The 166010-nt window shown below is 57.0% G+C and carries 141 protein-coding genes, 1 tRNA gene, 3 pseudogenes and 1 riboswitch; of the genes and pseudogenes, 74 read left to right on the forward strand and 71 right to left on the reverse strand.

Annotated elements, in window-relative coordinates:
* The coding region (locus GRH90_RS20235; RefSeq protein ID WP_162367777.1) for a transposase at positions 1-140 on the reverse strand (140 nt) is incomplete at its 3' end.
* Positions 141-877: 737 nt separating this feature from the next.
* Here GRH90_RS20235 and GRH90_RS20240 point away from each other — a divergent pair.
* Positions 878-1624 (forward strand): class I SAM-dependent methyltransferase, encoded by a 747-nt coding sequence (locus tag GRH90_RS20240; protein WP_162367778.1) that lies wholly within the window; start codon positions 878-880, stop codon positions 1622-1624.
* A 266-nt stretch (positions 1625-1890) separates the two neighbouring features.
* Here GRH90_RS20240 and GRH90_RS25980 read toward each other — a convergent pair whose 3' ends face one another.
* Complete coding sequence (locus GRH90_RS25980; RefSeq protein WP_178113282.1) at positions 1891-2064, reverse strand: hypothetical protein; 174 nt, start codon at positions 2062-2064, stop codon at positions 1891-1893.
* Between the two features lie 93 nt (positions 2065-2157).
* Positions 2158-2727, reverse strand: coding sequence for a hypothetical protein (locus tag GRH90_RS20245; RefSeq protein WP_162367779.1), 570 nt, complete (start codon positions 2725-2727; stop codon positions 2158-2160).
* 457 nt (positions 2728-3184) lie between these two features.
* Here GRH90_RS20245 and hsdR point away from each other — a divergent pair, with 457 nt between their 5' ends.
* The 3 genes from hsdR to GRH90_RS20260 all read left to right on the forward strand — a co-directional run bounded on the left by hsdR (position 3185) and on the right by GRH90_RS20260 (position 9705).
* Entirely contained in the window at positions 3185-6694 is a 3510-nt protein-coding gene (gene hsdR, locus GRH90_RS20250; RefSeq protein WP_162367780.1) for a type I restriction-modification system endonuclease, read from the forward strand.
* Between the two features lie 75 nt (positions 6695-6769).
* Positions 6770-8359: an N-6 DNA methylase gene (locus GRH90_RS20255; RefSeq protein WP_162367781.1), complete on the forward strand. Its 1590-nt coding sequence runs from the start codon at positions 6770-6772 to the stop codon at positions 8357-8359.
* Positions 8356-9705 (forward strand): restriction endonuclease subunit S, encoded by a 1350-nt coding sequence (locus tag GRH90_RS20260; RefSeq protein ID WP_162367782.1) that lies wholly within the window; start codon positions 8356-8358, stop codon positions 9703-9705. Before GRH90_RS20255 ends, GRH90_RS20260 begins: the two co-directional genes overlap by 4 nt.
* A gap of 406 nt (positions 9706-10111) precedes the next feature.
* Here GRH90_RS20260 and GRH90_RS20265 read toward each other — a convergent pair whose 3' ends face one another.
* The 8 genes and pseudogenes from GRH90_RS20265 to nei form a co-directional block, all read right to left on the reverse strand.
* Positions 10112-10975, reverse strand: a complete 864-nt coding sequence (locus GRH90_RS20265) for a phage integrase N-terminal domain-containing protein (RefSeq protein ID WP_162367783.1) — start codon at positions 10973-10975, stop codon at positions 10112-10114.
* A gap of 2451 nt (positions 10976-13426) precedes the next feature.
* Complete coding sequence (locus tag GRH90_RS20270; RefSeq protein WP_162367784.1) at positions 13427-14200, reverse strand: DUF3800 domain-containing protein; 774 nt, start codon at positions 14198-14200, stop codon at positions 13427-13429.
* A gap of 36 nt (positions 14201-14236) precedes the next feature.
* Entirely contained in the window at positions 14237-15196 is a 960-nt protein-coding gene (locus GRH90_RS20275; RefSeq protein WP_162367785.1) for a retron St85 family RNA-directed DNA polymerase, read from the reverse strand.
* Positions 15193-16155 (reverse strand): retron St85 family effector protein, encoded by a 963-nt coding sequence (locus GRH90_RS20280; protein ID WP_162367786.1) that lies wholly within the window; start codon positions 16153-16155, stop codon positions 15193-15195. The genes GRH90_RS20275 and GRH90_RS20280 overlap by 4 nt, the downstream gene beginning before the upstream one ends.
* 1298 nt (positions 16156-17453) lie before the next feature.
* A pseudogene (locus tag GRH90_RS26840) lies at positions 17454-18122 on the reverse strand (RipA family octameric membrane protein).
* A 40-nt stretch (positions 18123-18162) separates the two neighbouring features.
* On the reverse strand, positions 18163-19410 hold the full coding sequence (locus tag GRH90_RS20290) for a tyrosine-type recombinase/integrase (protein WP_162367787.1): 1248 nt from the start codon (positions 19408-19410) through the stop codon (positions 18163-18165).
* Positions 19411-19628: 218 nt separating this feature from the next.
* Positions 19629-19713: transfer RNA gene (locus GRH90_RS20295), tRNA-Leu, on the reverse strand.
* 129 nt (positions 19714-19842) lie between these two features.
* On the reverse strand, positions 19843-20634 hold the full coding sequence (nei, locus tag GRH90_RS20300) for an endonuclease VIII (RefSeq protein ID WP_162367788.1): 792 nt from the start codon (positions 20632-20634) through the stop codon (positions 19843-19845).
* Between the two features lie 321 nt (positions 20635-20955).
* Between nei and GRH90_RS20305 the strand changes: the two genes are divergently transcribed.
* A complete protein-coding gene (locus GRH90_RS20305; RefSeq protein ID WP_162367789.1) occupies positions 20956-21489 on the forward strand; it encodes a YjjA family protein in 534 nt (177 codons plus the stop codon).
* Positions 21490-22117: 628 nt separating this feature from the next.
* Positions 22118-23017, forward strand: coding sequence for a LysR family transcriptional regulator (locus GRH90_RS20310; RefSeq protein WP_162367790.1), 900 nt, complete (start codon positions 22118-22120; stop codon positions 23015-23017).
* Between the two features lie 115 nt (positions 23018-23132).
* On the opposite strand, the gene lptG is transcribed toward GRH90_RS20310, so the two are convergent.
* Both lptG and lptF read right to left on the reverse strand, forming a co-directional pair.
* Positions 23133-24203, reverse strand: a complete 1071-nt coding sequence (gene lptG / locus GRH90_RS20315; RefSeq protein ID WP_162367791.1) for an LPS export ABC transporter permease LptG — start codon at positions 24201-24203, stop codon at positions 23133-23135.
* Positions 24203-25303, reverse strand: coding sequence for an LPS export ABC transporter permease LptF (lptF, locus tag GRH90_RS20320; RefSeq protein ID WP_162367792.1), 1101 nt, complete (start codon positions 25301-25303; stop codon positions 24203-24205). The genes lptG and lptF overlap by 1 nt, the downstream gene beginning before the upstream one ends.
* A 283-nt stretch (positions 25304-25586) precedes the next feature.
* Between lptF and pepA the strand changes: the two genes are divergently transcribed.
* The 4 genes from pepA (at position 25587) to GRH90_RS20340 (ending at position 31183) form a co-directional block, all read left to right on the forward strand.
* The gene (gene pepA / locus GRH90_RS20325; protein WP_162367793.1) at positions 25587-27098 is read left to right on the forward strand and encodes a leucyl aminopeptidase; all 1512 of its coding nucleotides are present in this window, start codon (positions 25587-25589) and stop codon (positions 27096-27098) included.
* A gap of 85 nt (positions 27099-27183) precedes the next feature.
* On the forward strand, positions 27184-27633 hold the full coding sequence (locus tag GRH90_RS20330; RefSeq protein ID WP_162367794.1) for a DNA polymerase III subunit chi: 450 nt from the start codon (positions 27184-27186) through the stop codon (positions 27631-27633).
* Between the two features lie 13 nt (positions 27634-27646).
* Positions 27647-30502, forward strand: coding sequence for a valine--tRNA ligase (locus GRH90_RS20335; protein WP_162367795.1), 2856 nt, complete (start codon positions 27647-27649; stop codon positions 30500-30502).
* A gap of 174 nt (positions 30503-30676) precedes the next feature.
* Positions 30677-31183 (forward strand): GNAT family N-acetyltransferase, encoded by a 507-nt coding sequence (locus GRH90_RS20340; RefSeq protein ID WP_162367796.1) that lies wholly within the window; start codon positions 30677-30679, stop codon positions 31181-31183.
* 128 nt (positions 31184-31311) lie between these two features.
* Here the strand turns inward: GRH90_RS20340 and rraB are convergent, their stop codons facing one another.
* Positions 31312-31776, reverse strand: a complete 465-nt coding sequence (gene rraB / locus GRH90_RS20345; RefSeq protein ID WP_162367797.1) for a ribonuclease E inhibitor RraB — start codon at positions 31774-31776, stop codon at positions 31312-31314.
* 176 nt (positions 31777-31952) lie between these two features.
* On the opposite strand from rraB, the gene argF reads away from it, so the two are divergent.
* Positions 31953-32960: an ornithine carbamoyltransferase gene (gene argF / locus GRH90_RS20350; RefSeq protein WP_162367798.1), complete on the forward strand. Its 1008-nt coding sequence runs from the start codon at positions 31953-31955 to the stop codon at positions 32958-32960.
* Between the two features lie 95 nt (positions 32961-33055).
* Here the strand turns inward: argF and GRH90_RS20355 are convergent, their stop codons facing one another.
* Positions 33056-33523 (reverse strand): NanQ anomerase/TabA/YiaL family protein, encoded by a 468-nt coding sequence (locus GRH90_RS20355; protein ID WP_162367799.1) that lies wholly within the window; start codon positions 33521-33523, stop codon positions 33056-33058.
* A gap of 183 nt (positions 33524-33706) precedes the next feature.
* On the opposite strand from GRH90_RS20355, the gene GRH90_RS20360 reads away from it, so the two are divergent.
* The 4 genes from GRH90_RS20360 (at position 33707) to ridA (ending at position 35792) form a co-directional block, all read left to right on the forward strand.
* A complete protein-coding gene (locus GRH90_RS20360) occupies positions 33707-33925 on the forward strand; it encodes a hypothetical protein (RefSeq protein ID WP_162367800.1) in 219 nt (72 codons plus the stop codon).
* Positions 33918-34853: an aspartate carbamoyltransferase gene (pyrB, locus tag GRH90_RS20365; protein ID WP_162367801.1), complete on the forward strand. Its 936-nt coding sequence runs from the start codon at positions 33918-33920 to the stop codon at positions 34851-34853. Before GRH90_RS20360 ends, pyrB begins: the two co-directional genes overlap by 8 nt.
* Before the next feature lie 10 nt (positions 34854-34863).
* A complete protein-coding gene (gene pyrI, locus GRH90_RS20370; RefSeq protein WP_162367802.1) occupies positions 34864-35328 on the forward strand; it encodes an aspartate carbamoyltransferase regulatory subunit in 465 nt (154 codons plus the stop codon).
* A gap of 77 nt (positions 35329-35405) precedes the next feature.
* Positions 35406-35792: a 2-iminobutanoate/2-iminopropanoate deaminase gene (ridA, locus tag GRH90_RS20375; RefSeq protein ID WP_162367803.1), complete on the forward strand. Its 387-nt coding sequence runs from the start codon at positions 35406-35408 to the stop codon at positions 35790-35792.
* A gap of 42 nt (positions 35793-35834) precedes the next feature.
* On the opposite strand, the gene vapC is transcribed toward ridA, so the two are convergent.
* Together vapC and vapB are read right to left on the reverse strand one after the other, a co-directional pair.
* Positions 35835-36236, reverse strand: coding sequence for a type II toxin-antitoxin system tRNA(fMet)-specific endonuclease VapC (gene vapC / locus GRH90_RS20380; RefSeq protein ID WP_162367804.1), 402 nt, complete (start codon positions 36234-36236; stop codon positions 35835-35837).
* A complete protein-coding gene (gene vapB / locus GRH90_RS20385; protein ID WP_162367805.1) occupies positions 36236-36469 on the reverse strand; it encodes a type II toxin-antitoxin system VapB family antitoxin in 234 nt (77 codons plus the stop codon). The genes vapC and vapB overlap by 1 nt, the downstream gene beginning before the upstream one ends.
* 256 nt (positions 36470-36725) lie before the next feature.
* Between vapB and GRH90_RS20390 the strand changes: the two genes are divergently transcribed.
* From GRH90_RS20390 to GRH90_RS20405, 4 genes are read left to right on the forward strand one after another with little or no spacing between them, the layout of a single operon-like run.
* Positions 36726-38162 carry a circularly permuted type 2 ATP-grasp protein gene (locus GRH90_RS20390; protein ID WP_162367806.1) on the forward strand — a complete coding sequence of 479 codons (1437 nt, stop codon included), beginning with the start codon at positions 36726-36728 and terminating at the stop codon, positions 38160-38162.
* Positions 38156-39085: an alpha-E domain-containing protein gene (locus GRH90_RS20395; RefSeq protein ID WP_162367807.1), complete on the forward strand. Its 930-nt coding sequence runs from the start codon at positions 38156-38158 to the stop codon at positions 39083-39085. Before GRH90_RS20390 ends, GRH90_RS20395 begins: the two co-directional genes overlap by 7 nt.
* Positions 39082-39900, forward strand: a complete 819-nt coding sequence (locus GRH90_RS20400; RefSeq protein WP_162367808.1) for a transglutaminase family protein — start codon at positions 39082-39084, stop codon at positions 39898-39900. The genes GRH90_RS20395 and GRH90_RS20400 overlap by 4 nt, the downstream gene beginning before the upstream one ends.
* Before the next feature lie 24 nt (positions 39901-39924).
* Positions 39925-40662 (forward strand): proteasome-type protease, encoded by a 738-nt coding sequence (locus tag GRH90_RS20405; protein ID WP_162367809.1) that lies wholly within the window; start codon positions 39925-39927, stop codon positions 40660-40662.
* A gap of 488 nt (positions 40663-41150) precedes the next feature.
* Here GRH90_RS20405 and mgtA read toward each other — a convergent pair whose 3' ends face one another.
* Positions 41151-43862, reverse strand: coding sequence for a magnesium-translocating P-type ATPase (mgtA, locus tag GRH90_RS20410; RefSeq protein WP_376766095.1), 2712 nt, complete (start codon positions 43860-43862; stop codon positions 41151-41153).
* A gap of 543 nt (positions 43863-44405) precedes the next feature.
* Between mgtA and GRH90_RS20415 the strand changes: the two genes are divergently transcribed.
* The 10 genes from GRH90_RS20415 (at position 44406) to GRH90_RS20460 (ending at position 57250) form a co-directional block, all read left to right on the forward strand.
* The gene (locus GRH90_RS20415) at positions 44406-46058 is read left to right on the forward strand and encodes an alpha,alpha-phosphotrehalase (protein ID WP_162367811.1); all 1653 of its coding nucleotides are present in this window, start codon (positions 44406-44408) and stop codon (positions 46056-46058) included.
* Positions 46059-46563: 505 nt separating this feature from the next.
* A complete protein-coding gene (gene nrdD, locus GRH90_RS20420; RefSeq protein ID WP_162367812.1) occupies positions 46564-48702 on the forward strand; it encodes an anaerobic ribonucleoside-triphosphate reductase in 2139 nt (712 codons plus the stop codon).
* 6 nt (positions 48703-48708) lie between these two features.
* Positions 48709-49173 carry an anaerobic ribonucleoside-triphosphate reductase-activating protein gene (gene nrdG / locus GRH90_RS20425; RefSeq protein ID WP_162367813.1) on the forward strand — a complete coding sequence of 155 codons (465 nt, stop codon included), beginning with the start codon at positions 48709-48711 and terminating at the stop codon, positions 49171-49173.
* A 305-nt stretch (positions 49174-49478) separates the two neighbouring features.
* Positions 49479-49643, forward strand: a complete 165-nt coding sequence (locus GRH90_RS26340; protein WP_246236180.1) for a type II toxin-antitoxin system RelE/ParE family toxin — start codon at positions 49479-49481, stop codon at positions 49641-49643.
* 75 nt (positions 49644-49718) lie between these two features.
* Positions 49719-50048, forward strand: coding sequence for a helix-turn-helix domain-containing protein (locus tag GRH90_RS20435; protein ID WP_162367814.1), 330 nt, complete (start codon positions 49719-49721; stop codon positions 50046-50048).
* 246 nt (positions 50049-50294) lie between these two features.
* Entirely contained in the window at positions 50295-50717 is a 423-nt protein-coding gene (locus tag GRH90_RS20440; protein WP_162367815.1) for a hypothetical protein, read from the forward strand.
* A 76-nt stretch (positions 50718-50793) separates the two neighbouring features.
* Complete coding sequence (locus GRH90_RS20445) at positions 50794-51165, forward strand: copper-binding protein (protein WP_162367816.1); 372 nt, start codon at positions 50794-50796, stop codon at positions 51163-51165.
* Positions 51166-51216: 51 nt separating this feature from the next.
* Positions 51217-52428: a TolC family protein gene (locus tag GRH90_RS20450; protein WP_246236181.1), complete on the forward strand. Its 1212-nt coding sequence runs from the start codon at positions 51217-51219 to the stop codon at positions 52426-52428.
* Positions 52425-54134, forward strand: coding sequence for an efflux RND transporter periplasmic adaptor subunit (locus GRH90_RS20455; RefSeq protein WP_162367818.1), 1710 nt, complete (start codon positions 52425-52427; stop codon positions 54132-54134). The genes GRH90_RS20450 and GRH90_RS20455 overlap by 4 nt, the downstream gene beginning before the upstream one ends.
* Positions 54131-57250, forward strand: a complete 3120-nt coding sequence (locus GRH90_RS20460) for an efflux RND transporter permease subunit (protein ID WP_162367819.1) — start codon at positions 54131-54133, stop codon at positions 57248-57250. The genes GRH90_RS20455 and GRH90_RS20460 overlap by 4 nt, the downstream gene beginning before the upstream one ends.
* Before the next feature lie 72 nt (positions 57251-57322).
* Here the strand turns inward: GRH90_RS20460 and gltP are convergent, their stop codons facing one another.
* A complete protein-coding gene (gene gltP, locus GRH90_RS20465; protein ID WP_162367820.1) occupies positions 57323-58639 on the reverse strand; it encodes a glutamate/aspartate:proton symporter GltP in 1317 nt (438 codons plus the stop codon).
* A 548-nt stretch (positions 58640-59187) separates the two neighbouring features.
* Between gltP and acs the strand changes: the two genes are divergently transcribed.
* The 3 genes from acs (at position 59188) to GRH90_RS20480 (ending at position 63201) form a co-directional block, all read left to right on the forward strand.
* Positions 59188-61146 carry an acetate--CoA ligase gene (gene acs, locus GRH90_RS20470; protein ID WP_162367821.1) on the forward strand — a complete coding sequence of 653 codons (1959 nt, stop codon included), beginning with the start codon at positions 59188-59190 and terminating at the stop codon, positions 61144-61146.
* Between the two features lie 65 nt (positions 61147-61211).
* Positions 61212-61529, forward strand: a complete 318-nt coding sequence (locus tag GRH90_RS20475; protein WP_162367822.1) for a DUF485 domain-containing protein — start codon at positions 61212-61214, stop codon at positions 61527-61529.
* On the forward strand, positions 61522-63201 hold the full coding sequence (locus GRH90_RS20480) for a cation acetate symporter (protein WP_162367823.1): 1680 nt from the start codon (positions 61522-61524) through the stop codon (positions 63199-63201). The genes GRH90_RS20475 and GRH90_RS20480 overlap by 8 nt, the downstream gene beginning before the upstream one ends.
* Positions 63202-63244: 43 nt before the next feature.
* Here the strand turns inward: GRH90_RS20480 and GRH90_RS20485 are convergent, their stop codons facing one another.
* Together GRH90_RS20485 and GRH90_RS20490 are read right to left on the reverse strand one after the other, a co-directional pair.
* On the reverse strand, positions 63245-63934 hold the full coding sequence (locus GRH90_RS20485) for an LrgB family protein (RefSeq protein ID WP_162367824.1): 690 nt from the start codon (positions 63932-63934) through the stop codon (positions 63245-63247).
* Positions 63927-64349, reverse strand: coding sequence for a CidA/LrgA family protein (locus GRH90_RS20490; protein WP_162367825.1), 423 nt, complete (start codon positions 64347-64349; stop codon positions 63927-63929). Before GRH90_RS20490 ends, GRH90_RS20485 begins: the two co-directional genes overlap by 8 nt.
* Before the next feature lie 102 nt (positions 64350-64451).
* Between GRH90_RS20490 and GRH90_RS20495 the strand changes: the two genes are divergently transcribed.
* Entirely contained in the window at positions 64452-65354 is a 903-nt protein-coding gene (locus GRH90_RS20495; protein WP_162367826.1) for a LysR family transcriptional regulator, read from the forward strand.
* Between the two features lie 130 nt (positions 65355-65484).
* On the opposite strand, the gene GRH90_RS20500 is transcribed toward GRH90_RS20495, so the two are convergent.
* The 6 genes from GRH90_RS20500 to fhuD all read right to left on the reverse strand — a co-directional run bounded on the left by GRH90_RS20500 (position 65485) and on the right by fhuD (position 75274).
* Positions 65485-67131: a Na+/H+ antiporter gene (locus GRH90_RS20500; RefSeq protein ID WP_162367827.1), complete on the reverse strand. Its 1647-nt coding sequence runs from the start codon at positions 67129-67131 to the stop codon at positions 65485-65487.
* A 320-nt stretch (positions 67132-67451) separates the two neighbouring features.
* Complete coding sequence (locus GRH90_RS20505; protein WP_162367828.1) at positions 67452-68819, reverse strand: NCS2 family permease; 1368 nt, start codon at positions 68817-68819, stop codon at positions 67452-67454.
* 133 nt (positions 68820-68952) lie between these two features.
* Positions 68953-69642: a glutathione S-transferase gene (locus GRH90_RS20510; protein WP_162367829.1), complete on the reverse strand. Its 690-nt coding sequence runs from the start codon at positions 69640-69642 to the stop codon at positions 68953-68955.
* A gap of 212 nt (positions 69643-69854) precedes the next feature.
* Positions 69855-72128: a TonB-dependent receptor gene (locus GRH90_RS20515; protein WP_162367830.1), complete on the reverse strand. Its 2274-nt coding sequence runs from the start codon at positions 72126-72128 to the stop codon at positions 69855-69857.
* A 279-nt stretch (positions 72129-72407) separates the two neighbouring features.
* A complete protein-coding gene (gene fhuB, locus GRH90_RS20520) occupies positions 72408-74381 on the reverse strand; it encodes a Fe(3+)-hydroxamate ABC transporter permease FhuB (protein ID WP_162367831.1) in 1974 nt (657 codons plus the stop codon).
* Positions 74378-75274, reverse strand: coding sequence for a Fe(3+)-hydroxamate ABC transporter substrate-binding protein FhuD (gene fhuD / locus GRH90_RS20525; protein ID WP_162367832.1), 897 nt, complete (start codon positions 75272-75274; stop codon positions 74378-74380). The genes fhuB and fhuD overlap by 4 nt, the downstream gene beginning before the upstream one ends.
* Before the next feature lie 137 nt (positions 75275-75411).
* On the opposite strand from fhuD, the gene fhuF reads away from it, so the two are divergent.
* Positions 75412-76155, forward strand: a complete 744-nt coding sequence (fhuF, locus tag GRH90_RS20530) for a siderophore-iron reductase FhuF (protein WP_162367833.1) — start codon at positions 75412-75414, stop codon at positions 76153-76155.
* An 86-nt stretch (positions 76156-76241) separates the two neighbouring features.
* Here the strand turns inward: fhuF and GRH90_RS20535 are convergent, their stop codons facing one another.
* The gene (locus tag GRH90_RS20535; protein WP_246236183.1) at positions 76242-76616 is read right to left on the reverse strand and encodes a hypothetical protein; all 375 of its coding nucleotides are present in this window, start codon (positions 76614-76616) and stop codon (positions 76242-76244) included.
* Positions 76617-76720: 104 nt separating this feature from the next.
* Positions 76721-78067, reverse strand: coding sequence for an omega-aminotransferase AptA (gene aptA, locus GRH90_RS20540; RefSeq protein WP_162367834.1), 1347 nt, complete (start codon positions 78065-78067; stop codon positions 76721-76723).
* A gap of 101 nt (positions 78068-78168) precedes the next feature.
* On the opposite strand from aptA, the gene GRH90_RS20545 reads away from it, so the two are divergent.
* The 5 genes from GRH90_RS20545 to GRH90_RS20565 all read left to right on the forward strand — a co-directional run bounded on the left by GRH90_RS20545 (position 78169) and on the right by GRH90_RS20565 (position 82982).
* The gene (locus GRH90_RS20545) at positions 78169-79092 is read left to right on the forward strand and encodes a LysR family transcriptional regulator (RefSeq protein ID WP_162367835.1); all 924 of its coding nucleotides are present in this window, start codon (positions 78169-78171) and stop codon (positions 79090-79092) included.
* A gap of 300 nt (positions 79093-79392) precedes the next feature.
* Positions 79393-79608 (forward strand): hypothetical protein, encoded by a 216-nt coding sequence (locus tag GRH90_RS26730; RefSeq protein ID WP_512698840.1) that lies wholly within the window; start codon positions 79393-79395, stop codon positions 79606-79608.
* 319 nt (positions 79609-79927) lie between these two features.
* Positions 79928-81214, forward strand: coding sequence for a D-threonate kinase (gene dtnK, locus GRH90_RS20555; RefSeq protein ID WP_162367837.1), 1287 nt, complete (start codon positions 79928-79930; stop codon positions 81212-81214).
* Positions 81207-82187 (forward strand): D-threonate 4-phosphate dehydrogenase, encoded by a 981-nt coding sequence (locus tag GRH90_RS20560; protein ID WP_162367838.1) that lies wholly within the window; start codon positions 81207-81209, stop codon positions 82185-82187. Before dtnK ends, GRH90_RS20560 begins: the two co-directional genes overlap by 8 nt.
* A 12-nt stretch (positions 82188-82199) precedes the next feature.
* Complete coding sequence (locus GRH90_RS20565; RefSeq protein WP_162367839.1) at positions 82200-82982, forward strand: DeoR/GlpR family DNA-binding transcription regulator; 783 nt, start codon at positions 82200-82202, stop codon at positions 82980-82982.
* Here the strand turns inward: GRH90_RS20565 and GRH90_RS20570 are convergent.
* On the reverse strand, positions 82975-83736 hold the full coding sequence (locus GRH90_RS20570; protein WP_162367840.1) for an SDR family NAD(P)-dependent oxidoreductase: 762 nt from the start codon (positions 83734-83736) through the stop codon (positions 82975-82977). The genes GRH90_RS20565 and GRH90_RS20570 overlap by 8 nt on opposite strands.
* A gap of 130 nt (positions 83737-83866) precedes the next feature.
* Between GRH90_RS20570 and GRH90_RS20575 the strand changes: the two genes are divergently transcribed.
* The 3 genes from GRH90_RS20575 to GRH90_RS20585 all read left to right on the forward strand — a co-directional run bounded on the left by GRH90_RS20575 (position 83867) and on the right by GRH90_RS20585 (position 85833).
* Complete coding sequence (locus GRH90_RS20575) at positions 83867-84778, forward strand: LysR family transcriptional regulator (RefSeq protein WP_162367908.1); 912 nt, start codon at positions 83867-83869, stop codon at positions 84776-84778.
* Positions 84779-85032: 254 nt separating this feature from the next.
* Positions 85033-85245, forward strand: a complete 213-nt coding sequence (locus GRH90_RS20580; protein WP_162367841.1) for a hypothetical protein — start codon at positions 85033-85035, stop codon at positions 85243-85245.
* A 54-nt stretch (positions 85246-85299) separates the two neighbouring features.
* Positions 85300-85833, forward strand: a complete 534-nt coding sequence (locus GRH90_RS20585) for a helix-turn-helix transcriptional regulator (RefSeq protein ID WP_162367842.1) — start codon at positions 85300-85302, stop codon at positions 85831-85833.
* Between the two features lie 135 nt (positions 85834-85968).
* On the opposite strand, the gene GRH90_RS20590 is transcribed toward GRH90_RS20585, so the two are convergent.
* The 4 genes from GRH90_RS20590 to GRH90_RS20605 form a co-directional block, all read right to left on the reverse strand.
* The gene (locus GRH90_RS20590) at positions 85969-86793 is read right to left on the reverse strand and encodes an alpha/beta fold hydrolase (RefSeq protein ID WP_162367843.1); all 825 of its coding nucleotides are present in this window, start codon (positions 86791-86793) and stop codon (positions 85969-85971) included.
* 95 nt (positions 86794-86888) lie between these two features.
* Positions 86889-88514, reverse strand: coding sequence for an MFS transporter (locus GRH90_RS20595; RefSeq protein ID WP_162367844.1), 1626 nt, complete (start codon positions 88512-88514; stop codon positions 86889-86891).
* Complete coding sequence (locus GRH90_RS20600) at positions 88511-88927, reverse strand: DoxX family protein (RefSeq protein ID WP_162367845.1); 417 nt, start codon at positions 88925-88927, stop codon at positions 88511-88513. Before GRH90_RS20600 ends, GRH90_RS20595 begins: the two co-directional genes overlap by 4 nt.
* Before the next feature lie 2 nt (positions 88928-88929).
* Positions 88930-90801, reverse strand: coding sequence for an amidohydrolase (locus GRH90_RS20605; RefSeq protein ID WP_162367846.1), 1872 nt, complete (start codon positions 90799-90801; stop codon positions 88930-88932).
* A 286-nt stretch (positions 90802-91087) separates the two neighbouring features.
* Here GRH90_RS20605 and GRH90_RS20610 point away from each other — a divergent pair, with 286 nt between their 5' ends.
* The 7 genes and pseudogenes from GRH90_RS20610 to GRH90_RS20635 all read left to right on the forward strand — a co-directional run bounded on the left by GRH90_RS20610 (position 91088) and on the right by GRH90_RS20635 (position 97277).
* The gene (locus tag GRH90_RS20610; protein WP_162367847.1) at positions 91088-91774 is read left to right on the forward strand and encodes a hydrolase; all 687 of its coding nucleotides are present in this window, start codon (positions 91088-91090) and stop codon (positions 91772-91774) included.
* Between the two features lie 69 nt (positions 91775-91843).
* Positions 91844-92143, forward strand: coding sequence for a DUF1427 family protein (locus tag GRH90_RS20615; RefSeq protein WP_162367848.1), 300 nt, complete (start codon positions 91844-91846; stop codon positions 92141-92143).
* Positions 92140-92397, forward strand: coding sequence for a DUF1427 family protein (locus GRH90_RS20620; RefSeq protein ID WP_162367849.1), 258 nt, complete (start codon positions 92140-92142; stop codon positions 92395-92397). The genes GRH90_RS20615 and GRH90_RS20620 overlap by 4 nt, the downstream gene beginning before the upstream one ends.
* Positions 92398-92410: 13 nt before the next feature.
* Positions 92411-92794: a response regulator transcription factor gene (locus GRH90_RS20625; protein ID WP_162367850.1), complete on the forward strand. Its 384-nt coding sequence runs from the start codon at positions 92411-92413 to the stop codon at positions 92792-92794.
* An 8-nt stretch (positions 92795-92802) separates the two neighbouring features.
* Positions 92803-94029 (forward strand): annotated as a pseudogene (locus GRH90_RS26735) (serine/threonine protein kinase); the annotation flags it as partial.
* 396 nt (positions 94030-94425) lie between these two features.
* A pseudogene (locus GRH90_RS26740) lies at positions 94426-96129 on the forward strand (ATP-binding protein); the annotation flags it as partial.
* Between the two features lie 80 nt (positions 96130-96209).
* Positions 96210-97277 (forward strand): helix-turn-helix domain-containing protein, encoded by a 1068-nt coding sequence (locus GRH90_RS20635; protein WP_162367852.1) that lies wholly within the window; start codon positions 96210-96212, stop codon positions 97275-97277.
* Between the two features lie 10 nt (positions 97278-97287).
* Here GRH90_RS20635 and GRH90_RS20640 read toward each other — a convergent pair whose 3' ends face one another.
* Together GRH90_RS20640 and GRH90_RS20645 are read right to left on the reverse strand one after the other, a co-directional pair.
* Positions 97288-97719, reverse strand: coding sequence for a hypothetical protein (locus tag GRH90_RS20640; protein ID WP_162367853.1), 432 nt, complete (start codon positions 97717-97719; stop codon positions 97288-97290).
* A 28-nt stretch (positions 97720-97747) separates the two neighbouring features.
* On the reverse strand, positions 97748-98368 hold the full coding sequence (locus tag GRH90_RS20645) for a response regulator transcription factor (RefSeq protein WP_162367854.1): 621 nt from the start codon (positions 98366-98368) through the stop codon (positions 97748-97750).
* Between the two features lie 410 nt (positions 98369-98778).
* Here GRH90_RS20645 and GRH90_RS20650 point away from each other — a divergent pair, with 410 nt between their 5' ends.
* The 7 genes from GRH90_RS20650 (at position 98779) to GRH90_RS20680 (ending at position 106058) form a co-directional block, all read left to right on the forward strand.
* A complete protein-coding gene (locus tag GRH90_RS20650; protein ID WP_218586271.1) occupies positions 98779-99510 on the forward strand; it encodes a GntR family transcriptional regulator in 732 nt (243 codons plus the stop codon).
* Between the two features lie 320 nt (positions 99511-99830).
* Complete coding sequence (locus GRH90_RS20655; RefSeq protein ID WP_162367855.1) at positions 99831-100712, forward strand: ABC transporter substrate-binding protein; 882 nt, start codon at positions 99831-99833, stop codon at positions 100710-100712.
* Positions 100713-100839: 127 nt separating this feature from the next.
* Positions 100840-101889, forward strand: a complete 1050-nt coding sequence (locus tag GRH90_RS20660; protein ID WP_162367856.1) for an ABC transporter substrate-binding protein — start codon at positions 100840-100842, stop codon at positions 101887-101889.
* Entirely contained in the window at positions 101886-102806 is a 921-nt protein-coding gene (locus GRH90_RS20665; RefSeq protein ID WP_162367857.1) for an ABC transporter permease, read from the forward strand. Before GRH90_RS20660 ends, GRH90_RS20665 begins: the two co-directional genes overlap by 4 nt.
* A complete protein-coding gene (locus GRH90_RS20670) occupies positions 102803-103609 on the forward strand; it encodes an ABC transporter ATP-binding protein (RefSeq protein WP_162367858.1) in 807 nt (268 codons plus the stop codon). Before GRH90_RS20665 ends, GRH90_RS20670 begins: the two co-directional genes overlap by 4 nt.
* The gene (locus tag GRH90_RS20675; protein WP_162367859.1) at positions 103609-104490 is read left to right on the forward strand and encodes a carbon-nitrogen hydrolase family protein; all 882 of its coding nucleotides are present in this window, start codon (positions 103609-103611) and stop codon (positions 104488-104490) included. Before GRH90_RS20670 ends, GRH90_RS20675 begins: the two co-directional genes overlap by 1 nt.
* Positions 104491-104513: 23 nt before the next feature.
* Positions 104514-106058 (forward strand): amidohydrolase family protein, encoded by a 1545-nt coding sequence (locus GRH90_RS20680; protein WP_162367860.1) that lies wholly within the window; start codon positions 104514-104516, stop codon positions 106056-106058.
* A 129-nt stretch (positions 106059-106187) separates the two neighbouring features.
* On the opposite strand, the gene GRH90_RS20685 is transcribed toward GRH90_RS20680, so the two are convergent.
* The gene (locus GRH90_RS20685) at positions 106188-106757 is read right to left on the reverse strand and encodes a single-stranded DNA-binding protein (protein WP_162367861.1); all 570 of its coding nucleotides are present in this window, start codon (positions 106755-106757) and stop codon (positions 106188-106190) included.
* Positions 106758-107017: 260 nt separating this feature from the next.
* Between GRH90_RS20685 and uvrA the strand changes: the two genes are divergently transcribed.
* Positions 107018-109873: an excinuclease ABC subunit UvrA gene (gene uvrA / locus GRH90_RS20690; RefSeq protein WP_162367862.1), complete on the forward strand. Its 2856-nt coding sequence runs from the start codon at positions 107018-107020 to the stop codon at positions 109871-109873.
* A 96-nt stretch (positions 109874-109969) separates the two neighbouring features.
* On the opposite strand, the gene GRH90_RS20695 is transcribed toward uvrA, so the two are convergent.
* Positions 109970-110614, reverse strand: a complete 645-nt coding sequence (locus tag GRH90_RS20695) for a TenA family protein (RefSeq protein WP_162367863.1) — start codon at positions 110612-110614, stop codon at positions 109970-109972.
* 2 nt (positions 110615-110616) lie between these two features.
* Positions 110617-111459, reverse strand: coding sequence for a BtpA/SgcQ family protein (locus GRH90_RS20700; protein ID WP_162367864.1), 843 nt, complete (start codon positions 111457-111459; stop codon positions 110617-110619).
* 27 nt (positions 111460-111486) lie between these two features.
* Here GRH90_RS20700 and GRH90_RS20705 point away from each other — a divergent pair, with 27 nt between their 5' ends.
* Positions 111487-112383 (forward strand): PfkB family carbohydrate kinase, encoded by an 897-nt coding sequence (locus GRH90_RS20705; protein ID WP_162367865.1) that lies wholly within the window; start codon positions 111487-111489, stop codon positions 112381-112383.
* A gap of 103 nt (positions 112384-112486) precedes the next feature.
* Here the strand turns inward: GRH90_RS20705 and GRH90_RS20710 are convergent, their stop codons facing one another.
* Positions 112487-113458, reverse strand: coding sequence for an ABC transporter substrate-binding protein (locus GRH90_RS20710; RefSeq protein WP_178113286.1), 972 nt, complete (start codon positions 113456-113458; stop codon positions 112487-112489).
* Between the two features lie 417 nt (positions 113459-113875).
* Here GRH90_RS20710 and GRH90_RS20715 point away from each other — a divergent pair, with 417 nt between their 5' ends.
* The 5 genes from GRH90_RS20715 (at position 113876) to GRH90_RS20735 (ending at position 119377) form a co-directional block, all read left to right on the forward strand.
* Positions 113876-114895: a LacI family DNA-binding transcriptional regulator gene (locus GRH90_RS20715; RefSeq protein WP_162367866.1), complete on the forward strand. Its 1020-nt coding sequence runs from the start codon at positions 113876-113878 to the stop codon at positions 114893-114895.
* Between the two features lie 438 nt (positions 114896-115333).
* On the forward strand, positions 115334-116080 hold the full coding sequence (locus GRH90_RS20720) for an ATP-binding cassette domain-containing protein (protein WP_162367911.1): 747 nt from the start codon (positions 115334-115336) through the stop codon (positions 116078-116080).
* A gap of 21 nt (positions 116081-116101) precedes the next feature.
* Entirely contained in the window at positions 116102-117100 is a 999-nt protein-coding gene (locus GRH90_RS20725; RefSeq protein WP_162367912.1) for an ABC transporter permease, read from the forward strand.
* 5 nt (positions 117101-117105) lie between these two features.
* On the forward strand, positions 117106-118185 hold the full coding sequence (locus tag GRH90_RS20730; RefSeq protein ID WP_162367867.1) for a phosphotriesterase family protein: 1080 nt from the start codon (positions 117106-117108) through the stop codon (positions 118183-118185).
* Between the two features lie 49 nt (positions 118186-118234).
* A complete protein-coding gene (locus tag GRH90_RS20735) occupies positions 118235-119377 on the forward strand; it encodes a M20 family metallopeptidase (protein WP_162367868.1) in 1143 nt (380 codons plus the stop codon).
* Positions 119378-119419: 42 nt separating this feature from the next.
* On the opposite strand, the gene GRH90_RS20740 is transcribed toward GRH90_RS20735, so the two are convergent.
* The 5 genes from GRH90_RS20740 to dnaB all read right to left on the reverse strand — a co-directional run bounded on the left by GRH90_RS20740 (position 119420) and on the right by dnaB (position 124195).
* A complete protein-coding gene (locus tag GRH90_RS20740) occupies positions 119420-119773 on the reverse strand; it encodes an MmcQ/YjbR family DNA-binding protein (RefSeq protein WP_162367869.1) in 354 nt (117 codons plus the stop codon).
* A 2-nt stretch (positions 119774-119775) separates the two neighbouring features.
* Entirely contained in the window at positions 119776-120192 is a 417-nt protein-coding gene (locus GRH90_RS20745) for a secondary thiamine-phosphate synthase enzyme YjbQ (protein WP_162367870.1), read from the reverse strand.
* Positions 120193-120371: 179 nt separating this feature from the next.
* On the reverse strand, positions 120372-121562 hold the full coding sequence (locus tag GRH90_RS20750) for an amino acid aminotransferase (RefSeq protein ID WP_162367871.1): 1191 nt from the start codon (positions 121560-121562) through the stop codon (positions 120372-120374).
* Between the two features lie 87 nt (positions 121563-121649).
* A complete protein-coding gene (gene alr / locus GRH90_RS20755; protein WP_162367872.1) occupies positions 121650-122771 on the reverse strand; it encodes an alanine racemase in 1122 nt (373 codons plus the stop codon).
* Between the two features lie 17 nt (positions 122772-122788).
* Positions 122789-124195 carry a replicative DNA helicase gene (gene dnaB / locus GRH90_RS20760; protein WP_162367873.1) on the reverse strand — a complete coding sequence of 469 codons (1407 nt, stop codon included), beginning with the start codon at positions 124193-124195 and terminating at the stop codon, positions 122789-122791.
* 150 nt (positions 124196-124345) lie between these two features.
* Here dnaB and GRH90_RS20765 point away from each other — a divergent pair, with 150 nt between their 5' ends.
* On the forward strand, positions 124346-125329 hold the full coding sequence (locus tag GRH90_RS20765; RefSeq protein WP_162367874.1) for a quinone oxidoreductase: 984 nt from the start codon (positions 124346-124348) through the stop codon (positions 125327-125329).
* Between the two features lie 376 nt (positions 125330-125705).
* Here GRH90_RS20765 and pspG read toward each other — a convergent pair whose 3' ends face one another.
* Together pspG and dusA are read right to left on the reverse strand one after the other, a co-directional pair.
* Entirely contained in the window at positions 125706-125924 is a 219-nt protein-coding gene (gene pspG / locus GRH90_RS20770) for an envelope stress response protein PspG (protein WP_162367875.1), read from the reverse strand.
* 241 nt (positions 125925-126165) lie between these two features.
* Positions 126166-127206 carry a tRNA dihydrouridine(20/20a) synthase DusA gene (gene dusA / locus GRH90_RS20775; protein WP_162367876.1) on the reverse strand — a complete coding sequence of 347 codons (1041 nt, stop codon included), beginning with the start codon at positions 127204-127206 and terminating at the stop codon, positions 126166-126168.
* Between the two features lie 400 nt (positions 127207-127606).
* On the opposite strand from dusA, the gene rcsA reads away from it, so the two are divergent.
* On the forward strand, positions 127607-128266 hold the full coding sequence (gene rcsA, locus GRH90_RS20780) for a transcriptional regulator RcsA (protein ID WP_162367877.1): 660 nt from the start codon (positions 127607-127609) through the stop codon (positions 128264-128266).
* A 146-nt stretch (positions 128267-128412) separates the two neighbouring features.
* A complete protein-coding gene (gene zur / locus GRH90_RS20785) occupies positions 128413-128922 on the forward strand; it encodes a zinc uptake transcriptional repressor Zur (RefSeq protein WP_162367878.1) in 510 nt (169 codons plus the stop codon).
* A gap of 119 nt (positions 128923-129041) precedes the next feature.
* Here the strand turns inward: zur and GRH90_RS20790 are convergent, their stop codons facing one another.
* The 3 genes from GRH90_RS20790 to GRH90_RS20800 form a co-directional block, all read right to left on the reverse strand.
* Positions 129042-129251: a CsbD family protein gene (locus tag GRH90_RS20790; protein WP_162367879.1), complete on the reverse strand. Its 210-nt coding sequence runs from the start codon at positions 129249-129251 to the stop codon at positions 129042-129044.
* Positions 129252-129651: 400 nt separating this feature from the next.
* Positions 129652-130260: a transcriptional repressor LexA gene (gene lexA / locus GRH90_RS20795; RefSeq protein WP_162367880.1), complete on the reverse strand. Its 609-nt coding sequence runs from the start codon at positions 130258-130260 to the stop codon at positions 129652-129654.
* 120 nt (positions 130261-130380) lie between these two features.
* Complete coding sequence (locus GRH90_RS20800; protein ID WP_162367881.1) at positions 130381-130749, reverse strand: diacylglycerol kinase; 369 nt, start codon at positions 130747-130749, stop codon at positions 130381-130383.
* 125 nt (positions 130750-130874) lie between these two features.
* Between GRH90_RS20800 and plsB the strand changes: the two genes are divergently transcribed.
* Complete coding sequence (plsB, locus tag GRH90_RS20805; RefSeq protein ID WP_162367882.1) at positions 130875-133334, forward strand: glycerol-3-phosphate 1-O-acyltransferase PlsB; 2460 nt, start codon at positions 130875-130877, stop codon at positions 133332-133334.
* A gap of 49 nt (positions 133335-133383) precedes the next feature.
* Here the strand turns inward: plsB and ubiA are convergent, their stop codons facing one another.
* The 7 genes from ubiA to pgi form a co-directional block, all read right to left on the reverse strand.
* Positions 133384-134247: a 4-hydroxybenzoate octaprenyltransferase gene (gene ubiA, locus GRH90_RS20810; protein WP_218586272.1), complete on the reverse strand. Its 864-nt coding sequence runs from the start codon at positions 134245-134247 to the stop codon at positions 133384-133386.
* A gap of 55 nt (positions 134248-134302) precedes the next feature.
* Positions 134303-134812, reverse strand: coding sequence for a chorismate lyase (gene ubiC / locus GRH90_RS20815; RefSeq protein ID WP_162367884.1), 510 nt, complete (start codon positions 134810-134812; stop codon positions 134303-134305).
* 187 nt (positions 134813-134999) lie between these two features.
* Positions 135000-137087: a YjbH domain-containing protein gene (locus GRH90_RS20820; RefSeq protein WP_162367885.1), complete on the reverse strand. Its 2088-nt coding sequence runs from the start codon at positions 137085-137087 to the stop codon at positions 135000-135002.
* Complete coding sequence (locus GRH90_RS20825) at positions 137087-137842, reverse strand: capsule biosynthesis GfcC family protein (protein WP_162367886.1); 756 nt, start codon at positions 137840-137842, stop codon at positions 137087-137089. The genes GRH90_RS20820 and GRH90_RS20825 overlap by 1 nt, the downstream gene beginning before the upstream one ends.
* Complete coding sequence (locus GRH90_RS20830) at positions 137839-138486, reverse strand: YjbF family lipoprotein (protein ID WP_162367887.1); 648 nt, start codon at positions 138484-138486, stop codon at positions 137839-137841. The genes GRH90_RS20825 and GRH90_RS20830 overlap by 4 nt, the downstream gene beginning before the upstream one ends.
* Positions 138487-138555: 69 nt before the next feature.
* Entirely contained in the window at positions 138556-138930 is a 375-nt protein-coding gene (gene yjbE / locus GRH90_RS26345; RefSeq protein ID WP_246236184.1) for an exopolysaccharide production protein YjbE, read from the reverse strand.
* 479 nt (positions 138931-139409) lie between these two features.
* Positions 139410-141059 carry a glucose-6-phosphate isomerase gene (gene pgi / locus GRH90_RS20840; protein ID WP_162367888.1) on the reverse strand — a complete coding sequence of 550 codons (1650 nt, stop codon included), beginning with the start codon at positions 141057-141059 and terminating at the stop codon, positions 139410-139412.
* Between the two features lie 185 nt (positions 141060-141244).
* A riboswitch (Lysine riboswitch) is annotated at positions 141245-141438 on the forward strand.
* A gap of 112 nt (positions 141439-141550) precedes the next feature.
* Here pgi and lysC point away from each other — a divergent pair.
* A complete protein-coding gene (gene lysC / locus GRH90_RS20845; RefSeq protein ID WP_162367889.1) occupies positions 141551-142912 on the forward strand; it encodes a lysine-sensitive aspartokinase 3 in 1362 nt (453 codons plus the stop codon).
* 52 nt (positions 142913-142964) lie between these two features.
* On the opposite strand, the gene GRH90_RS20850 is transcribed toward lysC, so the two are convergent.
* Genes GRH90_RS20850 through GRH90_RS20880 form a run of 7 tightly spaced genes read right to left on the reverse strand, consistent with a single transcriptional unit; the run spans position 142965 to position 149822 of the window.
* Positions 142965-144626 (reverse strand): Na/Pi cotransporter family protein, encoded by a 1662-nt coding sequence (locus tag GRH90_RS20850; RefSeq protein WP_162367890.1) that lies wholly within the window; start codon positions 144624-144626, stop codon positions 142965-142967.
* Positions 144627-144656: 30 nt separating this feature from the next.
* The gene (locus GRH90_RS20855; protein ID WP_162367891.1) at positions 144657-145307 is read right to left on the reverse strand and encodes an HAD family hydrolase; all 651 of its coding nucleotides are present in this window, start codon (positions 145305-145307) and stop codon (positions 144657-144659) included.
* Positions 145304-146296, reverse strand: a complete 993-nt coding sequence (locus GRH90_RS20860) for an ABC transporter ATP-binding protein (RefSeq protein ID WP_162367892.1) — start codon at positions 146294-146296, stop codon at positions 145304-145306. Before GRH90_RS20860 ends, GRH90_RS20855 begins: the two co-directional genes overlap by 4 nt.
* A gap of 2 nt (positions 146297-146298) precedes the next feature.
* A complete protein-coding gene (locus GRH90_RS20865; RefSeq protein ID WP_162367893.1) occupies positions 146299-147084 on the reverse strand; it encodes an ABC transporter permease in 786 nt (261 codons plus the stop codon).
* Positions 147085-147116: 32 nt separating this feature from the next.
* Positions 147117-147956 carry an ABC transporter permease gene (locus tag GRH90_RS20870; protein ID WP_162367894.1) on the reverse strand — a complete coding sequence of 280 codons (840 nt, stop codon included), beginning with the start codon at positions 147954-147956 and terminating at the stop codon, positions 147117-147119.
* The gene (locus GRH90_RS20875; protein ID WP_162367895.1) at positions 147953-148750 is read right to left on the reverse strand and encodes an alkaline phosphatase family protein; all 798 of its coding nucleotides are present in this window, start codon (positions 148748-148750) and stop codon (positions 147953-147955) included. Before GRH90_RS20875 ends, GRH90_RS20870 begins: the two co-directional genes overlap by 4 nt.
* Positions 148751-148760: 10 nt before the next feature.
* Positions 148761-149822: an ABC transporter substrate-binding protein gene (locus tag GRH90_RS20880; RefSeq protein WP_162367896.1), complete on the reverse strand. Its 1062-nt coding sequence runs from the start codon at positions 149820-149822 to the stop codon at positions 148761-148763.
* Between the two features lie 195 nt (positions 149823-150017).
* Here GRH90_RS20880 and GRH90_RS20885 point away from each other — a divergent pair, with 195 nt between their 5' ends.
* Entirely contained in the window at positions 150018-150758 is a 741-nt protein-coding gene (locus tag GRH90_RS20885; protein ID WP_162367897.1) for a UTRA domain-containing protein, read from the forward strand.
* On the opposite strand, the gene GRH90_RS20890 is transcribed toward GRH90_RS20885, so the two are convergent.
* The 5 genes from GRH90_RS20890 to metH form a co-directional block, all read right to left on the reverse strand.
* A complete protein-coding gene (locus tag GRH90_RS20890; RefSeq protein ID WP_162367898.1) occupies positions 150739-151080 on the reverse strand; it encodes a Dabb family protein in 342 nt (113 codons plus the stop codon). The two genes, GRH90_RS20885 and GRH90_RS20890, sit on opposite strands and share 20 nt — an antisense overlap.
* Positions 151077-151199: a hypothetical protein gene (locus GRH90_RS26545; protein WP_281352786.1), complete on the reverse strand. Its 123-nt coding sequence runs from the start codon at positions 151197-151199 to the stop codon at positions 151077-151079. Before GRH90_RS26545 ends, GRH90_RS20890 begins: the two co-directional genes overlap by 4 nt.
* Positions 151196-152227, reverse strand: a complete 1032-nt coding sequence (locus GRH90_RS20895; protein ID WP_162367899.1) for a zinc-binding dehydrogenase — start codon at positions 152225-152227, stop codon at positions 151196-151198. The genes GRH90_RS26545 and GRH90_RS20895 overlap by 4 nt, the downstream gene beginning before the upstream one ends.
* 2 nt (positions 152228-152229) lie before the next feature.
* The gene (locus tag GRH90_RS20900) at positions 152230-152949 is read right to left on the reverse strand and encodes an aminotransferase class III-fold pyridoxal phosphate-dependent enzyme (protein WP_162367900.1); all 720 of its coding nucleotides are present in this window, start codon (positions 152947-152949) and stop codon (positions 152230-152232) included.
* Positions 152950-153399: 450 nt separating this feature from the next.
* Complete coding sequence (metH, locus tag GRH90_RS20905; RefSeq protein WP_162367901.1) at positions 153400-157086, reverse strand: methionine synthase; 3687 nt, start codon at positions 157084-157086, stop codon at positions 153400-153402.
* A 296-nt stretch (positions 157087-157382) separates the two neighbouring features.
* Between metH and gntK the strand changes: the two genes are divergently transcribed.
* Positions 157383-157919 carry a gluconokinase gene (gene gntK, locus GRH90_RS20910; RefSeq protein WP_162367902.1) on the forward strand — a complete coding sequence of 179 codons (537 nt, stop codon included), beginning with the start codon at positions 157383-157385 and terminating at the stop codon, positions 157917-157919.
* A 333-nt stretch (positions 157920-158252) separates the two neighbouring features.
* On the forward strand, positions 158253-160064 hold the full coding sequence (gene edd, locus GRH90_RS20915; protein WP_162367903.1) for a phosphogluconate dehydratase: 1812 nt from the start codon (positions 158253-158255) through the stop codon (positions 160062-160064).
* On the opposite strand, the gene metA is transcribed toward edd, so the two are convergent.
* Together metA and GRH90_RS20925 are read right to left on the reverse strand one after the other, a co-directional pair.
* Entirely contained in the window at positions 160061-160990 is a 930-nt protein-coding gene (metA, locus tag GRH90_RS20920) for a homoserine O-acetyltransferase MetA (protein WP_162367904.1), read from the reverse strand. The two genes, edd and metA, sit on opposite strands and share 4 nt — an antisense overlap.
* A gap of 143 nt (positions 160991-161133) precedes the next feature.
* The gene (locus GRH90_RS20925; RefSeq protein WP_162367905.1) at positions 161134-162009 is read right to left on the reverse strand and encodes a LysR family transcriptional regulator; all 876 of its coding nucleotides are present in this window, start codon (positions 162007-162009) and stop codon (positions 161134-161136) included.
* 161 nt (positions 162010-162170) lie between these two features.
* Here GRH90_RS20925 and GRH90_RS20930 point away from each other — a divergent pair, with 161 nt between their 5' ends.
* The 3 genes from GRH90_RS20930 to GRH90_RS20940 are packed head-to-tail and all read left to right on the forward strand — an operon-like array spanning position 162171 to position 165878.
* Positions 162171-163376: a M20 family metallopeptidase gene (locus tag GRH90_RS20930; protein ID WP_162367906.1), complete on the forward strand. Its 1206-nt coding sequence runs from the start codon at positions 162171-162173 to the stop codon at positions 163374-163376.
* 2 nt (positions 163377-163378) lie between these two features.
* Complete coding sequence (locus GRH90_RS20935; RefSeq protein WP_178113287.1) at positions 163379-164182, forward strand: transporter substrate-binding domain-containing protein; 804 nt, start codon at positions 163379-163381, stop codon at positions 164180-164182.
* Positions 164169-165878, forward strand: a complete 1710-nt coding sequence (locus tag GRH90_RS20940; RefSeq protein ID WP_162367907.1) for a M28 family peptidase — start codon at positions 164169-164171, stop codon at positions 165876-165878. The genes GRH90_RS20935 and GRH90_RS20940 overlap by 14 nt, the downstream gene beginning before the upstream one ends.
* Positions 165879-166010 lie beyond the last annotated feature (132 nt).

A 166010-nucleotide genomic window follows, 5' to 3' on the forward strand; every position in this document is an offset into this window, starting at 1 on the left:
AGATTGTCATTGATACCGTTATCCCGTGCCAGCTTCGCAATGGATACGCCGGGCTGGAGCGCTTGCTCAACCAGGCAGATTTTGAAGTCCAGCGGGAAATTGGGACGACGTCTTGAGGGTTTTACGGGGGTTTGTTTCATGAGTAGCGTCCATTAAAAAAAATGATGGACATCATCTTCGACAACTTGACGGGTAATTAACAGACGGCTCTGGGCGTACGCTTACACTGAAAAAGCGCGGGAAGCCTTGCGGGGACTGGATTTTAGGCATAAAAAAAGCCACCCTTGGGTGACCTGATTGTGTACTAATGGTGCGAAGGCCGGACTCGAACAGCCAAATAATTATTTAATTTTAATAAGTTAGTTAGAATGACTTTCAATTGAGGCCCCCCAAAAGGCCCCCAATTTGTTAAGTAGGGCGGAGCCGACATGTTTCAACGCTGAATTTAGCACTGGTCAAACCAGATTGCGAGGCATTTTTCAACGCCATTTTAAAACTGGTAGCGATGTCGAACGAAGCCCATCAAACACTTATTCCCAGTCATGATTGCGGACCTGACTTTCATAGAGAATTCCGTCAGTGTTGCTATTAGCCCATAGGCCAAACGCATTATCATTATTACCGGCACGATTATCTGCTAGATAGCTGGACAAAGCTTGCCTGATTTACCCCTGCACGGGAGAGATGGCGTATAGCGGCCAGATTATCCCATTGCCGGAGATCTTCTTCAGGTAAATCGATCGCGATGCGTGTCATCAACGCCCTCTCCCGGATAAATATTGATAGGTATATCATCGATCAAAATAGTGCTTCCCTCCACTGATTTCATTAGCATCAGAGCAAGCTGACGTAACCGACCACAAAGGAGACTTGTATCATGACTGCGTCGCACAACGATTTATCCCAACAAAATGTGTACGATGATCCCGACTTTTTCGAAGGGTATAAGACATTACGCCAGAAGGACTCCGGCCTGAACGGCACGTTGGAGCTACCTGCGATCCGCGCGTTATTGCCGGAACTGAGCCATTTGAACGTGCTCGATCTTGGTAGCGGTTTTGGCGATTTTGCACGTTACGCCCGGGCCAAGGGCGCCGCCCATGTCACGGGGATTGAACTCTCAACGCGTATGCTGGCTGAGGCGCAACGGCTGACATATGATCCGGGCATTAACTTTCAGCATACTTCGATGGAGGATTTTGCTACTGATGACAATATTTATGATCTGGTGGTGTCGTCATTAGCCTTGCATTACGTCGAGGATTATTCGGGGATATGCCGCAAGGTTTATAAAATGCTAAAGCCCAGTGGAAATTTTATTTTCAGCGTTGAACATCCTGTTTGTACCGCCTGGCCGGTGGGATGGATCACCACTGAAGCCGGTGAGCATTGGCCGCTGGATAATTATCACGATCAGTCGATACGCCATACCCAGTGGTTTATAAATGACGTCGTTAAATACCATCGCACGACAGAAAACTATGTGAATACCCTGCTGGGTTGTGGTTTTACCCTGCGCGCATTGTCTGAGCCGCAGCCGACAGATGAAGCCCTGGCGAAACGGCCCAAATTAGTTAAACACTGCCGCCGGCCACCTTTTCTGATACTTAAAGCGCAAAAGTAGCTGTCAGCACCGTAAGCGGTCGGGCATCTTGGTCGAGGCTGAAAATGCTCAAATTTTTGGGTAGTCTACTTCGCAGGCTGCTTTCGGCACGTTACCGAGCTCTTCGGCGAGATTCAGTAAACCCACTTTGTGTTTAATGGCAGGATTCTTAGAGAGAAGCATGAGAGTCACCTCGTGTTATGTAAAAGGATTCGACACTCTTACCAAAACCGGTAACTCTCAATCTTTCAAGCTGTTGTGTCAGATGTACTCATGACGAACACATATTATGCGTATTTGGCCGACTTTACTTTCTTTCTCGGTCCCACAATATCCATTTCTTTCTCTTTCTGACCCACTTTGGCGAGTTTATTGCCGTCAATAGTTGCCCAGAAATCTAAGGAGCATTTCGCAGCAGCCATCGCTCTGTCAGAATCGATTCTTTTAGTTTGCTTGATCATTACGCCTCCTTTTTTCTTACTATCATTGCATACAATTCTACATCAACTTTGTTCATTTAACAAACAGCCCCTGTTAGCCATAGAGGTAACTTCTTACTCATCAAGATCAACGCCATTCACCTTGATACGGATCATTTCCAGAATGTCCCGCACTTCAGCCGACATTTTATCGTGATCATTCCACACTTGAGCAAAGCCATACGACCTGTAACGCGGTTTGGCATCAGGAGTTGGATCTTGAATAAAAATCTCTTCAAATTCAATAATATTGCAGAATGTTGTTGAGTATATTAAGGCAATAATCAGCACATTACCTGTCAGAGCTGTCTCTTCATCAGAGATAAAATTCTCCAACATGCAGATAGAGAACTGTTCACGCCGCTCATCATACTTGCAAATAATGACCGCATGTAACGAGCCCGGGTCATCATGATCAATAACCTTGAGGGAGATGTCTAGGATGCCATCGTCGGCGTTGCCTCTGTAACGATTCATCGCCCACGGCCAGTTGAGGATGCTGTGGTCGATGCCCTCTTCCAGCCGTTCTTTATCTGCTTCGCTTAGCACGCCAACCGAGATGTTATCCCACCCAAAACCTTCAATGGCTTGTTGCGTGGTGCCTAGACACCGGTCATGGATTTGCTGAATTGTTAAATCATCCACTTCGATCAGCCTTTCTAAGCTATGTCATCCTGCTTGGAATCATATAGCAGAAACGCTGATATGTTAATCAGTACCTTATTCAGGTTGAGGGAATGTTTGTCCTTCCCGGTTGCATCAATTGATATCGATGTTGAACGAAGCCCATTGATCAGAAGTGAGTCATCAAAACTCTCTCCCTGATGAATTTTAACAGACATCAATACGGGGTATTATGCTGAAATAAACGATTTTTTGCACATCATTTAGCATTAAATCGCCTGTTCTAGCTATTATACGGCAAGTCACTCCTGCGAATTTAAGATTGCAAGGCACAATGCCTTAAGAAATATTCAGTTAGGTGTGTTTTCGTCAATTGATCGCATACCCACCGGGGGCGTAATATAAAATATTCTCACTTTGTAACATATTACCCTAATACTTCAGCATCGCCTGAGACTGTCTGGGTCGTGGAATGCGCATGAATAAATCCAACTTCGATTTTTTGAAAGGCGTTAACGATTTTATTTACGCCATTGCTTGTGCCGCAGAGAATAACTACCCGGACGACCCCAATACCACGCTGGTCAAGATGCGGATGTTCGGTGAAGCCACGGCGAAACACCTCGGCGTATTATTAAATATCCCGCCCTGCGAGAACCAAAACGACCTGTTGCGCGAACTGGGTAAAATTTCCTTCGTCGATGGCAGTATTCTTTCCGTATTCCATAAACTGCGTCGTACCGGCAACCTAGCGGTGCATGAGTATCATAACGACCTGGATGACGCCCAGATGTGTCTGCGGCTCGGCTTTCGACTGAGCATCTGGTACTACCGTCTGGTCACGAAAAATTATGACTTCCCAGTCCCAGCTTTTGTCCTGCCGGTACGTGGTGAAAACCCCTATCACCAGGAACTGCTTACGCTCAAACAGCAAATTGAGCAAAATGCACGGGAGAAAGCGCAAAGCCAAGCGGAACTGCAATCCCAACAGCAAAAGTTAGTGGCACTGAACGGTTATATCGCCATTCTGGAAGGTAAGCAGCAGGAAACCGAAGCCCAGACCAAAGCCCGAGTCGCTGCGCTGGAAGCCCAACTTGCCGAGAAAAATGCCGAGCTATCCAGACAGACTGAACAGGAACGTAAGGCATATCACAGGCAGATCATCGACCAGGCCATTAAACGCACGCTGGATTTGACCGAAGAAGAGAGCCGCTTTTTGATCGATTCCCGGTTACGCAAAGCGGGCTGGGAAGCCGACAGCAAGCAACTTCGCTACTCCAAAGGCGCCCGCCCGCAGCCAGGTGTCAATATGGCAATTGCCGAGTGGCCTACTGGCGTGGATGAAACAGGCAATCAGGGTTATGCCGATTACGTTCTGTTTGTCGGTCTCAAACCTATGGCAGTGATTGAAGCCAAGCGCAAAAACATTGATGTCCCCGCAAAGCTCAACGAGTCTTATCGCTACAGTAAATTCTTTGATAACAGATTCTTACGCGAAACGCTGCTGGAACATAACCATCCAGATAAGGTGCGCGAAGCCGTACCCGAATACGAAGTAAGCTGGCGGGACACCAGCGGCAGTCAAACCTTTAAAATTCCGTTCTGCTATTCCACCAATGGGCGCGAATACCGCGCAGCGATGAAAACCAAAAGCGGTATCTGGTATCGCGATATCCGCCATATCAGCAATATGCCCAAAGCATTACCGGAATGGCATCGTCCGGAAGAGTTGTCCGCCATGCTGGGCAGCGATCCGCAAAAACAGAATCAGTGGTTCGCAGATAATCCCGGCATGAGCGAGCTGGGGCTGCGTTATTACCAGAAAGATGCCGTAAGCGCGGTAGAAAAGGCGATTGTCTCAGGACAGCAGGAGATCCTACTGGCAATGGCCACCGGCACTGGCAAAACCCGCACCGCCATTGCCATCATGTTTCGCCTGATTCAGTCGCAACGTTTTAAGCGTGTGTTGTTCCTGGTCGACCGTCGTATGCTGGGAGAACAGGCGCTGGGGGCGTTTGACGATACCCGCATTAACGGCAATACCTTTAACAGCATTTTCGGCATCAAAGGGCTGACGGACAAATTCCCGGAAGACAGCACAAAAATTCATGTAGCGACCGTACAGTCGCTGGTGAAGCGCACCTTGCAGTCCGATGAAACGATGCCGGTGGGCCGTTATGACTGTATTGTGGTGGATGAAGCCCATCGCGGATATATTCTTGATAAAGAGCAGACCGAAGGCGAACTGGAATTTCGCAACCAGCTTGATTATGTTTCCGCCTACCGACGCATTCTCGATCACTTCGATGCGGTCAAAATTGCCCTTACTGCCACCCCAGCCCTGCATACGTTGCAAATTTTTGGTGAGCCCGTTTATCGCTACACCTACCGTACGGCGGTAATTGATGGTTACCTTATCGACCAGGATCCGCCTGTTCGCATTATCACTCAACGTGCGCAGGATGGCATTTACCTTGCACAAGGTGAGCAGGTGGAACGCCTGAGTAACCAGGGCGAGTTGATTAACGATACGCTGGAAGACGAGCAGCAGTATGATGTAACAGACTTTAACCGCGACATTATTGTTACCGGTTTTAACCGTGCCGTTTGTCAGGAACTGACTAACCATCTCGATCCTACCGGGCTACAAAAAACCCTGGTTTTCTGTGTCACCAATAGCCATGCCGATACCGTTGTAGAAGAATTGCGTAGTGCTTTTAAAAAGATATATCCCGGTCTTGAGCACGACGCCATTATTAAAATCACCGGCGATGCCGATAAAGATGCGCGTAAAGTCCAGACCATGATTACCCGCTTCAAAAAAGAGCGTCTGCCGAATATCGTGGTAACGGTTGATCTACTGACCACCGGCGTCGACATTCCTTCCATCTGCAATGTTGTATTCCTGCGCCGGGTAAAAAGCCGCATCCTTTATGAGCAAATGAAAGGCCGCGCCACTCGCTTGTGCCCGGAAGTGGGTAAAACCGCCTTTCGTATTTTCGACGCCGTCGACATCTACAGCACGCTGGAAGATGTCGATACCATGCGGCCGGTGGTGGTGCGCCCGCAGGTAGAACTGCAGACACTGGTCAATGAAATCACCGATTCGGAAACCTACAAAATTAAAGAGGCCGATGGCCGCAGTTTTGCCGAGCACAGCCATGAACAACTCGTCGCTAAATTACAACGAATAGTTAGCCAGGCGCAGTTTAACCGCGACCGTAGTGCAAATATCGACCACCAGTTCCGTCGTCTTGATGAACTCTGTCAAAATGCAGCCGGCACCGGTTTCAGCAATTTGCCACGTGTGCTGCGGGAAAAAGGGCCACACTGGAGCGCAGAAATATTCAACAAATTACCCACCATTGTCAGCCGCCTGGAAAAACTCAAACTCGATATCAACGCCCTGCGCGATTCGCCCATCTTTATGGATATCGATGACACGGTGATTGACGTCACGCGTCTGTATGGCGACTACGACACTGCGCAAGATTTTCTTGAAGCCTTTGACAAATTAGTAAAAAATTCGCCCAATGCCCAACCAGCCTTGCAGGCTGTAATCAATCGCCCGCGCGATCTTACTCGTAAAGGCCTTGTGGAACTACAGGAGTGGTTTGACCGCCAGCATTTTGAAGAATCCTCCCTGCGTAGCGCGTGGAAGGAAACGCGTAACGAAGATATCGCCGCGCGCCTGATTGGCCACATCCGCCGTGCCGCAGTAGGCGATGCACTGAAACCGTTTGAAGAACGCGTCGACCATGCGCTTACCCGGATCAAAAGTGAAAACGACTGGAACAGCGAACAGCTAACCTGGCTCGATCGCCTGGCCGCCGCGCTGAAAGAAAAAGTCGTGCTGGACGATGACGTTTTCAAAACCGGCAACTTCCAGCGCCGTGGCGGTAAACCTAAACTGCAACTGGCCTTCGACGACGATCTGGACGGCGTGCTGGGTAAATTCGGCGATTACATCTGGGACGAACTAGCCTGACGCGCTATTATTCCCGATAATTTCATCCTTTGATGCGGCCCGTTTTGGGCCGCTGCTTATTTCACGGAACCACGAATGAACAACAACGATCTGGTCGCTAAACTTTGGAAACTATGCGACACCCTGCGTGACGGTGGCGTCTCTTATCAGGATTATGTCAACGAACTGGCTTCCCTGCTGTTTCTGAAAATGTGTAAAGAAACAGGACAGGAAAATGATTTTTTACCGCAAGGCTACCGCTGGGACGATCTGAAAAACCGCATCGGCCAGGAACAATTCCAGTTTTACCGTAATCTCTTAGTACATTTAGGTGCCGACGAGAATGCGCTGGTGCATGCCATTTTCCAGAACGTGAATACCACCATTAACGCGCCAAAACAGCTAACCGAATTGGTGAGCAATATGGATTCATTGGACTGGTATACCGGTACTAAAGGTAAGTCCCGCGACGATTTCGGTGATATGTATGAAGGACTGCTCCAGAAAAACGCCAACGAAACCAAATCCGGCGCCGGGCAGTACTTCACCCCGCGCCCGCTGATCAAAACCATTGTCCACTGTGTAAAACCGCAGCCACGCGAAGTGGTTCAGGATCCGGCGGCAGGTACGGCAGGCTTTTTGATCGAGGCTGACCGTTATGTCAAAGCACAGACCCGTGATCTGGACGATCTGAGTACCGACGATGCGGATTTTCAGATCCACCGCGCTTTTATTGGTCTTGAGCTGGTGCCCGGCACTCGGCGTCTGGCGCTGATGAACTGCTTGCTGCATGATATTCAGGGTAATCTCGACCACGGCGGCGCAATCCGTCTTGGCAATACGTTGGGCAGCGATGGAGAAAACCTGCCAAAAGCAGATATTGTGATGACCAACCCACCGTTTGGCAGTGCGGCCGGTACTAATATTACCCGAACCTTTGTGCATCCTACCAGCAACAAGCAGTTGTGCTTTATGCAACATATTGTTGAGACGCTGGTTCCCGGCGGTCGTGCGGCAGTGGTGGTGCCAGATAACGTGCTGTTTGAAGGCGGCAAAGGCACCGACATTCGCCGCGACCTGATGGACAAGTGTAATCTGCACACCATTCTGCGTCTGCCGACCGGCATCTTTTACGCTCAGGGCGTAAAAACTAACGTGCTGTTCTTTACCAAAGGCAGCCCAACCAATAAACGCCAGGATAAGAACTGTACCGAAACCGTCTGGGTCTACGATCTGCGCACAAATATGCCCAGTTTCGGCAAGCGTACGCCGTTTACCGAACAACATTTAGCGCCGTTTGAGAAGGTGTACGGTGACGATCCGCATGGCCTCAGCCCACGTACCGAAGGGGAATGGAGCTTTAATGCTGAAGAAGCGGAAATTGCCGACGCCGAAGAGAATAAAAACACCGATCGGCATCAGGCTACCAGTCGCTGGCGCAAGTTTAGCCGCGAGTGGATTCGCACTGCTAAATCCGATTCGCTGGATATCTCCTGGCTAAAAGATAAGGACAGTATTGACGCCGACAACCTGCCGGAGCCGGACGTACTGGCCGCCGAAGCGATGACCGAACTGGTGCAGGCGCTGGGCGATCTGGATGCCCTGATGCGGGAATTGGGTGCAGGTGATGAAGCCGATGCCCAGCGCACTCTTCTGAATGAAGCATTTGGTGAGGTAAAGGCATGAGCGAGAGGAAGTTGCCAAAGGGGTGGGTAGATACTCAATTGGGCAAAATTGTCAATTATGGTAAGGCTAACAAACAAATCTTGTCTGATGTTCATCCGGATACCTGGGTATTAGAACTTGAAGATATTGAAAAAAATTCATCAAAGCTCCTTAATCAAGTTAGGGTGACGGATAGGCCTTTTAAAAGTACAAAAAATAGCTTCAAGAATGGTGACGTTCTATATGGAAAACTACGCCCTTACTTAAATAAAGTTATCGTTGCCAAAGAAGATGGTGTATGTACGACCGAAATCATTCCTATCAATGCAGAACCCTTTTGCTTCAATAAATATATTTTTTATTGGTTAAAAAATTCTATTTTCTTAAGTTATGTCGATGAGGTCAGCTATGGCGTTAATATGCCACGTCTTGGGACAACAGATGGTTTAAACGCCCCATTTCGCCTAGCGCCACTTGCAGAACAAAAAATCATCGCCGAAAAACTCGATACCCTACTGGCGCAGGTAGACAGCGCCAGAGCTCGTCTTGAAAAAATCCCGCAAATCCTGAAGCGTTTTCGTCAGGCGGTGCTTGCTGCATCAGTGAGTGGGAAGTTGACGGAAGATTGGCGGGGTCAGGTAAAACTCATCAATTGGAAAAATGGTATACTAAAAGAATTTATAAAAAAACCAACTTATGGCACATCTGCAAAGTCGCAGAAAGAGGGTTTAATCCCAGTTTTAAGAATGGGTAATTTACAGGGCGGCTCCCTCGACTGGACAGATCTTGCCTATACATCGGATCCTGTTGAGATAAAAAAATACAAACTCGAACCTAAGGACATTCTTTTTAATCGTACCAATAGCCCCGAACTAGTTGGGAAAACGTCTATATATAATAGTGAAAATCCTGCCATATATGCGGGCTATTTAATACGAATTCAATGCTTACCAGAACTGAATCCAGAATTCTTAAATTATCATCTGAATAGCCACTTAGCTAAACAGTATTGTTATTCCGTAAAAACTGATGGAGTGAGTCAGTCTAACATTAACGCTCAAAAGCTCGCTGCTTATCCTTTAAATGTTCCTCCCCTAATCGAACAACTCGAAATTGTCCGTCGCGTCGAACAACTCTTCGCTTACGCCAACGCTATTGAAAAACAGGTTAACAATGCCCTCTCACGCGTCAACAACCTGACTCTGTCTATTCTGGCGAAAGCGTTTCGCGGTGAGCTAACGGTACAGTGGAGGGAAGAAAACCCGGAGCTAATTAGCGGAGAAAATAGCGCAGCAGTGTTATTGGAAAACATCAAAGCTGAACGTGCCGCCAGCGGCAGAAAAAGAGTATTGCGTAAGAAGACCTAAGTTTTTAGTTTTCGCGTAATAAATGTGTTTTTTTTGCTACCGGGGCATATTGCGGCAATATAAACTGTTATTCTGTTAGAAACATTCGCGCTCCCGACCAACGGCGGGAGCATGCACTACTTATGACTTCAAAAGCTCGTCCAGTACGTCAGTTTTAAGTTTACTTCGTGACCACAAAATTTCAATACGGATCGTAGCCCATAATACGCAACGCTCTGAATAGGATGTTATCCTACACATTGGCTGAGCCGCAGCCGACAGAAAAGCCTTGCCACAACGGCAAAAATTATCGAAAAATTGCCGCCGACTGCCATGTCTAATGCTTAATTCAAGTAGCTATTAATGCCAAAACTCAATAAGTGTTGACCGCAATTTTCCGCTTCAGAGGTGAATCCTCACACCATCCCTACCATCCCAAATAAACAGTAGTGATCTGGATACGCTCGTGTCCCAGCTCTCGGCTTATGGTCTGGCGGGCGATCACGTCCTGGGCTCGCTCTGTAGGTGTTAGCATGCGGCTGGACTTACCACCTGCCGCCGGAGCTGCCCATCCCGTCAATGCCTGATATCTGACCTGGGCATAATGATGCCGCAGCCCATGCATATTACTCAGCCCTGCCGCTTTGCATTGTCCGTCATAAACATGGCGCTGCTGTATATAGGTTTTATATGCTGGTATCAGCGAACCCGCGCCAGCCAATCTATGCGACCGATCGAGCACGTCTCGTTGCTCAGCAGTGATTATAGGTATCGTTCGTTCACGCCCGCCCTTGGTCCATGTTCTCTTGAGAACGAGACAATCCCCACGGTCAGCATAGCCGGGTCGGAACTTGATGGACTCCTCGCGGCGCAGACCAAAGGCCTTTTGCAAAAGCAGGCTCATGCGTACATAGGGATCATTCACTTTATCCAAACTATCACCTAAGTCACACGCCTTGTTCTCGCTGGCGACAAATCGCCGCTCAGGGATACCCAGTTGCGTATTATCTGCTGGGATAACACCGGCCTTGCCGACCTTCTCGGCCCACCATCGCAAATGCGCCAGGCGATTCTTGAGCGTGCCTGCCGACAAACCCTCACCCTGCCAACGCTCCAGTAATACCGCGACATGCTTGCCCTTAAGCGACGTTGCTCGCATTTGCCGAAATCCCGCGTCGCGTAGCTGGCGGCTGACTAAAGTCAGTGACCGCACCCGGTCAGCCTGCGTGGCATGGCTGCCATCGCGATTTCGCTGGCAAAGCTGGCGTAGCGTATAGGTGAGATCATCCATCGATATCTCCTGTTTAACCGAGTATTTTTTGTCCTGAGCTAAAATAGGTGAGTGTTATTGCCAACTCGCTAAAGCGAGATCCCCGAAGGGCATGGGCCAGGTGCTCAGATCACCTGTTGCCTCGAATGAGGCCACCGTCCCGCTTCCTGTGGGAAGATCGGACGGTATTTGCCGCAAGGAATAGCAATGCAAACAATTTGGATAATGACCTCCTATGAAGTGATGGGAATGGGAAGGACAGCTACGCCAGACAGGCGTTTATAACGCCGAACTGAAACGACAAAATAAGCGCCGAAAGGCATGATGTGATGATGGATGGATGCATAAAGCCAGGGATAAGTCAGGCTCACCCATGGGTAAGGGCGGCGCGCGAAGTTGAGCCGAAACACGCCAGATATGGGCACCGGATGGGTACGGCATCGGTGAAATGGCAACTTCGACCGATGTGGCGCTTATACCCTGCGCCAAGTATCCCGGCATTTAAACCTGCCGGTAGGTCATTACCCTACCAATGTGCCAGGGCATCATCATGTGCGCAGCATGAAATAGGATACAGCGCCAACCCGCATTGTTGCTGCAATTATCAGGGCCGTCACTGCGGGGTGCAGTGACGGCCCATTAGTTGGCTTGAGCCGTTGCAGTAACCTATAAAGCGTTATCTACCCGAGCGCGCAAGATCCATCTGGCGCAACCTCTAAAAAGCTGGCTGACGCGGCCGTGCGGCCTTGTCGGCTCCCCGGCTACATGATGCTATTGGCCCCATATAGCCGGGGGGCTTCCTTGTAAAACGCAATCGCACACAATGTCCTCATACAACCCTGAAAATGCTTTGAGCCATCATACTAGCCGCTGATTCCCTGCCGAAACTGGCTTGCCAAGCATTTTGCGCATTTTGGCGATATGTGCCATGGCAACGTCTCTAGAGGCGGAAATACGCTGAGACGAAGTAACCGGCATGTTATGCGACCAATGCACGGACGACGCTAGGTGGGATGTAGGCGATGCCGCGGGGTGTATGGTCCCGTGCAGCCCAAAGACGAAATTCACCAGCCTGCACTTTTTTGATTAATCCGAACAAGTAGGCAACGGTATTGCGGACTCCGCCCACCCTGCACCGCTTGGTCCATTCATCCAGCATGCCTTGGCGCTGCCCGATTGGCAGCCGTTCTAATCGGGACATTACATCCGGCCGCTGATCGGGAGCCAAGTGTTTCAGGCGCAAAGGTAAGCGTAAACCGGGTGCACTAAGTTCGCTTTCGTTCATCCGATTACGGTATGTACTTTTTATATTATTTAAATAAATATTAGTACGTACTGTACGGCCTGAGTTTGGATTCGGATGGATGGCAGTGTGAGGTGTTTACAAGGCATAGATTCACCCCCGCGCTCAAATTCGTTGGTAGTGCCTGAGTCGTCATTGTTGCCCGAGTCTGGTTTGGGGACCCCACCCGATGACACAATGCGAACCATCAGATTCGGAGGTAAACAGACCCGTTGTTTCGGATCGGTGTCAATCTCCTCTAGCACATCCCGGGTAACTTGGCGGACAACAAGGCTGGCATACGAAAAAATTTTATCGAGCAAATCAAGATAACCACTGGCAATATGGCATACTTCAAGAAACGGTAACGGAATATCCTGGACGGCATAAATATCATTGGGCTGTCGGCCAACCAGATGGATCCATCATGTTAGACGGAGTACCGTGAGGGTGCGAACCACAGACTCCCGCGACGTTTTGTTGCCATGCGGTATGCAGGATGAGGTAGGAACGCAAGCGCCCGTAGCGAAGCAGCATTACCAGACCCTTTTTATCTGCTTCGCAGGAGAGCGCTAGCCAGCAATTGAGTTCTAGGGGAGTAAGCCGCTTATCGGTTAACAGATAATTGAGCACCCGCGAAGTATTTTTTTGATAAAATCAGTGAAGTTTGCACACGGGGCGCCTAAAAGTGTTCGTGATGGTTCATGTTCGGATTCTTTGAGGAGATAGCTTGCTGGCTAGACGACGCCTATGTCATCCGAACATTATTCAGTTGTCTGCAAACAATCAGACTGGGAGGATACTTATATTCATTTTCAATCTAAATACGCCATTATCATCTGATCAGCAGCATATTTATATTGTTAAAATATAGTTAGATAATATCTTATTTCACTTAATTTAAAATGAAAAAATCATTTACTAAAATATAATCTTGAAAATAACAACCACTAATGACACAAGCCAATAGGTGCATTAAATTATTCTTGAATCTCAATTGATCATTAAATATTGAAAAAAAGATATTTTATTAAATATATTTACAAAAAACCTTATACATTTAAGAAATAATTATAATCTTTAAATGAAGATATAGCTTATAATATATCTACTTACTATAATGGGTGCTATCCGAAAAATTTATAGCAAAAAGCTCGGATTTATTCCTTGAAATAGAAATCTCAATAGCATCATAGTGAAAAGTCAGTTTTTAATGCGAGATCGATGTTAAAATTCGGTTTAATCTGTTTAGTGGCTGGCCTTGCTCGATTATCCATTGGGAAATGCCAAATATTAAAATGCTTATTAGGATAGGTATCATAATGTAATTTATCCCATCCTAACACTGCAGACATTTTAACAAATGCAAGTTCTTTAGATTTTGATAATTCCAAATCTTTATTTAGAAATTTCATATATCCAGAATTAACTGAACCAGTGAGTATATCGATAACTTGCAAGCCAAAATGTTCCTTTGAATCTTGCATTTCTACTGCCCTTACATTACTAGCCACTCCAATTTTTGTTAACATATTATTAGCAATAATACCTACAACTTCACCTTGACGGCTATATTTATCGGTTTTTTGATCAATATATACATTGAGCCCGTGGCTAAATTGCTTGGCCATATTTTTCAAAAGATAAGTATAAGTTTGATAGAAAGCTTTTTCCCTATCAATATACCAGTTTTTATAAATGGATTTTTCAACCACAATTGAATGAAAACAGCACGAGGTTTTTAACACCATACAAAGTATGTCGACACAAATATTAGTTTGGCCTGCGCTATTTTTTATTTTTGACCACTTTAATTCTCCTACAATACCCCTATTTTTCTTTAACTTTTGAACATATGCATTGAAACTCACTAATTTATCTGCTGGAACGCCAAGTAGTCCGATGGAGTAGCAAGGATCGCTGCCAGTTGTTCCACTCTCATCACCATAAAAAATATACTCCACTGTGCCACCTCATATATCGATAAAGTGTTTTCATTTTTATATATAACTACTCTTGTCTCCACTAGCTATTTGCAAGGAATTCAATTTCTTAATGTTCACCAATCCATATTTTTTACACATGCTAAGATAAAACTTTGGCTCAACAAATCTTGCAAAAGATAACATACCCTGTAATTTCAAAACGTCGTCAACATCAAGGCGACCGGTCACAAAATAATGAATCATCACAGAAATCAAGCGTTTTTTCTCTCTTCCCACTGATAGATTACTCTCATTCGTCAATGTAATACCAGTCACATGACGATTGTGGCCTTTTGACGAAAAAATTGTTTTTCTATTATTAATTTTAATTGAATCAAAGGAATGTTTTGATAAAATATCTGAAACGATAATAGGCATATCAAATAACAAATCTTTATTATTTGTCGAAAATGTTAAATCGTCTGCATATCGACTGTAGTTTATTCCATGAGCATCACATAAAGATTGGACTTCAATGTCAAAAAAGTACATAACAAAGTTAGATATAAAAGGAGAACTCGGAGCCCCGATGCTCAGTCTTAATGTACTATTTCTTTTTGGCTTAAAAAATAATAATTTTTCAAGAAGAATTAAATCATTATCTTCGAATTGTATTTTCGTCAATTTCAAGATTTCGAAAAAGAGATGAGGTGATATACTTGGAAAGAAATCTTCAAAATCCATTTTCAGAAGATATTTTGTGTTTAAATGTACCAAAGCATTGTGTTTAATACTTAAATTTTTTCTATAGGCATAACAGCTTGCATGAATAGGCAACACATCTTTTAATAGAGAAATAATAATTCTCTGTATGAATTTAAGTTCCTTGGACGGTTGAGCAATAGTCCTTTTTTTCGGAGAATTTCGTTTGGGGATCTCATAAACCTTATAACGATACGGCGCAGTTATCGAAAACTTAAAAATTTCATCCTCGTCCATTACTAATTTTTCACAAAGATGCTTCGATATGTTCATCTTTCGTCCCCTTTTGCGAGAACATCTTTTATAAGCTTCAATACTGTTTTACGTCTCCTTGAGAGAGGATCATTTGAGTCAATGAATGACTGTCTAACACTCATAAAAATTTTCATATTATCTATGATTTCATTTTTTAAGGTCTTACCAAATCGAATCCTTTTATTTTCTTTTTTTGCAGGATAAAAGTATTTATTCGTACTATATGCTATTTGTTTAACAAGTCCCATTTTTTGTAATAAATATATGTAGCGTGAGATCATCTTGGAGCTTGAATTAATATTTATACTATTCAGTGCTTGTTCTATCTCACTTAGTTGAATAGGAAAGCAAAGGGTGATAATTTCACAAACTAGCAAAGCTATATGACCAGAGATATTTTTATCAAATTTTTCAGACTTCGGAATCAATGCCAATTTGGATTTAATTTGCTCACAAAGATCATATAAATGATCTTCTTCATAATCTGCAACCCGTTCATCAGGCCAAGGGAATATCGCTACCGATGTTGAGTCCTTTCTTTTGATATACTCTATCGGACCCAGATATATAAAGGAATCTTCTTTTTCGGTCTCATGTTGAGGCGCTATGATTAAAAGCTTTTTATAAAAATTTGGCTTATTACAAAATATACCAAGTTCAACCAAAGAACCAGGACTTTCTAAAAAAATAAGAATAAGTGTAGAGATACTAGCGATGTCATCTTCGAAAACCAATAAATCAGGGTAAGTATTTTCTTTAAAATAATCTTTGAAATTTTCCGCAAGCACAAAATAATCATGTAATTGTGGTTCTTTCGTAGCGGTATAACCTAGGATCCTATCTCTGAAGCTAGCAGGAATCATAGAACGGACGTTTATTATACCGCCACATAAAAACAAAAATCGCTGGGACAGGTCAACATTGAAGTTATCGATATCAAGCTGGCTGAACACCTTAGTTATCGTTTCTTCAAACATTGATAGCCATGTCCTATCATTCTCAGATAAACAAAGACGAGCCTAAGCCCGTCTTTACACTCTTTACTAAAGGAGGCGCTAGATACGAATCTACCGATCCTTGATGCGCAGCAATCTAGGATCGGTAGATTCGTATCTAGCGCAACCCTAAATGTGCTCAATAAGTTAGTGTCTGGCGAATCGCCCGACAAGGCTAAAAAAGGCCCGTAACGCTAAAGAGTATTAGTACATTAGCAATCATTGCATGCATTGACAAGTGTATATTTTTATTTGTATGACAGTGGCAAAAATTTTTTATTATAATAAAGATAATAAAAAACATAATTCATATATCAATATTTCATAAGAGTTACAGAAAAAATGATTAAATTTAACAAATGTCATACTTTTACTTAATGATTTGTGTTATTTTTTCTGCCATTACAGACTCAAAACTTTAAAGTGTATTTTTAATACAAAATACCATGGTTTGATAGAAATTGTCAATTTTTTAGGCACTGATCAAACCCTGAATTGATGATTTAAAGTTATAAATAAGAGGTTGACTAACTCATACAACTCCCCCAGCACGCGGCGAGAACGGAGCTCCAAGAGGCAGCACCCCTTAATCAAAGGCCACTGTCAGCGAAGGCAAACATTGTATCATACAGGGCGAATGTGCCTTCCCTTACCGGCATCTCCTAAGTGGCAAGGTCTCCAACATTCACCGGCATGTGCAGCATCTTGCGAAGAATGGTGATATGCGCGAAAGCGGTTTCGCATGTTGGGGGATGGATGCTAGCGAGTCCTCGCCCGTTGCGTTGGCGCTATTGTAATAGGGGCGGCTTATTGCGCATGGCTGATCGGTTGTGTGGTCTTCCGCCCTGCCAACAAGCAAAACTCTCCGGAAACCACCCGCGTGCCCGGCCCCTAGAATAGGCGACGACATTGCGCACGGAGCCGCTCTGGCTGCGTGCTTGCAATTCGTCCAGCACGTACTGGCGATACTGGGGCGGCAGCCCGATGCAAGGCCGCCCGCATGTCGTTTTGTTGCTCAGCCTTTGCACTGCCCAGGCAAGGCAACAAGTATCCTGACACAGGGCACCTCGATTTAACCGAACAGTACGTTATGATTGGTTAAATCATTGTGTATAAGTTATATTGATAAGGTACATAAATTGCTTCTTGATCAGTGTGGATTCTTAACCATGAACGCTCAAGCACGGGTTGGGTGGTAAAATATCGATGCAAAAACTTGCATCGAGGGCATCAATTCTGAGTGTGAACCCCGTTGATCCGAAGAATTAATAAATAACAACTCATTCACCTTCATTATTAATACTTGATGTCCGGATGGTTCCTCTGTGCCAATATCCGCCACCATATGTCTTAGCAATAGTAAGAAAGCTGATGCAACATAATACTGTCAAAGATATCAATATAACATAATACCAATTTATATTTCCAAAGTATTTAAAAGGTGGCAAGGAATAGAATAAAAGACCGCACCAAACTAGAGTAATAAATAAACTAATAAGTTGATTTATTTTAGATACAGAAATTGGAGAAGGCCCTGTAAGCACATTATGTAAAATCTCTTTATATCCTTTGGGATTAGCACGCGATAAGATAACCTTATAAAGAGGACCATTTACAGCATCTTCAAGCATATCAACATGATTCTCCCAGTTTTCCTGTCAATATTTACTTCCACGATTAACACAAAGCCACCCAAAAGAGAATACAATACCTAGACTACATAAAAGGATAGATAAATCTGTTTTATTCGTTGATGAAGACGACTGTATAGCCATAAAGCCAGCTAACGTGGCAGCAATAAATGTCCAGAAGTACGTAGCTCTCTTCCAATAAAGTTCGATTTCGAACTTACGTATATCTAACGCATGATCCAGAGATCTTATATTTAATTCTTCACCTTTTAAAAACCTATCTCTATATTCCGCATTTGAAAATTCTCTTGTTGGCATAGAACACCTCTATATAAAAAAATAGTATACGAATTTAATGTCATTTTTTGAATTCATACGGCACCACATACCCCTCCCGATTCGCATCCAGGAAATCCGCCCACCACTGCACCATCAGCTTACGTTCCTCAATATGCTCAGCCCGATGGATATACGCCGCCCTTACTCCACTCCGCTCCTGGTGGCTCATCTGCCGCTCCACCGCATCCCGTGACCAAAGTCCCGACTCCACCAATGCACTACAAGCCATGGTCCTGAAACCATGCCCACATACTTCGGTTTTCGTATCGTATCCCATGGTCCGCAGCGCCTTATTAACGGTGTTTTCACTCATAGGCTTTTTAGGATCATGATCGCCCGGGAATACCAACGTCTGGTTATCGCCGCATAGCGCCCTAATCCGCTTAAGCAATACCACCGCCTGCCGTGACAATGGCACCAGATGCGGCGTATGCATCTTGGAACCGCGCTGAGAGAACTTCACGCCCTCAATAGGCTCACGTTCTGCCGGCAGGGTCCACATCGCGCGTTTCAGGTCAATTTCCTGCCAGCGGGCGAAACGTAATTCGCTGGAACGGATAAAGATCACCAGCGCCAGTTGTACCGCCAGACGCGTTAATTTCCTGCCGCCGTAATCATCCAGGCGTTCTAAGAAATCCGGCAACTGTTCCAACGGTAACGCGGGATGATGATTTGCCTTGCGGGTGGCAATCGCGCCGACCAAATCCTGGGCGGGGTTATAGTCAATCAAGCCGTTTTGCATGGCGTAGCGCATCACGCCGGTGACCCGCTGTTGCAACCGGGAGGCCACATCCAGTTTCCCGGTCGCCTCCACCGCTTTTAACGGCTCCAGCAAATCGCGTATTTTCAGCTCGGTGATATCGCGATCGCCCAAGGCCGGGAAGAGGTAGACCTCTAGGTAATGCATCACCCTGGCGGCATGGTCCGCCGACCAGCGCTGGTTGCTGGCATGCCAGTCGCGGGCCACCGAGGCAAAGGTATGCGCCGGCGCATTGGCCAGCTTTTCTTCTTTGCGCCTTTCGGCGGGATCAAGGCCGTCAGCCAGTAAAACGCGAGCTTTTTCACGCAGTTCACGGGCCTTGGCTAAACCAATAAGCGGATAAGCGCCGAAGGAGAGTTTTTTTTCTTTACCCTGGTAGCGATATTTAAGCTGCCATAATTTCGAGCCAGCCGGTTTTACCAGCAGATATAGGCCGTGGGCATCGCTGAGCTTGTAGGGTTTTTCGAGCGGTTTTGCGTTGTGGGCAGCGCGATCTGATAAAGGCATTTTGGGGGCCTCGTGTAAATCGAACCGAAAGAGCCCCCATTAAAGCCCCCAAATGGACCGGATGTCAATGGATGGAAAACGACCAGTATGGAAGAGGAAGAAATCGACGGGTCAGAAAGTGGTGAAATATTTTCTTTATTTAACAGACGACTATGGAACTCAGTGGAAAAATATGGACACAAAAAAAGCCACCCTTGGGTGACCTGATTGTGTACTAATGGTGCCGAAGGCCGGAATCGAACCGGCATGCCCGAAGGCGGTTGATTTTGAATCAACTGCGTCTACCGATTTCGCCACTTCGGCACTGAAGTTAGTATACGGAAAACGAGGTGCATTATACCGTTAACGCATCCCGGCGCAATACTAATCGGCTGATGTCGTTGCCGATTGCTGAAAAAAACGCCCTTTCCTCTTTTTACATGCTACATGCGCTCACCGCTGGCATCCCGGGCACCAGTAAAACGGCCGGGACGCCACCGTGGTCTTTTCGATCGGCCGGCCGCAGCGTTCGCAGGGCCTGCCGGCCCGGTGAAACACCCGGAAGCGGAATACCGCGCCGTGATGTTTATCGCTTTCTCCTTGTCCGCGGGTGGTATAGGACAAGCGAGGGATCTCAAGTATCGCCTCGCACAGGCAACGCAGCTGCCGCGCGGTTAAATCCCGCGCCTTATGCCGCGCGGTCAGCCCCGCCTGCCAGAGGATCTCCACCCGCAGGTAGTTGCCCAGGCCGGCGATAAACGACTGGTCCAGCAGCAGGCTGCCGAGCTGGCGTCCGCTGAAGCGCGGCGAGGAGAGACGCTCAATCACCTCGTCCACCGTCAGGGTCATATCCAGGGCGTCGGGACCGATGCGCAGCAAAAACGGATGCGCGGCCAGCTCGTCGGCGTTCAGGATTTTAATCTCCGACGCGCTGTAGAGCAGGATAGCGTGCTCGGCATTCTCCAGGCGCACCCGCAGGTCGCGTTTGGTGACCGGCGTTTCCCCTGACTTGACCACCCGCCAGACGCCATAGAGCTGGTTATGGCTGTAGAGCACCAGGCCGTTGGAAAACCAGGTTAGCAAGGCTTTGCCGCGGGTATCGATTTTTTCGATGCGCTGGCCGACCAAATCGGTCTCATAGGGCTTAAGATGGGGAAAAGCGAACCAGGCCAGGGTAATGGGCTTGTCCGCCACCGCCGCCAGCAGGCTATCGGCCGCCCGACGAATTTCCGGTCCTTCCGGCATCAACGATCTCCATGGTGTTTGGTTATGGGATCAGGATAGCACCGGCCGCCGGCGCCAGGCCGCAACATTATGCGCTTTTAATCCCAGCGCCGGCGATTTTGGCTAATGATCCCCTGCTTTTTAAGCTGCAAAATGCGCCTGGCCATTAACAAACGAGTGAGCCTGGTGCCGAGAATAGTCTCAATTTGCCGCCCGGCATGGGCTTTTCATCTGCGTTTGCTGGCGGTACGGCGCCGGTGTGGGTTAGGTTAACCGCAGATATGACAACCGGCGCGCTCGGTAGAGGCGCGCAGTGCAAACTATTTCAGGAGTGTATTGATTATGATCACCACCCGTCGTGTTTTTATGGCGCTGGCCGTTAGCGCCGGTCTATCCATAGGATTGGCCTCAGGCGCGGCCCAGGCGGCCGGCAACTGGATGGATTCGGTTAACAGCGCGGTCAGTGAGATGAATAAGTCCTCCACCGGCAACGGTTCCAGCACCGCCGGCGCCGCCACCGGCAATAACGCCAGTTCGCTGGCCGCGCTGTCGGGCCTGCTGAACGGCGGCGACAAGTCGTTAAGCTCCAGCAGCATGACCAATGCCGCCGGCGTGTTGCAGTACTGCGTCAAGAACAACCTGCTCTCCGCCAATGGCACCTCGACGATAAAAGATCGGTTGCTCGGCAAACTGGGCATCAGCAGTACGCCCAACGCCAACAGCCAGGATTATCAGGAAGGATTGGGCGGCCTGCTGACCACCGGTAAAAACGGCCAGTTGAATCTCAACGATCTGAGCAACTCGCAGCTGGGTCAAAAGGTCAAGACCAAAGCCTGCGATGTCGTGCTGAAGCAAAGCAAGAATTTTATCTCCTGATGGCGCGATAGGCGCGGTGCGGGAATAATAGTGGTTTCACGACGTCTGGCGCGGCGTGGAACCTTGATGTTCCCGTTCGGTGCCAAAGCCGTGGGATAGATTGGAACCCTGTCTTTCGGTGGCGATAGGGCTGTGGCCGTTAGGTTCCTTAGGCAGCCTTCCCGCCGGCAAACCCCATACCTAAGGTTAGTGCACGACCCAGGGCCAAGTTCAACATAAGGCATATCCACAGCGGGTTCGCGAGTATTCTTTTACCTCTACCGCTGATATTCGGTTATTATAAATCCGCCCTTCACATGGTAAACATAATATTAATACCATGCTATTTACATTCAATTAACTATATTATAAAGCGAAACAATAAGGGCAAACCATGCCAGAGCCAGCGCCCTTCCACGGTCATTTTATGGTCTTCCACGGCGTTCCTCCGTCTCGTTGGAGATATTTTCGCCTTGTCATCGTTAAAAAATAAAAGATAAAATCATTAGTCACTGGAAGCAGTACATTAATAATTCTCATGCTATCGATATATAGGAGCAGTAGAAGCCAGGTAATAATTTATCATGCATTTATATCCATTTAGCTATCGGATATCCCTCAAACCAGCGTTCTAGATCATGACTATTATATGAATAATTTTGATTTCAATTTATTGGTAGTACTAAATGCGCTGCTGGAAGACTGTAGCGTAAACCTGGCGGCCAGGAAGCTGAACGTCACCGCGCCAGCCATCAGTAAATCGCTGAATAAGATTAGGGGGTTGTTCAACGATCCCATCCTGGTCCGCAGCGGCACCAAACTGATACCCACGCCTAAGGCTGTCGCACTTAAGGAGGATGTGCGCCAGCTGGTCAACCGTATTGAATCGATGCTGAATACCAATATGGCCTTTGAACCCCATACCACCACGGTGTCCTTCACCATTGCGGCGAACGCCACCATCGTGTTTACCCTTAACGCCTCGTTGTTCAGCGAATTACAGCGCAGCGCGCCCAATGTATTTATTAATATGGTGCATGATTCGGAATTTGACGATGATTTCCTGCGTTCCAATGATATTGATCTCTACATCGGCGAAATGCGCGATCTGAATCCTGAAATTACCATTCGCACTATTCACTCGGCCAAATGTTTTTTTATGTGCCGCTGTGGCCACCCTATTATTTGTGGGGATAAAAACATGGATAATTTATTGAAGTATCATTTTGTCCAAACCAAGGAGAAATATCCGGCCGGCTCGGACGAAGCGATGAAATATTTCTGGTCCACCCGCCATGTGATGGGCACTACGCCCGGTTATATGGCTACCATGAATGCCATTACCCACTCCGACGCCCTGGCCATCGTGCCGGATTTTGTGGTGAACAACCTGCGTAAGCTCAATATCGCGGTGGAGTTTTTCAGCGCCGATTTCGATTTGGGCAAGCGGAGCATTATCCAGGCGTGGCACTCCAAGCATAACCATTCGCCGTGCCATAAATGGCTGCGCGACCTGACCAAGGTGATGTTTGTCGAGAGTATTAAATGAGTTTCCCGCAGCCGGGATGAAAGAACCAAACCTGAAGGTCGATGCAATGGGGCCTGCGCCAATACACACCAGCGCTAACAGGTCAACGCCTGTTAGCGCCACGTCCGGGATATCATTAACGTCTCTTGAGCAGTAGCGCCACGCTTATCACCAGGAAGGCCATGCTGGGAAGCAGCGCGCCGAACAGCGGCGGCATATTGTAGACCAGGCTGAGCGGCCCGAAGATCTGATCCAATACGTAGAACAGGAAGCCGAAGCTGATACCGGTGATCATCCTCACGCCCATCGCCACGCTGCGTAACGGGCCGAAGATAAACGACAGCGCCATCAGCATCATCACCGCCACCGAGAAAGGCGAGAAGATCTTGCTCCACATATTCAGTTGGTAACGACTGGCCTCCTGCCCGCTCTGCTTGAGGTATTTGACATAATCACGCAGGCCGGAAATCGACAGCGATTCCGGATCGAGCGCCACCACGCCTAATTTATCCGGGGTCAGGTTGGTTTTCCATTCGCCGTTAAGCGTCTGCCTGCCGGCGATCTGCTGGTCGTTGGTCAGATCCGACTCGTCCACCTGCGACAGATGCCAGGTGCCGTCGGCAAAGGTGGCGCTGGCGGCGTAACGCAGCGTTTGCAGCCGGTTTTCGTGGTTGAAATGATAGATATTTACCCCGGATAGCTGGTTGTCGCTGACCACCCGTTCGATAAAGATAAAATCACTGCCGTCCTTGGCCCACAGGCCGTTTTGCACCGACAGCATGGAGCCGCCGTAAAGCGACTGGGAGCGAAAATTACGCGCCATCTGCTCGCCCTGGGGGGCAACCCATTCGCCGATGGCCATGGTCAGCAATACCAGCGGGATGGCGGTTTTCATCACCGCAGCGGCGATTTGCATGCGGGTGAACCCGGAGGCCTGCATTACCACCAGTTCGCTGCGGCTGGCCAGGGTGCCCAGGCCCATCAGCGCGCCGAGCAGCGCCGCCATCGGGAAGAAGATTTCGATATCCTTCGGCACGCTTAACAAGGTATATAGCCCGGCGCCCGCCGCGGAATAATCGCCCTGGCCGACCTTGCGCAGCTGATCGACAAATTTGATAATGCCCGATAACGATACCAGCATGAACAGGGTCATCATGATGGTATTGAAGATGGTTTTACCGATATAGCGGTCCAGTACGCCAAACATCAGGCCGCTCCTCTGATATGTAAACGTTCGCGCGCCCGTCTGAAGGGTACGCTGTCCCAAAGATTGAGCAACAGCGCCACGGCCAGATAGGCCAGGTTGACCAGCCACATCCATATCACCGGATCAAGCTTGCCCTTGGCGCCGTTGGAGCGCAGCGAGCTTTGCAGCAGGAAAAAAATCAGATAGAGCAGCATTGCGGGCAGCATACTTAACACCCTTCCCTGGCGTGGGTTAACCGCGCTGAGCGGCACCACCATGATAGCCATGATAAATACCGATACGATGAGGGTCAGGCGCCACTGCAGCTCCGCGAGGGCTTCCGGCTGGTCGGACTGCCAGAGCGCCCGGATGGACATCTGTTCGGCGTCTTTATTGTCCACCGACACCGCCTGGTGGCCGATCACCGCCTGGTATTGGTTAAAATCCGTCACGCGGAAATCACGCAGCAGCGCGGTGCCCTCATAGCGGGTGCCCTTATTGAGATTGACCACCTGCGAGCCGTCGGGACGTTGGGTCATATGACCCTGGTCGGCCACCACCACCGACGGACGGGAGTTTCCTCTGGGGCGCAATTGCGCCAGGAATACGTTTTGGAACTCCTGCCCTTTGACATTGCCGACAAACAGCACCGAATTGCCGTTTTGCGCCGCCTGGAACTGCCCTTCCACCATGGCCGCCATGCTGGGATTGGCCTTGGCCTCCGCCAACACTTCGTCCTGGTGCAGGGACGACCAGGGGGATAGCCAGATCACGTTGATGGCGGCAAGTATGGCCGTCAGCACGCTTAACAGCAGCGCCGCCTTGATCAGCACGCTCTTCCCCAACCCGCAGGCATGCATGACGGTTATTTCGCTTTCAGCGTATAACCGGCTCAGGGTCATCAGTAACCCGAGGAACAGGCTGAGGGGAAGGATTAACTGCGCCATTTCCGGCACCCCCAGCCCGAGCAGGGATAACACCAGGTTTGTCGGGATATCGCCGTCTACCGCCGCGCCCAGCACCCGCACCAGCTTTTGACAGAAAAAAATCAGCAGCAGGATGAACAGGATGGCCAACTGGCTTTTAAAGGTTTCCCGAACCAGATATCTAATGATGATCACGCTTATTTCGCCTGTGAAAACTTGTCTTTTTGCAGGAAAATCGATAATTTCTTCGCTAATGCACTATTAATGCGTATCAATTAGTCACCTTTATCGCCAGATAGAGTATAACAACATTAAGCGTTCGGCTGTGCTATGAGAACGCACTGATTATTGCCGGAATAACGTCCTTTGCGTCGTTCAGATTAACACATAAGAGTTAATGCAAAGGCGGGGGATACGATAGGGAATGATTTATTTTATCCCGGTTGACCGTCTTTGTCTTTAAGATTCAGGAGAGTGCATGGAGTTCAGTGTAAAAAGCGGTAGCCCGGAAAAACAACGCAGTGCCTGTATTGTCGTCGGCGTCTTCGAACCGCGCCGTCTGTCACCTATTGCTGAGCAGCTCGACAAGATCAGCGACGGGTATATCAGTGCCCTACTGCGCCGCGGCGAACTGGAAGGGAAAGTGGGCCAGACCTTGCTGCTGCACCATGTCCCCAATGTGCTGTCCGAACGTATCCTCCTCATCGGATGCGGTAAGGAACGTGAGCTGGATGAACGCCAGTATAAGCAGGTGATCCAGAAAACCATTAATACGCTGAATGACACCGGATCGATGGAAGCCGTCTGCTTTTTGACCGAGCTGCATGTCAAGGGGCGCAATACCTATTGGAAAGTGCGCCAGGCGGTGGAAACCTCCAAAGAGTCGCTCTATACCTTCGATCAGCTCAAAAGCAATAAAGCCGAACCGCGCCGGCCGCTGCGCAAGATGGTGTTTAACGTTCCCACCCGCCGCGAGCTGACCGGCGGCGAGCGCGCCATTCAGCACGGACTGGCCATTGCCTCCGGCATCAAGGCCGCCAAGGATTTGGGCAATATGCCGCCCAATATCTGCAACCCGGCCTACCTGGCTTCCCAGGCGCGCCAGTTGGCGGATAAGTACGGAAAAACCACCACCACCCGCGTTATCGGCGAGCAGCAGATGAAAGAGCTGGGCATGAACGCCTATCTGGCGGTCGGCCAGGGTTCGCAAAACGAATCGCTGATGTCGGTTATCGAATATAAAGGCAATCCGGATCCGGAGGCGCGTCCGATCGTGCTGGTGGGCAAAGGATTGACCTTTGACGCCGGCGGCATCTCCATCAAGCCCGCCGACAGCATGGACGAGATGAAATACGATATGTGCGGCGCCGCCACGGTGTACGGCGTGATGCGCATGGCGTTGGAGCTAAGCCTGCCGCTGAACCTGGTGGGCGTGCTGGCGGGCTGCGAGAATATGGTCGACGGGCGGTCGTTCCGTCCCGGCGACGTGCTGACCACCCTGTCCGGCCAGACGGTGGAAGTGCTCAACACCGACGCCGAAGGACGGCTGGTGCTGTGCGACGCGCTGACCTACGTCGAGCGTTTCGACCCGGACGTGGTAATCGACGTCGCCACCCTGACCGGCGCCTGCGTTATCGCGCTCGGCCATCACCTGACCGGGCTGATGTCGAACCATAATCCGCTGGCCCATGAGCTTATCGCCGCCGCCGAGCAGTCGGGCGACCGCGCCTGGCGCCTGCCGCTGGGGGATGAGTTCCAGGAGCAGCTGGAGTCCAATTTTGCCGATATGGCCAATATCGGCGGCCGTCCGGGCGGCGCCATTACCGCCGGCTGCTTCCTGTCCCGCTTCGCCCGGAAATACAGCTGGGCGCACCTGGATATCGCCGGCACCGCCTGGCGTTCAGGCAAGGCCAAAGGCGCCACCGGGCGTCCGGTATCGATGCTGTCGCAGTTTCTGCTTAATCGCTCCGGTCTCAACGGTGACGAGTAGCCCTAAAAAAGGTAAACTCACCGGGCGGCCCAGGCCGCCCGTAATTTTTTCCGTCATCCCCTCTCAGGCTTAGTTAAAACGGTACATGAAAAACGCAACCTTTTATCTTCTCGACCGGCAGGATCTCCAGGACGGACTAAGCGCCGTGGAGCGGCTTGCCTGCGAGCTGGCGGCGTTCCACTGGCGCGCCGGAAAAAGGGTGCTGATAGCCTGTGATGACGAGGAGCAGGCGCTGAAACTGGATGAAGCCTTGTGGCAGCGGGATCCGGCGGCCTTCGTGCCCCATAACCTGGCGGGCGAGGGGCCGCGCTATGGCGCGCCGGTGGAGCTGTGCTGGCCCAAGCGCCGCGGCAACGCGCCGCGCGACCTGCTGATAAGCCTGCTGCCGCAGTGCGCGGATTTTGCCTCCGCTTTCCATGAAGTGATAGACTTCGTCCCGCACGAAGACGCATTAAAACAGTTGGCGCGCGACCGGTATAAAGGCTATCGCAGCGTCGGCTTCCAATTGACCACGGCCACGCCGCCAACGCAGTGAAATACGACGCATAATGGAAAAGACATATAACCCGCACGATATCGAGCAGCCGCTGTACGAGCACTGGGAAAAACAGGGCTATTTCAAGCCGCACAACGATACCAGCAAAGAAAGTTTCTGCATCATGATCCCGCCGCCGAACGTGACCGGCAGCCTGCATATGGGTCATGCCTTTCAGCAGACCATTATGGATATCATCGTGCGTTACCAGCGCATGCAGGGCAAAAACACCCTGTGGCAGGTGGGCACCGACCACGCGGGCATTGCCACGCAAATGGTGGTGGAGCGTAAAATCGCCGCCGAAGAGGGTAAAACCCGCCACGATTACGGCCGCGACGCCTTTATCGAAAAAATCTGGCAGTGGAAGGCGGAATCCGGCGGCACCATTACCCGCCAGATGCGGCGCCTGGGCGCCTCGGTGGATTGGGAGCGCGAACGCTTTACCATGGACGCCGGGCTGTCCGACGCGGTGAAGGAAGTGTTCGTCCAGCTGTTTAAGGAAGATTTGATTTACCGTGGCAAGCGCCTGGTGAACTGGGATCCGAAGCTGCGTACCGCCATTTCCGATCTGGAAGTGGAAAACCGCGAATCCCAGGGTTCGATGTGGCACCTGCGTTACCCGCTGGCCGACGGCGCCAAAACCGCCGACGGCCAGGATTACCTGGTGGTGGCCACCACCCGCCCGGAAACCATGCTGGGCGATACCGGCGTGGCGGTCAATCCGGCGGACCCGCGCTATAAAGACCTGATTGGCAAATATGTGCTGTTGCCGCTGGTCGGCCGCCGCATCCCCATTCTCGGCGACGAACACGCCGATATGACCAAGGGCACCGGCTGCGTGAAGATCACCCCGGCCCATGACTTTAACGACTATGAGGTCGGCAAGCGCCACGGCCTGCCGATGATTAACATATTCAGCCTGGACGGCGATATCCGCGAGCGGGCGGAAGTGTTCGATACCCTGGGCGAAGCCAGCGACGCCTGGAGCGGCGAGATCCCGGCCGAATTCCGCGGACTGGAACGTTTTGCCGCCCGCAGGGCGGTGGTTGCCGCTTTTGACGCCCTGGGCCTGCTGGACGAGATCAAACCCCATGCCCTGACCGTGCCTTACGGCGATCGCGGCGGCGTGGTGATTGAACCCATGCTGACCGATCAGTGGTATGTGCGTACCGCGCCGCTGGCCAAGGTGGCCATCGAGGCGGTGGAAAACGACGACATCCGGTTCGTGCCGAAGCAGTATGAAAATATGTATTTCAGCTGGATGCGCGATATCCAGGACTGGTGTATCTCCCGCCAGCTCTGGTGGGGGCATCGTATCCCGGCCTGGTACGACGCCGCCGGCAAGGTCTATGTCGGGCGCGACGAGGCCGAAGTGCGCCGCGAAAACCACCTGGATGCCTCGGTGGTGCTGCGCCAGGACGAGGACGTGCTGGATACCTGGTTCTCCTCGGGACTGTGGACGTTCTCCACCCTGGGGTGGCCGGAGCCGACCGCCGCGCTGAAGACCTTCCATCCCACCAGCGTGCTGGTGAGCGGCTTTGATATTATCTTCTTCTGGATTGCCCGCATGATCATGCTGACCCTGCATTTCGTCAAGGACGAACGGGGGCGCCCGCAGGTACCGTTCAAGACCGTGTACATGACCGGCCTTATCCGCGACGACGAAGGCCAGAAGATGTCGAAATCCAAAGGCAACGTTATCGACCCGCTGGATATGGTGGACGGTATTTCGCTGCCGGAGCTTATCGAAAAACGCACCGGCAATATGATGCAGCCGCAGCTGGCGGATAAAATCCGCAAGCGCACCGAAAAACAGTTCCCGCTGGGCATCGAGCCGCACGGCACCGACGCGCTGCGTTTTACCCTGGCGGCGCTGGCTTCCACCGGCCGCGATATCAACTGGGATATGAAGCGCCTGGAAGGGTATCGCAACTTCTGTAATAAGCTGTGGAACGCCAGTCGTTTTGTGCTGATGAACACCGAGGATCAGGACTGTGGCCAACGGGGCGGCGTGATGAGCCTGTCGCTGGCGGATCGCTGGATCCTGGCGGAATTCAACCGTACGGTTAAAGCCTATCGCGACGCGCTCGATGGCTATCGTTTTGATATGGCGGCCAATATCCTGTACGACTTCACCTGGAACCAGTTCTGCGATTGGTACCTGGAGCTGACTAAACCAGTGATGACCGGCGGCGGCGAAACCGAGCTGCGCGGCACCCGTCATACCCTGGTGGACGTGCTCGAAGGCCTGCTGCGCCTGGCGCATCCCATCGTGCCCTTTATTACCGAAACCATCTGGCAGCGGGTGAAAGTGCTTAAAGGCATCAGCGACGATACGCTGATGCTGCAAGCCTTCCCGCAGTTTGACGCCACCCTGGACGACGCGCGGGCGCTGGCGGACGTGGAGTGGATCAAGCAGTTGATCATCGCCGTGCGCACCATTCGCAGCGAAATGAATATCGCCCCCGGCAAACCGCTGGAGGTGCTGGTGCGTGGCGCCACGCCGCTGACCCGCCGGCGAATTGCGGATAACAAGAACTTTATCCAGACGCTGGCGCGGCTGCACAGCCTGGATATCCTGGCGGACGGCGAGAAGGGTCCGGTGTCCATCGTCAAGCTGGTGGAGGAAGGCGAACTGCTTATCCCCATGGCCGGCATTATCGACAAGGCCCTGGAGCTGGACCGGCTGGCAAACGAAGTGCTGAAAATCGACACCGAGATCGGGCGCATCGAGGGCAAGCTGTCCAACGAAGGTTTTGTCGCCCGCGCGCCGGAAGCGGTGGTGGCGAAGGAGCGGGAGAAATTGGCGGGCTATGCCGACGCCAAGGCCAAGCTGCTGGAACAGCAGGCGACCATCGCCAATTTGTAATGGACCACGCCGCTATTACGCGGGCGGATTAGCCCAACGACCAAGGCGTTGGGCCTTCGCTACCCGCACGGAGGTTTAACCTCCGTTTAATTTGTTTGCATCGTCGGCATGCGCGATGATATTACTCATAACAATAAACCAGAACGATTCGTTTCTTTTTCCTGGGTAATGACAATGTCCACAGCAACTTCAGTCAATATTCTGGTGCGCCCCATCACGCCGGAAGATAACCATGCCATTGCCGACGTCATTCGTCAGGTATCGGCCGAGTTCGGCCTGACGGCGGATAAAGGCTATACCGTCTCGGACCCGAACCTGGATAAGCTGTATCAGCTCTACAGCCAGCCCAAGAGCGCCTATTGGGTGATTGAGTTTGAAGGACGCATCGCCGGCGGCGGCGGCATTGCACCACTGGCCGGCGCGGACGAAGGCATCTGTGAATTGCAGAAGATGTATTTTTTATCCATCCTGCGCGGGCGCGGACTGGCCCATGAGCTGGCGCTTAAGGCGCTGGACTTTGCCCGCGCCCAGGGGTTTAGCCACTGCTACCTGGAAACCACCGCCACCCTGACCCGCGCCATTGCCCTGTATGAACGGCTGGGATTTGCGCATATCGACGGATCGATGGGCAATACCGGCCATGTGGATTGTGAAGTGACGATGCTTAAGCCGCTGGGCTGAACGGCCGGGCGGCTTACCATGGATTAGCACTGGACTGGAACGGCCGGCCTGAAACACCACAGGCACCAGCGCGGCGGGCTGAAAAGGCGTTATGCCGGTAAAGCTGTTCAGTTGAACAGGGCGGGCGGTTAGTGGCGGGTGCCGTTGTCGTCCTGATCGAGAAGGCCGCGCGCCGGTGGAGCGGAACCGTCCACGCCGTCTTCGCTGTCGTCGTCGTCGTCCTCACCTTCTTCGTCGTCCTCACCGTCTTCAAAATAGGTGCCCCAGCCGTCATAGTTGACTCCCAGGCGTTCGGCCAGGGTAAACAACTGTTCGACCTGGGTGTCGATAAGCTCCGCGTTCAGCGCTATTTCACTGATGGCGTCGCAGCACATCAGCACGGAGCCGTCCTCGACTTCCAGCTCTTCGGCATCGGTCACTTCGTAGCCCAGCTTGAAGGCTTCGACCGCGGCTTTCTCCAGCGTATCGAAGTTTTCGGCGGACAGGTGGTGTTCAATGGTGTAAAGCGCTTCCGGATCGCTTCCATCTTCCAGCAGCTCTTCGATAATCAAACGTGTTTCATCACGCTGCTCTTCCAGAAATTGATGTGCCATGCCCTCAATCCTCAATGCGTCGGTCGGCCTGTTAGGAACCTATTTTCCCACAGCCACGGGTAAGGCTCCAGCTTAAACATGAAAGAAATGATATCAATACTTGAAATTGAATATTCATACATATAAAGTGAATTTAAATTCAATTTACCGTTGATTAAGTCCGGAGAACACTGCCTATGAGCCAGTTCTATCACCGCCATTTCCTGAAGTTATTTGATTTCACGCCCGCCGAGATCCTCGATTTACTGGCGCTGGCCGCCAGCCTGAAACGGGAAAAACAGTCCGGACGGGAAAAACCGCGCCTGGCCGGTAAGAATATCGCGCTCATCTTCGAAAAAGACTCGACCCGTACCCGCTGCTCTTTCGAAGTCGCCGCTTTCGACCAGGGCGCGCGCGTCACCTACCTCGGGCCGAGCGGCAGCCAGATTGGCCATAAGGAATCCATCAAGGATACCGCCCGTGTCCTGGGCCGGCTGTATGACGGCATTCAGTATCGCGGTTACGGTCAGGAGATCGTCGAGACACTGGCGCAATATGCCGGCGTGCCGGTATGGAATGGGTTAACCACCGAATTCCATCCGACCCAGTTACTGGCCGATCTGCTGACCATGCAGGAGCACCTGCCGCGGAAAACCTTTCCCCAGATGGCGTTTGCCTATGTGGGCGATGCCCGCAACAATATGGGCAACAGCATGCTGGAAGCGGCGGCGCTGACCGGCCTGGACATGCGCCTGGTGGCGCCCAGCGCCTGCTGGCCGGATCAACGGCTGGTGGCCCGCTGCCGCGCGCTCGCGCAGCAGCGCGGCGGCAATATTACCCTGACCGAGGATATCGCCGCGGGCGTGCGGGGCGTGGATTTTATCTACACCGATGTGTGGGTTTCGATGGGCGAGGATAAGGCCATCTGGGGAGAACGCATCGCCCTGCTGCGTCCCTATCAGGTCAATATGCCGATGATCCGGCTTACCGGCAATCCGCAGGTAAAATTCCTGCATTGTCTGCCCGCGTTCCATGACGACCAGACTGTGATTGGCAGGCAGATGGCCGAACAGTACGACCTGGCCGGCGGCATGGAGGTGACCGACGACGTGTTTGAATCGGAGTACAGCGTGGTATTCGATCAGGCGGAAAACCGGCTGCACACCATCAAAGCGGTCATGGTGGCGACGCTGGCGCGGGATTAAGGCAGCCAGACGTTTGCGCCGCTGCAACGCGGCATTGGGGGCCAACGGGTCTGTTGCGGCTTAAGCGCGCCCGGCGCTTAAGCCCGCGCGGGCTGTCAGCGTACCAGCGCGGTATCGATTTTCACCACCGCTTTACGCACGTGGGCCGGCGCGCCGACCGCGCACAGCGGTTTATGCACTTCGCCGGGGTAATACACCACAAAGTCGCCCGCCTGCATCACAAACTGTTTTTCCTGCGCGCCCGCGCCCAGGAAAGCAATATCCTTATCCGCCAGCCAGTCGGTGTCGGTCTTGCCCGCAGGCAGGTTGCTGAAGGTCATCCCTTCCTCGCCGTTCAGCACAATCTGGATGTCCAGGTATTTGGCATGGAATTCGGCGCGGCGTTTTTCCACCGGTTCGGTGCTGTCGTTGGAGATCAGGACAAACACCTGGTTGCCTTCGATATCATGCTTGCCCAGCGGCGTCTCGGCGGTGATGTGTTGTTTGACGTATTCGATGGCTTCACGCAGCTTGGCGGGCAGATAGGGCACGAGTTCCAGGTGATGGATATTTCCGGTAATCATAACTTTTCCTTAAATTGAAATAGCGTTTCATTGTAAAACATTCAGCGTTCAAAAAGTGAGAGTTATTTAACACTTATTTTGATTAGCAAGCCAACCGTTTGCTTATTGATAAATATCGGCGTTTTTACGCTTGAAGTGTCCCGGCACGCGCGTATAATTCCGGGCAGTTTGCCGGGAGGATCAATGAACAGCACCGTGATTTTTGATGCCTATGATTATCGCCGCCTGCCCGTCGGCAGCCAACTGCCGTTGTTGCTCCCGTTGCCCATTATTATTCGGTATCAGGATTCAGTATCAGGCCCCTCGTTGAGGGGCTTTTTTTTGCGCGCTATCCCGGGTGCGACCTACACTTGCGTCAGGCACGGCGTCACCGACATCCGTAAGGAGGAAATACATGGCTAACCCCCTTTATCAAAAACACATCATTTCCATTAATGACCTGAACCGCGAGGAGCTGGAGCTGGTATTGCACACCGCAGCCGACCTGAAAGCCCGCCCGCAGCCGGAGCTGTTGAAACATAAAGTGGTGGCCAGCTGTTTTTTTGAAGCCTCCACCCGCACCAGGCTGTCGTTTGAAACCGCGATCCACCGCCTGGGCGCCTCGGTGGTGGGGTTCTCGGACGCCGGCAATACGTCGCTGGGCAAAAAGGGCGAAACCCTGGCGGATACCATTTCGGTTATCAGCACCTACGTCGACGCCATAGTGATGCGCCATCCGCAGGAGGGGGCCGCCCGGCTGGCCACTGAGTTTTCCGGCGGCATCCCCATCCTGAACGCCGGCGACGGCGCCAACCAGCATCCTACCCAGACCCTGCTGGACCTGTTTACCATCCAGGAAACGCAGGGGCGGTTGAATAATCTCAACGTGGCGATGGTCGGCGATCTGAAATACGGCCGCACCGTCCACTCGCTGACCCAGGCGCTGGCCAAGTTTGACGGCAACCACTTCTTTCTTATCGCCCCCGAAGCGCTGGCGATGCCCGCCTATATCCTGAACATGCTGGCGGAAAAAGGCATCGCCTACAGCGTGCATCCCACCATTGAAGAGGTTATGCCGCAGTTGGATATACTGTATATGACCCGGGTGCAAAAAGAACGGCTGGATCCATCGGAATACGCCAACGTTAAGGCCCAGTTTGTGCTGCGCGCCGTCGATTTGCTTAAGGCGCGCGATAATCTCAAGGTGCTGCACCCGCTGCCCAGGGTGGATGAAATCGCCCACGAGGTGGACGCCACGCCCTACGCGTATTATTTCCAGCAGGCCGGCAACGGCATATTCGCGCGCCAGGCGTTATTATCCCTGGTATTAAACGATCAACTGGCAGGCTAAGGGGGAAATGATGACTCAGGATAATAAACTGCAGGTCGAGGCAATCAATCGCGGCACGGTCATCGACCATATTCCGGCGCAGGTCGGCTTTAAGCTGCTGACCCTGTTTAAGCTGACCGCCACCGATCAGCGCATTACCATCGGGTTAAACCTGCCCTCTAACCAGTTGGGCAAAAAAGACCTGATCAAGATCGAGAACGTGTTCCTCACCGAACAGCAGGCGAACCAGTTGGCCATGTACGCTCCCCATGCCACCGTCAACCGTATCGATAATTACGAGGTGGTGCGCAAGCTGACCCTGTCGCTGCCGGATCGTATCGACGGTGTGCTGACCTGCCCCAACAGTAACTGCATCAGCCGCAGCGAGCCGGTGGCCTCGGGCTTTACGGTAAAAAGCCGCGGCAACCAGGTGCATCTGAAATGCAAATATTGTGAAAAAGAGTTCGAGCATCAGGCGGTTATCCAAAACGCCTGATCTGTGCACGCGCCGATTTAGTCCTTATAATGGCCGGCAACGCTTTTTTCCCTCGCTTATCAACACCAGGAGACAGCATGTCCCGTATTATCAATACTGAAAACGCACCGGCAGCCATCGGACCCTACGTTCAGGCGGTCGATCTCGGCAATATGCTGTTTACGTCCGGCCAGATCCCGATTAACCCGAAAACCGGCCTGGTGGCGGATGATATCGCGGCGCAGGCTCGCCAATCGCTGGAGAACGTGCAAGCGATTGTGGAAGCCGCCGGCCTGAAAGTGGCTGATATTATTAAAACCACGGTATTTGTGAAGGATCTAAACGACTTCGGCACCGTCAATGCCGCCTATGAGGCGTTTTTCAAGGAACATAACGCCCCGTTCCCGGCGCGCTCGTGCGTGGAAGTGGCGCGTCTGCCAAAAGACGTGCAGATTGAAATAGAAGCGATTGCCGTGCGTAGCTAAGCCATCACGGGCGCGCCGGCCCTGGCGCGCCTGAAAGCGGGATCAGTTAATCCAGTTTTCCACCAGCAGGCCGTCAACCCGTTTAAATTCAAGGGTATTGCTGGTAACCACCACAAAACCCTCGCTGCGGGCGTGCGCCGCGATATGGACATCGTTTACCCCAATCGGGGTGCCCGCGCGTTCCAGGTTAGCCCGGATATCGCCAAAATGTCTGGCCGCTTTGGCGCTGTAGCCCAGGACCTCCATGCGCGAGGCAAAATTCTCCACCGCCTGGTAATTTCGCGCCACGTCCGCGCTTATTTCGGCGGCATATAACAGCTCGGCCAGCGTGATGGACGAAATAACCATTCGTCCCGCATTGGCATTAAATAATTCCAGCATTTCCATCGGACGCCGCTTAATGACGTAGATAACAAAGTTGGTATCGAGCATATATTTATACATTAAAAGGACTCACGCTTCGGTTGTTCTTGAGAAGGCCTGTGCTCAAGAAAATCCTCGGACACCGGCGGGTCGGTCAAAAAGAAGCTATCCCAGATATTTTGCGCGGGGGAGATAATGCGTTCGTTTCCGACCACCCTGACATTAACGATTTTGACTTCGTCGGCAAAGCGTAATTCGGCGGGTATTCGTACTGCCTGAGTGCGATTATTGATAAAAACTGTGCTGTAGGTCATACAAACATCTCATTTAGCTTATTTCTTCATCAAAATATACGTCCTATTTGTATATAGCAAGCGTATATACCGACGATTCGGATTAGTTACCCCGCCCTATTTTGGGGAATAAACCCGCTGCATTTGCCGGGGCGCACTAAAATAATGCAACCCGGTGTTGCATTGCGTTGTTTTTTCCTATGGCCGTGGTCCTTAGGCTGGCGCGCTTTATGCATGGAGCTGTTATCAGCGTTGATGGGCCAGCAAAGGTAAACAGATGATTAAAATAAATCTTTCCGGGTCGCCTTTTTTTGATGAGATGCTGTTGGCCGGCGGAGGGCATCGCGGCCATTATGGCGCGTACTGGCAATGGCTGCAGCAGGCCGACCGGCAGGCCATCCAGCAGAAAAAGGAAGAGGCCGAGCTGCTGTTCCACCGGGTGGGCATTACCTTTAACGTCTACGGAGAAGAGGGCGGCACCGAGCGGTTAATCCCCTTTGACAGCGTGCCGCGCATTATCCCGGCCAAGGAGTGGGCCTGGATGGATCGCGGCATCCGCCAGCGGGTAAAAGCCCTGAACGCGTTCCTTTATGATATCTACCACGGGCAGAACATCCTCAAGGCGGGCATAGTGCCGACGGAACAGGTACTGGCCAACGAACAGTACCAACCCTGCATGCACGGGGTGGATCTGCACAATAATACCTATGCGCACATTGTCGGCACCGATATGGTGCGCAATAGCGATGGGCATTATTACGTCCTGGAGGATAACCTGCGCACCCCGTCCGGCGTCTCGTATATGCTGGAAAACCGTAAAATGATGATGCGGCTCTATCCGGACCTGTTTGCCAGCCAGCATATCGCCCCCATCGAACGTTATCCCTTTGACCTGCTGCAAACCCTGCGCGAAAGCACGGCGGTGGAAGATCCGACGGTGGTGGTAATGACGCCGGGGCGTTTTAACAGCGCCTACTTTGAGCACAGTTTCCTGGCGCAGCAGATGGGGGTGGAGCTGGTGGAGGCCGCCGACCTGTTTGTTAAACAGGGCGCGGTCTTTATGCGCACCACCGAGGGTCCGTGCAAGGTGGACGTGATTTACCGGCGTATCGACGACGCCTATATCGATCCGCTGGCCTTTCGCGCCGACTCCAGCCTTGGCGTGCCGGGACTGCTGTCGGTGTACCGCGCCGGCGGCGTGGTGTTGGCCAACGCGCTGGGCACCGGGGTGGCGGATGATAAGTCCATCTATCCCTACGTGCCCGAGATGATCCGTTTTTACCTCTCCGAGGAGCCGATCCTCGGCAATATCCCCACCTGGCAGTGCCGCGATCCGGGCGCCCTGTCCTATGTGCTGGCCAATCTGGAAAAGCTGGTGGTGAAAGAAGTCCACGGCGCCGGCGGCTACGGCATGCTGGTGGGGCCGAAAGCCTCGCGGGCGGAGCTGGCCGAATTCCGCCAGCGGCTACTGGCCAACCCGGGCAATTATATTGCCCAGGAGACGCTGGCGCTGTCCACCTGCCCTACCTTCGTGGAGGAAGGCCTGGCGCCGCGCCATATCGACCTGCGCCCGTTCGCCCTGACCGGCGACGAGGTGCGGCTGGTGCCGGGCGGGCTGACCCGGGTGGCGCTTAACGCCGGTTCGCTGGTGGTGAACTCGTCCCAGGGCGGCGGCACCAAGGATACCTGGATTATGGAGGACGACGAATGCTAAGCAGAACCGCCAGCGAACTCTATTGGATGGCCCGTTACCTGGAACGGGCCGAAAGCATTGCCCGGGTATTGGACGTGACCTATAAACTGTCGCTGATGCCGATCCGCAGCCAGCAAAACGAGGATTTAACCCTGCCGCTTAACCTGACCGGCACCCACCAGCTGTTTGAAGAGCATTATCCCCGCCTCAACATGGCAAATCTGCTGAACTTTTTTGCTTTGGATCCGCGCAATCCCAGCAGCATCTACAGTTGCTTCGAGGTGGCGTGGAACAACGCCCATGCGGTGCGCGGCAGCCTGTCGTCGGAGGTATGGGAAAGCATTAACGCCACCTGGATCGAGATGAAGCTGATGCGCAGCAAAGGCGTGGCCAAGGTGGGCACCGACGCGTTTTTCGATTGGGTCAAGGAGCGGGCGCACCTGTTCCGCGGCGCCATGTTCGGCACCCTGCTGCGTAACGACGCCCTATGTTTTATCCGCCTCGGCACGCTTATCGAGCGCGCCTACGCCACGGCGCAATTGCTGGGCGTCAAGGATCAGCAGCTGGATGCCGACTCCGATCCGGTGCGCGAATACTATCGCCTCGATACCCTGCTGCGCGCGGTCAGCGCCCGCGAGGCCTACCACAGCCTGTATAAACATCCCGTCAGCCGCGAAACGGTGGCCGAGCTGCTGGTGCTGCGCAACGATATGCCGCGCTCCCTGCGCGCCTGCGTGGGCGACGTGGTGCAGCAGTTGGAGCGCATCGGCGGCCAGCGGGCCAACGTGCCCCGGCGGCTGGCCCATACCCTGAACGTGGAGCTGCGCTTCAGCACGCTGGATGAGGTGCTGGAACTGGGTTTGCAGGCCTATATGATGCAATTCCAGGCCAAGATAAACGCGCTGGCGGAAAGCATTAACCATACGTATCTGGAGGCGTTATGAAACTGGCCGTCGATCACCTGACCCACTATCGCTACGATCATGAAGTCAAATTCAGTACGCAATATCTGCGCCTGACGCCGCAGAATACCGCCCGGCAACAAATTGTGGAATGGTCGCTGAACCTGCCGGAGCAGGCGACGCAGGTTATCGACGGTTTCGGCAATTTGCAGCATGTGCTGACCCTCGACAGACCTCATGAGGTGATCGCCATCCGCGCCAAAGGGGTGGTGGAAATTGCCGATAACAGCGAGGAGATCCTGGAGGAATGCGGCCCGCTGTCGCCGCTGGTGTTTTTACGTTCAAGCCCGCTGACGCAGGCGGACGAGGCCATCCGCGCCTTCGCCGCGCGTTATTACCGCGCGCAGGCCGCGGACGAGAGCCTGCGCGAGCTGATGGCCGAGCTGCGCGAACGCATGCCCTACACCCCCGGCGCCACCCAGGTGCAGGATTCGGCCGCGAAAGTATTTGCCGCCCGGCATGGAGTCTGTCAGGATCATGCCCATGTGTTCCTGGCCTGTTGCCGCAGCCTGCATATTCCCGCGCGCTACGTCAGCGGCTATATTTACAGCGAAGACACCAAACACGTGGCGATGCACGCCTGGGTGGAAGTGTGGCTGAATGAACATTGGCAAAGTTTCGATATTACCAATAACACCTGCAACCCCAGCCAGCACCTTAAGCTGGCGGTCGGCTTCGATTATCTCGATGCCTGCCCGGTGCGCGGCTCGCGTATCGGCGGCGGCTACGAAGAAATGTTTTCGGAGGCGACGGTGGAGCAAACCGAGGAAAGCCAAGCCGGTGGCCAACAACAATAACGGGTTCTACGAGGATATAGTGCTATGACCTACTGCGTGGCGATGCGCCTGTCGGGCGGACTGGTGTTTGCTTCCGACTCCCGTACCAATGCCGGAGTGGATCATATCTCGACCTTTCGCAAACTGCATGTGCTGCATCAGGACAGCGAGCGCACGCTGGTGCTGCAAAGCGCCGGCAACCTGGCGACCACCCAGAGCATCATCAACCTGCTGCGGCTGCGCGCCGGGGATGCGGAGCGGCCGAACCTGCTGACCGTGCCGACGCTGTTCGACGCCGCCGGCCTGATTGGCGAAACGGTGCGCGAGGTGATTTTCCGCGACAGCAGCGCCCAGCAAAGCGGCTCCAGCACCGATTTCAGCTGCAGCATCCTGCTGGGCGGGCAGATCGCCGGCGAAGGGCCCAGGCTGTTCCATATCTATCCTGAAGGCAACTTTATCGAGGCCACGGAAGATACCCCCTACTTCCAGATTGGCGAAAGCAAATACGGCAAACCGATTATCGATCGGGTGCTGTCCTATGACACCACCCTGGAACAGGCCATGTGCTGCGCGCTGATTTCCATTGATTCAACGCTGCGCAGCAACCTGTCGGTGGGACTGCCGCTGGATGTGATGATCTACCGCCGCGACAGCTTTGCCAGCGACGAGCAGTATCGCATTACCGAACAACATCCCTATTTTGCCACCATCCGCAAAGCCTGGGCCGAGGGTCTGCTTAACACCTTCCTGCAACTGCCGCCGCTACAGCTGGCGGTGGACTGACCCAGGCCGCGGAGCTGGCTCCGGGCCGGATGCGGTTTGCGGCGGTCGAGCCAGGGCCTGAATATGATCGGTGGCATACATGCCACTGATTTTTCTGTTAAAATTTTCATTGGCCGCGTTAAATTCCGCTGGGGGTAACCGCGCGCGCGGCGAGACAATGCAATCCATTTCCAGTAATCCGCATCGTTGCGGCAATTAACCGGCGGAAGGCTGACACGGCAGCCTTCCGCGGACAGACTAGATGAGATCTTGCCGGCAAGGGCGCGATCGCCGTTTCCCCCGCCGATGGGATTGATCAAAATGATATCGCGTCCCCGATAGGACGCGGGGGAGAAATTATCGATATCCGTCTCGCGGGAAGCAGGGGAGCGGCTATCGATATCCCCGTTGGGGTCGTGTGTCGTGGCTGGACAAGGGCAACAGACACTGTCTATTTTCATGTTTAACCCCCACTATTTTTTTGCATGGCAATGTTACCGGATTAGAGGCTATTGCCAGCCATACCGGCGCACATACCAGCCTTTCATCGACTGGACCAGCGCCATATAACCGGCAAGGATGGCCACCAGCCACGGCCAGTAGCCGCCCGGCAGCGCCTGGAGGTGCAGGAATCCCGCCACCGGCGTAAAGGTCATGCCGATGGTCGCCATCATCACCGCCAGGGTGGTGACGCCAAGAGCCCAGGACGGCCGGCTCTGCAAAAACGGGATTTTGCGGGTCCGCAGCATATGGACGATCAGCGTCTGGGACAGCACGCCCACCACAAACCAGCCGGTCTGGAACAAACCCTGCTGCTCCTGCGTATTGGCCTTGAACACCCACCACATCAGGCCGAAGGTCAAAATATCGAAGATTGAGCTGATGGGGCCGAAAAACACCATAAAGCGCCCCAGCTCGCCGCTGCGCCAGCCTTGGGGCCGCCGCAACTGTTCCTCGTCCACCTTGTCGAACGGGATGGCGATTTGCGAGATATCATAAATCAGGTTCTGCACCAGCAGGTGCAGCGGCAGCATCGGCAGGAAGGGCAGGAAAGCGCTGGCCACCAGCACGCTGAAGACGTTGCCGAAGTTGGAGCTGGCGGTCATGCGGATATACTTCATCATATTGACAAAGGTGCGCCTACCCTCGATAACCCCCTCCTCCAGCACCATCAGGCTTTTTTCCAGCAGGATGATGTCGGCCGCTTCCTTGGCGATATCCACCGCGGAATCCACCGAGATGCCGATATCCGCGGCGCGCAGCGCCGGCGCGTCGTTAATGCCGTCGCCCATAAACCCCACCACGTGCCCATCGCGGCGCAGGGCGCTGACTATGCGCGCCTTTTGCAGCGGCGTCAGTTTGGCGAATACCGTGGTCACGCGGGCGATAAGCCCCAGTTGCCGATCGTCCATCCCTTCGATCTCATCGCCGGTCAGCATCCGGTTGACCGACAGGCCCACATCGCGGCACACCTTGGCGGCCACCCGTTCGTTGTCGCCGGTGAGGATCTTGACCTGAATGCCATGTTTGGCCAATGCCTCCAGCGCCGGCGCGGCGCTCTCTTTCGGCGGGTCGAGAAAGGCGATATATCCTTCGAGGATCAGGTCCGACTCGTCCAGCCGGCTGAAGTCGCCGCGATCCGCGGCCACCGGGCGGGCGGCCACCGCCACCACGCGCAGGCCCTGTAGGGAAAGCCCGGCGGTCACCTCGCCGATTTGTGCCAGCAACCCGGCGCTGAGCGGTACGATCTGGTCGCCGTGCCGCACCCGGCTGCATACGCCGAGCATTTCCTCCAGCGCCCCTTTGCAGATCAGGTGCGCCTGCCCGCCGCCATCGGCGACGATCACCGACATCCGGCGCCGTTCGAAGTCAAACGGGATCTCGTCGATTTTGCGCCACCGCGCCAACGCCGGTCCGGCGGCGTCATCGGCCATTTTTTCCTGCACCGCTTTGTCCAGCAGGTTTTTCAGGCCGGTCTGGTGGTGGCTGTTGAGCCAGGCGTTTTCCAACACCCGCTCGCTGCGATGGCCGAACGCATCGATATGGCTGGCCAGCACGATTTTATCCTGGGTCAGGGTGCCGGTTTTATCGGTGCACAGGATATCCATCGCGCCAAAATTCTGGATGGCGTCCAGCCGTTTGACAATCACCTTCTGGCGCGAGAGCTGCACCGCGCCTTTCGCCAGGGACGAGGTGACGATCATCGGCAGCATTTCCGGCGTCAGGCCGACCGCCACCGAAAGCGAGAACAGCGCCGCTTCCCACCAGTCGCCCTTGGTGAACCCGTTGACCAGCAGCACCACCGGCGTCATCACCAGCATAAAGCGGATCAGCAGCCAGCTGACGCGGCTGATGCCCAGTTGGAAAGCGTTTGGCGGCGCGCATTGCGACGTGGATTGTTCGGCCAGTTGGCCGAACCAGGTGCGGTCGCCGGTGCCAATCACCATCGCCAGCGCCGTGCCGCTGATCACGTTGGTGCCCATAAAACACAGGTTGCCGCACTCCAGGGGGTTGGTTGGCCGATCGTTTAGCGCCCCGGCCTTTTTTTCCACCGGCAGCGCCTCGCCGGTCAACGCCGCCTGGCCGATAAACAGATCGCGGGCCTGGAGGAGGCGCAAATCCGCTGGGATCATATCCCCGGCCGCCAGTTTAACGATATCCCCCGGCACCAGTTGATCCATGGCGATTTCGTGATAAACGCCGCCGTCCGGCCGGCCCGCGCGCAGTACCGTGGCGGTATTGCTGACCATGGCCTTGAGCGCGTCGGCGGCCCTGTTGGAGCGCGCCTCCTGGATAAAATTAAGCAGGGTGGCAATCATCACCATCAGGGCAATCACCACGGCGGCGATAGTGTCGTCGGTGCCGTAGGAAACGATGCCCAGCACCGTCAGCAGGATATTAAACGGGTTGCGGTAGCACGCCCATAAGTGCCGCCGCCAGGTTAGCGGCTGCTCGGCGGCAACGTTGTTAAGGCCGTATCGCCGGCGCGCGGCGGCGGCTTCCGCCTCGTCCAGGCCCTGCGGCCGGCTGGCAAAACGCATATAGAGCGCCGGCACGCTGGCCTGGGCGCATTCCAGGCAGATGCGGGCCAGGGCGGCCGGCACGCCGCGCCGGGCGTTGGTTTTCAACCCGTCCAGCATCAGGTCCCGCTGGAACAGGCGACGGGGAAGGTGGCGGTAGAACCGCGTGAAGAGTTGGCGTGCGTAAATTTTGATCATGATGCTGTCTTCCTTGCCGCGCCGGGACGTACCGGGAAAGGGCAAAAAGTCTAAGCAGCAGAAGCGTATTGCTCCTGCCTACCGTTTATCATCCGGTAAGGCAGACGCAAAAAAAGCGGAAGGCTTTACCGGGTGGGCGAATAACAATCAGGATTAGGTATGGGGTCCATACGGGTGATCCACCTCCGGTGAGAAACAAAAAACAGGCTATTGCCGACAAATCCGCCGGTGGGATAACGAAACTACTGTCCCTGGCGCGGCAACTTCTTTAGGGTAGGTAACGTCAACGCAGGGCATTTATTGCGGGCTGCGACGTTTATTCACTGCGGAATATACGGCCACCAACCTCAACGCATAATAAACGACATTAATTTATCGTTTTTATTCGCAGCACCCGGCAATAAAAACCCGTATTGACCGGCTGATGCCACGTTCGGTATACCTTCACGACGGAAAACATCAGGGAGACAAGCGCATCGACATACCTAGAAATACCGGCGCACCGACCCCGGCCGCAAGCGGCCGCCACCATGGCGGACAACGCCCATGAGGACGTCCTGGTGGCGCAACGCCGTGATTTACCAGATTTATCCAAAGAGTTTCCAGGACAGCACCGGCAACGGCTCAGGCGATCTGTCCGGGATTACCCGGCGCCTGGATTATCTGCGCCTGCTGGGGGTGGATGCCCTTTGGCTAACGCCTATCTATATATCCCCGCAGGTGGACAGCGGCTATGACATCGCCGATTATTACGCCATCGACCCGGCCTACGGCACCATGGCGGATTTCGAGGCGCTGGTGGCCGGCGCCCACCGGCGAGGCATGCGCATTATTATGGATATGGTGCTTAACCACACTTCCACCTCCCATCCCTGGTTTATCGCCTCGAAAGACCCGCACGGCCCCTACCGCCGCTATTATTTCTGGCGCGACGGCCAGGGCGACGGCCCGCCCAACAACTGGTTGTCCAAATTCGGCGGCAGCGCCTGGCACCAGCCGGAGCCGGGCGGGCAATATTATCTGCATCTTTATTCCCGCGAGCAGGCGGACCTGAACTGGGATCATCCGCCGCTGCGCGAGGAGCTGAAAAATATTTGCCGGTTTTGGGCCGGGCGCGGTATCGACGGCCTGCGCCTGGACGTGATCAACGTGATAGCCAAGCACCCACAGCTGCCCGATGCGCCCGAGGGCGACGGCCGGCCTTTTTATACCGACCTGCCGCGGGCGCAGGACTATTTGCGCGAGATGAACCGGGAAATCTTTACGCCGCTTGGCCTGATGACGGTGGGCGAAATGTCGTCCACTTCCCTGGAAAAATGCCGGCATTACGCCAATATCGACGGCGAACAGCTGTCAATGGCCGCCCATTTCCACCATCTTAAGGTGGATTACGCCGGCGGCGAAAAATGGGCGCCGGCAATGCCGGACTTCGTCCTGCTCAAGCAAATCTTCAACCGCTGGCAGCGGGGCATGCACCATCGGGCGTGGAATACGCTGTTCTGGTGCAACCACGATCAGCCGCGCATTGTGTCCCGCTTCGGCGACGAGGGCGAACTGCGGGTCGCGTCGGCCAAGATGCTGGCCATGGCGCTGCACGGCATGCAGGGGACGCCGTTTATCTTCCAGGGCGAGGAGTTGGGCATGACCAACCCAGGATTTGCCGCGATTGAAGAATACCGCGATATCGAAAGCCTGAATATGTACGCCGACGCCACGGCGCGGGGCATCGCGCGCGAACAGACGCTTGGCGTCCTGGCCGCCCGTTCCCGCGATAACAGCCGCACGCCGATGCAATGGGATAACGGCGTTAATGCCGGGTTCAGCTCCGGCACACCCTGGATTGCCTGCGCCGGCAATGCCGATCGCATCAACGCGCAGGCCGCGCTGGCCGATGCGGATTCGATATTTTATTGTTATCAGCAACTGATCGGATTACGCAAGACCCTGGCTATCCTGACGGAAGGGGACTACCGCGATTTGTGCCCGGCGCATCCCGCGTTATGGCATTACCGACGCGCCTGGCGCGGCCAGCGCCTGCTGGTGCTGGCCAACCTGAGCCGCCAACCGCAACAATGGCGGCCGGCAATAGCCCGCGGCGGGCCATGGCGGCGGCTTATCAGCAATTATGGGGATACGCCGCATGCGCCGCAGCCGCTGACGCTGCGGCCTTATGAGGCGGTTTACTGGCTACGGGGGTGAACCGCCCCGCCCTCTGGCTTCGCTGCGGCCGGCATTATCCCCGCAGTGCGCGCGGCGAATGCCGATAAGGGCATAGCCGACGGTAAGGCGGGACGGCATCCGGCCCAGCGGATTTAGCGCAACGGCTAAAATACATCCTTTCCATTGCCCCTGATGGCAAAATTCGCGGGCAATTCCCACTTATTTTTTATTTTTTTGCGGATTGGCGCCGTCAGGCGAATTTTATGATTCATTTTCAGCAGCATAAACCGCGACGCTGCTTTTTTTGATTAAAACTCACGCTGTACAACTCTTCGACCAGGGGTCGATTTTATTGCGTTAGGTCAAGTTTAGTTACATTTAAGTAGCTCATAATCTATATCTAGTAGCATTATCCATTATAACAAACTAGATATAGTGTTTACCTTCCCTACCGATAGTTATCGCACCCGGCGCAACCAGCAGGGAAAACCGTCGGCGAAAGGGGTAGCACCTAACCCGCCATCAGGCGTAAAGGAGTCGCATCGTGAAACCGGTAGTGATCAAACGAGACGGTTGTCAGGTCAATTTCGATGAGCAAAGGATTTACCAGGCCATAATGCACGCCGCGCAGGCCGCCGGTGTACAGGATAACGATTACTGTGCCACCGTCGCCGCCCTGGTGGGCCAGCAGATGAATTCCCGCTCCCATGTCGATATCCGCGATATCCAGGACGCCGTGGAAAACCAGCTGATGGCCGGTCCGCATAAGACATTGGCCCGTTTGTATATCGAATACCGTCACGATCGCGACGTCGCCCGCGAGCAGCGCGGACGCCTGAACCAGGAGATTCGCGGCCTGGTGGAGCAAAGCAATATGGCGTTGCTCAATGAAAACGCCAATAAGGACAGCAAGGTTATCCCCACCCAGCGCGATCTGCTGGCCGGCATCGTCGCCAAGCATTACGCGCGCCAGCATATCCTGCCGCGCGACGTGGTGCTGGCCCACGAACGGGGCGAAATCCATTATCATGACCTGGATTACGCGCCGTTTTTCCCGATGTTCAACTGTATGCTGATCGATCTGGAAGGCATGCTGACCAAAGGCTTCAAAATGGGCAACGCGGAAATTGAGCCGCCCCGCTCCATCTCCACCGCCACCGCGGTGACCGCGCAGATTATCGCCCAGGTGGCCAGCCATATCTATGGCGGCACCACCATTAACCGCATTGACGAGATCCTGGCGCCTTATGTGGCCGCCAGCTACGATAAGCATCGCAACACCGCCACGCAATGGAAGATTCCCGATGCCGAAGGCTATGCCTTGTCACGTACCGAAAAAGAGTGCTACGACGCTTTCCAGTCGCTGGAGTATGAGGTTAACACCCTGCATACCGCCAACGGCCAGACGCCGTTCGTGACCTTTGGTTTCGGCCTGGGCACCAGCCGCGAATCGCGCCTGATCCAACAGTCGATCCTGCGCAACCGCATTGCCGGCCTGGGTAAAAACCGTAAAACCGCGGTCTTCCCGAAGCTGGTGTTTGCCATTCGCGACGGCCTGAATCACAAATTCAGCGATCCGAACTATGATATCAAGCAGCTGGCGCTGGAATGCGCCAGCAAGCGCATGTACCCCGATATCCTCAATTACGATCAGGTGGTGAAGGTCACCGGCTCGTTCAAGACCCCGATGGGCTGCCGCAGCTTCCTCGGCGTTTACGAGGAAAACGGTAAGCAGATCCACGACGGGCGTAACAACCTGGGCGTTATCAGCCTGAACCTGCCGCGCATCGCCCTGGAAGCCAAACGGGACGAAACCCGTTTCTGGCAACTGCTGGACGAACGCCTGGCGCTGGCGAAAAAAGCGCTGATGACCCGCATCGCCCGCCTGGACGGGGTAAAGGCGCGTGTGGCGCCGATTCTGTATATGGAAGGGGCCTGCGGCGTGCGGTTAAAAGCCGATGATAATGTGGCCGAGATTTTCAAAAACGGCCGGGCGTCCATTTCGCTGGGTTATATCGGCGTGCATGAAACCATTAACGCCCTGTTCGGCGGCCAGACCCATGTGTTTGACGATCGGGAGCTGCGCGCCAAGGCCGTGTCCATCGTGGCCTACCTGAAAGCGGCCACCGACCGCTGGAAAGAGGAGACCGGCTACGGATTCAGCCTGTACAGCACGCCGAGCGAAAACCTGTGCGACCGTTTTTGCCGTCTGGACACCGCCGAGTTCGGCATCGTCGAGGGCGTGACCGAAAAGGGCTACTATACCAACAGCTTCCACCTCGACGTGGAAAAGAAGGTGAATCCTTACGACAAGCTGGATTTCGAGGCGCCCTATCCGCCGGTCTCCAACGGCGGGTTCATCTGCTACGGCGAATATCCGAACCTGCAGCACAACCTGAAAGCGCTGGAAGATGTTTGGGATTACAGCTATACCCGCGTCCCCTACTACGGCACCAACACGCCGATTGACGAATGCTACGAGTGCGGTTTCACCGGTGAGTTTTCCTGTACCAGCAAGGGTTTTACCTGCCCGAAATGCGGCAACCACAATCCGGCCAAAGTATCGGTAACCCGCCGGGTGTGTGGTTATCTCGGCAGTCCGGACGCGCGGCCGTTCAACGCCGGCAAGCAGGAAGAGGTGAGACGGCGGGTAAAACACCTGCCCGACGGTCAGCTTGGATAACCAAGGATGAACTATCATCAGTATTATCCGGTGGATGTAATTAACGGCCCCGGCACCCGCTGCACCCTGTTCGTGGCCGGCTGCGTACATGAATGTCCGGGCTGTTATAACAAAAGCACCTGGCGGCTGAACTCCGGCATGCCGTTTACGCCGGCCGTGGAAGATCGGATTATCGCCGATTTGCGGGACATCCGGATCCACCGCCAGGGGCTGACGCTCTCCGGGGGCGATCCGCTGCATCCGCAGAATCTTCCCGCCGTGCTGCATTTGGTGCGGCGCGTGCGCGAGGAGTGTCCGGGCAAGGATATCTGGGTCTGGACCGGTTATACCCTGGCGGAATTAAACGACGCCCAGCGGCAGCTCACCGCCTTGATCAACGTGCTGATCGACGGCAAATTTATCCAGGAACTGCGCGACCCGGCGCTGATCTGGCGCGGCAGCAGTAATCAGGTGGTGCATCATCTGCGTTAAGATTTGGAATCACCCGCAATGAGGTAAATGCAACGCTGCCGGATTACCTGCGCGGCGTTGCCAAAAACCTTCCATCTTTATCATCCAATCCAGCATTTCCCCCTTTGCCCGCTGCGGTTTATGTTAAAACGGCCCGGTAACCATTCATAACCGCCAATATGGCTGCTTCTCGCCCGCGGCGAACGAGGGTTTACAGCGGCTATGTCTAAACGTATCCGGCAAGGTATTAACGCATAAACATCAACGCATAAAGAAGCACATCGCTTTTTATATCAGTTATGTAGTAATCAGGGAGGAATAACAACATGGATTCCAGATTCCCGAAGCGGCCGGCTGGTTTTCATGGCGCGGGTGTGCTCGACATCGTCGAAAACCATAACGGCGATACCTATCGCGCCGTTTATACCCTGAGGTTTCTCCATGCAGTCTTTGTCCTGCATTGTTTTCAAAAAAATCCAATACAGGCATAGCGACACCCAAGCATGATATCGAGTTAATACCATGCCGCCTCGATAAGGCCAGGAAAATTTATGGGGAGATGAAAAATGGCGAACTATAACCAACAGGATCTTGTGCTCGGTTCGGGCAATGCCTTTGCCGATCTGGATTTGCCCGATGCGGACAACATGAAGCTGAAAGCGGATATCGCCCTGCAGATCATCACCGCGATCCAGGCGCTGGGGTTGAACCAGGCCGACGCCGGCAAACGCATGAACCTGCCCCAGGCCCGGGTTTCAGCACTCTATAACGGCAAATTCTTCAATATGTCGGAACAAAAGCTGATGGATTGCCTGAACCGCTTGGGATTTGATATCGAAATCACGGCAAAACCCAACCATGGATGCACCGGCCACAGGACTTTTTCCGTCGTTTAAACAAGCCGGCACAGCATCCAGGCTACCGGTCATCCTGTCGTTAACCGGCTATAGCGCAGGGATTGCCGCCCTAAAGAACGCATCGCGGTCTCGCCCCAGGATTTGTCAGTTAATGCAAATTACCCTTGTCCTTTTTTGTTTATCCAGCGAAAGTTGATGCGCATCAATAAGCTGTCCGGGTTTTTCGCGTTCACTTAAGCCGACCGGTGCCCTAACGCACCGGGATTGCAAAACAAGGGAATTATCGTGTCCTCCGCTTCAGTAACAGAATTCATGGTCAAGCTACGCTGCCGCAGGCGGCGGGTATTTGCCTTGATTCTGCTGGCCTTTTGGCTGTTGCTGAACGCCCAGCTGGCGCTTGCCAGCCACCAGTGCTCGATGCCGATCACCGCGCTGCCGGCGGCGCTTGAGCATAACGAACAAATGCTGCACGAGAATATGCCGTCGCAGCAGCATGCCGCCGCGCCCGGTTTATTATGCGATAAGCACTGCGTGCCGGATTCCGCGCAAAAAGATGCCCAACACGCGCCCTTCGCTGTCCTGCCCAGCCAAACCGATCTCCAGGTGGCCGAGTGGCGCGACGCGCCGCGCCTGTTGGATGTCGCCTGGCTTACCCCGCCCATTGTAGGGCCGCCGGCGGAAATTCAATTCTGCCGGTACCGGTTATAGATCCTGACATAACGCCAATGGTTGCCGTCGCCCGATAGCGACGGTAGTGGATGACTTATGTTCAGGAATCAATTCAATGCGTACTTTATTTATTATTTTTCTCTCCGCCGTCTCTGTATTCACAATTCCCGCGCTGGCCGACGGTATGGCCGGCATGGGCGATATGGCCAATATGCATCCAGATCACGGCATGATGGCCGCGTCGGATGTTAACGCCACCCCCGCAGACTACCGCTCGCACGGCATTATCAAACGTTGGGATAACCAGCATGTGGCGATCGCCCATCAGGCCATCCCGGCGCTGAACTGGCCGCCGATGACCATGACCTTCAGCGTGCCGGCCAACCTGGCCGACCGGAGGCTGGCCGCCGGAACGCCGGTGGATTTCAGCTTCCGCCAGGATGCGCAGGGCTACGCGCTCACCGCCATTCATCCCGTCCAGCCGTAAGCGAGGATCCTTATGTTGCGACCCTGCTCCCCCCGGACGTGGCTGGTCCTTATGCTGTTCGTTTCCGCCGCGGCTCCCGCGGCGCAGATGAGCCTGGATGAGGCGTTGGCCCAAGCCGAACGTTATTCAGCGGATCTTTCCGCCAACCTCCATCAACGACAGGCGCTGGAAAACGAGGCCGACGCCGCCACGCAATTACCCGATCCCAAGCTGAAATTCGGCATCGATAACCTGCCGGTGGGCGGCGGCAACGCGCGCCGCTTTACCCGCGAAGATATGACCATGCAACGCATCGGCGTCATGCAGGATTACGTCAGCAGCACCAAGCGGGAACGCAAAGCCGACGCGTTCCGCGCCGAAGCGGCCGCCACCGCGGCCGGTTATCAAAACCTGCGCGCGCAGCTGCAGCGCGATACCGCCCAGGCCTGGCTGGATCTGGCCCTGGCGCGGCAGGGCGTCGAGGCGGCGACCAACCTGCTGGCGGAAAGCGAGCGGCAGATTGCGGTGCAGCGGGCGGCGGTAGCGGGCGGCGGCAGCGCTGGCGCGGTGCTGGACGGCCGCCTGGTGGTGATCGAGATGCGTGATGCGCTCACCGACGCGCAGCGGGATGTGGCGATGGCGCAGGCGCGCCTGACGCAGTTGACCGGCATCGACCGGATCCGGACCGCAGGTCCCCTGCCGCGCTTCGATCGCCTGCCGGCCGACCCGGCGGTGCTGGCCCAAGGAGTAAATCAACATCCCGAAGTGCTGCAGGCACGGCGCGAGTCCGAAGTCTCGCAGGCCCGTTCGGCGCAGTCGGCGGTGGCGGCCATTCCGGATGTCGGCGTGGAAGTCTATTACGGCAAGCGCGACAGCGGACGCGAGGATATGGCCGGCATCATGTTTACCGTCGATCTGCCGCTGTTCCAGTCCCAACGCCAGGATAAAGATCATGCCGCAGACCAGTCGCGCACCTTCGAGGCCAACGACCGCCTGGCGCAGACCCTGCGGGATCATACCGCGCAGCTGGATATCCTGGTTGCCCAATACCAGGCGGCCCAGGCCCGCTGGCTGCGGCAACGGGACGAGGCGCTGCCGCTGCAAAAACAACGGCTGCAGCTGGCGCTGGCGCAGTACCGCTCCGGCGGCGCCACGCTCGCCGACCTGCTGGGCGCCCGCCGCTCGCTGCTGGCAAGCGAACAAACTGAAAACCGCGCCGCTCGGGAGCTGGCGCAAAGCTGGGCCGCCATTCGTTATCTTATCCCGCAGGAGAACAGGTCATGAACCGTATTACCACCGGCCGTATTATTGCCGCCGCGCTGGCCCTGGCCGCGTTATGCGCCGCGTTTGCCGCCGGCTATTTCCTGCGCCAGCCACCGGGGGCGGCCATGACGCCGGCAGAGGCCAACCCGCACCCGGCGGCAGAGGGCGGTCGCCGGGTGCTCTATTGGTATGACCCGATGTCGCCGGCACAACGTTTTGATAAACCGGGCAAGTCGCCCTTTATGGACATGCCGCTGACGCCGCGTTATGCCGACGAGGCGCAGCAGGACGGCGGCGTGACCGTCAGTTCCCGCCAGCAGCAGAACCTGGGCGTGCGTTTGGGCACGGTGGAGCAGCGGGTGGTGCAGCCGCGTTTCGCGGCGTTCGGCACCGTCAGCATCGACGACCGGGGAATAAAGGCGATCCCGGCCCGCGCCAACGGGCTGGTGGAAAAACTCTATGTGCGCGCCGAACAGCAGCAGGTGAAGAAGAACCAGCCGCTGGCACGGTTATGGATCCCGGAATGGAGCGCCGCCCAGCAGGAGTATCTGGCGGTGCGCCATTTGGGCGATGCGTCGCTCACCGCGGCGGCGCGGCAACGGCTGCAGTTGCTGTTTATGCCGGAAGAGATTGTCCGCGCGATCGAAAAAACCGGCCAGCCGCAGACCCGTATCGAGGTGCGGGCACCGGAACAGGGTTTCATCAGCCGGCTGGAGGTGCGTGAAGGCAGCCAGGTGAGCACGTCGCAGGCAATGTTTGAGCTCAGTTCGCTCGATCCGGTATGGGTAGTGGCGGATTACCCTGAATCCCAGGCCGGCGCCGTCCAGCCGGGCAGCGATATCCTGGCCGCCACGCCACGCTGGCCGGGGGAATCCTTCCATGGGCGGATTGCGGAAATACTGCCGGTGGTGGATAACGCCACCCGCACTTACCGGGCGCGCATTGCGCTTGAAAACCATGACGGCAGGCTGCAGCCCGGCATGTACCTTAACGTGCGCCTGGCGCAGGCGGCACGGGGCGAAACCGTGCTGGCCATGCCGCAGGACGCGCTGATCCAGACCGGCAGCAGCAATACCGTGCTTCTGGCCAAGGGCGACGGGCACTTCACCCCGGTGAGCGTTATCGCCGGCCGGGAGTTCGGCGATTGGGTCGAAGTGCGCAAAGGGCTTTCCGCCGGCGATCGCGTTGTCACCTCGGGCCAGTTCCTGATTGATTCGGAAGCCAGCCTGCGCAGCGCTCTGCCGCAGATGGCGGGCGACGGCGCGGACGCATCATCACCGGCAACGGCTGAAGCAAATCCACCCGCCGCCGCCGACGCAGCGATGGAAGGAATGGCTCACTCCGATCCGGCCGCAGCCGCGAATCAGCCCGCCACAGCCGCAAACCCGGCCATGGACGGAATGGATCATTCATCCCCGGCCGGCGCGGCGAATCCGCCGGCCGCCGCCGATGGGACGGCCAAGAACGGTACGGCACGATCCCGGCCCGCAGCCACGCCGGAATACGCCACCGAAGGGGTTATCGACGCGGTGAACGGCGAAATGGCGACAATGTCGCACCACGCCGTGCCCGGCCTGAACTGGCCGCCGATGACCATGGATTTTATCCTGCCCGCGGGCGGGTTGCCCAAGGGAATAACCGTCGGCGGCCGCGTTTTGTTCCACTTCCGGCTTGACGACAGCGGCGCGCGCATCACCCAGATGATGCCGCTGGGGAGCGCCAAATGATTGCCTTTATTATTCGCTGGTCGCTGCGCAACCGGCTGCTGGTGCTGCTGGCGGCGGGACTGCTCACCGCCTGGGGCATCTGGTCCTTGCAACGTATGCCGGTGGATGCACTGCCGGACCTGTCCGACGTGCAGGTGATTATCCGCGTCACCTACCCCGGCAAGGCGCCGCAGGTGGTGGAGGATCAGGTCACCTATCCGCTGACCACCACCATGCTGTCGGTGCCGGGCGCCACCACCGTGCGTGGTTTCTCGATGTTTGGCGACGCCTATGTCTATATCCTGTTCGCGGACGGCACCGATCCCTACTGGGCGCGTTCCCGGGTGCTGGAATACTTAAGCCAGGTGCAGTCCACGCTGCCGCCCGAGGCCAAGGCCAGCCTGGGACCGGACGCCACCGGGGTCGGCTGGGTATATGAATACGCGCTGGTGGATAAAACCGGCCGCCACAGTCTGGCCGATTTGCGCGCCATCCAGGATTGGATACTGAAATTCGAGCTGAAAACCGTACCGAACGTGTCGGAAGTGGCCAGCGTCGGCGGCATGGTGCGTCAATACCAAATCCTGCTGCAGCCGGATCGGCTGCGGGCGCTTAACGTTTCCCATCAGCAGGTTATCGACGCGGTAAGGCAGGCCAACCAGGAGGGCGGCGGATCGGTGCTGGAGATGAGCGAGGCGGAATATATGGTGCGCGCCGCCGGTTACCTCAAAACCCCGGCGGATTTTGAGCATATCGTGATAGCGTCGCGCGGCGGCGTGCCGGTACTGCTGTCCGACGTGGCCGCCATCCGGCTCGGGCCGGAAATGCGGCGTGGCGTGGCGGAGCTGAACGGCGAAGGGGAAGTGGCCGGCGGCATCGTTATCATGCGCTACGGCAAAAATGCGCTGGAGACCATTAACGGCGTAAAACAAAAGCTTAACGAGGTTCGCCGCAGCCTGCCGCCGGGCGTGGAAATCGTGCCGGTCTATGACCGTTCGAATCTTATCAAGCAGGCCATTGAAACCCTATCCCATAAACTGCTGGAAGAGTTTATCGTCGTGGCCCTGGTCTGCAGCCTGTTCCTGTTCCACTTCCGTTCGGCGCTGGTGGCGATTATTACCCTGCCGCTGGGCATCCTCGGCGCGTTTATCGTCATGCATTACCAGGGGGTCAACGCCAATATCATGTCGCTCGGCGGCATCGCCATCGCCATCGGCGCCATGGTGGACGCGGCGATTGTCATGATTGAAAACATGCATAAGGTGCTGGAAAAGTGGCGGCACGAGCATCCCGGCCAGGCCCCGTCGGGCGAGGATTACTGGGAGATTTCGGCCCGCGCCTCCACCGAGGTGGGGCCGGCGCTGTTTTGCAGCCTGCTGATCATTACCCTGTCCTTTATTCCAGTGTTCTCGCTGGAGGCGCAGGAGGGCAAGATGTTCGGCCCGCTGGCGTTTACCAAAACCTATGCCATGGCCATTTCCGCCGGCTTGGGCATCACCCTGGTGCCGGTACTGATGGGCTATTTTATCCGCGGGCGTATTCCGGATGAACATGCCAACCCGCTTAACCGGGGGCTGATCCGGATGTATCAGCCGCTGCTGGACAAGGTGCTGGAATGGCCGAAAACCACGCTGGCCCTATCGCTGGCGCTGCTGGTGGTCACCCTGCTGCCGCTTAGCCGCCTGGGCACCGAGTTTATGCCGGCGCTGGATGAGGGGGATTTATTGTACATGCCCTCCACCCTGCCCGGTATTTCGGCCCGGGAAGCCGCCAGGTTGTTACAGCAAACCGACCGGCTGATCAAAACCGTGCCCGAAGTGGCCACGGTATTCGGCAAGGCGGGGCGCGCCGAAACCGCCACCGATCCGGCGACGCTGGCCATGCTGGAAACCACCATTCATTTCAAGCCCAGGGATCAATGGCGGCCCGGCATGACCACCGATAAACTGGTGCAGGAGCTGGACCGGGCGGTGTCGCTGCCGGGGGTGGCCAATATCTGGGTACCGCCAATCCGCAACCGGCTGGATATGCTGGCCACCGGCATTAAAAGCCCGGTGGGGATCAAAGTGAACGGCAATAATATCGAGCAGGTCGAAGCGGCGGCCCAGCAGATCGAACGGGTGGTGAAAAACGTCCCCGGCGTCACCTCGGCGCTGGCGGAACGGCTGAACGGCGGGCGCTATATCGATATCAATATCGATCGGGTGCGCGCCGCCCGCTACGGCGTGTCCGTAGGCGAGCTGCAGTCCATCGTGGCGTCGGTGGTCGGCGGCGATAATATCGGCGAAACCATCGAGGGCCGCGAACGTTTCCCCATTAACGTGCGCTATCCGCGCGAGCTGCGTGATTCGGTGCAGAAACTGCGCGACCTGCCGGTGGTCACCGCCGGGGGCGCGCAGGTCAGCCTGGCCGATCTGGCCGATATCCGGGTCAGCGACGGCCCGCCGATGCTGAAAAGCGAAAATGCCCGCCTGTCGGATTGGATCTACGTGGATTTGCGCGGCCGCGATTTAAAATCCGCCGTGCAGGAGATGCAGCAGACGGTGGCGCGGCAGGTCAAGCTGCCGGAGGGAGTATCGTTAAGCTGGTCGGGACAGTTTGAATACCTGGAACGCGCCAGCGCCAAGCTGAAAATCGTGCTGCCTTTTACCCTGGCGATTATATTTATCCTGCTGTATGTCACCTTCGGCCGGGTCAGGGACGCGTTGCTGATTATGGGCACGCTGCCCTTTGCCCTGATTGGCGGCGTCTGGCTGCTGTACCTGCTGCATTATAATCTGTCGGTGGCGGCGGCGGTGGGCTTTATCGCCCTGGCTGGGGTGGCGGCGGAGTTCGGGGTGATTATGGTGCTGTACCTGAACCATGCCATGGAAAACCACCGCACCGGCGGCGAGCCGCTTAACGAGGCGCAACTGCTGGCGGCCATCCGCGAAGGGGCGGTGTTGCGTGTGCGGCCCAAGGTGATGACGGTGGCCACCATCATGGCCGGGCTGCTGCCCATTATGTGGGGCGGCGGCGTCGGATCCGAGGTGATGCAGCGCATCGCCGCGCCGATGATCGGCGGCATGGTCAGCGCGCCGCTGCTGTCGATGCTGGTGATCCCGGCGTTATACCGCATCCTGCACCGCAAAGGCTAAAGCGCGCCATGACATGCCGGGGCCGCTAACACCGGATTAACCCCGGCGTGTTCAAGGGAGTGCCGGCCGTCTTCAGAACGGCGTCGCAGCCGACGCCTTAAGCTCCAGCATCTGCTTTTCATACGCCAGGGCCTTATCGCTATCGAACTGGTTTTCCCACTTGGCAATCACCAGCACCGCCAGCGCGTTGCCCACTACGTTCAGTGCGGTGCGGGCCATATCCAGGATCCGATCGACACCGGCGATAAACGCCAGCCCTTCCAGCGGGATGCCCACGCCGCCAAGCGTCGCCAGCAACACCACAAACGACACCCCCGGCACGCCGGCAATCCCCTTGGAGGTCACCATCAGGGTCAGCACCAGCACGATTTCCTGGCCGATGGACAACTCGATACCGTACAGCTGGGCGATAAAAATGGCCGCAATGCTTTGGTAGAGCGTGGAGCCGTCCAGGTTAAAGGAATAGCCGGTCGGCACCACAAAGCTGGTGATGGCCTGGGGCGCGCCATAGGCTTCCATCTTCTCGATAATACGCGGCAGCACGCTTTCCGAACTGGCGGTCGAGTAGGCCAGGATCAGCTCCTCCTTGAGGATGAGGATCAGCATCCAAATGCGCAAATGGCATAAACGCGCCACCAGCCCCAGCACCACCAGGGCAAAAAACAGGATTGCGGCATAGACCAGCAGCACCAGCTTGGCCAGCGGCACCAGCGAGGCGAAGCCGAAGTTGGCCACGGTCACAGCTATCAGCGCGAACACCCCGATTGGGGCGTAACGCATGATCATATGCGTCACCTTGAACATGGTCTCGGCCACCGCTTTAAACACATTGAGCAGCGGCGTCTTGGTCTCGGCGGGCAAAGCCGCCAGGCCCAAGCCAAACAATACGGAGAAGAAAATAATCGGCAACATGTCGCCGCGCGCCATGGCGGCAAAAATATTCGGCGGGATCAGGGACAGCAGCGTGCCCGCCAGGCTGTGGCTACCGCTTTGCACCTGCTCGGTGGTTTTTTCATACTGGGAAATATCCACCGCCGCCAGCGTCGACATATCGATGCCATGCCCCGGCTGGAACACGTTGGCGAGCGTAATGCCCAGGATAATGGCCAGAGTGGTGATGATTTCGAAATAAACAATGGTCTTCAAGCCCAGGCGCCCGAGTTTTTTAGCGTCGCCGACGCCGGCAATGCCTACGATCAGCGTGGAAATCACAATCGGCACCACGATCATCTTGATCAGGCGGATAAAAATATCGCCCGCCGGCGAGAGAATATTACCGGTAAGCCACACCTTGGCCTCCGGCTGGTTATGCAATATCGCCCCGACGCCAATACCCAGGATTAGGGCCAACAGAATTTGCCAGGCAAGACTAATTTTTAACTTTATCATAACATTAATATTTTCCCGAAGTGATCCCGTCGTGGCCAATAGCGATCCATATACGTCATCGTTTGTGCTTTTTTACATCCGGCTATCGGATGCGGCGGCGCCTGTCTACAGACAGCATAAAAAAAAGAACGTCACTCTGTACCATCTTGAAAAGCCTCAATGCAAGCACTGATTTATATGGTCTTGGCGGTGATTTATCTTACTTTTGTTGAATTTTGGAAAATATGAATAATAATTACCTGTAATAAAAGGATAAATTTAGTTAATTAAATCACTATACTCGCATTAACCCCTCTCCTTTTCAGCCGGTATTTTTTTGTTTTGCGGCTTTTATCAACCACAAAAACTCACGCAAAAAAACAGCTTATGTATGATAAATATGCCCCTATCGATCGTTAAAAAAGTTTCACCGATTGCAGATTTTTGCACGTTCTAGCAAAACCTCATTATTGATGCGTGATCTAACGCGCAAAAAGGAAACAAAGCCCTCATGACTGGTTTAATTAACTAGCGCTTGACATAGTATTAACAAATACAAGGAGGAAACCATGAGCCATCCGCATACTTACCCGATTCCTGAGGCTATTGCACAACGCGCCCTGTTATCAGAAGAGCAATATCGGCAGCTTTATCAACTGTCTGTGGCCGATCCCGAGGCCTTTTGGGGTGAACAGGGAAAGATTATCGATTGGATCACGCCATACCAAAGGGTGAAAAATACCTCTTTCGACCCCGGTCACGTGCGAATTCGCTGGTTTGAAGACGGAACGCTCAACGTATCCGCCAATTGCCTGGACCGGCACCTGGCGGAACGCGGCGATCAGACCGCCATTATCTGGGAAGGCGACGACGCCCGCGAAAGCCAGACCCTGACCTACCGGCAGCTGTATCACGCGGTGTGCCGCTTTGCCAACCTGCTTAAAGAGCAGGGCGTCGCCAAAGGGGATGTAGTGGCTATCTATATGCCCATGGTGCCGGAAGCGGCGGTGGCCATGCTGGCCTGCGCCCGCATCGGGGCGATACACTCGGTGATCTTCGGCGGGTTTTCCCCGGAGGCGATTGCCGGACGTATTGTCGATTCCAGCGCCAAAATGGTGGTCACCGCCGACGAGGGCATCCGCGCCGGCCGTAAAATACCGCTGAAAAAGAATATCGACGACGCGCTGAAAAACCCGGCGGTGAAAACCATCGAGCGGGTGATCGTATTTAAACGCACCGGTAAGGAAATCGACTGGACCGACGGGCGCGACCTGTGGTGGCATGACGCGGTCGCCGCCGCCGCGGACGCATGCCCGCCCGCGGCGATGAACGCCGAAGACCCGCTGTTTATCCTTTATACCTCCGGTTCGACCGGCAAACCGAAGGGCGTGCTGCACACCAGCGGCGGTTACCTGGTGTATGCCGCCATAACCTTCAAATACGTCTTTGACTATCATCCCGGCGATATTTACTGGTGCACCGCCGACGTGGGCTGGGTGACCGGCCACAGCTATTTGCTCTACGGCCCGCTGGCCTGCGGCGCCATTACCCTGATGTTCGAAGGGGTGCCGAACTGGCCGGACGCCCGGCGTATGGCCCAGGTGGTGGATAGGCACCAGGTCAATATCCTGTATACCGCGCCGACCGCCATCCGCGCGCTGATGGCCGAGGGCGATAAGGCGATTGAAGGTACCAGCCGTAAATCCCTGCGCATCATGGGGTCGGTGGGCGAACCGATCAATCCGGAAGCCTGGGAGTGGTATTACCATAAAATAGGCAACGCCGCCTGCCCGATCATGGATACCTGGTGGCAAACCGAAACCGGCGGTTTTATGATCACGCCGCTGCCGGGAGCCGTGCCGCTAAAGGCCGGTTCCGCCACCCTGCCGTTCTTTGGCGTACAGCCGGCCCTGGTGGATAACGGCGGCGTTATCCAGGAAGGCACGGGCGAGGGAAACCTGGTGATCACCGACTCCTGGCCGGGGCAGGCGCGCACCCTGTATGGCGATCACGACCGGTTCGAGCAAACCTATTTCTCAACCTTTAAAGGCATGTACTTCAGCGGCGACGGCGCCAGACGCGACGACGACGGCTATTTTTGGATTACCGGACGGGTGGACGATGTGCTGAACGTGTCCGGCCATCGCCTCGGCACCGCCGAAATCGAATCGGCGCTGGTCTCCCATCCGAAAATCGCCGAGGCGGCGGTGGTCGGCATCCCCCACGCCATCAAAGGCCAGGCTATCTATGCCTATATCACCCTTAACCACGGCGAAATGCCCACCGCTGAACTGTATAACGAAGTGCGCGGCTGGGTGCGCAAGGAAATAGGTTCCATTGCCACGCCGGATATCCTGCACTGGACCGACTCATTGCCCAAAACCCGCTCCGGCAAAATTATGCGGCGCATTTTGCGCAAAATTGCCGCCGGCGATACCGGTAATTTGGGCGATACCTCGACCCTGGCCGATCCCGGCGTGGTTGAAAAGCTGCTAGAAGAAAAACAATCCATGAACATGCCTTCATAAAAAACCTCGCCGTCCCCGGACGGCGCTTTCCGACCTTTACCTCTGACCCTACTGGAGAGTCCCTGATGAATGACACCATTTATCAAAGGATAGCGATTAATCCGCATTTCAAGGAATTGGTGCAAAAACGCCAGCGTTTCGCCGTGCTTCTCTCGCTGATTATGTTGGTGGTCTACTACGGTTTTATCATGCTGATTGCCTTTGCGCCGGACTGGCTGGGCACGCCGATCCATGCAGGCACCAGCATTACCCGCGGTATCCCCATCGGCGTCGGCATTATCGTTCTCTCTTTTGTCCTGACGGCGGTGTACGTGGTCCGCGCCAACGGTGAATTTGAACGCTTAACCCAACAGCTCCTGCGCGAGGTACGGCATAATGTCTAAATCCTTCAGGTTCCCGGCGGGCTTGCTGTGCGCCTTTCCTCTGCTGGCGCAGGCGGCGCCGGGGGATAAACAGCCGCTTAACATCCAGGCCATCATCCTGTTCGTGCTGTTTGTCGCCCTGACGTTATATATCACCTATTGGGCGGCAAAAAGAACCCGCTCGCGTAAGGACTATTATACCGCCGGGGGAAAAATTACCGGACTGCAGAACGGGCTGGCCATCTCCGGCGACTATATGTCGGCGGCCTCGTTTTTGGGTATTTCCGCGCTGGTGTATACCTCGGGTTATGACGGCCTGATTTATTCGCTTGGTTTCCTGGTCGGCTGGCCGATTATCCTGTTTTTAATCGCCGAGCGGCTGCGCAATCTCGGGCGCTATACCTTTGCCGACGTGGCGTCCTTCCGCCTGAAGCAAATGCCGATCCGCACCCTGTCCGCCTGCGGCTCGCTGGTGGTGGTGGCGCTGTACCTGATTGCCCAGATGGTGGGCGCGGGCAAGCTTATCCAACTGCTGTTCGGCCTGAATTACCATGTGGCGGTAGTGCTGGTCGGCATCCTGATGGTGATGTATGTGCTGTTCGGCGGCATGCTGGCCACCACCTGGGTGCAGATCATCAAGGCGGTGCTGCTGCTGGCGGGAGCCACGTTTATCGCGCTGATGGTGATGAAAACCGTTAATTTCAGTTTTGATACGCTGTTTTCCGAGGCGATGAAAGTACACGGCAAAGGCGCGGCAATCATGCGCCCGGGCGGGCTGGTCTCGGATCCGGTCTCGGCGCTGTCGCTGGGATTGGCGCTGATGTTCGGCACCGCCGGGCTGCCGCATATCCTGATGCGTTTTTTTACCGTCAGCGACGCCAAGGAAGCGCGCAAGAGCGTGCTGTACGCCACCGGCTTTATGGGTTATTTCTACTTTTTGACCTTTATCATCGGTTTCGGCGCCATCCTGCTGGTCGGCGCCAATCCGGTGTTCAAGGACAGTACCGGCGCGCTGATAGGCGGCGCCAATATGGCGGCGATCCATTTGGCGAACGCGGTGGGCGGCAATTTCTTCCTGGGCTTTATCTCGGCGGTGGCTTTCGCCACTATCCTGGCGGTAGTGGCCGGCCTGACCCTGGCCGGGGCGTCGGCGGTCTCCCACGATCTTTATGCCAGCGTCATCAAGAAGGGCAAGGCCACCGAGCGCGATGAGCTGCGGGTATCAAAAATCACCGTGCTGATCCTGGGCGTCGTCGCCATCGGCCTGGGGATTTTGTTCGAGAACCAGAATATCGCCTTTATGGTGGGGCTGGCCTTCTCCATCGCCGCCAGCTGTAACTTCCCTATAATCCTGCTGTCGATGTACTGGTCGAAGCTGACCACGCGCGGCGCGATGGTGGGCGGCTGGCTGGGGCTGATTACCGCCGTGGCGCTGATGATCCTGGGGCCGACCGTTTGGGTAAAAGTGCTGGGCCATGCCACGCCGATTTATCCTTATGAATACCCGGCGCTATTCTCGATGCTGGTGGCGTTTATCGGTATCTGGCTATTTTCCATTACCGATACCTCGGCACAGGCGACCAAAGAGCGCGCCCTGTTCTTTGCCCAGTTTATCCGCTCGCAGACCGGCGTGCATGAACCCGCCGCCGTCAGCGCGCAAGCGCCCGCTCCGGCAAGCTTCAAAAAGGCCTGACTGGCCTGCGGGAAAAAACCAAGGCGCCCCAGGCGCCTTTTTTTTACCACATCAGGTGGCCAATCAGCGGCGCCACCAGTACCGTGACCACTCCCGCCAGCATCATCACCAGGCTTGAGACCACGCCCTCCTCCCGGCCCATCTCATAAGCGCGCGCGGTGCCCGCGCCGTGTGATGACGCGCCCAGCCCGGCGCCTTTGGCCATCTTGCCCGTCACCGACAGGCGCAGGAAAACAATATCGCCAATCGCCATGCCGAACACGCCGGTAATGACCACGAACAGCGCCACCAGATCCGGCTGGCCGCCCATCTGCCTGGCCGCCTCAAGCGCGAACGGCGTGGTAATCGAGCGCACCGCCAGGCTGCGCTGAATCACCTCCGGCAATGCCAGCAGGCGCGCCAGCCACACCGAACTGATCACCGCCACCAGGGTGGCGGTGATGACACCGGCGCCGAGCGACAGCCAGTGCTGGCGGATAATCGACAGGTTCTCGTACACCGGCACCGCAAACGCGATGGTAGCCGGCCCCAGCAGCCAAAGCAGCCAATGGGTCTCCACCAGATAGTGCTGATAGGAAACATGGGTCACCGCCAGCAATGCCACCAGCACCGCCGGGGTAAAAATCAGCGGCATCAGCAGCAGATGATGATAATGGCGATACAGGTTTTTATTGGCAAAATACAAGACCAGCGTCACAAACAGACAGACAATGCCCAGGATAAGATCAATCATGATGGGTTTTCCTGCGCGTGAGCCACTGCTCGAAACGATAAACCCGGTCGACCACCATGCCCGTTATGCCCAAGACCAAGACGGTGCTGACGGCAATCACCACAAAAATACGCCAGCCGTCCACCATCAGCAGTTGGGTGTAGTTGATTACCGCCACCACCGCGGGCACAAAAAACAGCAGCATCTCCGCCAGCAGCCAGCGCGCGCCTTCCGCCACCCAGTTTAACTGCACAACGCCCGATAAAATCAACGCCAGCAGCATAAACATGCCCACCACATTGGCGGGCAGCGGCAGATGAAAACGCGCGACCAATTGTTGGGCAATCAGGAACAGGCCGACATATAGCCCCACCTGCAATAGCAGTTGACATTGCAGTACGCGCAGCGGCATGTTGATACGCCCCGGCAACAGCATGATCAGGTCCTTTTAGCGATAAAGAAGAAGCATTATAGGCGGGCGGGAAAACCTGCATAAAATGAATTAATATCATGAGTATCATTACCAATCGGAATAGTAATGGACATACGTACCCTGCGGTATTTTGTGGAAGTGGTCAGGCAGCAAAGCTTTACCCGGGCGGCGCAGACGTTATTCGTTACCCAGCCCACCATCAGCAAGATGCTGAAGCACCTGGAAGAAGAACTGGACTGCACCTTGCTGATCCGCGAAGGCCGCCAACTGCGCCTGACCGACAGCGGCCAGGCGGTCTATAGCCGCGGGCTCGGCATCCTGGATCAATTCCGCCAGCTGGAGGCGGAGCTGGAGGATATCGGCTCGCTGAAAAAAGGCCGCCTGCGGCTGGGCATTCCGCCTATGGTCGGCACGCAGATGGCCGACCTGATCCGGGATTTTCGCCGCAAGTATCCGGGCATAGAACTGCAGATCGCCGAATTCGGCGGGTTAACGGTGCAGCAGGCGGTGCTGTCCGGCGAGCTGGATCTGGCGCTGACCGCCCTGACGGCCGATACCCAGGACGCCCTGACCGTACTGCCGGTGTTTAGCCATCCGCTGTGCGCGGTAGTGCCGCGCGCCGCGCCGTGGCTTGAGCGCGACACGGTGCCTTTCATCGAGCTGGGCGACTGGCCGATATTGATTTATAACGAAGACTTTGCGCTGTACCGGCAGTTAATCACCGCCTTCCAGGCCGAAGGCATTAATCCGCAAATTGCGGTACGCAGCGGGCAATGGGATTTCCTGGCGGCCATGGTGGAGGCGGGCATCGGCATCGCCATCCTGCCCGAGCCTATCTGCCGGCGGCTGGATAAAACCCGGCTGCTGTCGCTGCCGGTGGCGCCGTTGATGATGTGGCAACTGGGGCTTATCTGGCGCCGGGACAGCTATCTGTCGCACGGCGCCCAAGCCTGGATAACCGCCTGTCGCCGGCACTGGCCGCAGCCGAGGCCGCCGGTGGCGCGTTAACACAGGTTAATGCCGCCCTCCGGTCCAGCGCGGCAAAATTCGCAGCGCCGCGCGCCAGACCGGCCTCGTCTCGGGCTGCCGCAGAGGCAATTCCCGTCCGGCCGGCAGCGCCCCGGGGGAAACCAAACCGCTACTCATGCTCGACCAGCAGCGCCTCGAGCAAATCCAGATCGTGCAGCAGTTTCATCAGGGTTTCATTGCTGATTTTCTGCTGGGCGCGCAGATGATAATACTCGCCCCGCTCGGCGCGCAGCGCGTTCAGGCGCATGCGCCGCTCCAGGTTTTCCGCCAACAGCGCGTCGCCCTGGTCGCTCTTGCCGTCGATCCGCCGGCGCAGGTTGCCCACCACCCGCGCGCCGACCTCGTTGAGCAACTGGCTGTCGATATTCTCCTCCCGATCGTTAACCAGCCGCTCCTGCATTTTACGCAGGCTTTCAATAGCCACTTCGGCGGCGGCGGCGCGCGCCGTGCGCTCTTCCTTGCGATGCAACGCCTTATCCGACACCACGATGCCGCGCAGCAGCAGCGGCAGCGCAATCACCCCGCAGATCAGCGAAAACAGGATCACCCCGGCGGCGATAAACACCAGTTGGTAGCGCGAAGGAAACGCGGAGCCGTCGCTCAGCAACAGCGGGATGGAGAGCACGCCGGCCAGGGTTATCGCGCCGCGCACCCCGGCAAAGGAGGCGATAAGGATTTCACGCATACTGTAGTCGCCGAATACCATCGGCCGTTTTTTCAAAAACCGCTGGCTGAATTTTTTCATCAGCAGCAGCCAGCAAAAACGCAATAGCATCAGCGCCGCGTAGATCACCACGATATCAGTGAACAGCATCCAGGTTTCAATGGTCGGGTCCAGCTCGGCCTGGGTGATGGAGGTGGCCAGGATTTCCGGGAACTGCAGGCCCAGCATGATAAACACGATGCCGTTAAACACGAACTCCAGCATCGCCCAGACGCTGTTGGCGCGCAATCGCATGGCCAGCGGCGCGTTGCGGATGATGCCGGACTGGCCGATGGTCATGCCGGAGGCCACCGCCGCCAGGATGCCGGACACGCCGAGATGTTCGGCAATCAGATAGGAGGCGAAGGGCAATAGCAGCAGCAGCACGGTCTGGGTGGCCGGATCGTCGCCGCTCCAGCGGTTAATCAGGCGCAATGATTTACTGTAGGCCCAGGTCACCGCCACCCCGGCCAGCAAACCGCCGGCCGCCACTTTCACAAACTCCAGCGACGCGCCGCCCACGGTAAACACCATGGTGCCCATGGCCACGGCAATGGCGAACTTCAACGAAACCAGGCCCGACGCGTCGTTCATCAGCGCCTCGCCCTGCAGGATATCCATCAGCTTTTTCGGGATGCGCCCTTCGCCGACGATGCCGGAGAGCGCCACCGCATCGGTGGGCGACAGCACCGCCGCCAGCGCCAGCGCGGCCACCAGCGGGATGCCTGGCACCATCCAGTAAATCAGGTATCCGACCCCGACCACGGTAATCAGCACCAGCACCAGGGCCAGCGCCACGATTTCGCCGCCGTGGCGCAGAAACTCCCGCGCCGGGGTTTTCCAGCCGTCGGCGAACAGCAGCGGCGGGATAAACAGCACCAGGAACAGCTCCGGATTAAAATCCACATGCAGGCCGAACTGCGGCCAGGCCAGCAGCGCGCCCAGCGCAATCTGCATTAACGGCAAGGGGATTTGAAACGGGAGAATGCGCGTGATCACGCCCGACAGGGAGACAATCAAGGTGAGGATCAGAATTGTAAAAAAGATTTCCATGCGTACCTTAGTCTGTCCCTCTGGCAACGTTTACCGTCCGGCCCGGGAGGGTCCTGGCCTAAAACGCGAGTTTTGATAGTAGATCATTTTGGCAAAAGTTAAAAACCGGTTATCGGCCATGGGCGGCTTTTTTTTATGCCGGCGGGCGAAATGCCGGCGGGGGAAGACCAGAAAAAGCCGCGCCGGTTGAGGAAGCCGGTACGGCCTGGGCGAACGGCAGGACAAGGCGAGGTCTGCCCGCCGGCGCAGCGGCGGACCGCGCCGGGTCAGCGTGATAAAACGCGCGAAGCCGGATCAGCGCATCATGATGGAGTGGCGCGTCAGATGGCCCAGCCGCCGGCATAAAAAGTCACCAGCGCCACGGCGATAACCACCGTGCCGGCGTTAAGCTTGCGCCACTCGCCGGCAAAAACCCGGCCGATAACCAATGCGCCGAAACCCAGCATGATGCCGGTGACGATATTGCAGGTGAGCACGATAAAGGTGGCGCACAGCAGCCCGGACATGGCATCGACAAAATCACTGAAATCCAGTTTGGCGACGTTGCCGAGCATCAGCAGGCCGACATACATCAGCGCGGGCGCGGTGGCATAACCCGGCACCAGATAGGACAACGGCGATAAAAACAGGATAACCAGGAACAGCAGGCCGACGACGGTCGCGGTCAGGCCGGTCTTGCCGCCGGCGGCGGTCCCGGCGGCGGATTCGATATACACCGCGGCGGGCGACGCGCCCACCAGCGACGAAAAAATGCTGCTCAGGGAATCCGCCGTCAGCGCCCGGCCGCCGTTGATAATCTGTCCGTCCTTATCCAGCAGGTTGGCCTGCCCGGCCACCGCGCGAATGGTGCCGGTGGCGTCGAACACCGCCGTCATCACCAGCGCCAGCACGCTGGGCAATACCGCCGGCTGCAATGCGCCTGCGATATCCAGGTTAAAAATCAGCGAATGGCCCCCGGCGTCGGACAGGGTCGGCAGGGCAAACAGCCCGCGATAGCTGACCTGGGGATCAAACATCAGGCCCAGCAATGAGATGGCGACGATCACCAGCAGGATGCCGCCCGGCACCTTGCGTTTTTCCAGGCCGAAAATAGCCGCCAGACCCACCAGCGACATCATCGCAGGGAAAGAGGCGAAGTCGCCCAATGCCACCGGCAGGCCCTCGATTGGGTTTTTGACCACCAGCCCGACGCCGTTGGCGGCGATGATCAGCAAAAACAGGCCGATACCGATACCGGTGCCGTGGGCCACGCCCATGGGCAGGTTATGCAGGATCCACGAACGGATGCCGGTGGCGGAAATCAGCGTAAACGCCACCCCCATCAGGAATACCGCGCCCAACGCCACCGGCACGCTGATATGCTGGCCCAGCACCAGGCTGAAGGCGGTAAAGGCAGTGAGGGAAATGGCGCAGCCGATAGCCATCGGCAGGTTGGCCCACAGCCCCATCAAGAGCGATCCGAACGCCGCCACCAGGCAGGTGGCGACAAATACCGCCGCCGGGGGAAACCCCGACTTGCCCAACATGCCGGGTACCACGATCACCGAGTAGACCATGGCCAAAAAGGTCGTCAGGCCGGCTAATAATTCCTGGCGCACGCTGCTGCCCCGCGCGGAAATGTTAAACCAGGCATCAAGCCAGGAGCGCGGCCGGACGTTTTCGTTCGCCGGATGGATGGAACTGGACATAAAAAATCCCCTGGAGTTATGCTCTTATCGTCACCACGCGCCGTAGCGACCCTGATGATATGACCGTGCGAGGGCGGGGATTATCCTGCCCTAGGCGGGGGGATTTCAACCGAAAATTCCACTAGCTGACAAATTATTGATTTGGATTGGGTACCGGCGCCGGCGAGGGTTGCTGTTCGCGAATTTTTGCCCGTTGATAAGCCGGACGCTGTTGCAGTTTGTCAAGATAGGCCCGTATCGCCGGATAACCCTCGATGCCGACGCGCGACGCCATACCCTCCAGCGGAAAACTCATCTGGATATCCGCCGCGCTGAACCTTTCGCCCGCGAACCAGGGATGCTGGCCCAGATGGTTTTCCAGATACCGGCCATGGTTGAGCAACTGCGGATCCAGATATTTCTGCGCGACCCCCCTCCCCATCGCCGCCCCGATGGGCCGCACCAGCAGCGGCACCGGCGGTTTGCCCAGCATGCCGAAAATCAGCTTCATCACCAGCAACGGCATTAACGACCCCTCGGCGTAGTGCAGCCAGTAACGATACCGCACCCAGTCATCACCGTGGCTGTCCCGCGGCGAAAGCAGATGCGCGCTGTCATAGCGATCCTCCGCATAATCGATAATGGCCCCCGACTCCGCCAGCGTTAGCGCGCCGTCGGTGATAATGGGCGACTTGCCCAGCGGATGGATTTTCTTTAATGATTCCGGCGCCAGCATGGTTTTTTCCCGCTGGTAATAAATAACGTCGTAAGACAGGCCAAGCTCTTCAAACAGCCACAGAATACGGTGTGAACGTGATTTGTTCAGATGGTGGACGGTTAACATCGCGCGCTCCTTCAGGGAAATTCCTGTTATTACTGTAGACCACCGGCGAGCCGTCAGGCCGGATAAACCACTCCCGGCGCGCTGTTTAATATGTACCGTACCCCACCCGGCCACAACATCGATCGCGTCGCTATGCCACATGCGCCCCGGTCTTTCAATAAAAAAAACCGCACGGGCCGGGACCGGTGCGGTTTGTTTATGCCGACGTCTTATCAGAAATCGACCGTCATGGACACTTTCGCCTGGCGCGGCTCGCCCTGGGTCAGGTAACCGCCGGTGGCGGAAGCCCAATATTTCTCGTTGGCGACGTTCTCAACGCCGGCACGCCAGATAATATTGTTTTTCGGCAGGTTCATATTGTAGCGCATGCCCAGGTCCAGCCGGGTCCAGCTGTCCACCTTCAGATCGTTGGCGGAGTCGGCATATTGCGAACCGGTATGAATTACCTTGCTGGTGGCGGTAATGCCGGTCAGGCCGGGGATATCCCACTCGCCGCCGACCACCATCTGGTAGCGCGGAATGCCGATAGCGTTATTACCGTCATAAGCGCCGTCCTGGGTCTTGGTCATTTCCGGGTCCATCCAGGTCATGCTGCCGTTTAAACGCACGCCGTACAGCGGTTCGCCAAAGGCATTCAGCTCCAGGCCGCGGTTACGCACCTCGCCGCCATTGCTGAATACGTAGCTGTCGACGCCGCTTTGGGTGTAGACACCAATGGGTTTCTTTATTTCAAACAACGCAATGGAGCCGGCAACGCGGCCATAGTCCGCCTTGATCCCCACTTCGTTTTGCTTGGAGGTCTGGATGCCGGAAACCTGTCCACCGTTGGTCACCAAAACGCCATTATATGACGTGCCCGCGGTTTCGCCGGCCTGCAGTGCTTCGATATGGTTGGCGTACAGCGAGATATGATCCCAGGGTTTAACCACCAGGCCGAAGGCCGGGGTTACCTTGGTCTCGTCGAACGAGGTGCTTTCCGCTCCGGTGTAATCATAATTGCTTACCACCACGTTCTGGCGCCGGGCGCCGGCGGTCAACTGTACTTTATCATCCAGTACCGACATGGTGTCGGCTATCGCGATACCGTTATTGCGTACCCGATTGGTGACGCCCGGATCGCCCATGCTGCCGCCGGTATAGAGATCGGTCATCGGCTCGCCGACGTTTACCGGATCATAGATATTCTCGCTGACCGAGGCGGCGGTCATGGTGTAGGCGGTGCTCACCTTGCGGTTCAGGGTGGAGAAACCGACATTGACGTTATGCTTCACGAAGCCGGTATCAAATTTGCCGCGAACGCCCGCCTGGCTGGAAATGCTGTCGGAAAAATACGGCACCGTCATCCGGCTCATGGTGACATTGCCGTCGTCGTCGCTTAGCGTTGGCGATGAGTACTTGCCGTACTCATGGGTATGGTTGGCGCCCACCGCCCCGTACGCTGTCCAGGAATCGGTCAGGTCATATTCGCCGCGCAGCATGCCGAACTCATTTTCCGTATCGGTATAGGCCCATTTCTGGCCATAGTTGCCGGTGGCGGAGGGGACTTCCGGTATTTCAGTGGCGCCGCCGAGATAAACCACCGGCCGGCCGCCGTGCACGGTCTGTTTGCTCATGCCGAAATCCAAAGAGGTGCGGAAACGATCGCCACGGTAATCCAGGCCTATAGAACCCATGGTCAGGCGACGTCTTTCATCATCGATGGCGGTGCCGCCTTCGCGATGCGCCCCGTTAACCCGCACGCCAAACTGGTTGTTGTCGCCATAACGGCGGGCGATATCAAACGCGCCGCCCACCTGCGACTTGGAGGTATAGTCCAGGGTAACGCGGTTAAGCGGTTCGTCGCCGGCGCGTTTGGGCTCGACGTTCACCGTGCCGCCGACGCCGGTGCCGCCGGGCGGCACGCCATTAAGAAACGCGCTGGAACCTTTTAACAGTTCGATACGTTCGGCAAATTCGGTGGGCAACTGCTGGCGGGGCAATATGCCGTACAGACCACCGTAGGAGATATCATCGCCATTAAGGGAAAAGCCGCGGACGACAAAGGTTTCAGCATAGTTGCCGTAACCGTAGCCACTTTGTACCGAAGCATCGTTATTCAACACATCCGCCAGCGTGCGCGCCTGCTGATCCTGGATCAGTTTTGACGTGAATCCGACGACGCTGAAGGGAACGTTATTGGCATCCTGCTGCCCTAAAAAGCCTACCCGACCGCCGTTGGCGATTTGGCCGTCCATATACGCCGGCACCAGCCGATCGCCGCCCGCCCGGAAGTTGGTTTCCGGCGCAGCCACCACCGTGATGGTATCGCCCTTGCCCGCCGCTGCTTTGGCAGCAGTTGGCGTGGCGGCGGGCGTAACGGTGCCGGATGTCGCGGTGGCGGCATTGGCGGATAAGGCCATCGCGCCGCAGCACGCGCCGATAATTACTGCCAGCAGGCGTGGAGAGGGCGTGATTCGCCCCAGGGGAGAAAAATCGGCAGTACGCATGTGCAGAAAACCTTCATTGAATAAAAATGAGAATGATTCTTATGAGAGTTCAGGATTATGCAAGAGCGCGTGATTTTTGCAAGAGAATATTTAGGGAATTATTAATTCCATTGTTTCAGATTAAGAAACTTAATGCTTTTACTGGTGTCCCTAGCTGTTTCCCCGCAGTTTGCGGGGAAACAGCCGCGGTAAGCCGACCTGACGCTCCCGCCGACGGGTAAACAGACCCATTCGCCAATCAGGGTACCCGGCTACCCTTATATCTCCTGACAACCGCAATCAGCCGGCCTGGCGACGCAGCAGGTAAATAAAATACGGGGCGCCAAAGAAGGTGGCCAATAGCCCGGCGGGTATTTGATAGGGGAAAATGATAAACCGGCCGCACCAATCGGCGAGCATCATCAGCGCGCCGCCCAGCAGGCAGGCTGCCAGCATTTGCGGCAACGGGCGGCGAAAGCCGGTCAACCGGGCCATATGCGGCGCCATCAGCCCGACAAAACTCAGCGGACCGACGTTGAGGGTGGCGGTGGCGATTAACCCGGCGGCGAGCAATAAAATGGCCATGCGCGCCGGTTTTAGCGCCACGCCGGCCGCGCGCGCGGTGGCGCCGCCGAGCGGCAACAGCGCCAGCCAGCGGCGCAGCAGGGGCGTCGTCGCCAGCAGGATAACGGCGATGGCGGCGGTGCGCAGCGCCTGGGCGCCGCTGACCTTGTAAGTGGAGCCGGATAACCAGGTCAGCACCGATGACATGCGCGGATCGCCGCTGACCAGCAGCAGGGTCAGCAAGGTGGTGAACAGCGTGCTCAGCGCAATGCCCACCAGCAGCAAACGCCCGCTGGAAAAGCCGCCGCGCTGCGCCAGCAGCATAATCAGCAGCAGGGTCAGGGCCGCGCCCAGGCTACCGGCCGGCAGCAGCCACGCAAACGCGTCATCCGGCGCCAGCAGCAGCAATAACACCACGCCAAAGGCCGCGCCGGAGCTGATGCCCAGTACTTCCGGACTGGCCATCGGATTGCCGGTCATTTTCTGGATCAGGGTACCGGCCGCCGCCAGCATGGCGCCCGCCGCGCCGGCCGCCAGCACCCGCGGCCAGCGCCAGCGCCACATCTCCTGCGCCGACCAATACCAGCCGTGGCTATCGCGTCCCAGGGTCAGCGCCACGACGGCCACCAGCGCCAGCAGCGCCAGCCCCGCCAGCACGCCGGACGGCGTCAGCCGCCGCTCCGGCCTGAGCGTCTGGGCGTAATCGGTCGCCGAAACCCGGGTATCCCGTAGTTTGGGCAGCAGCCACAGCAGCAGCGGCGCGCCGATTAACGCGGTGGCGGCGCCGGTGGGGATTTCCCGCCACAGCCGGGCCAGCAGGATCATCAGCTGATCGCTGAGCAGCAACAGCAACGCGCCCAGCAGGCAGGATAACCCTAGCCGGGGCAGCAGGCGCCGCGCGCCCAGCACCCGCGCCAGCAGCGGCGCAAACAGGCCGATAAAACCGATGATGCCGGCGGCGTTGACCAGGAAAGCGCTCAGCACTATCGCCACGCCTAACCCGCCGACGCGCGCGGCGCCAAGTCCCAGGCCCAGGTTACGCGCCACGCCGTCATCCAGCCCCATCAGCATCAACGGCCGCAGCATCAGCAATATCAGCAGCAGGCCGATCGCCAGCCGGGGCAGCAGGAATTGCACCATTCCCCAGTCCTGCTGGTTCAGCATGCCGCTGCTCCACAGATAAATCGTTTGCAGCCGCTCATAGTTGAGCAGCGCCAGCAGGCTTTTGGCCGCCCCGCAGTAAAGCCCCAGCACCAGTCCGGCGAGGATCAGCGTCACCGGCGACAGCCGGCGTCCCCAGGAGACGCCGAACACCAGCCCACCCACCGCCAGTGCGCCGATAATCGTAGCCAGCTGGCGGGTCGCCTCGCCGCCGGGCAGCGCCCAGAGGGTCGCCACCGTCAGCCCCAGCTGCGCGCCCGCCGACACCCCGAGCGTGGTGGGTTCGGCCAGCGGATTACGCAGGATCTGCTGGAACACCACCCCCACCAGGCCCAGCCCGGCGCCCACCAGCAGCGACAGCGCCGTGCGCGGCAGCAGGCTGTAGTGAAACAGCATTTGATCGATACTGCCGGTATCGGGATGACCGGCCGCCCGCCACCATAAACCGGTTGGGAGCTGATGGGTTAAGTTCAGCACCATCAGCGCCAGCCCGGCCAGCGCCAGCAGCAAGACCAGCCCGGCGGATAGGGGGGAAATGCGTTTGCTCATGCCCGCGGCCCCATGGCCTGCTCAAGTACCTGGCTAAAGCGCATTGCGGCAATAGTGGCGCCAAAAAACCATACCGCGGGCATGACCCTCAGCTGCCGCTCCCGCACAAAAGGGAGCGTCCGCCACAGCGTGGACCCGGCCACTTCCGCGAGCGGGTCCTGTTCGCCACGGTGAAAACATATCGCCCTGACGCCCCGGAATTGCCCCAGACGTTCAAGGCCGACCGTAGCGCTGCCCCAGATATTTTCATCGCCGTCCCAGGCGTTCACCACGCCGACCCGATCAAGCACATCCTGGAACAGGCTGTTTTGGCCGATGACCATAATGCGGCGGCTGTCGATAAAGGAAAACAGCAATACCGGAGGAAGGGGAGACGCCAGCGACGCCAGCCGCTGCCGGGTGTGGTCCAACTGACGCTCGATAGCGGCAAAATGCAGCGCTGCCCGGCCCGGCAGCCCCAGGCGCCCGGCCAGGGAGGTTATATCCTGCCGGGCCACGGCCAACGGCCGATCGCCCTGCCTGCTAAAACGGAAGGTCATGGTGGGCGCGATAGGCGCCACGCTGTCAGGCGCCGGGCCAAAGCCGTCGGAGAGCAGGATCAGCGACGGACGCAGGCGCTGCATGGCCTCCATATTGGGTTCGTTGCGCAAGCCCAGATCCAGCACCGACGGCGGCAGCGCCGGCGCCACCACCCAACGGCGATAATTCGGCACATCGGCGATGGCGAGCGGGGTCACGCCAAGGGCCAGCAACAGCTCCGCCGGCCGCCATTCCAGCGCGATGACCCGCGCCGCATCCGGCACGAGAGCAGCAGCGGCGCGCTGGGAAAGCCACCACGGCAACACGGCCATCGCCTGTAAAAGACGTCGGCGATAAGCATCATGAGTTTGCATAAATTTTAAATATAAATAGTTATCATTATGATTTTGATCGCCTATTATGCGCATTCGGAGAGAGACCGCAAGCCGCCCGCCTGCTCCAGGCTCTTTCCCTGGTTTTTAATCAATGATTTGATCGTTACAGGAAGCGTATGATGCCTGCCGCAGCGTTACCCACTGCCGAATGCGCCGACGATATTGCCGGCAGTTTTTTATTCTCCGTCCCCCGCGGCGGCGTGGCGTTTTGTGCGGCGGATTTGTGCATGCCGGAAACGGCGCTGGTGGTAATCGAACCCTTCCTGCGCCTGAACGAGGGGGGAGACCGGGCGGCGGTAATCTCCATGTGGTCGCAGTGGTACTTTGCCCTGCTGGTGGCGCCCTGGACCCGGATCGCGCTGCTGCACGGCTGGCGACTGCCGGTGGATCCGCGCGATATCAGGCTTACCCAGTCGGAATCCGCCGTGCCGGAAAAATTTATCCTGGCCGATCGGGGAAGCAAAATAGCGGCGCCGGGCGATACCTTCGCATTGTTCCGCCAACTGGTGGACACGCATTTGCTGCCGGTGTGCGTGGCCTTTGCCCATTTGTCCGGGATTAAACCGGGCCTGTTCTGGAATAACGCCGCCATCCGTGTTGCCCACGGCATCGGCATGGCGGGAGAACAAGGCGCCGACACTGGCGAAGCCAGGGCGTTTCTCGACACCAAGACCCTGGCGGACGGCACGCCCAACCGGTTATATCAGCCGGTACGTTTGGTCGGGCACGATGTCGGCCCAAAAATCATCCGCCGCCTGTGTTGCCTGCGCTATAAGCTCAGCGGCCTGGAGTATTGCCCGAGCTGTCCGCTGTTGGTCGCGGACGAGCGCAAAGTACGTCATCGGGAACGGCAGGGCTAAGCATTAACGGAGCTCCGGGCTGAACATTGCCCGCGCGGCGATCAGAGCAGTTCCATCACGCGCCGGGTTTTCTCGACGCCCACCCGCTAGATGGCCAGCATCTCCTCGTCGGCGCGCTGGTAATAACCGCCGTAGTTGCCGTCGCCCAGCATGGCGCGGGCCTTGGCCGGATTCAGCTTGCGAAAGCCGACCAGGTCAAGCATCGGTTTTTGCCGGTCAGGCTGAGTGACGCCCGGTAGTCGGGTCCAGGGGAAATTCTCCATCCAGGAGGCATGGGAGGCCACCGGGTCGGTTTGCCGCACCTTTTCCCAGGTCCCGGGCGCGCACCACCAGTTATGCAACTGCACCATCACCTCAGGATTGGCCACCATCCATTCGCTGACGATATTCTGCGCCGGCAATATCGCCGCCGTGGCCGTTGACCAGCAGGCGCGCCACACCCTCGGGCCGACAGATGGCATGCCATCTGGCTTAAGCGGATCCTGTTCACAGTACTACCTTCAGGCTATACCCGCCCGCCGGAGGCACCGCGGGACGTCGTCGATACCCCCTGGTCCGCCGGAGCTTACTGAACCTGGTTTACCGCCTCGCCCACCGCGTCAAACAGCCGATCCAGCTCCGCCGGCGTGGTGTTGAAGGTGGGGCCGAACTGCAGGGTATCGCCGCCAAAACGCACATAAAAACCGGCTTTCCACAAGGCCAGGCCGGCGTCCATCGGCCGGATGGTCCCATTGCCGTCCCTGGGCGCCAATTGGATGGCCCCGGCCAGGCCGCAGTTGCGGATATCCACCACGTTCCGCGCCCCCGTCAGCCCGTGGATGGCGCGCTCGAAGTGCGGCGCCAGTTCGGCGGACTGCTCCACCAGATCCTCGCGCGCCAGCAGTTCCAGCGTGGCCAACCCGGCCGCGCAGGCCACCGGATGCGCCGAATAGGTATAGCCGTGCAAAAACTCCACCGCGTACTCCGGCGTATCCTGGCGCATAAAGGTGTCGTAGATCTCTTTGCCTGCCACCACCGCGCCCATGGGGACAGCGCCGTTGGTCACCTGTTTGGCGATATTCATCAGATCCGGCGTGACGCCGAAATACTCCGCGCCGCTATATCGGCCCAGGCGGCCGAAGCCGGTGATCACTTCGTCAAAAATCAGCAGGATATCGTGGGCATCGCAAATGGCGCGCAACCGCTGCAGGTAACCCTCCGGCGGCACGATAACCCCGGCGGACCCGGACATGGGTTCCACCATTACCGCCGCGATATTGGACGCGTCGTACAGCTCAATCTGCCGCAGTAACTCATCCGCCAACGCCACGCCGCCGCCGGCCGCCTGGCCTCGGGTAAACGGCAGGCCGGTTTGCAGGGTATGCGGCAGATGGCTGGCCTCCAGCAGATGCCCGAACATTTTACGGTTGCCGCCGATACCGCCCACGCTGGTGCCGCCGATATTTACGCCGTGGTAGCCGCGCGCGCGGCCAATCAGCCGGGTCTTGGCCGGCTGCCCCTTCAGGCGCCAGTAGGCGCGGGCCATTTTCACCGCCGTATCGGCGCATTCGGACCCGGAGTTGGTGAAAAAGACATGATCCAGGCTGCCCGGCATCAGGGCGGCAATTTTTTCCGCCAGGATAAAGGACAGCGGCTGACCGTACTGAAACGCCGGCGAGTAGTCCAGCCGGCCCAGCTGGCGCGCCACCGCCTGCTGTATTTCCAAACGGCAGTGCCCCGCCCCGCAGGTCCACAGGCCGGACAGGCTGTCGAAAATGCGCCGGCCCCGGTCATCGGTCAGCCAGTTGCCCTCGGCGGCGACGATCATGCGCGGGTCACGCTGAAACTGCCGGTTGGCGGTAAACGGCATCCAGTGCGCCGGCAAATTCAGCTTGGCGGTGTCATAGTCCTGGTCTGGCGGCAACGTGCTCATGTAAAGCTCCTGCAACGATCGGATGAAAATTCAGCTTGCAGGAAAAACATAGGTGAGTTAAAGCTTAAATTTCTTTTCATTAGATTAGATATTACTCACCTATGGCCCAACGCAATCCCCTGCAGCAGGTGAGCGATTTTGATCTGCGCCTGCTGCGACTGTATATCACCGTGGTGGAATGCGGCGGTTTTACCGCCGCCGAGGGCGTGCTGGGCATCACCCGCTCCGCCATCAGCCAGCATATGAACGACCTGGAAAAACGGCTGGGCATGCGCTTATGCCAACGGGGCCGGGCCGGCTTTGCCCTGACCGCCGAAGGGCGGGAGGTGTTGCAGGCGGCGCAGAAGGCGCTGGCGGCCATAGAAATCTTCCGCGCCGACGTAAACCAGCTGCATCAACAGCTGCGCGGCGACCTGAATATCGGCATTATCAATAACCTGGTCACGCTGCCGCGCATGCGTATCACCCGCGCGCTTAAGCTGCTGCGCGATCACAGCGCCGGCGTGCGTATCAACCTGGGCATGACCACCCCGGCCGAAATTGAGCGCGGCGTCCTCGACGGCCGGCTGCATGCCGGGGCGATCCCCGCCATCGCCTCGCTGTCCGGCCTGGACTACCTGCCGCTATACCAGGAAAATTCCTTTCTCTATTGCAGCCGGGAGCACCGGCTGTTCAGCCTGCCCGACATGGATATCAGCGACAACCTGCTGGCGGGCGAGGACGCCATCGTGCCAACCTACCGCCTGCCCGCCGCCGCCATAACCCTTTACCAGCGGCTGCACGGCGCCGCCAGCGCCTCCGATCGGGAAGGCATCGCTTTTTTAATCCTGTCCGGCAGCTTTATCGGCTACCTGCCCGATCATTACGCCCGGCAGTGGGAGGCCAAGGGTATGCTGCGCCCGCTATGCCCTGAACGTCTTCAATTTGCCACCCCGCTGGCGCTGATTACCCGGGCAGCAAGGGGCAATAACCTGATATTGGATCGTTTTCTCGAGGCGCTCGGCAAGGAAGAAGCGGGCATATAATATCTGTAGATATCAACTATCTAACTTATATATAAGTTAGCCATATCACTATCCATCCTTTTTTTTCCTCGATGATTCATTCTACCTCCATTTAGCCAGCTGTGATTTTTGGCATATTTTAATTAACCAAAAGTCGGCATTATACCGGAGTATATAATACACCGGTAAGTTCCTCACGGAGTTATTGCGCCGCGCGGAATGGTTTCACCCTGGGCAGATCTCTTAACTTATTGGAGTGACAAAGATTATCGAAAAACAGGTCTAAAGCTTTGCTGGAGGACCTGACGTAAAAATCATGCAGTGCCGGCCGTATCAATGCATGAGTCCGGTAAAATTAGTTTCATTTTCATATGGATTATATATTTTTATGGCAATAAGGCTTATACACAAAATAAAATACTTTTTTTAGATGAACACCCACATTTCTCGTTGAAAATATCAATTAATTTATTGGACCAAGATCTATTAATAGCGAAGATGGAAGCAAAGTATCTGAATGGTCAACTGATTTACTGATTATTATCGTTTTTTATAACAGTCTACAATAAGTTCATCCCCGGCCAACTCACTTCGCCGGGGATTTTTGCTTTAGCCTGAACTGCTCTTTTCGAGGTAGCCTTATCCTGACGAAAACCGCTCTAACCTGCGTGATTTCAGTCATAAATTGTGGCTGACTAAGCATGCTCGCTGCTTGTTACCCGCTGGCGGGCGTAAAAAATAATTTGATCTTGCTCACAAACAATCATATATGATTAAATATAATCATTGGGTCGGGTAAGAAACCGATTTTCTTACGGGAATGTGCCTAACCGACGACTTAATCAGGGGAAGCGTTATGCCGGACAGGCAGCATAAAACGGACATTCTGGTGATTGCCGATGATTTTACCGGCGCCAATGACGCCGGCGTCGGGCTGACCCGGTATGGCGCGCGGGTCAATGTGCTGTTCAACGGCGGTTTTCCCGGTAATACCGATGGCGCCGATGCCTGGGCAATCAGTACCGATAGCCGCGCCCTGCCGGCGGCGCTCGCGGCGGAACGGGTGGCCCGGGCGGCGTGCCGATGGCGCGCTATTGCCCCCGATGGATGGCTATATAAAAAGATAGATTCCACCCTGCGCGGCAACCTGGGGTCGGAAATCGAGGCGGCGCTTACCGCCGGCCGCGCCCCGCTGGCCGTCATTGCCGCGGCATCGCCGTCCATGGGGCGGGTAATCCGCAACGGCGATTGTCATGTGAACGGCATCCCGCTTATCGATACCGAGTTCGCTAGCGATCCCAAAACCCCGGTCGGCACGTCGTCCATCGCCGATCGGATCAAACAGCAGAGCGATTTACCCCTGGCCGGGCTCGACCTTGCCGCCGTGCGCGGCGATCGGCTGGCGGCCCGGTTGGCGGAACTGGCGCAACAGGGCTGCCGGATGGTCGTGCTGGACAGCGAAACCGACGCGGATCTGCAAACAATCATTGCCGCCCTGGCACAACTGCCGTTTCGTCCCCTGCTGGCAGGCTCGGCCGGACTGATTGATGCCCTGGCGCAAAGCCTTTCTTATCAGCCGGTTCGCCCGTTGCTGGCGGTTATCGGCTCGATGAGCGCCACGGCCCAGCGGCAAATCGACCATGCCGTGGCCCATGCGCGCGTCACCCTGGTGGATATTGATGTCCTGCAGGCATTCGCGCCGGATCAGGCACCGTTTATTCACCAGTGGACCGGACAAATTACCACCGTCCTGGGCACCGGGCGCCACTGCGTGGTGCGTACCTGCCAGGATGCCGCGCAGCGCCAGCATATCGAGGCGTTTTGCCAGCAACATGACGTCAGCCGCCAGCGGTTGGGGGAGGAGATTTGCCGGATGCTCGGCCGGCTGACGCGCCGGATTATCAGCATGCAGCCTGTGGGCGGACTGTATCTCAGCGGCGGCGATGTCGCCGTTGCCGTAGCCGGCGCGCTGGGCGCCTCCGGTTTCCAGCTGCGCGGGCAAATTGCCGCCTGCGTTCCTTATGGACGGTTATTAAACAGCGCGGCGGGCACGATTCCGGTAATGACCAAAGCGGGCGGTTTCGGTGATGAAACCACGCTATCAGAAGTGATACGCTTTATTGAGGAGATGTTGCGTGACTAAAATTATTGCGGTAACCATGGGCGATCCGGCCGGGATTGGCCCGGAAATCATCATTAAAGCGTTAGCTGACGGCGAATTGTCAGGCGCGCCGGTGGTGGTGGTGGGCTGCGCGCAAATCCTGAGGCGCATACTGTCGCTCGCCATCACGCCGCCCGCCGAGTTAAAAATCATCGACCGTCCCGCCGATGCGCAGTTTGCGCCCGGGGTGATTAACGTTATCGACGAGCCATTGCAGGATCCGGCGGCTTTAAAGGCCGGGCTGGTACAACCGCAGGCGGGGGATCTTGCGTACCGCTGTGTAAAACGCGCCACCGAACTGGCGATGGCCGGGGAGGCGCAGGCCATTGCCACCGCGCCGCTGAACAAGGAAGCGCTGCACTCCGCCGGGCACATTTACCCGGGCCATACCGAGCTGCTGGCCAAGCTGACCCACAGCCGCGATTACGCCATGGTGCTGTATACGGACAGGCTAAAGGTGATCCATGTTTCCACCCATATCGCCCTGCGGCAATTTCTCGATACCCTGAGCCGCGAGCGCGTGGAGACGGTGATCCAGATGGCGGATACCTTCCTGCGCCGGGTGGGGTACGCCCATCCGCGCATTGCCGTGGCCGGGGTCAATCCCCACGCGGGTGAACATGGCCTGTTCGGCGATGAAGAGATTACCATCGTCAATCCGTCCGTCGAGGCGATGCGCGCCAGGGGATTGGATGTGACCGGCGCTTGCCCGCCCGATACCGTTTACCTGCAAACCTACGAAGGGCAATATGACATCGTCGTGGCCATGTACCATGATCAGGGTCACATCCCGTTGAAACTACTGGGTTTTTATGATGGAGTCAACATCACCGCCGGCCTGCCGTTTATCCGCACCTCCGCCGACCACGGCACGGCGTTTGATATTGCCTGGACAGGTAAAGCCAACTCTGACAGCATGGCGATATCGATAAAATTAGCCATGCAATTGGCCTAACGAACGGGCGCTATGAAGGGACAAAGTCGTTTAGACCAGATTATGGAATACCTTAAAAGCCATAATCTGGTCACCGTAGAACAGCTGGTCGAGGCGATAAACACCTCCCCCGCGACCATTCGCCGCGACCTGATCAAACTCGATGAGCAAGGCGTTATCAGCCGTACCCACGGCGGCGTCACGCTAAATCGCTTTATTCCCTCGCAGCCGACCACCAACGAAAAACAGCGGCGCAACCTGCTGGAAAAACAGGCCATCGCCGAACTGGCCGCGCAATGCGTGCGCCCCGGCGACGCCGTGGTGCTGGACGCCGGCACCACCATGCTGGAACTGGCGCGCCATTTGACCCATCTGCCGCTGCGGGTCATTACGTCGGATTTGCATATCGCGCTGTTTTTATCCGAATTTAAACAAATCGAAGTCACCATTACCGGCGGACGCATCGATGACAGCAGCCAGTCCTGCATCGGCGACCACGGCCGCCAGCTGCTGCAGAAAATCTATCCGGACGTGGCGTTTATCAGCTGTAATTCCTGGAGCCTGGAAAAAGGCATCACCACGCCAACGGAGGATAAATCGGCGCTCAAATTGGATCTGGCCGCCCATGCCAAGCGGCGGATCCTGCTGGCGGACAGCAGCAAATACGGCGCTTATTCGCTGTTTTGCGCCATGCCGCTGACGCAGTTGACCGATATTATCACCGACAACGGGCTACCGGCGCCGGTGATGGAGGAACTGCGCCAGCTGCCCTGCGCCCTGCTGCTGGCGGATATCACCGCCCGCCGCGTCAGATAAACATGCCGCCGGAGGCCTCGATGCGCTGGCCGGTGATCCAATGGGTGCCGTCGGTAAGCAGGGCGGCCACCGCGCCGCCGATATCGTCGGGCAGGCCTGCCCGGCCCAAGGCGGTATTGGCGGCGATAAGCTGATTGACCTGCTGGTTATCGCGCACCATCCCGCCGCCGAAGTCCGTTTCTATCGCGCCTGGGGCCAGTGCATTAACACTGATCCCCCTGCCGCCCAACTCTTTGGCCTGATAGCGGGTTAATACTTCCAGGCCGCCTTTCATCGTGGCGTAGGCCGCCGCCGCCGTCGAGGCGGTGAAACGCGTCAGGCCGGTGGAGATATTCAGGATGCGTCCGCCGTCCGCTATCAGCGGCAGCAGTTTTTGCGTCAGGAAAAACGGTCCTTTTAAGTGAATATTGAACAACTCATCAAACTGCTGTTCGGTCGTGTCGGCAATGGCGGCATGCAGGCCGATGCCGGCATTGTTCACCAGGTAATCAAAACTGTCGCGCTTAAACTCCCCGGCAAGGATACGGCCGATCCCGGCCGCGAACTCGCCGAAAACGGAGCTGTCGCCCACGTCCAGCTGCAGCATGACCGCCTTGCCGCCGGCCTGTTTGATTTGCGCCACCAGCGCCTGCGCCTCGTCGGCCCGGCTGTGGTAGGTGCCGATGATGTCCACGCCCTTTGCCGCCAGGTGCAGGGCGGCATTTTTGCCCAGTCCGCGACTGGCGCCGGTTATCAAAGCAATTTTGTTATTCATCTCGGTACGCTCCGGTTGGTCTTTTGATACGTCTATTTACAGCTTATTAGCCGGCGGGGTATAGATAAACCGGACAAAAGCGGAAATACTGTTCGCTATGGCAGGACAATAATCCGGATCTTAGCAAATGGTGAATAAACTAGAGCTGCTGCGCAGCTTTATCCGCGTAACCGAATTGTCGAGCTTCACCCAGGCGGGCGAGAGTCTCGGCCTGCCCAAGTCAACGGTGTCGGAACATATCCAGGCGTTGGAAGCGCTGGTAGGCGCCCGGCTGCTGCATCGCACCACCCGCCGGGTTACGGCCACCCAAGACGGGCAGGTGCTCTATGAGCGCGGCAAGGATATGCTGGCGAATATGGATGAACTCGAGGGATTGTTTCGCCAGGACGGCCTGGTGCTGGCCGGGCGGCTGCGGGTGGATATGCCCGCCGCCTTTGCCCGCGCCATGGTGCTGCCGCGCCTGGGCGACTTTATGCAAAAACACCCGAACGTGCGTATTGAAATCAGCTGTACCGACCGGCGGGTGGATATCGTGCGCGAGGGGTTCGACTGCGTCCTGCGCATCGGCGAACTGACCGAGGCGTCCCTGGTGGCCAGGCGGCTGGGCTGGTTGCCCATGGTTAACTGCGCCAGCCCCTCTTATCTCGCGGCCCACGGCGTCCCCCGCACCCCGGCGGATCTGGCCGGCCATGTCCTGGTCCACTACGTCTCCATCCTGGGCTCGCGCGCGGAGGGATTCGTTTACCGCCACCAGGGTAAGGCCTTGAATCAGGATTTGCCCTCCCTGGTCACGGTAAATAATGTCGATGCCTATGAAGCGGCCTGCCTAGGCGGGCTCGGTATTATCCAGGCGCCGGCCGTCGGCATGGGCGGGCACCTGGCCGCTGGCCGGCTGGTGGAAATACTGCCTGATTATCCCGCGCCGCCGATGGACGTCTCGCTGGTGTATGCCCATCGTCGTTATCTGCCCCAGCGCGCCAGGGTGTTTATGGATTGGCTGGCGGAACTGCTGGCGCCGGCCATCAGCGCGCATCGGCCATGAGCTGACCGCGGATGGGGGCCTTGATCGGCCGGCCTGATATGCAGATGTTCACCCGTTGATGCTTAAACGCGCCGTGCCCAAAATACCGTGACAACGGCTAATATTTGCGATGCCCATCGCTAATCTGTTGTTAATTAATACGTTCCCCTCTCCTCTTCCGATGAATTTGTTACCCTCTACCGGCAGATTGCCGCAAATCACCGTTGACAACTGTCAACAATCATTCTACATTACCTCAGGCAATAGGGAGGGAGATGAAGGATCATCCCAACAAGCATATTCAGGCTGCTATTGAATATGCGCTCTCCAAAGGCTGGCGATTCCGTCATGGTAAAGGGCATGCGTTCGGCCGCCTTATCTGTGGCACGCCGGAGCATGGCGAACACCAGGTGAGCATCTGGTCCACCCCGCGCAAACCGGGGAATCATGCCAAACAGCTGCGCCGCAAGGTCAATAGCTGCCTGTGAAATGACGTATCAACGCTAATCCAAGGCGGGAAACCGCCTTTAATCGAGGTGATAATGGCATTGTACAATTTCGCGCTTACCCTCTCCGGGGTAACCGCTGATACCAAAGGATTGGAAGACCGGCTGTTTGAAAGCGGCTGCGATGATGCCCTGGTCTGTTTTTATGGCAAATCCGTGTACCTGGAATTTGATCGCGACAGCGAGTCCTTCGCCCAGGCGGCGCTAAGCGCCATCGGCGATATCGAGTCGGCGGAACTGGGCGCGAAGGTCGTCTCGGTCGATGCCGACCTTGTCGGCTTAAGCGACATTGCCGAGCTGTCGGATATGTCGCGCCAGGCGGTTGCCATGCTCAAGGACGGCACCCGCGGCTCCGGCGATTTTCCCTCGCCGGTACAGAGGATAAAAGGCGTCTCGCCGCTGTGGCGCTGGGCCGACGTGGCCGAATGGCTGGCGGCAACAGGGAGGTTGCATCCGGATATTGCCGTCAACGCCCGGCAACTCGATATTATCAATATGGCCCTGCAGCTGCGCGAATCCCAGCAACGCAACCAAATCGCGGATTACCTGAACATACTGGAAGCGTCGTAGCCCAAATACCGGGCGCGACGGGCTTATGCCTGTAGGCTGGATGCCATGGGAGCCGGCCAGCATGACCCCGCTCTTGATAAAACACCTAAGGTCACGCCGGCCAGATCGTTTTGATGATTCCCTGGCGGGCGCGCATCAGTCAAGTTTAATGAAAGCCAGCAAATCCTGGTTCAACTTATCCTTATGGGTGAAACACAGGGCGTGGGGCGCGCCCGGATACATCTTCAGGATGGACGACGGGATGGCCGCCGCCGCAAGTTTACCCGTCGCTTCAAAAGGCACCACCCGATCGTCATCGCCATGGATAACCAGCGTCGGCAATGAAAATGCCTGCATATCCTGGCGGAAATCCGTTTCCGAGAAAGCGGTGACGCAGTCGATAGTGCCCTTGATGGAGGCCAGCAAGGCCATGTTCAGCGTCTGGGCAAGGATGCCGGCCGACACCTTGCTATCCGCACGATTGGTACCATAGAATACCGCGCTGAAATCGCTCAGGAACTGCGGCCGATCGGCGGCCAGGCCCGCTTTGATACCGTCAAATACCGATTTATCCACCCCTGCGGGATGATCGGCGGTTTTGATAAACAGCGGGGTTACCGCGCTAATCAGCACCGCTTTCGCCAACCGCCTGGTGCCGTGGCGGGCAATATAACGCGCCACTTCGCCGCCTCCCATGGAAAATCCGATCAGCACCGCCTGCCGGATATCCAGTTTTTGCAGCAGTTCGTCCAGGTCATCGGCAAAAGTGTCGTAATCATAACCGTCCCAGGGCTGGCTCGACCGGCCGAAGCCCCGGCGATCGTAGGCGATGGTCCGGTAACCGTTTCCGGCCAGGAAATTCATCTGGTATTCCCACATATCGGCGTCCAGCGGCCAGCCGTGCACAAAAATAATCGGTTGTCCCCGCCCCCAGTCCTTGAAATAGATTTCAGTGCCGTCACGGGTAATGAATGTGTTCATGTAGTTACTCCTTACAGGATGAGTACGAGAAAGTCTGCATGTTGGAACACCCTCTGTTCCAGGACGTCATGTCCGCCATCAATAACCCTGATGCTCTATTCCGGCGCCACCAGATGACGCACCTCCGGCGGCTGCTCGCCGTGATGGAAGGCGCGTACCCGGTCCTGGATGCGTTTGTCATTCACCGTGTGTCGCTCATGTTGCCGCAGATGCTCAAGCCAGGAGCCGACGACAAACACCTCGACACATTTGCCGGGAAACCGGATGTCCTCATAAACCGCCCAGGTCAGCGCTCCGCCGCGCCGGCGTACGCGTCGCATTTCCTGGATCGCCCGCATAAAAACGGGGACGTCGCCGGGGTCGACCTGATACTCGACGCTGACCATCACCGGCCCACGGTCATGATCCATAGCGGACTCGGGCGCCAGGGGGTGCCCGATCGGCTCAAGGTTTAAATCGGGGTCCTGGTTTAACCGCCAGCGCAGGGCGGTGGCGGTGCCCAACACCATGCCGATGGCGGCCACCGTCAGGGAAGCGGGTATATCCAGCTGCGATGCCAGCTTGCCCCAGATGGCGCTGCCGGCGGTCATGGAGCCAAAAAACACCGTCAGGTAAACGGCCAGGGCGCGCGCTTTAACCCAGCGCGCCGCGCTGCGCTGGGCACCGACGTTGAGGGTTGAAAGGATGGTGATCCAGGCAAAGCCGGTAAAAAACTGCATACCGGCCAGCCACCAGAAATGGCGGATAAAGGCGAGCGTCAGCATGGTGAGCGCAAACAGCAGGCTGGCCAGTACCGTCAGGCTATCGGGGGTCAGCCTTTTGCGCAGCCCCGGCAACAAAATAGCGCCGCAAATCGCGCCGATGCCGATGGCGGCCAGGAGAATGCCGTAGCCCCCGGGTCCCAGCCCCAGCTCTCGTTGCGCCACCAGCGGCAACAATGCCCAGCCGGCGCTGCCGAACAGGAAAAACGCCATGGCCCGGACCAACACCGTCCTTAACACCGGCGCGGCATGGACATAACGCAGCCCCACGCGCATGGCGGAAAAAAAGTGCTCGGGCGGCAGGCGCTGGACGGCGGTGTCGGTTTTCCAGCGATACAACACGACTATGACGCCCACCACCGACAGCGCGTTAAGCATAAATACCACCGCCGGGCCGGCAAACGACAAAATCAGCCCGCCCAGGGCGGGGCCGATGGCGCGGCTGATATTGATGCCGAGCGAATTAAGGGCGATGGCCGGCGCGAGGTCGGCACGCGGTATCAGGTCCGGCACGATGGCCTGGAACGGCGGCGAGCTCATGGCGGCGCCGGTGCTTAACAAAAACGCCGCGGCCAGCAGCAGGGGCGGCGTCATATGACCGGACAAGGCCAGCAGCGCCATCGCGGCGGCCACCGCCAATACCCAAAATTGCGAAAACAGCAGGTACCTGCGCCGGTCGACGATATCGGCCATCACCCCCGAGGGCAGTGCAAACAAAAACATGGGCAGGCTGCCGGCGGCCTGGACCATGGCCACCATCAGCGGATCGGAGTTCAGGGTGAGCATCATCCAGCTGGTGCCGACATCGCTCATCCATGAGCCGATGTTGGAAGCTACCGTGGCAATCCACAGCATGCGGAACACGCGCCGGCGTAGCGGGCTCCATGAGGAGGGCGACGCGGCCGCCCCGCCACCGGCGGCTTCCCGCGCGACAACCTGGTGTTTGCCTGATGCCGTCATCGCGGATCTCCCGATCCGCCGGGCCACAGGCTCAAACGGCCGGGACCGGCTAACGCGATGGTGGTGAAGATAATCAACAGCAGCCAGCCAAACTGCCCTTCCGCCACCGACCAGTCCGGGTGGACCGCCACCATGGCGATAAGCAACACCACGACGATGGGCAAACAGGCCATGCGCGTGAAAACGCCGAGCAGGATAAACACCGGGCAAACCACCTCGGCGAAAATGGCGGCCCACAGGCTCAGGGACGCGCCCAGGCCGAAAGGGTCCTCAATCCTGGCGAGCTCATCGGCGTAGTGCAGCACTTTGGGCGCCCCGTGCACGTACAGCAGCATAAAACAGCCGGCCAGGCGCAGGAACAGCAGGCCCAGGTCAACCTGCGGGGTAAGGTAAAACAGCCGTATGGTCTTCATGATCAAAACGCAAAGCAGCTGCAGCCCAGCGCGCCCCAAAAACCGGCGTGATTGGCAACGGGCACCGAGGATCCGCGCGCGGCGTCATGGGAATGGCCGTGAACGCCGCAGGGACCGATGCAGGCATGGGGCAACACGCAGGCCTTGGCGGCGCTCGGCTGGCGGTAATGCCCCGGCACCAGGGTCACGGGCGACCAGTCAGGCAACACCGGGATCGCCGCCGGACCGTGGAAGGTAAATTCGCCGGCGGCATACACCACCTGACCGTCGACGATGGTCATCAACGATTCAATGGACTTGATGTCATCCTCGCGCACGGCAAAAAAATCAGCGGTCAATACCGCCATATCGGCAAGCTGGCCGCTCTTGATGCGCCCCTTTTTGTCCCGATCGCCGGAGAACCAGGCGCTGCCGGCGGTCCATAATTCGAGGGCGACATGACGGGGCAGGCGATCCGCGCTGTCGTAGAGCTTCATGCCGCCGACGGTACGGCCGGAGACCAGCCAGTAGAGCGCGGTCCAGGGGTTATGGCTGGCCACCCGGGTGGCGTCCGTTCCACCGCCCACCGGCACGCCCATCTCCAGCATACGCGCGATGGGCGGGGTATGGCTTGCCGCCTCCGCGCCGTAGCGATCGACAAAATATTCGCCCTGGAAGGCCATGCGGTGCTGGATGGCAATCCCTCCGCCCAGGGCGCGCACCCGCTCGATATTTTGCGGCGTGATGGTTTCGGCGTGGTCAAATAACCAATGCAAACCGTCAAAGGGGATCTCGCGATCCACCTTTTCGAACACATCCAGCATGCGGCTGATGGATTCGTTATAGGTGGCGTGCAAACGGAAGGGCCAGCGATTGGACACCAGATGCCTGACCACGTCCTCAAGCTCATTTTCCATGCCGGCGGCCAAATCCGGCCTTGGCTCCAGGAAATCCTCGAAATCAGCGGCGGAAAACACCAGCATTTCACCCGCGCCGTTATGCCGGTAAAAATCATCGCCCTGGCCCATCTTGACCAAACCGGTCCATTGTTGAAAATCCTCCAGCTCCGCGCCCTTGCGCTGGGTAAACAGGTTATAGGCGATGCGCACCGTCAGCTGTCCATCCCGCGCCAGTCGGTCGACCACGGCATAATCGTCGGGATAGTTCTGAAAACCGCCGCCGGCGTCGATGGCGCTGGTCACGCCCAGCCGGTTAAGCTCACGCATAAATTGCCGGGTGGAATTGACCTGATATTCCAGCGGCAACGCCGGCCCCTTGGCCAGGGTGGCGTAAAGGATCATGGCGTTCGGGCGGGCTACCAGCATGCCGGTGGGATTGCCCGCCTGGTCGCGCTGGATTTCGCCGCCCGGAGGATTGGGCGTTTCCTTGGTATAACCGACGGCCCTGAGCGCGGCGCGGTTAAGCAATGCGCGATCGTATAGATGCAGCACGAAGACCGGGGTATCCGGCGCCGCCGTATTAAGCTCCTCAAGGGTCGGCATACGGCGTTCCGCGAACTGGAACTCCGTCCATCCGCCCACCACCCTGACCCATTGGGGATGCGGCGTGCGATCCGCCTGCGCTTTTAACATCATCAGGGCGTCGGATAAAGAGGGCACCCCTTCCCAGCGCAGTTCAAGGTTATAGTTCAGCCCGCCGCGGATCAGGTGAAGATGGGAGTCGTTCAGGCCGGGAATGACGGTGCGGCCGCCCAGGTCGATGACCTTGGTCATCGCGCCCCGGTGACGCATTACCGACGCGTCGTCACCGACGTACAAAAATTTCCCCGCGCGGACGGCGATCGCCCCGGCAAGGGGATTTTGCCGGTCCAAAGTGTGGAATTTTCCGTTCACCAGGATTAATTCTGCTGTATCTGCTTTATCAGGCGAAACCATAAAACCTCCGGGACAGACAGTGAGAGGGCAGCATCAGGCTGCGGACGAAGCGCGGGCCGGCAATAACGCGCCGTGGCTTTGGTTATGCCTGGATTATTGTCGGCGGTCCGGATCACCGTCTAGTTATACATAGAGATAATGGTTTCGCTTATTCCGCCGTCCTACCATCCCAGCAGATAGGTAACGCGCATCCCCGATTGCCGGGAGGTTCCGCTATCTATCGTCCCAACCGGCGCGCCGCAAATCCGCGCGCGACCCTTTTATTCAACCCTCGCGGGATACCATTATGATTGACTCGAAACTTGAAGTGCTGACGCCAACCAACTGTCAGATGATCTTTATCGATCAGCAGCCGCAAATGGCGTTCGGCGTACAGTCGATAGATCGTCAGGTGTTAAAGAACAATACGGTGGCGTTGGCTAAAGCGGCAAAGGTGTTCGGCATTCCAACCATCATCACCACGGTGGAAACGTTAGGTTTTTCCGGCCATACCTATCCGGAACTGCTGGATGTGTTCCCCACCCATGACATTCTTGAACGCTCATCGATGAACTCCTGGGACGACCAGAAAGTGCGCGACGCGCTGGCCGCCACGGGCAAGAAAAAAGTCGTGGTCTCGGGCCTGTGGACCGAGGTGTGCAACAACAGTTTTGCCCTGTGCGCCATGGCCGAAGGCGATTATGAAATCTATATGGTTGCCGACGCGTCCGGCGGCACGTCCAGGGAAGCCCATGACTACGCCATGCAGCGCATGATCCAGGCCGGGGTGATCCCGGCGACCTGGCAACAGGTGATGCTGGAATGGCAGCGGGACTGGGCGCGCAAGGAGACTTACGACGCCGTCATGGACATCGTGCGCGAGCATTCCGGCGCCTACGGCATGGGCGTGGATTATGCCTATACCATGGTGCACAACGCGCCGGAGCGCGGCCATGGCGATCACCGGACGCTGGCGCCGGTGCCCGCGAAATAGCAGTTCTCCCGGCCGGTTGTGTGGCTATGGGACGCAACCGGCGATCGCCGATGTAGTCAGGGGGTATCTATGAACGCTTATTTTATTTCGCCGGGTGCCGGAGTCTTGATCGGGCTGGTCTATGCGCTGCTGAAAGTGCGCTCCCCCGCCCCGCCCGCCATTGCCCTGATCGGCCTGCTGGGGATGCTTATCGGCGAACAGCTGTCGGTGCTGGTGGTCCGCCAGGCCGCGGCGGCGCAGGCGGCGCCCCGGCAGAAGGCCACCGGGGCCATGGGGATTAACACGGTGGCCTCCCCGGCGGCTCAAGGCGCGGATGTACATAAATCACCCTTGCGGGGCGGGCAAACCGCTGATGGAGACGAGGCATGAAACCTTACGTCATTTCACTGCTTACCGGCATTTTAGCCGGCGTGATCTATTCATTGTTGCAGGTGCGTTCGCCTGCGCCGCCGGTTATTGCGCTGCTGGGCCTGCTCGGCATGCTGATAGGAGAACAGATTGTGCCGGTCTGCAGACGCCTGGCGAAGCGTGAGCCGGTTACCATGGCGTGGTTTCGCGCGGAATGCGTGCCCAAGATAAGCGGCGCCCCGCCGTCCGATGTCAGAAAGTCACCGCCTACCTAGGGAGATGACCGCCATGACGGCCTCGTTGCTTATATCCATTATCGACGACGATCGTTCCGTAAGGAGCGGATTAAGTAATTTATTGCAATCCGCCGGATATGCGACGATATGTTTTGAATCGGCGGAGGAATTCCTGAATGATGAAGCGCTGGAGAACAGCGATTTTGTTATCCTGGATTTCAAGCTAAAAGGGATTAACGGTTTTGAGCTCATCCGACGCCTGGAGCAATCCCGGCCGTCGCCGCCGGTGATGTTGATCTCCGGCCATGGCGACGAGGACATGGGAAAACCGGCGATCAGCGCCGGCGCGGTCGTTTTTATGCGCAAACCCATCGACGTGGATCTGTTGCTGGAGCATATCCAACGGGTATTAGCCAAACGTGGGGGAAGTCCATGATCAATCCGATGCCGCCGGCGCCGCGATCGCGCTTAACCGATGACGATACGGAACACGCCCTCGAACACCGGTCCCCGCCGGGCAACGGCGATATTGCTACTTTTCTCGCCCAAGCCCTCAGTATTTGCGCCGCGCTGCGGCAGTGGCATGCCGCCGGGTTAATCCATGGCAACCTTACTCCCGCCACCCTATTTATCACGCCCGCGGGCATTTGCCGGCTCGACCGGCGCGGCCTGGCGTCGCACCCGGCATTGCCGCCGACGGGCGCGCGGCTTGTCAACCGTACCCTGGCCTTTATTTCACCTGAGCATACGGGACGCACTAAAAGCGGCATCGACGCCCGCAGCGATCTGTATTCATTAGGAGCGGTTTTTTATCAGCGGCTGACCGGCCGGCCGCCGTTTGAGGTCCCGGCCGGCGGCGGGCTGGCCGAATGGGAACATCATCATATCGCCTGCGAGCCGGACGCGCCCCATGCCATTCTGGCGGCGATTCCCGACATGCTGTCGCTGGTGGTGATGAAACTGCTGGCCAAAGCCCCGGAAAACCGTTACCAAACCGTGGAGGGTCTTGCCGCGGATCTTAAGCGATGCCGCTTTTCGCTGGCGGCGTTCGGCTCTATCCCGCGCTTTATACCGGGATTACAGGATTTCTCACCCGCGCCGCAGCTGACCGGCGGCCCCTTCACGCGCGCGGCCGATACTCAAAAAGTGCTCTTGGCGCTGGCGGCGGTGAAACGTCAGGGAACCCATACGCTGGTGGTTATCAGCGGACCGGCGGGGATCGGCAAGTCATCGCTTATTGCCGGCGCCCTGGACCTGCTACGGCGGGAAAATGCCTTTCTGGCGGTCGGCAAGGTCGAGCCATCACGGCGGGTATTGCCCTACGCCGCGCTGTCGGAAGCATTCCGGTCCCTGATACTGTACGTGCTCGGGCAACCAGAGGCGGAGGTCGATGCGCTGCGGGGCCGCCTCGTTTCGGCGCTCGGCGCGTATGCCGGGCTGGCGATCGGCCTGGTGCCCGGACTGGCGCTGATATTGGGTGAAAAAAGCCCGCTTTACGCCATCCCCGCCGTGGAAGCGGAGACGCGCTTGCACCGTATGTGGTATTGCCTGGCCGTGGCCTTTGCCACCGCAGCCCGCCCATTGATATTGCTTATCGACGATATACAGTGGATCGACCCCGCCAGCCTGCGCGTGCTGGAATACCTGATGGCCAATACCGCCGCCTCGCCTGTGTTGCTGGTGGTTGCGCTGCGCGCCCCACCGGTCACCGGCGACCGGTCGTTTGCCGCGCCGTTGACGGCGTTGCGCAACAACGCGGCGCGGGTGGTGGACATCGAACCCGCCCCCCTGTCCATCCCCTCCCTGGCGCGATGGCTGGCGGACGCCTTCCGTACCGCGCCGGGCCGGGTAAGCGCGCTGGCCGGCTTGGTGCATGCCAAGACCGGCGGCAATCCTGCCGTCGCCCGGCGATTTATCAGCATCATCATTAAAGAAGGGCTGGCGACCAGGAGCAAACGAAACGGCAAATGGCAATTTGCCCTGGCGGCTATCCAGGCGCGCCGGTACGCGCAAAATCCGGCCGAGGCGTTTGCTTTAGCGGATAACGGGGAAAACAGCGGCGAAGGCGGCGACGGGGCGCCCGAAGGTGTTTCCCTTACGCAGGCGAGGGAGAACCGGGATCTGCAAAGCGTTATCAGCGCGTCCAGGGCATTATCCGAGGAAATCGACCTCGGCCGGCTGATCCATATCCTGATGAAAATGACGTTGGAACATGCGGGCGCCCAGCGGGGACTGCTGATCAGGGTGACCGCCGGCTCACCGGTTATCGAGGCGCGGGCCGACACGACCCCCGCCGGGGTTAAGGTGCAGGTGGTCAAGGCCGTGCCGGTGGCGGGCGATCTGCCGATATCGGTGCTAAACGCGGTCATTCGCGCCGGCCAGGAAATTCGCCTGGGCGCGCCGGGGGAATTCAGCCCGTTCAGCCGCGATCCCTACCTGATGGCGTCCGGCGCGGCGGCGCTATGCGTGCCGATGTTTAAACAGGCCAGGCTGGTGGGGGCGTTATACCTGGAAAACCGGCTGATGCCGGATGCCTTTACCGCCGACCATTCAAAAGTGATTGCGCTGTTGGTGGCGCAGGCCGCCATTTCCATTGAAACCGCCACCCTGTACGCGGAGCTGCTGGAGGAGAATATCCAGCGCCGTCGCGTCGAGAACGAGCTGCGCACCAGCCAAACGTCATTAATGCTCGGGGAAAAGATCGGCCATACCGGCAGCTGGCGCTGGGAAACCACCCAGGAAACGCTGGATATCTCGGCCGAATACGCGCGCATATTCGGTTTGGATGATGAACGGCGGACCCTGTCCTTTACCAACTATATCGCCTTTGTCCACCCCGATGACCGAAACAGGATACTCAACCAGATAGACTATTGCCTGAGCAAGGGTTTGGCCATGCAAGCCGAGTATCGTATCGTCAGGACGGACGGCACCCTCCGCTACGTCGCGGGGATCGGTGAACCGATCCAGACCGGCGGCAATATCAGCGAATATTTTGGCACCGTGACCGACATTACCGCCCGCAAACAGGCCGGGGACGCCGTCAGGGCCGCGCAGGCCGACCTGGCGCGCGTAGCCAGGGCAACGACGGTCGGGCAGCTCACCGCCTCTATCGCCCACGAAATAAACCAGCCGCTGATGTCAATTGTGTCGAATGCCGGCGCCAGCCTGCGCTGGCTCAACCGCGAGCCGGCCCAGCTGGATAATGCCCGGGTCGGACTGGAAGACATTATTGCCGAAGGCAGGCGGGCCGGAGAAATGATTCGCAGCCTGCAGGCGTTAACCCGCAACGAACCGCCCCATTTTATCCCGGTCGATTTGCACCATACCGCGCATCATATCCTCACCCTTTCCCACAGCGAGCTGGAAAGACGCAAGATCGCCATCGAAGATGCGCTATGGGCCGATGCGTTCATCGTCTATGGCGACAGCGTGCAAATCCAACAGGTGCTGCTCAACCTGGTGATGAATGCCGCGGAGGCCATGGCGGAGGTGGACGATCGTCCGCGCATCCTCACGCTGTCATCCGCCAATCCGGCGCCCGACCTGATCACCTTTGCGGTCGCCGATACCGGCACCGGCCTGAGCGACGAGGTCAAGGCACGGATGTTTGAGTCTTTTTATACTACCAAAAAGCAGGGGATGGGCATGGGGCTTGCCATTAGCCATTCCATTATCGAAAGCCACCGCGGGCGGATGGACGCGTCTCAACGACATCCGCACGGCAGTCATTTTTCTTTTACCCTGCCGACGCTGCCCGCCGACGGTTAAAGGGAAAGTCGGGCCCCTACCCTCACCGGTTGCGGCTACCGGCTACCAGAGCCCGCCATGATGGCAAAATTCTGAATACCTTGACGGCGCCACGGGTAATCGTCTCCCGGCGGGCATTCTGTGGTTTACTGTTATCCACGACGATTCTTGTCGTTGCTTGTGCCGCGGGGCGGTCAAAGCTGACGACGACGATAACCAGGGGGGTAAAAATCGAGACCATCACATCGCCAATCAACCCGCTGGCCACCGGGGCGGCCCGGCTGGTCGTCAGCCGGCATCTGGAAACGACGCCGCCGGAACATGCGCCGGTTATCGCCATCCCCAACCGCGAAGCGTTTTCCGTTATCGTGCAGTTGCGGGATTTTGCATCGCACAAACTCTGGCGTGATGGCCGCCTGGTCCATGCGGGCGGGCATGTGCAACAGGCCGTCGCCATCACCCGGCTTACCGAGGACTGGCGTTGCCAGCATTTAAGCGCCTTTGATAACGTGCGTTTTTTAATTACCCGTCTGGCGCTGGACGAATTTACCTATGACAGCGGTCAAAAACGCATCGGTCATTTTGACTGCGCCCCCGGCGCGGTGGATCCGGTGATTTATCACCTGGCGCAGGCGTTGATACCGTTATTGGGCCAACCCGGCGACAAACATGATTTTATGTTTGATCATATCTCCCTGGCGCTGTTTGCGCACATCGCCGGGGTCTATGGCAAGGCGTCCCAGGACTGGCTGCGGCAAAAAGGGCGCCTGGCGCCCTGGCAGGAGCAGCGGGCCAAGGATTTTATGCTGGAGAACCTGGCAAAAGGGGCGTCGCTGGAGCTGATCGCCCGGGAGTGCGGCCTGTCGCGCGCGCACTTTGCCCGCAATTTCAAGAATACCACCGGCACCTCCGCCTGTGCCTGGCTGCAAACGATGCGCATCCATAAAGCGCGCGAACTCCTGTGCGCCAATCAACAGACGCTGACGGAGATCGCGCTCGAATGCGGGTTTACCGATCAAAGCCATTTTTCCCGGGTATTTAAAACCCTCACCGGCACGTCGCCGGGCTACTGGCAACGCACCCATGGCCGCGGCAACAGCCCGGCCGCGCCCGACGATCCCTGGTTGCCGGTGCAACCCGAGCCGAGCCATGGCCCCCGGGCCGGTTGATATCCAGATATTATATCGGCGCATTACCCTCCACGCCGGACGCATCATTAAGCAAAAACAGCAGATGCCGCAGGGCGCCGTGCGCCATCGCCACGTCCGTTGATTCCTGGAGCGCGGCGATATATTTTTTAGAAAATTCCGTATCGTTCTCCGGCCCCAGCGCAAGCAAACGCTCAATGACGGATTTATATGACAGGACCGTCGCGGCCTCGATCTCATCCGGTTCATCCAGACGCTCGTCCAGTTCCACCAAAATCTCCGACAGTCGCCGGATCCAGGCGAACTGCGGATGGCAGCTCACCAGTTGCAAATGCTCAAACGGGCTGCCAATCTGGCCAAAGCGCGCTGTCTCCAGATCAATCAGGGCCTTATGCAGTTTACGTAATGATGCTGAAATGGTTTTGAGGCTGGCGAGGCGATCGCCATTCATGTTGGCAGGCATAATGATGGTCCTCACGTAACGATGTTAACTAGCGACTTTGTGATTTGACGATGTGCAGGCGTTCCGCCGCCCTGACCAGGTCGGCCAGGGAGCGGGTTTGCATTTTTTCCATCACCCGTCTTTTATGGACCTTGGCGGTAATTTCACTCACGCCCAGCGCCGTGGCAATTTGTTTATTCAGCAGGCCGCCAATCGCCAGGCCCAGCACTTCGCGCTCACGGGGCGTCAGGGTTTGATGCCGCAGGGTCAGGCTCGATTGCTCCATCAGGAACGAGAAGTTTTTTTCCGCCGCCGACAACCCCTCGCGCACGGCGTTGATCAGGTCCTCGGACCTGATCGGCTTGGTTAAAAACTCGCAGGCCCCGGCCTTCATCGCCCGAACAGAGAGGGGGATGGTGCCGAAACCGGTGATAAAGATAATCGGCATTTCCCGGCCCGATTTTTCGAGTTCGGCCAGGACCTGGAACCCATCCGCCACCGGCATGTTCATATCAAGAATCAAACAGCTGGGCAGGGTGCCAAGACGCTGGTCAAGGAACGCCCGCGCCGAGGAGAAATCGGCTACGTTCAGGTCTTCCGACCCTAGTAGCCGAACGATGGATTGTCTTACCGAATCATCATCGTCAACAACATACACAATATGATCCATAGTATGGCCCCATTATTGATACGACTTTTATTGAAGCGAATTCTGTAAAAAGGAATAACCCGGTTTGATAATCGCCACAAGGCCGGAATTGATCTTGTAAAATAGTACGATTTTTTAACGAAAGAAGTGATTTTCGCCAACAATTGCCCGGTAAAGGGTAACTATCATCGGCCGGGGCGTTAAATCATCCGCTAGGGATTTACCCTCGCTTGGCCGAAGCGACTTATTCGGCGCGTGTATGGAGGTAAGGCGGGAACGTCAAGCGCGGGTAACAATGGACTGATAGACATAATTTATTTTAACGGTTAACAATTTCTCTTGAGCGTATATACATATTGGTGTCATGATTGTCATGAATGAATGCTGATGTTAATTCCCGCGTTATGGTTTAGGAGGCTGAGTCATTTAACATGGCCAGAGCGAAACGCCCGACAGATGAGAATATGCAGGCCGCCGCTACGCTGTGCGCCAGGGATCGCAGCGCGGTTTATGAGATATTGATGAATGCTATCTCAGAGCATCGCCTCAAGCCCGGCACCAAGCTAACGGAAGAAAAGCTGGCGACCATTTTTAAGGTATCGCGCACCGTGGTAAGGGAAGCCTTGCAACAGATGGCGTTTGAGCGCGTGGTGGAGATCCTGCCTAACCGCGGCGCCTTTATTGCCAGCCCGACCATTGCGGAGGCGAAAGAGTTTTTCCAGGCCCGGCGCTATGTCGAGGTACCCTTGCTGGAAAATATTTGCCAGCGTGTCACGGCCCAGGAAATCAAGCTGCTACGCCAGCACGTTAAGCAGGAAGAGGAAGCCCGGCTGACCAGCGATCGCCGTAAAATAGTGCGCTTATCGGGCGAGTTCCATGTGCTGCTGGCCTCCCTGGCGGGGAACCGTTTTCTTGAAAGAACGGTACGCGGGCTGCAGTTACTGACCTGCCTGACCATCCTGCTGTATGACACGCCGACGGATGTAACCTGTCAGCACAATGAACATGAACTGCTGGTCGATGCGGTCGAAGCGCGGGACAGCATGCGCGCGCAAAAGCTGATGCTGGATCATCTGCTGGGAATCGAAAATTCACTTCATCTGGAAGAACCTGAGGATGAAGAGAAAGATCTGGAAGAGATCCTGCTCGGCACGGGGAGTTAAATTTCTTATATCTGGCGCCGTCGGCCGGGAAGCCATTTTTTTATCCTCATCATATCATCCGCTGGTTTTACCAGTAAAAAGAGCGCCTTAGGCGCTCTTTTTTTCCCGCCATATTTTCCCCCGCGCAAAGCGTAAAAACGCCTTTCATAAGAAATGCATATCACTAAAATAAAACTGATGAACAATTTAAATAATTATTGACATCAATTTTACATGATCTTATTGTCAAAACTAGCCCATATCCTCTGCCGCAACGATCCTCAAGCCACGTTGCCGTAGGCGATTGTCGACAATCCTTGATCACCTTGTGGATTACGCACATGACTGAATTGGTACTGGCTCATGGTGAAGCGCTTTCCAACCTGCCCTTGTTCGTGGCGCAGGCGCACGGTTATTTCCGCGATCAAGGATTGACGGTGAGGGTGCCGGAGCTTAACGGCACGGCCTCCACCATCGCATTACTCAGAAGCGGCGCAGCGCAGATAGGCACCACGGGATTTACCCAGCCGTTGCGTGACTTTTACGCGGCGGATCCGCTGCGGATTATCGCGGGCAGCGGCATTGGCGGCATGGCGGTGATGGCTCACCCCGATTGCGTCGCGGCGAAACCCGCCACCCTGCGCTGGGGTACCTTTTTCGAGGATCCGATGGAAGTGCTGCTGCACGATGTCATTTGCCATTACCAAGGCGCGTGGCGCCACGGTGATATCCGTTATTTTACCACCCTGGGCCACGCAATAACCGCCATGCATCGGTGCGAGGTAGACGCCTGCACCTTTATCGAACCGGTGATAAGCCAGTTGGAACAACGGGGCTATAAAAAAATGTGTGATGCCGGGGAAGTCTGGGGAACGGCCTATCCCGATACCGTGCTGGTCGCGCGCGCCGGTTTTTTACAACGGCACCCGGACCAGGTCGACGCGGTGATCAAAGCCCTGATACAGGCTGAAAGCACGATCAGGCAGGATCCGCAGGGCGCCCTGGCAAGCGTGGCGCCATTTTATCCCGGTTTTACCCCGGACGTATTGTTGCAGGGCTTGGCGCGGCAGCCTTCACAAATTGATATACGCCATCTGGCCGATACCATCACCAATCGATTCCAGTCGCTGGGGGCGATGGGCAGGCTGACGCCGCCGGACAACCCATCGGCCGTGCTGGATTTCAGCCGGTTATCCGCCCTGCTGGCGCAAGCGGCTTACTGAATACACGCGGCGACAGGCCGCAATACGCAAGATTCGCAACAACAGGCCACGCTAGTCCACCGACGGACAATATGCTTTCCAGGCAGGGGTTCGTTCGCGCTTTCATCGACACCAGGAGAACAGGATTATGTCAACAAAACGGGTTTTCCCGCGGCTAAATGGCTTCGATATCAATCGGCGCCACTTCCTTAAGCACAGCGCGCTGGCGGCCGGCGGACTGGCGCTGGGCAAATACCTTATCGCCCAACCCGCCCTGGCGGCGGATATCACCACCTTTAAAGCGACGCATGGCACGGGCTTGTGCAACTGCCCGTTCTTCCTGGTCAAAGAGCGCGGGCTGGCGAAAAATGTCGCGCTGGATTTCGTGACCACGCCGACCAATGCCGACATTGCGGCCCTGTTCGGCGCCGGGTTGGTGGATGTGACCGTGCTCCCTTATACCAACTTCATCACGCTTTACGCCCAGGGAGCGCCGATCAAAATCGTGGCCGGTTCCGGCGTGCAAGGCTGTGTCATTGTTTCCCAGCAGGGCATCGACTCCGCCGAAAAGCTGCGTGGCAAGACGTTGGGAACCTTCCAGGCGGATACGCTGGAAATGCTGCCATATGACTATCTCAAAAAAGCGGGTATGGGCTTCGCCGATGTGAAGGTGCGCTATTTCGGCACGTCGCCGGAGCTGGCCCAGGCCTTTATCAATGGCAATATCGACGCCATGTGCCATATCGAACCCTACGCTACCCAGGCCGTGCAATCGCGCCCGGGCGCAGTCCGGCTATCCGACGGCGTCGACATTTACGGTAAGAACTACAGCGATTGCGTGCTGGCGGTGCGCGCCTCCGTCCTGGCGGAAAACCGTGACGCGGTTAAGGCCTTGATCAAGGGCATGATGATTGCGCAACACCAGGAAGAAACCGATCGGGCGGCGGCGGTAAAAGACACCGTGGGCAAATACTTCAAGACCAGTTACGAAGCCACGCTGGATGCCGCGACAAAACAACCCGCGATGATCGATCAGCGGCAAAACCAGGATTTTATCCTGCAACGCGCCAACAATCTTAAGGAATTACGTTATATCCAGCAGGTTCCGGGCGCGGATATCTTCGACTGGTCATTGCTTAACGAGGTGATTAAGGAAAACCCCGACTTATATGGCGCGCTGGAGCTGAAAAGCGCATGAAGGCGGATACCCTGCAAAAGCCGGTTAAAAATGCCGGCGTTTCTCCCGGTGGTCTCAATCCCCCGCTCAGGCGGCCCAAAGGGCGCGGCTGGGGACCATTCTTCTCCCGCGTCGGCTGGGGCGTGGCCTCGGTCGCCCTGTTTACCGGGATCTGGGAGGCCATGTGGGCTTTCGGAGGATTAAATCCGCTGTTATTGCCGCCGCCGCATATCTTCCTGGCGAATTTTGCCCGGCAGGCACAATATTTTATCCCAACCGATGTCATCGGCCAGATCACCGACGACACCGCCTTATTGTCGTTGGGAAAAACCATTCTCGCCACGGTGGGCCGCGTGATGGCGGGGCTGGCCCTCGGTTTTATCCTGAGCCTGTCGTGCGGCCTGGCGATTTGTTATTTCCGCCTGTTCGGCAAGCTGGTATTGCCGACGATTACCCTGCTGGCGCCTATCTCGCCCATCGCCTGGCTGCCGGTCGCCATCTTTATCTTTGGCATCGGCAATCCGCCGGCGATTTTTATGGTGTTTATTTCGCTGTTTTTTGTCATGACCGTGTCCACTATCAGCCAGATTGAGGGCGTCGGCAAAACGCATCTCAACGTGGCGGCGGTGATGGGGGCGACCCGGGCACAAACCTTTCGTTACGTCATCATTCCCGCCATCCTGCCTTCGTTATTTTTCGTGCTGCGCATGAATCTGTTCGGCGCCTGGATGATTGTGCTGGTGGCGGAGGCGACGGGGGTCGGCAGCGGACTGGGGCAAATCGTGATGCAGGCGCGCAACACGTTTAATTCCAGCCTGTCGTTCTTCACCATGACCATCATCGGCATCACCGGATTTGTTTTCGATCTGTTATTGCGCAACGTACAGAAAAAACTTCTTTACTGGGTACCTGAAAACCATGCTGGAGGAAGCAAATGACGCAGAACATCGGCTCCCAACCCCCGCTGATCGATTGCAGCAACGTGGGTAAAGTCTGGATTGACGCGCGCGGCGCCTCTTTCGCCGCGCTGGAGAACGTCAATTTGCAGGTGGCACGGGGTGAGTTTGTCGTGCTTCTCGGCCCCAGCGGCTGCGGTAAAAGTACCTTGCTGTATATGATTGCCGGGCTGGAACCGGTCAGCACAGGAACGATTCGCTGCGGGGGCGCCGCAGTGGCCCGGCCGGGCACCGATCGCGGGTTTGTGTTTCAGGAAGCGTCGCTCTATCCCTGGCTTACGGTGGCGGAGAATGTCGCCTTCGGCCTGAAGATGCAGGGCATGTCTAAAGAGCAAAGGTTAAAACGGGCGCAGGCCATCCTGCAAAACGTCGGGCTGGCCGATGCCGCGGATAAACGGCCGGATCAACTCTCAGGCGGCATGCGCCAGCGGGTGGCGATGGCCAGGGCGCTGGCGCTGAATCCCGAAGCGCTGTTGCTGGATGAACCCTTTGCGGCCCTGGATGTCCAGACGCGGGCGAAAATGCAGGACTTTCTCATCCGCATCTGGCGGCAAACCGGCGTATCGATGATTTTTGTCACCCACCATATTGATGAAGCCGTGGCGCTGGCGGATCGGGTGGTGGTATTTACCGCGCGTCCGGGCGGCATTAAAGAAATCATCCCTATCGACCTCCCCCGGCCGCGCGATCCCAAAAGCCCCGCGTTCCATCAGCTCAGCGATCATCTTATCGATCTCCTGCGTGATGAAGTAGATCGCGCATTTGCAGAACAGGAGGTGGGCTGATGAGATCGCCCAGCCTGCCTGTTGCCGCGTTGCAAATGCCGCCGGGCAGCCTGGACCTGGCGCGTAATCGCCAGATGTTGACGGCCGCCGTTTCCCGCGCCGCCGACGCCGGCGCACGCCTGGTGGCGCTGCCGGAATTGGCGCTGACACCCTATTTTTGCGCGGCGCCGGCGGAAAGATACCGCCACTGGGCCGAATCCGTCCAGGGTGAGAGCGCCGGCTGGTGCGCGGCGCTGGCCCAACGGCTGGAATGCGCTATTTTACTGCCGCTTTATGAGCACGATAGCCAACGCGGGCGTTATTACAACGCGGTCATCGGCTTTGATCGGCGCGGACAGATGTTGGGCGACGGCGCCCTGGCGCGAAAATTACATTTGCCGGTAAATGACTATCCCGCGCCCGGCTTTGACGAAGCCGCGCATTTTACACCGGGCGACGGGCTGCAAACGTTTGATATTGAAGGTTGGCGCTGTGCGGTTTTGATCTGCTATGACCGCCGCTTTCCCGAATGCTGGCGCGCGCTGCGCCAGGCGGGGGTCGAGCTGGTCATTGTTCCCGTCGCCGGCAGCGGCGGCGATGACACGGCCTTCTTCCTCGGCGAATTGCGTACGCATGCCAAGGAGAACGGCCTGATGGTGGTTTGCGCCAACAAAGTGGGCCAGGAATGGCTGGATGGCATGGCAACGGATAATTACGGCGAGTCCTGCGTCATCGACGCCGACGGCGCGATGCTGGCGCACCGCCCTCGCCACCAGGGAGCGGGGGAAGTGAAGGCGACGCTGCATTACCAGCGGTTCAGTCGGATCCGTCGGCAAATGCGCTATTTCAACGATCGTCGCGGCGATCTGTTTGGACCCGTGCCACACGGCTGGGTGCGATAATCTCACAGATACAGGATATCAATATGTCTGAATCATTGATGTTAGCAGGTACCCTGATCCAGGGGATCGGCGACGATGGTCGCCCGATCGTGGTGGAACAGGGCGCGCTTTACCAAAAGGACGGCGTCATCCAGGACATAGGTAAAGCCGATGACCTGATCGCCCAATATCCGCAGGCCCGGCGCTTCGGTTCCATGCAACACGTCCTGATGCCGGGTTTTGTCAACAGTCATCATCATGTGGGATTAACCCCGCTGCAACTGGGCTCTCCCGATTATGCGCTGGAACTCTGGTTTGCCAGCCGCATGGGCGCGCGCGAAGTGGATTTGCGGCTTGATACCCTGTATTCCGCTTTTGAGATGATCGCCTCCGGCATCACCACGGTACAGCATATCCACGGCTGGCGGCCCGGGACGCTGGAAACGATCCATGACGCGGCCGGCGCGGTGCTTGCCGCCTACCGGGAGATTGGCATGCGCGCCTCCTACAGCTTCGCGGTGCGCGAGCAGAATTTGCTGGTCTATGACGCCGATGAACAGTTTGTTGCCCGGGTGCCGGCTGACATCCAGCCGCAGCTGGCCGCTCACCTGAAAAAGCAGCGGCTGCCGCTGGACGATCACCTCAAGCTGTTCCGTATGCTGGCGGCGGATAACCAGGGCCAGTCGCTGACGCGCATTCAGCTGGCGCCCGCGAACCTGCACTGGTGCGGCGATGAGGCATTACAGGCGATCAAAGCGGAAGCGGATAACGCCGGCGTGCCGATGCATATGCATCTGGTCGAAACCGCTTACCAGCGTGAGTACGCCCGCAGGCGCACCGGCGGAACGGCCTTGGCGCATTTACATAAGCTGGGTTTGCTGGGGCCGTCGCTGACCCTCGGACATGGCGTCTGGCTGAATGAGGCCGATATTGAACTGGCGGCGGCAACAGGGACCTGCGTGTGCCATAACTGCAGTTCTAATCTGCGCCTGCGCAGCGGCGTCGCACCGCTGAACGCCTTTCGCCGGCACGGCCTGGTGGTGGGGCTTGGGCTGGATGAAGCGGGCATCAACGAAGATCGCGATATGCTGCAGGAGATGCGCCTGGCGTTGCGGGTGCATCGCGTGCCCGGCATGGATGACGATGAAGTGCCGTCCTGCGCTGAAATCGTGCGCATGGCCACCGAAGGCGGCGCCAGGACTACTCCGTTCGCCGGGCAGATCGGCCGGCTGGAACCGGGGAAACTGGCGGATGCGGTGCTGTTCGACTGGCAAAGCATCACCTGGCCCTATCAGGATGAGGATATTCCCCTGCTGGATGTGCTGGTCCAGCGGGCGCGCGCCAGGGATATCGAGAGCGTATTTATCCAGGGCGAGGAGGTCTGCCATCGGGGGCAGTTTACGCGGGTTAATCGCACGGACGTGCTGAATGACATCGCGCAAAAGCTGGCCGCGCCCCGCACCGCCGACGAGCAGGCCCGCCGCGAGCTGGGCAAGGCGGTATTCCCGCATGTAAAGGATTTTTACCGCGATTACCTGGCGGCGGAAACGCCGCGCGAGCCGTTCTACGCGCCGTCGTCCCGCCGTTAACGGGGTAAGTGCCGCCCCCAGGCAGGGCGGGGGTTCTAAGGCTCAGTCAGGTTCGAAATAGGCGATCCGTCAGCCTATGACTATCACAAAAGACACAATAACCATTTGTTTCATATAACAAAATCGCAATCAGAACGGAATGTCATCGTCAAAATCCATCGGCGGCTCATTGCCGCCGGCGGGCGCATTGTTCTGCGCCGCGGGACGACCGGCCGCGGGCGCTGCCGGCGCCGCGCCGCCCGGGTTGCCGCTGAACTGGGCATTGTTGCCCTGCGGCTGCTGAGGCTGGCCCCAGCCGCCCTGCTGGCCGCCACCGGCGCCAGCGCCGGCACCCGCAGCGCCGCCGCCCTGGCGACCGCCCAGCATCTGCATGGTGCCGCCGACGTTTACCACGACTTCAGTGGTGTAACGTTCCTGGCCGCCCTGATCGGTCCATTTACGGGTCTGCAACGCGCCTTCGATATACACCTGCGAGCCTTTTTTCAGATACTCGCCGGCCACTTCCGCCAGCTTGCCGAACAGCACCACGCGGTGCCATTCCGTTTTCTCTTTGGTCTCGCCGGTCTGCTTGTCGCGCCAGCTCTCGGAGGTGGCCAGGGTCATATTGGCCACCGCGCCACCGTTCGGCATGTAGCGGACTTCCGGATCCTGGCCCAGATTTCCGACTAGAATCACTTTATTAACGCCTCTGCTGGCCATGTCGACTCTCCTGATAAGATGTTTTACTTTTGTGTTTACGTAAGTGTAATCGGTAAAGTTTACCACGCAAATGCCCAAAGGACACGGGTGAAAATCAATGCGGCGGCGATCGCAGCGCGCCGAATGCAGAGTTTAACGTTACAATCAATACTGGATATTCGTTCAGCTTTTTTTGTGTCATAATTGTCCGTTTCGCGCCGGGTGTGCCGTTGCAGGCATCCCCGGCGGTAAATATTCATCCGGTGTCGGGATTAAGTTGAATGGATAAGATCGAAGTTCGGGGTGCTCGTACCCACAATCTGAAAAACATTAGTCTGATTATTCCCCGCGACAAGCTCATAGTCATTACCGGCCTGTCCGGCTCCGGCAAGTCCTCGCTGGCGTTCGATACCCTGTATGCCGAAGGGCAGCGCCGCTACGTCGAATCGCTGTCCGCTTATGCCCGCCAGTTCCTGTCGTTGATGGAAAAACCGGATGTCGACCATATCGAGGGCCTGTCTCCCGCCATTTCCATCGAGCAGAAGTCCACCTCGCATAACCCGCGCTCGACCGTCGGCACCATTACCGAGATCCACGACTACCTGCGCCTGCTGTTCGCCCGCGTCGGCGAGCCGCGCTGTCCCGATCACGACGTGCCGCTGGCGGCGCAGACCGTCAGCCAGATGGTGGACAACGTGCTGTCGCAGCCGGAAGGCAAACGCCTGATGCTGCTGGCGCCGATCGTCAAAGACCGCAAAGGCGAGCACAGCAAGACCCTGGAAGGCCTGGCCACCCAAGGTTATATCCGCGCCCGTATCGACGGCGAAGTGTGCGATCTCTCCGACCCGCCCAAGCTGGAGCTGCAAAAGAAGCACACCATCGAAGTGGTGGTCGACCGCTTTAAGGTGCGCGAAGATCTGGCCCAGCGGCTGGCGGAATCGTTTGAAACCGCCCTCGGCCTGTCCGGCGGCACCGCAGTGGTGGCCGAGATGGACGACGGCAAGGCCGAAGAGATGCTGTTCTCGGCCAACTTCGCCTGTCCCATCTGCGGCTATAGCATGCCGGAGCTGGAGCCCCGGCTGTTTTCATTCAATAACCCGGCGGGCGCCTGCCCTACCTGCGACGGCCTGGGCGTGCAGCAGTACTTCGATCCGGAACGGGTATTGCAGAACGAGGAAATCTCGCTGGCGGGCGGCGCCATTCGCGGCTGGGATCGGCGTAACTTCTACTATTTCCAAATGCTGCGCTCACTGGCGGACCACTATAAGTTCGACGTGGAAGCGCCGTTTAACGCGCTCGACGCCGCGGTCCAGCAAAAAATCCTGTTCGGCTCCGGCAAGGAAACCATTGAGTTCAGGTATATCAACGATCGCGGCGACAGCTCCGTCAGGCGCCACCCCTTCGAGGGCGTACTGCCGAATATGGAACGCCGCTATAAAGAGACCGAATCCTCGGCGGTGCGCGAAGAGCTGGCGAAATATATCAGCAATCGTCCCTGCGCCAGCTGCGGCGGCACCCGCCTTAGGCGCGAGGCGCGCCATGTGTTTGTGGAAAACACCACGCTGCCGACCATTTCCGATATGGGCATCGGCAACGCGCTGGGTTTCTTTGATGAGATGAAACTTAGCGGCCAGCGCGCCCAAATCGCGGAAAAAATCCTGAAGGAGATCCGCGACCGGCTGAAGTTCCTGGTGAACGTCGGCCTGAACTACCTCTCGTTGTCCCGCTCGGCGGAAACCCTGTCCGGCGGCGAGGCGCAGCGCATCCGCCTGGCCAGCCAGATCGGCGCCGGCCTGGTGGGCGTGATGTACGTGCTGGACGAACCCTCCATCGGGCTGCACCAGCGTGATAACGAGCGCCTGCTGGAAACGCTTATCCATTTGCGCAACCTCGGCAATACGGTGATTGTGGTCGAGCATGATGAAGACGCCATCCGGTCGGCGGATCATATTATCGATATCGGCCCGGGCGCGGGGGTGCACGGCGGCGAAATCGTCGCCGAAGGCACCGCCGAGCAGATCATGGCTAATCCGGCCTCGCTGACCGGCCAATTCCTGAGCGGCAAGCGCGAAATCGCCATTCCCGAGCACCGGATACCGGCCGATCCCACCAAGGTGCTGAAGCTTATCGGCGCCCGCGGCAATAACCTCAAAGACGTGACGCTGACCCTGCCGGTGGGCCTGTTTACCTGTATCACCGGCGTATCGGGCTCCGGCAAATCGACGCTGATTAACGACACGCTGTTTCCGGTGGCGCAGCGCCAGCTGAACGGCGCCACCACCACCGAAGTCGCGCCTTACCGCGATATCCAGGGCCTGGAGCATTTCGATAAGGTGATTGATATCGACCAAAGCCCCATCGGGCGGACGCCGCGTTCCAACCCCGCCACCTACACCGGCGTGTTTACGCCGGTGCGGGAACTGTTTGCCGGGGTGCCGGAGTCCCGTACCCGCGGTTATACGCCGGGACGTTTTAGTTTCAACGTGCGCGGCGGACGTTGCGAAGCCTGTCAGGGCGACGGGGTAATCAAGGTGGAAATGCACTTCCTGCCGGATATCTACGTGCCGTGCGATCAGTGCAAAGGCCAGCGTTACAATCGCGAAACCCTGGAAGTGAAATATAAAGGTAAAAATATCCACGAAGTGCTGGATATGACCATCGAGGATGCACGCGAGTTCTTTGACGCGGTGCCCGCGCTGGCGCGCAAGCTGCAAACCCTGATCGACGTGGGCCTGTCCTATATACGGCTGGGACAGTCGGCCACCACCCTGTCCGGCGGCGAGGCGCAGCGCGTCAAGCTGGCCCGCGAGCTGTCGAAACGCGGCACCGGCCAGACGCTGTATATCCTTGATGAACCGACCACCGGCCTGCATTTTGCAGATATCGAACAGCTGCTGGCGGTATTGCATCAGCTGCGCGATCAGGGCAATACCATCGTGGTGATTGAGCATAACCTGGACGTGATTAAAACCGCGGACTGGATTGTCGATCTGGGCCCTGAAGGGGGCAACGGCGGCGGGGAGATCCTGATTTCAGGCACGCCGGAGACGGTGGCGGCCTGCGAAACCTCGCATACCGCGCGGTTCCTCAAGCCGATCCTGGCGCGCAAACATCACCCGGTGGCCACCGCCGGCTGATGGCTTATCCGGGCAGCCTGCTGGCAAACCAGCACATCATGCCCTTGAGCGCGGATTTTCCTTTTAACCTACGCCGGGGGCTTGCCCGGCGTAAATTTATTCCGTATAAGCCGCGCCGTGAAAATCAATTTCCCATTCCAGCACCCGCCGGTAAAGGACCGAAAGACGCCGGCGCTCGTCGTCCGCCATGGCCGCGGCGCAGGCATCCAGCTCTTCTTTTAACCAGCGCGCCTGGGCAAAAAATTCCTCGGCGGCATGCATATCCACCCAGTGGCGCAAATCGCCGTCCGCCTGCGCGGACTCGCTTACGCGCCGGCACCAGGTGTAATACATCCACTCGGCGCCAAACATCAGCGTAATGATATCGGCGTAGCCGCCCTGCTGCGCCGCCGCCAGCATCCCGTCGCGAAAACGGCCGACCGCCGGCAAATCGCGCCGATAGTCGTTAACATCGATTTTGCGCCGCGCCAGCACTTCCTCGAAATACCCCATCTGTTCATCCACCAGCGCATTGAGTACCCCCACCAGCCAGCGCTGCTGGCGGATGCCCGGCGCCTTGCTGACCGCCAGGGCGAAGATGCCGATGGCGGTAGCGACAAAATCGCCTTCAAATACCAGGTACTGGTTAAATACCCGGTCCGGCAGCTTGTCCTGTTCGATATCGGTGACAAAACGGTGCTGCTGCATGGCCCGCCAGGTGGCTTGATGTTCGGCCAGTAGCTGTTCGGTAAAACTGGCCATGATCACGCCTCCAGCGCGGCCCGCGCCGCGGCCATAAAGTGCTTAACCCGCGCCGGTTCCACTTCGTTCCACCACACGCCGCCCACTTTCAGGGTGCTGGCCACGATCACGCCCTGGGTGCGCAGCAGGATCTGCCCGACGTTATCGGGAGTGACGCCCGAACCGACCAGCAGCGGCAATGCCGTGGCCGAGCGGATTTCATCAATTTCCTCCAGGGTCGCGCTGTCGCCGGTGCGCTGGCCGGTGGCGATCACCGCGTCGGCCTGGAAAAAATCCACGTCGCGGGTCAGTTCCTGGATGGAACGATCGGCGACGATGGCATGGCTGCCGTGTTTAACATGGCTGTCGGCAAACACCCGGATATGCTCGGCGCGCAGCAGGCTACGATAACGCAACGCCTTGGCCGCCGCCCCCTCGATAAAACCCTCGTTGGCGATATAGGCATTCGCCCACTGATTGACCCGGATAAAATCCGCGCCGCCCGCCAGCGCCGTCGCCAATGCCGGCAGCGCCGCATTAGCCAATACGTTAATGCCGAGCGGCATGCCGAATTCCATTTTGATACGGTCGGTAATTACCGACATCAGCGCCGCCGTTTCCGGGCCGATATCCTCGGGTTTGGAAAAAGGAATATCGCCATGGTTTTCGACAATTAATCCATGCACACCGCCTTCGATATAACTTTTGGCGTCATAAAGCGCGCGATCGATTATTTTATCGAATGACTGGCCTTTATATTGTGGCGAGCCGGGAAACGCCTCGCAATGTACTACCCCAATAACTGCTTTTTTCCTTGAAAATATATCTTGTATTGCGCTGGGTTTTTCTGCTGATATAGATGCCATTGTGTTTCACCTTCTAAGGAATAAGTTATGCACGTCTATGTCGTGGGTAATATGGGCGTCGACCAGACCTATCTGATTGATGAATTGCCTGAAAAAGGCGCATCGATTCACGGCCACAAAATATCGCAGGATCTGGGCGGAAAAGGCGCCAACCAGGCCGTAATATTGGCCCGTTGTGGTGTAAAAACCACCCTGATCGCCGCGCGCGGCAATGACCATCAGGGAGACTGGTGCCGCGATAAATTAACTCATGAACCATTGACGTTATTTCCAGCCGATCCGTTGGACTGCGCGACGGATACGTCGATTATTTTGAACAGCGCCGACGGTGATAACGTCAATATTACCACCACCACCGCCGCCGACACGTTATCGCTGCGGCACATTACCGCCGTATTGGCCGACGCCCGGCCGGGGGATGTTGTATTGCAGCAGGGCAATTTCTCCTTTGACAAAACCCGCGCTATTTTTGAGTATGCCCGCGGCCGCCGGTTATATACGGTATTTAACCCCTCCCCGGTCCAGTCCGAATTCGCCGGGCTCTGGCCGCTTATCGATCTGGTGGTACTGAACAGCGTCGAAGCCCGGTTGCTTGGCGCGGACCTGCAAACGGCAGATGCCGCGCGGCACCTGCTGGCCGGCGGCATCGGCGCGCTGGTCGTCACCCTCGGCGCCGACGGCGCGCTATTGTTCCAGGGCGCAAGGCAACTGCGGGCCGAAGCCGCGCCGTGCCGGGTGGTGGATACCACCGGCGCGGGCGATACCTTCCTGGCGGTGATGCTGGCATCCGCGCTGCTGCGCGGCCTGCCGGTGGACGAAACCGCCTTACGGCATGCCGGCGCCGCGGCCGCGATCACCATCGGGCGCAGCGGCACGCTTAACGCCTTTCCCACCCGCGCCGAACTGAGCGCCATCCTGGCCTGATCGGGCGGGCTAATCCGGCCCCGCCGGGGCCGGGATGCCTGGCAAACCAGGAAGACCCATCCCCCGTAATGCATCGTAGCGTTCATCGGCGGCCCGAGCGGGTTTATTTAAACAGCGGCCGATAGGTATCGACATTGGCCTTGGTCACCACCTCGGCCGGCACCAAAATGGTTTTTTCCACGCTTTTGCCGGCGGTAACCGCATTCAATGCCTTCAAGGCTTCCGAGCCCATTTTCCGCGGATCCTGCTGCAACACCGCCGCCACGTAACCCTGATCGATACCGGTAATCGCCTGGGCGGTCAGGTCCCAGCCGAAGACCTTGATATCGCCCTGGCGTCCCTGGTTGACCACCGCGGCCATGGCGCCCAGCAGCGCCGGTTCGCCGGTGGCATAAATCGCGGTCATATCCGGATTGCCGGTGATCAGGTTTTCCGCCGCGGTCAGCGCGTCATCCTGGATATTGCGTCCGTCCACCACATCGGCGACGTTGATGCCCGGATTCACTTTTATCGCATCCTCAAAGCCTTTCTGGCGGGCATTCTGGATGGCTGAATTCAGGGCGCCGACGATGCCGATCTTCGCTTTGCCGCCCATATTTTTCTGAACATAATCGGTAAAATAATCACCGAGGATCTTGCCGCCTTTGACATTATCCACGCCTACCTGGGACTTATGCGGGCCATCCGGCAGCACCGCGTCGATGGCGATCACCGGTATATGGGCGTCCGCCGCTTCCTTGATGGCCGGCATAATGCCATTGACATCGATAGCGTCAACCAGAATGCCTTTTACACCCTGTTGAATATAGTTTTCGATGGCGTCATTCTGCGCGACCGGGTTATCGTTGGCATTAAATATAACCAATGATTTGCCGCTCTCTTTCGCCGCTTCCTGCGCCCCTTTATTCATCAGGTTAAAGAATAACGCCTGCTGATTAATTTGTACCAGCGCATAGGTAGGCGGCGCGTCCTTGGCCATCGCCCCGGAGGTTAAAACCCCGCCGACCAAAAGCGCCGCGGCGCTCAGCGAGCAGGCCAAAGTACGGATGAATCGTGTGCTGGCGTGAAATGACATAATGGTGTCCTCGTCGGAAATAATACGCTACAGGCATGATGAGAAATCTAAAGCGTTAGCCGCTTTACGCATCAGGGATTATTTTTTGGCGGGACAAATATCGGATAGCGCGAAAGAACATTCCAAGGCGAAAATAGGTCTCGCCAAGTTCTGTCATATCGTCACTGCTGAACTCCCTTCCATAACCTGTCCATGTAGGTTATTTAGCGGACGGAGCCGACAGGCTTGGGAATAATTCCCGGTTACTCTTTGGTGCAGGTAAACTGTTAATTACAATTAATCGCCGCCGTTTTTTTGTCAAGCGCTAATTTGATTATCGGCGCGCAGAATCGCGCCCGGAAAAGGTAAAAAAGGCTATAAACCACTGACCTAAATGTGTTAACAATATCTCTGGGTTCGCTGATGGCGGTGGGATGGATGGTTAAAAAAAGGGTCATACTTGCGGATGTCGCCAACCTGGCGGGCCTGTCCAAGGCTACTGTCTCGCGCTACCTGAATAACAGCATCGTCCTGCCGCAGGCCACGGTCAAGCGCATCGAGGATGCCATCGCCAGCCTGGACTACCGGGCCAACAGCCTGGCCCGCCGCCTGAGCAAAGGCGGCAGCGAAACCATCGGACTGGTGCTGCCGGATATCACCAACCCGTTTTTTGCCGAGCTGGCCGATGCGGCGGAAGAAGCGGCCTCCGAACATCACTACAGCCTGGTGCTGTGCATTACCCGCAATAATCCCGACAAGGAGTGTCAGTTTATCCGCTGGCTGGACACCTGCCAGGTGGACGGCCTGCTGTTCACCACCAACCGGCCCGATAACGGCCTGCTGCGCGAAGAAATCGCCGGTCATCAGCGTATCGTGCTGATTGACGAGGATATTCCGGGCAGCGCGGTGCCGAAGGTATTTGTCGACAACGTGCAGGGCGGCATATTGGCCACCCAGCATTTGCTTGACGCCGGGCACCGGCGTATCGCTTTTGTCGGCGGACCGGACGCCCTGATGAGCGTGCGTGAACGCCATGAAGGATTCAGGCTGGCAATGGCGCGCGCCGGTTTGACCTGCCCGCCGGAATGGGTGTTGTATGGCGATTACAGCCGCGAGTTCGGCCAGGCCGCCCTGCACCGGCTGCTGGCGCTGCCTGACGCCCCGAGCGCGGTGTTCGCCGCCAGCGATTACCTGGTGCTGGGCCTGCTCGACGGCCTGCGGCAACGGGGCGAAAGCGCTCCCGACGCATTGTCGCTGGTCGGTTTCGATGACGCCAGCTACGCCGAGCTGATAACCCCGCGCCTGTCCACCATTCGCCAGCCCGCCCGATTGCTGGGCCGTACCGCCATCGAAATCATGATGAAGCTGCTCGGCGGCGGCCAGGCGTTCGAACAGATCACCCGCATCCCGGTGGAATGGATTGGCCGCGACTCGGTAAAACGCTATCCGCCGGTGTGACATTTTTGCACCATCGCGGCACAGGCCTGCACAATCATGCGGCACGGCGCGGCAATCAGTTCCGGACCCGGCCGCCCGGCTAACGGCGGGATCGTTAACCGCGGAATTTTTTTATTTCATTAAAAAACAGCCAATTGCATAAACAATCCGGCAACATTTTTCCCCACGTCCATTCACGATGGCATGAAAGCTGCTTGATGGGATTCGGCGATACAAATATCCATAAGCGACGATGTCTTGCGAGTGGAGCGGCAACGGGTGATTTTTCGTCGTTTTGGTAAACCGGTTTACAAAGGAATTGTTAACCGGAAACGATGGGTTATTTTACCGCTGCCGGCATAACGGCCCGCCGGGCCGTTATGCCCCCCTTCGTATTTGTTAACCAGATTGGAGGTTAATCAGATGGCTGTAACTCAGAGGGTGCCACCCCGGGTGGAGATGGTGGATATCACCAAAACCTACGGATCCATACGTTCGCTGCGCGGCGTCAACCTCAAGCTGGCGCCCGGCGAGGTGCTGGGGCTGGTCGGCGATAACGGCGCGGGCAAATCCACGCTGACCAAGATTTTATCCGGCGCGGTGGTCCCCTCCAGCGGCGCCATCCGCATCGACGGCAGCGAGCAGCGTTTCGCCACCCCGGCCGATGCCCGCCGTTGCCATATCGAGATGGTCTACCAGGACCTGTCGTTATGCGACACGGTGGATGTGGCCGGCAATTTATTTATGGGCCGCGAGCCGCAGACGCGTTTATTGGGCATGCCCTTCCTGGATGAAAAACGGATGCATGCCGAGGCGCGGGAGATGCTGCAGGGGCTGGGCATTTCCATTCCCGATACCCGCCTGCTGGTGCGCAACCTGTCCGGCGGGCAACGGCAGGCCATCGCCATTGCCCGCGCGGCCGCGTTTGAGCCCAAGGTGCTGATCATGGATGAGCCGACCGCCGCCCTGGCCGTGGCGGAAGTGGAGGCGGTGCTGGCGTTAATCAAACGCGTCAGCGCCCGTGGGGTCAGCGTCATCCTGATCACCCATCGCTTACAGGATCTGTTCCTGGTTTGCGATCGCATCATGGTGATGTATGAGGGCACCAATGTCGCCGAACGACGGGTGGCCGACACCAGCCTGTCGGATATCGTCAACCTGATCGTCGGCGAAAAGTTCGAGGCGCACTCCGCCCGCGCCCATTAACGGGGATCCCGCATGAGTATGATGAATATGTCCAGTACCCGAATGATCCGGCACTCCTTGCCCAGGCGCATCCTGCACAACCACTCCGGCGTGGTCAGCATCGCGCTGTTTTGCCTGTTCTGCTGCATGGTGTTCGCGCTGATTACCGACAACTTCCTCAGTGGCCCCAACTGGCTGAATATTATTCGCCAAAGCGCGCCGCTGCTGATTGTCGCCACCGCCATGACGCTGGTGATCACCACCGGCGGCATCGACCTGTCGGTCGGCTCCACGCTGGCCCTGGTCGGCGCGCTGTCCGCCATTGCCCTGAACAACTGGGGACTGCCCTGGCCGGTGGTGTTGCTGGGCGGCCTGCTGCTCGGCGGGCTGATAGGCGCGCTCAATGGTTATTTTATCGCCTATGAAGGCATCCCGGCCTTTATCGTCACCCTGGCGACGCTTGCGGTGGTGCGCGGCGTGGCGCTGCTGATTACCCAGGGTTATTCCATTCCCATCCCGGCCGATAGCCCCTTTACCCTGCTGGGGCGGGCCTGGGTGATAGGATTGCCTTTGCCTGCCATCCTGGGCGTGCTGGCGCTGCTCGGCGGGCATATTTTACTTAACCAGACCCGCTTCGGCCGCTATGTCACCGCCATCGGCTCCAATACCGAAGGGGTGCGCCGCGCCGGGGTCAATACCCGTGCCGTCACTCTCTGGGTCTATGTGCTGAGCGGCATGAGCGCCGCGCTGGCGGGGATGATAATCACCGCCCGCCTGGGCAGCGGCTCATCCAACCAGGGCGAGGGGTTTGAACTACAGGTTATCGCCGCGGTGGTGCTCGGCAGCACCAGCCTGTTCGGCGGGTTCGGCACCATTATCGGCACCCTGCTGGGCGCGCTGTCCATTGCGGTGATCCAAAACGGCTTGATCCTATCGCATATCTCGCCGTTTTATACCCAAATTGCCACCGGCACCATTATCCTGCTGGCGATTTGGCTCAATACCCGTATTTTCAACCCGGCGCGGCCGACCAAAGGATAGACGCGATGCAGAACTCTATTTTCCGCCACCCCGATCCGCTGCCGCTCGGCGTCGCCAGCGGTTATGCGATGACGGTGCTCGGGCCGCTGCCGGTGGCGCAAATGGGCGTGACCCTGATGCATGAGCATATTTTGCTGGACGCTTCCGGCAAATGGGTGCCGCCCTGCTGCTGCAGCGAACGTCACCTGGCCGAAATGCCGGTACGCATGGAAAACCTCGGCGAGCTGGCGCTTAACCCTCTGTCCAGCCGCGATAACTGCCGGCTGTTCGACCCGGACCTGGCGGTGGAAGAGCTGATGAAGTTCCGCGCGCTCGGCGGCGAGACCGTGGTCGACCCCACCAATATCGGCATCGGCCGCGATCCGCTGGCGTTGCAGCGCATCTCGCGCCTCACCGGCCTGAATATCGTCATGGGCACCGGCTTTTACCTGGAGCCCTCACATCCGGCGTACGTGAAGACCCGTTCGGTGGAGCAACTGACGGAACAGCTTATCCATGACGTCGGCGGCGCTGAAGAGAAACCAATGGTCATCGCCGGCCTTATCGGCGAAATCGGCGTGTCCGCCGCCTTTACCCCGGATGAGGAAAAGTCACTGCGAGCGGCCGGACGCGCCAGCGCCGCCACCGGCGTGCCGATGGAAATCCATCTGCCGGGCTGGGAGCGCCATGGTCACCGGGTGCTGGATATCCTGGAACACGAAGGCGCTGATTTACGCCATGTCGTGCTGTGCCATATGAACCCCAGCTTTGCCGATAAAACCTATCAGCGCGACCTGGCGCGGCGCGGCGCGTTCCTGGAATACGATATGATCGGCATGGGTTACTATTATGCCGACGAAGCCGCGCAGTCCCCGTCGGACGAAGAAAACGCCCGCGCCATCCGGGAGCTTATAGATGACGGGTTTATCCGGCAGGTGCTATTGTCCCAGGACGTATTCCTGAAAACCATGCTGACCCGCTATGGCGGCCATGGTTATGGTTATATCCTGAAGCATTTCGTGCCGCGCCTGCGGCGCCACGGCGTTAGCGGCGAGCAGTTGGAAACCCTGATGATCGATAACCCGAGGCGCGTCTTTACGCGCTGAATGTCGCCAAGGGATAGCCCTTCAATGACGCATAACCCCGGACCAGGCCATGAACCCGAACGATGAAGTGATTTCGCTGACCCGCGCCCTGCTGCGTTTTGATACCATCAATCCGCCCGGCGACGAATCCTTGTGCATGGCGTTCCTGGCGGACTACCTGCAACAGCACGGCTTTAGCATCCATCTGCAGCGCTTCGGCGAGCGGCGGTTTAACCTGGTGGCGCGCCTGGCGGGCCGGCGCGCGTACGATAAACCGCTGGCGTTCACCGGCCATGTGGATACCGTGCCGCTAGGCAACGCGGACTGGCGGTTTGACGCCTTTGCCGGTGAAATCAGCGACGGCAGGCTGTACGGCCGCGGCGCAAGCGATATGAAAGCGGCCATCGCGGCCTTTATCGTCGCCTGCCGCCAGCAACATGAGGCCATTACGTCCGGATCGGGAGTGGTATTGGTGCTGACCGGCGGCGAGGAGACCGGCTGTGACGGCGCCCGGGCGCTGATCAACGAAACGCGCGACTATCTGCCGGCGGTAGGCGCGCTTATCGTTGGCGAACCCACCGCCAATTATCCGGTCATCGGCCATAAGGGCGCCCTGTGGCTGCGCTGCGAAACGCGCGGCAAAACCGCCCACGGCGCCATGCCGGAACTGGGCATCAACGCTATTTACCTGGCCGCCGAGGCGATAGGCAAGATCCGTTATTTCGAGCCGGGCGCGCCGCATCCGTTGATGAAACAGCCGACCCTGAATGTCGGCACCATCAGCGGCGGGCTGAATATCAACTCGGTGCCGGACCGCAGCTGGTTCGACGTGGATATCCGCACCGCGCCCAACCTGCGCCACGAAGAGATCCGGCAACGGCTGACCACCCTGATGGGCGATACCGTGACGGTCACCACGCTGGTGGATCTGCCCTCGATATTGTCCGAACCCCACAACGGCTGGATTCGCCGGGTATTCGAACGCTGCGCGCCGCTGCATGACGCGCCGCTGCAACCGCGCGTGGTGCCGTATTTTACCGATGCCTCGCTGTTGCTTGAAGCGCTTGGCGCGCCGCCGTGCATTATCCTGGGCCCCGGCGAGCCGGCAATGGCGCATCAAACCGACGAATATTGCGCGGTGGATAAACTTCTGCAGGCCGTGACGCTGTATGGCGACCTGATCAGCGACTGGGGAAGGCGTGGCGCGGCTTAGCCAACCAGGCGCCGGCATCCCAAGCGGGCGGCGATCGCCCGGTCAGATATTCAGTTCCTGGCGCAACGAGTCCGGCAGGGTGTCCACCGCCAGTTGCCAGGAGGCGTCGACCAGGTAATAAAACTGCGAATCCGGAATATCCCCGTCCAGGAATAGCGTGTTCCAATGGGTTTTGTTCAGCAGGCCGCAAGGGACGATGGCGTGATACTCCGACCGCAGCGATTCCGCCATTTTCGGACTGCTTTTTAAGGAAATCACCGGCTTGCCATCCATTTCATGGGTCATGGCGAACATCACCTCCCCGACCTTGATCTGGTTGGCCTGCCATTCTTGCCGCAGGCTTTGTTGAGCGCCCGGTTTATCCATGCAATAGGCAAGAAATGTCGATTGATCCATGTTTACTCCCCTTGAAGGGTAGCGATAATATGGCGTTCGCCTCCCCGGTTACGATGTTCACCCAGCCAAATGCCCTGCCAGGTCCCCAATAACAATTTACCCCGGCCGACGGGGATCAACAGTGACGCACCCAGTAAAGACGATTTAATGTGCGCCGGCATATCATCCAACCCCTCGTAGTCATGCTCATAAGGGGCCTCTTCCGGGACATGGCGTAAAAAATGGGTTTCCATATCGGCCCGGACGCTGGGGTCGCAGTTTTCATTCAGCGTCAGCGACGCCGAGGTATGCTGCAGCAATAGATGCAGCAGTCCGGTAGTAATCTCCGCCAGGGGGGTCAGTTGGCCGGCGATGTCGTCGGTCACCAGATGAAACCCGCGCGGGCGGGCTTTGAGAACCAGGGTTTGTCGATACCACATAGCGATGCTCCTCTCATTAAGCTTAAGTATAGCAGCGGGGGCACCGGGGCAAACCGGGCTGAAACAGCGTAAACGCTGGGGGATCAACAGAGGGAACCGAGAGGAAAATAGCGGGCGTCGAAAGCCCGTCGCCGGCAAAGCCGGCGCGGACCTGTATTATGCGGCCCGATCCACGCGGATTACAGCGCGGCGATCGCCCGCGCCACCCGCTGGACATTATCGGTATTCAGGCCGGCCAGGCACATCCGGCCGCTGCCGATAAGATAGACGCCGAACTCATCGCGTAGCCGGTCAACCTGCCGCGGGCTCAGCCCGGTGTAGCTGAACATACCGCGCTGCCGCAGCAGATAATCAAAATTACGCGCGGGCAGCGCGACTTTCAGCGCATCCACCAGGTCATGGCGCATCTGCAGGATACGCGAGCGCATGGCTGAGACTTCCTGGCGCCACAGCGCGTACAGCGCCGGATCGTTAAGCACCTTCGCCACCACCTGCGCGCCGTAGTTAGGCGGGCTGGAATAGTTACGCCGCACGGTGGACGTCAACTGCCCCAGCACCCGATCGGCTTCCCCGGCGCTGGCGCAGACCACGGACAAGGTTCCCACCCGCTCGGCGTAGAGCGAGAAAATTTTCGAGAACGACTGGCTTACCAGGCAAGGCAATCCCAGCCGCGCCATTTCGCGCACCGCATAGGCATCCTCTTCCAGTCCCTCGCCAAAGCCCTGGTAGGCAATATCGAGGAACGGGATGAGTTCACGCTCCGCCGCCACGCGGATGACATGGTCCCATTGCCCGCGGGTGAGATCGGAGCCGGTGGGATTATGGCAGCAGGGGTGCAGCAGCACGATGCTTTGGGGCGGCAGCTGTCCCAGGCATTCCAGCATGGCGCTGAAATTGACCGCCAGCTTTTCGCCGTCAAAATAGGGATAACGATTGACCTTAAAACCGGCGCCGGAAAAAATGGCCACATGGTTTTCCCAGGTCGGGTCGCTGACCCAGACCTCGGATTGCGGGAAATAGTCCCTGAGGAAATCCGCGCCAATCCTTAACCCGCCCGAACCGCCCACCGTCTGGATGGTGGCGATGCGCGCGGCCTGGCGCATCGGATGATGCTCGCCAAACAGTACCGACTGGCTGGCGGCGCGGTACGACGGCAGGCCCGCCATCGGCAGGTATGACGCCGCCTGCGTCGGGCTGACTTCAAGCATGGATTCAGCCCGCGCCACCGACTTCAGTTGCGGAATAATCGCCTGCTCATTGTAATACAGCCCGATGCTCAGGTTGACCTTATCCGGTCGCGCGTCCTGTTTGTAGGTTTCCATCAGCGACAGGATCGGATCCCCCGCGTAAGCGTCAACATTCTGGAACAAGGTGCAGCTCTCCTGGGTTGTCGGGTTGAAATATGAAACCCCGCCCTTACATTACCAAATAACGATAATCAGTTGTTATAAGCGCGATTAAAATTTACCGGATTCAGCCGATCCCCGGCCGGCGTCGCCACCGTCCACATATTCGCGCGTGACCCGCGAGGTGACTTTCGTTATCAGCTCATAGGCGCTGATGCCGCTGGCGGCGGCAATCCGCTCCACCGGCAGCGCCGGCCCCCAGAGTTCGACGCTGTCGCCGACCTGCTCATGGCCCGCCGGTCCCAAATCGACGGTTAACATATCCATCGAAACCCTTCCCGCCAACGGCACCTCGCGTCCATTGACCAGCACCGGCGTACCGCTCGGCGCTCCGCGGGGATAACCGTCGCCGTAGCCGAAGGCCACCACGCCGAGACGGGTATCACGGGGACTGACCCAGATGCCGCCATAACCACAGGCTTCGCCGGCGCGATGGTTGCGCACCGCAATCAGCGCGGAGGTCAAGGTCATCGCCGGGCGAAAGCCATACTCGACCGCCGTCCCGCTGCCGAGCGGCGACACGCCGTACAGCAGGATGCCGGGCCTGACCATATCGCGATGGGATTCAGGCCACAGCAGGATGCCGCCGGAGGCGGCAATGGACTGTTTGCCCGGCTTATCCTGCGCAAAGGCGTCAAAAAGGGTCAGTTGCCGGAGGGTGGCATCCAGTTCCGGCTCGTCGGCGCGGGCAAAGTGACTCATGACATTCACCGGCCCCGCGACATTCGGACAGGCCGCCAGCCGCGCGTAAAACGCGTCGGCCTGTGGCGGCTGGACCCCCAGGCGGTGCATACCGGTATCGAGCTTCATCCATACTTCGAGGGGCCGCGCCAGGGTGGCCTGTTCCAGCGCCTGCAACTCCTCGGGGCTGTGCACCGCGGTGGCGAGGCGGTATTCCGCCAGCAACGGCAGCTCATCGGCGCTGAAGAACCCTTCCAACAGCAAAATCGGCTTGGTAATGCCGCCTTTACGCAGCCTGAGCGCCTCGTCAAGGCGCGCAACGCCAAAATAATCGGCCTCATCCTGCACGGCGAACGCGGTTTCCAGCAGCCCATGACCATATGCCTGCGCTTTTACCACCGCCACCACGCGGCTATGCGGCGCCAACCGGCGAACCTGCCGCAGGTTATGGCGCAATGCATCGCGGTCAATAACGGCAATAGCCGTTTTCATTATCCTTGTCCTAATCGTTATTCATCATCATATTGCGGCCCGGCGTAACTATCGAACCGCGACCACTGCCCGTTAAAGGTCAGCCGCACCGTCCCGATGGGGCCGTTACGTTGCTTACCCAGAATGATTTCCGCGATACCTTTCATATCGCTGTTTTCGTGATAGACCTCGTCACGATAGATAAACATGATCAGGTCGGCATCCTGTTCGATGGAACCGGACTCACGCAGATCGGAGTTGATCGGCCGTTTATCGGCGCGCTGCTCAAGGCCGCGGTTAAGCTGGGACAGCGCCACCACCGGTACCTGCAATTCTTTTGCCAACGCTTTAAGCGAACGGGAAATTTCGGCGATTTCCAGGGTACGGTTTTCCGACAGCTGCGGCACGCGCATCAATTGCAGATAGTCGATCATGATCAGGCTCAGGCCGTCATGCTCGCGAAAAACGCGCCGGGCGCGGGAGCGCACGTCGGTGGGCGTCAGTCCCGAGGAGTCGTCGATATACATATTGCGCTTTTCCAGCAGGATGCCCATGGTGCTGGAAATGCGCGCCCAGTCCTCGTCATCCAGTTGACCGGTGCGGATACGCGTCTGGTCGACGCGGGATAGCGACGCCAGCATACGCATCATGATTTGTTCGCCGGGCATTTCCAGGCTGAAGATCAGCACCGGTTTATCCTCGGTCATGGCGGCGTTTTCACACAGGTTCATAGCGAAGGTGGTTTTACCCATCGACGGACGCGCCGCGATAATAATCAGATCGGATTTTTGCAGGCCGGCGGTTTTTTTATCCAGGTCCGAATAGCCGCTGGAAACACCGGTAACGCCGTCGTGGGGTTTTTGGTACAACTGCTCGATGCGCGCCACGGTATCTTCCAGGATGCGGTCGATGCTCTTGGGACCTTCATCCTTGCTGGCGCGGTTTTCGGCAATCTGGAATACCCGGGATTCCGCCAGGTCGAGTAAATCTTCGCTGCTGCGTCCCTGGGGATCGTAACCGGCGTCGGCGATTTCGTGGGCGACGGCGATCATTTCGCGCACCACCGCCCGTTCACGCACGATATCGGCGTAGGCCGAGATGTTCGCCGCGCTGGGGGTGTTTTTGGATAATTCCGCCAGGTAGGCAAACCCGCCCACCGAATCCAGGGAGCCTTTCTGCTCCAGCGACTCGGAGAGGGTGATCAGATCGATGGGCTTGTTCAACTCCAGCAGGCGCTGCATTTCCCCAAATATCAGCCGATGGGGGCGATTGAAAAAGTCCTTGGCGGTGACGCGTTCCGCGACATTATCCCAACGTTCATTATCCAGCATTAATCCACCCAATACCGACTGTTCCGCTTCCAGCGAATGGGGAGGAAGTTTCAGACCCTCGACCTGGCGGTCACGGGAGAAGTTTGTTTTGGCGGCTGTTTTTTTTTCTGACATGTAATAATGACTTTGCCTGATAGATGAGACATTGGGTAAAAACGCATTGTAGCGTTGATTGTCGCCAAATCCTATGTGGCTTTGCAAACCCGTGTTAAGAGCTTATGGTTAAATAAAGGGTACACAACATTGTTCAAGCGAGGAACATACATGGCCAAGCATATTCAATTTGCCGCCAACGGCGGACCGGAAGTGATGGAATACCTGGATTTCACCCCGATGGATCCGGCTGCGGGCGAGGTGCAGGTCGAGAATAAAGCCATAGGCATCAATTACATTGATACCTATGTGCGCAGCGGATTATATCCGACACCGGCCAAGCCGTCGGGCCTCGGCACCGAGGCCGCCGGCGTTATTACCAAGGTGGGGTCCGGCGTCTCCGGCCTGAAGGCGGGCGATCGCGTGGTATATGCGCAATCCCCCTTGGGCGCCTATAGCGAGGTGCATAATGTGCCGGAGAAAAATATTGCCGTCCTGCCGGATGCCATCTCGTTTGAGCAGGCCGCCGCGTCATTTTTGAAAGGCCTGACGGTCTTTTACCTGCTGCGCCAGACCTATGAGATCAAACCGAACGAAATCTTCCTGTTTCACGCCGCCGCCGGCGGCGTCGGCCGCATTGCCTGCCAGTGGGCCAAAGCGCTGGGCGCCAAGATGATCGGTACCGTCGGCTCGGCGGAAAAAGCCGCCCTGGCGCAAGACGCCGGCGCCTGGGAAATCATTAACTACCGCGAGGAAAACGTGCCGGAACGGGTCGCGGCGCTGACCGGCGGCAAAATGGTCAGCGTGGTGTATGACTCGGTGGGTAGAAGTACCTGGGAAGCCTCGCTCGACAGCCTGCGCCGGCGCGGCCTGATGGTCAGCTTCGGCAACTCGTCCGGCCCGGTGACCGGCGTTAACCTGGCGCTCCTGAACCAAAAAGGCTCGCTATACGTTACCCGCCCCTCGCTTAACGGTTATGTTACCAATCGCGAGGAGCTTAAATTTGCCAGCAACGAACTGTTCTCGATGATTGCCAGCGGCGCGATTAAAATCGCGGTGCCGGAGCAACAAAAATATCCGCTGGCCGAGGCGCGGCGGGCGCATCAGGCGCTGGAAGCGCGGCAAACCAACGGCTCGTCGCTGCTTATCCCCTGAGGACAGCCTCACCGCGGGTAACGCGGGCTGCCATGTGAAGTCCGACCGGGTGCGGCTTGCACATAAAAAAAACGGGCTTCTGTAGGAAGCCCGTCAGGGGGATTGCTTTGTGAAGTAATTGAACGCGTTGATTTTGGAATTATTATATTGGTAGGTACAGCAGATGAATCATCGGAAGATGCCGCTTTTGCCGCTATTATTTCCGATGAACTTGTTGGATCCACAGTAACGGGCGCTATCGTATCAGCAGCCATAACGAAAAAATATGTTTAATAACCGTCTTGTCTAAGCAATGATTAAAGCTGTGATCGGCAGCACGTTAATGACGATAAAACTGCGCCGGGTATTAGCGGTCGCGGCCGCTGTTTACCGGCGGTTAATAACGGCGCAGTTGAGGACGTTTTACCGCCCGCCATACCCATACCACCACGACTGCCAGCAACAGCCACGGCAGCAGTTTAAACGCCATCACGAATAAACCGGCAAACATCATGGCAACGGTCCCCACGACCAGCGCGGCAAGCACACCCAGGATCGAAATCCCGGTCAGCAATAGCATCATGAAAAACCCGATGACGAAGAAAATCTCTAACATGGCTGGCTCCTGGTTAACGGGGGAATGCCGTCGTTTTTCAGCTTCTCGTTTCTCTTTCAAGCAAGCGGATACGAGAAAGATATTTCAAGAAACATGCCAGTTTTTACTGCTGGCAACCCGTTGTTAAACAGACTTATTTATTGACGCCGCCACAATCAGGAAGGTTATTTTCGCCATAATCTGGTCAATTTCATCAACGACCCCGGCGCTGTTGTTGCCGGGGGGACCTTATGCGACATTCTCAGGAAGCCGCGGGGGAATAAGCCGGGCGGCGGGAAAGTTTGGCTAACGCCTGGCGGACTACGTCGACGCCGGCGCCGGGTTTATGGGCATTCTCGCTAAGATAACGCCGCCATTGTCGCGCGCCGGGAACGCCCTGGAACAACCCGAGCATGTGACGGGTAATGTGGCCGAGGTAGGTGCCTTGCGACAATTCACGTTCGATATAAGGAAGCATGGCTTCCACCACCGCCTCCATATCGGCATGGGGATCGGCGGCGCCAAACAGCCGGCTGTCGACACGAGATAACATTCCGGGATTCTGATACGCTTCGCGTCCAATCATCACGCCGTTCAGGTAGTCCAGATGCCGTTCCGCTTCATCCAATGTCCTTATGCCGCCGTTAATGGCAAGCGTAAGAGAAGGGAAATCGCGCTTAAGCTGGTAGACACGTTCATAATCCAGCGGCGGTATTTCGCGGTTTTCCTTCGGGCTTAACCCCGACAGCCAGGCCTTGCGCGCATGGATAATGAAAGTGTCGCAGCCGCCACGCTCAGCCACGGCCTGGATAAATTCGCACAGGAATTCATAGCTGTCCCGTTCGTCAATGCCGATGCGGGTTTTTACCGTTATTGGAATCGACACCGCTGAGCGCATTGCGGCGATGCAGTCCGCCACGCGCTCGCGCTCCGCCATCAGGCAGGCGCCAAAGCGGCCGTTTTGCACCCGATCGGACGGGCAGCCGACGTTAAGATTAATTTCATCATAACCGCGCAGCTCAGCCATCCGGGCGCATTGCGCCAATGCATCCGGCTCGCTGCCGCCTAATTGCAGCGCCAGGGGATGTTCGGCTTCGTTATAGGCCAGGTAGTCTCCTTTGCCGTGCAGCAACGCGCCGGTGGTCACCATTTCGGTATACAGCAGGGTATGACGTGTCAGCAGACGCAGGAAATAGCGGCAGTGGCGATCGGTCCAGTCAAGCATCGGCGCGACGGAAAAGCGCTGGGCGGAGAACGATGTCGCCGCTACTGGATGGGTCTTGGCATCGGCTGAAAGCGTCATAAGGTCATCTGCAGGCATAGAGTTGGTTCAATAAATGTGGATGATTATCCCGCTATTGTATCACAGAAAATCCCTGGGCCGAGGCGCGGCCTAAGGCTATTGATTAAACGTGTTAATGTTTGATTTACGCGGTAAATTCACCACTGTTTATTTTACGTTAGGAGATGGGGGGAGGCGGTGAGGGGAAGGATCATTTTATCCCAAATAACATTTATTACGTCCCAATACATTCTCAAGTGATTTACAAAGTGATCATAATCCTTTATCACATAATCTTAATGCATATTTAATCAGCTAAATTGACTCAAGGTTGGACGATGATTAAGCACAACAAGCGGTGAAATGTATCTTTTATATCCTTTGATTTTCATTATTATCCGAACCCGCTATTTATCATTGGATGAATTTAATTGCAGATATCATTATCATTATGACAGTATTTATTCTTGATCCATGCAACTATACTAAATGCGCGCTTAAAAGCTCCTTATCCTCAAGCGGTATCAAAGGGGCGATTCGCGATGTTGATAATGTTAACAGCTTGCGGCTGAAATGCCAAAAAACCAACCCTTCCATCATTTTCATAAACCAAAATTGTTTTCAATATCAAGATGATGGAGTCAACCTGAAATCAATCATCGACGAGCAGCCATTAACGCTTTTTTTTATCTTTATTGGTAATGAAAATATAAAATTCCATGATTTCGTGCCCATAAGGGACAATGTGGTTATTTTATCTAAATTTACAAAAATCAGTACTATGTTAATGATAATCCGCTACTTTATGGACACAAAGGCGTGGAAAAAAGAAAATTCCCCCATCGGATTCCCGCCATTGCGCTTTAGCAAAACCGAAGTAGAAATTTTAACAATGTGGATGTCGGGTTATGACACCATGTATATCTGTACTCATTTACGCATTAAAGAAAAAACGCTCTCATCCCATAAAATAAATATCAAACGAAAGACCAAGGCCAGCAATAAGCAGGTGATTTATCATTTGATCTCGATTGCCAATCGCGTCACGGACAATCTCAATATCCACTATCCCGTTTGCTGAATACCGTTAAGCCGTGCACGGGCGCCGACGTGGCGGTCAACCCTACCCCTTCAGATGTCACTAACGGGTTAAAATGCGTCCTGACATTCGGCGTTTTTTCACCTTCATGGTAAGATGGACCGTGATATCAGCTGCGGGGAGTTTTTATGAATACAACCGATCGGGCTCAAATGCTCAGCCAGGCTGAACAATTGTGCGAACAACGTAATGTGCGCCTGACGCCGCAGCGATTGGAAGTGTTGCGCCTGATGACACAGCAAGTCGGGGCGATCAGCGCCTACGACCTGCTTGATTTGTTGAGAAAAACCGAACCCCAGGCCAAGCCGCCGACGATTTACCGCGCGTTGGATTTCCTTCTGGAACAAGGGTTTATTCATCGCGTTGAATCGACCAACAGCTTTGTATTATGCCACCATTTCGAGCAACCCAGCCATACCTCCGCCTTTTTTATCTGCGATCGCTGCGGGCAGGTCACCGAACAATCGACCGAGGGCATTGAGGAGATTTTGCAAAAGATGGCGCAGGCAACCGGATTTACCATGCGTCATAATGTCGTTGAGGCCCATGGTTTCTGCACATTGTGCGCGGAAGTACAAGCCTGTGATAATCCGCAGGGCTGTGGGCACGATCATACGATGACAATAAAAAAACGCTGAATCGGCGGGTAAGGGTCAAAAGAGGGGTGGGTCAAAATCAGGTGGTACGTCCTTGTACCTTTGGGTAGGAACACTTTTCAAGAAATAACCTGCACACAAGTAATTTCTTATATAAATCATTACCAACGATATTTATTACGTGTTTCCCAATCCTTTACTTCGGTTTCGGCTGCTTCTTTACCGTAACCGTACCGTTCCTGGATTTTGCCGATCAGCTGTTCGCGTTTGCCTTCAACCACGGTCAGGTCGTCGTCGGTCAACTTGCCCCATTGTTCCTTCATTTTACCTTTAAACTGTTTCCAATTACCGCTGGCTTCGTCTTTGTTCATCGGAGTTCTCCTTGGTTATCGGTTTATCAGTCAACTTTTTTTCGTTCCAGGTTCCTGTATACATGATTCTTTTAATCCAGGAACTTGGTATGACATAAGCTAACCGTATGAATAAAGTATAGCAGGGGATTTGGCAGAAGGTTTAATCAGCAGAAGATTAGACCATATAGACAGGGTTATTCACGCCGGACGGTATATAAATTGAAGTAAAACAGCGGGTAGAAGGCAGGTGGCTTAATAACGCCAAGTGTAACAAAACATGAACTGGAGCTACCTCAAAGGATTAACCTGAACATTTTTACGTTGCGGTACGCCCGCCGCGCTATGGCTATAGCGGCATGGCATACCGGCATGGCATACCGGTATAGTACCAACCGCCGGCTTAACGGCCCGCGCGGGCCTAAATCCAGTTACCGTTGCGGATAACGCCTACCGCCAGACCTTCAATGGACAGTTCCTGTTCGCGCAGGTCGATGATGATAGGCGAGAACTCGCTGTTTTCCGGCAGCAATTCAACGATGTTGCCATGTCTTTTCAGGCGTTTAACCGTCACCTCATCATTAATGCGCGCGACAACCACCTGGCCGTTATGGGCGTCCTGGGTTTTATGCACCGCCAGCAGGTCGCCGTCCATGATGCCGATATCCTTCATGGACATGCCGCTGACACGCAGCAGGAAATCCGCATGGGGCTTAAAGAGATCGGGATCTATTTGATAATGGCTTTCAATGTGCTGTTCCGCCAGCAGGGGCTCGCCCGCGGCTACACGGCCTATCAGCGGCAGGCCGGTCTCTTCTTCTATCAACAAGCGGATGCCGCGCGAGGCGCCGGAAACAATTTCGATGGCGCCCTTGCGTGCCAGCGCCTTCAGGTGTTCCTCAGCGGCGTTGGGGGATTTAAACCCCAGACGATGCGCGATCTCCGCCCGGGTCGGCGGCATACCGGTTTGCGAAATATGATCGCGGATAAGGTCAAAAACCTCTTGTTGTCTGGCGGTTAATGCTTTCATTCCGTCCCCTGTTTGTTTATACAGTCTTTCTGTGAGTATATACAGGTCCGTAGCAATTGAAAACCACAAGCGTAGCAAAACGTAATAAAACCTCGGCAACATCCGGCCATGGCAAACATGTTAAGGAATATGCCGCCATAACAACGTGCCCCAGACAAACAGGGCCAGCACGATGGCCAGGGTAACCGCCGCCGAGCCCAGATCCTTCGCCCGTCCCGAAAGCGGATGCCGCTCGGGCCCGATACGGTCCACCACGGCCTCGATAGCGCTGTTGATGATTTCAACGATAAGCACCAGCCACACTGAACCGATTAACAATATCCGCGCCACCGGGCTTGGCTCGAGATAACAGGCTAAAACAATCGCGACCACGGCGACTACCGCTTCCTGGCGAAAAGCGGCCTCATGACGCCACGCGGCGCGATATCCCTTGATTGAATATCCCATGGCGTTATAAATGCGACGAAGCCCGTTGGTTTGGTTTGACATAATTTTGTGCACTAGAGGAAAATTGCGCCCATATTACCGTTTCTTCGCGTTCGCATCACCACAGATCTGTCGCGCGGTTTCTGGTATTCTTGTGGCGCAATGCTAACAAGAGGCTTTACACCGATATGTCAGGTTGGCGTACTATTTATTATACGTTGTTGGATTTACCGCTCAAGCTACTGGTGAGAAGTAAAGCTATTCCCGCCAATCCCCGGCAAGAAGCCGGTTTGGATCCGCTGCGGCCGATGATGTATGTCCTACCCTATAACTCCAAGGCGGACCTGCTCACCCTACGCGCGCAATGTCTGCAACTGGGGTTGGCCGATCCTTTGATACCGCTGGATATCGATGGCGTTATCTTGCCGCGTTATGTCTTTATCCACGATGGTCCGCGCGTCTTTCGCTACTTCTCCGAAAAGCTGGAATCTGTAAAGCTGTTTCACGATTATCTGGATTTACATCGCAATAATCCGCAGCTTGATGTCCAGATGGTGCCGGTCTCCATCATGTTCGGCCGTTCACCCGGCCGGGAAGCGCAGCAAAACCAGCCGGCGCCGCAGCTGCGCCTCCTGAACGGTTTCCAGAAATTCATTGCGGTCCTGTGGTTGGGCCGGGATAGCTTTGTACGCTTTTCCCGGCCGCTATCCATGCGCTATATGGCGACCGAACATGGCACCGACAAAACCATCGCCCAAAAGCTGGCCCGCGTCGCCATGATCCATTTTGCCCGCCAGCGTCTGGTGGCGGTAGGGCCGCGCTTGCCGGTGCGCCAGGATTTATTCAATAAGCTGCTGGCGTCCAAGGCGATTGAAAAAGCCGTGGAGGATGAAGCCCGTACAAAAAAAATCTCGGCGGAAAAAGCGCAGCAAAATGCCATTGCGCTGATGGAGGAGATCGCGGCGGACTTCTCTTATGAAGCCGTGCGCATATCGGATCGGGTATTAAGCTGGACCTGGAACCGTCTTTACCAGGGCCTGCACGTGCGCAACGCCGAACGCGTACGCCAACTGGCCGAGGACGGGCATGAAATTGTCTACGTGCCCTGCCACCGCAGCCATATGGACTATCTGCTGCTGTCCTATGTGCTTTATCACCAGGGCCTGGTGCCGCCGCATATCGCCGCCGGCATCAACCTGAACTTTTGGCCGGCGGGCCCGATTTTCCGTCGCCTCGGCGCATTTTTTATCCGGCGCACGTTTAAAGGCAATAAGCTTTACTCCACCATATTCCGTGAATACCTGGGTGAATTATTTACCCGGGGTTATTCGGTTGAGTATTTCATGGAAGGGGGACGCTCGCGCACCGGACGCCTGCTCGATCCCAAGACCGGCACGCTGACCATGACCATCCAGGCGATGCTGCGCGGCGGCAACCGGCCGATTACGCTGGTGCCCATTTACGTGGGTTATGAACATGTCATGGAAGTGGCCACCTACGCCAAGGAACTGCGCGGCGCCACCAAGGAGAAAGAGGGATTCGTGCAAATGGTGCGTGGATTACGTAAATTACGTAACCTGGGCCAGGGCTACGTGAATTTTGGCGAGCCGCTGTCGTTAAGCACCTATCTCAGCCAGCAGGTGCCGGACTGGCGCGACTCCATCGATCCTATCGAAGCCCAGCGCCCCGCCTGGCTGGCGCCGGCGGTGGATGATATCGCCGCCAAAATCATGGTGCGGATCAATAACGCCGCGGCGGCAAATGCCATCAACCTCTGTTCCACGGTGCTGCTGGCCTCCCGTCAACGCTCGTTGACCCGCGAACAACTGCTGCAACAGCTTACCTGCTATCTGGAGCTGATGCGCAACGTGCCCTACGCCGGTGATGTCACGGTGCCGGATACGACGGCGCAGGACCTGCTGGAACATGCACTGGCGATGAATAAATTCAGCGTCGAGCAGGACACCATTGGCGATATTATTTATCTTTCCCGCGAGCAGGCGGTGTTGATGACCTATTACCGCAATAATATCCAGCATCTGTTTATCCTGCCTGCGCTGGTGGCCAGTATCGTCATCGGCCATCCCGGCATCAATCGCGAGCAGCTGTCGTACCGTATCGACCTGCTTTATCCCTTGATGAAAGCCGAGCTGTTCATGCGCTATGAAAAACCGCAGCTCGGTCCGGTCATCGAATCGCTTATCGAAGAACTGGCGCGCCAGGATTTGGTTGTCGAGCGGGAGCGGCGGTTGTTTTTTAACCCGACGCGGGCATTTACCCTGCAACTGCTGGCGGCCGGCGTGCGCGAGACCTTGCAACGCTATGCCATTACCTTCTCGCTGCTGCGCTTTAATCCCCGGATAAATCGCGGCGCGTTGGAGAAGGAGAGCCGGATCATGGCCCAGCGTCTCTCGGTGCTGCATGGGATTAATGCGCCGGAATTCTTCGACAAGGCGGTATTCTCCACCCTGGTGGCGACCCTGCGCGATGAAGGTTATATCAGCGATGCCGGCGATGCCATTAGTGAGCAGGTCAATGAGATGAGCGAGATTCTCGGCGAGCTGATGACGCCGGAGGTACAGCTGACCATTAACAGCGCCAGCCTGCTGGCCGTAGCGCCGGAAAACGATCCCTCCCCCGCGCTATGATATCAACGGCGGGCGGATGCTTGCGCACCGCCCGTTTTCACCCGCAGGCCTATAGACGACCCTGGCCGAAAAAGCACAGCGCAATGCCGATAAAAATCACCAGGCCCACCAGGTTATTATTTAAAAAAGCTTTGAAACAGGCGTCCCGATCCCGCTGCGCGATCAGTTTCTGCTGGTAGGCAAACAAAACGCCCGCCACCGCCAGGGATGCATAAAACATCACGCCCAGCCCCTCCAGCCTGCCCAGGTAAATTAGCAGCAGCAGCGTCGCCGCCTGCAGCAAAGCGATAATCAGTTTGTCATAGCGTCCGAAAAGAATAGCGGTGGACTTGACGCCGATACGGATATCGTCATCGCGATCCACCATGGCATATTGCGTATCGTAAGCCACCGTCCATAGGATATTGGCGGCAAACAGCAGCCAACAGGACAGAGGTAAGGACTCACTGACCGCCGCATACCCCATGGGGATTGACCAGCCGAACGCCGCGCCCAGCACCAGCTGCGGCAGATGGGTCACCCGCTTCATAAACGGGTACACCCAGGCCAGCACCAGCCCCGCCACGGATAACGCAATGGTCATGGTGTTCAGTGTCAGGACCAGTCCGAATGACACCGCCACCAGAATAACAAACAGGATCTTGGCTTCTTTTTCGCTGATAAGCCCGCTGGGCAGCGGACGGGCGGCGGTGCGCTTGACCTGGCCGTCTATCTTACGGTCGGCAAAATCATTGACCACGCACCCCGCGGCGCGCATGAAAAATACTCCGAGTATAAACACCAGCAGCGTGCCTAAGGCGGGCGTGCCGCTGCCCGCCAGCCACAACGCCCACAGGGTCGGCCAAAGTAACAACAGAGAACCAATGGGTTTATCAATGCGCATCAGACGGCACCAGGCCTGCCATTTGCCCATTGTGGCGCTTTGTTCCACTTTTTTCTCCTTCACTTCATCATTTTTTGCACGGCGCTTAACAATACAGCGGAGCATCGGGTAAGAACAGTTCGGTCAGCAATAAGGGTTTACCATTCGGCCGCAGGCATGAACGACGCGCCCAGAGCCCTGCCGTTCGGCCGAGTTGGATAAAGTCACGCTCTGGCGCCCGATCCCGAAATAGCCAGCGTCCCAGGGGCATATCGCCAAGCGTGGTAAGCGCCCACTCCGCCCCGTCCATGGCATTTTCGGGCATCAGGGTACGGCCGGCCAGCCAGGGCCGGTCATCGCCGCACAATATGATTTCCCGCAGCCAATAACGTTCGCAGGGCGGCAGCAGCGCCACCTCGTCTTCTCCCAGCGCCTGGGCCGGGAAATAGCCTTCGCGGCCACGGCGGATACTGACCCGCTGACAATGACGTTCAAAACGCCGGGTCATCGAGCCCCGTTCCAACAGCCAGTCCGCCACGGCGGGCTCCGGCGGCGGGTCCAGGTCAGACAGCCAGGTAATAGATGCTAATAATGAGATATGAGGATCGCCCGTCATCCTGTTCCCCATCGTTTCAGGTGGCCAGAGCCGATATTGTAGCTCAGAACGACATTTTATTAACCTGCCGTTGCCGGAAGATTGCGCTTCATAAGGCGTTTTTACCGCACCGCCGTTCTCCCGGGGCGCCGCCGGCAAAAAAAAAGCCCCCATAAGGAGGCCTCTGAAATCGGGACTATCCGGCCGATTATTGCAGCGCCGGCGAGCGTTCGTCGGTCAAGCCGTACAGATAGTATTTACGGCCCACCATCTGGCCGCCGTCACGCGTCAGCGGGATCCAGTTCAGCTGCGCCCGGGTACGGTTCGGCGTCGGCGTCAGCAGATCCAGCGGAATGGACAGGTAGAACCCTTTGGTAAACGAACCTTCGCCATAGTCCTCTTTGGACACATTGGTAAAGGTGGCAAAGGCGCCGGCGGTAACACCGCTGTCAAAGCGGCGGGAGACATCGAAGGTCACGCCCTTATCCTTGGCCAAATACCGTCCGACGCTGGCTTTAACCAGCACGCCGTCCATAAAGTCCGGCCGCCAGTAGCCGGTCAGGTTACCGGTCGCCACGGTGTAATCGGCGAACTGCATCATGTTGTCCCAGTCGCGCTGCTTGACGTAGTTACCGTCGATGCCCACCGCCCAGTTCTTATCCAGCGGACGGTATAACACTTCGCCGCCAACGCCGCCGTACATCATCTCCAGATAACCACCATAGAGCTGGCCATACCAGCCGTCGCCCAGGCGGTCCATATAGGTGGTTTGCAGGTTGCTGATATAGACATCGTTTTGCACATATTCACGAATCCGGGTACGGACCCGCGGCAGATGGGAGTCGCCAGGCGGCGCGGTGAAGTTGAACCGGTCATAGTTGTTAACTATATTGCCGAACAGGGTGCCGGAGGTCACCCAATGGTCGGTCAGCCAATAGCTGGCCGTGCCTTCGACGCCGATTTGATACATATAGAACGCTTCAGGCCCGCCGAACGATTGGTTAAGCACCGGCGCCCAACCCAGTTGTAAGCGATCCCGATCTATATAATAACCCTGCTCGGCGTTTTTCGGCACGTCCGGCTCGGTGCGGCGCTGCTTCAGCGGCTGTTCATGGCCCAAGGGGTAACCCGCCAACGTATCCTGCAGACTCTTCACGTCGGTTTCCGTGGTCACCAGCGGCAGGTTCTGCCGGGTCTGGGTTACTTTCAGCGTGTCGACATTGGCCGGCAGGTTGTTGACCAGGATACGATTGGCGCGATCGACGCCCTCATTATCATCCCGGTACTTATACTGCTCGCCGGTCATATACAGGGTACGGTCTTTTACCTGGATATGCGGCGCGTTAAACCCGGCGTTGCTGTCCATATCGGTCAGCTGCTGCGCCACCACCTGGTGCTGCAGCATATCGGACTGCGGCTGCGGCGCGTAGGCCGGCTTTTCGCTGTCGCGGTGCTGCTGGGTCAAATCATTAAAGTTGGTGCGCAGCGTCACACCGAACATCATGGTGTTGCCGCGTTCATAGCTGAGGTTTACATCAGCCCACTTGCCGACGCGGTAAACCGCGCCGACGTTAACCGGGGAATCCTGCTTCAGCCGGCCGGCGAAGTCGCCCTCGTAATCGTTGCCTTCATATTCCAGCTTGAGGCGCAGCGGCTGCCACGGCGTCTGGTATTCAACGCCGCCGAACAGCGAGGTGGGGCCGTGGAAAAAGTCGCCGGTATTAAATGAACCGGCGCTGCGGTGGGCGTTATTGCGCGTACAGTAGCCGTCGGAAACTTCGCAGAACGGGTTTTTGACATTACCGCTGTTGCCCAGGTAGCCCCAGCCGAGACCCAGGGTAAAGTCCAACGGCCCCCAGGCTTTGCTGGCGGCGATAAACTCGCTGTCAAACAGGCCGGTACCGCCAAAATCGCGGATGCCCACCGAGGTCTCGGGCAGCCAATATCCCTCTTCCCATAACCTCAGCTTAAGATCGATGCCTTTATCTTTGTAGGTTTGATCGCCGCTGAAATTTTCATTGGAGCTATATAGCCGGGTGCGGACATCGGTATACCTGATGGTGCTTTCCAGCCAGGGTAACAGTTGCACATTAACAGAATAAAACCGGTACTGGTCGTTATCCCGATAGTTCAGGCTGAATTCACCATCCTTCGCCATCCGTCCGGAGGGAGTTTGCAATAAGCCGGCGCCGCCCATATCCATCTGCGAAGGCCCCAGCGGCTCGGTGTAGGAGGCCGCCTGGCAGGCGGAGGCCACTGACAGCGCGATGAGACTAAGTAGATATTTTGTTTTCATCAGTCAGGGATCCGGTGAGTCAGCAAGGAAACAATGTTTTCATTTACGTCCTGATAGGCCCTCGGCAAGGCCCACGAGGAAAACCCCACGTAAATCGCACTGCCCGGCGCCACTTCGTTATGACGGCGGTTCCAATAGGCCACCGGCACCGATTTGGCTTGTCCATCCGGCAGTATCACCCAGGCATAGCTTCTTTCCGCTCCGCTCAGGCGCTGGTGGGTCTGCAAATAGTCATCGGCGTCGCGGCTGACCTGGAACGGCTGCGAACCGGTTGGCGTCAGCACGCCAAAAATATGCACGCTGGTCGGTTTCGCCAGGGTATACAGGCTGTAATCACCGCTTAACCTGCGATTGGCCCCGGGCTGCAGGCGAATTACATCCGCGTCCAGTGACACGAACTGACGGCCGGTAACGCGTAACGCGGCAACCTGGCTACGCACCCGGTCAACGGAATTGGCCAAATCGAGATCGTTATCCTGCCTCAGGTCGGCGCTCAGGGCGCCCAGGCGCGCCAGCAATTGCCTTTGCCGCTCAAGCTGGACGGCGGTAGCCAGCTGTTCGGCGATGACGGTGCCGGGCCACCAGGTCCGCCCGGCCAGTTTTGGATTCAGGGTCAGCTGTTGAAGGGTATTGATGCCTTCAAGCACTACCGGCTGCGATTGCCCAGGGGAATAGACCGCCACGCGGCTGTCGGCAGCGGCTGAGGCAATAAAACCAGCACATAAACCCACTACGAGTAAGAGTTGTTTTTTCATGGCTTATAAGGATTTAAAGTGATGGTTTCAATCGGCAGAGTACCCGGCCCGACAAATTGTTGGGCTTTGCGCACGGCGCCGGTGCCTGGTTCGATCCAAAAGCGGTTTTGGTAATGTATGTTCAGTTCCGTCACCGTAACATCCTCATTGAGGACGCGGTAAGCGTGGGGGGCGTTTAATACGGTAATAGTTTCGGTACCCGCCAGGCTGAAACGGGAAGTCAGGGTTGCCGAACGTAATTGTTTATCTTCAGTCCAGGACTGGGTACGCGTCCATTCGGTGCCGTCGGTAATGCGTTGGGCATGAGCCAGGGGATCCGAGGCCAGGTTGGTTACTTCGAGGAGATTATCAGGCAGGCCAAGGGTTTTTACCAGGCGGCCGCTGCGGGTAACCAGCATGGCTTTATCGCGTGAAACCCATTTCAAATCGCCGTTTTCGGCGTAGGCCAACACCATAAATATTTGCGAACCGTCATTCACCCGGACATAAATACTGGCGTAGGGGACGTCATGGACCTGCTCGGGAGTTAATTCAACATCCGGCGTGCCGAACAGCGCCAGTTTGAACGTTTCACCGATACCTTTTTGCGACTGACTGCAAGCGGCCACCAGAAAGCACAGCACCACCATGAATAAATAGCGCACGTCGTTTATCCCAAACGAAAGGAGACCAAAAAATAACCACACTTGCGTGTGGTTATCGAGTAATTATTATTACTGCACCGTTGAGGTGGTGGTACCAGTACCGGTGGGCGAGTTGCCGTCACCGTTATTGTCGTTATGAGCGCCGATTAAAGCAACCCCAGCTAACAGTGCGACCGCACCAACGCCAACCGCGGTAGCAGCCCCGGAGCTTAAGCCGGAAGCAGTTTCGGCGTCGCCGCTACTGTTACCGGTGGTGGTGGTCGGCGCGGCAGCTAACGCATAAGAACCACTAGCCATCAACATTGCAGCTATTACTATACTAAACAGTTTATTCATATTTATTACCTTTGATTCATGAGGATGATGACTATAAAGCAATGATATGTTGATTTGCCTTATATAAGCATCATAAAGCAATATAATGCAATAAAATATATCTTGCATACCTCAAGCCCGTTTTAGCCGAAAAAATGCGCAGGACCAGCATGGTGAACGGTAAAGCAGTGAATTGAGCTGTTTTGCGGCGTGAAAATAAAATTAATCACCGGCAATGGTATTTAGGGCACAATAAATCCGCGCTGGACAAGTTCAGTCGATGGTTAAAAATCAGATAATTCCGCTTTCCTATTGCCATCGGCGAAGGTTATCCGCCAAAAATGATATAAGCCCCAAACATGTTATTAAAATAATACCCTGCGGTAATTTTTTATATTTCAGGCGCGTTACAACAGACCATATTCTGGTAATAACCGGCGTGGTTTTTTAAGAATATCCTTAATTGAGAACCAGAAATAACAATAGTAACAATCAGTTAACATGCTCCCGTCCGCAGGAGCAACGTTAGCCAGCATAATGAAAACCCCCTCTACCCGACGCCAAGCCAGACGGCCTATCCCTGGCCGGCCTGGGATGCTATCCGGCTATCAGCCGCGCCAGTCCTTGAAGCGGTTAATCAACCCATTGGTGGAACTGTCATGGCTGCTGACCTGATCATCGGCCGCCAGTTCAGGCAGTATCCGGTTCGCCAGCTGTTTACCCAGTTCCACGCCCCATTGATCAAAGGTATAGATATTCAGGATCACGCCCTGGGTAAAGATCTTATGCTCATACAACGCAATCAGCGCGCCCAGGCTGTAGGGGGTGATTTCCCGCAGCAGGATGGAGTTGGTCGGCCGGTTGCCCTCGAAGACTTTAAAGGGCGCCACGTGCTTGACCTGGTCCGGGGTTTTGCCCGCCGCGGCGAACTCCTCTTCAACCACCCGCAGGGATTTGCCAAACGCCAGGGCTTCGGTCTGGGCAAAAAAATTCGACAATAGCTTGGCGTGATGATCGCTGAGCGGATTATGGCTTACCGCCGGGGCGATAAAATCGCAGGGGACCACTTTGGTGCCCTGGTGAATCAACTGGTAAAAGGCATGCTGGCCGTTGGTGCCGGGTTCACCCCAGATAATCGGGCCGGTCTGGTAATCGACCGGATGCCCGTCGCGGTCCACATACTTGCCGTTGGACTCCATGTTGCCCTGCTGGAAATACGCAGGGAAACGGTGCATAAACTGGTCGTAGGGCAGGATGGCTTCCGTTTCCATGCCATAGAAATTGTTATACCAGATGCCGATCAGGGCCAGCAGCACCGGCAGGTTCTGTTCCGCCGGCGTGTCCTTGAAATGGCGATCCATGGCGTGGGCGCCGCTGAGCAGTTGCTCAAAATTATCGAACCCCACGGACAGGGCAATGGACAGGCCGATGGCCGACCATAAGGAATAACGGCCGCCGACCCAATCCCAGAATTCGAACATATTGTCGGTATCGATGCCAAATTCGCCCACCGCCCTGGCATTGGTCGACAGGGCGGCAAAGTGCCTGGCCACGTGTTTTTCATCGCCGGCGGTCTTCAGGAACCAATCGCGCGCGCTATGGGCGTTGGTCATGGTTTCCTGGGTGGTAAAGGTCTTCGACGCCACCAGGAACAGGGTGGTGGCCGGGTCGAGATGCTTTACCGTTTCCGCGATATGGGTGCCGTCGACGTTGGACACGAAATGCATGGCAAGATGGTTTTTAAACGGCCGTAACGCTTCGGTCACCATATAAGGGCCGAGATCCGATCCGCCGATACCGATGTTCACCACGTCGGTAATCGGTTTGCCGGTATAGCCTTTCCATTCGCCACCGATGACGCGGGCGCAGAAGCGCTTGATTTTAGCCAACACCGCGTTGACGTCCGGCATCACGTCCTTGCCGTCCACCAGGATGGGGGTATTGCTCCGGTTACGCAGGGCGACATGCAGCACCGCGCGATCTTCGCTGCGGTTGATTTTTTCGCCGGAGAACATTGACTTGATGGCGCCGTCAAGATCGCATTCCCGGGCCAGCGCCTGTAATTTTTCCAGCGTTTCAGCGGTAATGCGGTTTTTGGAATAATCCACCAGCATCTGGTCGTCAAAGGTGGCGGAGAAGGTGCTGAAACGGTTGCTGTCCTTGGTAAACAGGTCGCTGATGCTGACATTCTTCATCTGTTCAAAATGCTGCTGCAGCGCTTTCCAGGCCGCGGTGTGGCTAGGGTTTATGTTTTTCATAGGCAACGCTCTTATTGAGAATAAATAAACATGATGACCATGATTGTATCGCGTAGCTCACGAGTTGCGACCCCTTTTCTTGCGATTACGCTCTTTTAAGGATAAATGCGTTTCATCATGCGTTGCCCGTTGACACAGGCGACATTACCCGCTATTTGTAAGGTCCTAGTAGCGCACCCGTTGCGTGAACCAGAAGAGGCGCGTCGCCCAGGCAGGGTTGCGGAGGATCCGTTTTCCGCAGAAGCAACCCCAGGGGGAGCGACGCCGAGGCAGCATACGGCAAACGGGCCGTCGCTGCCGACCGCATGGGCTGAATCCCATGGGTTGTCACCCGCATTTTCGCCATTGGCGATAGGCACGGTGGGGCGCTTCTGGGTGTATCGTAGTTCTCTACGCCTGCTCCCTGTTTCCCGCCCCTGACTCGTGCCAAAGCTTAAAACGTTGTCATCAAGGATGGCATCCTGACACGAGGCATTAGAGGCATTAATAGCATGGCTGAATCATTACATTCTCCTATCGTGGCGAAGTTCGGCGGCACCAGCGTCGCCGATTTCGACGCGATGAACCGCAGCGCGGATATCGTGCTGTCCAACGCCGCCGTCCGTCTGGTGGTATTGTCGGCCTCGGCGGGCGTCACCAATTTGCTGGTCGCGCTGGCCGAAGGCAAAGACCCCGACCGCCGCGCCTTTCATCTTGATGAAATCCGCCGTATCCAATACGCCATTATCGACCGGCTGGCCGACTCGCAGGTCATCCGCGAGGAAATTGACCGCATGCTCGATAATATCGCCATGCTGTCCGAAGCGGCGGGCCTGGCGACGTCCCATGCCCTGACCGACGAACTGGTCAGCCACGGCGAGCTGATGTCGACGCTGCTGTTCGTGGAAGTGTTGCGCCAGCGCCAGGTGACGGCGCAGTGGTTCGATATCCGCAAAGTCATGCGCACCAACGACCGCTTCGGCCACGCCGAGCCGGACATCGGCATCCTGAAGGAGTTAACCCATAGCCTGCTGTTGCCCCGTATCGACGAGGCCCTGATCATCACCCAGGGTTTTATCGGCAGCGAGGCCAAGGGCCGCACCACCACCCTGGGCCGGGGCGGCAGCGATTATACCGCCGCCCTGCTGGGCGAAGCGCTGAAGGCGCAGCGCATAGATATCTGGACCGATGTGCCCGGCATTTATACCACCGATCCGCGCGTGGTGCCGGAAGCCAAGCGCATCGATGAAATCAGCTTCGAGGAAGCGGCGGAAATGGCCACCTTCGGTGCTAAAATCCTGCATCCGGCCACCCTGCTGCCCGCGGTGCGCAGCGATATCCCGGTCTTTGTCGGATCGAGTAAGGATCCCCATGCCGGCGGCACCCTGGTGTGCAATAAAACCCTCAACCCGCCGCTGTTCCGCGCCATCGCCCTGCGCCGCCGGCAAACGCTGCTGACGCTGCACAGCCTGAATATGCTGCAGGCGCGCGGTTTCCTGGCCGAGGTGTTTAATATCCTGGCGCGCCATTATATTTCCGTGGATTTGATTACCACCTCCGAGGTGAGCGTGGCGTTGACCATGGACACCACCGGATCGACCTCGTCCAGCGTCAGCTTGTTAACCACGTCTCTGCTGACGGAACTCTCCTCGCTATGCCGCGTGGAGGTGGAGGAGAACCTGGCGCTGATCGCCCTGATAGGCAATAAGCTTTCCCAGGCCTGCGGCGTGGGGAAAGATGTGTTTGGCGTACTGGACCCGTTTAATATCCGGCTGATCTGCTACGGCGCCAGCAGCCATAATTTATGCCTGCTGGTACCGGGACAGGATGCGGAACAGGTGGTTAAAACGCTGCATCACAACCTGTTTGGTTAATGGTTAACATACGGCTTGAGCGACAGGAAGGGCTTTACGACGCCGGTGACCATCACAGCGGGGTGGCGGCCTTGTCGCGCCGCTCATCGGGATCTTGCGCCTCATCCTCTTCGTTCAGTTCCAGCGCGTTATAGGCTACCGAACAGAACAGGGAGTTGACGCGTTTCATATCCCCCAGCAGTCCCAGATGCAGCGAACTGGTTTCCAGGCTCTGCACGTTTTGCTGATGCAGGCGATCCACATGGGCATGGGCATAACGTCGGTCGATGATGCGAAAGCGATGCTTTGCCCGGCGCAGGCGGCGGGCGCTGGTGATATCGCCTGTCAGGAATACCGACAGGCTCAGGCGCAGGTTCGACATCAGCTGTTCGTGCAGGATATCAAGCTCCTGGAGCCCCTCGGTGGAGAAAGCCCGGCGGGTAGCCAGCGACTTGGCGGCAACATCGCCGGCCATGCGCTCGATAATATCCCCGGCCTGCTCCAGGTTGAGCGCCATCTCGATAATCTCGGCCCACCGCCGGGAATCCGCTTCCTCCAGATCCTCTTTCGGCATTTGGGCCAGGTAGAGCTTGATCGCGGTATAGAGTACATCGACATCATCATCCAGCCGGCGTATTTCCCGGTCTTTATTCGGCTGGCCGTGCAGCACTTCGCGATGCAGCAGCAGCATGCTCTCCACCACATCACCCATGCGCAGGGTTTCACGCGAGGCATTGGCCAGCGCCAGCGCGGGCGTATCCAGGGCGCTGGTATCCAGATGGCGCGGCCGCACGCCCAGCTCGCTTACCGCCGTGTCGCCGATCCATTGCGTACACAAGCGGGCCATCGGCCCGGCGAACGGCACCAGGATCAGGCAGCGGATCAGGTTATAGAACACATGGAAATAGATCACCAGCTCGGAGGCGCTGACCGGCAGGCGCTCAAGCAACCCGGCTAAAAATGAAATCGCCGGCAATACCACCAGGCCGCCTATCAGCTTGAACAGCAGGCTGCCCAGCGCAACGCGTTTACCTTCCGAGTTTTGCCCGCTGGCGTTAATCATCGCCAGGATGCCGCTGCCCAGGTTGGCGCCGATAACCAGGCAAAGGGCCACCTTGAATGAGATCACATCGGTGGCGGTCAGCGTTGCGGTCAGCAGCACCGCCGCCAGGCTTGAATAACTGATAATGGCGAATAACGCGCCCAGCACGGCGTCGAGCACCACATCGCCGGTGAGCGACGAAAACAGCACCTTGACGCCGTTGGCCTGGGTAATGGGGGTGGAGGCGGCCACAATCAGCTCCAGCGCCAGCAGGATCAGGCCAAGCCCGATGCATACCCGGCCGATTTGCCCGACGCGCGATTGTTTACGGCTGAGGAACAGGCAAACGCCGATAAAAATCAGCAGCGGCGAAAGCCAGGACAAATCAAACGTCAGTATCCGCGCCATCAGCGCGGTGCCGACATCCGCGCCCAGGATAATCACCAGGGCGGGGGTCAGCGCCACCAGGCCCTGGGCAACAAACGACGTGACCAGCATCGCCGTGGCGTTACTGCTCTGGACCAGCGCCGTAACACCGATACCGGCCATAAACGCCATCGGTTTTTTTTCTACGCTTCTGCTCAGCACCTGCCGCAGGCGGGCACCGTACACACGCATAATCCCGGTACGGACGATATGAGTCCCCCATACCAGCAACGCCACCGCGGAAAGCAGATGCAACAAAGTTAACACTCTTATTAAAACTCCATAATGACCAATTATTTACCAACTCAGAACCGGCCATCCAGCCAGTTGCGCATGCCGAAGCAGGATGCTATCAGGGTTAACGGCATAAGGATAACCGACCTGTTGTAACAACGGCAGGTCATTACAGGAATCGGAATAAAAACTGGCCTGCGCCAGCATCGACTCCCTGCCCTCAATCAGGCCCAGCAAACGGGACACCTTACCCTCACGATAGGTTAATATGCCGCGGGTATTACCGGTATAAGAATCGTCACAAACTTCAAGCTGTATCGACAAGGTTTCATCGACACCGAAACGGCGGGCAATCGGCGTCACCAAATGTTCGCCGGACGCGGAAATAATGATGTTCCGATCCCCACGCTGCCGATGTTCGGCGATACAGCCAATGGCGGATTGGCGCATGGCGGGCACGATAGCCTCGTCGATAAACGCCTCAACGCACTGCGCCACGTCCCGCGGTGAGCGCCCGGCCAGCGGCTGCAGGGTAAACGACATATATTCCTCCATGGATAATGTCCCCTGCTGATACTGTAGCATCAGCGCCTGCTCCCGCTGCGCAAATCCGTCGTTTTGCGCCCAGCCCAGTTTAATCATGTACCGGCCCCACAGGCTGGCGCAATCTCCGTTAATCAAGGTTTCATCCAAATCAAACAACGCCAGGCTCATGCCACCTCACATAATGTCGCTATATCTAACTGTAGACCAACCGGCGTGCCGTTTGGGTGAAGATCGACCACCGATCGGTTTAAAACATCGACCAACAGTTCAACACCCTGCGCTGACACGCGATAACGGATCACGTTGCCCAACAGGCTATGGCTAACGATGCGCGCGTCGATGCCCTGCCCGGCCGGCAACAGCATAATGGACTCGGGACGCACGGCAACCCGGCCCTGCCAGCCGCGCCCGGTCAGCAGGGCGGCCTGTCCGGCGTCCAACAGGTTATAACTACCGATAAACCCGGCGGCAAAGGCGTCCACCGGCTGGGTATAAAGCGTCTCCGCGCTGCCGTTTTGCACGATTTTGCCTTTGTTCATCAGCACCACCCGATCGGATAAGGTCAGCGCCTCCTCCTGATCGTGGGTGACAAAAATGGCGGTCAGGCGCAGCTCTTGTTGTATACGGCGGATTTGATCGCGCAGATGTTTGCGGATCCTGGCATCCAGGGCCGAAAGCGGCTCGTCAAGCAGCAGCAGCCGAGGGCGGGTGACCAGCGATCGCGCCAGCGCCACCCGCTGGCATTGGCCGCCGGAGAGCTGGTGCGGATAACGATGGGCAAATTCATGCAGCTCCACCAGATCCAGTACCTCATCAACGCGGCGTTTAGTCTCGCTAGCCGAGAGCTTTTGCATCTTCAGCCCAAACGCCACGTTGCCGGTGACCGTCATATTGGGGAATAAGGCATAGCTTTGGAATACCATGCCGATGCCGCGCTGCTGGGGCGATAACGGCACCAAATCCTCGCCCTGGAGCAGGATTTGCCCGCTGTCCACCGGCGTAAGGCCCGCCAGGCAACGCAGCAAGGTGGATTTGCCGCAGCCGCTCGGTCCGAGCAGGGTGACAAACTCTCCCTCCGCCGCGTCAAAATCGATATTCTCGAACACCTGGGTCGGCCCGTAGTGTTTATTAAGCTGTTTTACCGCCAGATAAGACATGATTATTCCTTGCCCTTGTTAACGGTATTCGCCACCAGCGTCAGCAGCAGTACCACAAAGAAGTAGGAGATCACCAGGGCGCTGGTGAAATGACCGCTGCCGTTGCGGCTGTTATAGAGATACACCTGCAGCGTCTCGAAACGATTGCCCACCAGCAGGTTGGCAAACACAAACTCGCCGATGAGAAACGAAAACGACAGCAGCACGGCAATCATGCAGCCCTTACGCAGGTTGGGCAGCACCACCAGCAGCGCCGCGCGCCAGGTACTGGCACCGAGCAGCTGCGCGGCATCCATCAGGTCACGCAGATGAATGGCCTGCATATTATTGGTGATTGCCCGGTAGATAAACGGCAGAGCGATGGTGAAATAACAGCCGATCAAAATCCACGGCGTCCCGGTAATGGCCACCGGGCCGTCGGAATAGAGCTGCAGCAGGCCCACCGACGAGACCACCGGCGGCACGGCGAAGGGTAGCAGGATAAGAATATTCATCAGGGCATCAAGCTGCGGAAAATAGTAAGCAATTACAAACATCAGCGGCAGCACCAGCAATACGGCGAGCGCCAGCGCGCCAAAACAGATCAGCAGCGAGTGCCAGAGCGCCGTCAGGAAACGGGGATCCCGCCAGAGCTGGGCCATCCATTTCACGGTCAATCCCTCCGGCAACACCGTAGAGCCCCATTGGGTTGAAAAAGCGTAAACCAGGGTCGCGGCCAACGGCAACAGCAGGATCAACAACAGTACCGTGACCACGCCGCGGTGATAGAGGCTTTCAGCACGCGACATCAATAACCTCCTTCATTGCGGGGAGTACAACATCAGGCCCGGACATGGGTATAGCTCCTGCGCATCACCCATTGATGCACCAGGGTGATAAACACCATCAGCAACACCAGGAACATGCCCAGCGCGCTGGCCATATTCGGATCAAGCTCCAGATCGCCCGCCACCAGGGCCGCAATGCGGATCGGGATAACGTTGAAATTGCCGCTGGTCAGGGCAAAAATCGTGGCATAAGCGCCCAGGGCATTGGCCAGCAGGATTACAAAGGTGCCCAGCAGCGCGGGCGCCAGCACCGGCAGGCCAATATAACGCCAATAATGCACCTTGCCCGCGCCGAGCAAGGCGGCGGATTCGCGCCAGTCCTCGCGCAAGGCGTCAAACGCCGGGTACAGCAGCAAAACCCCTAGCGGGATCTGAAAATAGGTATACAACACCATCAGCCCGGTTTTGGAATAGAGACTGAAGTCCCCCAGCAGTCCGTAACGACGCAGGATAAGCGTGACGCAGCCGTTGGTGCCGAGCAGGATAACAAAGGCGAACGCCAGCGGAACGCCGGTAAAGTTACTGGTCATATTGGTAAAGGACATCACCGCGGTGCGCAGGCGCGTGGCCCCGAGCTGGCGCAGCGAGTAGCTGCCCACCAGGGCAATCAGCAGGCCGAACACGCTGGACCAGAAGGTAATCTGCAACGAGAAGGCGATAGCCTGCCGGTAAAACGGCGAGCCCAGGATCTGCCGGTAATTATCAATCCCCCATCCATCGATTTCACTGTTAAAACTGTGCACGGCCATCCACACCAGCGGCGCGACCTGAAAGGCGCAGAACACCAGCGCAAAAGGCAACATGACCAATGCCGCCAGCCATTTCGCCCTCATTTTAACAACCCCGCGCAGACCGGCCGGTCGTGCTCCACCCCCAGCAGGCCGCACACCGTGCCGCACAGCTCGGTTTGACGCGGCGCGGCGGGCGCCAGGCTGAAGGCCGGGCCGAACACGAACAACGGCACCTGCCGCTCTTCGGGCAGGATGCCGCCGTGACTGCGATCGTCATTCATACCATGATCCGCCGTGACGATGACCTGGTAACCGGCGGCCAGCCATGCGGGCAGATATTGCGACAGCAGGCCGTCCGCCGTGCGGGCCATATTGCGGTATTGCGGCGACGACAGGCCGAAACGGTGGCCGGCGTCGTCGATATTCATCGGATGAAGCAGCAGGAAGTCCGGCTGGTAGAGCAGGCGCAGGCTTTCGGCATCTTCAAACAGATGGGAATCGGGATAGTGATCGGCATGATAAAAATGCCCGTACTGAATAGCCGCTTCCGGCGCAACGGTATGGCGATCGCGCACCGCGTCGAAGGGCGCGCGGTTATACAGTTCGCTAACCCAGTGATACGCCGCCGCCGCGGTGGTCAGGCCGGCGGCGCGGGCAAAATGAAAAATACTGCGATGGTGCGACAACCGCACCACGTTATTGTGCACTACGCCGCTCTCCACCGGCGGCACCCCGGTCAGGATGCATTCGTAAAGCGGCCGCGACAACGACGGCAGCTCACACTCCAGTTGGTAGAGGCATCCATGCCCCGCCGCGCACTCGCCGTGCAGATAACCCATGGCGTCATAGGCCACCTGGTAGTTCAGTCCGTCCAGTATCACCAGCAGGGTCTTCATCACGGCTCCTTTATTGCTGCATGGCCATCATGACATTTTCCTGCCACAGGCGCGGCAGTTCCCTGGCGCTCTTTTCCCAGGCAACCGGATCGGCGATGGGATGGGCGTTTTTATACTGTTCGACCGGCAGCAGCTTGGCTTTCACATCGTCCGGCAGGGTAAGTTTTTCCACGCGGATCGGTCGGGCATAACCCCGGGCCAGGTTAATCTGTCCGGCGTCGGAAAAGATATATTCCCGCGCGAACTTCGCCGCGTTGGGGTGTTTGGCATATTTATTGATAATGGTGGTATAGCCGGAGGTAATAGACCCGTCGGAGGGGATCAGCACATCAAAACGGGTCTTATCGATGGTATCGCGATAATTAAGTCCGTTGAAATCCCACACCACGCCCACGTCCACTTCGCCTTTTTCCAGCGAGGCGATAGTGGGGTTATTCAGCCCCAAACGCCCGGCCTTGGCCAGCTTGGCGAAGAAATCCAGGCCCGGCTTAAGGTTCTTCTCGTTGCCGCCCATGGCGTAGGAGGCCGCCAATACGCCGTTGGTCGCCTGGGCCGCCGTGCTGACATCACCGATGGTGACCTTGTAGTCGCCGTTGAGCAGATCGGCCCAGCTGTGCGGCGTTTGTTTAACGGTTTGCTTGTTAACGATAAAGGCGATGGTGCCGGTATAGGCCAGCGCCCAATGTCCATCCTTGTCTTTCGCCCAATCGGGAACCTGATCCCAGGTGCTGGGTTTATAAGGCAATGTCACCCCTTTTTGCACCGCCACCGGCCCGAAAGACGAGCCCACGTCGCCGATATCCGCGCTGGCGTTGCTTTTTTCCGCCAGGAACTTGGCAATCTCCTGCGCCGAACTCATATCGGTATCGCTGTGCTTCAGGCCATATTTACTGGCCAGATCCGCCCAGGTATCCTTCCAGTTTGCCCAGCTGTCAGGCATGCCGACACTATTGACCTCGCCTTCCTGGCGCGCCGCCTTTTCCAGCGCCGCGACGTCCGCGGGCGCGGCAAAACCAGGCTGGCTTGCCATCAGGATGACGGTGGTTAACACGGAAGCGAACAGAAGTTTCATAGATGATGCTCCAGGTGAATGATGAGGGTGACGAACTCTACTGGTCTAGTCCAGCAAGAACCAAGCCAATCTACCTAAGTAAGATGAATATTTGATGTCAGTAATTCTTTTAGACGATTTTTTGTTATGGTTTTACCACCCCATCCGCAAAGGCAGAAAAAATGTGCACTATGAACATGCAGATTGGTAAAAAGAATGCTGCATAATAGCGCTTCTTTTTGCACCAGCCTGTCCCGGCAAAAAACCGTTACCGCGATTTGCCAGGCCATTTCCGGCTGGATTGAACAGGGCGAATTGACGCACAACGACCGTTTGCCCGCCGAGCGGGTATTAAGCGAACAATTTACCACTACCCGCATTACCCTGCGGGAAGCGCTGGGGCAATTGGAAGCCCAGGGGATGATTTACCGCGAGGTGCGCCGGGGATGGTTTGTCAGTCCGCCGCGCATTATCTATAACCCGCTGCAGCGCAGCCATTTCCATGCCATGGCGCGCGAGCAGGGGCGCAAACCCGCCACGGAAGTATTGGATGCCGGCGAGATCGTCGCGCCGGAAGTGATAAACGCCCATCTGACCTTGCCGTCCCGGTCGCGGGTTTATTGCATCCGCCGGATAAGGCGCATCGATGGGCGGGCGGTGCTTTACGTGGAACACTACCTGAATCCGGAGTATTTCCCGGCGATTCTGCATGAGGACCTGACATCCTCGCTGACCGAACTTTATGCCAACACCTATGGTATCCGCTACGGCAAAGTGCGTTTTGCCATGTTACCCACCACCTTTCCGCTGGCGGCGTCACGGGCGCTAAAGGTGGCGGATAATAGCCCGGCGCTGTTTATTACCCGCATCAACCGCGATCAGTATGGACGGATTATTGATTGCGACCTGGAATACTGGCGCTACGATACCCTGCATATCATGGTGGAGGCGGAGTAGCGCCATGGTCGTTAACCTCCACATCAAACACCAGCACCGAGCCAGCGCCGTCCGCCAGCACCGGGAACAGGACGTTTTCACAGACGTAGAGATGGTGACGATGGGTCAAATAGTGTTCCAGGGCCGCGCTGTCGGCAAAACAGAGCCGGAGCAGATACCTGAAGCCCTTATCCCGTTGTTCCTGGCTGGCATTGTCATGCCAAGACGCCGCCTGGATACCGGGAATATAGTGGTCCATGGCTAGCAGCTGGTTCGCCACCCGCCGGATTTCCGCCTTATCCAGCGCGGATTTGAAGCGAAACAGGACATTATGTTCAATCATCTTTCCCTCCTATGGCCTTTGCCTTGCCCGGGCGGATAATTGCGTTTCATATAACGATGCGTCGATCTGAAGGCCGCCACCAGGGTCGCCAGGAAAATTTTTTGTTCATGTGGGTTCATCTGTCGCCTCCTGGCCGCGTAGTCTTTTGCCATGCCGGGTCCGGCATCTCATTTGCGTGGGTCGCCGCGCCGGCCATGGTGACCCACGTGCGTGTCCCCGGCCGCGGCGGATGGTGCAGCAGTTCATCCGGCAAATGGCGCAAACGGATTTTTTTGCCCATCATTGAACTGAAAAACGGCTGATGCTGCTCCAGGTAACGCACCGCCTGGGTAAAGGCCGTTGGCGTGCAACCCGCCCTGGATGCCAGCAGGGTCAGTTCGCGGTCAAGAAAGGTTTCGCTGGACACGGGCAGGGTTTGCCCGGCGGCGGGTATGCCATACAGCATCACCACGCCGGCGCGGCGCACCGCCGACAACGCGGTATCCAGCGTTCCCTCGCCGCCCGAGCATTCGATCACCGCATGATAATGCGCCGCAGCAGGCATCCTCTGGCAGTCAATGGGCCAGTCCTGGGCCCATTGCAGGGCATCATTATCAATGTCGCACAGGGTCAGGCGGGCGGTGGTCCGATGCAGCAGCAGATGGGCCATCATCTTGCCCGCCACCCCGGAGCCGATAACCAGGATCCTCGGCTCGGCGTTACCCCGCAGCGCGGGCATGGCCATAAGCCGCCCGAGGCCATGGATCACACAGGCCAGCGGCTCGACCAGGATGCCGAGCTGCGGATCGTGTAACCGCAGCGAATACATACAGTGCTTTGGGGCGCTAATTCGCGTGGCATAACCGCCGTGGTGCGTCACGCCAAGCTCGCATATCCCGCTGCAATGACCGGTCAAACCCTCCCGGCAGTATTCGCAGGCGCCGCAGCCTATCTTATTATTCAGTGCGTAATAATGGCCGTCACGATCGCAGCAGACCACTTCATGCCCCAGCACCAGGCCTTCATTACTTGCCGACCACGCCAATGCACGATCGGTTTTACAAATGCCGCAGCAACAGACCTGCCACTGCGGCCAGTCGCCATTTTTTTGCTCTAGCCTTTCCACGTATTTCAACCTTCCGGCACCCAAGCTCACGACTGCTGACATGCTCATTCCCCCATCTCGATAAGGTTGGCGATGATCCGATCGAGGATGGTCATGGTGCGGTCTATTTCCGCCAGGGTAATATCCAGATAAGGCGCAAGCTTGATAACTTCGCCGAAAGTGCCGCCGCTATTTAGCATCATGCGATAATATTGGCCGTTATAAGAATAATCATAATCCTGACCCAGCGTCACGGCGGGCTTGCCGGCGTTTTTCCAGGGATCGCCCTGGGAATTGGCTAAAGTCACGTTGAATAACATACCCAGGCCGTCCACCTGCTTAACCACGGAATATTTTTGGTTTAACCGTTTTAATCCCTGTAAATAATAAGCGGATTTTTCCGGTAGGGTGCTTTGATAATCGCGGCTCATCATATAACGCCGGGTTTGCAGCGCCGCGGCGCTGCCAAGCGAATGGCCGGCAAAATTACCGTGGGCATGCCCGGAGGTAAAGATATCCCTGCCCGCCGGATCTTTCCTTGCCCATACCGCGCTGAGCGGACTTACCGCGTTGCGGTAACCGAGATTACAGCGTGAATGCCGCATGTGGGTATCAATATAAATATCAACGTCAATACCGGTCAGGGTTTCACCGACACAGGTTTGAGCGATAGTGAGGCGCGACGGGTGATTGTCGCCCCAGGACATATATTTTTCATCGATATTGCGTAGGTACTTAGTTTTTTTCGCCCGCGCCATGGTGCCGTCGTCATGAATGGTAACCATAGGGTCGCCCTCGATTATAAAAATAGGTAACACTCATCCTTGCTTTCCATCGAAAAGTATTAATAAAGATTTCAAAAATAATAAATATCAATTAAATTATATTAAATCTTCTTTTCCATACCCCTCCTGGAGTACCTAAAATTTAAACCTTTCATCACAATAGGTAAAATAATTATATTATTAGCCATAATTAATTAGCGCTAAATCATTCGGACTAAAAATTGAATATTGCTAATAAATTCAATATTAAGCATATCGAAATTTTTTATTTTTGATTAATATATATTTATTCAGCAGGATAACTATAAGCTCAGCAGCGGCTAGCAGCGTGAATTATCAGCATGGGCGCATACCCCGGATTCAGCAGCATGGCGCCATTAGCCGGGTTGCATTGTTGCCAGGATGTGGCAGCCGGCGAGGCTCTTCTGTCACCGGCAAATACGGGTAAAATCAGTCTGCGTCGTAGCCCAGGTTCGGCGCCAGCCAGCGTTCGATTTCAGCGATCGGCATGTTTTTGCGCCGGGCGTAATCCTCTACCTGATCCCGCTGGATTTGCGCCACGGCATAATATTTGCTGTCCGGATGGCTGAAATACCAGCCTGAAACCGACGCGCCAGGCCACATGGCATAGGACTCCGTCAGGCGCATGCCGGCGGTTTCATCAACATTAAGCAGTTGCCAGATTGCCGCCTTCTCGGTGTGGTCGGGGCAGGCCGGATAGCCCGGCGCCGGACGGATCCCCTGATAGTTCTCCCGAATCAGCTCGTCATTGCTCAGGTTCTCGTTGGGCGCATAGCCCCAGTACACCTTGCGCACCCGCTCATGGAGATATTCGGCAAACGCCTCCGCCAAACGGTCGGAGAGGGCTTTGATCATGATTTTATTATAATCATCATGTGCCTCGTCATAGGCCGCCGCCAGCGTATCTTCCTCAAGACCGCCGGTAACCGCAAAAGCCCCCAGATAATCCGCCTTGCCGCTGGCTTTCGGCGCCACAAAATCCGCCAGGCAATAATTGGCAAACTCGTTTTTTTCCGTCTGCTGGCGCAAATGATGGCTGACCACCAGGATTTCGCGACGGCTTTCGTCCCGATACACCTCAATATCGTCGCCAACCCGGTTGGCAGGGAAAATGCCCACCACCCCGCGCGGATTTAATGATTTTTGCCCGGAAAGCTGGTCCAGCAGGGCGTTGGCGTCGGCGAACAACCGCTTGGCCTCGTCGCCGACCACCTCGTCCTCGAGAATGCGCGGGTATTTACCGGCCAGCGACCAGGTCATGAAAAACGGTGTCCAATCGATATAATTGCGTAACGTCTCGATTGAGGCGGTGACGGACTGAATACCCTGGCGATGGGCTACGGGCGGGGTATAATTTTCCCAGTCCATGGCGCTGTCATTATCACGGGCCACCTGCAGCGGGACCGGCGGCGTACGGGGTTTTTTCCGGCCGTGCTGGATGCGCGCCTGGTCATACTCCTTACGAATGCGCAGCACAAATTCGTCGCGCTGCTCATCCGACAGCAGCGCCGATACCACGCCCACGCTGCGCGAGGCATTCTGTACATATATCGTCGGCCCGCTGTAATTTTTTTCGATTTTAACCGCGGTATGCGCCTTCGAGGTGGTGGCGCCGCCAATCAGCAGCGGCAAGGTGAAACCCTGGCGTTCCATTTCTTTGGCGACGTTGACCATTTCATCGAGCGACGGGGTGATCAAGCCCGACAGGCCGATAATATCCACGTTAAATTCACGCGCCGATTTCAGGATTTTATCCATCGAGACCATAACGCCTAAATCTATGATTTCGTAGTTATTGCATTGAAGCACCACGCCGACGATATTTTTGCCGATATCGTGCACATCGCCTTTGACCGTCGCCAGCAATATTTTACCGGCCGCTTTTTGCTTTTCTTTTCCCGCCTTGATAAAGGGTTCCAGGTAGGCGACCGCCTGCTTCATCACCCGCGCCGATTTGACCACCTGCGGCAGGAACATTTTACCGGCGCCGAACAGATCGCCTACCACGTTCATGCCGGCCATCAGCGGCCCTTCAATCACCTCGATAGGCCGTGCCGCCTGTTGCCGCGCTTCTTCGGTATCCGGTTCGATAAATTCCGTAATGCCCTTTACCAGCGCGTACTCCAGCCGTTTATTTACCGGCCAGCCGCGCCATTCCGCCTGCTGCTGTTTGGTATCGTCGTCGTTTTTGCCGACACGGTATTTCTCCGCCAGATCCAGCAGCCGCTCGGTGCCGTCCGCGCGGCGATTAAGCACCACATCTTCCACCGCCTCGCGCAGCTCGTCGGACAGGTCATCGTAGATAGCCAGTTGCCCGGCGTTAACGATGCCCATGTCCATGCCGTTCTTGATGGCGTAATAAAGGAAAACCGCGTGGATGGCCTCGCGCACCGGCTCGTTGCCGCGAAACGAAAACGACACGTTTGAGACGCCGCCGGAAATCAGCGCATGGGGCAGCTCGGCCTTGATATCGGCGCAGGCGCCGATAAAGTCCTGGGCATAATTGTTGTGTTCTTCGATACCGGTGGCGATGGCGAAAATATTGGGATCGAAAATGATATCTTCCGGCGGGAAGCCGACCGTCTCGGTGAGAATGTGGTAAGCGCGACGACATATGTCGATTTTGCGCTGCCGGGTATCCGCCTGTCCCTCTTCATCGAACGCCATCACCACCACCGCGGCGCCATAACGGCGAACCAGGCGCGCATGATGGATAAAGGTTTCCTCACCCTCTTTCATCGAGATGGAGTTGACGATGCCCTTGCCCTGTATACACTTCAAACCCTGCTCGATAATGTCCCATTTGGACGAATCGATCATGATCGGCACCCGGGATATATCCGGTTCGCCGGCGATCAGGTGCAGGAAACGCACCATGGCGGCAGCGGAATCCAGCATGCCTTCATCCATGTTGATATCGATGATCTGCGCGCCGCTTTCCACCTGCTGCAACGCCACCGCCAGCGCTTCATTGTATTTCTCTTCCTTGATCAGCCGCTTGAAGCGCGCCGAGCCGGTAACATTGGTACGCTCGCCCACGTTGACAAACAGAGTATCTTTATCGATATTCAGCGGCTCTAGCCCCGCCAGGCGGCAGGCCACCGGCCGTTCCGGCGGGACGCGCGGCGTTATGCCCTCTACCGCGCGCGCCATGGCGGCGATATGCGCCGGGGTGGTGCCGCAGCAGCCGCCCACTATATTCAGGTAGCCGGAAGCGGCCCATTCCTTGATCTGCCCGGCCATTTCATCCGGGCCGAGATCGTATTCGCCAAAGGCGTTCGGCAATCCGGCATTGGGATGGGCGCTGACAAAACAGTCGGCAATGCGCGACAGCTCGGCCACGTACTGGCGCAGTTCGTCGGGGCCGAGCGCGCAGTTCAGGCCAAACGACAACGGTTTTACATGACGCAGGGAGTTATAGAATGCCTCGGTGGTCTGGCCAGAAAGGGTTCGTCCCGACGCATCGGTAATAGTGCCGGAAATCATCACCGGCAACCGCACGCCCATGGCTTCGAATTCGGTTTCGATGGCAAAAGTCGCGGCCTTGGCGTTAAGCGTATCAAAAATGGTTTCCACCATGATTAAATCCACGCCGCCTTCCACCAGCGCGTGAACAGCCTCACGGTAAGCACTTACCAACTGATCAAAACTGACATTGCGGAAAGCCGGATCGTTGACGTCCGGTGATATGGAGGCGGTGCGGTTGGTGGGGCCCAGGACGCCGGCCACATAACGGGGTTTCTCCGGTGTGCGCGCCGTCCATTCGTCGGCGCTGAGCCGGGCGAGACGGGCAGCTTCGAAATTAAGCTCGCTGACCAACGACTCCATCTGGTAATCGGCCATGGCGATGGAGGTAGAATTAAAGGTATTGGTCTCTAGGATATCGGCGCCCGCGGCCAGGTAGTCGTCATGGATAGCGGCGATCACCTCGGGCTTGCTCAGCACCAGCAGATCGTTGTTGCCTTTGAGATCGCTCGGCCAGTCGGCGAAACGTTCTCCCCGATAGTCCGCTTCCTCTAACCGATAACTCTGGATCATGGTGCCCATGCCACCGTCCAGCACCATGATGCGCTGTGCTAACTGCCGGCGCAGTCCGTCAATTCGATTGATTACCATTACCCCATCCGCCGCTGAAAAAATCGTCGTTTATTGAGCCAAAATAGGCAGGACATCCTACCATAAGTTACACAGGATCGACGGCGGCGGCTCATGAGACTTTTTCAAATCCCGCCGCGCAGGCCAAAAAAAGCGCAGTTCGATTGTAAAAAAAATGTTTCACATTACATTTATTATTTGAAGCAGATCACAGTTAGCATGAAAAAAAGATCAAGCGTCTGGCAACCGCAGTAAAAATCCGGATAATGTTACCGGTAACATCAACACACTTATTTATCTGGCCACGGAGCCTTACGATGACAACAACAGCTAACCACATCTTCGTTTTAATGGGCGTTTCTGGCAGCGGCAAGTCCGTGGTGGCCAATGCCCTGGCCCGTGAGCTATCGGCCGCGTTTCTGGACGGCGACTTTTTGCATCCGCGCGCCAATATCAACAAAATGGCGGCGGGACACGCGCTGAATGACGACGACCGCGCGCCCTGGCTGGCGGCCATTAACGATGCCGCGTTTGCGATGCAGCGTACCAACGCCATTTCCATTATCGTCTGTTCCGCGCTGAAAAAGCATTATCGCGACCGCCTGCGCGAAGGGAACGACAACCTGTCCTTTATTTACCTCAAGGGCGAGTTTGACGTCATTGAAGCCAGGATGAAAGCCCGTAAAGGCCATTTCTTCAAGTCCCAGATGCTGGTCACCCAGTTCGATACCCTGGAAGAACCCGGCGCCGATGAAAAAGACGTCCTGGTGGTGAATATCGATCAACCGGTCGACGCAGTGATTAACGACACCCTGCGTTGCATTAAGGATCTTGACGCGCGTAACGCAGGCTAACATCCGGCGCGTTACGGCAGATCCAAGGAAGCACCGGCATTGCGGCTATGCTTAATGGGTAAGCGATAACGGTTGCGGTGCCCGGCCGGTAGCCTGGGAAAGGTTAATCCGGCTTTTTATGGCTTTATCAGCTGAAACGATTCAATTTTTAGCTTATTGACGCTATGACCGGCACGATGGCCAGCAGGCCGCTCCGCTACCACTATATTTTCACGATAAAAAAAGCGATTCGGCGGCTTGCCCGCTGGCTGGGACACCAATTCCGTTGTTTAGCCCGGCTCCGCCGACGGCGCGAGCAATGCTAAACCATTTAATCTTAAGTGTGAGGCAAATATGAATCCTACAGTCGCCCGTGTGACGCAACGCGTTATCGATCGCTCCTTAGCCACCCGCGCCGCTTACCTGGCGCGTATCGACGCAGCGCGCGCCAAAACGGTACACCGGTCGCAGCTGGCCTGCGGCAACCTGGCCCACGGCTTTGCCGCCTGCCAGCCCGACGATAAGCTCGCGCTGAAAAGCATGACCCGCAACGATATCGCAATTATCAATTCCTATAACGATATGCTGTCCGCCCATCAGCCTTATGAGCACTATCCGCAACGCCTGAAAAACGCCCTGCACGGCGTCGGCGCGGTCGGCCAGATGGCCGCCGGGGTACCGGCGATGTGCGACGGCGTAACCCAGGGGCAAGACGGTATGGAACTGTCGCTGATGAGCCGGGAAATCATTGCCATGTCCGCCGCCATCGGTTTGTCGCATAACATGTTTGACGGCGCCTTATACCTGGGCATATGCGACAAAATCGTCCCCGGACTGGTGATGGCGGCGTTATCCTTCGGCCATCTGCCCGCGGTATTTGTCCCCGCCGGCCCGATGCCCAGCGGATTGCCGAATAAAGAAAAGGTACGCGTCCGCCAGCTCTACGCCGAGGGCAAGATAGACCGTGAGGGCATGCTGGAAGCGGAAGCCGCGTCTTATCACAGCGCCGGCACCTGTACTTTTTACGGTACCGCCAACTCCAACCAGATGGTGATGGAGATGATGGGCCTGCATTTACCCGGCTCGTCGTTTATCCAGCCCAATACCCCGCTACGCGATGCCCTGACCGATGCCGCCGCCGTCCAGGTAACGCGCCTGACGGAAAACAGCGGCAACTACCTGCCCATCGGCCGCCTGGTGGACGAGAAGGTGATCGTCAACGGTATTATCGCGTTGCTGACCACCGGCGGTTCCACCAACCACACCATGCATTTAGTGGCCATGGCCCGCGCCGCCGGCATTATCATCAACTGGGACGACTTCTCCGAGCTGTCGGACGTGGTGCCGTTGTTGTCGCGCATCTACCCCAACGGCCCGGCGGACATCAACCAGTTCCATGACGCCGGCGGCGTTCAACTGGTGATACGCGAATTGTTAACCGGCGGCTTGCTCAATGAAGATGTGCATACCATCGCCGGTTTCGGCTTAAGCCGCTACACCATGGAACCCTGGCTGGATCAGGGCGTGCTGGCCTGGCGCGAAAGCGCCGAAACCTCGCGCGATCCCAAAGTCATCGCCAGCCTCGACAACCCGTTTGAACATCACGGCGGCACCAAGGTACTGGACGGCAATCTGGGACGCGCGGTGATGAAAACCTCCGCCGTACCCGCCGTCAACCAGGTTATTGAAGCGCCTGCGGTGGTATTTGAAAGCCAGCATGACGTCGGCCCGGCCTTCGACGCCGGCGAACTGAACAAAGACTGCGTGATCGTAGTGCGCTACCAGGGACCGCGCGCCAACGGCATGCCGGAGCTGCATAAACTCATGCCGCCGCTGGGCGTCCTGCTGGATCGCGGTTATAAGGTCGCCCTGGTAACCGACGGGCGCCTGTCCGGCGCATCGGGTAAGGTGCCGGCGGCAATCCACGTTACGCCGGAGGCCTACACCGGCGGATTAATGGCTAAAATCCAGACCGGCGATAGGGTAAGGGTGAACGGCCTTACCGGTGAGCTGTCGTTGCTGGTGGATGCCGCCGTACTGGCGCAGCGGGTGGTGTCGCAACCCGATTTAAGCGCGGAGCATATCGGCTGCGGCCGCGAGCTGTTCGGCGCGCTGCGCGGCCAGCTTTCCGGCGCTGAACAGGGTGCGAGCTGTATTAGCTTTTAATCCAGGGTTGGATTCATTTTCTTCAGGTCAAACGGCGTAATCTGGTACACGTAATAGTTCAGCCAGTTTGCAAACAACAGATGCCCATGGCTGCGCCAGCTGGCCCTGGGCGGCAGGTCGGGATTGTTATCCGGGAAATAGTTAAACGGGATGGCGGGATCAAGGCCCGCCGCCAGATCGCGATGGTATTCGCCGGCCAGCGTCAATGCGTCATATTCCGGATGGCCGGTCACAAAGGCCAGCCGTTTATCAGGACTGGCGAACAGGTAGGCGCCCGTTTGCTCCGACTCCGCCAATATCTCCAGATCGGTATGCCGGCGGATAATGTCGGCAGGGAAGTCGGCATAACGGGAATGCGGCGCCAGAAAGGTTTCGTCGAACCCACGCGTCAGCAAGGCATGGGGCTTCAGGGTGTTGTGCTGATACACGCCGGCCAGTTTTTCCCGGCGGGTCATTTTGGGGATGTCGTATAAAATATTCAGCGCCGCCTGTACCGCCCAACAGACAAACAGCGTCGAGGTGACGTGCCCTTTCGCCCATTGCAATACCCGGTCGATCTGCGGCCAGAAAATCACGTCGCGAAAGTCCACCAATCCCAGCGGCGCGCCGGTGACCACCAGGCCGTCATAGTTTTCATCCTGGATATCTTCAAAATCACAATAGAAGGTGTTGAGATGCTCCGCCGGGGTGTTTTTCGATTCATGGTTGTCAATGCGCAGCAGCTGGATATCGATTTGCAGCGGCGAATTGGATAACAGCCGCAGGAATTGGTTCTCCGTCTCGATTTTTTTCGGCATCAGATTGAGGATCAGCACTTTTAGCGGGCGGATTTCCTGGGTACGGGCACGGGAAGAGGTCATAACGAACACATTTTCGTTACGCAGGAAGTTTACGGCTGGTAACTCATCAAGAACCCGAATCGGCATAACGATAAAACCTCAAAGCATACGTATAAACGTTTAGACATCCAGATGCCTACGATAGCGTTTTTGCCAAATGATGTCGAGTGTTCAACCATTAGTTGAAAATGTTTCATCTTTAGCGATAGATTTTCTTAGCCGTCGTCGGTTCATCGCTCCCTGGCGGCGGGTAACGCCGCGTAATCGGCCAGCATCTGGATAAAGGGCTGCGTCATAGGAGATGCTTCGCAGGCATGGCGATGGAGCAGCCAGGTTTTATTGGTTACCGCCTGGCCGTCCACGCTGATGGGCAACCGATAAAGCGCGTCCGGCAACGGCAGGTAGCTGGAGATAATGGCATAACCCAAACCCTGGTTGACCATCGCCAGGCAAACTTCCAGCTTGTCCACCGTCATGGCGATGCGCGGCGCAAGGGAAAAATTGGCATTCCACCAACGCTCAATCAGCTGCGTGATATGCGGTCCATGATTAATTTTAATCTGCGGCAGATGAGGTAACAGGCCGAAATTAATTTCATGCTGGCTGACCAGGTAATAATAGTCCTCATCGACCAGCTGCTTGCCCTCTTTCCAGTTAAAATCATCTTTCACCAGGGCCAGATGAATATCATCGCGCTGTAGCCGCTGGAAAATTTCCTCGCTATAACCGCTGATAAGGTTAATGCTGACGCCGGGATATTGCTGGCGAAAACGCGCCAGCAGCGCGGGCAGGCGGTACGCGGCGTAGTTACTCGACACCCCGATGCGGATCTCACCTTGCTGCTGCTCATCCAGGCTATGCAGGTTGATTTTCAGCTGTTGCATATCCCTTAGCACCTTATCGGCATGGCTGGCCAGGAACTCCCCCTGCGCGCTGAAGGCCAGGCCTTTGCTATTCTCGTCAAACAGCTGTATCGCCAGCTTGCGCTCGATTTGTTTTAAGCGGTAACTCAGCGCGGGCTGCGAGGTATATAACTGTTCAGCGGCGCGGGTGATATTTTTATGGTGGTAAACGGCCCGGATAATAAGCCAGTCTTTTTCATTCACGGCCGGTGTCCATTCTAATGAGTCAGCCACTATAAAATATTTTTTGGCTTAAGGATGCAAGTCATAAAAACACTCAATTGGGATTGTGGCGCAAAATCGCCTATATCTGCCTAATAAGATATTTTTATTCCGCCCAACAAGCACCAAAGCAGGGAAACAGCATGCCAGATTGCACCAATAGTGATCAAAAGAATAAAATTATTTATGCCATTGATGGGATGGCGCCCCAGTTAAAGCGGTTGGCTTTGCAAATCCATGGCAATCCGGAACTGAGCTTTGCGGAAACCCGGTCCGCCGCCGCGCTGATTGCGCCGCTGGAGAACGCGGGTTTTGTTATTGAACAACCCCTGGGCGGCTTGCCGACCGCGTTTCGCGCCACCTTTGACAGCGGCAAACCCGGCCCGACGGTGGCGCTGCTGGCCGAGTATGACGCATTGCCCGAGCTGGGGCACGCCTGCGGCCATAATCTTATCGGCACCGCCTCGGCGGCCGCCGCGCTGGCATTGAAGGCCGCCTGCCCTGGACTGTGCGGGCGCCTGCTGGTGATCGGCACCCCGGCGGAAGAAGAAGGCGGCGGCAAGATCATTCTCGCCGATCTGGGCATTTTTGACGCGGTGGACGCGGCGATGATGGTCCATCCGCGCGAGAAAACCATGGTAGTGCGCGGCGGGCTGGCCTGCGTGGATGCGGTATTTAAATTTTACGGCAAGGCGGCGCACGCCTCGTCGGCGCCGCAGAAAGGCATCAGCGCCCTGGACGCGGTGATCAATACGTTTGTCGGCATTAACGCCCTGCGGCAGTTCTTCACCGACGACGTGCGGGTACACGGCATTATTACCGACGGCGGCAGCGCCACCAATATCGTGCCGGCCTATGCCGAAGCCAAATTCCTGATGCGCGCGGCGACGGTTAACGGGCTGCGGCAGGTGCGGGAAAAAGTATTTGCGGCGGCTGAAGGCGCCGCCGCAATGAGCGGCGCCAGGCTTGAGATCGAGCAGGGCCTGACCTACGCCGAACGCAATAACAACCAAGCCCTGGCCAGGGGTTTTCAACGCAACCTTGAGCTGCTGGGTATCGCGGTGTTTGATCCGCCGGTAGCCGGCGGCATAGGTTCTTCCGATATCGGCAATGTCAGCCAGGTCACCGCGGCCATCCATCCGTATATCCGTATCGGCGATGTCTTCCCCCATACCCCGGAATTTGCCCAGGCTGCGGCCTCGCCCGCCGGTCTGGACGGCATGCTGCAGGCCGCCAAGGCGCTGGCGATGACGGCCTTTGACCTATGCCATGACGCAACGCTGCTGCGCGCGGTAAGGGATGAATTTTCACGCTGGAAGCTCGCCAACCAGGCCGGGCAGGAGAAATAATCATGAAAAAAATATGGACACTGGCGTTACTCGGTCTGGCCATGGGCTCAACGGCGGCGCAGGCCGCGGGGGAAACGGTACGTATCGGCGCCGACCTGACCTATCCACCGTTTCAGTATCGCGAAGCCGACGGCACCCCGCGTGGATTTGAAATCGACATCACCAATGCGGTCTGCCAGGCGATGGCGGTAAAATGCCAATTCGTGGTCAGCAGCTTTGACGCGGAGATCCCCTCGCTGCTGGCGAAGAAAGTCGATGTTATTTCACCGCTCGGGGCGACGGAAAAACGCAGGAAGGCCATCGCCTTCAGCGATTTTGTTTACCATATTCCCACCCGGCTGGTGGTGCGCAAGGGAAGCAATCTTCTCCCGGACGTCGCATCGCTACAGGGTAAACATATCGCCGTCCAGCAGGGCACGATCCAGGAAATGTATGCCAATCAGTTCTGGGCATCCAAAGGCATCGATATCGTTCCTTACGCCGATCAGGACATGATCTACCAGGATCTGGCGGCGGGGCGGCTGGACGGCGCGTTAAGCCCGGCGGTTGCGGTCACCTATGGTTTCCTGAATAAACCGGAAGGGAAGGATTTCACCCTGACCGGCCCCGAAGTGCGGGATGATAAAATATTCAGCATCGGTTCAGCCTATGGTTTTCGCCAAGACGACGAAAAAATCAAAACGCTGTTGAATGAAGGGTTGGCCAAGATCAAGGCCGACGGCACCTGGGAAAAGATCAAGCGTCAGTACTTTGGTGATATCGATTTGTCAGTACATCAACCGGAGCAGACCAATGCCGGTCAATGAGCCGCATGCCGGGACGCTATTGCCGCTGATGGACGGCCTGTTGCGGCAGTTCTCGCTGCTGCACCGCTTATCCGGCAGCAGCGATGCCGAACGTTCGGCGGTCTATCTGGCGGACCTATTGCGCCATCATGGCCTGGCGCCGCGCATTGAAAAATGCGCGTTATTGCTGAGCAATCCTGTCTCCGGCAGTCTGCAGTTGCCAGGTTTTCCGGCCTGGCGCTGTTCAGCCAAGACCCGTTCGTTTTCGGCCGGCTGTCCGCAGGGCGTGGACGCCCCGTTGTTTTACGATATGCGCTCCACCGACGATGTGCCGGATAATCAATTGGCGCAATGGTCCGCCCAGGTTAAAGGCAAGATTGTTATCGCCGACCAGGGTTTTGAGGATTATGTGCAGCGCCTGGATGCCGCCGGCGCGCTGGGTTTAATCCATATCTGGTGGTCGGGCGAAACGGCATTACATGAGGAAACCGTCGGGCCGGTCTGGGGCACGCCGGTGCCCGACGATCGCCATCGTTACCCACGCCTGCCGGTGGTTTCGATTAACCGGCAGCAGGGACGCGAGCTGCTGGCGCTCTATCAACAGCACCCCGGCCCGCTCACCGCGCGGCTGCATACTGAACTGCAGGTCGCGGTTACCGAATGCAGCCTGCCGGTGGTGGAGATCGCCGGTAAGAGTGCGGAGTTTGTGCTGTTGTCTTCCCACTATGATTCCTGGCACGAAGGCGTGACGGATAATGCCACCGGCAATGCGTTATGCCTGGCGATGGCCGTTCATTTCCATCAACATCGCCACGAGTTAAAACGCGGCCTGCGGATTGCCTGGTGGCCAGGCCACTCCAATGCCCGTTATGGCGGTTCGACCTGGTACGCCGACCGGTTTCGCCGTCAGTTGGCACAACATTGCGTGGCGCATATCAACGTCGATTCCCCCGGCTGTATGGAGGCGCTGCAAGTGGTGATCAACGCCAGCGGCGCCGAACAACCTGATTTCCTTAACCGCGCGGTACGACAGGTGACCGGACACCCGGCGCAGCGGATTACCCCATTGGGTAAAGGTGGCGATCAATCTTTTTGGGGCAGCGGTTTGCCGCTGCATTTTGCCCTGCGCGAGGAGCCGGTGAACAAAAATACCCTATCGCCCGGCAGCGGTGGCGGCTGGTGGTGGCATACCGAAGCGGATACTTATGACAAGGTCGACCTGGATATCTTATGGCGCGACAGCCGGATCCATGGGTACTGGCTGGCGGAACTGCTGACCGCTGCGGCGTTGCCATTGGATCCGCTGGGCTATCGGGATCGGCTGTTTGAAGAAATGAGGGAATTACAGGATAAACTGGATCCGGCGTTTGATCTGGGCCCGGTGCTGGACGCTATGACCGACCTGCAGGGCGATTTGCGGCGGGTGGTGTCTTTTTGGCAGTCTGATGCCCAGGCCTGGCAAGCGGCCATTGTTACGGTGCTGGCGCTGTGGCACCGTTTACGTTATAGCTCCACCGATGATTTCCATTACGATCTGAGTTATCACGGCGGCGCATTTCCCGGCCTGAGGATCCTCAAAGACCATGCCGCGCAGGCCACGCCCGAAACCTTCCTGATGATGACCACGCAATTCTATCGCCAGCGGGACCGGGCGCTGGATTTATTGGCGCGCAGCGCGCAGACGCTGCGTATGGCATTGCTGCGGGATCAGGCGTAGCAAAACCGCCCGTTCAGCACATATGAAAAAGCCCTCTGTTTCCACAGAGGGCTTCGTCATTATTGGATGCCTGGCAGTTCCCTACTCTCGCATGGGGAGACCCCACACTACCATCGGCGCTACGGCGTTTCA

It is taken from the genome of Acerihabitans arboris (assembly GCF_010131535.1).
Taxonomy (GTDB): Bacteria; Pseudomonadota; Gammaproteobacteria; order Enterobacterales; family Enterobacteriaceae; genus Acerihabitans; species Acerihabitans arboris.

Bases quoted from the DNA above. Each gene is read 5' to 3' on its own strand.
- GRH90_RS20490 (WP_162367825.1), bottom strand. From the start codon at position 64,349: ATGCTGTTGCCGGGGCGTATCAACATGCCGCTGCGCGTACTGCAATGT.
- GRH90_RS20305 (WP_162367789.1), top strand. From the start codon at position 20,956: ATGATCACCACCCGTCGTGTTTTTATGGCGCTGGCCGTTAGCGCCGGT.
- uvrA (WP_162367862.1), top strand. From the start codon at position 107,018: ATGGATAAGATCGAAGTTCGGGGTGCTCGTACCCACAATCTGAAAAAC.
- GRH90_RS20930 (WP_162367906.1), top strand. From the start codon at position 162,171: ATGCCAGATTGCACCAATAGTGATCAAAAGAATAAAATTATTTATGCC.
- GRH90_RS20450 (WP_246236181.1), top strand. From the start codon at position 51,217: ATGCTGTTCGTTTCCGCCGCGGCTCCCGCGGCGCAGATGAGCCTGGAT.
- GRH90_RS20400 (WP_162367808.1), top strand. From the start codon at position 39,082: ATGAAACTGGCCGTCGATCACCTGACCCACTATCGCTACGATCATGAA.
- GRH90_RS20895 (WP_162367899.1), bottom strand. From the start codon at position 152,227: ATGTCAGCAGTCGTGAGCTTGGGTGCCGGAAGGTTGAAATACGTGGAA.
- GRH90_RS20670 (WP_162367858.1), top strand. From the start codon at position 102,803: ATGACGCAGAACATCGGCTCCCAACCCCCGCTGATCGATTGCAGCAAC.
- GRH90_RS20855 (WP_162367891.1), bottom strand. From the start codon at position 145,307: ATGAGCCTGGCGTTGTTTGATTTGGATGAAACCTTGATTAACGGAGAT.
- GRH90_RS20485 (WP_162367824.1), bottom strand. From the start codon at position 63,934: ATGATTGATCTTATCCTGGGCATTGTCTGTCTGTTTGTGACGCTGGTC.
- edd (WP_162367903.1), top strand. From the start codon at position 158,253: ATGAATCCTACAGTCGCCCGTGTGACGCAACGCGTTATCGATCGCTCC.
- GRH90_RS20445 (WP_162367816.1), top strand. From the start codon at position 50,794: ATGCGTACTTTATTTATTATTTTTCTCTCCGCCGTCTCTGTATTCACA.
- GRH90_RS20475 (WP_162367822.1), top strand. From the start codon at position 61,212: ATGAATGACACCATTTATCAAAGGATAGCGATTAATCCGCATTTCAAG.
- GRH90_RS20390 (WP_162367806.1), top strand. From the start codon at position 36,726: ATGATTAAAATAAATCTTTCCGGGTCGCCTTTTTTTGATGAGATGCTG.
- GRH90_RS20255 (WP_162367781.1), top strand. From the start codon at position 6,770: ATGAACAACAACGATCTGGTCGCTAAACTTTGGAAACTATGCGACACC.
- argF (WP_162367798.1), top strand. From the start codon at position 31,953: ATGAGCCAGTTCTATCACCGCCATTTCCTGAAGTTATTTGATTTCACG.
- GRH90_RS20595 (WP_162367844.1), bottom strand. From the start codon at position 88,514: ATGACGGCATCAGGCAAACACCAGGTTGTCGCGCGGGAAGCCGCCGGT.
- GRH90_RS20405 (WP_162367809.1), top strand. From the start codon at position 39,925: ATGACCTACTGCGTGGCGATGCGCCTGTCGGGCGGACTGGTGTTTGCT.
- GRH90_RS20885 (WP_162367897.1), top strand. From the start codon at position 150,018: ATGCTGCATAATAGCGCTTCTTTTTGCACCAGCCTGTCCCGGCAAAAA.
- acs (WP_162367821.1), top strand. From the start codon at position 59,188: ATGAGCCATCCGCATACTTACCCGATTCCTGAGGCTATTGCACAACGC.
- GRH90_RS20495 (WP_162367826.1), top strand. From the start codon at position 64,452: ATGGACATACGTACCCTGCGGTATTTTGTGGAAGTGGTCAGGCAGCAA.
- GRH90_RS20500 (WP_162367827.1), bottom strand. From the start codon at position 67,131: ATGGAAATCTTTTTTACAATTCTGATCCTCACCTTGATTGTCTCCCTG.
- GRH90_RS20545 (WP_162367835.1), top strand. From the start codon at position 78,169: ATGGCCCAACGCAATCCCCTGCAGCAGGTGAGCGATTTTGATCTGCGC.
- GRH90_RS20685 (WP_162367861.1), bottom strand. From the start codon at position 106,757: ATGGCCAGCAGAGGCGTTAATAAAGTGATTCTAGTCGGAAATCTGGGC.
- fhuD (WP_162367832.1), bottom strand. From the start codon at position 75,274: ATGCAAACTCATGATGCTTATCGCCGACGTCTTTTACAGGCGATGGCC.
- GRH90_RS20655 (WP_162367855.1), top strand. From the start codon at position 99,831: ATGACTGAATTGGTACTGGCTCATGGTGAAGCGCTTTCCAACCTGCCC.
- GRH90_RS20275 (WP_162367785.1), bottom strand. From the start codon at position 15,196: ATGAACATATCGAAGCATCTTTGTGAAAAATTAGTAATGGACGAGGAT.
- GRH90_RS20650 (WP_218586271.1), top strand. From the start codon at position 98,779: ATGGCCAGAGCGAAACGCCCGACAGATGAGAATATGCAGGCCGCCGCT.
- GRH90_RS20730 (WP_162367867.1), top strand. From the start codon at position 117,106: ATGCAGAACTCTATTTTCCGCCACCCCGATCCGCTGCCGCTCGGCGTC.
- GRH90_RS20535 (WP_246236183.1), bottom strand. From the start codon at position 76,616: ATGCCATCTGTCGGCCCGAGGGTGTGGCGCGCCTGCTGGTCAACGGCC.
- GRH90_RS20745 (WP_162367870.1), bottom strand. From the start codon at position 120,192: ATGTGGTATCGACAAACCCTGGTTCTCAAAGCCCGCCCGCGCGGGTTT.
- gltP (WP_162367820.1), bottom strand. From the start codon at position 58,639: ATGATAAAGTTAAAAATTAGTCTTGCCTGGCAAATTCTGTTGGCCCTA.
- pgi (WP_162367888.1), bottom strand. From the start codon at position 141,059: ATGAAAAACATAAACCCTAGCCACACCGCGGCCTGGAAAGCGCTGCAG.
- vapB (WP_162367805.1), bottom strand. From the start codon at position 36,469: ATGACCTACAGCACAGTTTTTATCAATAATCGCACTCAGGCAGTACGA.
- dusA (WP_162367876.1), bottom strand. From the start codon at position 127,206: ATGACGCTTTCAGCCGATGCCAAGACCCATCCAGTAGCGGCGACATCG.
- GRH90_RS20700 (WP_162367864.1), bottom strand. From the start codon at position 111,459: ATGGCATCTATATCAGCAGAAAAACCCAGCGCAATACAAGATATATTT.
- GRH90_RS20360 (WP_162367800.1), top strand. From the start codon at position 33,707: ATGAACAGCACCGTGATTTTTGATGCCTATGATTATCGCCGCCTGCCC.
- aptA (WP_162367834.1), bottom strand. From the start codon at position 78,067: ATGAGCACGTTGCCGCCAGACCAGGACTATGACACCGCCAAGCTGAAT.
- GRH90_RS20625 (WP_162367850.1), top strand. From the start codon at position 92,411: ATGACGGCCTCGTTGCTTATATCCATTATCGACGACGATCGTTCCGTA.
- GRH90_RS20740 (WP_162367869.1), bottom strand. From the start codon at position 119,773: ATGGATCAATCGACATTTCTTGCCTATTGCATGGATAAACCGGGCGCT.
- gntK (WP_162367902.1), top strand. From the start codon at position 157,383: ATGACAACAACAGCTAACCACATCTTCGTTTTAATGGGCGTTTCTGGC.
- GRH90_RS20645 (WP_162367854.1), bottom strand. From the start codon at position 98,368: ATGGATCATATTGTGTATGTTGTTGACGATGATGATTCGGTAAGACAA.
- lptG (WP_162367791.1), bottom strand. From the start codon at position 24,203: ATGTTTGGCGTACTGGACCGCTATATCGGTAAAACCATCTTCAATACC.
- metH (WP_162367901.1), bottom strand. From the start codon at position 157,086: ATGGTAATCAATCGAATTGACGGACTGCGCCGGCAGTTAGCACAGCGC.
- GRH90_RS20605 (WP_162367846.1), bottom strand. From the start codon at position 90,801: ATGGTTTCGCCTGATAAAGCAGATACAGCAGAATTAATCCTGGTGAAC.
- lysC (WP_162367889.1), top strand. From the start codon at position 141,551: ATGGCTGAATCATTACATTCTCCTATCGTGGCGAAGTTCGGCGGCACC.
- GRH90_RS20720 (WP_162367911.1), top strand. From the start codon at position 115,334: ATGGTGGATATCACCAAAACCTACGGATCCATACGTTCGCTGCGCGGC.
- nrdG (WP_162367813.1), top strand. From the start codon at position 48,709: ATGAACTATCATCAGTATTATCCGGTGGATGTAATTAACGGCCCCGGC.
- zur (WP_162367878.1), top strand. From the start codon at position 128,413: ATGAATACAACCGATCGGGCTCAAATGCTCAGCCAGGCTGAACAATTG.
- GRH90_RS20900 (WP_162367900.1), bottom strand. From the start codon at position 152,949: ATGGTTACCATTCATGACGACGGCACCATGGCGCGGGCGAAAAAAACT.
- alr (WP_162367872.1), bottom strand. From the start codon at position 122,771: ATGAAAACGGCTATTGCCGTTATTGACCGCGATGCATTGCGCCATAAC.
- GRH90_RS20460 (WP_162367819.1), top strand. From the start codon at position 54,131: ATGATTGCCTTTATTATTCGCTGGTCGCTGCGCAACCGGCTGCTGGTG.
- hsdR (WP_162367780.1), top strand. From the start codon at position 3,185: ATGAATAAATCCAACTTCGATTTTTTGAAAGGCGTTAACGATTTTATT.
- GRH90_RS20710 (WP_178113286.1), bottom strand. From the start codon at position 113,458: ATGTCATTTCACGCCAGCACACGATTCATCCGTACTTTGGCCTGCTCG.
- GRH90_RS25980 (WP_178113282.1), bottom strand. From the start codon at position 2,064: ATGATCAAGCAAACTAAAAGAATCGATTCTGACAGAGCGATGGCTGCT.
- GRH90_RS20640 (WP_162367853.1), bottom strand. From the start codon at position 97,719: ATGCCTGCCAACATGAATGGCGATCGCCTCGCCAGCCTCAAAACCATT.
- pepA (WP_162367793.1), top strand. From the start codon at position 25,587: ATGGAGTTCAGTGTAAAAAGCGGTAGCCCGGAAAAACAACGCAGTGCC.
- GRH90_RS20565 (WP_162367839.1), top strand. From the start codon at position 82,200: ATGAAGGGACAAAGTCGTTTAGACCAGATTATGGAATACCTTAAAAGC.
- GRH90_RS20725 (WP_162367912.1), top strand. From the start codon at position 116,102: ATGAATATGTCCAGTACCCGAATGATCCGGCACTCCTTGCCCAGGCGC.
- pspG (WP_162367875.1), bottom strand. From the start codon at position 125,924: ATGTTAGAGATTTTCTTCGTCATCGGGTTTTTCATGATGCTATTGCTG.
- GRH90_RS20705 (WP_162367865.1), top strand. From the start codon at position 111,487: ATGCACGTCTATGTCGTGGGTAATATGGGCGTCGACCAGACCTATCTG.
- GRH90_RS20505 (WP_162367828.1), bottom strand. From the start codon at position 68,819: ATGTCCAGTTCCATCCATCCGGCGAACGAAAACGTCCGGCCGCGCTCC.
- ubiC (WP_162367884.1), bottom strand. From the start codon at position 134,812: ATGACGGGCGATCCTCATATCTCATTATTAGCATCTATTACCTGGCTG.
- GRH90_RS20825 (WP_162367886.1), bottom strand. From the start codon at position 137,842: ATGAAAAAACAACTCTTACTCGTAGTGGGTTTATGTGCTGGTTTTATT.
- GRH90_RS20870 (WP_162367894.1), bottom strand. From the start codon at position 147,956: ATGAGGGCGAAATGGCTGGCGGCATTGGTCATGTTGCCTTTTGCGCTG.
- GRH90_RS20940 (WP_162367907.1), top strand. From the start codon at position 164,169: ATGCCGGTCAATGAGCCGCATGCCGGGACGCTATTGCCGCTGATGGAC.
- GRH90_RS20585 (WP_162367842.1), top strand. From the start codon at position 85,300: ATGGCATTGTACAATTTCGCGCTTACCCTCTCCGGGGTAACCGCTGAT.
- fhuB (WP_162367831.1), bottom strand. From the start codon at position 74,381: ATGAGCAAACGCATTTCCCCCCTATCCGCCGGGCTGGTCTTGCTGCTG.
- vapC (WP_162367804.1), bottom strand. From the start codon at position 36,236: ATGTATAAATATATGCTCGATACCAACTTTGTTATCTACGTCATTAAG.
- GRH90_RS20620 (WP_162367849.1), top strand. From the start codon at position 92,140: ATGAAACCTTACGTCATTTCACTGCTTACCGGCATTTTAGCCGGCGTG.
- GRH90_RS20280 (WP_162367786.1), bottom strand. From the start codon at position 16,155: ATGTTTGAAGAAACGATAACTAAGGTGTTCAGCCAGCTTGATATCGAT.
- GRH90_RS20355 (WP_162367799.1), bottom strand. From the start codon at position 33,523: ATGATTACCGGAAATATCCATCACCTGGAACTCGTGCCCTATCTGCCC.
- GRH90_RS20615 (WP_162367848.1), top strand. From the start codon at position 91,844: ATGAACGCTTATTTTATTTCGCCGGGTGCCGGAGTCTTGATCGGGCTG.
- GRH90_RS20310 (WP_162367790.1), top strand. From the start codon at position 22,118: ATGAATAATTTTGATTTCAATTTATTGGTAGTACTAAATGCGCTGCTG.
- GRH90_RS20735 (WP_162367868.1), top strand. From the start codon at position 118,235: ATGAACCCGAACGATGAAGTGATTTCGCTGACCCGCGCCCTGCTGCGT.
- GRH90_RS20395 (WP_162367807.1), top strand. From the start codon at position 38,156: ATGCTAAGCAGAACCGCCAGCGAACTCTATTGGATGGCCCGTTACCTG.
- fhuF (WP_162367833.1), top strand. From the start codon at position 75,412: ATGATGCCTGCCGCAGCGTTACCCACTGCCGAATGCGCCGACGATATT.
- GRH90_RS20240 (WP_162367778.1), top strand. From the start codon at position 878: ATGACTGCGTCGCACAACGATTTATCCCAACAAAATGTGTACGATGAT.
- dnaB (WP_162367873.1), bottom strand. From the start codon at position 124,195: ATGTCAGAAAAAAAAACAGCCGCCAAAACAAACTTCTCCCGTGACCGC.
- GRH90_RS20695 (WP_162367863.1), bottom strand. From the start codon at position 110,614: ATGGCCAGTTTTACCGAACAGCTACTGGCCGAACATCAAGCCACCTGG.
- GRH90_RS20415 (WP_162367811.1), top strand. From the start codon at position 44,406: ATGAGGACGTCCTGGTGGCGCAACGCCGTGATTTACCAGATTTATCCA.
- pyrI (WP_162367802.1), top strand. From the start codon at position 34,864: ATGACTCAGGATAATAAACTGCAGGTCGAGGCAATCAATCGCGGCACG.
- GRH90_RS20860 (WP_162367892.1), bottom strand. From the start codon at position 146,296: ATGTCTTATCTGGCGGTAAAACAGCTTAATAAACACTACGGGCCGACC.
- GRH90_RS20570 (WP_162367840.1), bottom strand. From the start codon at position 83,736: ATGAATAACAAAATTGCTTTGATAACCGGCGCCAGTCGCGGACTGGGC.
- plsB (WP_162367882.1), top strand. From the start codon at position 130,875: ATGTCAGGTTGGCGTACTATTTATTATACGTTGTTGGATTTACCGCTC.
- metA (WP_162367904.1), bottom strand. From the start codon at position 160,990: ATGCCGATTCGGGTTCTTGATGAGTTACCAGCCGTAAACTTCCTGCGT.
- GRH90_RS20455 (WP_162367818.1), top strand. From the start codon at position 52,425: ATGAACCGTATTACCACCGGCCGTATTATTGCCGCCGCGCTGGCCCTG.
- GRH90_RS20800 (WP_162367881.1), bottom strand. From the start codon at position 130,749: ATGTCAAACCAAACCAACGGGCTTCGTCGCATTTATAACGCCATGGGA.
- pyrB (WP_162367801.1), top strand. From the start codon at position 33,918: ATGGCTAACCCCCTTTATCAAAAACACATCATTTCCATTAATGACCTG.
- GRH90_RS20435 (WP_162367814.1), top strand. From the start codon at position 49,719: ATGGCGAACTATAACCAACAGGATCTTGTGCTCGGTTCGGGCAATGCC.
- GRH90_RS20660 (WP_162367856.1), top strand. From the start codon at position 100,840: ATGTCAACAAAACGGGTTTTCCCGCGGCTAAATGGCTTCGATATCAAT.
- GRH90_RS20335 (WP_162367795.1), top strand. From the start codon at position 27,647: ATGGAAAAGACATATAACCCGCACGATATCGAGCAGCCGCTGTACGAG.
- GRH90_RS20510 (WP_162367829.1), bottom strand. From the start codon at position 69,642: ATGTTAACCGTCCACCATCTGAACAAATCACGTTCACACCGTATTCTG.
- ridA (WP_162367803.1), top strand. From the start codon at position 35,406: ATGTCCCGTATTATCAATACTGAAAACGCACCGGCAGCCATCGGACCC.
- GRH90_RS20330 (WP_162367794.1), top strand. From the start codon at position 27,184: ATGAAAAACGCAACCTTTTATCTTCTCGACCGGCAGGATCTCCAGGAC.
- GRH90_RS20675 (WP_162367859.1), top strand. From the start codon at position 103,609: ATGAGATCGCCCAGCCTGCCTGTTGCCGCGTTGCAAATGCCGCCGGGC.
- nei (WP_162367788.1), bottom strand. From the start codon at position 20,634: ATGCCGGAAGGACCGGAAATTCGTCGGGCGGCCGATAGCCTGCTGGCG.
- GRH90_RS20820 (WP_162367885.1), bottom strand. From the start codon at position 137,087: ATGAAAACAAAATATCTACTTAGTCTCATCGCGCTGTCAGTGGCCTCC.
- GRH90_RS20715 (WP_162367866.1), top strand. From the start codon at position 113,876: ATGGTTAAAAAAAGGGTCATACTTGCGGATGTCGCCAACCTGGCGGGC.
- GRH90_RS26545 (WP_281352786.1), bottom strand. From the start codon at position 151,199: ATGAACCCACATGAACAAAAAATTTTCCTGGCGACCCTGGTGGCGGCC.
- GRH90_RS20765 (WP_162367874.1), top strand. From the start codon at position 124,346: ATGGCCAAGCATATTCAATTTGCCGCCAACGGCGGACCGGAAGTGATG.
- GRH90_RS20265 (WP_162367783.1), bottom strand. From the start codon at position 10,975: ATGGATGATCTCACCTATACGCTACGCCAGCTTTGCCAGCGAAATCGC.
- GRH90_RS20580 (WP_162367841.1), top strand. From the start codon at position 85,033: ATGAAGGATCATCCCAACAAGCATATTCAGGCTGCTATTGAATATGCG.
- GRH90_RS20340 (WP_162367796.1), top strand. From the start codon at position 30,677: ATGTCCACAGCAACTTCAGTCAATATTCTGGTGCGCCCCATCACGCCG.
- rraB (WP_162367797.1), bottom strand. From the start codon at position 31,776: ATGGCACATCAATTTCTGGAAGAGCAGCGTGATGAAACACGTTTGATT.
- GRH90_RS20790 (WP_162367879.1), bottom strand. From the start codon at position 129,251: ATGAACAAAGACGAAGCCAGCGGTAATTGGAAACAGTTTAAAGGTAAA.
- GRH90_RS20865 (WP_162367893.1), bottom strand. From the start codon at position 147,084: ATGTCGCGTGCTGAAAGCCTCTATCACCGCGGCGTGGTCACGGTACTG.
- GRH90_RS20515 (WP_162367830.1), bottom strand. From the start codon at position 72,128: ATGCGTACTGCCGATTTTTCTCCCCTGGGGCGAATCACGCCCTCTCCA.
- yjbE (WP_246236184.1), bottom strand. From the start codon at position 138,930: ATGCAAGATATATTTTATTGCATTATATTGCTTTATGATGCTTATATA.
- rcsA (WP_162367877.1), top strand. From the start codon at position 127,607: ATGAATTTAATTGCAGATATCATTATCATTATGACAGTATTTATTCTT.
- GRH90_RS20290 (WP_162367787.1), bottom strand. From the start codon at position 19,410: ATGCCTTTATCAGATCGCGCTGCCCACAACGCAAAACCGCTCGAAAAA.
- GRH90_RS26340 (WP_246236180.1), top strand. From the start codon at position 49,479: ATGGATTCCAGATTCCCGAAGCGGCCGGCTGGTTTTCATGGCGCGGGT.
- GRH90_RS20480 (WP_162367823.1), top strand. From the start codon at position 61,522: ATGTCTAAATCCTTCAGGTTCCCGGCGGGCTTGCTGTGCGCCTTTCCT.
- GRH90_RS20665 (WP_162367857.1), top strand. From the start codon at position 101,886: ATGAAGGCGGATACCCTGCAAAAGCCGGTTAAAAATGCCGGCGTTTCT.
- GRH90_RS20890 (WP_162367898.1), bottom strand. From the start codon at position 151,080: ATGATTGAACATAATGTCCTGTTTCGCTTCAAATCCGCGCTGGATAAG.
- GRH90_RS20260 (WP_162367782.1), top strand. From the start codon at position 8,356: ATGAGCGAGAGGAAGTTGCCAAAGGGGTGGGTAGATACTCAATTGGGC.
- GRH90_RS20590 (WP_162367843.1), bottom strand. From the start codon at position 86,793: ATGAACACATTCATTACCCGTGACGGCACTGAAATCTATTTCAAGGAC.
- dtnK (WP_162367837.1), top strand. From the start codon at position 79,928: ATGCCGGACAGGCAGCATAAAACGGACATTCTGGTGATTGCCGATGAT.
- lexA (WP_162367880.1), bottom strand. From the start codon at position 130,260: ATGAAAGCATTAACCGCCAGACAACAAGAGGTTTTTGACCTTATCCGC.
- GRH90_RS20875 (WP_162367895.1), bottom strand. From the start codon at position 148,750: ATGAAGACCCTGCTGGTGATACTGGACGGACTGAACTACCAGGTGGCC.
- GRH90_RS20610 (WP_162367847.1), top strand. From the start codon at position 91,088: ATGATTGACTCGAAACTTGAAGTGCTGACGCCAACCAACTGTCAGATG.
- GRH90_RS20600 (WP_162367845.1), bottom strand. From the start codon at position 88,927: ATGAAGACCATACGGCTGTTTTACCTTACCCCGCAGGTTGACCTGGGC.
- GRH90_RS20880 (WP_162367896.1), bottom strand. From the start codon at position 149,822: ATGAAACTTCTGTTCGCTTCCGTGTTAACCACCGTCATCCTGATGGCA.
- GRH90_RS20680 (WP_162367860.1), top strand. From the start codon at position 104,514: ATGTCTGAATCATTGATGTTAGCAGGTACCCTGATCCAGGGGATCGGC.
- ubiA (WP_218586272.1), bottom strand. From the start codon at position 134,247: ATGGGCAAATGGCAGGCCTGGTGCCGTCTGATGCGCATTGATAAACCC.
- GRH90_RS20935 (WP_178113287.1), top strand. From the start codon at position 163,379: ATGAAAAAAATATGGACACTGGCGTTACTCGGTCTGGCCATGGGCTCA.